Genomic DNA, 230,686 nt, shown 5'->3' with positions numbered 1-230,686 from the left:
ATTGCCTACATCTAACTTATCCAAAATAACGGAAATATAGTTGCGAACCGTACCTGTAGTAATATAAAGTTCTTTTGCAATTTCTTTTGTATTTTTACCATTCGCAATAAGTTCCAGCACCTGGCTTTCACGCTCTGTAAGAGGGTTTTCGCCTTCGTAAGCAATATCCACCAGCTCAGGTGCGTAGATACGGCGACCATCCATAATAATACGGATAGAATTTGCAAGTTCTTCACTCGGACTATCTTTCAGTAAATAACCACTTACTCCAGCTTTTCGTGCACGTTCAAAATAGCCAGATCTTGCAAAAGTGGTTAAAATAATAACCTTACAATTACTTTCTTTCAGTTGCTCGGCAGCATCTAGCCCACTTTTGACTGGCATCTCAATGTCCATAATACAAATATCAGGTTGCAGTTCTTCGATTAACTTCAAGGCTTCTTCTCCATTACTCGCTTTTCCGACAACTTCCATATCCTCTTCCAAATCTAAAAGTGAACCTAGAGCTCCTAGTACCATTCGTTGATCTTCCGCAATGACAATTCGTATCATGTTTGTTCCTCCTGTCCTATTTGTTGAATCACAATGGGCACTCGTATATTCAGTGTAGTACCGTTTTTGTTGTGGATGTCGAAACTGCCATTCACAAACTCCAATCTTTCTTTTATACCGCGAAGGCCATGTCCTTTTGCCCAGTCGGTTTTCATATCGAGCCCTACACCGTTATCGTGCACTTTGAGTAATGTTTCTTTTTTGGATTGTTTAATCGAGATGGAACATGAAGTAGCATTGCTATGCTTCACAACATTTGTGACCGCTTCTTTTAAGCACATGCTAAGTACATTTTCGACAAGTAACGGGGTATTTCTTAGTTCTAATGTTCCGCTTACATTGCAGGAAATCTCCGCAGCGAGAAGTATTTGCTTCACTCGAAAAAGTTCATCTTCGAGTTTATTTCCTCGCATATTTGCGACTAGATCCCGTACTTCTTTTAAAACAGAGCGCGCTGTTTGGTTAATATCATTAATTTCGTTTTTGGCCGCTTGTGGATTTTTATCGATAAGTCGACTTGCCAAATCACTTTTTAACCCGATGAGCGATAGCTTTTGTCCAAGTGTATCATGTAAGTCTCTCGCAATTCGTTCTCTTTCTTCTATAATGGTAAATTGAGCAATTCGTTTCTGGGCATCTTCTAATTGTCCTTCTAACATTTCTCGCTTATTTCGGTTATACGTATTGAAAGGCAATAAAATTACTCCTATTAAACAAGCAATTAGAAAAGGAAGATGGGATAGAAAAAGCTCTGTTTGCATAAAGAAACCAATAATAACAGCTACTATGATCGCCACTATATGGACGCTGTAGATGATAAAAAAACTGATTTTATGCTGTATATGACCAATAAAGAAAGATAAAAAGATAGAAAAATAAATATAACCAAAAAGTAGAGTCATCGTTACACTAATCGCTATTTCAACAGCTACACATACATATAAAATCCAGCCGGTAGAAGTAAATGATAGACGGTAAGCAATAAAAAATAAAATGGTTAAAGTTAATCCAATGACAATTTCTACTGGAGTGCTTGATTTAAAAATAAAAAAGAAAGGAAAAATACAAAAAACAATCCAAGCGTATATACTTAACCAAGGATACTTTGGAAAAATCTGATACCATTTTGGCAACGAATACACCTCACTTTTCTTTATTATAAAGGAAAAACCATTCCTCGTTACAATGGAATGGTTTTTGCTAAAGGCTTATTTTCCTTCGGTTGTTGCATTTTTAGCATGTAGCATAGCGGAATGCTTCTGTTGTTTGATTAAGTGTTTAATTTCTTTAAAGCTTACAAAGTTTTTGTTAGCTTCATCAAACAAACGGAACCGGATAGATTGTAAGCTAGTCCGAAGATTGATCGTTGTTGCTTTCTGTAAAGGTGGAGTCGATTCATGTGCTTTTTCTAAGTTATAGTTAGGAACTCTTGGACTTAAATGATGCACATGGTGAAAGCCAATATTACCAGTTACCCATTGTAAAACCTTTGGTAACTTATAATAAGAACTTCCTTCAACAGCAGCTTTTACATAATCCCAATCGGCTTCATCTTCAAAATACGAGTCTTCAAACTGGTGTTGTACATAAAACAACCAAATACCTAGTGAACCAGCAACAAAGAGAATCGTTCCTTGAATAATCGCAAATGCCTGCCAACCTATTAACCAAATAATGAGAGAGTAAATAACAATTACCGAAATATTAATCAGATACGTGTTATTACGCTCTTTTGGTCGAGCATCTTTTCGATTAATTCGATTGCTTACTAAAAATAGTAAAGCTGGTCCTAAACCGAACATAACAATTGGATTTCGATAAAGTCTGTAAGAAAGTCGCTTCATTGGAGTGGCTTCAATATATTCTTCTACAGTCATCATCCATATATCACCGACACCGCGTTTATCTAAGTTACCGCTCGTTGCGTGATGGATATTATGTTCACGTTTCCACTTTTCATAGGCAAATAGCGTAATAATTCCTGTTATTGTACCAGTAATATTGTTTGCTTTTTTATTTTTAAAGAAAGAACCGTGTGTGCAGTCATGAAAAATAATGAAAACACGAATAACGAAACCTCCAGCGATTATAGATAGAGCAACTGTTAGCCAAACAGAAATATCTAAACTCATATAGGCTAAAAACCAAAGGATAAAAAATGGTGGAATTGTATTAATAAGTTGAACAATACTCTTTTTCAACTCAGAGTTTTCAAATGGTTTTACATTTTTACGTAATTCAAGTGTTTTTTCTCTGCTCATTAGTATTCCTCCTATAAGAGAATCATTACCCTAACTATAAAGGTATGCTGTTATTAGGAGTAGACATAAACGTCAAGTCTTAAGTATGACAAGTGTCATATAGGGAAATAAGTATAAACATTTCATTAGAACTTATAGCTTAGAGGTAGATAGGTTAACAACTAAAATAGCGAGAAATTTCCTCTAGGCTAGTTTAAAAGCAACAAAAAAACTGACCGATATAATCGGTCAGCCTCTATTATTTATTATCGATCCCGTTTTAATAAACGTACTGTTTCATCAAATTCTTTATCAATCTCAGGGTTAGGTTTATACGTCATTAAGCTGACAACTACTGCAGCAATTAATGCTAAAATAAACCCAGGAACGATTTCATACAAAGCAGCTGAAAGTGCTTTATTCGTGCCCCATACTAATACAGTTATAGCTCCGACTATCATACCTGCTAAAGCACCCGCTGAAGTAATCTTTCTCCAGTAAAGTGTTAGTAAAATAATTGGACCAAATGCTGCTCCAAAACCTGCCCATGCAAAAGAAACAAGTTTTAAAATGGTTGAATTTTGATCCCATGCAACAACTAAAGCGATTAGTGAAACTAAAAGTACAGCGATACGTCCATAGAGTACATACGTTTTATCTGGAGCATCTGTTTTAATAACTGCTTTGTATAAATCTTCTATTAATGCAGAAGATGTAACGATTAATTGTGAAGAAATTGTACTCATAACAGCAGCTAAAATAGCTGCAAGCATAATACCTGCAATGAACGGATGGAATATTATTTGTCCAAGTGCGATGAATACAGTTTCTGGATTATCCAGACTTAATCCTGGATTCTGTTGATAGTAAGCAACTCCAACTAAAGCAGTAGCAATTGCTCCGCCCAGGCTTAGAATCATCCAACCAATACCGATACGACGTGCTTGTTTGGTTTCTTTTACAGAGCTGATTGCCATAAAGCGAACGATAATATGCGGTTGACCAAAGTAACCCAGTCCCCAAGCTACGGCAGAAATTCCACCGACTAAGGATGTTCCTGCAAAAAGACTTAGATGCGTTGGATTTACAGCTTTAATAGATTCAATTGTTTCACCTAAACCACCTGTTGTAAATACTCCCACAATCGGTACAGAAACTAACGCAAGGAACATTAGAAGACCTTGAAGGAAATCTGTGTAACTAACTGCTAGGAAGCCTCCGAACAATGTATAGGCAACAGTTACGCCTGAAACAATTAAAAGACCAGTGTGATAATCTAGGCCAAATGAGCTTTCAAAGAAAACTCCACCTGATACCATTCCTGAAGATACATAAAACGTGAAGAATAACAAAATAATAATACCGGATGCCACTCGTAATAAGCGAGACGACTGCTTCAAACGACTCTCCAAATAACTTGGAATGGTAATAGAATCATTAGATACTTGTGTATATACACGCAGTCTTGGTGCAACAAATAACCAGTTTAGATAAGCACCAATTGTAAGACCAATTGCGATCCACGCCTGTCCCATACCTGAAAGATAAATGGCTCCAGGTAATCCCATTAGTAACCAACCGGACATATCTGCAGCGCCTGCACTTAATGCAGTAACAGCAGGACCTAGTGAACGACCACCAAGCATGTAATCTGTTAAGTTGGACGTTTTTCTATACGAATACCAGCCTATAGCTAGCATTGCAACCATATAAATTATTATGGCTGTAAGTTGATAAGTTTCTGATGACATAAACATCCTCCTCCCACAAACATAATACCATGTCAAGCAATAAGGTGCACTGAAATTTATGATAATTCCATATTTTACAAGCGCTTTCATCTGTTAAAATAGATATATTGAATACCGAAAGGGGACTTTGCATTGAAATTTTTTCATACAGCAGACTGGCACTTAGGAAAACTAGTGCAAGGTGTATACATGACGGAAGAACAACAATTTGTATTAAAACAATTTATAAAAGCTATCGATCAAGAAAAGCCGGACGCTGTTATTATCGCTGGTGATTTATATGACCGTGCTGTTCCGCCTACAGAAGCGGTAAATTTACTAGATGAAATGCTCGCCGAAATCGTTTTAAAACGGGACACTCCTGTGCTTAGTATTGCAGGAAATCATGATAGCCCTGGACGATTGAACTTTGGAAGTAAACTGATGAAAGAAACAGGTTTACATATAGTAGGTCAACTAACAAAAGAACCAAAACCAGTCATATTAAAAGATGCATACGGTGAAGTTTGCTTTCATTTAATCCCATATACTGATCCTTCTCAAGTACGTCATATTTTAGAGGATGAGTCTGTTACAAGTCATCAAACTGCGATGAAAGCAATCATAAAGGAAATAGAAAAACAAGCAGATCCTTCGATAAGACATGTTTTTGTAGGACATGCATTCGTAACTCCTCATGGGCAAGAGGAAGATAATACGAGTGAATCAGAGCGTCCACTTGCAATAGGAGGAGCAGAGTATGTAGATGCAGCCCTTTTTAAAAACTTTCATTATACGGCCCTTGGACATCTTCACCAGGCACACTATGTTTTAAACGAGACGATTCAATACGCGGGATCTCCTTTAAAATACTCCATTTCAGAAGAGTATCATAAAAAAGGTTTCTTTATAGTGGAACTGGATGAAGTAGGAAATGTAACGATAGAAAAGAGATTATTAACACCGAATCGTGATATGCGGACAGTAGAAGGATATATGCAAGATATATTAAAGCAACCGGTAAGTGAAGATTTTGTTTTTGTGAAACTGCTTGATGAGACGCCTATTTTATCGCCGATGGAACAAATCCGAACAGTCTATCCGAATGCAATGCATGTGGAAAGAAAAGTATTTCGCGCACAAATTACAGCTGCGGACAGTGAAACAATGCCTCGAAGAAAGATGGACGACTTTACGCTGTTTCAAGCATTTTATGAAGAACTAAGCGGAAAAATGCCTACGGAGGAAACAGAGGCATTATTTAAAGAGGTGCTTGGCCAAACAATCCTGGAAGAACGAGAAGGAGGAGAGAAAGCTTGAAGCCACTCCAACTGACAATGACCGCTTTTGGTCCATATAAGTTTTCGGAGACGATTGATTTTACAGAGTTAAAAGACAATCGCCTATTTGTTATTTCCGGTGCAACCGGAGCTGGTAAAACGACTATCTTTGATGGAATTTGTTTTGCATTATATGGGTCTGGAAGCGGTGAAGATAGACGCGATACTAAAATAATGCGAAGCGATTTTGCTACAGACGATACACATACTGCTGTCGAGTTGATATTTGAAATACATAACCAAAAGTATCGCATTTTACGACAGCTTTCACATGTGAAAAAAGGAAATAAAAGTGCAACTGGCGAACGCTATGAATTTTTCGAATTACAAGAAACAGGAGAGGTACCGGTAGTCGAGAGACAAATTGTATCCGAAATTAATAAAAAAGTAGAAGAAATAATAGGACTAACACTTGACCAATTCAGCCAAATTGTGATGCTACCCCAAGGTGAATTTAGAAAACTTCTCACTTCCCCAACGGAAAACAAAGAAGCTATTTTACGTAAAATATTCAAAACAGAACCGTATAAAATGATTAGTGAGAAGTTGAAAGACAAAAAACTTATTGCAGAAGCGGAACTAAAAAAAGAAGAGCTAACGCGAAATGGTTATACCGAGCAAATTTTAGCTTCCTTCCCAGTGCGAGAATCGAGTGTGTTTGAATTGATCGAGTCTAGTAGCTTTAATACGTATCAATTAGTCGATGCTTTGAAAGAAGAAACGAACTTTTACAAAGAAAAGATTCAGCTAGACGAATCCATGTATAAAGAGGCTTACACACAACACGAAGCGAAACAAGTTGCCTATTATGAAGCAAAAGTGACAAACGAAAGATTCCAAGAGCTTGAAACAAAAGAACAGCAACTTGAAAGTTTAAAAGAACAAAATGAAGTGTACGCTCACAAACAAAGACAACTAGAAGCAGCCGAACGTGCGAGTACGATAGAAGCAATTGAAACTTATTATTCGGATCTCCAAAAGGAAGTACAAAACAAAGAAACGTTGCTTGGATTAGCACGAGATGAAATGACTAGAGCAGAAGAAACCCTTGAGAAAGTAAATATTATCTATAACGAGGAGGTAAGTAAAAAAGGAGTACGAGAGAAAAGCGTTGAAGCTGTAATTCAGTTAAACGGATTAGTACCTTTATTTGAAGAACTGGAAACAAAGAAAAGAGAAATGCTTTTGCTGGAGAAAAGTACAGCATCGGTAACAAGTCAATTAGATGAGAAATCCATGCTTTTCCACAAAGAAAAAGAAGCTTCTACAGAGCAAAAAAGCGTGATTGATAAGCTAGAAGACCTTGTGGAGCCGCTTGATACAAAAGTTCAACAACTTAGCCTATTACAGGAGCAGCACACCGCAATACAAGAATACTTGGCGAAAGAAAAAGAATTACAAGCACTTATGGAAAAGGAAATAGAACAACAAAGCCTCTTTCGGGAAATGAAAAAAGCATATGACACAGAAGAACGAAAATGGATGAGCAACCAAGCAAGCATTTTAGCATCCAAACTACTTCCAGATGAACCTTGCCCCGTTTGTGGCAGTAAGGAGCATCATACAACTAGTGTGGATTCACATGAAGAGTCTGTGAACGAAGAAGCATTACGCCTTCTAAAAGAAAGGTTAACGCAACAAGAAACAAAATGGTTAACCATACTTGCAAACAAAGAAGCATCAAACAATCAGCTACAAAATCTACAAAAGCGATTAGAGCAGCTCCAAGTTAATATGGAACAAGCAGAGCAAGTATCAGGGGAACTAAAACAGTTAGAAACAGATGTGTCTGCACTTCGAGTAGAAAAAAGTAAGCTCTCTTTATTAAAACAACCTTATAAAGACTTGCTTGCCAAAGTTGAGGAGTTGGAACAAGAAAAAAATCAGTTGGAGATGAATTATCAACAACAAAACGGACTATTAGAATCAGCAAAGGCCGTATATGAATCGAAAAAAACAGCGATTCCAGCACATATCTCCAGTTTACAGGAGCTCCAAATTCAATTGCTGGAGGCCAGACGACAAAAAGAAGCATTAGAACATGCATGGGAGAAAGCACAGAATAGACTGAAGTTTGCTCAAGATGATTGTACGAAAGCAATTTTAACACTTGAACATGCTGATGCGGCTAAAAAGGAAACAAAAGAAAAGCGTGATAAAGCGTTTGAGAACTTCCAAGAAGCATTAGTAAGAGCGTCTTTTGAATCGGTTGATGCATATAAAGCAGCTAAGCTATCCGAAAAAGAACGAATGGTGCTAAAAGAACAATGCATGGCGTATAAACAAACGGTTCATACGTTAACAGAGCAAGTAAAAGAAGGAAGACAACAGCTAGCTAAGAAAGTGAAAGTTGAGCTTGCACCATTAGAAGAAGAACTTGTTCAGTTAAAGGAAACATACGAACAAGCCCTAAATGCTTTAAATAGCACAAAAGAATATGAAAAAGCAGGACGTATATTAGAGGAAAAAATTGTTGCTACAAGCGAACGAATTGCGGGATTAGAGCAGCAATTGCATCGAATAGTCGATTTGTACGATATGCTACGCGGACAAAATCATTTGAAAATTTCCTTTGAGCGTTATGTGCAAATTGAATATTTAGAGCAAATCATCGCTGCTGCAAATGAGCGATTAAAGCATATGTCGAATGGTCAATTCCAATTGCTTCGAAGTGAACGACAAGAAACACATGGCAAACAAAGTGGACTTGGATTGGATGTGTATGATGCCTATACAGGTCAAACGAGGGATGTTAAAACACTCTCGGGTGGTGAAAAGTTTAATACATCGCTATGTCTAGCACTTGGAATGGCTGATGTCATTCAAAGCTTCCAAGGAAGTATTCGGATTGATACGATGTTTATCGATGAAGGGTTTGGTTCACTTGACGAGGAATCATTGAACAAAGCAATTGACACATTAGTTGATTTACAAAAATCCGGACGCATGATTGGCGTTATTTCCCATGTTGCGGAGCTTAAAGCATCCATGCCAGCTATTTTAGAAGTAGAGAAAGCAAAAGAAGGATATAGTAAAACAAAATTTGTTATTAAATAGAAAAAGGTGAGTCTAATTGCTAGACTCACCTTTTAGTTAATTATTATTAATTATATTTAAAAAATCCTCTTCGCTACTCACACCAAGCATGTCTAAGGCTGAATAACCCTGTGGATCCTTGATTGTTGGATTTGCTCCGTGCTCATATAGAAGGGAAGCCATCTCCAAGTTTTCAGCTTCCAAAGCAGCTGTTAACGCATTAGTATAATCATCGGCTGTATTTGGATTAGCTCCTCTAACTAATAATAGTTCTGCCATTGCTATATTGTCGCCGTAAATTGCATAGTGAAGAGCAGTGGTGTTCTCTGAATCCACCTCTTCTAAATCAGCCCCGCTAGATAGGAGATCTCTAACCGTGCTGTCATCTCCATTTGAAACAGCTTCCATGAGCGGGGTTAATGTTAATGAATAATCGCTATTTAAATAATCCTCTTCTGCAGATAATTCATTTTCCGAAGATAATTCATCAAATACGCTTCCAGAAAACAAACTTGCATACGTTAAAGAACCAGCTGTAATTAGGGCAATGACTGCAATATAACAAACAAAGAAAATACCAAAGAGAGCCCCAATGCCCAAGGCAATTTTTGTGGAGTTAGAATAGTAGGTAGGTGTGCCTTCTACTCGCATAAAGTTCCCAACAGCTTGCACTCGTTTAGGTAACAGCGGATGGCTAGATAATACTTCACTTAACCATACGGCAACATTCGATTCCGTATGAATTTGTTCCAGAAAAGCATCCTCATTTACTTCTGTATATAATTGTTTTCCAACGCCAAGGATTGTAAGGGCTCGTTTGGCAGCTTCCCCATTTTGTATATAGTAAGCCGCTTCCCGGTCACAGGTATACTCACAAGATCGACTATATGCTTGGGAAAGAAATGGTATAAACTGAGCAGGCATGATTAAAATATTCTTCCACACATGTCTTCTTTTTACATGGGAAAGCTCATGCGCAATGATAAAATCAAGTTCTGCCTCTCCACGTTCCCTAGCAAGCTCAAACACTTCTGAATAAATGACAACCATATTTCTTCCTAGAAATCTTGTAGCAAATGCATTAAATGCACCTTCCGAATGAATAACGAAGACATCGGGTACTTTTTTTAGACCCATCTCAGTAGATAAAGAGACTACTCGTTCATAGATGTCTGGAAACTGCCTTTCACTAATACGTACGCCATTTCCTCGAATGGATCCAAGCATAATCATGTTGGCATAGAGTAAAAATGCAAATAAAACTAGTAAGATAGCAATTCCAAATAAAGATAAGATAGCAAGTATGTATAATAGGACACTGAAAATAAGACTAATAACGAAATATGGCATTTCTCTATTAGACATTAATTCTCTTGGCGACAATTTCATTACCTCCCCTTAAAAATATTTATAAACTTACCAAATAATGTGTATTTTGTCAAATTGAATATTCTTTAAAAATAGGCTCCAGCTAGTATTTTACGCATCTTTCACACATTCCCGACATACGACATATTATTTTGAGAAGAGGTGGTGAAAAATGCGCGATGAAAAAGGGAACGGACTATTCGATCCCTACGAAACCGAGCAACAGGAATGGAAAAAGCAACAAGTAAAAGAGCGAAGCAAGCAACTATTAACGATTATTTCACCTATTCTAATTCTTTTGATTTGGGAAATATGCTCTCGAACGGGAATTTTGGATATTCGATTTTTCCCACCGCCGTCTGCCATTGTATCTACATTTTTCGAACTGGCAACGAACGGACTTTTATGGACACATGTTTCCGTATCTTTGTCTAGAATTGCAGCAGGATTTTTACTCGGCGTTATACCAGGGGTAGTCATTGGCCTACTGATGGGATTGTATGCACCAATTCGACATTTTATATCCCCAATTGTGATGGCGCTAATGCCAATACCTACGCTAGCACTACTCCCTATCATTATTATTTTCTTTGGAATAGGAGACTTCTCTAAAATAGTAACGATTGCAGGAAGCGTATTTTTCCCAGTTGTTATTAATACCGTTGCAGGTGTTCTCAATATAGAAAAAGTGCATTTAGACGTTGCAAAAAATTACGGGGCAAGTCCGAAAGATTTTTTCTTCAAAATAGCATTTCCGGGTGCACTCCCTGTCATGCTAGAAGGCATTCAAATGGGGCAGGCAATTGCACTGCTTACAATCGTTGCTGCGGAAATGATGGGAGCCACGTCAGGAATCGGGTATTTAATATGGACCTCTTATAAAGCATTTATGTTAAAAGAAATGTTCGTTGGTTTAATACTCATCTCCTTCTTTGGATTTCTATTTTCCCTTCTCCTACGTGGGCTGCAAAAGAAAATTGTCCCATGGAGGTGAATAGGTGAGTAATGATGTGAAAATTTCTATTGAAGATTTAACGAAGGTGTTTTACAAGAAAAATAATAGTGTGACAGCATTTAAAAATGTATCTCTCGAAGTAAAAGAAGGAGAGTTTGTTTGTCTAGTCGGACCGAGTGGTTGTGGAAAGACAACTCTATTACGCATACTTGCAGGTTTGGAGCATCCAAGTTCTGGTCAATTTACAATTGCAGCAGATTCTGATTTTCGCCCTTTGCAGTCGATGGTCTTCCAAGAAAAAGGAGTTATTCCTTGGTTGACGGTCGAAGAAAATGTGGCTTTCGGGCTTAATATGCGTCATTTATCGAAGGAATTTATTCGTAAGCAAACGGATATATATTTGAAAAAAGTGGGTCTAAGAAACTTTTCTAAGCTTTATCCGAATGAGCTATCGGGGGGCATGAAGCAAAGGATAAGTATTGCGAGAGCTTTTGCAAACGACCCTGAAATTTTACTAATGGATGAACCATTTGCAGCACTTGATGAACAAAACAAATTCATTTTACAAGAAGAATTACTTTCTATTTGGTCCGAAACGAAAAAAACAGTGTTATTTATTACGCATAGCATTGATGAAGCGTTACTGCTAAGCGACCGGATTGTATTAATGAGCGCGCACCCCGGAAAAATCGTCAATGAAATTAAGGTCCCCATACCAAGACCGAGAACGATGGAGCAAGTGCGAGCAAATGCAGAGATGGCGGAGCAATTTATTGCTATTTGGAATCATTTACAACAAGAAGTACAAAGGTCTAGAGGATAAGGGAGGAAGCTTGTGAAAAAGCGTTGGTTCATACTATTTGCATCCATAGTGCTTTTACTAGGTGCTTGTAGTTCTAAAGAAAAAGAGAGCGAAGATGTATACGACGATGAGGTAAATACAAATAACCCTTCAGGAGATTTGGCGCCACTTGATAAGAAAGTGAAAGTGCGGATCGCTGAAGATGGTGCAGCATCTGGAGCCGGGTTTTATATAGCAAAAGAAAAAGGATATTTCGAAGATTATAATATTGAAGTAGAATTTGCCCAGTTTGCAAATAGTGATGAGATGCTTCCAGCGCTTGCATCTGGCGAAGTAGATATAGCAGGTGGCGTATCCACTGCATCATTCTTTAATGCGATTGCCCAAGGAATCGATGTAAAAATAATTGCTGATAAAGGACATAATGTACCAGGTAAATCGTACTTTACGTTTGTAATAGGTAATCATATGAAAGATGTTATAAAAGAATACGAAGATTTCAAAGGGAAACGTATTGCTATCTCTTCGAAAAATTCAATCGATGAATATATTTACTTAGAAATGTTAAAACATGCTGGTTTAACACAAGATGATGTAGAGCTTGTGTTACTAGGGGATTTTGGTAGTATGCTAGGTGCAATAGACAATGGTTCGATTGACGCCGCACTACAAATTGAACCGCTTATCACACAAGGAATTGAAAATGACTTACACCTTCGTTTTGGAGACGCAACAGACTATGCTCCTGAATCTCAAATTGCTCTCGTACTAGGATCACCTCAATTCATGAATGACGAAAAAAATGTGTCATTACGCTTTATGGCTGCTTACTTAAAAGGGGTACGTGACTATAACGATGCTTTCATTAAAGATGAAGGAAAAAAAGAAATAATTGATATTATGACAAAGCATACTGCTTTAAAAGATCCAGCATTATGGGAAAAAGTATTTGTAACAGGTCTGGACCCAGATGGTAAAATGTTTTTAGATGATGTCATAAAGCAGTACGATGCATATAAAGCAAATGGCGCAATAAGTGGGGACGTTGATTTTGATAAAGCCGTTGAGACGTCTATCACAGAAAAAGCAGTAGAAATATTAGGAGCATATGAACGATAAAGCGTCCGGTAGTGGGCGCTTTTTTCTTACATTATGCTTTCCATGAAAATATGTAATACAATGTGGTAAAAAGGACATTTGGGTGAGGTGCGTAAAATGGTGAGTATTTTAGTAGATGCAGATGGATGTCCAGTTGTAGATTTGACAATCGCGGTAGCAAAAAAGTTTAATTTAAAAGTTACATTACTATGTGACACTGCCCACTATATGCAAAGAGATGGAGCAGAAACGGTAATGGTCTCTAAAGGTGCTGACGCGGTGGACTTTGTGCTAGTGAATCGAGTGAAAAAAGGTGATATTGTTGTCACACAGGATTACGGCCTTGCGGCAATGGTATTAGCAAAACAAGGCTTCGCAATCGATCAAAATGGACGTTGGTATACACATGAAAATATTGACCAGTTATTAGATAGTCGCCATATGTCCAAAAAAATTAGGCAAGCTGGCGGAAGATTAAAAGGACCAAGGAAACGCCAAAAAGAAGACAATGAAAAATTTGAAAGAAGCTTTACAGAACTTTGTAAAGTAGCAGTGAAAGACTGACTGTTGCGAATTCAATCGTAATAGTTAACAACCAACTCTAATTTTGTTATACTGTACGGTGGACAAAATTAGAAAAGGTGGAGTAAAAAATGGAAACAAATGCATACAGAGTATTACTTTACTATAAATATGTCCCGATTGAAGATCCAGTAACATTCGCACAAGAACATCTTGCTGCTTGTAAAGAAATTGGGTTAAAAGGGCGTATTTTAGTATCAGATGAAGGAATTAACGGCACGTGCTCGGGAACAATTGAACAAACCGATGCGTATATCAACATGATGAAAGCAGACGATCGTTTTGCTGACATGGTGTATAAAATAGATGAAACAGAAGGACACGCGTTTAAAAAAATGCATGTTCGTCCTAAACGAGAAATCGTTCACTTAGGATTAGCAGACGATATCAATCCAAATGAATTAACAGGAAAATACCTTTCTCCAAAAGAGTTTTTTGAACAAATGCAAGCAGAAGATACAATAGTAATCGATGCTCGAAATGATTATGAATTTGACCTAGGACACTTCCGTGGGGCAATTCGTCCAGATATTCGCAACTTCCGCGATCTTCCAGAATGGATGCTAGAGAACAGAGAAATGTTCGAAGGCAAAAAAGTTTTAACATACTGTACAGGCGGAATTCGTTGTGAAAAGTTCTCGGGCTGGTTAGTGCGGGAAGGATTCGAAGATGTTGCCCAACTACATGGTGGGATTGCAACATACGCAAAAGACCCAGAAGTTCGCGGTCAATTATGGGATGGTCAAATGTACGTATTTGACGAGCGTATCGCTGTTCCAATCAACCAAGTAGAACATGTTGTTGTAGGGAAAGATCATTTTACAGGTGAACCATGTGAACGCTACGTAAACTGTGCAAATCCAGAATGTAATGACAAAATTCTTTGCTCAGAAGAAAACGAACACAAATATCTTCGTAGCTGCTCTCACGAGTGCCGTGTACACCCACGTAACCGCTACAAAGTAGAGCATAATCTTTCCGAAGAAGAAGTAGCACAAAGACTAGCTGTTATTGAAGCAACAGTATAATATCTCAAAATCTCGCCTTGCCCAAGCAATGCGGGATTTTTGGTTTTTAGGAAACTTTAAGCTTTATTGCATGCTGATCAGTTCCTTAAAACTGTTTGCGCTCATACATACTTTCCATGCGCTCGTAAATCCACGGTATCCGCTCCTAACCAAACGCCAAGTGCTCGTAAAAACTACTTCCGCTCATAGATACGTCTCATGCGCTCGTAAACTATCGGTATCCGCTCTAAAACAACTGCCAAGCGCTCGTAAAAACTACTTGCGCTCATAGATACGTCTCATACGCTCGTAAACTATCGGTATCCGCTCCAAAACAACTGCCAAGCGCTCGTAAAAACTGTTTGCGCTCATAGATACGTCTCAAGCGCTCGTAAACTATCGGTATCCGCTCCAAAACAACCGCCAAGCGCTCGTAAAAACTACTTGCGCTCACACAGACGTCTCATGCGCTCGTAAACTACCGGTATCCGCTCGAAAACAACCGCAAAGCGCTCGTAGAAACTGTTTGCGCTCATAAGATACGTCTCATGCGCTCGTAAACTATCGGTATCCGCTCGAAAACAACTGCCAAGCGCTCGTAAAAACTGTTTGCGCTCATACAGACGTCTCATGCGCTCGTAAACTATCGGTATCCGCTCTAAAACAACCGCCAAGCGCTCGTAAAAACTACTTGCGCTCACACAGACGTCTCATGCGCTCGTAAACTACCGGTATCCGCTCGAAAACAACTGCCAAGCGCTCGTAAAAACTGTTTGCGCTCATACAGACGTCTTATGCGCTCGTAAACTATCGGTATCCGCTCTAAAACAACCGCCAAGCGCTCGTAAAAACTGTTTGCGCTCATACATACGTCTTATGCGCTCGTAAACTTTCAGTAACCGCTCCTAACCAAACGCCAAGCGCTCGTATAACTTCGGCGTCCGCTCCTAGCAGAAGTCAAGTATGGTATTTCGGCAAGCTGTAAGAAATATTGGTCCTATAATTCGAATTATCTCTCTGTCATATTATCCAGTTAATGGATAAGAGCAATCAATCAGACATGGAAAACAACAATTTCTTAAAAACTCAGAGTGAGACGTCGATATTTACCGCACAGTTATCCTATTATGTGCGACATCCTAATATCATTACTTATTTTCATTTGTCCTATAAGGCAGACATAGGCACTTGTGCCAGTAATAATGTCTTTTGTTTTTAATAATTTAAAGGGAAACTGCTTACATATATTGAATACTAGTAAGGAATTCGTTTTTAAAAATGGAATGGGGGAACTTACATGGCAATCGAAGTGAAAAAGATTTCTGATTTAAATGAAGTAGACGTATCCAGACTAATTAAAGAAAGCGAAAAAGAAGGCTATCGTTTCGTATCGAGACTTGCTTCTGAATATGAAGATGGTACGAATCGATTTAGCGAACAAGGAGAAGCGCTTTTTGGTGCATGGGATGGGGAAGAACTCGTTGCAATTGGAGGATTAAATCGAAATACGAAGAGCAAGGATGCTTCAGCTGCCAGGCTACAAAGAGCCTATACATTACCATCCTATCGCAGAAAAGGAATTGGAAGTGAACTTTTTCATGCGCTTTTCGTCCATGCAAGAGGACAGTTCAATGAAATTACAACGAAAACAGAATCAGCAAAAGCGGATGCATTTTACCGTGCCAATGGATTCCAATTTGACGAACGTTCACCTGATATAACACATGTGTATAGCTTATAGTAGAAAGGGTTAGACAACGATGAGTAGACAGAATTTAATCGAGCAATTTCCTTTAATTGAAAAAATGAAAAAAGCAGAAGAAGTGATTTGGTTTAATCCAAATTTGACAATAACAGAAGATGCCTTGAACAGTCTATCTGTAACGAGTGAAATGGTACAGGATGCAAGCGATCGCCTAGATCGATTTGCATCTTACTTACAAATTGCCTTTCCGGAAACAGTGAAATCAAACGGCATTATTGAATCACCACTTGTAGAAATACCAGCAATGGCTACCGCGATGAAAGAGTTATTTCAAATAGATTTCAACGGAGAGCTTTTATTGAAGTGCGACAGTAACTTACCAATTTCCGGTTCTATTAAAGCACGTGGAGGCATTTACGAAGTGTTGAAAACTGCGGAGACACTTGCCATTCGTGAAGGTTTACTAAAGGAAACTGACGATTACGCTGTTCTTGCAGACAAAGAAATGCAAGAATTTTTCTCAAAATATTCTATTGCAGTTGGCTCAACAGGTAACCTTGGACTAAGTATTGGAATAATGAGCGCAAAAATTGGTTTCCATGTGACCGTTCATATGTCTAGCGATGCGAAGCAATGGAAAAAAGATATGCTACGAGAAAAAGGGGTAGAGGTCATCGAGTATGATTCCGACTACAGTATCGCTGTGGAAGAAGGTAGAAAACAAGCGGAAAAAGACCCGACATGCTTTTTTATAGATGACGAAAATTCTACTGACTTATTTATGGGCTATGCAGTTGCAGCAAGTAGATTAAAGAAACAATTGGAGCAGCAAGGGAAAAAAGTAGATCAAGATCATCCTTTGTTTGTCTATCTACCTTGTGGTGTTGGTGGAGGTCCTGGTGGGGTGGCGTTCGGCTTGAAACTTTTGTTCGGAGACCATGTGCATTGCTACTTTGCTGAACCAACTCATTCACCGTGTATGCTGCTTGGAATGATGACGGGATTACATGAAGATATAGCGGTAGATGAAATAGGCTTAGACAACAAAACCGACGCAGATGGTTTAGCCGTTGGTCGTCCTTCTGGATTTGTCGGAAAAACATTGGAGCAGCTATTAAGCGGAAGCTATACGATTAGTGATGAAAAAATGTATACACTGCTCGCACTATTTGCGGATACAGAACAAATTTATTTAGAACCATCTGCACTTGCTGGAATGACAGGACCAATTCATCTAGCGAGCAATGGAGTTGCTTTGAATAATGCGACACATATTGCCTGGGCAACTGGTGGAGGAATGGTTCCAGAGCATGTAAAAGAAGTGTACTACGAAAAAGGAAAACGATTACTTAATTAGTAAGTGTTCTTATTTACTTTTCTAAAGGTAGGGATGACTTAGAGGTGGAATTGCCTTTAAGTCATCCTTTTCCTTTATTTAATCTTCTTTTTCTATCCTCTTAATATTAAGTGGCTCAAAGGTAATCCTGTACTCTTTGTGTAATTTAAAGAGACCATATTTTTCAATATAATAATCGATAACGTTTTTTAAATACTCGGGAGTTACTTCAAGGTTCGTGCACACTTCTTCCAGTGTTGTTTGCCCTTTTTCGTAGCAATCAATTAGCTGATCCAAAGAAACAATTTTTTCATAGCCCCATCTTCGAGCAATTTGTTCTAGTTTTACACTTCTCATATCATTTAAATCTGTAATGTCTCCATAGGTCGTTTCGTAATGACCAAGCTCTTCTGCTAAAATACAATGCTTTTCATATTTATCTTTAAATATATCAATTTCAATGACGTTATCATAATATAAACCTGGGAGACCCTTAGGTAAAGCTTTTTCAATGATTTTAATATGTGGGTACTCCATTTTTAGTCGATCATACGTCATATATACACCTCATTTATCCGCGTTGCGATTTAATAAACTCAATATATTTCTTAATGTCTTCCATTTCTTCCTCTGTGACGTCTTCATCAATATGCGCTGCAATGGTTACGATTTTCTGGCTATCCAAGATTTTTTCTGAGTCTTCTCCTAAGAAGTACTGACCTGGAACTTGAAAAAAATCTGCAAGTAATCGCACATATTCCAACTTAGGATCTGCTTCGCCATTTTCCCAACGACTTATAGAGCTTTTACTAATTTTGCTATCAAATTTTGAATTTAAAGAATCAGCTAATTGTTCGATAGTGAGTTTTCTGTTCAGTCTTAGCTCTTTTAATAATGTTCCGAAGTTCTTCACAGCTGTAATCTCCTTACATATTATCTATAGTCAGAATTCTAACTCAATAATTCCTTAAATGCAACAAAGTAAAATAATTTGTTCCGTTTTGGGAACTTTTTTGTTGACAGAGGTTTCTATTAATTATATGATAGATTCACCCTAATAAGAACTAACGTTCTATTTTTGTTCCGTTTTCGGAAATAGTGAGGAGAGATATGTATGAGAATGAAAGATGTAGAAGTAGATTCAAATGGCAATATCAATCTCAATACAAAAGAAATTCCGAATCCATGCATCGTAGTGATTAGTAAAAATACTGCAAAAATGACAGAGTTGCCAGCATTTGCTGATACGACGATTAAAACACATCAAGGAAAAGTTGTACGTGTAAAATGGAACGAGGGAGAGGATTTTTAATTATTAAATAAACAATCATAATAGTCCCACCAGTCATCTGGAGGACAACAAACGATTTCAGCATCTTGCTGGTCTTTTGTTGTCCTCTTTTTTATAGGTTTTATTAAAAAAGGAGGAGTTTCCTATGTTGAATTGGGCCGAAAAATTGATAAAAGAATATACCTACCATAGAAAAGAGCTGGAGCATCTAAAAGAACGATTGGACCCACTGAATCCTAAAGACAATGCAGATATCAAAATTATTAATAGCATGATAGACGACATGTCTTACGCATTGGAATGGATGAAAAAAGGAAGAAGACCAGGCAATCTTCATGGAACAGATAAAAGGTCTATATATCAACGCCGTGCATTATTGGATATGGATTTATTTCCAACGATTGAATTGGACACTGAGCAAACTAGTTTAAGCGAAGAACAAAAACAGAAGATTATTTCGATCTTAATAGAGCTTTCACATAGAGAGAGACAATGCTATTTAATGCATATGGCATATGGGATGAGTCTGACAGAGATTGCAGAGGAGCTGAATCTTAAGAAGAGAACGGTTCAACAATACATTGATCGTGCAAAAGACAAAGTCAAAGCACTCGTTTCTTGACGTACGGTTGACGTATAAACCCACCTAGTAGTGAAGAGAGTTATTGAAAACTTGAGATGGATGGAGGTGCAAAATGGAGGCATTTATCGGTATTGGTTGCACCGTATTGGGTTTACTAATAGGACTACTGACATTTGGTCGTAACCGCGACAAAGATGTAAAAGCAGATGCCGCAAAAACGGCAGTAATGGAAACGAAGTTAGATGCTATTACGAATGGTGTGGAATCGATTCGAATCGATTTAAAGGCGATTGAAAAGCAAATGGACATGCTAGCCGAACGTGTGGCACGAGTAGAGGAGAGCTCCATGCATGCTCATAAAAGAATTGATAATCTCAAAATTATTCAGGAGGCTCAGCAAGTATGAACATTAACTGGAAAGTTCGTTTTCAAAATAAGATTTGGGTTACAGGTTTCATCGCTCAACTATTCATATTAACTGAACTACTTTTAATAGGAGCTCATGCTGCAGGGTTAACCGATTTTCATGTAACGGAGGAGCTGAAAGACTGGATATTTGCTTTTGTAAATGTTGTTTTCGGATTATTAGCAACACTGGGGATTATTCAAGATCCTACGACAACTAATTTCGCGGATAGTACAAGAGCATTGAAGTACATCAAACCAAAATAAGCTCAATCTAGATGTTTTTCTTTAAAGGAGGTGGTTGCTATGTAATAGTAGAATTAGTGGACAAGCATTCTTTTCTAGCAACTCAAAACTAATATGAGGTGATAATGATGGTAAAAGTATTCATTGATGCAGGACATGGTGGAACGGATTCAGGCGCAATAGGAAATGGCTTGCTGGAGAAAAACCTAACATTGCAAATTGCTACTAGAGTCAAAGATATGCTGGTTGCTGAATATAATAATGTAAGTATATTAATGAGTCGGACAGGTGATCAATCTTTAACATTGGCGCAACGTACAAATGCAGCTAATGCTTGGGGAGCAGATTTCCTCCTTTCGGTTCATATTAATGCGGGCGGCGGGACAGGCTATGAGGATTATATTTATCCAGGATCAGGGGCACCTACTACAACCTATCAAAATACGATTCATACAGAAATAGTAAAGCTTGTGAGTTATAATGATCGCGGTAAAAAACAAGAAAACTTCCATATGTTACGTGAGTCAAATATGCCAGCTCTTTTAACGGAGAATGGATTTATAGATAATGCAAATGATGCTACAAAGTTGAAAACATCTTCCTTTATTGAATCGCTTGCCCGAGGTCATGTAAATGGAATCGCCAAAAGCTTTAATCTTCCAAAGAAAAGTACCGCAATTTATCATACTGTAGTGAGTGGTGACACTGTTTATTCATTAAGTCAGAGGTATGGTAGCACAGCCCAGCAAATTAAGGACTGGAATGGGTTGGATGCCAACTACACTATATATATTGGACAAGTATTAAGAGTGAAATAAAGAACGACCAACCCTGCTCACATACGTGGGCGGGGCTTTTTTGTGCATTGGGCAACTGGAAAGTAATCAATTAGTTGAGGGTTGTCCAACTTTGAAGATCAACTCTCCCTCTGATGCGAAAGTCTCGGCGGATACTATATTCAACGTACCATGACACCTTATTCCTATTATGTACGTAGCACCGCCTAACAAGATGTTTTGTTCTGTCATATATATAACAAATGTGTTACAATAGAAGTAGAACAAAGGTAAATAGAGGAGGTAGTACCATGTTCATAGAAATACAAACCAATTCATCCGTTCCAATCTATTTACAACTAGCACAGCAACTTATTGAAGGAATTGCAAGGGGCGAGTTAAAACCAGGTGACTCATTGCCATCGGTTCGTGCATTTGCCGCAGATTTGGGCATGAATATGCATACAGTGAATAAAGCCTATCATTACTTAGAGGAAAAAGAGTTTATACAAATCGTCGCAAAATCAGGCGTTATTATACAACCAAATGGTATACCAAAAGCTACAGCAGAGGAACAACGAAAGTTAGCGGAACAAATTCGCCCATTAGTAGCGGAAGGATTAGTGCTAAAGCTGTCAGAGGAAGAAATGGTCGTCATGGTAAGACAACTCGTGCAAAACATTAAGGAGGGGACATCATGATTGTTTTATTATTTGGCTTCATTTTACTTTTTATCACTATACTACAAGCAATCACACCAAAACTCTTAAAGCAAACGGAAGCATTTGGAGTATATATACCAGAACAATATACGAAAGAACCAACAATCGTAGCATATAAAAAAAGGTACACTTCGGTTGTCTTAACGGTAGGAATTATTGTGCTTGCAACTTATATTATTTGGGCATTAACACAATCTCCGTCAGAAGAAATGCTATCGGTTATTAGTATTGGCGTTCAATTTTGCATACTCTTTATTGGGTTAGGTTATTATTTCATGATGCATGTACGTGTGAAAAGGCTGAAAGAAGTGCAAGGATGGACAACGGGGAAAAAGGAAGTACGTGTAGTAGACTTGCAGTTTCAAGAGAAGCTTAAGCTAATACCACGGATTGTATTTATCATTCCAATGATTATTACAGTAGGCTTAATCATTTACACATTTATGAAATACGCTCAAATGCCGGATATGATTCCTACTCATTGGGGTCCTTCTGGGCAACCTGATGCATTTAGCGAGAAAACCTATTTCAGTGCAATCTCCATGCCACTTATTTTACTAGTCATGCAAGGGATGTTCCTTTTAATGAGTGAAGGGATGAGGTTTGCAGGAGCAAAGATCAATCCAGCCAATAAAAAAACATCTGTGTCACAGCAACTAGCATTCCGAAAATATAGCAGTTGGTTCGCATTATTTATGACAATAACAATGACTTTAATGATGGGTTATTTTCATTTACAAACGATCCATCCAGAGGTTGGACCTGCCTGGGTAATGTTCACACTTCCACTTATCTTTTTAGTGCTAACTTTTGTCGGAGTCGGTATTTATGTAGTGAAGGTTGGACAGAGTGGCTCACGATTAAAGGTAAAAGGGGACAGCCCGAGTCTCGAAGATAAAATCGCAGTCGATGACGATAAATATTGGAAAGGCGGAATCATTTACATCAATAAAGATGATCCTAGCATTTTAGTTGAAAAGCGGTTTGGTGTTGGTTGGACACTTAATTTTGGGAGACCAATAAGTTGGATTGTTTTATTTGCACCGCTTATTTTAATTATAGTTATCGCATTTAGTTTATAGCGTTATATGGATTCATCATTTAGGTGTAAGAAAAATTTGCGACATAAAGGAGCGATTTATATGTTAGTAGTTACAACGGAAAAGATAGAAGGATATAAAATTGTTGAAGTTAAAGGGCCTGCATATGGTCTAATTGTAAGAAGTAGAGGGCTTGGCGGAGACATTATGGCGGGACTGAAAGGTTTAGTTGGTGGGGAGATCAAGCAATATACCGCGATGCTAGAGGATTCAAGGAAAGAAGCAATGGACCGAATGATAAAAAATGCACATCTTATGAATGCGAACGCTATCGTTATGATGCGATATGATTCAGGCGAGATTGGTAATAATATGAGTGAGATTGTGGCATACGGAACAGCAGTTGTTGTAGAGAAACTATGACAGCAATCATCGTTATAGTAGGTATATATTTATTGCAAATTATAGCCGTTGTAGCTTTTATTTTGCTTGGGTACTTTATTTACGATAAACGGTTTAGACGCAATCATGGAACAAAAGTGGCAGAAGGCTTTGAGCGAACAGAAGAGGTCAATCTTGACCCTGTTACAGGTGAGAAAACGAGGGTATATTATAATCCCACAACAGGTGAACGTTTTTATAAGAAAGAATGAAAAAAAGCGTCTCCGAAAGAAACGCTTCAACTATGCATCTGGACAAATAAATAAAAGTTAAACACAGCGGGCAATAACAAGGCCAATGATAAAAAAATGATTGCAGCTATCTTAGATTGCTTTGTAATCCGCTCATCACCTTTACGCAAATTTTCAATAAAGGTTAAGATGAAATAAAAGCATAAAATCCAGCACATAGTAGAAATAATACCAAGCCAGTTACCTGTAAATAATGGTGTCATTATACTCACCACACTTTCTGACCATAGTAAAAAGCAGCTTACCCAACTAAAGGTAGCTGCTTATTTTAATTACTGTCCAGCTTTAGCGCCTTACCCCTCGGGGTCAAATGGGGAAAAGCTGCTCCTGCGCAAGCTCGTCGCAAACAAAATCGCTTGTGGTGGCTGGGAAGCTGTTTCCTCGCTTTTTCCCATTTGCCTGTCGGGGCAGACATAGGCGCTTACGCTTTTCTATTTATTCAGCGTCGAATACTTCTACTTTTTCCATTTTCGCGCCGTTTTTCATAGCTGTTGCTACTTCAAGACCGCTAGTAACTTTACCGAAAACCGTGTGAACACCGTTTAAGTGTGGTTGTGGTTCATGCACGATAAAGAATTGGCTTGAGCCTGTATCTTTTCCAGCGTGAGCCATAGATAGGCTACCTGCTTCGTGTTTGTGTGGGTTGCCAGCAGTTTCACATTTAATCGTTTTACCGCTACCACCCATACCTGTACCAGTTGGATCTCCACCTTGGCTTACAAAACCAGGAATAACACGGTGGAAAATAACCCCGTTATAAAACCCGCTATTTGCTAGCTCTTCAAAGTTTGCAACTGTGTTTGGTGCTTCATTTGGGAACAAATCAAATTCGATTTTTTCGCCTGTGTCCATTAAAAAATAACCTTTTTTCGCCATTCAAAACACTCCTTTTTTCAAAATAAATCCTTCATCAGTATAGCACGTGTATAGTGCATTTTCCAAAAATCATTGCTTCACTTGCTTCTCTAAGAGAGCTATGAAAAATTAGCTATAAAAAACTATAAGCCAAATAATTTCAATTGCTTAACAAGGGCTTATGATGAACAATTTTTATTCTTTATAAGTTCTATAAAACTTTCCATCTGAGGAGCCAGCCACTTATCTTTATGATAAAATAGCTGGCTCCAGAATTGTATAGAGCAATCTTTTACATCAATAATAGCCAACTCATCTTTGATTATACTTTCTTTGATGGCGTATTCAGGTAAAAATGAGATGCCAAGCCCCTTTTTAAGCAGTTTAATAATAGCACTTGTATTATCTATTACAAATAAAGGTTGGATAGTAATACCTTGTTGCATTGCAACTTCATCCAATGAGTTTCTATAAAAACCATTATTCTCCGTTAATATAAAAGGCTGGTCTACAAGCTCACGCAAAAGGACATCTTTTTTATGTGCAAAAGGATTGTCGGGATGTGAAACAAAAACTATCTTAACGGGCTCTGACCAAGCACAAACGAAGTCTGTGCTGTGCATTTTCTTGCCAAGAAAATAAACAATATCCAATTCATTCTGCTTTAACATTTGGAATAATTCATCTGCTGGAGAAGTCCTTGTTTGTACCTTGACTAAGGGAAGCAATTTATTATATTCCGGAAGTTTTTCTGACAGAATCCACATTAACAACGATTCTAAAATACCAATCCGAATACTGCCCTCAATTTTATCTGGTCGTTTGCCAATTAACTTCGCCTGTTCTGAAATATTCACAAGCTGGTTGGCGTAATGCATAAAACTCTTTCCGTTTGCAGTAAGCTCTATTCTTTTTCCTATACGATCAAAAAGAACAGTACCTAACTCTTCTTCCAACTGTTTAATTTGGATTGTAACTGTAGACTGGACATACCCTAGTTGATTGGCTGCTCCGGTAAAGGAACCTATTTCAGCCACACATAGGAATGTAATTATATTTCTAAACTCCATAGCACTTACACCAACAATCTATCAAAATTTTAAATGATATTCATCAAATCCATTCATTTTACGAATGAAATATAACCATTATACAATAAGTTCAGTAAAACTAAATATCAGAAAATAAAAATAATAAAGAGGGATGTATGGATATGGGAAAAATGGATTATTTGATGAATAAACCGGTAGCGGTGATTGGCGCTGGAGCTGTCGGAAAGACTTGTGCTGCTGATGCAAAATTGGCTGGGCAGGAGGTACGGCTGTATGATGCAATGCCTTTCGCCGAAAAAAGTTTGGCGGGATTGCAAAGAACTGGTATTGAACTTGATGGTATTCAAAGAAATCTATATAACTTCAAACGCTCAGGAATCGCAAAAATCGATGTAGTAACTACAGATATTGAGGAGGCGGTAAAGGGAGCTGGGCATATAGTTGTTGCAATTCCGGCTATTGGGCATGAGCCATTGTTTAAATCATTGATCCCAGTTTTAGAAGACGGACAGGTCGTGAATATCTTTACGGATAATTTTGGAACCTTGTTATTGCGGAAAATGATGAGAGAAGCAGGATGTACAAAAAAAGTCATAGTCGGTGGTTGGTCTAGCGCTCCTTATGGCACAAGAATTGAAACTGTCGGTGGTTTTATGTTCCCGCATGTTGGAGTAAAGTATCGTGCTATTACTTTACGTGGTGCTACTCTCCCTATGACTGACGCAGATGATTTCATTGAAGCATCAAAATACCTATCCTGTATGGACGCTGTAACTCAGGGCGATGGGGCAGTAAAAGGCGATACTGTCCTTGACATCGGCTTCAGTAATATCAACCCGGTCATCCATGTACCAGCAACGATACTTGGTGTATCCACAATGGAAAACTGGGGCAAGATTTTTGGAGATTTTGATAAAACTGGTTACTCCATGTATGCTCATGCTCTTTGCCCTTCCATTTGTGAAGTGCAATACCAGTTCTATAATGAAGAAATCAAACTCGCAGAAGGTATAGGTGTTGACTTACCTAGGTACTCCTACGAATCCTTCTTTCAAAGACGCAGTATATTGGCTCAGGAATACATGGGACTTGATAAAGATGGCAAAGACAATATGTTCCTTCCACTTGATCTACCAACTACAGAAGCAAATGCGGGTCCCAATAGTATACATCATCGTTACTTAACAGAAGATGTACCAGTTGGATGCAAAGTTTATCATGAACTGGGTGTACAGTATGGGATTAGTACTCCTATTATCGATTCCATGATGGTAATGGCCGGAGCCATGCTGAAAAAAAATTATTTTGAGGAAGGTTATTCACTCGATTATCTTGGTATTAAAGGGATGGATAGAGCGACTCTACTTGATTATCTAAATACGGGAAACTACCTAGGTGAATAAACTATAACTTTTAACTTTAGTGGAGATGACACTATCATCTCCACTTGTTAAATTAAGGAGTGTTGAACATGAAATTTGTAACCGATTACAAAGTCGAAGATTATATTCTTGATACAGAATGGGAGAAACTTCCTGAGCTAATTCAACGACGTGCAATAGTTTGTAGTATTGATTTGATGATGGCCTTGTTACTTGGGAGTAAGGGCAAACAATTTGATGTGGGCGTAAGACTTGCAGAATTAAACTGCAAAGATGGAGATATCCCTATTATCGGTAACGATAGAACTTTTAATTTTCTAGGGGCGACTATTGCGATGTCGCATGCTTCAAATTCATTCGACATTGATGATGGTCACAATATGATCAAAGGGCATCCTGGAACGTCTTTTGTTGCGGGTATTTTGGCTGCTAGCCTAGAAAAAAATGTTACATATAAAGAGTATCTTACTACTTTAGTTGTTGCTTATGAAGTTACTATCCGTTGGGCGCTTGCAGAGCAAAAACATTATGACTACTTACATAGCTCAGGTACGTATGGTGCCTTTGGAACAGCGGCTGGAGTAGGAAGATTGTATGGTCTAAGTAAAGAACAACTGAATAATACTTTGTCGATTGCTGACTTTCATGCGCCACTCACCCCTGTTATGCGCTCAGTGGAATATCCATCGATGAATAAAGATGGGGTACCATTCGGTGCATTAGTAGGGGCGATGGCCATACAGGAAACATTAGCAGGAAGCACTGGGTATGGCTATCTTTTAGAAGCACCAGAGTTCCGCCACTTGGTTGAGACACTTGGAGAAAGTTACGAAATTATGAACCTGTACTTTAAACCTTATACATGCTGTCGTTGGGCACATCAACCAATTAAAGCCTGTTTAGATTTAATGGAGAAATATGAATTTATAGCGGAAGATGTCAAAGAGATAACTGTATATACATTTGACTCTGCTGCAAAATTGAGTAAAAAAATCCCGCAAACAACTGATGAGGCTCAATATAATATTGCCTATCCGATTGCTGCCGCATTGGTTCATGGTGACCTTGGATATAAGCAGGTAAGAGATGAGGCGCTTGATAACCCACAGGTAATTGAGATGATGAAACGCCTGAATTTTGTAACAGACCCTGAAATCGATAGTCTCTTCCCAGAGAAGCGTATGGCAAGGGTTGATATCACGCTAAATGATGGTACAGAACTACAGTCTGAACTTTATGACGCACCAGGAGAGGCATCAGACAAAGTCGATATAGAATGGATCAACAAAAAGTTTATGCGTATCACACAACCAGTGCTTAGTGCAACGAACCAAGAAGAACTGTTCGGTTTGCTTCAAAATAATCTTGATATTCCAATCCGCACAATAGTTGATTTCGTAAATAACCTTAAATGATCATTTAAAAAATACTGGTATAGTAAAGTAGAGATGATGTTGAAAAAATAGTTTTGATTATTGATAATGAATGGGAAAATAGATAGCGTTTACTTTATCGACTTTTCCATTTAGGTATCTCACAAATGATTTATAGGGAGTGAAATATATGTTTGAATTAGAGCTTGATATGTATCAGGCAGCTGGGGTTGCAGCTGTTATGTTCTGGATTGGATCTTGGGCAGTAAAGAAAAGCAGTTTCTTAAGTAAGTATTGTATTCCCGCCCCATTGGTCGGTGGCCTATTATTTGCATTAGTAAACACAGTGCTCAATGCTACTGGTATTATGACAATTTCTTTAGACACCACCCTACAAAATATATTGATGAATGTTTTTTTCACCACGATTGGTTTTTCTGCTAGCATAACCCTCATTAAGAAAGGCGGCAAGCAGATTTTGTTCATCTTGCTCCTCTCAGTCGTAGTCCTTACAGTGCAAAATGGAATTGGGAGCGGTATCGCCTCTTTGTTTGGCATAGACCCTAGGCTCGGGTTAGCTGTTGGCTCTATCTCATTGATGGGTGGTCCAGGCACAGCAGCGGCATTTGGGGCTGTTATGGAAAGTCCAGTCTATGGAGTACAGGGGGCTTCTGCAGTCGGTCTAGCAGCTGCTACTTTTGGATTGGTATCAGGTAGCATATTAGGGGGACCTATAATGCGCAGACGACTTAATCAGCTATCTCTTAGCGAAAAAGCTGTTACGAAAGAAGAAGTAGAAGAAATGAAAGCGCCTACAATGATAAAGACTAATATGAACAATTTTGTCAGTGCAGCCATGCTTCTAGCACTTGCTTTAGGTTCCGGGGTAGTACTATCGAAAATTATGGCGGCCTCCGGTATAACTTTTCCTGACTATATGGGAGCGCTGGTTATGGGAGCTGTTATACGTAACGTTGTCGAAGCAATCGGCCGTCACCATTATCCGAACGAGGAAATGGAAATATGTGGTGAAGCTTCGCTATCCTTATTCCTTGCTATGGCCTTAATGGGTCTGAAGCTTTGGGTACTAGCAAACCTAGCACTTCCTATAATGGTCATTCTAATTGCTCAAGTCGCATTCATGTTTCTGTTCAGTTACTATGTAATTTTCAAGTTGCTTGGAAAAAATTATGAGTCGGCAGTCCAGACAGCGGGCTTCATTGGTTATGCAATGGGATCCATGTCTAACGCAATGGCTAACATGCAGGCGATCACTAAGAAATATGGTATAGCTCCGACTGCTTACCTTGCTATTCCTATAGGTGGCATGATTTCAGATTTCTTTAATGCAGTCGTTATTACAGGGTTCTTAAACTTTTTCACTGGATAATGCATAGATCAGACGTATCATGCGAGGGAAAAGACGGAGATACATCAAAGTCTTATTTATTGCTATTAAAGTAATTAACAGTAGAGATTAATGTAATAATAGAAAAACCGTCGCCACTAAATCTGGCGACGGACATTAAAAAATGTATCTTCGTTTAAAAAATACTTATCAAGCAATTTTATCTATATCTTTCATAGCATCACGATCATGTTTGTATTTAAAGCTCACGGCAAAAATAATGGCAAGAACGATTGTATAGGAACCAAAGATTAACCAAATATTTTGCCAATCTTTTACACCATCAACAGTGAAGTAATCCACGATTTTACCGCTAATGATTGCACCCAAATAGGTGCCCAGTCCGTTTACCATAGTCATGAATAAGCCTTGTGCGCTACCGCGAATGCTACTATCTACTTCTTTCTCTACAAAAATGGATCCGGATATATTAAAGAAGTCAAAGGCAGCACCATACACAATCATGGATAATAGTAATAAGCTGAATCCTAAGCCGGATGGTTCACCAAAAGCGAAGAGAACAAAGCGCAATGTCCATGCTACCATACTTAATAGGATAACCGTCTTAATTCCAAATCTGCGTAAGAAAAATGGAATGGCTAAAATAAATACTACCTCTGAAATTTGTCCAATGGATAATAGTATGGCTGGGTACTTAACCGCAAGACTATCTTTAAAGCTAGGATTTAATGCAAAGTCATGTATAAATGGATCAGCGAAAGTGGTGTTAATTTGCAGGGCTGCGCCTAGCAACATAGCAAAAAGGAAAAAGACCGCCATTTTCTTTTGTTTAAACAGTACGAGCGCATCGAGTCCTAAACGACTGACTAGAGATGCATCCTTCTTGGCAGTTGTTGTTGGAACATTAGGTAGTGCAAGTGAAAACAGCGCAAGTATTAGAGCTGCTCCTGATCCAATATATAGCTGCATATTGCTTAACTCAAATCCCAAAAGACTGATTGTCCATAAGGCAAGGATAAAGCTAACAGTTCCATAAACACGAACGGAAGGGAATGTTTTTGTTGTGTCATGTCCTTCTTTTTCAAGACCAAAATAAGAAATGGTATACCCTAAAGAAATTGTCGGCATATAGACCATTGCGTTAAAAAGCATTACCCAAAACAAAAGACTAGGGTCTGAAACCTTCGCAGCAATAAATAAACAAATAGCCCCTAAAAAGTGAAGAATTCCATATAATCTATTTGCCTTTACAAAGCGGTCGGCAATAATCCCTATAAGACTCGGCATTATGAGAGAAGCAAGTCCAATGGAGCTATAAACAAGCCCAACTTCTGAGCCGGTAAAATGCAAAGTATTGAACATATAAGATCCAAGTGTAACAAGCCAAGAACCCCAAACGAAAAACTGTAGAAAAATCATTATTTTAAGGCGCGATTTAATTGTCATTTCTTCCTCCTATTGAATTACGGCGCCTATCTTTTTTTAGTTCACCGGTTATTTAATATCTAGATAATTTAATTTACTTTTTTCGCTAACTGAGTAATATAATCGAAGAAAGCGTCGCGATTCACGTCATAAACTACATTTACAGGTCGACCATTAGCTGTTTCTTCTGTACGGCCTTGACTTGGTCCGTTTGTATGAACAATACTATTAACCCTTTTTACTTTTACGAGATCAGAGTTACCAACAAAGGCTGTAGTTAAAACATCCCACAAAAAGTACGTAGAGTTCGTTGTAAAATGAACCAGTGGCGGACACATCGCATAACATTGACCAAGAAAATCAACACCTAAATATTTACGTTCAGATGCCCAACGTTTTCGTATATCTTCCGTAAGTGGTACTTGGCTTGTACTTTCGAGAGCCACTAAATCAATTTCTATGCTGCTATCCCATACACGACCTGCTGCCTCAGGATCCCAGAACACATTCCATTCTGCTGTGCCATCATGTTCGGGCTCTTCCACATTTCCTGTTTCACGAAATGTTCCACCCATCCAAACAAGACGTTCAATTTTCTCTTCAATTGAAGGATCTTCGTCTAATGCGCGAGCAAGATCAGTAAGTGGGCCAGTGAATAGAAGGGTTGTTTTTTCGGTAGATGCGTGGATGGCATCTATTATATGAAGATGTGCTGTTTTCTCTGCTACAGGTGTGTCAATCTTACCGGATTCATTTAAAATCGGTAGAGCATCAACGAAGAAAGCATGCAAACGCCAATCCTTTGGAAATGGATTTTTTCCGCGAGAATTTGATTCAGCCACATCCAGACTTCCGTGACCAAATCGGTCCATAATTTTACGACTTGCAAACATCGCAGGTTCTAAATAACAATCAGCTGGAATGACGGATACACCAGTCAGTTCAACGTTGTCCATTTGCATTAATAAAAACAACGAAACAAGATCATCAACGCCTCCGTCATGATTAAAGTAAATTTTCTTTTTCATTATCTATCGATCCTTTCCTAATTGTATTTTGCTTTATAAAATGCCTGGTATATCGTTTCGTATTTTATTATGACAATCTAGAAAAGAATTATTTCCTAAACGAAAAAAACGCTCCGATTTCTACCGGAGCGTTGACTAGGTATATGTAAATATGAAAAAAGGATTGAATCCTTCATCCATCTTACAATTAACTCGTAGTCAAGCCCTTTACGGTGGCTTGGTAGAAACTTTTGGGCCATATCCCCAACATTATACGACATAATTCGACATTGTTTTTTTATAATAACTATTACATATGGTTTAGTCAATAAAAATTCTAATCCAATTTTATATAATGAAAAATTATTGAAAGAATAGCAATCAAAAAAGATAGGGTAGGTAAAAGGTTTTCAGTGAATAAAAAAATCCGAACTATTCTACGAAACTTTAATTTATTGTTTCGTGATAGTTCGGATTTTGTATTTACATTGCTTGATAAATTGGTGATTATTCGGATTTTATAATGGATATATTATAAATGTCCTTGTCTCTTTCATAACCATTACTATTGCCAACCTTTCATTACCATGAAGGAATGATAGATCTATCAAATCTTTCTTCGATGAATTGTTTCACTTCTTCCGAACGATACAAATCGATAAATTGTTGAATCACTTCTTCATCTTTTGATTCAGTTCGAACGGCGATAATATTCACGAAAGGAGAATCTTTTGACTCAATAAAAATAGAGTCATCAGCTGGTGATAAACCAGCATCTATTACGAAGTTTGTATTGATGGCTGCTGCATCCAACTCATTTAATTGACGAGGGATTTGTGCTGCATCAAGTTCTACAAATTGGAAATTCTTCGTATTCTCTTCAATATCATGGATGGTAGCATTAGTATCTAGACCTTCTTTAAGCTTAATCATTCCTGCACTTTCAAATAGCATCAGTGCTCGTCCACCTTGAGTCGGGTCGTTTGGTAATCCAATTTTCGCACCATCTGTCAGTTCATTCACATCTTTTACTTGATTGGAGTAAATGCCCATTGGGAAAGTGACTGTTTTACCTACATCAACGAGATCCAAATTACGGTCTTTTTTCATTTGTTCAAAGAAAGGAATCGTTTGGAAGATATTCATGTCAATCTCTTTCTCGGACAAAGCAACATTCGGCATTACGTAGTCGGAAAAAACTTGTAGATCAATTTTAAGACCATCCTTTTCTGCCAGCTCTTTCACTTTTTCCACGATTTCTTCGTGTGGACCGGCAGTTACCCCAACGGTTAAAACGCCATCACTTAATAAGTCTTCATTTGCTTCCTCTGATTTTTCTTTACCACCGCAAGCAGCGAGTACTGTTAAAACTAAAATGAGTAGTCCTGTAAATAAATACTTTTTCATCATTTTTCTCCTATCTGTTGTTTTCTTGGTTGTAGCAGAAATAATAAAAACCTCTCATAAATGAGAGGTTCATAAGCATTTTGAAAATACGCAGAAGTCCTCTCTCATTTTTCAAAACGATATCGTTTTGCAGGATTTAGCACCTTTCCATACATAAACATATGGTTGGTTGCCGAGCTTCAACGGGCCAGTCCCTCTGCTACTCTTCATGAGAGATAAATATTATTTCATTTTTCTTAATGTTTATTACTATACTTGACCAGAGTAACTTCGTCAATACAAATTCAAAATAAACAAATTATTGTTTTGCATATCAGTGTATGTATAGTATGAAAATGATAAGATACAAAAAGAGGTGAATTATTATGAACGGACAAAATAGAAAAGACATTAAACCAGGATTAGAAGTATATATCATCCTGAAAAAAGACCAACGAACAGGTCAAAAAACGAGAGGTATCGTGAAAGACTTGTTAACCAATTCATCCTTCCATCCACATGGCATTAAAGTTCGACTAACGGATGGACAAGTAGGAAGAGTATGTGAAATTATCGAAAAATAAGGAGCGCAAAACAGATGAACGTAGAATCACAAATATTGCAATGGTTTGGTCACTTTCATAAATATCCGGAAGTGAGCTGGAAGGAATACGAAACGACGAACAAGCTTGCAGAAATACTGGATGAATTACAAGTATCTTATCGTAGATTCGATGATGTGACGGGGTTACTGGCTGAAATAGGGGAAGGCGATGAAGTTATCGCAGTTCGTGCGGATATCGACGCACTTTGGCAAGAAGTAGATGGCGAATTTCGTGCCAATCATTCATGTGGACATGATGCGAATATTTCGATGGTTTTAGGAGCTTTATTATTACTGAAAGACGAAAAACTAGGCAAGCGTCTCCGCTTTATATTCCAACCTGCAGAGGAAAAAGGAAATGGTGCCAATGCGATGATTGACAGAGGGGCATTAGAAGGCGTAACGCATTTATTTGGCGTGCACTTACGACCAATTGAAGAGCTTCCTTTTGGAAAAGTTTCTCCCGCAATACATCACGGAGCAGCGATGTTTTTAGAGGGAAAAATTACTGGAATTGATGCGCATGGGGCACGTCCACATCAAGGTAAAAATGCTATTGATGTGACAGTGGCGATCCATCAGGCACTAAAAAACCTTTATTTTTCACCGTTCGAATCGTATTCTGCGAAACTAACGAAAATTCAAGCAGGCGGAGAAAATGCGAATATTATTCCTGGTACTGCTACGTTTTCAATCGATGTACGTGCACAAAAGAATGCTATTTTATCTCAAATGAAAGACCAAATAGAAAAGGATTTACAAGCTATTAAACAATTATTTGATATAGAAATAGAGTGGAAATGGGAGGACATCACGCCAGGCGCAGAAGTTTCTAAAGAAGCAGCGGCTATGACGAGAGAAGGAATTATCGAAGCAGTTGGAATAGAAAATCTTGCAGAAGAAGTGATTACTTCTGGAAGTGATGATTTTCACTTTTATACGGTTAGACATCCTGAAGTGAAGGCTGCCATGATTGGCATTGGAGCAGATCTTGCACCAGGTTTACATCATCCGAATATGACTTTTAACTATGAGGCGCTTGCAATTGGTTCAAAAGTTATAGCGAAAACGCTTTCAAATAGTTCTAAAAAGCATTGACGGTTCATTGATTTGTCTATATTATTTCATATTAGCGACTATTAAACGTCAATTAAGAATTGTCGCAATAGTTCACAAAGGGGAAAATAATATGGGAGAAAAAGATAAAGTATCTGCTAAAAAGGAAATGTCTTTATTATGGGCTATGACACCATTACTTGTGATGATTTTATGTATGGTTGTTGCAGTCGTTGTTTTGGAACAAGGACCACATATACCGTTAATCATCGGTACAGCTGTTGCTGCATTAGTAGCTTGGAAGCATGGTTTTAAGTGGAATGATATTGAAGAAATGATGTACAAGGGGATAAAACTAGCATTACCGGCAGTCGTTATTATTATGTTAGTAGGACTCACGATTGGAGCTTGGATTGGTGGTGGAATAGTTGCAACGATGATCTATTATGGGCTAAAAATAATAACACCAGCATTGTTTTTAGTAACTATTTGCGTCATTTGTATGATTGTTTCATTAGCTATCGGCAGTTCTTGGTCCACTATGGGAACTATTGGTGTCGCAGGGATGGGTATTGGACTTAGTATGGGTATTCCGGCACCTATTATTGCGGGGGCAGTTATTTCAGGTGCTTATTTTGGGGACAAGATGTCGCCACTTTCGGATACAACAAATCTAGCAGCAGGATTGACTAATACAGATCTATTTGTACATATTCGACATATGTTATATACCACAGTACCAGGGATTCTTATCTCGTTGGGTGTATATGGCTTTTTAGGTATGAAGTATAAGAACAGCAATATTGATCAAGAGAGTATTCAGCAAACTATCTCCATGTTAGAAAAAAGTTTTGTGATTTCTCCTTGGTTATTGCTCATACCGGTAGCTGTAATTGTTCTAGTTGCATTAAAGGTACCGGCAATACCAGCTTTAGTTATAGGGATAATATTAGGATCTTTCTCACAAGTGTTTATACAAGGTGGAAGCCTTTCAGAAGCGATTGGAGCGCTCCAAAGTGGTTTTGTTATTGAAACTGGAAATGTAATGGTTGATGATTTATTTAATCGTGGTGGGCTTGATTCCATGATGTATACGGTTTCAATGACACTTGTTGCAATGACTTTTGGAGGGATACTGGAATATTCCGGTATGCTCCAATCGATTATGAATCAGATTCTGAAGTTAGCAAAATCAGCAGGAACACTAGTAGCGTCTACAATTCTTGCTTGTTTTACAACAAATGCAACTTGTTCAGAACAATACATTTCTATTGTCGTGCCATCTCGCATGTTTTCAAATGCTTATACAAAAATGGGACTACATTCGAAAAATCTTTCAAGGGCTTTAGAAGACGGTGGAACATTAACGTCTGTATTTATCCCTTGGAATACTTGTGGTGTTTTCATATTAGGAACGTTAGGGGTTGGGGCATTTGAGTATGCACCATACGCTATACTAAATTATATTGTTCCATTGTTGTCTATTGGATATGCAATAACTGGATTTACTATTCAGAAGTTAACAAAAGCAGAAATGGTTGCTTTGAAGCAAAAAGAAGCAATGGAAGCATAAAGGAAAAAGGAAAGTTCAGTTTAATTGAACTTTCCTTTTCTTAATAAGTAGGGAAATTGAATTCATAAATTGCCCGGGGGCGTCCTTGCTGATAAGTCATCTCTTCTCCAACTACTCGGGCATATCCATGGTCTACTAGCTTTTTCAATAATCGTTCCGTCGTTCTTCTGCTCACTTGTAAATAGACTTCCAAGTCATGTGCGGTAAATTCAACGGAGCTATGCGAACGACTAAATTGCATGATTTTCGATAAGTTTGCGGGACTTAACTTCGTATTTTTAGCTATTTGTACGAGTTTTGGGTCATTTGTTTTCAGTTGTACTTGTTGTTGACGATTAGGATATGGACCAAGTAATTCTTTATGGTCGTTTATTAAATAAGCGGAGTTCTCAGCTACATACGGCAAAGCATCTTTAGCATTTTGTGTTGCTTCTACGACTGTTTTTCCGTAGCCAAACGCTATTTTGACAGGGAGGGAAACAAGTTCAAACCAATGCTCAATTATATTGCTCTCCAGAGCTATTTGCACATTGCCTTGGGTAGAAATAAACGTATATAAATGGTCAGGTGTAGGAATGTAGTTTGCTTGAATCGTACCAGCTATTTTCTTTAGTATTTCTTCTGAAATTACTTGGTTTGATTGAATGTATCCAATCGCAATTTTTGCTGCCCTACTTTTTGCTAAAAGTGCCATAGATTTCGCATCTTCCAAACCTTTTAAGATATTGCTTTTCGAATCTAACATTCGGATGACGGGAACTTTCTTTTCTTGTAATGCATGAAAAACAGAGTGGATACTCGTAATTGCCAAAGAAGTTTTTCCGCTTTGATGTAATCTTGCATGAAAATCTGCAACTTCTTCTAATTCGAAAGTTGGATCAATTTTTAATGTATGTGGATATTGTTCCGATAGCCCAATATCCTCTAATACATTTTGTATTAATAGCGGTTCGATCAAATCAATCGAAAGCTGTTCGACAGGAATATGTTGAGAAAAGTAAACGGATAATAGGGTTGTTGTGATAACCGTTTCATCTTGTTTTAAGTAATGGGCCGGTATAGGTAATTTATCAATTGCTTCTTTAGCAAATATGTAGGGAAGAGAACCTGAGAAAAACACGACATCGCAAGGTTTAATATTTTTCACGATTTGGGTTGCATCCACTGGTGATTGATAGATATAATAATCCAAACGAGTAGAAACTAACTCATGTTCAAGTTCTTTTAATCGGTCGATAAAGTTAGCAGAGCCTAGCACAGCGATTCGAATATCCATACGTAATCCCCCTTTTTTTTGAAATATTAACGTCTATTTAACGACAACTATAACGAAAAAATAAAATCTTGTAAAGAAAGCAGGAAGATAAAATGAAAATTAAAGAAATAGAAATATTTGCGATAAGATTACCACTAGTTGATCCATTTATCATTAGCTACCATACATACGATGATATGCCTTCGATAATCGTAAAACTAACTACAGAGGAAGGTTTAATCGGATACGGAGAAGCAGTTGCAGATGAGCATGTGACAGGGGAAACATGGGAAGCGACATATACACTACTCCAAAATACATTAGCACCGTTACTAATTGGTGAAAATCCAATGGAATTCGAACGTCTACATGAAAAAATGGACAAAGCTGTCTATCAAGCACCTGCAGCAAAAGCAGCACTCGATATTGCTTGCTATGACGTAGTAGGAAAAAAACTAGGCGTTCCAGTCTATCAATTACTCGGCGGCCGTTACCACGAGAAGTTCCCAATCACACATGTCTTAAGCATCGGCACACCTGAATCAATGGCAGCAGAAGCAGAAAGTCGTATGAAGGAAGGTTATTCATCATTTAAGATGAAAGTCGGAACAGAAGTACATACAGATGTGAAACGTATCCAGGCCGTACGAGAAAAAGTGGGTAAAGACATCGCAATTCGTGTCGATGTGAACCAAGGCTGGAAAAACAGTGCAAATACGATTACAGCAATGCGTCAACTAGAACAATTGGGGCTTGATTGGTTAGAGCAACCAGTAGTAGCAGATGATTTCAATGGTATGGTCGAAGTAAAGGCGAAAACAAGCACACCGCTTATGATGGACGAAGGCTTAAAAGGATTTCGGGATATGCGCGAGTTAATCGAGAAGCAGGCGGCACATAAAGTAAATATTAAGCTCATGAAATGTGGGGGTATTTACCCGGCCATGAAGCTTGCCCATATGGCAGAAATGGCAGGAATCGAATGTCAAATTGGCTCCATGGTTGAGTCTTCGATTGGATCTGCAGCAGGATTCCATGTAGCGTTTTCTAAAAAAGCATTTACGAGTGTTGAGTTAACAGGTCCGCTAAAATTCTCCAAGGATATTGGAAATTTACATTATGACGTGCCTTTTATTCAGCTAAATGAACGTCCAGGTCTTGGAGTAGATGTTGACGAGTCAGTACTCCAAGAGTTAACTGTATTCCAAACGAAAGTAAGTGGTGTTTAAATGAAAGAATGGACAGGTAAACTTGGTGAAAAAGATTATATTGTACGTGTATTGAAAGAAGATAGTGTAGAAGATATTCTACGCCTCCAGGACCTTGTTTTGGAAACGCTAATAAACAATGACTTTTTATCGCCGGTAACGAAGGAAGAATACGAAGATTTCGTTTCTAAGAGCCTAATGGTAGGTGTATTCGTAGAGGATAAGTTAATCGCATTTCGCGCACTAGCGATACCTGAAATAGACGAACATCACCTTGGATATGATATCGGACTTCAAAGGGAGCAGTTAAATAAAGTAGTGTACCAAGAAATTACAAATGTGCATCCCGACTATCGAGGATATGGTTTACAGAAAAAACTTGGAGCTATCGTAATGGAACTATTAGATGCATCTCCCTATACGCATGTATGCGCAACAGTGGCACCATTTAATATTGCGAGCTTAAAAGATAAACTGAGCCAAGGTATGGTCATCGGTGCATTGAAAAACAAGTACGCAGATATGTTGCGCTATGTTTTTTATAAAAAACTTCATGGAGACCGTAAAATTGGTGGCGAAGCGTTAGAAATTCATATGGATGATACAGAAAAACAGCAACAGCTACTAGCAGATGGTTGGATCGGAACAAGTATCGTGCAAAAAGACGGAGAATGGTATGTGACTTACGAGGAAAAAGGGACATATATGTAAAAAGATGGCTAAGGGCAATCAAATAGGCGTAAAAGCAACCAAAAGGACAGTGGGAGCAATCAAATATCTGCGAAAGCAACCAATCGTAGAGTGAGAGCAACCAAATTGTGCTCAGGAGCAACTAATCCAAAAACACAACTTTAGTAAGTATCAACATTATATAGATTATTTCATATCGAAATGGGCTTGGGAAATGTATTTCCAAGCTCATTTTATTTTCGGTCATTTAGGTTATTGACTTTGTATAGCAGTTTTATATATATTAGAAATTGTCTGTATTTTATAACGAATAGGAGGGGGTCATTGCAATGAGGGATATATTTGAAGAAGAATTACAAAGGTTGAAAGAAACTACGTCTATATTGGATAAGCAATTAGTCGAACTAGAGAATGTGCCAGTATATTATGGGGAAGATTTTAGTGAACAAATTCTCGAAAGTATGAGGGAGTCCAGAAGGCAAAACCTACGTATTGCTGTACAACAACCATATTTCGGGCGGTTAGATTTTCAAGAGGATGGTCAGTTGGAGCCAGAGCCTATTTATATTGGAAAAGTCGGCGCATCTAATGAGGAAACGACGAAACCAATTGTGATGGACTGGCGAGCACCTATTGCCAGTATGTTTTATTCATTTAATGGTGGTGAGGAAGCGGCTTTTTATCATTCACCAGATGGTTTAATAGAAGGCTATGTTCATTTAAAAAGGAATATTGCCATTCGTAAAAGAGAGTTAGAACGTGTTGTCGATACATATGTAAAAGGAAGCGAGGATGTATCACCTACAGATGATTTTCTCCTATATAAATTAGCTGAAAACAAAGATAACAAATTAAAAGACATTGTTTCTACGATACAATCTGAACAAAATAATATTATACGTGCAGAGAAGAACATGCCACTATTGATACAAGGGGTCGCAGGAAGCGGAAAAACAACCATCGCTTTACACCGCCTTGCTTTTTTAATTTATGAGTATCGAGAACAGCTACAAGCAGATAGAATGGTAGTATTTGCACCAAATAGCTTGTTTTTAGACTATATTTCTGGCGTGCTTCCTGAACTGGGTGTAGGTAATATTAAGCAAACCACATTTCAAGACTGGGCGCTACGCACATTAGATAATGCGGTGAAATTACAAAAAACGGAAGAAAAACTGAAGGAAGCTTTTGAAATCAATCGTAATGATAACAAGGTTATGCTCGGGAAATATAAAGGGACACTTGAGTTTAAGTCATTCATTGAAGAAAGTGTCATTCAATTGGAAAAGAATCTAGTACCGGAAAAAGATCTCGTTGTATGGGATGATGCTGTTATCAAAGCAGAAGAGATACAAAAATGGATGCAAGTTGAATATAGGCATTATCCATTAATGAAGCGTAGGGAACGATTAGTTGGTCGGATAAAACGATGGATTGAAATAGAACTGAAGAAGTTCGAAGGAACAGATGAGAAAAAATCATTGAAAAAAGAAGCTACTAAAAGATTAAATGCTTACATGAAATTTTGGCCTAAAATAACCCCACTATCATTTTACAGTTCGTTGATGAAACAAAAAGAAATAGTAGAAGTCTTGCCTGCAGAACTTGTTCAAGAAACAGTAAAAAATTGCCGCGATAAACAACTATATGTAGAAGATCTAACACCCCTTATCTATATTCACCATCAATTAACAGGAATAGAAAGTAGTCAAAAATTTCATCATGTAGTGATAGATGAGGCACAAGACTTTTCACCATTCCAAATTTATATATTAAAAGAGGTCACATTGGGTAATTCTTTTACGATTTTAGGTGACTTATCCCAAGCTATCTACAATTTTCAAGGAATTGAGGACTGGAATGACTTTAAAGAAGTATTTCAACAAACGGGTTATTTTGAACTGACGAGAAGTTACCGCTCTACGAAAGAAATAATTGAGTTTGCAAATGGCATTATTAAACATGCTGAGATTCCAGTAGGACTTGCAATACCTGTTTTTCGTAGCGGTAAGGAAGTAAAGATTATTTCGACGGATAATCAATTTGCTGAAATTACAAAGACGTTACAAAATATGTTGAGTGAAAATGTGAAAACGATCGCAATAATAGGAAGAACAGATGACGAGTGCCGCGACATGTATGAAAAATTAACAGCAGCAGGAATTTCTGTCAATGCTATTGAAGCCAATCAAATGAAATATGAAGGTGGTATTTCTGTAGTACCAGTATATTTAGCAAAAGGGCTGGAATTTGATGCAGTATTACTTGTAGATGTGGATGAAAAGCACTACAAGGATACTAAGCTGGACGCAAAATTATTATATGTTGGATGTACGAGAGCTCTCCATGATTTGAGGATTTTCTATTCCGGAGAAGCATCCCCTTTACTTCCAGCAATAAAACAGTAGATAAAAAGTATAACTGGTTCTGTTACCTATCGCAAAACTCTAATTTGAATCCCAAATTGTAAATAAAAATGCATACTAAAAAGCACTGCGAACTGCGGTGCTTTTTATCGCGAAAAATAACCCAGTTCGGTAAAAAAATGAGTCATTATTGATATTTACTTTTGATTTCCTGGTTAAACTAAAGCGCCCATTAGTTTAAGTGAAATAATTCAAAAGCTTGCTATGAATAATCAAAACCCCGTTGTTAAAGTGCATATTATTGCAATTGCTTAGTAATTGTATTATTATTTAAATTTAAATGCATGTGCATACATTTAAATTTATAGGAGGTAATTTACTAATGAAAACAATCGGAACGCCTTATGAAGTAAAAGGCTTAACACTTAAAAACAGAATTGTCATGGCACCAATGTGTCAATACTCTGTAGAGAAAGAAGATGGCATCCCGAACGATTGGCACTTCGTTCACTATGTATCCAGAGCTGTCGGTGGCACTGGATTAATCATTATGGAAATGACGAGTGTAACACCTGAAGGTAGAATAACGAATCAAGATTTAGGTTTGTGGGATGATAGCCAGATTCCCGCATATCAACGTATTGTATCTGAGGTTCACAAAAATGGAGCAAAAATTGGCATCCAAATTGCTCACGCCGGTAGAAAGGCTGAGGATGCAGTACAGCCAGTTGGACCTTCTAACATTGCAGGTGAGGCACTTCCTGAAGAAACAAAAAATGGTTCATTAAAGCAGTCACGTGCGTTAACAATTGATGAAATTCAGGAAATCATCAAGCAATTCCAAGCTGCTACTAGAAGAGCAGTCGATGCAGGCTTTGATACAATCGAACTTCATGGCGCACATGGATATTTATTACATCAATTTATGTCACCGAGTATTAATAATAGAACAGATGAGTATGGGCAAGATCTCTCGAAATTTGGTGTAGAAGTAATTCGTTCAGTCAAATCCGTCATGCCAGAAGACATACCTTTAATCATGCGAATTTCCGCTATTGAATATATTGATGGTGGTTACAAATTAGATCATTCCATACAAATAGCTGAGCAATTTAAAGAAGCTGGTGTCGATATATTCCATGTATCTACTGGTGGTGAAGGCATACCCGGCTCACTAAAACCTGGCAATTTTCCTGGTTATCAAGTACCTTTTGCGAGGGCTTTCAAAGAGAAGTTAAAGATGCCTGTCATAGGTGTAGGAATGTTAAATAATCCGCAAGTTGCTGAATCAGCATTATCAAATAACGATGCAGATTTAGTCGCTGTTGCGAGGGGCATGTTAAACGATCCTTATTGGAGTTTACATGCTATCAAAGAAATAACAGGGAAAGTAACCCCACCATTCCAATATGGTAGAAGCATTCGATAACCAAGATATGATACACTGGGATTAGTATTTTTTGAAAGGCGATGACTATGAATAATCCTGAACAATTAATCCATACATGGGTAAACTTTTCAAAATTCCATAACAGAATAACAAAATCATTAGACCAATTACTTCAACAAAAATACCAATTAAATTTGAATGAGTTTTATCTATTGATGTTTCTTAATGAAAATGAAGAAAAGAAATTACCATTATCACAGCTTCAGAATATGGTCGGTCTTAGTCAAAGTGCTTTATCCCGTTTAGTTTCAAGGCTTGAGCAACACCACTTTCATGCAGTAGAAAGAGTTAGTTATGCTGGCGATAAACGTAGTGTCTATGTTCTGCTAACTCCACGTGGACAACAGTATATTGATGAAATAATGATGGAAGTAAACGTTATTTTACAACATTCTCTTTCTATAAAAGATATAAAGAATTTAAGTTTATTCGCTGAATAATATTAGTGATCGAAATGCATTACCAATGCTGTCTTTATACTGGATATGCTTCGGTAATGCAAATTGCAGGTCAAATGCAATCGTACACCAGTTATTGCACCCTTCCCGATTTATCTACGATTCCCTATACAGTTTCCAAGTAAATCTGGTAGCTATTCCTTTATACCAACAAAAAAATGACCACAAAATGATAGACAAATTGGTGGTCACTTTTACTTACATTTTTAATGTTTGCAATAGGAAACGGAACTTGTTTTAAAAATTAACATAAGCCCAAAAAGAAAACACCTAGTGCGCTAATGTACTAGGCGTTTTTCGTTCAACTAAGTTTTTTCCCAATTAAAATCTCCAGGTCCACGGTTATTTCCGCAGATTCACTTTCTAAAAAGGCTTTTAACTTTTCTTCTGAAGCTGCCCAAGTTAAAGGAGTCATGCGAACTAATGCATGGATAAGTGGATTATCCAATTTCACTGTATAACGTACACGAGAAGTACTCACTATTTGAAAATTGTCTTTAAATAGATCCACGGTATCTGCATTAGAATATGCTTGTTTTTCGGGTTCATCATAGACAATCTCTCTTAGTTCTTTTAAATAATCTGTTTGAGGAACTATTTTAATTAATAAGCCATCGTCTTTCAATAGACGATTAAACTCCACATAATTAGAAGGGGATAGGATATTCAAAATAATATTAAATTGTTCCTCTTGAAACGGCATTTTCGCTAGATCTGCTACTATCCATAATTTATCCGAATAGTTCTTAGCAGCTGCTAAGATACCTTCTTTGGAAATATCGATACCTACTCCAGTTACAGGTTTCTCTAAATCAGCACTAACTGTATCGCATATGGACGACAGATGCGAGCCTTCACCGCAACCAGTATCTAGGATAAATGCAGGATTTTTTTGTTCTTTAATAATTTGAGCAATTGCGCTGCTTAGAGGTTCGAAAAATTGACCTTCCGCAATCAGCTTTCTGCGAGCCTCGAATAAATCATTTCCGTATTTTGTTTTTATCGGATGGCTAAGCATATTAATATATCCTTGTTTACTAAAATCATATGTATGATTGTTTGCGCAAACTAAACTTTGCAATTCATAAACGCTCATGATTGAGTCGCAAATGGGACACTTGAAAATGCACTCCAGCCCACTAACATACTGTGCGCTTTTCATTCTGTTGGTCATTTTAGACAAAATAACACCTCTTGTTTTCTATAGAAAATGAACAAATGACCTTGAAGGGTGATTGTTATAAACAGTGTAGCAAGGCTGTTTTTTAATTGCAAATAATGGGCCAAAGAATCATATATAGAATGAAAAAGGTTGTCTCGATAGAAATTGGAAACAAGCTTTTCTCGTTTTTCATGACAAATGAACTGTTTGCTAGTTTTAATTGTAAAACCCTTCTTTCAGTAAAAAGTATGAGGTTCACTCAAGACGTATGACTGAATGCAAAATAAGAAATTTCAATTATAGTGAGAATAATAAGAATTTCGGCGAAGAGAACTTAGGATCCGGGTGAACCTCGCAATTGGAAGGGGTAAATGAAGATGAAAAATCTATATAAAGATTCACGATTTCGTTTAATAATTTTTGCAAATATTGCTTCGTCTATTGGGTCTGGCATTACGATGATTGCGATACCATGGATGCTCGTATCAAGTGAAAATGGCAATGCGGTATTTGGCTACGTTACATTATGTATGACGATTATTAGTTTCTTAATCACCCCGTTAGTCGGGAATCTAATCGATAAAATGTCACGAAAGAAATTGCTTTTAACGAGCAATATAGCAAGCTTTGTGATGTTGCTATTTTTCTCAGTTATTGGATTTGTCGGCCTGTCTTATGAAATATGGCATTATATAATCATTTATATTATTGGCAGCTTGTATTACACTATATTTTTCCCGACAATGTTTGCTTTAAATCAGGAAATTTTTCATAAAGACCAATATAAAACACTAAATGGAACAATGGAAGTGCAAGGGCAGTTATCCAGTGTCATAGCAGGTGCGTTGGCTAGTATTTTATTGTCAAAGTGGGATTTGCACTATATTTTACTCCTTAATGTATTTGCCTATATGGCAGCAATTTATTTGTATGTAAAAATTCCATATGTACGGCTTAAAAATAGTGAGACGAAGGGCACTTCCAAATCTAAAGGTGCAGAAGGTTTAGTATATATGTGGAAACGTCCTGCTATGTTCTTGTTTTTATTCTTTTCCATTATGCCATTCATCGGCGTTATGATTACAAATTATTTGTTTCCTGTGTATTTAGCGGATGTGCTAAAAGCTTCCGGCAGTTTTTACGGGATTCAAAGTATGGTTTATGGGGTAGGAGCAGTAATTGCGGGAATGATGGTCCCTATTATTGCTAGGAAACTAGGGGATGAAAAGACGATCGTATATAGCGTTATTACGTATACAGTTGCTATTTCGTTAATTGTTCTCGCTAATATTCCTTTTTACTTATCCCTTATGTTTTTTATCGCTCTAGGAAATAGCGGAGCCCGTGTTGCTCGAAATTCTTTCTTAATGGACCGAATACCAAATGAAATAATAGGTAGAGTAGATAGCTTATTTCGATCGGTTGGGCTTCTACTAAGAATCGCTTTACTCGCCCTTTTTACAGGCATGGTATCAGCAGGACTCATTATTTATTGCTTTTTCATACTTAGCGGAATACTAATCATTGCATCTATTTTCGTGACTTTTTCTTGGAGAAACGGCATCGAGGTAAATGAAAAAACTATTAATCTTAATATGGAAAATAAACAATTAGCAAAAGCTAAAACTTGAAACCGCCATCGGAATGTGTATAATGTAAATTAATTGCATACGTAAAAAGTTTTCTAGGGTTCCGCAACGAGTAAGTTGGTCCGTGACCGAGAGAAAACGCTCAGCTTATGCTGTGTCACGGAAGGATAAAAGCCTGGGAGAAACTGTTTTTACAGTTCTCCCAGGCTTTTTTATTTTGTAACCTGAAGACATTTTTGCGAACAAATAGGAGAAACAGTTTTTACAGTTCTCCTAGACTTTTAAAAAATTTGGAGGGATTTTTGTGAACAAAGAATGGTTGAAAGTGTATATTGCTGCTTTTTTTGAAGTTTTTTGGGTGATTGGCTTGAAGCATGCGGATAATTTTTGGAGTTGGTCAGGGACCGTTATTTCTATAATTGTGAGCTTTTATTTGATGATCATTGCGGGTCGTAAGCTTCCTGTTGGGACTGTATATGCTATTTTTGTCGGAATGGGAACAGCGGGAACCGTTATTTCGGAAATTCTGTTCTTTGGAGAAGCCTTTAAACTAAGTAAAATACTGTTAATTTTTATTTTATTGGCTGGTGTCGTTGGGTTGAAATTAGTTACAAAAGACAAAGTACAGGAAGGAGATGAATCATAATGGCATGGATTTCGCTAATAGTAGCAGGGATTTTAGAAATGTTTGGTGTTGCGATGATTACCAAATTGCATAAGGACCGAAACTGGCAATCTTTTGTTCTTCTGTTTCTTGGATTTGGAGGTAGCTTCTTATTTCTAGCATATGCGATGAAAACTCTTCCTATGGGAACGGCATATGCCATTTGGACAGGAATAGGGGCATCTGGTGGTGCGATTTTAGGGATGATTTTATATGGGGAACCAAAGGATTGGAAAAGACTTGTTTTTATCGCAATGGTATTAGGAGCAGCAATCGGATTAAAACTGGTCTCTTAAGATTAATAGTAAAATTCAAAGATAATCTGCTGATCAAAAGCGGATTATCTTATTTTTTTCTATTCATCAAGTAAAATGCAGTACCAGCAATAAATAAAGCGGTACTTAATGCCATTGCTATACCATTCCATTCTCCGTTGAATAAGGTAATATTGGTTAACGTTATAAACTGCATTAAGATAATGATGATATATAATCCGGTTATTGTTTTCATAAAGTTTTCTCCTTTGAAATAAATTTATTTCTTCTCTCTAATAGTTGATAATCTTTCGTTTTAGATGTCGGTATGTCATGTTTATACGCGAAAGTAAGTAATTCATTAAAAATCTCATTAGGTGAAAAGAGAGCGAGTCGTAAATTTAAACCCTTCTTTATACGAATGAGAGCTCCTTGTGTAGTCCAACTATAACGTTTGAACTCCACTCTTTTCATTTGAGAAGGATAGATTACTCTTTTATAAATACAAATAGTCATAAGAAAAGTTTCAAAACTCAAATGCCCATTATGAATGGTGAAAGTATATTTTAAAAAGAATAGAGTAATAATGAAGAGAGTAAGCAAAATATTATAATAGAAAAAGTACCCCAAAGAACGATTGATTACAGTAAATATAATATTTATCCCTGGGAGTAACAAAAATACAGCTAAAAGTAGTCTTTGGTTTTTAGCTTGGAAAACCATTTTCATTCACCTCGTTAAAGTATTAAATAATCTTTAATCAGATTCAGTAAAATCATGTAAATGATGAAAAGACCTAGAGACAGCCCGATAGAAAAGTTTAGAGGATCTTGATTCTTACGTTCATATGCATTAACTATGGGATGAGTAGCTATCAAAAGTAATAATAGGCTAGTAGTAAAGGGGGAAATGAAATAGGGATGAATAATAAGAGGGCTAATATTGTTTTCAATATTGGGTGTTTACGTATATGACTTAGCAAACAATTATCACCTCTACTTGTAATGTAACATGGATATATATGTTAATAGTATAGCACTTATGGAAACCAATTCCTATATATTTCTGAAAGTTCCGTCCGTTTTCTTGAGCATATTTTTCCTGAAACCGTTCAACCTTTCATCCGTATAATAACTAAGTAGAAAAAAAGAAAGAGAGATGATTGTATGACGTTTGTATTTATTATTTCGGCAGTTGTAGCCATTGTTACTGCACTTATAGTCATACCGCTAACTGCTAAGAGGAAGAATATGATGTCCTCTCTCATTGGTCTAGCGATTTTGACATTTGTTTTATTGGCGATTCTATATTATTTAACGAATTTAGACCGTAACTGGACTGCTTTATGGCCTTGGCTTGTACTCGCTACTTTAGCTGGGATGATCCTTTCAAGAGGAGTTGAACAAAAAGCAAAAGGTGTGCTTTTCCTTGCTAGTTTAATAGTTGCAGGTTATATGTTATTTGCTCCTTTTGGGAATGCAGATGAAAAATTTGAAGTGGCTAAAATGGATGAAAAAGTAGAAATCGAAGCGTTCGATGAAACAAAAACACCTGCAAGTGTACCACCTCAATTTGCACGAAATAAAATGAAAAAAGCATTTGGGCAAGTGCCAAATACAAGCTATTATGAATTAGGTAATTTACAAATTCAAAAAGTGAATGACGAGTATGTTTACATTGCACCAGTTGAATTTTCGGGGCTTTTCAAATGGTGGAATGGAGATGTAACACCTGGTTATTTCACGATGAGTGCAACAGATTCATCGGACAATCCTGAATTTATCGAAGCGGAAATGAGCTATACCCCGTCTTCTTATTTCCATAAAAACTTAGAAAGACATATGCGTATGAAGCATCCAAATAAAATATTTTACGGGGATGTTCAATTAGAAATAGATGAAGAGGGAAAACCATTTTATATTCGTTCTTATGGGAAATTCATCTCTGCTCGGAACGGTTTTGACGTAGAGGGAATCGTTGCAGTAGACCCTTCTACAGGTCAAACAGAGGCTTATAAACTAGCAGATGTCCCAGCATTTATAGATGGAGCGGTATCACCGGAAACGGTTAGTTTGCAAAATAGCTATTATGGTAAATATATTCACGGTTTTATGAATAGCTTATTTGGTAAGAAAGATGTGAAGCTACCTTCTGATGAAGGAACAGAAGCAAATGTTAGTCCGATTTTCGGGGAAGATGGTCAAATGTATTATTTCACTGACTTTACAAGTCCAAAAGAAGGCGTCGATTCGATGCTCGGTTATTCATTAACAGATGGTCGAACTGGTAAAGCCACTTATTATACTGGCAATCTAGAAGATTCGTATATGGATTCCCAAGGGGCATTACAAATTATTGAAAAGAAATTTATCGAGAAGAAATGGCAAGGTGAAATGCCAGTACTGTACAATTTCTATGGAGAGGCTAGCTGGTTAACGCCTGTACTCGATTCGAATGGGTTTTTACAAAATTACTTCATCGTATCAGCTGCAAATCCGGAAATCTCTGTATACGGAAACACACCGAACGAAGCGTTGAAGCTATATAAAACGGCTATTCAACGCGGAGGAAGCTCAGTGGACGGCAGCTCCAAAGCGGAAGAAAAGGCGGTAAATGGTACAGTTGCGCGCGTGTTCAAAGAACGTGTTGGAGACTTCACGCAAGTTTCGTTCTTACTTACAAATAAAGAAAATTATATAGTATCCTCCGAAATAGCTCCATTTGCGGTTTATATGGAAGAAGGAGATATCGTAGAAGTAACATACCTAGACACTGGAGAGATATTCTTACCTGTAAAAGAGGTAACGATTAGAGGACTTGAGAAGGAGTAAATTAGAATGTCGACAAACCCTCATTCATAGGGCTTGTCGACATTTTTAGTGTAAGTATGAATGCAAGGCTAGTTGTTTTATGGTGCCAGAAACCAATACAACTCTAAATAGTTTGGATTAAAAAAGGACTGTGATGTTGTTTTTTTAAAGCCTCTAAAAGGCCTCTTATAATGCCAACATTTCGATATCTTGATTGAAAATCACTGCTTAGATGGTATAATAAAAACATAGCAAGGATATATTAAAAAGACTGTTCGGTGCGGTCAACACCAAACAGTCATGTAATAAAATAGCATCGCTTCAAAGGCGATCAGCAAATATGAAGAGTAAATCACCCTATTGCTTGCGGCTCAGGGGCGGTTTACTTTTTTTCTTTCGAAAAAGTAAGAATGGAAACGATCAAACCAGCGAACGCAGGCTGCGAACATCAAGGCTTCGAAAGTTGACATTGGCAACACCTCCTCTCCCTATTCTTGTAAGTAACAAAAATAGTAGATAGGAATAAAAGAGATGCTGACCGCCCATGAACACTCTATTCTATTACTCTTCTATTATAACATGTACCTCTATCCTAGTTGTCGGAATTATAAAAATATATATAAGAGCAAGAAACAGGAGTGATCCCTTGAAAATACATTACTTAACAATAGGAGAAGTGGCGAAACTCAGTAATATATCTATCCAAACTTTACGTTTTTATGATCGTATCGATTTATTTAAACCGATAAAAATTGACCCGAAAAATCAGTATAGATATTATCAAAATACCCAATTATATTATTTAGATATTATTAAATCGCTAAAATATCTTGGTCTATCCTTAGAAGAAGTGAAATCTGTACTAACATTGAGTCCTGAGGAACTCGTGAACTATTTGGCAGATCAAGAAAATAAAATTGAAGAGGAGTTTCGAAGACTGATCGAAACAAAAGAAGTGTTAAAACGAAAGAAGGAACAAATACAATCATTTGTAGTGGAGTCCGATAAAATGCATGTTTGTGTAAAGGAAATCCCTGCACAAAAAATAGTAAAGATAAAAACATCCGATATAACGATAAATGATATCCCAAACAGAGAATATGGACTTATTAGCAAGGTGCTAGAAGATATGGGAAGTGTATTCGATACACTATATGGTGGTGCATTTGCTTTGCATAAATATGAATCACTGGAAGATATCCATTATGACTACTTATTTACATATGCTGTGACAGACAAGGAAATCCATATTAACTCGGAAGATGTAGAAATAAGCACTATACCTGCCGGACAATATCTCAGTATTACTTTTACATTTACAGATGACGCATACGAAATTTGTTATCAAAAATTAATGGACTATATGGAGCAGCATCAGCTAAAAATAGAGCCAATCGTTTATGACGTTTGGATGCCGATCAATTTCACCGCTTCAAATAAAGATGAATTCTTAGTGGAATTAAAAATACAAATTCAAGCTACTTGACCCTATAGTTACTATAGGGTTTATTTTTGTAGGTAGAAAGTATTTTATTAGATTGTTAGGAGCTTGAAAATGGTTATGCAAAAAAGTAGTTTAAATAAGACAATATATTTAGTGCTTATAAATTTGTTTATTGTGTTTTTAGGAATTGGACTAGTGATTCCTGTAATGCCTACACTCATGAGAGAAATGCATTTAGAAGGGTCTACAATGGGTTACTTAGTAGCAGCATTTGCGTTCACCCAACTATTAGTATCTCCTATAGCAGGTAAATGGGTCGATACATTTGGTCGCAAGAAAATGATTGTAATCGGGATGCTTCTTTTCGCACTATCCGAGATGCTTTTCGGATTCGGAAAAGACGTGTGGGTATTGTATACATCCAGAATGTTAGGCGGTGTTAGTGCTGCTTTCATGATGCCAGCAGTGACCGCTTTTGTTGCGGATATTACATCCTTAAAAGAACGTCCGAAAGCAATGGGATATGTTGCAGCAGCCATTAGCACAGGTTTTATCATTGGACCTGGAATTGGTGGTTTTTTAGCTGAACATGGTACGAGACTTCCTTTCTTTTTTGCAGCAGCTTTAGGGTTTTTAGGATCTGTTTTTTCGTTAGTAATATTGAGAGAACCTAAACGACCAGAAATAGAAGAGAAGAAAACAGAAAAGCAAGTAGCAAAATCAGGATTCCGCAAATTGCTGGAGCCGATTTATCTCATTCCGATGCTTATCATTCTTGTATCTAGCTTTGGTCTCGCTGCTTTTGAAACAGTCTATTCACTCTTCGTCGATCATAAATTTTCCTTTACGCCAAAAGATATTGCTTTAATCATCACAATAAGCGGAATTCTAGGTGTCATTGCACAGGTGCTATCGTTTGACCGTATCGTAGAGAAAATTGGAGAGATTAGACTAATTCAAGTTTGTATGGGCGTATCCGCAATATTTATATTTGCTATGATTAAAGTATCGACATACTGGTCAATATTAGTGGTGACTTTTGTTATTTTCCTAATGTTTGATTTGATACGTCCTGCATTGACAACGTATTTATCTAAAATAGCTGGCGATGCACAAGGCTTTGTAGGAGGATTAAATTCTACTTTTACGAGTATAGGAAATATTATAGGTCCTGGAATTGCCGGTATACTATTCGACGTGAATATCGATTATCCGTATGTATTATCTATGTACGTGCTTGCACTTAGCTTTGTTATTTCGCTATTTTGGAAAGAGCGAGCTAACTAAAATAAATGAGCTATCCTCTTGAAAAAAATAGGGGATAGCTTTTTGTTTTGGCTTTAGGAGAAAAAGTATCTTGCGATTCTCCCCTAAATAGCTCAACACCTCATAATCAAAGAGCACTTACTTGATATTTATGAAAAAAACGATTGAGTAAATGATTATATTCATTCTTCTTTTCTAAAATTGGCAAATGTCCACAGTTACCGAGAATGACTAATTCCGCTCGTGGCATAAACCACTTCGTTTGGAAGACACTAAACAAAGGATTAATCTCATCGTATTGCCCTCCGATGATGAGAGTTGGAACTCTGATAAAAGGCAGGATGGGAAGATAATTAGATTTGATTGCCGAAAAAGAGGATGCGAGATAGGGCGTTTTTTTAATAAGAAACATTTTCTTGGCTGCATCGATTAAGTTGGTTTCTTTACGATATAAACACTTTTCCGCGGTATAGGTTGTATATTCGTCGCTTGTAGATGAATGTAAATTCCTTGCGCCTTTCATAACGGTCAGTTGGCCTAAACAAGTAGGAGCGTACGAAAATGTATTGGATAAAACCATTGACTGAACGATCTTATTGTTTTGGCAATAAATTTCTTGTACGACTAGTCCTCCCATTGAAAGTCCACAAAAATGGGCTTTTTCAATATCTAGAGAAGCAAGGAGGGATAAAATGTCCTGCGCGAAAATGGATATTGAAATATTATCAAACTCTTCGGATTCGCCGTGTCCACGAAGGTCGGGTATGATCAAACGATAATTAGAGGATAGTTCGTATTGGTTTTCCCAGGATTCTTTTTTACTACCTAATCCATGAATTAATACTACAGGCTCACCTTGACCAATATCTAAATAATGGATGGTATTAACCTCCTTTACTATGTTTATTATTGTCTAGTGTTCCCGTGCGACTTCCCATTATTCCTATTTTATTCAAGGAGCAGAAGAAGGCTACATTTCTTCTATATGAACAAGGGAAGTCATTTTGTCTTTTCATGAAAATCCGATACAATAGGAGATAAGAACATTTAGTGGTGAAACGGAGGACTTCATTGTGCCGGAAGCAGCAACTTTACAAAAAGAAGCAATGGACATGCTAAAACAGACAAGCAGAACTTTTTACATACCGATCACATTTTTGGAACCAAAACTGAAAAAAGCGGTTGCCTCTGCTTATTTAGTGATGCGTGCAATAGATGAAATAGAGGATCATGAGGCATTAGGTTCGCAGGAGAAACAAGCACTATTGCGTGCTACAAGTAAAATGTTAGCAACTGAATTTAATACAAAAGAGTACGAACAGTTAGTAGAACCTTTTCAAGATATATTGCCAGAGGTTTCTTTAAGACTTGGCGATTGGCTTTCAATTTGTCCGGTAGATTTAGTGGATAAAGTAAAAGAGTCTTCAAGCGAGATGGCTGAGGGTATGGCTAAATGGGTAGAAAAAAACTGGCAAGTAAAAACAAAAGAAGATCTGGATGAGTATACATATTACGTTGCTGGTTTAGTTGGAGTGATGCTATCTGACTTATGGAAGTGGAATGCAGGTATCGATACGGACCGAGAGCTAGCGATTGCATACGGGCGAGGCTTGCAAGCAGTGAATATTCTGCGCAATAAAGACGAGGATAAAGAACGAGGGGTCCAATTCTTCCCTGAAGGCTGGACGCGAGAGGACATGTTTCACTATGCAGAAGGTAATTTAGCAAAAGCAGACGAATATATGAAATCCATTAATCGTCGGAGCATTAAATTATTCTGTAAGCTACCACTTGCACTAGCACATAAAACGTTAAAAGCGCTGAAGAGTGGAAAAGAGAAAATGACTCGTGCAGAAGTGGAAGCGACGGTGGAAGAAGTACAAGCAGAATCGTAATTACTAGGGGCTATCCTATATAGGATAGCTTCTTTTTGTTTAGCTTTCCTTTAATTGATAATGATTATCAGTTATTGATTGCATTAAAAATGAGTGCGGTTGTATACTTGTAGTGGAAGGTGAATCTTTCATCTATCATACTATCTAAAAGGGAGGAACTTATGTTGTTATCTGAAAAACTACATGAAGCATTGAATGAACAAATGAACTTCGAGTTTTATTCTGCACATGCATATCTTGCAATGGCTGCATACTGTACAGCGGAAACATATGACGGATTTGCTAATTTCTTTTTAGTACAAGCCGAGGAAGAGCGTTTCCACGCAATGAAGTTTTACAACTTTTTAAGTGATTTAGGATACAGAGCTACGATTGATGGGTTTGCAAATCCACAGAATGATTTTACCTCTATTTTGGATACTTTTGAAACTGCATTATCCCATGAAAAAGAAGTGACACGTCGTATCTACAATTTATCAGATATCGCTTTAGATGAGCGTGAGCATGCAACGATGGCATTTTTAAAATGGTTTATCGACGAGCAAGTAGAAGAAGAGTCAACGTTCGATACACTGATCAACAAAATTAAACGAATTCAAAACGATTCAAATGCAATCTTTATGCTAGATTCCGAGCTAGCTTCTCGTACATTTACACCTGGTGAAGCATAAAATTAGCATTAATCAAATAGAAAATCCCAAGAAGAGAATCATTTTACTTCTTGGGATTTTTTATGTTTCAAATAAATGAGTTAACCAAATTTAAAAATATGTTTACACAAATGGAATTTCAAGCTATGATTTATTTAATTCATAGATGTCGACTTCTTTTGAAAATTTGTAATTGTACATTACTTATACGGGGGAAAAAATGAAAACAAAAGAAATGGTATTCGCTGCATTATTTGCAGCATTAATAGGTGTATTAGGCATGATTCCGCCAATCCCATTGGGCTTTATACCAGTGCCAGTCACTGCACAAACGCTTGGTGTTATGCTTGCTGGGAGCTTTTTAGGAAAGAAAACGGGCGCTATTAGCTTGATTTTATTTATCGTATTAGTTGCTTTAGGTTTACCTTTATTGTCAGGAGGACGGGGTGGTCTAGCTCCTTTAGTTGGTCCGTCAGCTGGGTACATTTTCAGCTGGCCCATTGCCGCATTTTGTATCGGACTGGCGATGGAAAAAGTATGGCCAACGTTAAAAATATGGAAAGTAATTATGATCAATTTTATTTTTGGGGTTGTATTGGTTAGTTTAATTGGTGCGCCTGTAATGGCAATTATTACGAATACATCCGTTTGGGCTGGACTGGTAGGCGCTACCGCATTTTTACCTGGAGATTTAATAAAAGCCATTATTGTAGCTATTATTGTTATGCAAATAAAAGCAGTTAGTCCAATTGAGCAGAAGATTAACAACTAAAATATCGAACGATTAAATAGGATGATGAGAGATGAATCTAGCAGAACTATTCATATGCAAGGCAATGCAACATCCGAACAAAATTGCTATATCAGCTGGACAGGAATTCCGTACATACTCAGATATTGTACAGTCGATGAAAAAGGTAGCTTATGGGTTACAGCGAAATGGTTTAAAGCATGAAAATATCGCCATTTTATCAACGAATCGAATAGAATTTGTAGAGGTTTTTCTTGGAGCGATTTATGCAGGCTGTATTCCTATTCCACTAGATCCCAAATGGAGTGCAATTGAAGTAACCGTTATTTTAAAACAATGCATGCCGAAAATAATATTTGCTGAGTCTGCATTTGCAAAGAATTTAAAGTCGCAACAGAGTGACATGCAGCTCTTCACCTTTTCTGATAGAGAGACTGGTTCTTATGACAGCTGGCTATCGAGCTTAAAACCTGAAGCTGAAATGGATAATACGAATGAATTATTATTTATAGGCTTTACGTCTGGCACAACCGGAATCCCAAAAGGGTATATGCGCACTCATTTATCATGGAGCAAGAGCTTTGCGGCGACGAATGAAGCATTCCAATTCGACGAGATGGAGCATATTTTAGCGCCGGGTCCATTCGTCCAATCATTGTCTTTATTTGCTTTAATGCAGAGCTTGTATAGCGGGGGAACTTTTCATATCTTACCTAAATTTAATGCTGCAGAAGTTTTACGGCTCTGTAAACAGCATCCCAATGCGATTTTATTTGTCGTACCAACAATGATTGAATCGATGCTTGAGCAGGCTGCTCCGAGTCAGATACCTATCCAAGCATTGATATCGTCGGGAGCAAAGTGGTCCGAGTCATCGAAGAAAAAGGCGAAGGAAGTGTTTGGAGAAGCAAGGCTATACGAATTCTATGGTTCATCTGAAGCAAGTTATATTAGCTATTTGGATATATTCGAAGAAAACAAACCCAACTCATTAGGAAAACCCTTTCCAGGCGTTCAAGTCTCTATTCGGGATGAGTATTTTCGGGAAGTACCGACTGGAACGATTGGGCAGCTCTGTATTCGAAGTGACATGATGTTTTTAGGATATCATCATTTGCCTGACGAGACGAAGGCAGCTTTTCAAGACGGTTGGCTTATGCTTGGAGACTATATGTCTGTAGAGGAGGACGGTAATTTATATTTAGCAGGTCGTGCAAAAAATATGCTTATATCTGGTGGTCTTAATATTTATCCAGAAGAAGTAGAAGCGGTGCTACAACAGCATCCTGCAATTAGGGAAGTTATGGTGCTCGGCGTCCTAGATGCATACTGGGGGGAGCGAGTGATGGCACTTATAAAATGGGAAGGGCTACATCGTTTATCAATAGAAGAAGTGAAAGCGTATTGTCGAAAATATTTAGCGAGCTATAAAGTTCCAAAGCAAATTATAACGGTGAATGATTTTATTTACACAAGTAGTGGGAAATTAGCACGTCAGGCGATGAAAGACTATATGGAGAAGGTGATGGTATGACAGAAGCAGTGATTGTCCTAGCAAAACGCACGCCAATAGGGAAAATGGGGGGCATGTTAAGTGCGCTAGAGCCGGAGAAATTATTAGCACCTCTTATCAAGCGTATTGTTGCGGAAGCGAATTTACCGAAGGATATCATTGATGATGTCATCATTGGCAATGCCGTGGGACCAGGAGGGAATATTGCCAGAGTTTCTGCGCTTGAAGCAGGGCTTCCTGTTACTGTTCCTGGCTTGACCGTAGACCGGCAATGTGGCTCTGGTTTAGAAGCAATCAATATAGCTGCTAGATTAATACAAAGCGGTGCAGGTGGTGTCTACTTAGCGGGTGGTGTGGAAAGTACGAGTCGTGCACCTTGGAAAATGGCTAAGCCTCAAAGCTTAATGGGTTTACCAGAGTTATATACACGTGCTCGTTTCACACCGAGTAGCTACGGTGATCCAGATATGGGAATCGCAGCGGAGAACGTAGCAAAAAAATACACAATTACAAGAGAAGCTCAAGATCAATTTGCTTTGGAAAGTCATCGGAAAGCCATTCATTCTCAACAAACTGGACGATTTGAGCAGGAGATTATGCCTCTTTATGTTAATGGAGAATGGATAACCAAAGATGAATGCCCAAGAGATAACACAAGCATGGAAAAGCTACAGAAATTGTCACCTGTATTTCAGGAAGATGGCACGGTCACTGCTGGAAATGCATGTCCGATTAATGACGGGGCTGCTCTTATATTGATTATGTCCCATGAAAAATGTGACGAGCTGAACCTTAAGCCGATTTTACGAGTAGTAGATGCGCAAGCGGCAGGGGTAGATCCAAATTATTTAGGAATTGGTCCTATACCAGCTGTGCAAAAAGTGTTAAAGCGTCAGCAACTAACGGTAGATGATATAGATATAGTGGAGTTTAATGAAGCTTTTGCCTCTCAAGTATTAGCCTCTTTAAAGGAACTTCATATTCCACTGGGAAAGGTAAACCGAGGGGGCGGTGCATTGGCGATTGGTCATCCTTACGGTGCATCAGGTGCAATCTTAATGACAAGACTATGTGCTGAAATGCTTTACAAACCTTATAAAAAGGGGCTTGCCACACTGGGGATTGGTGGCGGAATAGGGCTTGCAACGCTTGTAGAGGCAGTCGAATGAATAAGGTCCAACAACAGCTTTATGTGACGTCGGAGTGGATTTCGCAGTACGCACAAAGTATAGAAGCCCCTTTACAGAAGATGAATGGTATCTTAATTGCCCCTTCCACCATGCCAATTATATTTTGGCAAGAATTCGATATTCCATGGCTTAAAGAGGCTAGAACCCTGATCCATGGTACACAGCGTTTTTCATATATGGCACCAATTACAGCAGGCATGTTGCTGGATTGTGAATTAGCGTTAACGAATGTAGAAGAAAAGGTAGGGAAACAAGGAATGCTTACTTTTTTAACCCATACGCTCGTTTGTAAATGCAACGGCGAACTAATAGCCACAGCAGAAACAATACTAATACAAGTAGGTGACCCGTGTGAAAAAGCATATAACAGTTGAAGTAATTGCACAGTATGCAATTGCTTCGAAAGATACGTCAACCATTCACTTAGACGTAAATGCCGCAAGAAAAGCTGGATTCAAGCGTCCAATTGCGCATGGCATGTATATCATGGGTCTAGCACAGTCATTGTATTTATCGGAGCATCCTACACTATGGATCACAACGTATAAGATGAAGTTTCAGAAGCCACTTTTTGTGGGGACGGTAGCCATTTTTAATTTTGAGCGTGTGGAGAATGGTGTTGAATTGACAGTTACTACGGAAACTGGCGATAAGATTGCAGCTGGATCTTTTTTAGTAAAGGAGTTGCAACGATGAAAAAAGTAGCGATCATTACGGGTTCCACAAGAGGTATTGGGCGGAGCCTTGCCTTGCATCTTGGACAATTAGATTATCAGGTTGTTGTGAATGGCACAAAACAGGAGTTAGTAGACGAAGTTGTGCAAGATATCAAGCGAACTGGCGGAGTTGCGATGGGATTTGTTGCTCATATTGCCGATCCAATTGCAGTTACTAAAATGGTTGATGCAGTTATAGTTCAATTAGGTCGCATAGATGTGCTCATACATAATGCAGGTAACTTGCATGATCAAAAATGTATAAAGATGACAGATGAAGAGTGGCTAGCTGTATTAGGTGTGCATTTAAACGGTGCTTTTTATAGCATTCGACGAGTACTTCCCTATATGCAAGAAAGTGGTGGTGACATAATTTTAATGACCTCTACAGCCGGGTTAGGAGGCTCGATTGGTCAAGTGAATTATAGTGTGGCAAAGGCAGGGATACTCGGTATGACATGGACACTTGCAGCTGAACTTAGGCGCGATAACATTCGAGTAAATGCTATATCCCCAGCTGCTTTAACAGATATGACGAGACCTGTGATTGAACATATAAAAAACAAATATGCCAGTAAAAATGAGCCGTTTCCGGATTATTGGAAAGTAGGAGAGGCAGAGGACGTTGCCCGTTTTGTAGGGGGGCTACTTGCACAGCAAGATCCAGAATTAACTGGTGAAATATTTGGCGTTAACAGTTCAAAAGTGACCCGGTGGCAAAAGCCTATTCCTACATTTTCCGAAAATAATATAGATGCATTTTTCACTACATGGCAAAGTCGAAAAGGAAGTGAATAGATGCTTACTTTAGATCACGTTCATTTTTATTATAAAAAAGGTCAGCCTGTTATCGATGATGTGAGTTTTACGATTCGAGCGGGGGAGTTTGTGTCGATTGTCGGTGCAAATGGTAGTGGGAAATCTACAGTTGCAAAGCTAATCGACGGATTGCTTTTACCTAAGAAAGGAACCGTAAAGTTTCACCAATTAGATACGGCAAATCCTGATGATCTCATGAAAATTCATCAACAAATAGGTTTCGTCTTTCAAAATCCTGACGACCAATTTATCACAACGACTGTCATGGATGAAGTGCTTTTTGGTCTGCAAAATATTCGTGTTCCAAGGGAAGAAATGCAAGGGAGAATGGAAGCTTCATTGCGGGCTGTACATATGGAGGATTATTTAGAAGCAATGCCGCACCAACTATCAGGTGGTCAAAAGCAGCGTGTGGCGATTGCAGCTATATTAGCAATGCGACCACAAATGCTTATTTTTGATGAAGCGACTTCTATGCTTGATCCAGAAGGAAGAAAACAAGTGCTAGCTATTATGCAGGATTTACATCATCAAGGCATGACGATTGTACATATCACGCATCATATGGAGGAAGTGCTACGAGCAGAGCGTATTTTACTCATACATGAAGGACGTCTTCAATTTGACGGGGACCCATTGAGATTTTTTGAAACAGTAGCTGTTACAGACTATCAATTACAGCTACCTTTTGAAGTTCGTTTACATCAAACACTCCAGCTAGAAGGGTCAATAGCCGTCGATTGGAAAGAAGGGATTCGTTCACAATGGTCTATCAATTAAACAATGTGAGTGTGAAATATTCCAATCGAACAGCATTAAGAAATATCAGTTGTACAATCGAAGAAGGTAAGTGGATTTCGGTTATTGGCCAAACAGGTGCAGGAAAGTCGACGTTTGTTCAAGTGTTAAAAGGGTTGATTGCTAATATTGATGGAGATTATTTAATCGATCAACGGCCTGTTAAAAGAGATGCTAAAGGGCAACTAATGGTTATCCCAGAAATCGGTTTTGTTTTTCAATATCCAGAGCACCAATTATTTGAAACGACCGTATTCAAAGAGCTTGTTTTTGCACCAAAGCAACAAGGCTGGTCTCATCAGCAAATTTCAAAGAGCATCTCAAACGTTTTGCCACTACTCGGTCTGGCAGAAGATATTTTACCATTAGCTCCTTTTCAATTAAGCGGTGGCCAAAAACGCCGTGTAGCAATTGCCTCTGTGTTAATGATGAATCCACAACTTCTTATCGTGGATGAACCGACAGCTGGTCTCGATCCAGTTAGTAAAGCTACATTATTAAAGTTACTGAAAAAATGGCAACAGCAAGAAAGCCGGACGATTATTTTCGTAACGCATCAAATGGAAGACGTTGCAGAATACTCGGATGAAGTAATCGTATTTCATGAGGGCTGTCTAGTAAAACAGTTGGATACCCGTACATTATTTTTGGAACAACCTCATTTACTAGAGAAAATAGGAATGCCACTACCAGAATCCATCCAATTTTTAAGAATAGTAGAGGAGTTATCTGGAGAGAAGATTAACATCTCCAGTTGTAGGGAGCAGGAAATTTTCGATAAGATTCTCCCGATTTGGAGGGCAAGGAGGCTTCTAAATGTCTTATAGCTTCTTGATAGGCCAGTATATGGAGACCAATTCCGTATTTCACCGACTTGATCCGAGGGCGAAGATTGTAAGTATCTTTATCATCATGCTAAGCTTTCTGATGCTTGAAACTGCTATGAGTTATGTAATTGCCACTTTATTTGTCTTTGGTATTTTGATGCTATCGAAAATCCCGTTACCTATTTTTATAAGAGGGTTAAAGCCAATTTTATTTATCTTGTTTTTTACTTTTTTCTACAATATCCTGCTCACAAAAGGTACTGTCATTTGGTCTTGGTCATTTATTGAAGTGACTATGGAAGGAATACAAAATGGAGTGCGTTTCGTCTGGCGAATTACTTTACTCGTGCTATTAGCTTCTATTTTAACGTTAACGACAAAACCATTAGAGTTAGCAAGTGGCCTTGAAAAGCTATTGGCACCGCTCTCCAAAATTCATGTGCCGGTCGAACAGTTTTCTTTAATGATTGTAATTGCAATTCGTTTTATACCGACAATTTTACAGGAACTAGAACGGATTATCCTCGCACAAAAAGCAAGAGGTCATGATATTAGTAATTTACCGTTTGTAAAGCGAATGCTTGCTTATATTCCAATTCTAGTTCCTTTGCTGTTCACCACTGTACAGCGTGCGGAGCAGTTAACTTACGCGATTGATGCACGTGCTTATGGTAAGGGAAAGGGAAGAACTGCGTATAAGGTTTTGCAATTTAAGCAAATAGATTACGTAGTAGGAATGGTCGCTGTTTTATTTGTAATTACAGTATTGGTCATCAAGATAGGAGGAATGTAAATGAAAGTATATGGTGCTATCGTGGACGATGAAACGCGTTGTACGCATTATCATACCGAAAAAGATATTATTGCCATAAAGTTTAAGTGTTGTAACCGCTATTATCCTTGCTATAAATGTCACGAGGAAGATGCCGATCACAAAATCGAACGTTGGCCAAAGGAGCGGTTTGACGAACTGGCTATTCTATGTGGGAGCTGTCAGACGGAGTTAACGATTCATCAATATATGCAGACGGATAGCTGTCCGGGATGTCAGGCAACTTTTAACGGGCGTTGTAGTGCCCATTATCCGATTTATTTTGAATGCTGCTTAATAGATAAAATCCCAAGATATAATGCATCTTGGGATTTTTGTGGTTTGCAATATAAATTTAAAAACCAAATACACATAAAACTAAAGCAACTGTTCCAATTAGATGATTAATAATGGTCAATTGAATGGAGCGCATGTGCTCATCCTTTTTTAATCGATATACTACTTGGCAGGCACCATATATAAGCCATATAGTAGCATAAACAACAATGTGGAAGGTTCCATAATTGTTTTCCCAATAGGAGAATCCCACTAGAATCGTAACAATTGCTAAGTAGTTTAATAAATGATGTGTCCAGTTCAACGACCATTCACGATATTTAATAATAGGAAATTTCCGTTTAAACCACAATGTCATCGAAAATGGAGCGAAAAACAAGAGAAGTATTCCAATGATTTTTCCCCAATCAGCATTGGGATTTTTAAAGAATTCTCTTGAAAAATCAAGCCAATTATCAGAAGGAATGTAGAATAGTTCATCTGTTTTCATATCAAGAAAAAACGAACTACTTAGTTCTTTTAATCGACGTTCTGATCCATCATTGTACATTATGAGAATATCCATCGCTGAAAAATCGTTGCCATACCAACTATTATAATAATCGTCTTTAGAACGGGGGATCATGTCTTGTAGAAAAGACTGGAACTGTTCAAGCATCTTCGAATCATTCATAACCCCAACATGTAAATAAAAAGGGGACCATTTTTCAAAAAATGTATGCTCATCCCTATTCCCATTTGTAAAATAATATACCTTATTAATTGATTGGTTTTCGCTAGATGAAGTAACTGGTGGATTAGATTCCATAGTCACTAAGTAAAAGGTTAACAAACAAATAGCTATGATTGAGACAGTCCCGATAAAAGAAACCACCCAATTTCTGATTGGCTTTGTTGTTGCGTCAGTAATGGCTTGGATAGATGTGTTTTGTTCTGTATCTGTTTGTTTTAGCTCTCGCATTTGCTCGTCTTAGCGTGTTTTTGACTTTTTCTTCATTCCAACTAAGTATTTCCGCTGTCTCTTTTATAGATAGTTCCTCAATTTTTCTCCATATAATGACTTCTCGGTAGGAAGGTTTTAATTTTCCTAAAGCAATATATAATCCGCGAACTTCCTCCAATTCGAAAAATGGGTGCTCAACTACTTTTTCATGAATTGGTATAAAAGAAATAAATTCAAATAGACGCTTTCTTCGCAAAAAGTCAAACGCAATATTTCTAGCTGTTTTACGAAGTCAAGCTTGAATTTCAATAGGTGTTCTATGTACATCTCCTGTCCTGACAAAACGTATAAAAACTTCCTGTGTCAAATCTTCTGCTACTTGTTTATGCTGCACTAAATAGATCATATACCTAAATATGGATGGACTAAATTGCTTATATACATTTGCTATTTCATAATCATTCAACAAGGGCACCTCCTTACTACTTAATACGAACGAATAGCTAAAAGGGGTCAAAAATGATTTATTTATTGTTTTTTTCAAAGAAAAGGGTGTCCCAATCTGTCTATTGGGACACCCTTTTGTTGGCTATTAGTATTAAACGAATAAGGAAAGTATCACAGCGGTACTAAACGCAACAAGTGCTTTCATAATCGTAATTGCGAAAATATCCCCATAGGCTTGGCGATGAGTAAGACCACAAATTACGAGAATAGTGATCGTTGCACCACTGTGTGGCAGGGAATCTAAGCCACCAGCTGACATGGAAGCGATTCTATGAAGATATTCCGGATCAATCCCCATCGAATTGGCTAAGTCCAAATAGTGTTGACCCATTACCTCAAGAGCAATTGACATCCCGCCCGATGAGGAACCAACAACACCAGCTAGCACGTTGACAGCAATAGACTCAGATATCAAAGGATGAGAAGAAACTCCAGTAATTGCATTCCTAACTACTTCAAAACCAGGTAATGTTTTGACCACATTTCCAAAACCTACTTCGGAGGCTACATTAAATACAGCCAATAATGATCCGCTTGCTGCTATAGTGAGCCCGGAGGAAAGCTTTGAAGCGGTAAATGATTTAATATTGATGAGTAACGCAGCAATAATCCCTACTACAAGTGCAACAATAAGTACCCATGTAGAACTCAAACTGCTTAAGTTCTGAATATTAAAAGTTTCTTGCAATAATTCAGGGGCATACCAGTGACTAACTGCTAAACTTGTTTTTGTAAATACAAAGTTAAGAATCACAACGACTGCTAAAGGAATAATTGCTAGCCAAAAATTTATAACTTTCTCATCTGGATTGATAACTGGCTCGTTTGTATGACCTTCTCCATAACCTTCTCCAGCTAGATTTGCTTTATTTACTCTTCTTGATAACCAAAGATAGCCTAACAAGAAAATGACTGATCCTGCTACAAGTCCTGTTATAGGCGCAGCATAAGCATCCGTACCAAAATAGTTTGTCGGAATGATATTTTGGATTTGAGGTGTACCTGGAAAAGCATCCATTGTATATGTACAACCACCCAAAACTATTACTGCAGGGATAAATCTCTTCGGTATACCTGCCTCGCGAAAAACTGCTGCTGCAAATGGATATACTGCAAACACTACAACGAACAGGGAAACTCCGCCATATGTCAAAATAGAACATGCGAGTATGGTTGCCAGAAGTGCTCTTTTAATCCCAAAGATGTTCATAATTTGTTTTGCAATTGCAGTTGTAGCACCGTTTAACTCCATCAGCTTTCCGAATACCGCTCCTAAAATAAATATAGGGAACCATGTTTTAATATAGTTTGATAAATTAGGCATGTAAACTTCGGTATAACTAGGCAATAAAGCTGCTCCCGATAGAGCAACTGCTAGTAATGTCACAAGGGGAGCAATAACTATAACAGGAAAACCACGGTAAGCTAAAAACATAAGTAATCCTAATGAGATGAGAATAGCAAAAACTTCGATAAACATGGGCGCACCGTCCTTTTCATATAGCTATCTGGAAAGAGCGGGTTTATTCCCGCTCATTCCTACATTTTATTTCTTTCAATTGAATGCTTTTTGCTCATCGCTCACTAAGTTAAATTCTTTTATATTTTCAGCAAAAACAGGCAGCTCTTTTGTATCTTCTGATCTTTTAACAAGGGCACAGACTAAATCGTTATAAGGGGTAGCGATATTTTTCTCTCTTCCTTTTTTCGACACATGCCCATTGATAAAATCGATTTCTGTTTTAAGGCCTTTCTCTAAATCTTGTAGCATACTAGCTTTAAGGTTTGCATGAGGCCCCCACACTTCTTCATAAAATGCCATTTTTTCAGGGATGTCTTCCTGCTTTTCCAACTCTAAAAACTCAAAGTCTTTCCCTTGCATTTCTACTAGCTGAACATTATTTGCACGAGCAACCTTGATTGTTTCATCGGCGATATTTGCTAAGCTTTTCATAGCGTCTTGGTTATACAATACCTCCCCGAATGTGCATCCCAATGCTGCAGACATTCCACTAAAGGTAGCATTCATTAACAGCTTCGACCATTTCATTCCATTTATATTAGTAACGATTTCGCAATAACCAACCGTTTCTAATATGTCTTTGATCGTTTTTAATCTTTCGGTGATCTCTCCGGTTAGTTCGCCGATATCAAAAGCATATTTTTGCACTACTTCTAGTTCTGTTGTAAGCTCCGATACCCCAGGTCCAATCCATGTGGCACCAAAGCCGACTACACCACCAATCGTTCTTTCCTTCCCGACAATAGCCGCAACATTTTCTTCAGGTATACCGTTTTGTAACGTACACACCACACTATCTTCATGTAAAAAAGGAAGAATATTCTCCAATGAGTCTTTTGTGTAAACTTGCTTTGTCAGTAAGAATATCAAATCATATTTTTCAGTTAAGTGGTTTGGGTGTATCGCTTTTACAGGAATAATCTCTTCTAAAAAAGCCTGTTATTTTTGCTCCGCTTTGATTTAATTCATCTACATTTTGTTGATTGATATCTATTAAATCAACTTCATATCCTCCTTTCGTAATCAGTGCACCGATAATTGTTCCAAGTGAACCTACTCCTAATACGCCTATTTTCATCAAAGTCACCCCTTAATTAAGTTCTTGGATAGTCGTAAAATTTTTCTTGCTTCATCTGGTGTGGCAACCTCTCTACCTAGAATGCCTGCCAATTCCACTATTCTTTTTACAAATTGAGCATTCGTAGTAGCTAACTCTCCTTTTCGGTAGTACACACTATCTTCCATCCCAACTCGAACATGTCCGCCTAAAAGTATACTCATCGTATTGATGGTTAGTTGTTCCTTGCTAGCCCCTATCGCTGACCATGTGGAGTCTTTAGGAAGGCTATCAATTAAAAACATTAGGTTTTTAGGAGTTGCTGACATTCCTCCATGAACACCTAATACAAATTGAAAATGGAAAGGTTCTTCCAATAAACCTTTTTTAGCAATACGTAAAGCATTATCTATCATGCCAATATCGAAAATTTCAATTTCCGGTTTTATTTGACGTTCCTTTGTAACCGTTGCCAATTCTTCTAAAAAGGAAGGAGTATTATGAAAAACTTCTTGACCAAAGTTCATAGTACCCGCATCGAATGTAGCCATTTCTGGGTTTAGCTCACAAACTCTTAATCTTGCTTCTTCATTATTCACTAATCCTCCAGCGGTTGTGAGGTTTAAAATAATATCACATTTATCCTGCACTCGATCAATTACTTCTCTATACGTGTCTAAATCAAGTGTATTATCTCCGTTATGATCTCTAACATGAATATGAGCAATAGCCGCGCCTTCTTTCCATGATTCATAAACTGAATCTGCAATTTCCTTTGGCGATAATGGCACATATGGTGTATGTTCCTTCGTAGTTTGTGATCCTGTTGGTGCTACTGTAATGATTAATTTTTCCATCCCTTTACCCCTCGCAATCTATATAATTGGTTATTCGCTTTATATAATGCAATTTGCGTGCCAACTATAAAAAGTGCAATGTGAAAGGCTTTCTTTTACCGTCTGAAATAGAGTGATGAAATAATTCATCGTTTTTAAATTTAAATTATAACTATGTGCCAAGTATCGAGAAGTATGGGCGATTAAAAAAGGAATCAGTTTTGATTCCTTTTTTAATCACTTATATGTATACCTAATTTTTTTGCCTTTTTTACGACGGATGATTGGCTGATTTTTAAAGCTACTGCTGCTTTTCTAGTACTGCCATAATCTTTTAGTGCCTTTTCTATTACCTTTTTTTCTACTTTTTCGACAATCTCTTTCAGACTTAGTTCCTCGGAGGGTGTATCAGTACTTTCTGGCTCCAAATTTAATATGTTTCTGGATAATTCCGCATTGATGGTTTTATGTTTTTCTGAGGTTATAACTAAGCGCTCTACGACGTTTTGTAACTCTCTTATGTTTCCTGGCCATGTATAAGTTTTAAATACCACATATACTTCGCGATCAAATACTATTTGTTTTCCATACTTCGTGTTATAAAAGTCTAAATAATGCTTCGCTAATAATCCAATATCTGAAATTCGATTTCGAAGAGGAGGGATACGAATAGGAAATACATTTAATCTGTAATATAAATCTTCTCTGAATTTCCCTGTTTTCACAAGTTCATATAAATCACAATTAGTTGCAGCGAGAATTCGAACATCGAATTTAATCGGTTTTGTTCCACCAACACGGGTAACCTCTTTTTCTTGGATAATTCTCAACAGTTTGGATTGTAATTCAAGAGGCATCTCTCCAATTTCATCTAAAAGCAATGTACCCTTATCCGCCAGTTCGAACATACCAATCTTCCCTTTGCTAGATGCTCCGGTGAAAGAGCCCGCTTCGTATCCAAACAATTCTGCTTCAAGCAAGTTGGCAGGGATTGCTGCACAATTGACTTTTATAAAAGGCTTGTCATGTCTATCACTATTTATATAGATTTCATTTCCTATTACTTCCTTGCCAACTCCTGTTTCTCCCATTATTAGAACAGTTACATCTAGATTGGCTACTTGATGAACCATTTGAATAATCGGTTGAATTTCATCGCTTTTTCCTATTAATTTATTCGTTATTTGCAAGTTCCTTAAATGTTCAACTTCATTTTGTGATGCAATCAGTTTCTTTTGTATATCCAATAGATCTGACATGTCCCGGTTAATAACAACGACCTTTTTTAAATTTCCATCCTGATCTAAAATAGGGGAACCAGATAGCAATACTTTTACACCCGTACGAATTTCCGCCATCGCATTGATTGGTTTTTTTGTTTTAATGATGTCAGGTGTGATTGCATTTTTATATAAACCTTCCTTCATAAGATCACTTACATATTTACCTAGAACAAGGTCTGGTGATAATCCAGTTATTCTGCTATAAGACTTATTTACATATAAAGTCTTTCCTTTTTCATCAGCGAGATAAATTCCATCATATAACTCGTCACAAATTTTTTTATAATCGACAGATTCCACATGCTCTTTCAATTATTCATAAGCTCCTTTTAAACCCGATTCCATTTCATTCTAATCTAGAATCAAGTAGCCAATTTTAACTGCTTGTCTAAAACCTTTCTATATTTTCAGTATAATAGACATTAAGTTTACCAGCTACTACTCTATTAAGCGTAAATGAAGGAGAAACAGCAAAAAACCTCCTGATTATTTAGCAAATAGCTATACAATCAGGAGGTTTTATAAAGTGAAACTTCAATCAGTGGGGATTTTTCGACGCACAGGACGTCGCGCTTTTAGTCCCCGTCATCCCCCACTGATTGTTAGTTGTGTCCCACATGATGTGGGTCACACAGACGTTGCAAACGCTCTTTTATTTTGCGACGAGCTTTGCGCAGGAGCAACACGATGTTGCGTACTTAGTCTGGGATCATTTCATCGGGCGCATGCCAGCAGTTGATCTCCCACTTATCTTTTCGCTTTTCTTCAATCTTGAAGTGGGAGTCTTACTGTCCGTTAATGCGGGATAAAAAATGACTATTTTAGTTATTTTGCTCTCACAAATAATACCTTCAAATAATTTCCCTCTTTAAAAAGCGGAGAAGTTTTAAAATCACTTGGAAGGGAAAATTCTTCCTCAATCGTATATTTGCGATTACTGTCTTTAAAAGCCTTTTCTACAAAGGTTTTAAATTTTTTCATTCCAAACGTCGCGTTGTTTGTAGAGGCTACAATGACGCCGTTCTTTTCAGTAATAGAAATAGCATCTTTCAATAAGTTCGTGTAATCCTTAGAAGAGCTAAACGTGTACTTTTTAGAACGTGCAAAGCTTGGCGGATCGAGAATTACTACATCAAAAGCTAATTCTTTTCGTTTGGCATATTTAAAGTAATCAAATACGTCCATTACGATAATGTCCTGTTTCTCTGCATCAATTCTGTTTACTTCAAACTGCTCAGTAGTTTTGCTTAGGCTGCGTTTTGCTAGATCGACACTTGTTGTTTTGGTTGCACCCCCTGCAGCTGCGAAAACAGAAAAAGCACCCGTATAAGAAAACGTATTAAGCACTGTTTTTCCTTTAGAATAAGCGTCGCGAATCTTTTTCCGAACGTCACGCTGGTCCAAAAACACGCCAACCATAGCCCCATCATTCAAGTAGATAGCAAAGTTTTGGCCACTTTCCTTCACAATTAGCGGAAACTCGCCACGATCCCCTTTGACAAAGTCATCGTCTTCCAAATACTGTCCTTTTGTATCGAAGCGTTTTTTCTCATAAATGCCTTTATAGGTAACGGAAGCTTCCAGACCAGCTAAAATCATTTCTTTAAACGAATAAATCCCTTCACTATACCAGCTGATTAAGTAAAAACCGTCAAAATAATCAATCGTTAAGCCGCCAATCCCATCGCCTTCTCCGTTAAATACACGAAAAGCAGTCGTTTCGCTATTATTGAAATAATCCGCACGATGTTTAATAGCAGCTGCAATTTTCTTTTGGAAAAAATTTGTGTCGATTGGTTCGTTTTCATTTTTAGTTAGAAGCCAGCCCATTCCTTTATTTTGCTTTCCGACATAACCTTTGCCGACAAATTTGCCACCAGGATTGCGCAGTTTTAAAACCGTTCCTTCAGGTAAGGAGTCCGTATCGTCGAAGCCATCTTTCAATAAAATAGGAACTCCTTTATGTAAGTCTTGCGCTAGTGCATCTTTTATTTTAATATCTATTTCTTTTGGCATAATCGTCATCCTCAAAGTTCATTTTCTTTTATTATCACATATCGGGGGATTTTAAAAAAGGAATGCGTCAAATTGGATAAACTAGCTTGAAGTAAGATGCTCCATGTCTCGGGTTTATCTACTCCCAAAATATTTAACCATCTAGTTGAATATTTGCCAGAAGTCGGTTATATTTAACTACATGGTTAATCAAAACGAGGAAAATTTAAATGAAGTCTTTCATGCTCTATCAAATGACACGAGAAGAGACATGATTCGTATGATGGCAGAAGAAGAAAGAACAGTTTCTGAACTGGCGGAACCGTTTGATATGTCCTTGGCGGCCATTTCAAAACATATAAAAGTTTTGGAAAGGGCAAATTTAATCGAGCGGATTGTGAATGGGAGAACGCACATATGCCGATTAAAAACTGAATCATTGTCTCAAGCAACAGAATGGCTTCACTTTTACGAGAAATTTTGGAGTAAACGCTTTGATCTTCTTGAAAGTGAGCTAATGAAAGCAAAAAGGAAAGAACATTAAACGTAAAAGGAGCAATCACATGAACAATTTATCTACAACGACTTTAACAATGAAAAGAGTATTCGACGTAGCGCCAGAGCGAGTTTTTGACGCATGGTTGAACCCAGAGATGATGAGAAAATGGTTCTTTACCTTGGAAGGGACAAACAAAGTCGCACAAAACAATCCTCAAGTAGGTGGAACCTGGGAAATTGTGGATCACCGAGAAGGTCAAGATTACCGGGCGATTGGGGAATATCTTGAATTAGATCCTCCTCAAAAATTAGTTTTTACTTTTAAAATGCCTCAATTCAGTGAATTAGAGGATACGATCACCGTATTATTAAAAGAACTTCCGCAAGGGTGCGAAATGACATTTTCACAAAAGATCCATGTTGCTCATGAAGAAAATTGGACCGAATCCGATATTGAGAAAGCACTAGGAGAATATCATGATGGGTCAGAACATGGTTGGAACTTAATGTTTATGGGACTGAAAGAATTACTTGAAACAGGAAAAATTAGTTATACAGGAAAATAACAAAGTGAAACAATAGCCGCATTTTCTGATTGGAAAATGCGGCTATTTGTTAAGGAATAAGAAAGTATTACTAAAAAGATACGTTCTCGTTCTTATTCCGTTAAAGCATCCGTTAATAAAATAAGATAATCTATTTATTATAATCTTACCAGTGAACTTGAAGCTTATTACCATTTGGGTCATAAAAGTGAAAAAAGGCATGACCATTATCTTCTTTTATATCTTCGACCTTAACTTGATTATCAATTAAGTGTTGATGAAATTTAGATAATTCTGAACTTGTAAAGCCAATGCTGAATTCTTGTTCATTATCAATCGTAAAATGTGCAAATGTTTCATCTTCGGTAGGAACTAAGATCAGTAAGAAAGGTCCTTCATTTACTTTTAAAATTGCAAGTTTCTCAGTATTGTTTAATAACTGCAGTCCTAATACATCTCTATACCATTGTGCAGAGAGTTCTAAATCTTTTACAGGAATTCTAATATAATGTACTTGTTCAATAAATGATTTACTCATAGACCTCTCTCCTTTATTTAATCCGGTATATCAAATAGTTCCCTCTCTATATACCTTTTTCCTTCCGATTATTGAATTAACCTGCTTTTTAACGGAAACGTTTTTTCTATAATGGGTGGACTAAAAGTTTTAATGGTGAAGCTACTAAATATCTAGACCATTATTTGTACTCCTTCGAATTCTTAGACAGCATCAGACATTCGGAAAATCAAATAACAACATTATTCTTTCACAAAGCCTATTGTAAAGAAGCCTTGTTGGATATACTTTCATCCGCTCTTATTCGAGGTGTTTATGGTACAATATACTATACATATGTACGAGGAAGGAAGTTCGTTGTGAAAAAGTCGAAAGTAGTTATTCCGATAATGATCGTGGTAGCAGTACTCGCTACATGGATTCTGAAGGATCATACGGACGTACCAATTCTCCATAAAATTCTTATTACAATAGGTGCATGTATCTTATCAGGAGGACTTGGTTACGTATTACTAGGATCCGATGTTCAAAAAGTTGACCCGAAACCAAATCAACAACATACAAACAAAAAGGGAAGCAGAAAGTGATCTGTTTTCCTTTTTTCTTAAATAGACAGGAGGTATAAGAATGCTCGAGAATGCACGCCGGTTATTACAAACCTATTTTGGATACGATTCCTTTCGAGAAGGACAAGAAACGATTATTAAAAATGTGCTAAACAGCCATTCAAGTCTTTGTGTAATGCCTACAGGAGGAGGAAAGTCGCTTTGTTATCAAATCCCCTCTTTAATGTTAGAAGGAACTACGATTGTTATTTCCCCACTCATTTCCCTTATGAAAGATCAAGTAGATACTTTAGTGCAAGCAGGCATCTCAGCCACGTTTATCAATAGTACATTAACCGCAGAAGAAGTAAGAGAAACAATGGAAGAAGTGCAAAACGGGCAGTATCGTTTACTTTATATTGCGCCTGAACGACTAGAATCTCAAAGCTTTTTAAATCAACTAAAGCGTGTCAAAGTACCATTAATCGCAGTCGATGAAGCGCATTGTATTTCTCAATGGGGACATGATTTTAGACCAAGCTACCGTGCAATTCATAGACTGAAGGACATATTTGAAGAAGCACCAGTCGTTTTAGCTTTAACGGCTACAGCTACTCCAGAAGTTCGTGCCGATATATGCAGATTGCTTCAAATTGAAGAAGATAGCACCGTAATCACAGGATTTGCGCGAACTAATCTAACTTTTTCTGTTGTTCTTGGACAAGACAAAAACAAGTTTCTAAAAGATTTTATTAAAAAGAATGCACATGAAGTAGGGATTATATATGCAGCGACTCGGAAAACGGTGGATCAGCTATATGATTTATTAAATAAGACGGGAGTACGCACTGCAAAATACCACGCAGGACTTCCAGAAGCATTTCGCAATAAAGAACAGGAACGTTTTCTAACGGATGAAGCGCAAGTAATGGTAGCGACAAATGCGTTCGGAATGGGTATCGATAAATCGAATGTAAGATACGTGATTCATTATCAGCTTCCTAAAAATATGGAAAGCTATTATCAAGAGGCAGGAAGAGCTGGACGAGACGGCCTACCAAGTGAATGTGTAGTGTTGTATGCATCCCAAGACGTACAAACCCAACGCTTTTTGATCGATCAGGCTTTGGACCGTGAACGTATTCCAGGGGAGCTAGAGAAGTTACAAGGAATGGTCGACTACTGTCACACAGAAAATTGTTTACAGCAGTTTATCGTAACCTATTTCGGGGAACCAGATGCAAAAGAATGTGGTAGATGTGCGAATTGCACAGATGAAAGGGAAGTACAAGACGTCACAAAAGAAGTGCAGATGGTGTTATCTTGTGTTGTTCGAATGGGACAGAAATTCGGAAAGACGATTACAGCGCAAGTTTTGACCGGTTCACAAAATAAAAAAGTGATCGACTTCGGTTTTACGAAGTTGTCTACTTATGGAATATTAAAGAATCAGTCATTAAAAGAAGTATCGGGATTAATGGAATTCATGATTTCAGAAGGAATCCTATTAGTAGATCACGGGAGCTTACCGACGATATACGTTTCAGATAAAGGAAAAGATGTATTGCTGGGGAAAAGACAAGTTATGCGTAAAGGAGTCGCAGTAACTAAACAAATTGCGAAAAGTGATCCGTTATTTGAAGGATTAAGAGCACTTCGGAAAAAACTTGCGGACGAAGCAGGTGTACCACCATTTGTTATTTTTTCTGACAAAACACTACAAGATATGTGTGTAAAGCGTCCGCAAACCGAAGAACAATTTTTAGAGGTGCACGGTGTTGGTGCAAATAAAAGAGATAAATACGGAAAAGCTTTCCTTGAAGAAATTAACCGTTATACCACTGTATAGTTTTTATGGGATACGACAGTTAAGTTAGAAGGAACATTGATCTTCTTCGCATCTTCTGTAGATATTTCGACAATAACTGAGTGTTCTAGAATCTTGAAAATAGTACCTTGTACTTCGTGGTCGTTACGAGAAAAAGAGATCTTCTCATCAATTTTCCGTGCTGCTACGAAGTCCGAAACTTCTTTTGGTTGTCGTTGGAAACTCATGTATCTGCCTCTATTCTAGTTTTTTTACGCAAATTGCGATACTTCTATTATAACATAAATAAACTATTAAAATGCGTGATAGAGATTATTAGAGCTAAATACAAATATTTCCGTTTTAAATTAAAAATTTGTTGATAGAAAAAAGTCGTGCAGGTTGTAGAAATGATTTGTGCGATTTTTCTGGGTTCACAGTAAATGAGTGAAATATCAAGTATAAAAGAATCTAGTACAGTAGAGCGTTGCAATTTTGGATTTGCAGAGATTATTGGATATGATAATGTTAAGAGATTGGTTTTGGGAGGAGTACGCATGAATATTATCGAAACGCCATACTTATTGGAAGAAAAAGAGAAGCATATGTCGAAAGTGGTTCAATTTGAAAACCATCAAGTGTTGAATATTCAGTTGCGAAAAGGAGAAGAAATAAAAGAGCATGATGCAAAAGAAGATGTTTTAATAGTTGTAAGAAAAGGGAAAGTATTATTTACAGTAAAAGGCGTGGAACAACTAGTAACGACGGGGCATATCCTTCATATGAACCCTCTGGAAAGACATGCATTAAAAGCAGTAGAGGATGCAGACGTAATCGTTATTAAAATTGGAAACTAAGAGGAGATTATGCATAGTGCGTTTTAACGAACTAAAATTAGACGAAAAGATTTTACGGGCAATCGAACAATTAGGTTATACAGAGCCGACAGAAGTACAACAGAAAGTTATTCCTGTTGCACTAAAGAAACAAGATATTTTAGTGAAATCAAAAACGGGTAGTGGAAAAACAGCAGCGTTTGCAACACCGCTATGTGAACTAGTCGAGTGGGAAGAAAACAAACCACAAGCATTAGTGCTGACACCAACAAGGGAGCTAGCTGTTCAAGTACAAGAAGATATTACTAACATTGGGCGTTATAAGCGTATTAAAGGACTTGCCTTATACGGCAAATCTCCATTTGCTAAACAAAAACTAGCGTTAAAGCAAAAAACCCATATCGTTGTGGGTACACCAGGAAGAGTTCTTGACCATATTGAAAAAGGGACGCTAGATGTATCGAAAATCGAATATCTAGTCATTGATGAAGCAGATGAAATGTTGAACATGGGATTTTTAGAGCAAGTTACATCAATCATTAAATTACTACCTACAAAACGCACAACGATGTTATTTTCAGCCACTTTATCTGGTGAAATCAAAAAGTTAAGTAGTAAATATATGAATCAACCCGTTTCAATTGAAATCGATGTTGCCGAAGAAAATGCTCCGGATATTGAGCACGTGAAGTATGTAGTGCAGGAGGAACTCAAACTTTCATTTCTAGAAAAACTAACAATTATTGAAAATCCCGACAGTTGCATCATCTTTTGCCGTACAAAGGAACGAGTGGAACAACTTGTAGATATATTAGATGAAAAAGGATACACTGCCGATAAAATTCATGGTGGCATGATGCAAGAAGATCGTTTTGAAGTAATGGATGACTTCCGAACAGGGGATTTCCGTTATTTAATCGCAACTGATGTAGCAGCACGTGGAATAGATATCGAAAATATTACACATGTTGTTCACTATGATGTCCCGCTGGAGCAAGAAAGCTATGTACATCGTACCGGTAGAACAGGCCGAGCTGGCCGAAGTGGAAAATCGATTATGCTAGCTACACCACATGAAGATAAATTTGTAAAAGAGATTGAAGAATTTATCGGCTTTGAAATTCCGGAAGGTCCCGCAGTGACTGCTGAAGCAGTAGCAAAAAATCGTGCTGCATTTGATGTGAAAATGCAAGAACAGCCAGAATTGAAAAAATCAAAAAATGAACAATTAAATGCTAATATCACTAAATTATATTTCAATGGTGGAAAGAAGAAAAAGCTTCGTGCCGTAGACTTCGTTGGAACAATCGCCAAAATTAATGGCGTGTCAGCAGATGATATCGGGATTATCACTATTCAAGACAATGTCACATATGTAGAAATACTAAATGGCAAAGGTCCACTTGTCTTAAAAACGATGCGGAATACAACGGTTAAAGGCAAGCAGCTAAAAGTGCATATTGCACATAAATAGAAGCGAACACCACATAAACGAGCTTGGGGCTATTTAAACCCCAAGCTCGTTTTCAATAAATGTTCGATAGGATGACAATATACCATCTGGCAAATTATTCCTTTGAAAAAATTGAAGACTGCGCGATTCAATCCCATCGGGAGAAAGATTCCCTTCATATTCTTTCGTTTTATAAACTGCCGTTACCGAATAAAACATATCACCATTAGGATTTTCCATATAATATTCTGGCCCTGAATACACGTGACATAATGTTAGTTTTCCAATATGTAATCCCGTCTCCTCTAAAACTTCACGGCGAGCAGTATCTTCTAAGCTTTCACCAAGCTCCATTAGTCCTCCCGGCAATCCGTATACGCCAAGTTCTCTTTCTTGCAATAGTACTTCCTCATTGTCATTTAAAATGAGTACGACCGATCCTGGAAGTATTAATGGACTATGGCCAACAAATTTTCGAAGTTCCTTATAATATTCCATTCCCATTATCCTTTCCAATGCGCGATTCTATTATTAGTTTACAGTAAAAAATGGTAAGATACATAATAATGTGAAACCTTGGTGACTGGGATTCGTATATTGAATAATGAGTAAAAAGTAAGGATGTGAGCGTCGGTGACAAATAAACGATGGTTTCAAATAGGTGTGGCAATACTGCTAACATTATTAATCATTTTTCTATTTATGAAAGTACAAAGTATTTTTTCTCCACTAGTCATTATTGGACAAACAATTTTTATGCCATTATTGATAGGGGGCGTTTTGTTTTATTTAACAAGACCGCTTTTAAAATGGTTGGAGTCTTTAAAGTTTCCAAGATGGGCTAGTATACTGTCTATTTTTTTAGTGATTGGATTAGTTGGATGGGGTTTTTATGCATTAGTGGGTCCACCTCTAACGAAACAAGTAAACGCGCTTGTGAAAAATACGCCAGTAATTGTTTCAGAGGTGCAAGAGTTTTCGCAATATGTATTTGCAAACCAAGAAAGATTTCCTGAGTTTCTGCAAAAAACAATAACAGAAGTATCAGATAGAGTTGATACTATTGCGGTTGGTGCTGGTTCGTTATTGATCAAGTTTATCCAAAATGTGTTCCAAGGTGTTTTCCTATTTGTTCTTGTGCCGTTTTTCCTTGTGTATATGTTGAAGGACCATGAAAAGTTTGCTCCTTTTATAGCGAATTTTTTTAGAGGAGATAAGAAAACTTGGATGCGCAAAACATTAGCTGATATTGACGATGTATTACGTTCTTATATTCAAGGACAACTTTTTGTCAGCTTTTTAGTTGGGGTCATGTTATTCATTGGGTATTCCGCAATTAAACTTGAATATGCTTTATTGCTTGGTGTATTCGGAATGATGATGAATGTGATTCCATTTTTAGGACCCTATATTGCGCTTGTGCCAGCAATTATTATTGCATTAATACAAAAGCCGAAGCTTGCGATATATGTAGCAATTATCATGCTTGTTTCACAACAAATTGAAAGTAATCTTATTACACCAAATGTAATGGGGAAATCATTAGATATTCATCCTTTGACCGTTATTACGATTATTTTAGCGGCTGGTAATATTGCTGGACTTTGGGGAATTATTTTAGGGGTTCCTACGTATGCGGTCATCAAAGCAATACTAAAAAATATTTATGCACACCGAGTAGAAATTAAAGAAGCGGCTACGGAGTCTGTATAAATGGATAATAACCTGTCGTTTAAATCAAAAAGGGATACAGCTTTTTTGAGAATGATCATGGTGGCAATTGTGATTGTGGCATTAGTTACACTTGTGCCGGCAATATATGAATTATTTTTTTCGGAAGAAAGAGATATGCTCGCCGTTATTATAACTACCGTCCTATTTTTATTATGCGCTGGTTTTATTGTTTGGATTTCTATTGATATTGAATATACTTTTACAGAAAATCATTTATTTGTACGTGGCGGTCCTTTTCGTAGCAAAATTCCGTATGAAGATATAATTAAAGTAAATCCAACGACGAATATCCTTGTTGGATACAGAGTTCTTTCTTCCAAGGATGCGTTAGAAATTCATTATAAAAAAGCGTTATTGGGAAGTGTGATTATATCACCTAAAAGGCAAGAGGCATTTTTACAGGTTTTAGTAGAAAAAGCACCACATATTCATTTGATGAAATGAGGGTTTTAGCTAATGGAAAAAGAAAATTTCAATAAACCAAGTAATGATTTAATCGGCGATATTCTAAGGAATTATGAAAAAACGGGTGGTATGGATAATTTAAAAGGGCAAGGAAAGCCCTTACCAGATGAGTATTTTTCTGGAGATATATTTCAGCATTTCCAAAAGATAGCGAAGGATGCTGGTTTTAAACCCCATTGGTTAAAACTACAGCATGCGATTCGTGATGAATTAAAAGACATAGCCAAAAAGTATGCAGATGGGCAAAAGGATGGTTTACAATTCCGTGTAACAAAAGTAAATGAAAAAATAATAGAGTACAATAAATCCTGTCCACCTCCTATGCAAAAAGGTGTCGTGCGATTGGAAACAATCGATGTATCAAGTCAAATGTGGTAAATAATTAGAGTTCTCATTTCTTTGAGAGCTCTTTTTTTTATTGACGGAAAGTTGCATTTTTATTATGATAAATTTTAGTTAACTAAATTAATTTGATAGTTAACGCATTGGGCAAAAGGGGAAAATAATATGAGAAATAATCGTTTAAAAATGATGATTGTGGCTGCATTGTTTGCTGCAATTATATCTGTTGCTGCTCAAATAATAATTAATATACCGCCAGTTCCATTTACGTTAATGACAATTGCGGTTATGTTGACGGCAACTATTTTAGGAGCAAAATATGGGACGCTTGCTGTCGCAGTATATGTATTGATGGGGGTTATCGGCATTCCTGTTTTTGCGGGGATGAAAGGCGGATTTGGAGTTGTTTTAGGTCCAACCGGTGGCTATATTATGGCCATTATTCCTGCTGCTTTATTTGTGGGATGGTATTTGGGGAATTTTGGACATACGAAAGCTCAAGCAATTATAGCGAATATGATTGCCGTATTAATAATTTTAGCGCTTGGAACCGCTTGGTTAAAATTTGCTGCAGAATTACCTTGGAATGGAGCAATTAAAGGTGGAATGCTTCCGTTTATTTTACCAGATTTAGCAAAAGCAATTGTGGCTGCCATTATTGGAATAATAATAAGAAACCGCTTAGTAGCAGCTAAACTAATATAAGAAACTTGCCTGAGGGGATTCAGGCAAGCTTTATGTTTTAGGGGTATCGTTCTTCGCTTAACGAACGATTTTTTGTGTGGTGGTGGAAAGCTTCGTCTTGCACTTGTATGTTTAGTTCTTCCACTGGAATGGGATCTACTGTTTGCATATCTTCGTGCATATCAAAAAGGCTTTCTTTTGTTGTTCGTACGCCATCTGGATTATCAAGAAAGCGTCCTTGTGCGTCATGACGGATTTTATCCTTCATTTTTTACAAGGTTTAAAAGCATGTGACTAAGAGCGTGCTGTTGCTCTTTGTCTCCACTTTTCCAAAGTTGTTGTAAAAGATGTTCTTCGCGATTTCGTGGTTCCTCATGGTTTGCAAGATAACCAGCTACCTTCTCAGTAGCTTTAGCTAATACTTCCTCGCTTAATCCCATCTTTTCACCAGCTGCTACCTTACCTGCTAAATACGATTTAAAGGTAGTAAAGTTTTTAAGAATCTCTTCTTTTTCTTCCGAGTTGATACTATTTAACTTTGCATCCAGACGGTCATCAATGTTCATCGCCATTCACATACACTCCCTTCTTTTAGAATCCTTCATAGTTATGTCCAAAGAAGGGGCAATCATGCATAGTTATTTTAGGAATAAAGTGGACAAAAACCGCATTTTTGCAAACCTGGAATATCTTTAGAAAAACAGCAGGTTGTACGAACTGGACTATTGATTAATTGAGCTGGGCTTTTTCCTTTCAAATAGTTGGATAAAAATGATTTAGAAGCAAAAGCAGTCCAAATGGCTTCATCTTGCATGAGAGTCCAATCCTGTTTCGCTTGATCTGCAATGGCTTCATTGTCGAAAAAAGTGTAATAATGCCAAAGTAAATAGCCAAAGACGTTTTCCCATAATGTTAAAGGGGAAACACTACACGTCGAACGTAATTGTTGAATGATGGGATAGCATTGTTGCTCCCAAATAAGTTGCACGTCTTCGGCTCGATTTTTTCTTGTTTCACGAAAATATTCTTCTCGTATATATGTGCTGATTGTTTTATTTCCATACTCGGTTGTTGAAAAAAACATTAAATTCTCTAATGGACCATCCCAAATTTCATCATACATCGTCATCATATAAAACTGCATCGAGATGAACATACCAACTCTTCGCATGAAAAAAGACGCTGCAATAGGATCAGTCGGAGCACCAGAGATTAGCTTAATCATGGAAATTGAACTATCCACATTTTTAGCATGGAAAAGGGGAGTTCCGGAAGGCTCTAAATACACGCTATAATTATTCAATTGTCTGATTTGATCATTCGATAAAGTAGTCATATACATATTATACAGAATTTTATCAAAACTGTTGACTTTTTAAATGAAAATGATTATCATTACCATATAGAGAAATCCTCTTTAGATGTGAGGACTCTTACCAGCGACTTTTCTCCAAAAATGTGGCTGACTTTCGCACACTTAACCCCCCTCAAAGTTAAGACAGTGCTATATACGTATCGGTGACCAAATCTGGTTACCGATTTTTTTATGTTTTGGGAGAGAAAAATTAGTATTAAGGAAACTTGTTATTTTAGAAAGTGGTTGCTTTCACCAGTAATTTGGTTGCTCTTATGCTTGTTTAGTTGCTTACCGAATAGAATTGATTGTTTTCAATGACTGGTTGGTTTCCCGAAGCCATTAACTGGAGAGTAGTGCAGGGAGATATTTCACATTTTAGGGAAACTGCGACGTAGTTAGTTGATGAAGTTGTCCGCTAGATTTTCACTGCAGTCGTACGCTTTCCGCCGGGTGAGCGATGAGCCATTCCCTCCGCTTTGGGCGTCGTTGGGATGTCTCATTAGCCCACTCGTCCCACAGGAGTCGCCGACTGTAGTGAAAATCAATGGTAATTTCTTTTTATTTATGATCGACTTGCTAAAAACAAAAACATCTACAGTTTTTTGACTAAGTAAATCCAATAAATGGCTAAGGGCAACCAACTGCTGTTGAAAGCAACCAGTTCTAGTCTGAGAGCAACCAAAAGTCTGTTGAGAGCAACTAGTCTAGACTGAAAGCAACCAAATTGATCTTGAGGGCAACCAATTTTCATAAAACAAATTTACTTAGAGTGAGACGTCGATAACTACGTCGCAGTTTCCCTATATTGTGAACCATCTTTATTATTTTAAACAATTATGTTTGAATAATTTTACATATAAATATAAACATAGGAAAAAATATGTGAAGAAGTTCACTAAGACTTAAGCATTGACATTGAATTATACACCGTCTATAATTTTCAGAATATAAAGAAGATTGGATGTGTGCATCTGGTTTTCATTATAGAAAAGGGGAGCATTTTGATAAATCTAGAGGATAGGTGAGTGAGAAGATGGATTTGAGAACACGTGCATTGAATTTGCATCGAGAGAGTAAAGGGAAGTTGGAGTTAGTAGCAAAGGTCCCAATGGGAAGTAGGGAGGATTTAAGTTTAGCATATTCCCCGGGAGTAGCAGAGCCTTGTATAGAGATAAAAAATGACCCCTCCGCAATTTATGAGTACACAGCAAAAGGCAATCTTGTCGGTGTTGTAACAGATGGTACTGCTGTTTTAGGTCTTGGGGATATTGGGCCAGAAGCCGCTTTACCTGTGATGGAAGGAAAAGCAATTCTCCTAAAAAGATTTGCGAATGTCGATGCATTTCCAATTTGTCTGGATACAAAAAATGTTGATGAAATTGTCCAAATTGTAAAAGCTTTAAGCCCAACCTTTGGTGCGATCAACTTAGAAGATATTTCTGCACCACGTTGCTTTGAAATAGAGGATCGCCTTCGTGAGGAACTCACTATTCCCGTATTTCATGATGACCAGCATGGGACTGCAATTGTAGTAGGGGCTGGACTTCAAAATGCGGTGAAACTTGTAAATAAACAAATACCAGCACTCAAAGTAGTGATTAACGGTGCTGGTGCAGCAGGAATGGCTATTTTACGCATTTTACAACAACTAGGCTATCGTGAAATTATTATGTGCGATTCTACTGGAATTATTTATGAAGGTAGAGAAGAAGGAATGAACTCAGTAAAAGCAATGATTGCAAGCAGTACGAATCCACGTAATGTAAAAGGATCTTTGCAGGATGCAATGGAGGATGCAGACGTATTTATCGGCGTTTCTGTAGCTAATCTTTTAACAAAAGATATGATCGATTCGATGAATAATGACCCAATCATTTTTGCTTTGGCAAATCCAAATCCAGAGGTAGCCTATGATTTAGCAAAAGAGTGGGGAGTAAAGGTTATTGCAACTGGTCGCTCTGACCATCCAAACCAAGTAAATAATGTGCTAGCGTTTCCAGGTATTTTTAGGGGAGCACTAGACGTAAGAGCAACTGATATCAATGAAGATATGAAACTAGCGGCTGTCCATGCAATTGCATCTCTTATTGAGGAGCATGAGATTAGAGAGGATTATATTATTCCAGATCCGTTTAATGAACAGGTTGTAGACGCTGTTGCAAAGGCAGTAAGTGAAGCAGCAATCCAATCAGGGGTATCGACTTTATTTCAACCTGTATTGAAATAAACATAAGAAATTTTTTATAATTCAATTGGAAAATATTTGATTAAAATAACAATATTCGTATAATAAAAAACATATGAGACTATTAGCTTTCTGTGTAATCGGTTCTCTTCATAGAAAGTAGATGATTGAAAGCTGGATCCTTAAACAAGGGCTTTTACTTCAATGCCTGTCGGAAAAATGTTCCTAGAGAAACCACTCTACGGAACATTTTTGTTTTCTTCCATTCTAAGAAACTATTTTCACTTTCAAACGTAAAAGTAAGTATAAGAGGAAATGGGGGTATTCGAATGGATATACGCGACTTTTATGTTTCACTAGAACCTAAAGCTGCGCTAGATGTTTTGCAACAACATATCGTGCAAGGCAGTATTTCCGGCACGATTATAGATGTGTACGAACGAGTTATAGGCGAACATCAAGTGGTAGTATGCGTATTAGAGAAATATTATATGCGTACAAGCAATCGGGCTTCATTAACTATTACGATTGATAATTTAGAGAACCACACAAAAGTACATGCTGCATCTGCAGGCGCAGGATCAGGTGCTATTTTTCGCTTTGATTGGGGAGCGGGAGGCGATTTTGTAAATGGTGTAGAAAGGGCTCTTGGAGAATATATAGTGTAAAAAAGTACATGGTTTTGAGGATGTTTACTCATAACCATGTACTTTTTGATCAGTCCTATTTGAAGTTAATGCTGCTGCTCTAGTATTTAAAACCTTTGTATAATAGCTGTGTAAAAACATACCTAAAATAATAATTCCAAGTCCTACTAAAGCAATCGGTGTAGGCAATGGAATATGGAGAATGATCATTTCGCCGGCAATTACAAATAGGATTTCTGTCGACTGAGTTGCTTCTACAGCAGCAAGCTTTCCTTGGTGGTTGCGGACACGATCCGTTGCCATAAAAAATAGAGTAGTAGCGACAACGCCAGAACTAACAGCAACTATTAACGATTGTACGACCTGACTCGTAGAAGGGAGTCCGACTGTAAATAGCGCAAATACTACAAGTACGATCCAAGCTGGGAGGGAAGCAATTGTCATCCCAAGCACGCGTTGAAATGTATCCAGTTTACCATCTAAATGCTCCATCATTTTACGATTACCTAGTGGGTAGGCAAACGCCGCCACTATGACAGGCAATATACCTAGAAAAACAGCACTCATCGAAAGAGAGCTTGTATTTGGAATTTGAATAAGAATAATACCTATTAAAATGATGAGTGAGATTAGTAGGGAAATGACCGGAATTTTTTGTTTAATCATACGATCTTTTATTTTCACTGAGAAAAATGGCGCGAGTAGTACACCTGCAACAATAGTAAACTGCCACATTCCGGAGATTAACCAGCCAGGTCCATAGCCGGCTGCAAATGTAAGTGGTGCATAAAACAAGACAAAGCCCACAAAACTCCATATAAGCCACGGAGCAGGAGCAGACCTAAGCTCTTGGAACGTAACAGCCAACCCTTTTCGATAAGAAACTATGATAAAAAGAAAAGGCAACATAAAGAAGAAGCGAAGGGAGGAGCTCCAAAGCCAGCTTCCTCCCGATACTTCCATCGAACGATTAAGAATAAACGTTACCGCAAAAAACAAAGAGGCAAGAACCCCCAGTAATATTTCCCGCATGCATTCACCTACTTATGCTTGTTTTTCAAAAGCTTGAATAATTCCTTTAACAACTTCTGTAGATTTTTCCATAACGTCTACTGAAACGTATTCATATTTACCATGGTAGTTTTCTCCGCCTGTAAATATGTTAGGTGTCGGCATACCCATGTAAGAAAGCTGAGAACCGTCTGTGCCGCCTCGAACTGGTATGATTAATGGCTCAATATTTAATCCAACCATTACATCTCTAGCGACGTCTACAATTTCCATTACAGGTGTAATTTTCTCACCCATATTGTAGTATTGATCCTCTAGTTTAACTGAAATAGCATCTTCTCCGTATTCTGCTTTAATTTTTTCAGCAGTGTCTAAGAACAATTGCTTTTTCGCTTCAAATTTTTCACGATCATGATCGCGGATAATATAGCTAAGCTCTGTTTTTTCTACATCCCCATTGAAATTCATCAAGTGGATAAATCCTTCATAGCCTTCTGTTTTTTCAGGAACAGCGTCTACTGGCATATGTGATTGGAATTTCGTAGCGATTGTAATAGAATTGATCATTTTGTCTTTTGCAGAGCCAGGATGCACACTAGTCCCATTCGTTACGACATGTGCACCAGCAGCGTTGAAGCTTTCGTATTGTAATTCACCAAGCGGACCGCCGTCCATTGTATATGCGAATTTCGCACCGAATTTTTCTACGTCAAATTTATGTGGTCCACGACCGATTTCTTCATCTGGATTAAAGGCAACACGGATTTTCCCGTGTTTCACATCTGGGTTTTGAACGAAGAATTCCATTGCCGTCATAATAATGGAAATTCCTGCTTTATCATCTGCACCTAAAAGCGTTGTACCATCTGTTGTTAAAAGTGTATGTCCAACATAGTTTGAAAGCTCTGGGAAGTCTTTCACAGACATCACTGTTGATTCATTTAACTTAATATCTTTTCCATCATAGCTATCAATACGCTGTGGGTTTACATTTTTTCCAGTGTAATCTGTAGCCGTATCTACATGTGCCAAAAACCCGATTGTCGGTATATCTTTATCCGTATTAGCAGGCAATGTAGCAAATAAATAGCCGTTTTCATCTAAAGTAATTTCTTCTAAGCCAATTTCAGCAAGTTCTTTTTCTAATACATGTAGCAAATCCCATTGACCTTCCGTTGAAGGGCAAGTAGTGCTTGCTGCGTCTGATTGTGTGTCTATTTTTGCATAACGAGTTAAACGCTCGATTAATGTTTCTTTCATGAAATGAGATCCCCTTTCAAATTAAAACGCATATTTCTATTTTAACAGATTCTTTCGACTTTCGGAATTATTACTGGTGCTAGGTACAGGTAATAATTCATCCAGCAAATTACAATTCCAACTAAGTTGGTCATTTTTCCAACTAAACCTTCAAAATTTCCAACTAAACTCTCCGTTTTTCCAACGAAACCTAAATTCCACAAGAAAAGGCTACCGAAATTGCCTCTTTTCGGTAGCCTTTGGTTCAAATTTGTTCTTTTTCTTCTAATATTTCTTCCGGACGATCATACGTTACATACGTTCCGGCGATGAAATCATGAATTGCTCGTTTATCTTCACGAATTCCTACCATAAACGCACTGACAACTAGGGCAATTCCAAACGTGAAGGCATATATAAGACCCCCTACAAGAACGCGCAAGAGCATCGTTCCATAGCCAAGTTTTGTACCATCCACTTTTGCAATTCGTATGTCTAAGATTTTCTTGCCTACTGTATATCCGGTCCATAGAACTGGGACGATAAGGGTGTAAAGGATATTACCAATACTTGTAACAGGAGATTCATTCCAGTTCCCAACTATTAAGAAACTAATAAAAGTTAAAGGTATTCCAATGATTAACCCATCTAATAAACTTGCAGCAAATCGAGCCCAAAAACCAGCTGGATTCAACATGTACACTCCCTCATACAATTATTATAATGCAGAGTCATCCACACTATTTAAATATTCTTCAATCGTGCCAACAACCGATTCCACACAACCATCCTCAAATGGAGAGATTAAATTCGCTTCCGCTACTAATTTAGTGAAAGATTTCGAACCTCCTAACTGACATAGATGTAAGTAATCTTTCCATGCAGCCTCATGATCTTCTCTTGAACGCTTCCAGAACTGGAATGCGCAAATTTGCGCTAATGTGTAGTCGATATAATAAAACGGACTAGCGTAAATATGACCTTGACGTTGCCAGAAAGCACCGGCTTCTAAATAACTATTGCCATCATAATCACGATGCGGTAAATAGATTTCCTCAATTTTTTTCCAAGCAGCTTTTCTCTCTGCTGGAGTCATTTCTGGATTTTCATATACAGCGTGTTGGAATTCATCTACTGCAACTCCATAAGGTAAGAACAGAAGTCCACTGCTTAAATGTGCAAATTTATATTTATCCGTTTGCTCTTTAAAGAACAATTCCATCCAAGGCCATGTGAAAAACTCCATACTCATCGAGTGAATTTCACAAGACTCATATGTTGGCCAAATGTATTCTGGAATACCAATGTTACGGCTCGTATACACTTGGAAAGCATGACCTGCTTCATGTGTTAATACATCTATATCACCCGAAGTCCCGTTAAAGTTAGAGAAAATAAATGGAGATTCATAGTCATCGATAAACGTACAGTATCCTCCAGATTCTTTCCCTTTCTTCGCAACTAAATCCATCAAATCACGATCAATCATGAATTGGAAGAACTCTGCAGTTTCAGGAGAAAGCTCCTCATACATTTTCTTCCCGTTCTCTACAATCCACTCTGGAGAACCTTGTGGAGTAGCGTTTCCTGTTAAGAAGTTGAGTGATTCATCGTAAAACTTCATTTGTTCCACACCAATGCGTTTGGCTTGGCGTTCATATAGTTTAGTTGCCAAAGGAACAATATAATCACGCACTTGGTCACGGAACTTTTTCACCATTTCGGCATTGTAGTCGATACGATTCATACGTACATAACCAAGTTCCACAAAGTTTTTATAACCTAACTTTGTCGCAATTTCATGACGAACTTTTACGAGTTGATCGTAAATATCGTCAAATTTTTCTTCATGCTCTTGGAAGAAACCGAATCTAGCTTCTGTCGCTTTTTTACGCACATCTCGGTCTGTCGATTCGGAGTAAGGCCCAAGCTGTGCAAGTGTCAATGTCTCTCCGTTAAACTCTACTTGCGCGGAAGCAACTAGCTTAGAGTAATCGGAAGATAGTTTGTTTTCCTTCTGCAAAAGCGAAATCACTTCAGAAGAAAATGCTTTAATTTGAAAATCAGCTAAATCAAATAATTGGCTGCCCCATTTGTTTTCTAGCTCTTGACGGAATGGTGAAGCTACAAGTGCTTTATAGTATTCCGTGACCAGTTCATCTACTTCAGGACTGATTTCATCAAAATAATCTCGTTCTTTTTGATAATACTCATCGTTTGTATCAATCGATGCACGAATGTACACCAAATTGGCTTGAGTCGAAAAGTCGTTACGCAATGTGTTTAGTGTTTCAATTGCTTTACTTTGCTCTTCCATAGTAGAAGCTTCCTTAAATTTTGCTAAAGCCTCGCTAAACTTTACCTTGTCTTCTTCTAAATTTGGTCTTTTGTATTCATAGTCTTTAAATGTAACCAATGCTATTCTCCTCCTGGTCGCTTCTTCGAAATCCGAAACGTTTTCTATTTTATTGTTCAATATTTTCTGATATATTGCAACAACTATTTGCAAGTTGATATTTTATAGACATTAATATAAAATGTTTATAAAATGATAAACAATGAATGGAAGTGTTTGTTTTATGGAGAACAATGAATTATTTTGGAATGCTAACATAGAACAGTTGAAAGCGGGTTATATAGATGAAAAAGAAGCTTTTGTCTGTTTGGTTTGTGGAGCAAAAGTAGAAAAGGGTATTATTTATCCTTATCAGTCTGTTTTATTGGAAGCAGAGCGTTTTATGAAGCTACATCTGGAACAAGAGCATGGGTCTATGTTTCAGTACCTCATTGGTTTAAACAAAAAACTAACTGGTTTAACGGATCACCAAAATAGCTTACTACGATTATTTTATGAAGGGAAAAGCGATGCAGAAATTCAAACCGAACTAAATATAGGTAGCAGTTCCACTATAAGAAACCATCGCTTTGTTTTAAAAGAAAAAGAGCGACAAGCGAAAATTTTCTTAACGCTGATGGAACTACTAAAGGAAAAAGACGACCATGCACCAGCGTTTTTACCGCTTCATAAAAATGCAACAATGGTTGACGATCGTTACAACATAACGAAAGAAGAACAAGAAGAAGTGGAAAAGAAATTTTTCCTTAAAGGCGTTAATGGTCCATTAGTAAAATTCCCGAAAAAAGAAAAGCAAAAGCTAGCAACACTGCGCGTTATCATCAAGCGATTTGAACAAGAAAAGACATATAGCGAAAAAGAGATAAATGAAGTACTCAAAAATGTATATGCAGACTTCGTTACTTTAAGACGTTATTTAATCGAATATGGATTTTTAGACCGCAAAGACGACGGTAGCGAATACTGGGTTAAAAATTAGTAGAAAAGGATTGATTAAAATGGAAAGAAAAAAAGAATTGAAACAAGCTTATAAAGAAGTAAAGATAGAAAGCGGCATTTACACGATTACAAACAATCAAAACGGAAAAAAGTTTGTCGCATCAACCCGTAACTTTAAAACACTTAACGGAACGCAATTCACACTTGAAAATGGTATGCACACAAATAAAGAGCTCCAAGAAGAGTGGAACGAATATGGAAAGGCAGCATTTGAAATTGAGCGAGTAGAAGTATTAAAAATTCCAGAAAATCAATTTATGAACGAAAAGAAAGAACTAGAAAAGCTGTTAGACCAGTGGATGGATAAATTGCAGCCATATGGGGAGAAGGGGTATCATACAAAAAAAGATTAATAAAAAAACGCAACCAACATGGAAGTTCTATGTTGGTTGCGTTTTTTTATCCCCAGCAAACTTTGGAAGGAATTGTACAACACCCACAATATTTTAGTAATTCAAAAGAGTCTGAAAAAGTAATTGACTTTGGTATAACAATATTATAATATTTCATTATCAACTTAGACATTACAACGATACATTACTTCAAAAGAAAGCGATTACACCTATAGGAGAACGTTCTAAAATAAAGAACTATTAAAATGATAGGAGGTTTTAACTATGCTAGATAATATACAAGAAAATAATTCAGGGGTTGTACGTACGGTTCTTGGACCGGTGCCTACAAGGGAACTCGGTGTTGTACTTATTCACGAGACACTTCTCTCAGTAATGCCTGGGGCAGAGTATGCACCTGAGATTAAAATGGATAAAAGTGAAATTTTTGAGACATTAAAACGACAACTAATGGATTACCGCCGACTTGGAGGGAAAACGATTGTTGATCGCAGCGGTATGTTCCACGGTCGCGATGTTGAACTTTACCGAACGCTTTCCAAAACAACGGGTGTACATATCATTGCATCCACTGGATTAGGACCTGAGCCGATGTTAGGTGGTTATTTTATGACACCTCAAAAAAATCCACCTACCCCTTGGTCAGCTGAACAGTTTTCTGGTCTTTTTTCAAAAGAAGTGACAGAAGGGATTGTTATACCGCGTGTTGAGCGTTCGAGTTCAGCCGGATTAGTAACATCAATCGCATCTGGTACAGGGAGAACACAAGTAGAAACTAGTCTGTTCCGAGGCTCAGCATTGACGGCGCTTTCAACTGGCATACCAGTATCCGTACAATACGGTGCTGATGCTGTAAACGATTTAGAGGTTTTATTAAGTGAGGGTATTGCTCCCAATCGTGTCATTATCGGAGGTCTTGATAGTTTAGATGCGGTAGAAAGTAGAGTAGTTTTCGAAATTGCTGAACGTGGAGCATATGTCGCGATTGACCATGTTGGTTGGTCATCCAGTGAAGGCTATGTAAGTGATATAGAACGTGTTGCGTTAGTCGCTGAATTATTTGCAGCAGGGCATGGTGAACGAATATTAATCTCTAGCAATACGGTTGGTGTAGCTAAAGGTCATGAAGCAAAAGAGCTTGGTGTTAATCACTTATTAACATCATTCGTACCGCAACTTCGTAAAGCGGGAGTGACAGAAGAACAAGTTCGTACTTTACTTCAAGAAAACCCACAAAAAGTATTAACGCTGGATCCTTCAGCGGAACAAAAGATTTCTGGATGGAACTATGAATGGGATAAATTATATCAACCTGTCACTAATTAAGAGGAACTGATAAAAAGTGATTTTAAAATAAGGAGTGATAAACATGGGGAAAATTAATACTGTTTTAGGTCCAATCCCAACAGAAGATTTGGGAATCGTAGCAATGCACGAGCATATTGGGTTTGGTCTACCGGGATGTGATTTAGATACACAGTGGTGGAAAAAACCTGAAGAGGCATTCGAGGTAACACTACAAAAGTTACGTAGGTTCCGTGAGCACGGAGGAAAAACGTTTGTTGACTGTACTGGGATTGGGAATGGTCGTGATATCGAGTATTTCCAAGTACTTTCACGTAGAACAGGGGTACATATTGTTGCCGTTACAGGGTTTGTGGCAGCAGACTCAGCCCTACCGTATTTCCGTAACAAATCAGTCGAGTACCTTACCGATTTACTTGTTCATGAAATAACAGTAGGTATTGATGGTACAGATGCAAAAGCCGGTGCTATAAAAGTAGGAGTTAGCCGTGGCGGTAAACTAAATGAATTAGATAAACGTATATATCGCGCCGCTGCACGTGCGGCATTAAAAACTGGTGCCCCAATCATTACACATCTATGTGTAGATGCTGAGACTGCAATTGACATTTTCCAAGAAGAAGGTCTATCACTTGATCGTATTCTTTTTGGGCATGCAGATGACGGTGGATATCTGGATGAAGTCCGTGATTCAAAAATTGCAGAGTTAGGTGGTTATGTAGGTTTTGACACAATCGGTTATGACAGTGAAGTAGAGGGTGCGCCTTATTGGGCACGACCACGTCAAGACCGTGTGGATCATTTCCTTCGTTTTCTTGATAAAGGATTTTTGGATCGTGCAGTTATCTCTGCAGACGCCAACTGTTGTGCGTTAGGATGGCCTGGATTGAAAGGGCATTCGGTCAATTATTTATTCGAGGAATTCATTCCGGATCTTCGCAAAGCTGGTGTTGGTGAAGAAGTATTTGAGCAGCTCCTAATTCATACTCCTGCCAGAATCTTAACAATGCAAGAGCCTCGTTTAGTCGGCGTACGTGAAACGGTAGCAATATCCGAATAAAGTGAAGTAGACTTCTAAATCTAGAAGTCTACGAAAAAAGGAGATTATGGCAGATGAGTATTAAAGGGATGGCTTATATTGTTGGTGCATACGAACACCCAACGAGAAAAGCTGAGAACAAATCCGTTGCAGCTTTACATGCGGAATGTGCCAAAGGTGCTTTGGAAGATGCAGGGCTAACATTTGCGGATGTTGACGGTTACTTTTGTGCGGGAGATGCTCCAGGTGGTGCCTTATCGATGGTCGATTACCTGGGACTCAATGTTCGCCATATCGATTCTTCGGAAATGGGAGGCTCATCCTATATTGCACACGTTTCACATGCAGCGCAGGCAATTGCAGCAGGCAAATGTAATGTAGCATTAATCACAATGGCAGGTCGTCCACGCTCGGAAGGTAGAAGTGGTGTGAAGCAAAAGATTGTTGGTGCGAATGTTCCTGATGCACCATTTGAACTACCTTTTGGTCCAACTGCCGTGAATGAGTACGCAATGGCCACGATGCGTCATATGCATGAATTTGGCACGACGAGCGAACAGTTAGCGTGGGTCAAAGTTGCCGCTTCTCATCATGCCCAATACAATCCCAATGCAATGCTAAGCGATTTAGTGACCGTTGAAGACGTGCTGGCATCTCCTTTAATTGCAGAACCATTACACCGATTAGATTGTTGTGTTGTAAGTGATGGTGGTGGTGCATTAGTTGTCGTGAAACCTGAGATAGCGAAAAGCCTTAAACGTCCACTTGTCCGAGTAATGGGTAGTGGTGAAGCACCTAAAGGACTATTAGGTGGCAAAGTAGATCTTACATATACAGGCGCAATTTGGTCAGGACCTAGGGCTTTCGAAGAGGCGGGGATAACGCCTCAAGATATTAAATATGCTTCCATTTATGATAGCTTCACGATTACGGTGTTGATGCAGCTGGAGGATTTAGGTTTTTGTATAAAAGGCCAAGGTGGTAAGTTCGTTGCTGACGGGAACCTAATTTCAGGTGTTGGTAAGCTTCCAGTTAATACAGACGGTGGTGGTTTGAATAATAATCACCCAGCAAGCCGGGGAGGCATCATTAAAGTTATCGAAGCTGTTCGCCAATTACGCGGAGAAGCTCAACCAGAAGTACAGGTGAAAAACTGTGACATTGCATTGGCTCATGGTACTGGTGGCGGGCTAGCAAGCCGTCACGGTAGTGCGACACTTATCTTGGAGAGGGTGTAGATCATGGTAACTACGTATCAATCAAGAACAATGGCAATCCCTGAAATCCATCCAGAACATAAAGAATATTGGGATGCTGCTGCAGAAGGAAAACTACTGATCAAGCATTGTGATTCCTGTGGTGATTATCATTATTATCCACGTGTCTTATGTCCAAACTGCATGAGCGATAATACGACATGGATAGAAGCAAAGGGCACGGGAAGTATCTACACATATAGTGTGATGAGACGAGGCGTGCCATATGCGATTGCCTTCGTGGAGCTTGATGAAGGACCGAAAATGATGACGAATATCGTCGATTGTGACCTCGATAAGGTTCACATTGATCAAAAAGTAACCGTGGTATTCAAGCAAAGTGGGGATTTAGACAATGCGGGACCTTTTGTTGCCTGTTTCACACCAGTTGAGCATGTATAGAAGTATTTTATAAAAGGAGCGGACTCAAATGATTATTACGAAAGACGAACGCATAAAAATGCGCGACGGTGTGCATATCGCTGCAGATATTTACCGTCCTGAAGGTAACGAAAAAGTACCAGCATTACTTGCTATTAGTCCTTATGGTAAAGAACTACAAGCACAGGCACTCACCTTACCGCCACAAGCACGTCCCAGTCACCTTTGGAATGGAGCAATTGAAGCTGGGGATATTCATGAAGTAGTGTCACGAGGTTATGCGCATATTATTGCTGACGTACGAGGCACAGGGGGTTCGGAAGGACAAATGTGCGGTAATTATAACTCCGGTGGTCATGGAGATGGTAAAGACATTTATGACCTCGTTGAATGGTTAGCCGAGCAAGATTGGTGCGATGGTAATATCGGGATGATTGGTATTTCATACTTTGCATCAGTTCAAATTTTAGGTGCAGCTGAGCAACCACCACACTTAAAGGCAATTTTTGCAAACGGTGGTCATTTCGATCTATATGAACTTTGTTATCACGGAGGAATTATGTGGTTAATGCCACGTGCTTCTCGTGAAGGACGCGGCGGCGATAGCGGAAACGCATTTAATAACGTAGCAAGTAAGAGCTCGAAAGTATTTTCGCCAGAAGAGCTTAAACAAAAAACGCAAGAACGTTTAAACGATCCAGATATTGCCCATTGGTCAGATTTTGTTCATCTATTACATTATCAAGATCGTCATGAATTGTGGATGGATTACTTATTAAATCCACTGGACGGCGAGTTCTGGCAAAAAGATTCTGCCATAGAAGTAGCACATAAAGTAACAATTCCAACTTATTTCCAAGCAAAATGGGGACGCGGTTGGAATGTAGAAGGCACGATCGAAGGCTTCCATAAAGTATCAGGCATTAAAAAGCTTGATATCCAAGCATTACCACCGATGTTAGAACGTCCATTTCATGAAAACCATGACGAAATGTTCCGCTGGTATGATTACTGGTTAAAAGGTATTGATACAGGCATTATGGATGAACCAGCAGTTCAGTTCTCGGTAGAAGGTTCTTACAAATGGCGAGGTGAGGATCAATGGCCATTACCATATGAAGAAAAGAAGGAGTTCTATTTACGTCCGCGTCACAAAATTAGTGCTAAACCAGAGCCATTAACATCTGAATATGCACATCCAGATGGCTTCTATCAAGCACCGTTAACCGTAACAACTAAATCAGAAGCGATTAAATGGACGAGTGATAAATTCTTAGAGCCTGTAGAAATGACAGGTACTGGAGCGTTGTATATCCACGCAGAAATCGACACGGATGACACGAACTTCATCGCCAAGCTTTATGATTTAGATCCAAGTGGTAAACGTACTTTGATGACTTCAGGTTATTTAAAAGCATCGCATCGTGAACTAAATGAAGAAAAATCTACATACGGGGAACCGTGGCATCCACATAACCGTGCAATCCCAGTACCACCTGGTGAAATTATCGAATATGCCATTCGTCTATATCCATTCTCCTTCCTTATTAAGCAAGGACATCGTATTGAATTGGAACTTGCATGTAATGAACCACTTGATGGAGAAGATGCCAAATTATTACCACCAGATAGCTACCACTTACCTAGTGGTCGTGCGACAATGCACAAAATTTATCGAGACAAGGACCACCAATCTCGTTTAGTTTTGCCAGTCATTCCAAAAGAGTTCAACATTCTTAACTAGAGGAGTGAAGCGATTGGAAAATTTAGTACGTATTATTCCGATTGAATGTAAATTTGGTCCAGTCTCTGCATTCGCTTATTATGTGGATGCGGTAGAACCAGCAATCATTGATACAGGCGTTCATATATCTGCTACGCAAGATATTGAGCCAGTTTTAGCTGAACACGGTATACGAATGGAGGACATTCGTTGGATTCTCCTAACGCATGGTCATGTGGATCATCTCGGCGGCGCTTATGCAGTATGGGAAAAGACAGGACGCCTCGCAAAAGTAGTAATACCGAAAAAAGAAGCTCGATTATTACGAGATTGTAATGAACAAATTGTGGATTACAAAGCACTGCAAGGAAAATATATTACCGATCCAGTGATACAAGAAAAGCATATCACCATGTTAACAACGGATATTGGCGGCAATATAGAACCTGAACTTGAAGTGGAAGATGGCGATCACATCAGCCTTGGTGGTGGCTTATCGTTAACTGTTGTAGAAACACCAGGACACTCTATTGGATCCGTAACATTTGTGCTAGATGGCCTGAACTTTGCATTCGCAGCGGATGCGGTCCAAATGTATGGGGGGTTAAGCGGCTTACCTACGATTGAAAAGCCGAGGTTATACCGTGAAAGTATACATCGTTTACTGGAAGAAGTCCGTCCAAGTCGTTTGTACTTAGGGCATCCATTCCGTAATATCAATGGTGAACTGCAAAGTGCACAAATCACTGGTGATGAAGTAGCGTCCGTTCTCCAAGCGAGTCTTGAGATGGATGCGAAATTGGCAGACGTTGTACAGCGACATCTATCAGGAGATACAAGGACACATGAAAGCGACGGAATATATGGACCGTTTGAATCGATTGCAGCGGAGCTTGGCTATACGGGAGATCCAAGGCACTTACCTTGCACATTTTTTGTCTCGATACACGGTTATCAAGAAGAAATAAATGGGAGGGGGAAATATAATGATCCAGAAAAAATATGAAAACGTAGCACAATCCATTGCAGATATGCAGGACGGAGCAACGCTTTTAGTTGGAGGATTTGGAGGCAGTGGACTACCTTTAAATCTTATCGCAGCCCTTACAGAGAAGGGCACGAAAGATCTGACAGTTGTATCAAATAATATAGGTGCCGTAAGTGATGGTGTGGCGTCGCTAATTAGTAACAACCAAGTAAAGAAAATTATTTGCTCTTTCCCAGTTGGTCCTCACGCTGATGATTTAGTAGAGCGACTTCAAAAAGGTACGATTGATTTAGAAATTGTCCCTCAAGGTACATTAGCGGAGCGCATTCGTGCAGGTGGTGCAGGAATTCCAGCCTTTTACACGCCAACGGGGGTGCAAACAGAGCTTGGACAGGGGAAGGAAACACGTGATTTTAATGGTCGTGACTACCTTTTGGAGCATGCGATTGTAGGCGATTATGCTTTTGTTAGAGCACATCGTGCAGATCGTTGGGGAAATCTTGTTTATAACAAGGCACAGCGTAACTTTAACCCAGTGATGGCGACAGCGGCAAAAATTACTATTGCTGAAGTAGACGAAATTGTAGAAATTGGACAAATCGATCCAGAAACGATTGTTACACAGAGTGTCTACGTACATCGTTTAGTGCAATTGGAAAGCGAAGGGAAGGTATTAGTACATGAGTAAAGATCAAGAGCAAATTGGATGGTCCATGCCGGAACTAGCCTCACGAGTAGCTTTAGACTTAGAAGATGGGTGGTTCGTGAATCTTGGAATCGGTTTACCTACACTTGTAGCGGACTACATTCCTGAAGGAAAAGAAATCATTTTACACAGCGAAAATGGACTTCTTGGATTAGGACCAAAACCAGAATCAGGTGAAGAAGACTGGAATCTTGTAAATGCAGGAAAAGAGCCCATTACACTAAAACCTGGTGGCTCATTCTTCTCGCAATCAGAGTCTTTTGCCATGATTCGTGGAGGTCACCTGGATGCAGCAATACTCGGGGCATTCCAAGTATCACAATTTGGTGACTTAGCAAGTTGGAAACTTCCAAATGCAACGCTTGGACGCGTTGGCGGCGCAATGGACCTCACTGCGGGTAGTAAACGTGTTTTCCTGTTCATGCAACATACAAGTAAGCAAGGGCCAAAAATTGTAGAAGAATGTACGTATCCACTAACGACTCCTCGTTGTGTAGACCGAATTTATACAAACCTGGCAATAATCGACGTGACAGAAACTGGACTTGTTGTTTTAGAACTTGCTCCTAATGTTTCATTTGAATACGTACAAGAACACACTGCAGCACCGCTTAAGCTACATGTTGGCTTACAAAAAGAGACGATTGGAGTACAGCAATGACTAGAAATGCACTAAAACTTACTATTGACCGTCAATCGGGGGTGCCACTTTATAAACAGATTAAGGAAATATTGATTAAGGAGCTACAGGCAGCAGCTGGGGAGACGGGTCGTCCATTTAGTACCGAGCATGAACTTGTGGAGCGGTTCCGTGTGAGTCGGGCACCTGTCCGCCAGGCATTGAAGGAGCTTGCAAATGAGGGGTACGTTTATCGAGAGCGAGCAAAGGGCACTTTTCCTGTTCAGGAAATGCCGGTACGACCTCCGGGGCTAGAATTAGGGGGACTAGTTGGTTTTCTTCGTGATCAAGGGATGGATTGCAAATCGAAAATATTAAGTGTTGACTGGGTATTACCTACAGAGAATCTATGTGAAATCCTTCGTATTGAGCCAGATGACAATGTTTTGAGAATTTCTCGTTTAATCATGCTTAAAGGGAAACCGCTCGTATGGGCACAGACTTATCTGCTTGTACCAGAGGATTTTCAACCGGGTAAAAGGGAGCTTGAAGAAGCCGAGAGTGTCTTTGTACTCCTTGAGAGAGAACAGGGGATTCTCATTTCTCGAGGAGATCATCAAATTTATGCATCAGGTGCAAGCCAAATGGTAGCAGAGGTTTTAGATATTGAAGATAGAGATCCTGTTCTGATAACGGAAACCAAGTTGTACACGCGTAATGACCGTCTTATAGGCTGGAGAAAGGCTGTTCATATCGCAGATGATTACAAGTTATCTTTTTCAGTGAATCGTTGAGATGGTTCACAATTGGGGTGTATGAATAAAAAATAGTTGTGAAAACACATATGGGGGGAAATGTTCATGAAATCAAAAGCTGAATTAAGAATTGCAATTATTGGCGGAGGCATTGGGGGAGCATCAGCTACAGTAGCGTTAAAGGCAAAAGGAATTCGTGCAGACGTGTATGAGCAAGCATCATCTATGAAGGAAGTTGGAGCGGGTATTGGAATTCGGCCGCCAAGCGTGAGATGCTTTAAGGAATGGGGTCTATATGAAGCGTTAGAAAAAGTAACGACACAAAGTGACCACATGGAAATTATCGCTGGAGATGATCATGTTCTTATTAAAGAAGCGTGGCCGGTATTAACCGATGATAAAACAGAAGCTTACGCTCGTCTGGTTCACCGTGCAGATCTATTAGAAACAATTGTTTCGGGTATTCCAGAAGATCAAATTCATTTAAATCATCGTTGTGAGAAAATCATCGATCACGGGGATTATGCGGAAGTCACGTTTGAAAATGGCACAACAATTGAAGCAGATCTTGTCATTGCAGCAGATGGTATTCGTTCAACAGTTCGTAATCAGGTCTTAAAGCATGTGGAGCCGGTATATTCAGGCTATCTTGCGCACCGTGTATTAATTGACTTTGATGATGCACTTGGTTTGGCTTCAAAGGACAATATTTTACGAATTTACGTAGACGGCGATAACTCCTTTTATTTATTGCCATTAGAGCATCGCAATCAAGTGTCTGTAGATATAACCGTGCCGGGTGAATTTGCATGGAAACCAGAATTAACAAAAGAAGAGATTTTAGCGAGCATTACAGGTTTTGGTCCAACACTTCAAAAATTAGTAGAGAATATTGCATTTGAAGACATTGTGACTCGTCCATTATGTGATTTAGAACCAATTGAAAAATGGAGTACGAAATCAGTAACGCTAATTGGTGATTCGGCTCATGCAATGCTTCACAATCAAGGGCAAGGTGCAAACATGGCCATGCAAGATGCGGAGGTATTAGCAAAAGCAATCCTGGAAGCGGATACAATTGCTGAAGCACTACAAAACTATGAAGAGAAACGTAAACCAATTACGAAGCTTTACCAAGAATTATCTCGTCTATTTCCATCGGATCAAGCTGAAACTGCTTTCCCAGAAAAAGCGCACTTCTAAAAATTTACTTAAAATAACAAGTTCCTTACCTATTTGAATAGGTAAGGAATTCCGTTCGTTTATAAATGAATCAGAAAGATAAAAAATAAGGAGGTTCTCATAGTGCCAGTACATCCAGAGATAAAAAAGATTTTAGAATTTATTCCAAAACCAGATACAAAACAAAAGGTGATTCCAGCAGAACATCGTAAAATATTCGATGCACCATCTTTACCAGTGGAACAAAGAGAACAAGTATATCAAGTCGAAGACAAAACTGTGTCAACGCCTGATGCGGAACTGACTGTTCGTATTTACACACCTAATGAAGCAGATGCTTACCCGGTTTTAATGTATTTCCATGGCGGTGCCTTTTTCTCTGGAAACTTAGAGAGTCATGATGATGTAGCGCGTTCCTTATGTGCAGCATCTGGCTATAAAGTCATTGCTGTTGATTTTCGTCTTGCTCCTGAACACCCTTTTCCTGCCGCACTAGAAGATAGCTATAATGTAACAAAATGGATAACAGAACAGAAGGATAAATTAAAATGGGATGGTAAGAACCTGGCTCTTGCTGGTGATAGCTCAGGTGGTAACTTAGTTGCTGCTGTTTCTTTAATGGCCCGTGACAAAAAGGAATTCACAATTACAAAGCAAGTATTATTCTATCCATCATTAGACCTTGATTTTAGTGAATTCCGTTACCCATCATTAGTGGAAAATGGTACAGGCTATTTCGTGGAAAGTAATCAATTAGCTGAACTTAATAGTTTCTATTTGCTAGGTGATGTTAATACAGATAACCCGCTTGTTTCACCGATGCGTGAAGAAAATTTAGAAGACATTCCAGAAACTCTTATTATCACAGCAGAATATGATCCATTTAGAGATGAAGGAGAGCTATTTGGTGAGAATTTAAAGAAAGCTGGAGTACATGTAGAAGTGAAGCGATATGAAGGCGTTACGCATGGATTTTTGGGGAAATGGACGCATCTTGATGAATATAAAGAAGTTTACAAATTTACAGGTGATTTTTTGAATGCTAAGTAAGTTTCAAACCTCACTATAATTTGAGATAAGAAAGTTCATAGTTTTTTACGGAAGTGATTAATGCAATATTGCGTTTGATTACTTCCGTTTTATAATGCTTCAAACGGGTACTTATTTACATGCCACAAGGCACTTTGTATATAGATGCTTTTGGAGTGCTTTGAATGGAAACGAGTTCTACGCCATTACCGGAGACTTCTTTATATGTAGGGATGCGACTTCGTCGCATCCCTACATATTTTTTTCGGTAATCGTCTGTTGGTCGTCCGTCCGGCGCACTCCAAAAGCACGGGTAATCAGAGTGCCAAGGCTTTTGGGGACAAAAGAATAGCCACTTTCCTATTCAGATAAAGTGAAACTTCAAACAGTGAGGGGGCTTCATCCCTCACTGTTTGTTAGTTGAGGCCCACACGATGTGGGTCACGCAGACGATGCAACACGATGTTGCGTACTTAGTCTGCGATCATTTCATCGTGCTTTTACGGACAGTTAACCCCACCAACGTTTCTTTTCCTTCATGTAAGTCTCAATGTGGGGTACTACTGTCCGTTAAAGCGGGGTAAAAGCAACCAAAGATGCAATTTTGGCTGCTCAGTCCTTCTCTTTCGTATTTCCACTCTTTTCAATCGGAAGGAAGCGTTCCTGTTCTATAAAGCATCAATCATTTTACCGGTACATACTTTGCCAAAAATAAGCAAGGAACGCTTTATAAAAGGCGATAGAGTGCCCGAAATTGCATCTTCGCGTGAAGGACAAGTATCCACCACAAGATTATCGAAAATAGTTTAGCAGTCACTTCCTGCTACACTTATTCCACGGTAATGATGTAGTGATAATTTCGTCCAAAACGAACCGAAAACGTAGAAGTGAAATAGATTTTACTCACATCTTAAGGTTGTACTGAAACACTAGTGTTAACTACTGGTTCCGGTATTTGATGAACTTTAGACGGTGCTGTTTCTTTAAAGAACAATGTGAACACAAATGCGACAAGACCTGCAGCAGCGGCAACGTATAATGGCGTTTGAATACCGTACATATCTGCTAAAGCACCATTTACCATTGGATTTAAGAATCCACCGATCAACTCACCAATACCGATGGTTAAACCGATTGCAAGACCAGAGTATTGTAGTGGAACAGACTCCACTGGAATAACCGACATTGACATCCCGATGACGCCAGAACCAGCAGAACCGATGAATAACAGAATCATCATTAATGGAATAGAATCTACAAATACGATACTTAGCGGTACGAGAATTAACAATAAACCAGAAACTGCAGAAGCAGGTTTACGACCAGTTCTTTCTGAAAGAGTTGGGATTAAGAAACCGAAAATTGCATAACCAACCCCGAACGAAGCCATTACTAAACTCATTGTTGTACTAGATAAACCTTTTGCTTGTACTAAATAAGTCGGTGCGAAAATTTGGAATGCCATTAGTGTGGTCATAACTAAGCTGAAAACAACAATGGATAACCAAATATTGCGATGTTTAAGAACATCTTTTACTTTCACTTTTTCAGTAGATTTTGTTGTATGCATAGAGTGGAATTTCGTCGGATCTGGATTTTTAACTCCTTTTAAAATTGCAAAGCTTAATAGAATCCCTGGAATAATCGTTAAATAGAATGCAGTATGCCAGTCGAACTTAGTTGCTAATGCAACGATTAATATAGGTGCTAAAATACTTCCGAATAATGCGTTGCTTGTGTTCATCGTAAAACCTAAGTTAAATCCTTTGCGACGCTCTGAAGATTCTATTGCTAAAATAGATTGTGTTTGCGGAATCAGCGGACCTTCTACAATACCCATTAATAGACGGAGTACAAATAACATACCGAATGTTTGTGCTAAACCATGTAATAATGAAATTATAGAAAATGCCAGTACTAAAATTGCTAACATTACTTTCTTACTTTTCACTTTATCCGAGATGAATCCACCTAATGGACCCGAAACCGACCAAGTTAATGCAAGTGCTGCTCCCAGCAAACCTAATTGCGTGTAGTTTAATCCTAAATCTACAGAAATCATTGGGAATAAGTAGTTAATCGCTAAACGGTCAAAGAATACAAACCCTATTACAAAGAAGAAGATTATCGTTAATTTATTTTCATAGTTCCAAAATCTCTTTTTTTCCATTAATAAAACACTCCTCTTATTAAAGTTAGAATATTTAGAATATTTTACACGTTTTTTCCCCATTAAAATAACATTACCTTCAAAGATATGTTAAATATCACCACCTTCAAATATTCGTTTTCAACCGATAAAGCGCTTACATATTATTGGAAAAGCTATTCGCAAAAATATCCCGTAAATGACAAGTTATGATCTTCATTTACGGGATTACTTCGATTCATTGTTTAACGAAATGTTGCTTTAAATTCACTAATAATTTCTTGATGACCATTATTTGAGTCAAAGGCCTGCTCTTGTTCTAATTCGAAACGGTCCATGATTGGAATGTCGTTTACAGAGAAAAGATAGGAATCTGTAGTTGCTTTATGTTCATACCAAGCCCAGTTAGGTACGACAAAGTAGTCTCCAGCTTTCCAGTCAAAACGTACACCGTTAATAACTGTGTAGCCTTCTCCTTTATGAGCGTGATAAACCGTTGAATGTGTATGGCGCAGTGCTTTTGTATGCATCCCTGCTGGCAAATGTTGCATGCGTGTTCCTAATGTTGGATTTGCAGATTTACCTGTTGATGGATTGATGTACTCGACAGCAAACCCATGATGTGGATTTGGGTCAAATGCCATTAAACCTTTAATACCATCAATCGTACGATCCCATTTATAGTTTGCTAAAGGTGCAACTGTAAATTTATCGTCTCCAACTGGACGAATCATACCACCCCGGTAGCGCTGCTCAGAAAAGTTATCTGGTACTCCAGGTTGTTGTAGTCCGTCCCCGTATGGTTCAAAGAATGTACCACCGATTGAATATAGAGTTGGAATATCTAAAGCATCCATCCATAACATCGGCTCGGTGCCTAAATGTTCATGACCATGCCATAGGTTTTTAGGTGTAGTTAAGAAATCGCCTTCTTCCATGAAAATACGTTCACCTTGCACGATTGTATAGGCTCCAGTCCCTTTTGAGATGAAGCGTAAAGCAGACTGCGAGTGACGGTGAGAAGGTGCTTTTTCTCCTGGGAGCAGCATCTGAACAGCTGCATAAATTGTTTGGGATGTAGATGCCCATCCCCAAGGTTTACGATAAGTTAAACCAGGATTTTGAAAGTAAATAGCGCGGCGTTCTCCTCCACGGTCTGGTGTGAAAATTTCTGCCGCTTCAGCCATCTTATTATCGATTAATTCCTTTGACCATAAATAAGCTTCGGCATGTGGTTTTGGTGTCTTATTCATAATTTCAGGTATTGCTTCCCAAAGTGGTCCAAGGTTATATTGAGCAATTTCTTTCGTAAAGTCTGTTACAATTTGACTCTTCATAAATTCTGCAACTTCTGGAGTTACTCCAGCCATAATTCCTCGACTCCCTTTCAAATAAGATGATAAGTATTAAGCATTCACTAAAGCACCTGCTACAGTAGCTACTTTATTTTCCAAAGCACCTACTTGATCGATTTCAATACGAACTACATCGCCATCTTTTAAGAATGTAGGTGGTTCCATTGCAACTCCAACACCGCCTGGCGTGCCTGTTAATACAACATCCCCAGGTTCAAGCGTCATCAAATTAGATAGGAATGACACTAGTTTCTGAACTGAGAATACTAGATTAGCTGTATTCGTTTTTTGACGAACTTCCCCATTTACTGTTAATACGATATCTAAACCAGATGGGTTTTTCAATTCATCAGCTGTGACTAAATAAGGACCCATTGGTGCAGAACCGTCTACAGTTTTGCCTTGGAGCCATTGTAATGTGCGACGTTGGATATCGCGATAAGTCACATCATTAGCAATCGTGTAACCAGCTACATAATCTAGTGCGTCTTCTTCTGAAATATTGCGCGCTTGTTTTCCGACTACAAAAGTGAATTCTGCTTCATAATCTAATTGCTCTGAAATTGGATAAAATGGGATATCATCTTCAGGACCTAGTATAGTGTTTGCAAATTTAGCAAAGACAACGGGATGTGAAGGCAATTCACGACCCATTTCTAAAATATGTTCACGGTAATTATGCCCTACACAAATAATTTTTCCTGGGTTCATAACAGGAGCTTCTACTTTTACTTCGTCTAGTGAAAAAATAGCTTTCTGAACAGAAGCGGTTGGATTAGCCAATAGGAAGTTTACAGCTTGTTGTGCTAGTTCAATTGATTTTTTCCCCCCTTGATATAGTTCATCTGTTGTAGAAGGAACATATGCATGGGCAATTTCCTTGTAGCGATATTCTCCAGCTGTTTTCAATTGTGTTTGGTAAGCATAATTTAGGTCAATTACTTGTTCGTCTACAATGGCTCCGGCACGTGTCGTACCATTAAAAGAATAGTTAATTAATTTCATTATAATCCTCCTTTTATTAAAATAGAATACAATGTTCTCTATTTATAGAAAATATAATACAAGATCCGTCCTTATGTCAATTATTTTATAGAATTTTAATTTTGTTCTGAAAAAGTAGAACATTTAGATTTATCGTTGACAAATACCTTGAATTTAAGTTAAATTTCATTATAAGGGAACTAAGTTCACTATTTATATAATATAATTTATATTAGGAGGTTAATACTCATGACGAAAATCAGTGACATTATTGTAGTTGGTGGAGGAATCGGCGGTTTAGCGACAGCGCTTTCAATTGTACAAAGAACGGGCAAGTCTGTAGCGGTATTAGAGCAAGCGCCAGAGTTTGGTGAAGTTGGTGCCGGAATTCAACTAGGAGCAAATGCCTTATTTGTTTTAGATCAACTAGGTGTAAAAGAAGAAATTGCAAAAGTTTCTGTATTTCCAAAACGTCTTGTTTTGAAAGATGTTTATTCAGCAAAAGAATTAGCCGTTTTAGATTTAACAGAGGGTTTCCAAGAACATTTTAAACAACCATATGTAGTACTCCATCGTTCAGATTTGCATCGTGTACTATTTGAAGCATGTAAAAAACATGGTCGTATTAAATTTATGAATGACGAAATTATTCAGACCGTTGAACAAACTAATGGGCAAGCTACCGTTACAAACCAAAAAGGGGAAACATATAGTGCCGAAGCAATTATTGGTGCAGATGGTTTAAAATCAAAGGTTCGTAAATTGTTTTCAAATGATGAACCTATTTGCTCTGAATATGTTGCCTATCGGGGAACAATTCCGATTGAGGAAATTACTGCTAAAGGTGATGTAGCAATGGATGATGTAATTATGTGGATTGGTCCAAACTTACATTTAGTCCAATATCCTGTACGTCGCGGTGAACTATACAATCAAGTTGTTGTGTTTAAAACATATGACTACAAACCAGAAGGGGACTGGGGTACACCAGAAGAAATGACACAACGCTTTGAGGGAGCTCATCCACTAGTAGAGCGCGCATTAGAATTTATCTCTACGCAATTCCGTTCGCCAATGTTTGACCGTTTGCCTCTTGAAAACTGGACAGAAGGTAATGTGACATTGTTAGGGGATGCAGCCCATCCAATGCTACAATATTTAGCGCAAGGTGGTGCACAGGCACTAGAAGATGCCTATGTTATAGGAGAAGCATTGGAAACCGAAGCTACTTATAATGAAGCCTTTAAAAAATATCAAGCGGAAAGACAACCTCGTAGTGCAATGGTTCAAACGTCTGCACGTAAATGGGGAGAAATTATTCATGCGGAAGATGACATAACGGTTTTACTACGTAATACAATTTTCGGTAATCATAAAGCTACAAATTATGAAGTGGCGGATCATTTATACAATTACTTTAATGTTCGAAAAAACGAGGTAAAAGCTTAATAGAAAAAGAGAAAGAGGAGTTATTCCTCTTTCTCTTTATATCCATATATAGCAGACATTTCTTTACTTAATGAAATAATACGTTGAATAATTTCTGAATTGAAGGCACTAGGTACGTCTTCAGTAAAACCGACAACAGAAAAAGAACCTACGAGCTCATGTTTATAGTTAAGGATTGGAAAGCCGATAGACGATACATGACGCACAAGCGGCTCATAGGAATAAGTAAAATGTTCCGCCCTTATTTGCTTTAGCTCACGTTGAAATTTAGCTATGTTAAATTGATCAATTGATTGTTGTTCTTGTTCAATCCAATTGGTTATTTCCAATGAATTGGCATAAGCTGCAAATATTTTACCGGAAGCTGAGGATAATGGTAATTTTGTACCTATCTGTGCACCAATATTTAACCCGTAATTGGTATTCCAAATATTCGTAATAACGGGTCCATCATTAATCCAAGTTGCTAATAGAGTGGTCATACTTGTCAGTTTACTAATTTCTTTAAAATATGGAGTTAATCTTCCTGTAAAATCAGCATTTTGCGATGCTGCTGTTCCGTATTCTAAAAATTTATAGCCTAATGAAAAATATCCCCGTTTCTGATCACGATATAATAAGTCCATTTGCGTTAATGTATTTAAATATTTGTATAAATTACTTTTGGAAATCCCGGTAATTTCTTGGATATCTGAAAATTTTAAAGGAATATCACTTTGGGCGACGGCGTCGATAATTTGGATTCCTAAAGTTAAAGAGCCGATGGTTGTATTGCTAGACATTACACTCATTCCCTTCTTCTTTTGCTTATTTGTAATGCGTCACAAATAACGGTTTAGAACCGACACTAAGGAGTATTTTACTATGACATTAGAAAATTTGAAAGAAAGTTCAACAATTATCCAATCAATTATTGAACAAATGGTTCGTCTAATAGAAACAACAGACGCACCCCTATTATATAAAAAGCCATCAGCTGAAGAATGGTCCCTCATGCAAATTGCTTGTCATGTCAACGAAGCAGTGGAATTCTGGGTAGCCGATTTAGAAGCATTATTAATCGTTCCAGGAGCAAAATGGGGGCGGAACCACGAGCATGTTCGACGCTTGGCTGCTGTGGAAGAAAATTATGTTACTTCGGTTTCGAGAGAACAAGCTATTACATGCCTTGAATCGCTAATTTCTCTTACAGAGCAAGCTTTAGGTAAAGTCCGAGCGGAAGATTTAAGTAAAACTGCACCAAGCTATAACCCAAATTTTGATGGTAAACCGCTGTCTTTCTTAATCGATCATTTAATTATAAAACATATAGAGAGTCACTTAGGTCAAATGGAACGTCATTTAGAAAAAGTACAATATCAAAATAGTTAATAGTTATTAGAAAGCACAAGAGACGCATATGCGCGCTTTTGTGCTTTTATAGCGAATATGCGATAAAATCGACGAAACAATGATAAAATGGCAGTAATAGTGCTCAGGAGGTTTGTATGATGAACTTTTCTTCTTTGATACATGAGTTTGAACAATCTAATTTTTTTAAGTACATAGGATTTGAATGTGTAAGCGTAGAATATGGGAAAGTAATCATTCAAATCCAAAAAAGACCGGATATTTCTAACTTGAAGGATATGCTGCACGGAGGAGTTATCATGTCCGGTCTAGATATAGTGATGGGTATAACATCTAGAACATTAGGGGTTAAAGCGGCATCGACCATTCAAATGGAAGTGAAGTTTGTAAATAGTGTCTTCGAAGGAACAACTGAAATAATTGGTGAGCTTATACATCGCTCGGACCATACAGCAATTTTAAATGGCAAAGTAATCGACGATCAAGGAAATTTAATAGCCTACAGCACAGCGACATTCAGACTTTACTCTTAAGCAAAACTAACTCTGAAATAATAAGAGTTATTTTCAAGACGGAATGCATACGAACAAAGAACTACAAAAAGAATGGAACGAATACGGAAAAACTATTAGACCAGTGGATGGATAAATTGCAGCCATATGGGGAGAAGGGGTATCATACAAAAAAAGCTTCCGAATAACGGAAGCTTTTTTCAACAATAATATTACCAATCATTTTTCAAAACAATTTTTCCTATTGCCTTACCTGACTCCATATACTCATGGGCTTTGGAGACTTTATCAAATGTAAAAACTTTGGAATCTAATAGCGGACGCAGCTTTCCTTCCTCGACCACCTTAGCAACCTTCTTCAAAATTTCACCATTATGTTTATGCAATTCTTTGTTTAATATTTTCAACAACATAAAAGTAATATGGAGGGAAAGTCCCTTCGAGTGCATAGGGGAGAGGTCATGAGTCGAACGAGCGGCGATGGCTGTTACTGTTCCATGTAGTGCTGCCGCCTCAAAAGAGCGATCAAGGTTTTTACCTCCCACAGTGTCAAAGACGAGGTCAAATCCTTTCCCGTTAGTATATTTTTGTACATAATCGTTAACGCTTTCTTCTCGATAATTTATCGTTACATCTGCACCAAGGCGAGTGCCAATCTCCAGCTTTTCTTTTGAAGAAGCAGCTGTGTAGACTGTTGCTCCTGCCCATTTGGCTAGTTGAATGGCGACGTGCCCGACGCCTCCAGTAGCTCCGTGAATTAGGATGTCTTGCCCAGGTACTAGCTTTGCACGATTAAATAATGCTTCCCAAGCGGTGATGGAAACCAGTGGTAAAGCCGCGGCTTCTTCCATCGTCAAATTTTTCGGCTTATGAGCAAGTAGGTCAACATCTGCCAGCATAAACTCAGCAAGAGCACCACCAGACGTCCCTTTAAATCCACCCGCACATCCAAACACTTCATCGCCAATTTTAAAATCGGTCACTCCTTCACCTACTGCACAGACCAAACCAGCCACATCTCCGTGTAATACTGCTGGAAATGTCGGTGCTACGGCTGGAACTGCACCAGCTCGGACTTTCGTATCAATAGGATTAACACTTGTAGCCTTTACTTGAACAAGTACATGTCCAGGTTGTAGCTCAGGTTTTGAAATCTCCTTATACTGAAATACAGATGGTTCGCCGAAAGCTTGGATAATTTGTGATTTCACACTTGTCACTCCTTATTATTTGTTTTACCTGATAAGAGAGAGGTCAACGTCAAATTCTAAAAAAAGAAAAGTGAAAATTTTTAGTCTTCACCTTCAAAATCAATGATACTTTATATAATTTTAAATTAATAGTTTCGGATACGACCAAAAAACTCCGTCTAGAAGCCCGGAGTTATTTCCCAACAATATAAGTCTTCAAAAGCGCAGCCCTTTCACGCAACCGCACTTTTGCCTCCACCACTTCCGGCGTTTCCGCAGCGACAACATCCGTATTCCAACCGAGTTTACTAGCAAGTATTTTCGCCCGATGTAAATGATAATCACTCGTAATAATTGTTACTGAATCCACCTCTTCTGGTAGTAGCTCCTGCGAAAACTTTAAGTTTTCATAAGTAGAGGTTGACTGTTTTTCCACGATAATTCGCTCTTCGGCTACCCCATTTTCCAAAAGAAAATTTTTCATAACAATCGCTTCCTCGATATCTTCATCGGGACCTTGTCCGCCAGATACAACAAGCTTCACATGGGGATGCTCTATAGCATATGCTAGCGCCGCTTCCAAACGGTAATGAAGTGAAAGGGAAGGGACATTTCCTTTCTTCACTTTTGCGCCAAGCACGATGGCGTATTCATTGGATCCATCTGCTTTTGGCTCTAAACCGTCATCTAGCCATTTATTCGTCACCATCCACATACCAAATCCGCCTGAAACAACTACTAGTAAAGGAATAAGCACGATCCACCTCATTTTTCTCTTCATTGCATTCACACGGACGGCTTCTTTTTCTTCAAGAAGGCGGATATTCTTGGTTCTTCTTTACGGACTAGACGACGAAAATTTTCGATATGTAAAACAACAGCCATGATAAATAAAAAACCAGCTATAGCAATAGGTGCTGCTCCCTCTGCAAACCAAATGGAAGCAACGATAAATACTGCATAAAAGACAAATACACCAATCAATAAAAAATCCGTTAAAAAAGTCGTACCTATTAATAATAAAAGTCCGATAAGTCCAATTGGCCAATAAATAGCAAATAAAATACCAATAATCGAAGCAGTCCCTTTTCCACCTTTAAATCCAGTATAAACCGGGAAATTATGTCCTAAAATAACAGCAGCCCCAGCTAAATAAAGCAATAAATCCTGTTCCACAGCGGAAAAATTACCGTATTGCGATAGGCAAAAGCGAATGCCGATAATAACGAGAACACCTTTTAAAATATCAATTAGAGCAACTAGAATACCATACTTCATCCCTAGGACAATTGCCGCATTGGAAGCGCCAGAGTTTTTAAGCCCTTCTTTCTTTATGTTGACACCACTAATAATTTGCGCAACTTTCGAACCGTGGATTGCTCCGATTAGGTAGCTAATAATTAATATAGTCAAAATCCAAACTGCCATCATATCACCTCCGAGTCTAATAACTACAATACATTAAACGTTCAACTATCAAAGAAGTTTCAGAATTTTTTAGAAAAACACTTGACGAACAGATTCATAGAATCTTATACTTTGTATCAAGATGGAAAACTAAATCAAATACTCTTATCAAGAGTGGCGGAGGGAATAGGCCCTGCGATGCCCGGCAACCACCGAGTTCTAAACTCGGAAAGGTGCTAATTCCTACAAATTCATTTACGTGAATTTGGAAGATAAGAGGAGGAACATGCGAAACTGCACCCCTCTTCTTAATCGAAGTGGGGTTTTTGTTTGTCCTAAAAATCTTTCCCCGTTTCCCAATGCGTCCATCTAAACTATTTTCTAGGAGGAATTCAAAATGACAAATCTTCAAAAAGAAACAGTTCTTTTGCATGGCGGTCAGCAACCAGATCCAGTAACAGGTTCTCGAGCGGTACCTATTCACAAAACGACTTCTTACGTGTTCCGCGATACGGAGCATGCACAAAATCTTTTTGCATTAAAAGAAACGGGTAATATTTACTCTCGTATTATGAATCCGACTGTCGATGTTTTTGAACAACGAGTTGCGCTTCTTGAAGGTGGAACAGCAGCAGTTGCAGTATCTTCGGGTATGGCAGCCATTGCATTCTCGATTTTGAATATTGCGGGAGCAGGGGACGAAATAATTGCAGCAGAAAACTTATACGGCGGTACATTTAATTTATTCGCACATACATTGCCTCGTTACGGCATTACGGTAAAATTCGTGGATGCCAATAATCCGGAAAACTTCCGAGCTGCAGTAACGGATAAAACAAAAGGCTTCTTTGCGGAAACGATTGGAAACCCAAGCTTAAACATACTAGATATAGAAAAAGTGGGAGCTATCGCGAATGAAGTAGGAGTTCCGCTTTTAATAGATAACACATTTGCGACTCCATATGGAACGAACCCGATTAAGCATGGTGCTCATGTTGTAATCCATTCAGCTACGAAATGGATTGGTGGACATGGAACAACGATTGGTGGAATTGTAGTAGACGGAGGAAACTTCGACTGGAATTCTGATAAGTTCCCTGGGTTTACAGAGCCGGACGTAACATATCACGGGTTACGTTATGGGATCGATGTACCGAACGTAGCTTTTGCGATTAAATTACGTGTACAGCTTTTACGTGATTTCGGTCCTTCATTAAGTCCAGAAGCCGCTTTTTCATTTTTACAAGGGTTAGAAACGCTGCATCTTCGAGTGCCTAAACACAACGAAAACGCACAAAAAATTGCAGAGTTCTTAGTGAACCACGAAGGTGTAGAATGGGTGAACTATTTGGGATTGGAAGATCATCCTTCTCATGAACTGGCGAAAAAGTATTTACAAAACGGCTTCGGCTCTATTTTAAACTTTGGTGTAAAAGGTGGAAAAGAAGCAGGGCGACGTATTATTGATAATATTGAAATTTGGTCGCATGTAGCAAATGTTGGAGATGCAAAATCATTAATTATTCACCCAGCATCTACAACACATCAACAGCTAACACCAGAAGATTTAGTGAAAACAGGTGTTACAGAGGATCTAATCCGCTTGTCTGTTGGGTTAGAGGCGGTAGAGGACTTACAAAATGCTTTGGATAAAGTACTTGTGGAAAAAACAAATGTCCTCTCTAGATAGAATTTTGTTGTTAATTGGGCTGAAATAGTCTACAATATGTAAAAAGCTCAATTGTGCAGATTTAGTTGGAGGAGAAAGTATGGCGAAAATAAAAGCAGCAATCTTAGGTTTTGGAACAGTCGGCCAAGGGATCTATCATATTGTCAATGAAAAAAAAGAAGACTTAAAAAAATCGCTAGGATTGGATATTGAAATTAGCGCTATTCTTGTCAATAACTTAGCAAAAGAAAGAATAGCAACCCCTGGTGTGCTAGTGACAGATAACTTCGAGGACATTATTAATATTCCAGGTTTACAAGTAGTTTTTGAAGCGATTGTCAATGAAGAACCAGCGTATAGCTATTTATGTCGAGCAATCGATAAAGGATGTCATGTCATTACAGCAAATAAAGTGATGTTCTCCAAATACAGCATTCCCCTACAAGAGCGTGCCAAATCACGTGGTGTATTTGTCGGGTATGAAGCAACTACAGCTGGTGGAGTTCCTGTTATTAAAACATTGAAAAATTTGCTTCAAGTCAATTCCGTGAAGAAAATTCAAGGGATTTTAAATGGAACGTCGAATTACATCTTAACGCAAATGCGTTTAGATGAATGCCAGTTTGAAGAGGCTTTAAAAGAAGCACAGCTTCTTGGATATGCTGAAGCAGATCCATATAATGACGTCTCTGGTCAAGATGCATTCCGTAAACTAATGATTTTAAGTGCGCTTGCTTTTGGTAAACAGCCAAACTGGAGCGATGTAAAAGTAGTTGGAATTGATGAAATTTCACTAGAGGATGTTAGAAAAGCAAAACTAGAAGGACTTCGTTATCGCCATGTCGCAGAAATCGAACAAGACGAAAATGGAGAGCTATTTGCATCGGTTGGACCGCAACTTGTAGGTCCGGATCATCCTTTATATGCGATAGAGGGAGTAAACAACGCTGTATCATTAGATACAAATTATATCGGCACACTGACATTAGTAGGACCTGGAGCGGGAATGTATCCAACTGCAAGTGTCATGGTAGAAGACTACGCAGAAATTATTGGTAAGCGAGCAGGATTTTTTATTACTATTTAAAAAACAAAAGCGCAAGCGCCTATGTCTGCCCCGACAGGCAAATGGGGAAAAGCGAGGAGGCAGCTCCTCAGCCACCACAGCTTTTTCACATTTGACCCCGAGGGGCAAGGCGCTGGAGTCTGGACGGAGAATTACTTGTAGAAAGTTATCTACATGTCATAGACTTTATTATTTTCTAAGGCAGGAAAAAATGACTTCGGCAATTTGCGTCGAAGTCATTTTTGATATGCATATAAATGTTAATCCTCGTCTTTTACATCAATATCATCCGGAATGGGCGTGTTTCGCCATTCGTCAATTTGGCGTTTTAACTCTTCTACTTGCTCTAAATGTGTTTGGAATTGCGCGCTATTCACGTAATAATCTTCTCCATCGAAGATTGCACGAATCTTTTTTTCGGCTATATAACGTTTCACTTGTTCAATAGGCATAGATAAATAATTCGCAGTCTCTTCTACTGTCATATACATGGGGAATGCCTCCTATCTATATAAGTATAAGATACGATAGTTACTATCTCAATATGTGCTATATGGAAAGTGAAATGAGATTTTTCAATAGAGGTGATGGGTTTGTCTATAATACCATACATATTCGTATTACTTGGAGCTGTTTTATGGGGGACAACGGGGACGGCGCAAACATTTTTACCGGAAAATGCGCATCCTTTCGTTATTAGTGCAGGGCGTTCAGCGGTCGGCGGTTTTTCATTGTTAATTGCAATGATCCTTTTAAAGAAAATTAAGTTTAAGAGTTGGCCTTGGAAAGAAACGATCTATGCAGCGATTTGTATATCGCTTTTTCAATTATTGTTTTTTTCGTCTGTTAAATTGACAGGAGTGGCAATTGCGAGCGTTGTCGCTATTGGAAGCGCACCTGTATTTTCAGGTTTAATCGAGTGGTTATTTTTAAAATTAAGACCATCAAAAATTTGGGGAATTTCCACCGCTTTTGCGTTACTAGGATGCATTTTTTTGTTTATGAATAAAGGGGAAATTACGATCAATCCAGTTGGGGTCATGTATTCGCTTATTGCAGGTGTTGGATTTGCGATATACACGATGTCTAGTAAATCACTTTTACAAAAGGAAGAAGCGATTCCTGCGGTAGCGATGACATTTTCGCTTAGCGCTGTTTTCTTATCACCATTTTGGTTTTTATATGATGTTAGCTGGCTACAGAACGGGGGAAATGTAGGAATCATCTTTTACTTAGGGCTTGCAACGACGAGTGTGGCATATGTGTTATATGGAAGAGGATTGAATAAAATTCCCTCTTCCTCTGCATTAACATTGTCGCTTGCGGAACCGACGACAGCCGCTTTGTTAGGGGTTTTCATTGTAGGTGAAATATTGAGTGCAACGTCATGGATCGGTATTTTGCTGTTGCTTGGAAGTATTGTCGTTCTGACAGTTGGTAGTAGATCGGCGAAGCAACTACCTGTTAATAGTTAAAGTAATAAAGAGCTATCTCCGGTTGAGATAGCTCTTTCGCCTCAAAACCCTAAGGCATTTCGAATATCTGCCGTATATGTCTGACTTACTGGAAGTTCTGTGCCATCTTGGAGTAGTACTAGTAAATTAGATGAAAAATCTCGGATGATTCGATCGATAAAAGAAACATTTACAATATAGGAGCGGTGAATGCGTAAAAAGGATTCGGGTAGTCGTTGTTGTAGTTCTTTCAGTGGGATGTTCGTTTTGTAAGGCTCTTTACCCGCGTAAAACCATGTTTTTTTCTGAAGACTTTCCATATAGGCAATTTTTTCGATTGGTATTGGTCGCCATTCTTCTTCTTGTTTACCGGTTAAAAAACGATAGGGGGGTTGGTGGACTAGTGAATAGTCGGGAGGCAATATAACAACCAGTGCCCCGGTTTCTCCTAGAATATCGATTGGATAGGCAATACCATAGTAAGGGACGTTTAGAATTTTATCTTCCACTAATCCTTCTGTTCTACAACAGGTTTGCATAACTATTTCTGCAATGCTTCCTTCCTTAACCTTCTGCCCTTTTTGGAGCTGCAAATCTTGATTCCCTGCAACGTAATAAACATACTCTCCCCTTACTGCGATAGCAATTGCAGCCCCTTTTGGGATCCAATCTTCTAATAATCCTGTATACTTCTTCAGTTGATCTTTCGATATTTCCATCCATTTCCCTCCTGTATAAAAATTCGTTGTTCATCCGTCCTATTTACATTTCATCCTTAAAAAATAGTCGTTTATCGAAAAGTCTATGCAAAATTCTGATAATTGTTATATAGTAGATTACAAGAAAACAAACTGTTATGGAACAGTATAAAAGTAACGTTTTTAACAGTTTAATAAATTAAATGAAGAGAGGATGCTGAATATGTTAACTAAACAGGAACAAATCGAACAATTGCGTACGGAGTGGGATCAAGAGAATCGCTGGAAGGGGATTGAACGTCCTTACTCACCGGAAGAAGTGATAAAGCTGCGTGGTTCCTTACAAATCGAACATACATTAGCTCGCAAAGGTGCAGAGCGTTTATGGAATTCTTTACACAAGGAAGATTTTATTAATGCGCTTGGAGCCCTCACAGGAAATCAGGCAGTACAACAAGTAAAAGCAGGACTTCAAGCGATTTACTTAAGTGGCTGGCAAGTTGCAGCAGACGCGAACCTTTCCGGACAGATGTATCCAGACCAAAGCCTTTATCCGGCAAACAGTGTGCCAGCGGTTGTAAAACGTATTAACCAAGCATTACAACGCGCAGATCAAATTGATCAAGCAGAAGGACGAGAAGATCATTTCGATTGGTTTGCGCCGATTGTTGCAGATGCAGAAGCTGGATTTGGTGGACCATTAAATGTATTTGAGCTAATGAAAGGCATGATTGAAGCTGGAGCAGCAGGTGTTCACCTAGAAGATCAGTTAGCGTCTGAAAAGAAATGTGGACATCTCGGTGGAAAAGTATTGCTACCTACACAAAATGCGATTCGTAATTTAATTGCTGCACGTTTAGCGGCAGACGTATCTGGTGTTCCAACTGTATTAATCGCACGTACAGATGCGGACGCAGCAGATATGGTCACAAGTGATATTGACCCAAGAGATGCAGAATTCATCACTGGTGAAAGAACACCAGAAGGATTTTTCCGTACTAAACCGGGCATTGAGCAAGCAATTGCACGTGGCTTAGCATATGCACCTTATGCGGATCTTATATGGTGTGAAACGTCGCATCCAAGTCTAGAAGAAGCTAAACAGTTTGCTGACGCAATTCATGCACAATTTCCTGGGAAATTACTTGCATATAACTGTTCCCCTTCATTCAACTGGAAAGCAAACCTAGACGATGAAACGATTGCAAAATACCAAGTGGAGTTAGGGAAAATGGGATACAAATTCCAGTTCGTTACACTTGCAGGATTCCATGCATTAAACCATAGTATGTTCGAGCTAGCGCATGACTACAAAACTAACGGAATGGCTGCTTATTCGAAGCTACAACAAGCAGAATTTACGAATGAAGCAAAAGGATACACAGCGACGAAACATCAACGTGAGGTAGGTACCGGCTACTTTGATGAAATTTCACAAGTAATCTCAGGAGGAACTTCTTCTACAACAGCGATGAAAGGTTCTACGGAGGTAGCACAATTTATATAATCAATCATGGGGATGGAGGTTATTCATAAATGGAACAAACAACCGCTAAAAGGATTGAAATAGTTGGAAAAGAAACAGATGCAAGTAGAGAAATTTTAACACCAGAAGCATTAGATTTCATAGCATCCATTCATCGCTCATTTAATGAAAGAAGAATAGAACTTCTACAAACGAGGGAAGAACGGCAAAAACAGTTGGATAATGGAGGAACACTGGACTTCTTACAAGAAACAAAGACCATTCGAGAAGGGGACTGGACAATTGCTCCACTTCCGAATGATCTAAAAGACCGCCGAGTAGAAATTACAGGACCAGTCAATCGCAAAATGGTTATCAATGCATTAAATTCTGGTGCAAAAACATTTATGGCTTGTTTCGAGGATGCCACTTCACCGACTTGGGATAATATGATGGATGGTCAAGTGAATATGCGCGATGCCGTTCGAAAAACGATTTCTTTTAAACAAGACAATGGAAAAGAATATAACTTAAAAGAACATACAGCTGTTTTAATGGTTCGTCCTAGAGGTCTCCATTTGCTTGAGAAACATGTGCTTATTGATGGGGAACAGATTGCAGGTGGCTTCTTCGATTTCGGATTATATTTTTTCCATAATGTGAAGGTATTATTAGCTCGTGGAACTGGTCCTTATTTTTATTTGCCAAAGCTCGAGAGTCATCTTGAAGCAAGATTATGGAATGACATTTTCGTTTTTGCCCAAAAACAATTAGGTGTTCCAAATGGAACGATTAAAGCAACTGTATTAATCGAAACAATAATGGCCGCTTTTGAAATGAACGAAATTTTATATGAGCTGCGAGATCATTCAGCGGGGCTAAACTGTGGGCGTTGGGATTATATTTTCAGTTATATTAAACGTCTTCGCAATCAACCAAATGTAATTTTACCGGATCGTAGCCAAGTGACGATGACATCCCCATTTATGCGAGCGTATACACAACTTTGCGTTCAAACATGTCATCGTAGAAATGCACCGGCGATCGGTGGGATGGCAGCTCAAATACCGATTAAAGGGGACGAAGTAGCAAATGAAGCAGCATTTGCAAAAGTCCGAGAAGACAAACGTAGAGAAGCAACCGATGGGCATGATGGAACATGGGTAGCACATCCGGGTCTAGTCCCTGTAGCATTGGGAGAATTTGATGAACATATGCCTACGCCTAATCAGATTCAGCGGAAACGAGAGGATTTGCAAGTGGCAGCTGGGGATTTGTTGGAAGTCCCGCAAGGCTCCATTACAGAAGAAGGCTTGCGTTTAAATTGTAGTGTAGGGGTTCAATATATTGCATCATGGTTACGTGGAAACGGAGCAGCGCCGATCAATCATTTAATGGAAGACGCTGCTACCGCTGAAATTTCTCGAACGCAAGTATGGCAATGGATTCGTCATCCAGAAGGAAAATTAGAGGATGGTCGAAAAGTTACGGAAAGCTTAGTACGTGAAACTTTGCAGGAAGAACTAGATAAGCTGGAAAAAGCATTTGGCAGCGAAAACTATGCAAATGGACGATACAACGAAGCAGCCGAACTTTTCCTTTCCTTAATAAGTGAACAAGAATTTGTTGAATTTCTCACATTACCAGGCTATGAAAAATTATAGGAGGTGATTTGCATGAAAACAACTACTCAAGAGGCAAATACAAAGCATTGTCGTGAATGTGGATGTGAAATTCATGAAAAAGTAGAGTCATCCCTTTACGAATGCGAACGTTGCATCGGTATGAATGAAGAATAACTCTGTATATGAAAGCCCTATCCTTCTACCAGGGAGGATAGGGTTTTTAGGATTTAGGAAATGATAATTTTTTTGACTGGTGGTGGACTAGAAGTTTGCTCTGTTTGGAGAAGCATTCGCTCGACTACTGTAAGTAAGCTTTGGAAAATAACGGAGCGAATGAAAGGTGAAATAAAATGCAATTAGCAACATTTTCTTGTTGTAAAAAGAACATACGTTTCATATACTAATTAAAAAGGAGGGAACGTTTGTGCGTATTCTATTAGAGAAATATTTCAATCGAGGACAGTATGTGGAATTAATATACCTATCTAAATCGAACGAAATTAGCAGGAGAAGAGTTAAAATACTCAAGGTGCTGGATAGCTCTTTTCAAGCATATTGCTTTAAAAAGAAGGCAAAACGAACATTTCTTATAACGAACGTATTAGCAATCGCTCCTGTTAGTCCAAAAGAAAGCAAGGTGATCTAGGTGGATTTTGATAAAGCAATGGATAGTCTAGATTTATCAAAAGTACGGGATCGAGGAAGCAAAAAGTGGGTTGCAATGATGCTGCCAGAACACGTCAAACTCCTTAGAGAATACATGGAAGAACAAAAGAAGACCCCTCGTCCAAATCTCGATGAATGGGATTTAGATATCATTCAAGAAAATATTCAATTAGCGATGAAACGAAATGTAGAAGTAGAAATAAAAACGTGGCGAAACGGAGCTTTCCATATTCACCTAGGAAAGGTAACTTGGGTGGATATAAACAGAAGAACAATTGAAATGGAAGACGTTTTCAACTCATTCACCTTACAACTAGATGAAATCGTGGATGTAACGATACTATTATGAACGAATAGACGTAAAACAAACCACCAACCATTTATGGCAGGTGGTTTAATTGGTGACTAAGCCTTTACTGGACTGAATTCATGAACCCACACAGTCATTTGAGGTAACCATGGCATACCCGGATGATAAGACAGGATGGATTGTTTATAATCTTCTACCGATTCGAACCCTTCTTGCTGTGCATGCGCATCCGTCAACTCACCCAGCGTTTGAATATAGACTGCGTCAATAACGAAAGACTGTCCACTAAGATCCATTACTTCCCCTACATCTGCATAGCGTCCATTACGTCGAGTAGCATTTTTCTTCCCTTGCAATACCAATTCTATATCGGATTCTTTCGTGATTAGTCGTTCAACTGAACATGTTTTAGGAGGTAAATTCGTTTTTTCAGGATTTGTCATGTATAGCCCACCTTGTTAAAATAATTTTACTTTGCTATTTAAGCTAAGTGTATACGTTTAATGCCTTGTGGACTATGGTTATAAAAGAGTATTTTTTAGTTGGGAGAATCAGTATAGACTTGGTCTCGTGTAAAAGGCTCTGTCACAACTAAATGTGCAAGTGTAACAGGTGATTTGCCTTCCCTTTCAAAATATATTTCCTCTAACTCGGGAAAGTTATCAAAAAAGGAATGTACAATTGTCCCGATGAACATGTGCTCCCCGGCACTACCTTGAACATTATTTAATCCGCTGTCCATATTTAATATGAGTTTCGTGTTATTATTCTCGAAACGATAATCAATTAATCCCACATCAAGCACCATTATTTCTTCAAAAATTTGACGGACTACATCTCCTGAAGGATCAATAGTTATTTCATATGGCTCTACATATTCTGCATTTGCATCCGCTTGGTAGACGGTAATTTTTTCTGTTGCTACAGTGCTTTCAGGCTCTTTATTTCCAACCCACTCATAAGCTACCTCTTCTTTTTGGTCACTTAGTTCATCAGAAGTAGACCACGCGATGAGTGTATAGGAACCGGCGGGTACTTCTGCTAACTCGGTTTGTAGCTCAAGTGGAATGACTAATTCTTCACTTGGTTTTAATATTTTTTCTTGTAGCATTAACGTAAATGTTTTATTGGCTGAATACGTATAAACGATATTATGTTCATTGTCTAAAAGCTGATATTCAATTTCCTGTCCACTTGGATATGTTAAGCTCTTTTCGACTTCTGTTTCATTTTTAATCGTAAAGGAAGCATTGCCATCCTCATTCACTTCTAATTTAGTCGAAATAGTTTTGTCTTCCTGCGGTTGCGGGTCTCCACCTGTAGTAGGATCTCCATTACTTGTTCCACAGCTCGCCAGGAGCAAAATGATGAAAATCGAACACGCGCCCCAAATAAGCTTTTTCATAGAATCACTCCTTTATAGGATTAGACTGTTTACTCCATAGAAAGTTACATATTAATTTCTTAAGAAATTCTTCATAATTATCCTTCTGAAATGTTAAGAAATGAACGGTACAATAAGAAACATAAGAAAGAAAAGATTGGAGGTAAGCAAATGACACAGTTTACAGTATTAGTGACAGACGATGACCAGGATATTCGAGACGGTATCGAAATTTACTTAAAAAATGAAGGCTATAACGTATTGAAAGCTGCGGATGGGCTAGAAGCATTGCAACTTATAGAAGAAAATGAAGTGCATGTCATTGTACTAGATATTATGATGCCGAAAATGGACGGGATAGCAGCGACATTTAAAATACGAGAGCAAAGAAATATCCCTATTATTATGCTTAGTGCGAAGGCAGAGGATTCCGATAAAATTCATGGATTATCGGTTGGAGCAGATGATTACGTAACGAAACCTTTCCACCCCATGGAACTAGTGGCACGCGTGAAGTCGCAACTTCGACGATATACAAAGCTCGGTACGTATCAAGGACAGCAAGCAATCATTGAAGTCGATGGGCTTGTGTTAAACAAAGAGGCAAAAGAGCTGACAGTAGAAGGTGAACCAGTAAAACTAACGCCGATTGAATTTAAAATTACAGAGCTTCTGATGGTGAACGCAGGGCGAGTATTCTCGATCAATGAAATATATGAGCGTGTCTGGCATGAACCTGCCTACAACGCGGAGAACATTGTAGCGGTACATATCCGAAAAATACGCGAAAAAATAGAAGCAGATCCGAAAAACCCAAGATATGTGAAGGTGGTGTGGGGCGTTGGCTATAAAATCGACAAGTAAATGGAGTTTACTATTGTCTATTTTAGCAATTGCGTGCGGCATCATTTGTCTAACCTACTGTCTAGCTAACTGGATGCCACTAATCGAAATTAAAGAAAGCTTTGTACAAATTATCCAAAACATGAGAGGGGGCGTTACGGGATGAAGCATGCAATCGGAAGAAATATATTACTTAGCACATTGGCGGTAATCACCGTATTAGGTCTATTTACACTAATCGAGCAAGGGCGACAATTTATCGGTACAAGCTATTTCGATAGCGATGACTTTGAGTGGCAGCTCGATGAACTGGAAGAATCCATTGTTCCATTAGTGTTAGCACCGCCAGATAAAGAAGAAGTGAAGAAAAAAATTACGGTGACTCCAGAAGAAATAGAGGAATATCGCTTTCGATATGGAGACCTAGAAAGTCAATTGAATTCGATTAGAAATCAATATCAAAGTGAGACAGGGGAAGTCACAACAGAAACATCGACAGACGGAGCATCAGAAGAAACAACAACCGTTGAAACACCAAACGATGCTTTACTTGCAGAGCGTGATAAAAAGCTAGCAGACATTACGAAAAACTTCACAGATGACAGCTATGTAGAAAAAAAGATTCGAGCAGAAAAAGAAGCAGAAGTAGATAACTATTACAAAGCTGTCGAATATGCAAAAAATGATTTATTAAGTCAGCAAGAGGACTTTGTATATGATTTAAAAAATGTCGAAACTGGAGAGCGTTTTACAAACGGAGAGATTGGCTCGAAAAACGCATTTAACAAAGAATATTCTAGTAAATATGGCCATTTAAGAAAGCGCACAGTTTATCAACAAGTGGATGAAAGTGGGCTGGTCACGGACATAATGGGAAATCCATTTGCACGCTTCGAAGGAACTGTTGCTATTCCAGAAGGTAGTATTTTGAGTGGGCATAGAGCTAATGAATATAAAAACTATTTAACAAACCAACGTATGTTTTATGGGGTAGTCGTAGCAGGAATTTTAGCTGCAGTTGCATTTACTCTATTGTGGAGAAAAAATAGCGAAACATTTCGAGATAAGAGCAGGGAAGAAAAATATCGCCAGTTGCCGATTGATGTAAAATTAGCATTCTTCCTCATTAGTATTTTGACGGCAATTATTACTATTGTGATTTTAGAGGATTTCGTATTATATAGAGACTATGACATGCAAATAATCACATTTATTTTTGCAGTAATTTTTACGGCGATAACGTTATATCAATGGAAGTGGATGCGTGCAGGCTTTGGCACAGTAGATTGGAAAAAGAGCCTTACTTATAGCTGGGGACAATCATTACAAGGGTTTTTCTTGAAGCAATCTATCGGGATTCAAACGTTGCTTATGCTAATCATCATATTCTTCTGGGGCATTGGAACATTACTTGTCCTTATGATACCGGTAGCATTGATCGTGTGGATACCAGCGACTATATTGATAGGGATTCCAGTACTCGTTGTTTTAATGTCAAGAACGGCGTACTTAAACCGTATCTTTGTGAAAACAGAAGAAATGGCAAAAGGCGTAACTGGCCATGAAATTGAAGTAAGAGGAAAATCACAAATTGCAGAGCATGCCGCCCAGCTGAATGAAATACGTAGCCTAATAAAGTCTTCTCATTCCGAGCAAGCAAAAAGTGAGCGATTAAAAACAGAGCTGATCACCAATGTAAGCCATGATTTGCGAACACCGTTAACATCCATTATTACCTATACGGACTTATTAAAAAATCCAAGCATTACAGATGAAGAGCGAGCATCCTATATTGCAATTTTGGATAAAAAATCAATGCGCTTGAAAACACTGATTGAAGACCTATTCGAAGTGTCGAAAATGGCAACTGGCAATATCGAGTTAGATAAACGGAAAGTCGATTTAACCCAATTATTGCAACAAGCCATTGCCGAACACCAAGAAGACATCGACAAATCAGGGTTAGATTATCGTGTAGCAATAGGTACAAAACCAATCATGGCTTATGTGGACGGACAAAAATGGTGGCGAGTACTGGATAATTTAATCATCAACACATTGAAATATGCTCTCCCAAATACAAGAGTGTATATCAATTTGGATCAACTGGACGGAGAAGCCGTTTTTGTTATCAAAAATATTGCAAAATATGAATTAGGCAATGACGTAGATGAATTAACCGAGCGATTCAAACGAGCAGACACATCACGCCATACAGACGGATCTGGTTTAGGGTTAGCGATAGCCCAATCAATCGTGGATTTACACGGAGGCAGATTGCGAATGGAAGTAGACGGAGATTTGTTTAAAGTGACAGTGAAAATTGAAGTGATTTAACGAAAAGCGGGGAATCCAATGGCGGATTTCCCGTTTTTTGTTGTGAGTAAATGGAGAGGGAGGGATAGTTAGCTGTAAAACCATGAGTTTTAGTTGTAAAAGGAGATTATATCCAGTGAAAAGAACTGTTCTGGCTTAAAAAAGTGGCTTGGGGTGAAAGTCGGAAGAAGAGTTGTAATTTCGGAGGATTTAGTTGTAAAAACTGCGAGTTTAGTTGTAAAAGGGAATTATATCCAGATAATTATCTTGTTTTAGCTACAAATTGGGGGCTTTCAAGTGGAGGGAGCCAGGTTAGTTGTAAAAGCGGAAGTCTTAGTTGTAATTTCGGAGGATTTAGTTGTAAAAACTGCGAGTTTAGTTGTAAAAGGGAATTATATCCATCTATTTATCTTGTTTTAGCTACAAATTGGGGGCTTTCAAGGGAAGGAGCCAGGTTAGTTGTAAAAGCGAAAGTCTTAGTTGTAATTTCGGAGGATTTAGTTGTAAAAACTGCGAGTTTAGTTGTAAAAGGGACTTATATCCAGCTGATTATCTTGTTTTAGCTACAAATTGGAGGCTTTCAAGTGGAGGGAGCCAGGTTAGTTGTAAAAGCGGAAGCTTTAGTTGTAATTTCGGAGGATTTAGTTGTAAAAACTGCGAGTTTAGTTATAAAAGGTAATTATATCCAGTTAATTATCTTGTTTTAGCTACAAATTGAGGGCTTTCAAGTGGAAGGAGTCAGGTTAGTTGTAAAAGCGGAAGCTTTAGTTGTAATTTCGGAGGATTTAGTTGTAAAAACTGCGAGTTTAGTTGTAAAAGGATAAAATATCCAGTTAATCCTCCCGTTTTATCTTGAAAAGCTGAATTTGCGCAAGCAAAAAGACGACCGTTTTTACAACGGGTCGCCTTTGTTTGCAAAGGATATTTTAGGTTTTCGTAAGACATAATATCTGGATTTGAAGCTGTTCATTGGTTGTAGATCGAGTTTTCTTAACAAGTAGCTTGCTGCATACTTGTCTTTAAGTTCAAGAAAATACATACATTCGCGATTGGAAATAGTACCTTTGACAAGGTAAAACCAGTCTTCGATGGCTTGTTTTTGCATGAGTGTTTTGGGAGTTTTGCAAATCGGACATTTATTTCTATTTTTGATTTTTATCGCACATTTTGGACAAAATAGGCCTGTCTTAATGTGGGAGAGCGATAGAGTATAAGTTTGTGCTAAAGGCTTAGGGACAAAATCAAGAGATTGGGATATAAAAAAATTCAGTAATTGTTGGAATTTAACTATTGAGATGACATCTGGAAGCTGGTTGTAGTCGTCCACGTGATTGGCTATATCACAGCCCATTACAATTTTAGTGTACTTAGGGGGGAGTACAACATGGGTTTTTGAATAGGCAAGCACGATTAGATGCTTGATCGGGATATTTATTTTAGCTATTTGTAGAAGGGTTTGTAAGTTTTTTACTTGTCTTTTTAACTGCTGTTCGGGACATTTGAAAGGAGTAGTAATTCCATCAGCTTCACGAATAAGTTGATCGGGATTTTTTTGGAAAGATATCTTGCCACGAATGTTTTTAATTTCTAAAATGGCAATATATTTTCTTGTTAAGATGAGCGTATCAAGTTGTAAATAGTTATTTTCATGTAATGGGATATGAAGATCTTTTAGAATGGCGAAGTGTTTAGGATAAGTTACTTGTTTTAGAAAGTTGTCGACATAACATTCTCCTTTATATCGCGATATGGCGGACCTAATCTTTTTTTCTATTTCCAGATAGAGATTTTGATCTTTAGGTAGGCGAAGAAGCAAACGTTGGTAGATGGGGACGATTCTTGGCAGGTCGCGGTGTATATCGATAAAATAGCCTCCTTTATTGTCATGTATATAGTATAAAAATTAGCACTTTATTGGGAAATTTACAAGCTATACTAGTACTTTCCATTTTGAGATACTTAGTAAAAAGGGGGTATGCAAATGAAGATTTATATCATCGGCTCGGTTGGTAGCGGTAAAACAACGCTTGCTCGTGAAGTGTCAAAAAAGCTTCAAATTCCGCATTTTGAAACAGATAATTTCGTATGGACAAGGCATCCGACAGGGGATATTCGAAATGATATCGAATTCCGTGACCAGTTGCTACAGGACGCAATTAAAATCGATAATTGGGTGATGGAAGGGGTACATATAGATTGGACAGATCCAGGCTTGGAAGAGGCTGATCAAATAATTTTTTTAGATCTCGCTTCAGCAAAACGCATACAAAGAATTACTAAAAGATACATCCGCCAGTTGCTGCGAATAGAGAAAGCCAATTATAAACCCACATTCTCTATATTTCGTCGAATGTTCCAATGGAATAAATACTTCGAAGAACAAATGAAACCTGAATTTCTAACAAAATTTAGGGCTTATGAGCAAAAAGTGTATCGTTTTCAAACAGATAGAGAGGTAGAAGATTGGTTTCACCGACTCAAAAGCTAACGAAAATCAAAAAAGAGAACTCCCTATCAATAAGGTCATCCTCTTTTATGTCTATAACGATTTCTAGATCCATCTCGTTCTTTCTTTAACTCTTCCATTTGACCTAACAATTGATCGAGCTTATTTTGCATGTCTGAGATTTGTTGCTGCTGATCCTGTGCTGCACGCTCAGCTGCCTTATAATCTCGATTTGCTTCATATAACGCAATGCCTGTTCCAATCGTATCTACAACATATCCAATCGAAAGAATGACAGACGCTATAAACCCGACGGTCAAGCCAAGGTTAGGTGGTAATTCATCGTTTGGATCTTCAGGTATCATATATGCTAACATCCTTTACTTCATCTTTTTATTAGCATATGATAAATCCTCTTTATAGGTTATTTTTTCGGTGTTACCAGCTTATGTTCAAACGCATAAATAACGGCCTGCGTTCGGTCACTTACTTCTAGTTTCGATAAAATATTGCTGACATGTGTTTTGGCTGTTTTTAATGCGATAAAAAGGGTGTCTGCTATGTCTTGATTTGTTTTACCTTCCGCCATTAATAGCAATACTTCGAGTTCTCGATCCGTTAATTCCTCATGCAATGCATGTTCAGAACCTTGGCGCATGCGCTTCATCATTTTATTTGTTACTTCAGGTTCCAAAACGGCATCGCCACTTAATGTTTTACGAATAGAATCCGCAATATGAGAAGCCTTGGAAGTTTTCAACAAATAACTGATTGCTCCGGCTTCAAGGGCGGGATATACTTTGTCATCATCGATGAAGCTTGTGACAATCATTACTTTTGCTTCAGGCCATTTTTGTACGATTTCACGTGTCGCTTCGGCACCATTCATAATGGGCATGACCATATCCATTAAAATAATATCTGGCTTATGCTGTAAAGCCATTTCTACCGCTTCTTGCCCGTTTACTGCTTCTGCCACAACATCCATATCAGGCTGTGCTTGTAAATAAGCAGATACGCCAATTCGGACCATTTCGTGATCATCCGCTAATAATATTCGAATCATTTTCTATCTCCTTTTTTCTAGTATCCGACGTTACATTCTCAGGAATTGTTCGCTGCTTATCGAGGTTAAGCTTACTTCCTTCGTCTTTCTTTTCTATTGGTAACTTCACTTCAACAATCGTGCCTTGAGAAGGAACCGATACTACTTTACAAGTCGCCCCAATTTCTACTGCTCGTTCTTTTACGTTTTGCAGTCCATATGAGCCGTTTTTCCCTTCTGTTATTTCAAAGCCAACGCCATTATCTTGTACGCGGAAGATGGCAAGATTGTCTCGTTCGACGAAGAGAATATCCACTTCTGTTGCATTTGCATGTCGTAATGTATTAGAAAGTGTTTCTTGCGCAATACGGAATAAATGATCCTCGGCACCTTTAGGCAACGAAACCTCTTCTAGTCGATAACGTATGGTGAAAAATACTTTTTGTTGCAACTCAACTAGTAATTCTTCTAATCCTTCTTTCAACGTTTTATCATGCAGAGCCGCTGGGCGAAGGTGAAGCAAAAGAGCACGCATTTCTAGCTGGGCTTGCTGTACGATTTTTTCGGTTTGCATTAATGTTTTGGGTGCTTCACCGTGCTTCGATTCTTCTATTTCCACCATTGTAGAAAGAAGCATCGATGCGGCGAACAATTGCTGTGAAACCGAATCATGTAACTCTCTTGCTAGTCTTTGTCTTTCTTGAATGATCCGTTCTTGAATAAGCTTATCTTGTGCTTCTGCTTTTTCATTTGTGATTCGTTGTAATGTTTTTCGTTGCGTTAAGATGAGTTGTTCTAATTGGTTAGCTGTAACCTGTAGGCGCTTGGAATACACATACTTTTTCTTTTTCGGTACAGGAGTTTCTGCCTCTAACAGAGGTCGTAAGCCTGTTTCAATCTTTTTTTCTTGATCCCGAACCTTTTGGAGTGTGTTCAATGAAAAACTAAAACTTATAAATGCTAAAACAACAATAATCCACACTCCTAAAGGTATTTGTGCATACGTGTTTTCTAGTAAAGACCACCACATGAAATCATTTGGCCAGCCCCAAACGGCATATAAAAGAAGGGCTGCTAGTGCCAATAAAGTAAGAAAAATAGAAAATCCTTGCCCTAGAAATATTTTCATTTGCGAATCACCTCGATATCCCCGATCCATGTAGATACAGTGATTACTAACTCGGAAGCATATGTCACATCATTCAAATAACCATCCTTTAATACGATTGATTGGTTCCACAAGCGCTGAGCGCCGCGTCCGAAAATATTCGCTTCTCCAATAATAGTTGCATAATGGAGGCGCACAGGAATTTCATATGGAACATAAATAACTACTTTTCCAAGTGTTTGACGAATAGAAATAAAAGAAGTGCCTTTCGGTAAAACTGTTTCCGTCACATCAATCATATGCTCCCCGTAAAAACCTTGTACATGGACGTCCTGCCATTCATACGCTTGGAAAGGGGTCGTCTGAGCTGAAAATAACTTATTTTGTATGATACTATTCGGCGTTTCTTCATATACGTTACCGAATGGACGAACCACATTACGTATCGGTTCATTTTTCCAAAGCTTATAAAGGATATACAACATAATGGCCATTAATAAAAGTCGCAAACTCCACATGGAGAAAACAGCCATAAGCATAAAGATAACTCCAGTCCAAAATAAAAAACGGCGTTGTTTACGAAGGCTGAAGTAAATCATCCCAATGCCAAGAAGGGCTAATACAATACTACCGTTTCTAAAAACTGTAGCCTCAATGAACATAAGAAAAACAAAACAGATGAGAATGAATGCAAGCTTGTTCGTTTGGTTTTCCTTCATACAGTTTCCCTCCTTTTTTACAAACAATAAGATACGGTCTTAAAACGTTAAGTACATATCTTATTGTTCGTAATGAGATATAAAGAGAGGAGAAGATTACTTCTCCTCCCATCATTATCTATAGTTTACACAATTTCTTGTTTAGTTTGTGCGTTTTTTTCTAACATTACTAAACGTTGTTCCATTGAAGTTACTTCATGTTCTTTTTCAATCTTTTGTCCTAAGCGTTCAATATATTGTTCCATCTCTTGGAATGTGCCGAAGTTTTTTTCTTTTTGTTCCGGTTGTAGCACACGATCCATTTGGTGATGGGCACGTGTGACATTTTCTTTGCCCATTAATTGTAATTGACGGACCTTCATGTCTTTTATTTTGTGCTTCATCTCTTCGTATTTACGTTCTAACCCGAAAAGTTCTTCTGTTGTTTGTAAAATACTGTTTTTTAATACAGCAGTTCTTTCGCTATAAGCATCTACTTCTGCTTGTGCAAAAGCAACTAAATCTTCTTCACCGCTAGCGGTTGCAAGCTCTACTTGACGTGAACGTTTTTCTACCATCTGAGTAGTTTCTGCAAGTTCTTTTTCAAGCTGTTGTTTTAATTGTTCTTGGCGTTCTAACCATTTTCCGGTTTGCTCTGTTTGTTTCTCTGCTTCACGGATGTATTGGTTCAGCATTGCGATTGGGTTTTTTTCTTCTTTTTTATCAAATAGCTTGTGTAAATCTGCCTCTACTGAATATTTGAATCGATTCCATAATGATGTCATGTTTGTTTCCTCCTTATTTTGAAAGTTCGTTCCATTGTTTTTCGAAATTGACAAATGGGTCATCTGACTTTACTGCTGATTTGGAAAAGCTTACTGGTTCGTTGTTCCATTTTTTCACTACGTACCAGACACCTACGATTGCCAAAATTCCGAAGAAACCAGGTACGTTTACTACTGCAGAGATTAATCCAAGAATACCTACGCTTGCCCAAAAGATTTTCAAGAAAGTAGATTCACTTTTTAAGTAGAAGTGCATCCCCGCAAATACGATTAACGCTGACACACCTAATCCTAATAGGGAACCTAAGTTAGCAAGAGCTACGATTCCTGCAGTAATACCAAGTACTAATAAACCAAATTTTTTCATGTGAGTGTTCCTCCTCTCGTTTGTAGTTATAGCTTACCAATTCTACAAACTTATCCAAACGGGCTTAGAAATGATTTTCGTATCGGTCTAGAGGCTTAGTAGTCATAGGGAAGAATCTGCTATACTTATGAAAAATATAAAAATTGGAGAGCGAATTATGAAGAAAATCGGTGCTATTACAACAGTAATCCTCGTTTATTCCGCCATTGTGTTTTATTTGGGTTGGTGTGTCTTCATATGGTTGGATGCATTTCTTTCTGTGAATAGATGGATTTTCTTTAGTGGATGGACAGTGATGGCATATGCATTATTGATTGCGAGAATTGATCATCGATTCCGGGTGTTTCATATAATAGGCTCTTACTGGATGATTATTATGCAGTACGGGATAATCCTTTTTCCAATAGCAACAATTGCTACATGGATTATGCCAGATCAACTTATAGTCATAGGCTCGATTGTTTTCTTTTTATTTGTAATGAGTATAATTATTGGAACGTACAATGCATATACGCCTGTAATTCGTGAGCTTTCCATTACGTTGCCCAAAAAGGATGCAAAGTTGACCAATTTAAAAGTGGTGGTTGCATCTGATTTCCATCTTGGTTTATTATCCAATAAGGCGCATTTACAACGTTTTGTGAAAAAGTCCAACGAAGAGCGCCCAGATGTAGTATTATTAGTTGGCGATTTAGTTGATGACGATCCTATCTGGTTTGTGAAAAAAGGGATGTCCGAAGTGATGAAACAGCTTACTTCTACGTATGGTAATTATGGGGTACTTGGAAATCACGAATACTATGGGAAGAAAATTCCACTCTTAGTAGAAGAAATGGAAGCATCTAATGTAAAAATGTTGCTAGATGAAACAATTGTAGTAGCGGATTCGTTCTATTTAACTGGTAGAGAAGATTTAACGAATAAAGAAAGAAAGCAGCTTTCAGATTTAGCCCCCACAGTACATAATCTTCCGTGGTTTGTGATGGATCATACACCTTCGAATTTAGTGATTCCTGAAAAAGAGGGTACTAATTTTCACGTATCCGGACATACACATCGCGGGCAAATGTGGCCGAACCATCTTTTTACTCGGAAATTATTTGAATTAGATTATGGCTATAAACAAAAAGGAAGCTTGCATGCAATCGTATCATCTGGCTTTGGTTTTTGGGGTCCGCCTATTCGTTTAGGTAGCCAATCGGAGCTATGGTCAGTAAACATTAAGTTAGAGGACGTGGGAGTATAATGGAAGCATGGATTGCAGACTGGATGAACCAGTTTGGATACCTGGGTGTATTTTTACTAATATTAGTAGAAAATATTTTCCCACCAATTCCTTCAGAAGTAATTTTAACGCTTGGAGGATTTATGACGACGACAACATTGATGACCAAATTTGGTATGATTGTGGCGTCAACGGCTGGATCGGTTAGTGGAGCAGCCATTTTATATTGGATAGGTACACTTTTAGATGTAGAGCGTTTAGAGAAAATAGTGCAGAAGTATGGAAAGTTTTTAAGGTTGACGATTAAAGACATTCATAAGGCAGATGCTTGGTTCGATAAGTATGGTGTGTGGGCAGTGTTTTTTGGAAGATTAGTTCCGCTTGTTAGAAGCTTAATATCGATTCCTGCTGGTATGTCGAATATGAAGTTTAGCTTATTTTTGTTGTTCACGACGCTTGGAACGCTTATTTGGAATACGATTTTAGTTTCGGTTGGAGCAGCAGTCGGGGAGAATTGGGATGAAATAGTAGGGTATATGGATATTTACTCCAATATTGTATATGCAATTTTAGCTGTTGTAGGTATCGCATTTCTTATTTGGTATTTTAAAAAACGTGACTAAGGAGATCTTATGGAATTTCTAGAATTATTAAGAGCATTAATATTAGGTTTTGTTGAGGGTATGACAGAATTTGCGCCAGTTTCCTCTACAGGTCATATGATTATTGTGGATGATATGTGGTTAAAAACGGAAGAATTTTTAGGGATGTATTCAGCAAATACGTTTAAAATTGTTGTACAATTGGGCTCCATTTTAGCAGTAGTTGTTGTTATGTGGAAGCGACTATTTAGTTTAGTGGGATTGTATAAACTAGATAGCGAAGAGTCGAGCAAACAGTTCAACTTGCTACATGTGATTGTTGGAATGCTTCCTGCTGTTATTTTAGGATTCGCGCTTAAAGATTTTATTGACGATAATCTATTTGGTGTAAAAACAGTTATATATAGTCTTGTAGCTGGATCTATTTTAATGATTATTGCAGATAAGTTTGGACCGAAAAAACCGAAAATCGTTAGTCTGGACCAAATTACATATGCACAGGCATTTAAAGTGGGATTGGTTCAATGTCTATCATTATGGCCAGGTTTTTCCCGCTCAGGTGCAACGATTTCAGGTGGTGTATTATTCGGAATGAGTCATAAAACAGCAGCCGATTTTACTTTCATCATGGCTGTGCCAATTATGGCCGGGGCAAGTTTAGTATCTGTTTTGAAAAACTGGGAACATATTAATATGAATGATATGGGCTTTTATGCAGTAGGGTTTATCAGTGCATTTGTATTCGCACTAATTTCCATCAAGTTTTTCTTAAAACTAATTTCACGGATAAAATTAATGCCATTTGCAATTTATCGTCTTGTGTTAGCGGCAGTGCTAGCGGTTATTGTATTTATGTAATAAATGTGGGCGGACATTTTTCAGTGTCTGCCTTTTTTCCTATGTACAGGTTTAAACACTATATGTTAGGCTATATAAGTATTAGAAACACAATATATAGTATGTGAACGAAAATTAGGTACCATTATGGTTTAAAAGGGAATTCGGTGCAATACCGAAGCTGTCCCCGCAACTGTAAGTGTGGACGACTGTTGAAATAACCACTGCGAGCAATCGTGGGAAGGAAGACAGAAGGATGAAACACGAGCCAGTAGACCTGCCTAATTCTCGTATGAAGCAACACTTTCTTCGGGGGTTGAGAGGTGGAGGCGAAGGACTCTTTCTCAATCATTCGGATGGGATTGTCCTATTGTTTCCTACTTTTTAAATTTTGAGCGATGACTCAGCCGAAGAGGCTCGAGACATCGCTTTTTTGCGTCCCCACAGTGTACGTACCGATTAACTAAGGAGGAAAAAATATGACGACGATATCCAACACAACAAAACAAGAGCTATTACACCAATTAATAAATGAATTTGGCGAAGCAAACATTGCTCCACTAGTGAGAGTACATGAAAAATGGACAGCGAAACATCCAGAAGGGACGACATCCGCATGGGCTAAGTCGATGTCGCTAGAAGCATTAAGCTTTTTAGATGAGCAAGAAACGTATTGGACATATGTAGCAGCCCGCATCTATTTAGCAGACGTCTATGAAAGAATAGCGGTAACTAGAAAGACGACTTCAGAGGAAGTGTATAAAAAATTCGCAAGCAATGTACAAGCTTTAGTTGCAAAAGGGCTATACGACAAACGTATAGCAGAAGCTTATTCACAAGAAGAACTGCAACAATTAGCTGAAATTATAGTTCCAGAGCGTGATTATTTATTCACTTATATTGCTTTAAAAACATTGCTAGATCGATACGTTGCAAAAGACTTTGATAATTCTATCGTAGAGCTTCCACAAGAGCGTTGGATGATGATTGCAATGACATTGATGAAAGACGAGAAAGAAAATCGTCTTGCAAAAATAAAAGAATCTTACTGGGCAATGAGTAATTTATATATGACTGTAGCAACACCAACCCTGTCGAATGCCGGAAAGCCTCACGGACAGCTTTCCAGTTGCTTTATCGATACGGTAGATGATAGTCTACAAGGAATATATGACAGCAACACAGACATTGCGACACTATCCAAATTCGGTGGCGGAATTGGCGTGTATATGGGAAAAGTACGTAGCCGTGGTTCGTCGATTAGAGGATTTGTAGGTGCATCCAGCGGAGTACTTCCTTGGATTAAACAATTAAATAACACAGCAGTAAGCGTGGATCAGCTCGGACAGCGTCAGGGTGCAATTGCTGTTTACTTGGACGTTTGGCATAAAGACATTTTCACGTTTCTAGACTTACGCTTGAACAATGGAGATGATCGACTTCGTGCACATGATATTTTCACGGGTGTATGCTTACCGGATTTATTTATGGAAAAGGTAGATGCTCGACAGGAGTGGCATTTATTTGACCCACATGAAGTACGCCAACTAAAGGGATACTCACTAGAAGACTTTTATGATGAGAAACGTGGAGAAGGATCATTCCGAGAAAAATACATGGAGTGTGTAAATGACAGTCGTTTATCTCGTGAAACGGTTCCTGCAATCGACCTGATGAAACGTATTATGCGTTCTCAACTAGAAACAGGTGTACCGTTTATGTTTTATCGTGATGAAGTGAATCGCAGTAATCCGAACAAGCATGCAGGTATGGTTTATAGCAGTAATTTATGTACAGAAATTTTCCAAAACCAAAGCGCTACGTCGTTTGAATCGATTCAATTAGAGGACGATGTTATCGTAACACGTCGAAAAGCAGGTGATTTTGTTGTATGTAATTTATCCTCTATAAATCTTGGACGAGCAGTCCCAGCGAATGTTTTGGAACGCTTAATCAACATCCAAGTTCGTATGCTCGACAATGTAATCGACTTGAATATGATTCCGGTACCGCAAGCAGAGCGCACGAATGCAAGATATCGTGGAATTGGTCTTGGAACATTTGGATGGCATCATTTGCTTGCTTTAAATAGCATTCGCTGGGAATCCGAGGAAGCGGTAGAGTTTGCGGATAAACTATACGAAAGAGTCGCTTTTTTAACGATTCAAGCATCTAGTAAACTTGCGAAAGAAAAAGGGGCATATCCTTTATTTGAAGGGTCAGATTGGAAAACGGGAGCTTACTTTGAAAAACGAGGGTACGAAAACGAAGAGTGGAATGAATTGCGCGAAGATATAGCTACAAACGGAATCCGAAACGGCTATCTAATGGCAGTTGCACCGAACTCATCGACATCTATTCTAGCTGGAAGCACGGCGAGCATTGATCCGATTTTCCAAAAATTCTATTCGGAAGAGAAAAAGGATTATAAAATTCCAGTAACAGTGCCAGATTTGAATTCAGAGACAACATGGTTTTATAAATCAGCTTATTTCATCGATCAACATTGGACACTAAAACAAAATGCCGCACGTCAACGCCATATCGACCAAGGTGTTTCGCTAAACTTATACGTGCAAAACACGATCAAAGCTAAAGAATTATTAGATTTACACTTAGACGCTTGGAATAGTGGACTCAAAACGACTTATTATGTACGCTCGACTTCTGTTGAATTAGTCGATTGTGATTCTTGCTCAAGCTAATGAGAGCAATCATTTGTTTTTTAAGCTATAGCGGAAACACGGAAGAAGTAGCGGAGTTAATAAAGGAACAACTTGTGGCAAGTGGATACTTTGTGGATATGTATATGATAGGTTTCGGCGTTGTGCCGGACCTATCCACATACGATAAATTATTTTTTGGAACGTTTACATGGGATAGAGGCAGCACACCAGACGAAATGAAAGATTTTGTACGTGAAATTGGCTACAAACCGGACAATGTATATGTATTTGGTTCTGGGGATACCCAATTTGGTGGAGATGATTTGTTTTGCGGAGCTGTTGATAAGTTAAGAAAGTTTTATAACAGTACATATGAAGGATTAAAAATAGAGCAATCTCCAAGAGGTAGCCAAGAAAAAATAGTAACTAACTGGATAGAAGGAGTTTTAAAACATGGAAAAAGCAAAAACATTAGAACCTAGAAATCCTAATAAATCGACAGGAATTTTTAACGGCAAATCGAGTGGGATATTAAATTGGAACGATATCGCTTATCCACACTGGTATAAAATATATAAGCGATTACTAGGAAACTACTGGCAAGCAGACGAAATCAATATGTCGAGCGATGTAAAACAATTCCCTAATTTAACAAAAGCAGAGCAAGAAGCTTATTTGAAAGTGATCGGGTTACTTGCCACACTCGATGCACCGCAAACAAGAACGGCCTTGTTAATATCTCTTTATGCAACAGACCCATCTGTCCAGTCAATTATGGCGGTAATTGCGCAACAGGAAGCGGTTCATAATGAAAGTTATTCATACGTCTTGTCTTCCGTTGTGTCGCTAGATGAGCAAAATAAATCTTTTGATTTTGGAAGAACAGATGCTATTTTGTTGAAACGAAATGAAAATATCATTAAATACTATAATGAATTTGTGGAAAACCCTACAACAGAAAATATGGTCAAAACATTAACTTATACAACACTATTAGAGGGCTTATTTTTCTATTCAGGGTTCGCATTTTTCTACAACTTAGCCCGTTACAACAAGATGGTTGGTACATCTACCATGATCAGCTACATCAATCGGGATGAACTGGAGCATGGTCGCTTTATCTCCGAATTGTTCAGAGCGACGTTATCGGAAAATCCAGAACTAAATAACGAAGAGCTAATTGGCTGGGTTTACGACCAATTCAAAGAATCGGTCGAGCACGAAATTGAATGGTCTAATTATGTGTTAAAAGATATCGAAGGAATTGACTTAGAGGACATGGAAGGGTATATCAAATACCGTGCAAATAAAATGCTGCGTCTACTAGGACTCAATGAAATTTACCCGGAATACGTAGAAAATCCGATGAAATGGATTCGTGCCTACGCAGACAATATAGACGGCACAAAAACAGATTTCTTTGAGCAAAAATCTCGCCAATACGTAAAAGTGAATGCGATTGATAATGGGTTTGATGATTTGTAATAAAGCTAAGCGCTCGATCAGTTATGGATGACTGATCGAGCGCTTATTTCCGTGTGTATCAATATCTTAATTAATGTCTCCATTATTGGTATTCGTTGAAGTTAAGAGCTTCATTATATTTACACTAAAGGTAATCACGACAATAATTCGAATGACAAACCACAAATATTCTATCAACTCGACTGATGGTTGAAATAATGTTGGTATTTGATTGTATAGTAAATAACACATGAAAAGGGTCATTATAAGGTAAAAGAAAAAGCTTAGTATTGTTTTCATTTTTATAGTTCTCCTTTATGGGTTTTCAAAAATATAGCTTTAAGTGATGGTTGCTTAACTGTTAACCTATTGAGGACTAAAGAAGTCAGAAAGCAAACCCTGAAATTGATCAGTTAGTTGGATGAATTGAATAACTAAGATTGATTTGATGCTTTTTAGCAGCTGTAAGTAGTCGTGGTTACTAATTGATAGCATGTAACTTCATCTCTCTATTTAGTAGTATAGTAGAAAGAACTTATAACCAACTTAACCTAATCTTAAAAATATCTTAAATTTTGGAGGTTCACATGTAACAAGCACTTTTTCTTGTTGTAGACTGCAACAGAAACGGGGAGGTTATGCATTTAATAAAAAAGACAAAACAACCAAAGAGTGGCTGTTTTGTCGATGTTTAAATAAGATAATTCCATCATATTAAGCTAATATCCCTTAACAAATCTTTTTAATATGCTTTTGGATATTGGATGGTAAAGTAATCGTCACTTTCGTTCCATTTCGATTGGACTCTACAAATATATTTCCATCATGTGCTTCTACAAGTTGTTTAGCTATTGCAAGTCCAAGCCCGGTACCCGAAGTTTCCGTAGTTGTATTGGTCCCACGATAGTAGCGATTAAACAGATTTTCCAGCTTCTCCTTTGGAATCCCTCGACCTTCGTCTTGAATAGTTAACTGAACTGTCTCTTCTTTTTGCTCAACTATTAGTAGTACTTTTGTTCCTTCAGGTGTATGTTTAACTGCATTACCAACTAGATTATCAAGCACTCGTGCAAATAGTTTAGGATCAATAGAAACTTGTGCGCTAATACTTCCTTGCGGTTTTTGTTAATCCTTCCAAACAACATTTTTTACATATGTCTCTATGAATTCAAGAAGATTCACATTTACTTTATTTAGCGTAATCGCATTGTTTTTTAATTGATAAGTGTAAGTTAAATCTTCTATTAGTGCATTCATGTAGGTTGATTTTTCTTGCATTGTTTTTGCAAAACCTTTTATTTCTGCATTCGACCACTCATATTCATCCGAAGCAATCATAGTAGAATAACCGAAAATCGAGCTGAGCGGTGTCTTTAAGTCATGGGATAAACCAGTAATCCAGTCCTCCCGTAACTTTTCGGTCTGTTTAATCTTTCGCTCGTTTGCTTCTAACGTATTGGCCAATTCGGAAAGAGACTGATCAATATTTTCGTATACACGGTATTTACGCTTGAGACGACCTGTTTTATGATTCCTTAATTTTCGATCATCTAAAGGTTTAAAGTCTTGCTTCGCTAACTTTTCAATACGTTTAAGGAAGTACAAAACAGGACGGCCAAAGCGTGTCCCAATCCAAAAAGAAAATAATATAGTGAAGAAAAAAAGAATGAGGTGAAATAAAAGAAGGCCTATTCCAAATTTTTTCATGCCATCTATAAAAGCTGGCTCAAAAGGGTTGTAGTTTGCATTATTGACTCTGACAACAGCAACCGTTCCATTATTTAGTACACTGGAAGCAACGACTTCTTTTATTTCAGCGTAATTATGGGAACTAGCTAGTATCTCGATTCCACTAAGTGCTTGCTTTGTTGGCCCAAAAACAACTTGTTCTCTCTTTCCCTCTGGCGAATAAATTTCAAAAATAGCGTCGGCTTCGGCTAGCTTCTTTTTTATGTCATCCGACAAAATTTCACTATTTTCTTGAACTATTAGAGCGAGTAACTGAGTTGCAGGATGTTTTTCAATAAACACAATAAACAAGTCATTACCCTGGTCCCACACGAATGCCTCTTTCGTTTTTGTCATGTTTACAAACTCAGCAATAGTGTAGCTTTGACAACAATCGCTGTTATTTTCTGAACTAGCAAGGACTTTACCGTTTTTATTGACCAATTGAACAAGGCCATTGTTTTCACGTGCTGAATCTATTAAATCTTGAGATAAATGATAAGTTCCATTCGGATTCTTTTTAAAATCGGACTCAAGCTCAAATGCATCTAATTCACGAATATCTGTATAGCTATTATTCTCCATTACAGCATAAATAAAATAGGCAATGAGCCCAATCGACACAATAAGCAATACAGCATAAAAGACAAAAAAATAAGCTAAAAAACGAGTAGTCATTTTTGTCGATAAGCCCATTTAAAGCTCCTCACTTATCAATTTATATCCTATACCTCGGATAGTTAATAAAAGTTTAGGATTCCCGGGTTGCACTTCTATTTTTTCCCGAAGTTTTCGAATATGAACCATGATTGTATTATCATCTATAAAATGCTCTTCACCCCAAACTTGAGCATAAATTTGTTCTTTGGATAAGATTTGGCCTGGATGTTCACAAAAAAGCTGAAGTAAGTGAAAGAGTTTTCCTGTCAAAATCGTTGTATTCCCCGCAACTGTTAGTTCCGCCGCAGAGATATCGAATTGGAAACGACCGAAGTCAAATACTTGCCTTGATATAGGAGAAGGAGAAGATGATTTATATCGTCTCATCTGCACTTTCACACGAGCAGCAAGTTCCATTGGGTTAAAAGGTTTTGTAATATAATCATCTGCCCCATACATAAATCCACGAAGTTTGTCGGCATCGTTAGCCTTTGCAGTTAAGAAAAAAATGGGAGCATCTGATTTGGTGCGTACATTTTTAGCCAAATCAAGGCCAGTACCATCAGGTAGCATAATATCGAAAATAAAAAAATCATATCGATTTTCTGCTATAAGTGATTCGGCAGCTTGATAACTGGAGCATACATCTATCTGGTTAAAACCTTCTTTTCTTAAAATAATATCTACCATGTCTCCAATCGCTTGTTCATCGTCCACAACTAGAATTTTCGTATCTAACACCAATATCCACTCCAAAATTTAAGATTTATTTAAGGAAGGCTTCATGCTCGTATAAGCTTCTTCTTTTATACTATCAAATGAGCGATACAAAATTCTAGGAGGGTTTTAGTGAAAATGGAAAGAGTAAGATTAATAGACGGCTTAAGGGGCCTCAGTCTGTTCGGAATACTACTAGCGAATATGCTTATATTTCAATATGGAATGTGGGGAAAAGATGAAATAACTTACTTCTCTTTGTCGAATTTAGACACAGGAGCATACCAATTTATAAAAATAGTGATAGAAGGCAGTTTCATGCCAATTTTTACATTCCTGTTTGGATATTCACTGATCAAACTAGTGGAATCTTTAAGGAAAAAAGAAGTTAGGGCAAGATGGCATTTAGTCAGACGGTTCCTGCTACTTATTGTACTTGGTATATTACATAGCACATATATTTGGGAAGGCGACATTTTATCTTTCTATGGACTAATGGGTTTCTTTTTATTGTTTTTCATAAACAGAAAGGTAAAAACGCTTATCATATGGGGAGTTATTTTATTCCTTTTAACGAGTGCCATGAACTATGGAGTGTTGGAAGAAACGAAGGAACAAGCAGAAAAACTTTCGACTTATATAACTAAAACAAATGATATTTATGCAAATGGCACTTATTCAGAAATTTCTTATCATCGAAATAATGAAATACCACCTCTATTTGAGGAGGAATTTCTTATGATTTTCGTGATCATTTTAGCTCCTTTTGTAACGGCTCCACTATTTCTTTTTGGAATGGCGGCAGCAAAGGCAAACTTGTTTACTAGACCTCGAGCGGAACGGAAGTGGTATAAAGTAGGTGTAGTACTCTTGCCGATCGGTCTTGCTTTAAAAAGTGCTAGTGTCCTTTTACAAGAAAATGCTTGGTCTGCAATGTTATTAAATGTTGGTGCTCAGCTTCTATCTGTTGGATACATATCTCTGTTTGCCCTTCTATTTGTAGCATTCTCTAATTCCAAGGTTTTTCTCGCCTTTGAAAGTGTCGGAAAGCTTTCGCTTACGAACTATATTATGCAAAGTGTCATATGTACATCTGTCTTTTACGGCTATGGTTTGGGCTTGTTTGGAAAACTAGGTATGTTAAATAGCATTATACTTGGACTGGGCGTATTTGTTATACAGTGCGTATGTAGTTTCTTGTATTTAAAGAAGTTTAGAAGAGGACCACTTGAATTATTGCTAAGAATAGGAACAAATTTTTCCTGGAATGGTTCAGTAAGAACAAGAAAGAAAGTAAAACTTGAAAATACTCCTTCTAGTTAGAAATAGAAGGAGTAAGGATTTGTTGATTATGCCTGATCAAATCCACTCTAAAATCTCAATGCGATTTTCAAACGGATCATGAATATAAATCCGGTTTGCCCCTGGTAAATCGGTATCTACAATGTAACTGACTTCATTTTTTGTTAAATGTTTTTTCAGCGCATCCAAATTTTCAACGTGAAAAGCTGGATGTGCTTTTTTGGCTGGAGCAAAAGGCTCTTCGATACCGATGTGAATTTGATAATTTGCAAACGCAAACCAAACACCGCCTTTTTTTCTTAAGGTCTCCGGCTTTTCAATCTCTTGAAATCCTAATATTCCATTAAAAAAGTTTCTAGCGATTGTTTCTGAACCTTTAGGAGCTGCGAGTTGAACATGATCGATTGATTTAAAAATAAATGACATGATAAATCCCCCTTGTTTTGTTCTAGTTTAAGCTTAACCTAAAGAGGGTCATTTGAAAAATCTATTATAATTATCGATTCACATAAATAAAACTAATACATAGCGGGCTATTTATTCTATTAAATAGGCAAGGGCAACTAAGAAGGCGATGAAAGCAATCAATTTAGAAGAAAGAGCAACCAAATTAAGTCCAAAGCAACCAGTTCAATGCCCAGAGCAACCCAAAAAAGTTTCCACCCAAAAAAGGTGGAAACAATCTACATTTTCAACACTATTTTATTCACCGTATTCCGATTCCGTGCAGTAGATGCCATACCAAGCTTTCTTTCAAAAAAAGCATTGGTAAATTTCGTCTGATGATAGTTTTTCGACAAGCTAATAATGACATTTCGACGATTCCAAACAACAAATTCATCGTCTACTAAGCTATCGAGCAATGCTTGCTGCTCGTCCGAAATTTCTTTCGCTAAAAACATAACATAGACTTGATCCTTTAAAAAAATCGGATGCTGTTGTATCTCTTCTAATTCTTCTTTCGAGCGAACGACAACTGGAATGTCAAAGCTATATGTTTCGCGAAGCATATGCTCAAGACACAGAACATCATAAATAGTATTATCAAAAATGACATTTCCAGTTTGTATATACGTTCGTACATTTTCATAACCTATCTCTTCAAACAGAGTCTTCAAAGATTTCATATCAACTTTATTTTTAGCACCCAAATTAATCCCACGAAGTAAGGCAACAAAAGACATACTTTTCACCCCTTAGTTAATATATCTACTTCTATATTAACTAAGCCATAGTCTATTCGTACAGCTTAAAACTAACACGAACAAAAACAAAATTACCAACACGACATCCATTTTCCCGATAGAGATTATTCGAAAATAACTACTTCTTCGTTCGCCAGTAAAACCTCTAGCTTCCATTGCAAATGCCGCTCTTTCTGCTTTTCTGACAGCGCCCGCAAGCATAGGTATTAAAATTTTTCGAACTCCAAGCAGTCGCTGTAACGTATTTTTCTCCTCACCCGCACCTCTCAATCGGTGAGCTTGACCAATTTGTACGAACTCATCTTTCAGGACAGGCAAAAACTGATAACCAACCATTACACCATACGCAATTTTAGGAGAAAGTCTTAATTGTTGCATCAAGCTTAAAATGAACGTCACAGGATTGGTTGTCAAAGCGAATAATAAAGATAAACTAGAAAACGCCAATACCCGAAAGCTAAGAGACAATGCGTGGTTTAACTGTGTTTCAGTAATTTGCAAATTCCAAATAGACCATACAACAGATCCTGAACTGTCTTCCGCAAAAACAAGTGTAGTCCAAAAATAACCGAAAGACGTCACAAAAAATGGAAGCATGAACAACAGCCATTTCTTCCAGTTAATTTCACTAAAGAAGAATTGTAGCACAAGTACACCTGCCCAAAATACTAGTGGTGTCCAAGGATCGAAAAAGAACGCCATAGTGAACATACAAATAGTAATCGCTAAAAACTTCACGGAAGGATTCATTCTATGCAAAGCATTTTTCACGAAGAATCACCTCTTTTGGAGAGAGCAGATGATGGTCCATCAACAATTGATCATCACTCCACACTATGTCTGCGTTAAACTGCCCGGTCAAACGTCCATCATTCATCAATAAAATCGAGTCGGCCAAACAGTAAGCAAATTCCATATCATGTGTAACAATTAAAAATGTCGTACCTTCTCGGGCTCGCTCATCAATTAATTGAAATAACTCCGATAAGGCTTTCGCATCCTGCCCAGAAGTCGGTTCATCCATTAGAATAACTTCTCGCCCGTCTGAAAGCATTGCAGCAATCGCCACACGACGCTTTTGCCCATGACTCACAGCAAAAGGATGAGAGTCTGCAATAGGGAGCAGCTGCAATCTAGCAATTATATCCTCCGTATTATTCCCACCACCGAAGCCAACTTCATCTCGCACATTTTGGGTGAGAAATAAAAACTCAGGTGACTGAGGAACATAGCCTAATAGCTTAGATTCTACAGTCCCGCTAGAAGGAATAAGCTCACATAACGCTTTCAACAAAGTCGATTTTCCGCTACCATTTGGTCCTGCAAGCACAGCTACTTCTCCACGTTTTAATGTGAAACTAGTTTCTTGCAAATAGGTATTAGCTTGCAGTTTATTAACAACTAGGGAATTGTTTTTCTGTTTACTGCTTTTCCTCTTTATCAAAATAGGAGCAATTTCATTTTTGTTCAATGAAATACTTCTTTCAAAAAAATCTCCCCATAAATCGAGTCGATGCTCAATGGCAACGATCGTCATCGCGTATTTTTTTTGTAACTCCTCTAACCACTCTACATATTTTTTTGCAGTAAATGGATCTAAATGAGAAAGCGGTTCATCTAATAACAAAACTTCCGGTTTCATGATAAGTGCACATGCAGTAGCAATTTGCTGCTTTTGACCACCGGAAAGCTTTTGGATAACTGCATATCGAAACTCCGTTAAATCAGTTAGTGCCAATACTTCACGAATCCTATTCTCCATTTCATCCCGCTTTACATGTAAGTTTTCCAATGTGAATGCAAGCTCTTCCTCGACTGTTTGCATACAAAATTGGGAATCTGGGTCTTGAAAAACCGTTGCAATGCGATGATTTATTTCCCCGGGAATAAAAGAAGAGCTGTTTTTCCCAAATAGTTTCACGGAACCAGACAAAATACCATCGCAATTATCAGGATATAATCGATTGCACAAATAAAGTAATGTCGTTTTACCGCAACCGCTTGGACCAGTAATTACTATTCGTTCCCCGCGCTTAACGGTAAACGAAAGCTCTTCCAGTATCCATTTTTCCTCATCTGGATAACGAAAACTCACTTTGTCAAAATGGATAACCTCATGCACGAGCCTCACCCTTTTTCGAACGTGAAATAGCATACCCACGAAGAGAACCTGTTGCTAATAATCCGTCTGCCACTGCTTTTCCACCTATACCTGCAATCATTGCACCGCTTAATATGCGAATGCCGAGCATTAAAGCAACATAACCAGTGCTATACACCGAAAATCCACCTAAAAAGTAACCGTACACAAAACTAAAAATGGAAGAACCAACCCCTGCAAGCATTAGTACCCACAGATCAAATCGTTTATAGCGGGTCGCTGCAAACACAGCTTCGGCCCCTAAACCTTGAACAATTCCTGAAAGAATTAGTCTTGGTCCCACTGCATTACCTAGCAAAACTTCAATCGCAGCAGCAATAGTTTCGGAAACGACAGCGGCACCAGGTTTACGAATAATATACATACAAATAATAGACACGATAAACCAAATACCAAAAATCCATTCATACGCGATTGGACCGATAAATCCCGCCCAAATATTGCCGACGTGCAAGAACAATAAATACACAATCCCAAACACGACTGCAAATAAAGACATCAATACAATCTCTTTTAACTTCCAAGATTTCAACATGTCATTGACCTCCATGTGAAGGACTATTAATACTCATCGAAACCGTCATAACTAAATGTTTATGCTCTTCCGAACGAGCATGTGTAAATGTCTCCTCATAAAAAGCAAAGACGTCATGAATATCTCCGTGAATACCGCTTGCGTAATGCATCGATTCATTGAATACCCCACGCTCTTTAGCACGCTCCACCTCTCTGTAAATGACATCCATATAATTCGGATTATTCATCGGATATAAAGCAAATTGAGAAGAGACATATTGCTTCGTTGAATCCACATTCGCCACCTCATCGCCTTTATCTAAAAAGACGTCCCCTGCAGTATCTCCAGGACAACCAGCAGAAAAAGTCCCTGATAACGCAACATGCACTCCTGTTTTAGCAGCATGTAGCGTTAGTGCTTTTGCGACGTTAAATACATGTACTTGTTTCCCGCGAATGACCGTAGATACATCATCTGTATGCATCCACACGTTCGACGTATCCGTTTCTTGAAGTGCTCCTTTAATCACCGAAATAAAATCATTGGTCATCGGATGTAACGAAAAACGAAATCCGACGATAGGGCTTAAACCACATTGCATTATAAAAACCTCCCGAAAAATTTTCATAAAAAAAGACCACATCCGTGAAGATGCAGCCACTTATCCACTATAAAAAATTCGGAAAGTCACCGCACTTCCTCACGCAGGTATTATCCTGATCGAGTTATAAGGGATCGGAGCAAATGCTCGCATCTCAGCCATAATGGGCACCCCTAGTGCGAAAAACGGTATGTAGTTTTTTTATGTGCCCCCAGTATACCTTATGAAAATAGCAAAGTAAATATAGTTGAAAAATTTCACCAACTCGTCCATGCTAAAATTATTAGAGCGTTTGGAGGTTAGTGCTTTGCAAAAAATATTTATAACTAGAAAATTACCAAATGAAATAGTCGATCCATTAAAAGAAAAGTTTGACGTGAAAATGTGGCATAGCGAAGAAATTCCAATGACCTATGAGGAGTTAAAAACGGAAGCAAAAGACGCTTATGCACTATGGACCGTGCTTTCAGATAAAGTTGATAGAGAACTAATAGAAAGCCTGCCACACTTGAAAGTAATTAGTAACTTAGCGGTTGGCTACAATAATATAGATGTGGAAGCGGCAAAAGAGCGGAATATCGTTGTCACCAATACACCAGGAGTTTTAACAGAAACAACAGCTGATCTCACGTTTGCCTTACTTTTAGCGACAGCTAGACGGGTAACAGAAGCAGAACGTGATCTTCGTGCAGGTAGATGGAAATCATGGACACCGATGGGTCTCACAGGCATGGATGTGTTTGGTGCAACAATAGGAATAATCGGTATGGGACGCATAGGGGAAGCAGTAGCAAGACGTGCAAAAGGTTTTGACATGAAAGTTTTGTATAATAATCGTACTCGTAAAATAGAGGCGGAGGAAGAATTCGGTTTTTCGTATGTAGAACTAGACACCCTTTTGCGAGAATCAGATTTTGTTGTTTTGCTAACTCCATTAACAGCTGAAACAAAAGGATTAATTGGAGAACGTGAGTTAGGATTGATGAAAGAAACTGCTGCAATTATTAACGTAGCACGCGGTGGAATTATTGACGAACAAGCCTTATACGAAGCGCTAACTACTAATAAAATCTGGGCGGCTGGGCTTGATGTATTTGAGGTAGAACCAGTGCCAATGGATCATCCACTCCTCACTTTATCGAATGTAACCGTGCTACCTCATATCGGTAGTGCCAGTATTCACACGCGAATGGCTATGATGCAGATGAATGCGGAAGCTATTGAGGCAGTATTGGAAGGAAAAGAAACGGAAAATCGGGTAGTTTGATGAATAGGCAATTTGGAATCGAAAAGTAATCGATTCCAAATTGCCTATTTTATTTTTCCGCTTATTAAATACCAATAAATGGTGTAATGCGACATAACATAGTGTCAACACGACAAACTAGCCTATGAACGCGACAAAGTCATACTTGAACACGACAAAACCAAGCCAGTTGATGCTTTTAGTAAAGTAATTCCAATGAGGCGCCATTATTAGTGTCTCATCCCAAGTAAACTTGTGTCACGAAAAATTGGTTACTCTCAGGGGTAATTTGGTTGCTGTAAGACTGCAACTTGTTGCTCTCAACAGTCGTTTGGTTGCTCTCAGACTAGAACTAGTTGCTTTCGACAGCTGTTTGGTCGCCCTTATCCATTTTTTGGACATATTTATTCTGCACTACTTAATTGGAGGGATTTAATGCGGGAGCGCGAGACCCTGTAGTCACACGCGACGCAGCGGCTCGGCGCACGCTAGCGGAAAGCGAAGCGCCGCCATGCGTCTCATTCTTTCACGCACTAACGCGCAGTTCCCTATTATGTGCCTCATACCATTCATCATTCCCATTTACTCTATTAGAGCAAAGCTAGTTGTTTGTGCATTTCCACTTCAAAAAGAGCATTATTAATATTTTTTACCGAAAGCATCTAAAGGCCTATATTAAAAGGGTTGAATTTCATAAAAAATTCCACTAAACATGCACTATTTAACGATAAATTTGATTCCAAATATTCATAATAATAAATAAATAACAGACTTTTCAGGCTATTCAATTTGCAATGAAACTTCAAGTCTAGTAACATAAACAGTTATAAATTAGATGCTCCAAAAATATGGGAATTTTGGAAGTGTAATAATTTTAAAAGTTTTGTATGTTTAAACTTATTGATGACGGGTATTAAGAGGAGGATAGGACTGTGCGTCTAATTTAAAAAGAGAGAATAGGGGTAGAAAGTTATGAGGAAATTGATGTTGTTCATTTCACTTTGCACCGTTTTAGTGTTGGCTGCATGTAGTGAAGAAGCAAGTACAGACAGTATTAAAACGATTAAATTTGCCGATGCAGGATGGGATAGTGTTCGTGTACATAATAGCATAGCGCAGTTTATCGTGGAGGAAGGCTACGGCTATGACACGGAAGTGACAAGTGGAACAACTGCTGCTACGATGCAAGCCCTTGAACAAGGGGACGTTAATGTCAATATGGAAGTCTGGACCGATAACATTAAAGAAATCTATGAGAAAGCAATTGATAGCGGCAATATTGTTAAAGTGGCTACAAACTTTAATGATAACTCGCAAGGATTATATGTTCCAACTTACGTGATAGAAGGAGATGCAGAAAGAGGCATTGAGCCGATCGCACCAGATTTAAAAACGGTTCAAGACTTAGAGAAGTATCCAGAGATTTTCCAAGATCCCGAAGATAGTAGCAAAGGACGTATTGTCGGAGCACCATCTAGTTGGGTAGTAAGTGAACACTTGGAGACGAAACTTGAAACATATGGCCTTGATAAGCAGTATAACTATTTAGCACCAGGATCTGATTCTGCGATTGTTGCAGATTTAGCAGGAGCATACAAAAAGGGAGCTCCGTGGGTAGGTTATTATTGGTCACCAACATGGGTTACAGCTAGCTATGATTTAACTTTACTTGAAGATAATCCATATGATGAAGCAACTTGGGAAGAGTCAAAAGGAACTGAATTTCCTCCGAACGATGTAGTTATCGCAGTACATAAGGACTTACCAACACAAGCAAAAGATGTCGTTGATTTTTTAAGTAAATATTCGACAAGTAATGCATTAACAGAAGAAGCACTAGATTATATGAATGAAAATGGAGCAGATCCTGATGAAGCCGCACAATGGTGGATGAAAGAACATGAAGATGTTTGGACAACTTGGGTGTCTGAGGAAGTTGCGGAAAAAGTGAAAGCAGCTTTGAAATAGGGTTCATGATCGAATTAGTTTATCCAAAAAAAGTGAGGTGAATGCGACTGTTCCTTTGATACAGTTCGCTTTTTATGACAGAATTTCCTGATGTTCGAATACCAATTGGAGATGGCGTAGAAAAGTTTATCGATTTTTTAGCATCACATTTTGATGCGTTCTTTGATTTCATTTTTGTTATTTCCTCTTCATTGATCAAGGGGCTAGAGGCTGGTCTTCTAGCTATTCCTTGGTGGTTATTTATTGTTATTATCTTTTTATTAGGCTGGTATTTTACTAACTTGTATGGTGGTATTCTTTTTTCATTTTTTATTTTCTTGATCGGTACTTTTGATTTGTGGCCAGAAACGATGACCACTATTTCAATCGTATTAATCTCCGTCGTACTATCTCTTGTAATCGGTATTCCATTAGGTGTTGGGATGGCATTTAGTAAAGTAATGTCGACTATAATGCGACCGATACTCGATGCGATGCAGACGATGCCAAGTTTTGTTTATTTAATTCCTGTTATATTCTTCTTCCCTTTAGGGAATGTACCCGCAGTTATTGCGACGATTATCTACGCATTACCTCCCGTAATCCGATTAACAGAACTAGGAATTCGCAATGTAGATGAAGAAGTAGTTGAATCTGCACAATCTTTTGGTTCATCCACGAGCCAAATGCTTATGAAAGTACAATTACCACAAGCATTACCGACAATTATGGCTGGTATAAACCAAACAACCATGATGGCGCTGGCTATGGCTGTTGTCGGATCGATGGTTGGGGCACAGGGACTCGGTGAACGAGTACTATATGCGATTAATCGAATTGATATTTCTCTTGGTTTTGAAGCAGGTATAAGTATCGTTTTCTTAGCGATTATTATTGACCGAATTACCGGAGGAATTGCAAGGCGCCTTCAGAAACATAGGAGGGATGCAGCATGACAGTAAAGTTAAAACTAGAAAATGTATCAAAGATCTTTGGACCACGACCTAAAAAGGCAATTTCCATGGTTGAAAACGGTATGCCTAAAGAAGAAATTCTCGCAAAAACAGGACATACGGTCGGTGTTTACAATGCTTCTATGGAAATTATGGAAGGTGAAACATTCGTCATTATGGGGCTTTCCGGAAGTGGAAAATCCACTTTGATACGTTGTTTAAATCTTTTAAACCGACCGACATCAGGCGCCATTTATGTCGATGGGGAAAATGTTGTAGATTATAACAAAAATCAGCTTAAATATTATCGCCAGAAAAAAATAGCAATGGTGTTTCAACACTTCGGCCTTTTTAGTCATCGGACTGTGCTAGAAAATATCGAATATGGGCTTGAAGTACGTGGCATGTCTAAAGAAGAACGTCAAGCAATAGCCCAAAAACATTTAGAAACAGTTGGACTAAAAGGATATGAAAACAAATATCCAGATGAGCTTTCAGGTGGTATGCGCCAACGGGTAGGTATTGCAAGGGCGTTGGCAAATGACCCGGATATTCTGCTCATGGATGAACCTTTCAGTGCGCTGGATCCACTCATCCGAAGAGAAATGCAGCTTGAGCTACTCGATATACAAAACCGATTGCAAAAAACAATCATTTTTATCACACATGATGTCAACGAAGCATTTAAAATCGGAGATCGTGTAGCGGTGATGAAAAATGGGAAAGTAGAGCAAATTGGCACTCCCGAAGAAATTTTAGATAAACCTGCGAGCAACTATATATCTGAATTCATCCGAGATATTGATCGTTCTAAAATTCTGCAAGCAGAGCATATTATGACAAAACCTTATGGGCTAGTATCCTTAAAAGACGGGTTGAATGTAGCGACTCAGGTAATGCGTGAGAATGGTATATCAAGCGCATTTGTAACGGATCGCAAGCGCCAAATACAAGGTATTGTTACCATTGATCAAGCGATTGATGGGATTAAACAGAAAAAGACGTTACAAGAAGTGATGTCTACAGAAGTAAAAACTGTTCGACCGGATGATTACGTACAGGATATTATTCCATATGTGCTTGATTCCAAATATCCAATAGTCGTTACAGACGAAGATTTAACGATAAAAGGAATCATTTTAAGAGTGCATGTATTAGCAAGTTTAATAAGTGATAATGTAGAAGAATAAAAGAAACTCCCGAATGAATGCTCTTAAGAGCTACCTATTCGGGAGTTTTTTCTGTGTTTTTCTATTGGTGTTTTTAGTAGGATCTGAATGGAGAATGGCTAATAATTGCTCAGCCATATAGGAGGCAGAGTATATAAATTCACTTTGAATCCATTCATTAATCATTCCCCAGATCGCATGGGCTTGGTAACTAGCGATTAAATTTGCATTTATATTATGTTGCAATGGATGGTTAGTAATATCTTGTAGTACAAGTTTTTTGAGTTCATCACAAATTCTCTTTTGTAATTCAAATAACACGTTCGATTTAACTAATAATGAATAAAAGTTAGAATGCTTTTCCACATGATCAAATATTTTAATCGTAGAAGAAGATAATTTGCTTACGATTAAAACTTCTACCTCTTGATAAGGTTCTCGATAAGAATCGATTAAATCCTTAATTACATCGTCGATCGCTTCCTCTAATAGCTCCTCTTTATATTGATAATGCTTATAAAATGTACCGCGATTTAAATCGGCAGTTTGTACAATATCAGTAATGGATATTTCTTTAAAGTCTTTTTCTTTCATTATTGCGATAAGAGATTCTTTTAAAGCAGCCTTCGATTTTCTAATTCTTCTATCCTGATAAATAGATTTAGTAGACATTTTAGACCTCCATTGTATGTTAGAGTACAATAATCGCTCTCTTTGCTGATTGAACGGCTGAGTGTAGATTCATTATACTATAGGATAGAAAGAACTTATTGCACATCTGTTTAATAGAACTGATAAATAATGGTGTGCAAATAGAAAGGGTGTAGAGAAAAATGAGACTTCAATCTAAAGTCGCGGTTGTAACGGGAGCAGGATCAGGAATGGGAAGAGCAATTGCTACCCTTTACGGGAAAGAAGGAGCAAAAGTAGTAGTTTCCGATTTAAATGAAGCATCCGCAAAGGAAACGGCGGAAGAAATTACAGCAAGCGGAGGAGAAGCGATCGCTGTTGTAGCAAATGTTGCAAAAGAAGAGGATATTCAAAATCTTATTGATACAGCAGTCAACACATATGGAACCGTTGATATTCTTGTAAACAACGCGGGTATTATGGACAACTTTGAGCCTGCTGGTGATATTGAGGACGATAAATGGGAGCTAGTATTTGCAGTGAATACAACTAGTGTCATGCGTGCAACACGCAAAGTGATGCCAATATTCTTAGAAAAACAGCAAGGTGTAATTGTGAATGTCGCTTCTGCTGGTGGGTTATATGGAGCACGTGCTGGAGCAACCTACACCGCTTCTAAGCATGCAGTAATTGGTTTTACGAAAAACACAGGATTTATGTATGCACCACAAGGAATTAGATGTAATGCAATTGCACCCGGTGGTGTAGAAACAAATATTGGTACTTCTATGACGAATATTAATACATTTGGTATTGGGCGTACACAAGCAGGACTTGCACTAAATCCACGCACAGGTAAAGCTGAAGAGGTTGCAAAGGTTGCACTATTCCTTGCCTCAGATGAATCTAGTTTTGTGAATGGAACGGTAATAACAGCGGATGCTGGTTGGACTGCATATTAATAGAATGATTATGATTGAAACGACCTTTCTCGATAATGGAGAAAGGTCGTTTTTTTAGCGCTGAGGGAAGATAGTGAAGTACCCCATTAACCTCTCTATATAAGAGGATAATACTGTTCATATCTAGGGTTATAGAAAAAGGGTGGACGAGCTCCTATTTTAGGAAGTAGAAATGGGGTGGCATTCGAATTATATAATACTTTTAATTTTTCATCGGAATGATTTATAAGTAATATTTCTGACTGCTGATTCGATGTTGTGCTTTGCAAGACACAGAACCTCCTATCGAATAATATTTTATGTAATTTATTCGATATCGACTTCAATGTTTACTTAGTATTTCATCACCTTACTAGTAATCCTTACATAAAATAACCCGACCATTGATTTTTAGGGGGATAGCCGTGACAAATAAAAACGAGCAACATCAAAACTATCCGATGTATCCAAACTACGGGAAAATTACCCGGTATGAAGATGTTCCGATTACTGTGCCAGAACAGCGTCAATTGCGACAACCGGGTGTAGAAAGATTGATGAACCCACGTCCGATAATGGAAAATCCAAACTATCTGGGGAGTGGAAAGTTAAACGGAAAAGTCGCGCTAATAACGGGTGGTGACAGTGGAATAGGTGCAGCAGCGACCATTGCTTTTGCAAAAGAGGGAGCAGATGTTGCTATATCCTACTTAGATGAACATGAAGATGCAAATCGAACGAAGAAGAGAATTGAGGAACTGGGGAAACGGTGTTTGTTATTGCCGGGGGATTTAAGAGAAAAAAAGCAATGTATAGAGATTGTGGAAAATACAATCCAAACGTTTGGAAGGCTAGATATTCTTTGTAATCATGTAGGTATTCAATTTCAACAACTAAGCTTGCTTGATATTACAGATGAGCAATTCGATGATACCTTTAAAGTAAACATCTATTCACATTTCTACACAACGCGAGCTGCGCTTCCACATTTACAACCGGGTAGCTCTATTATTAATACATCCTCTGTCGTAACATTTGATGGCAACGATCAATTAATTGATTATACGGCAACGAAGGGTGCCATTATTGGCTTTACGCGAGCACTTGCTAATAGTTTAGTTAAAAAAGGAATACGTGTGAATGCTATTGCACCAGGCAGAATATGGACACCTCTCATACCATCAAGTTTTTCAGCTGATGAAGTTACGCAAGCAGGTAACCCAATGGAAAGACAAGGGCAACCATTTGAAGTAGCACCGACCTTTGTGTACCTTGCTTCCGACGATTCTCGTTTTGTGACAGGACAGACGCTTCATGTAAATGGTGGGCAAATAACGGCTTCGTAATTCTACATCTTAGAAGATCGACCTTGCACTAAGAATTTCTCTTTAAAGGTCCCTCATAGCGTATCAATAGTAAAAAAGGTTTACAAACTACTAAAAGAGGATACTTTTTTAGTAGTTTGCTTTTTTTGTCACATACTATATAACTATAAAGAGGCCATTACATGTTATAGTTTTAAGACAAAAATATTCGTGGAGAAGAGTGGGAACTTGTTTAATAATCCTTCCAGTAACAATTTTATCGAGTTAAATGGAGAGTATTCTATTCCTATAGTAGCATTATCTATTATTATGTCCGTTATTGCTTCCTATACTGCATTATCAATGAATGAGCGGGCATATAAAAATAGTTTTTTTCATCGTAACTTTTGGCTCGTCCTTGCCTCTATAGCGATGGGTTTTGGCATTTGGTCCATGCATTTTATAGGGATGAGTGCTTATTCGTTACCAGTTGAAATGCATTACCATAAATCGTTGACGGTTGTATCTGTTATACCTGCAATGCTAGCTTCTTTTATAGCATTTTATATTGCTAGTCGCTCGAACAGAACTTATTGGACATACATATTGGCAGGTAGTGTAATGGGAATAGGCATATCTTCCATGCATTACTTAGGAATGTATGCGATGGAGATGGATTTATTCTATACATACGATAGGGGCTTGTTTATAGCATCTATTGTCATAGCGATAATCGTTTCTGTTATAGCGATATATATATTTTCTGGTTTTCGTCGTTTTGTTGTGAATCGATTTATTCAGCTTATAACAGCTATCATCATGGGACTTGCTGTTTCCTCGATGCATTATACGGGAATGGCAGCTATTAGTTTTTATGTTCCTAAAGGTTTTATTCCTAGTTCTATGCATATGCATATGATGGACATGAATGGGGTTGCAATAAGTGTAGCTATTGGGATGATTGTTTTACTTGGAACCTTACTATTTTCTAGCTTGGTAGATCGTTATGTAGAATACAGGGCCAACTATTTTGATGTGTTAACTAAATTACCGAATCGCCGTTTGTTTGAACAAAAGCTAAGAAAACCAATATTTCCAGAACATTTAGCTATTTGGCATTTACATGATTTAGAAAAAGTGAATAGAGAGTACGATTATCAGTTTGGCGATGAGGTGATTCAATGGGTGGCCGATGTGTTAGAGCTGTCCACCTCCAAGATGGTAGACTTATACCGAATAGAAGGTAATCGTTTTGCTTTCTTGACAAGGGATATGTATGAAGAAAAGCAAATGCAAGAAGAGATGGAGAAAGTAGCGGAATTACTTCGTCAGCCATTTTTCATTCAAAATCAGGAAGTGACTATTGAAGCGACCTGTGCCATTTCAAAAGCATATAATTATGAGGAAGCATCGAGTATATATACAAATGCATTAAGTGTTTTAAATCATCCATCTGTTCAATACAACCATGAAGTGGTTACGTATGACCCCTCTATTCACACATATACGTTTGAAAGGGAGATTGCCGATGATGTGTTTGGAGCAATGCTCAAAGGTGATTTGTATCTTGTATATCAACCTAAAGTTAGTATGCAGACCAATGAAATTATGGGAGTCGAAACATTACTGAGATGGAATCATCCTGTTTATGGAATGCTTTCCCCAGGTATTTTTATTCCAATATTAGAAAATCATGATCGAATGAAGGACGTGACAGATTGGATTATCAAACTAGTCTGCCGTCAAATATCCAAATGGAATGTCGAAGGAATTCCATTTGGACAAGTAGCGATCAATATTCCAGGTCAATATGTTACTTCTCCAAGGTTATTAGAAGTATTAAAGCAGACGTTAAATGACTATGATATAAGACCGGCACAGTTAGAGCTAGAAATTACAGAAACAACATTCGTGAAAAATATTGCAGAAGCGATGCGAGCTGTAAGTGTTCTTCGTCAAGAAGGCTTTTCGGTCGCATTAGATGATTTCGGGACTGGTGTCTCCTCATTATCCTATTTAAAGCAGATGCCGATCTCCACCCTAAAGATCGACAAGTCGTTTATCGACGAAATACCACATTCGAAAAAAGACTCTTCGATCATTCAAGCAATTATAAGACTAGGAGAATCATTAGACTTAGCAGTTGTATTTGAAGGGGTTGAAACGAAGGAGCAAGTAGAGTTTCTAGTTGCAACATGTAAGGATCCAATCATCCAGGGCTATTATTTTGCAAAGCCGATGATACCGGAAGAATTAAAAGGATGGAGGAATAAAGATGTCGAATGATCAGTTTGAAACAAAAATGAATAATCCTCAAGTCACTTCTAAATCACTTATTCCATACATTAGTAAAGAATTCAAATCTCATTTTACGAAAGATACAACAGCGTTGTATCATTACACAGATCTAGAAGGAGCCCAAGGGATTATAAGCAATAAGACGTTCTGGGCTTCTCATATAAAATTTATGAATGATTCCAAAGAATATAGCCATGGCTTGGAAATATGTGAGGCAATTGTTGAAAACTTAATACAAGAGTTCCCGAAAGAAAATCCAAGACGCATCTATTTAGAGGAAGTATTTACAATTCTAGAAGAACAAGATACGGATATTTTTGTCGTGTCTTTTTGTGAGAGTGAAGATTTACTAAGTCAATGGCGAGGATACAGCCGCAGTAAATATGGTGTATCAATCGGCTTTGACTATGCTGCTCTTTTTGACGTCTCTTTTCATCTGAGTGAAGAAAACTTCTTCCCACGAAAAGTCATCTATAATCATCAGCTACAACAGCAAATTATCCATCGCATTATCGAAATCGCATTAGTGAGCAGAGACATGAATACCACAAAAGCAGCATATACACCGAAAGAAGTAGCTAGAACAATCGGGTACTTCTTACCACTCTTTAAGCATTCCACGTTTTCTGAAGAAAAAGAATGGCGAATCATCGTAACAAACTCCAAAAGCATGCCCTATCAGCACGAACTAAAATTCCGTGCCCGCGATAATATTATCTTGCCTTATATTGAATTGTTGACACATAACAAAATGACGCAAAACGATAACAAACTCCCGATTAAGCAAATAACAGTAGGACCTTCTGGAACAAACGAGTTCACTGCAAGAAGCCTTAACTATTACTTAAAAAATGTTGGATACCCAAACGTACCTATTAAGATATCTCATATTCCATACCGATAAAGAGAAAAAATCAGCAACAAAATCAAAGAAGAAAGACCCCCGATCATATTGGAAGTCTAGTAATACCTTTTTCATGTGCAAGTAGCCATTCTTTTCTCCACAAGCCACCTGCATATCCAGTTAGTTTCCCGTCAGAACCGATAATCCGGTGGCAAGGAACTACGATACTTAGCTTGTTTTTGCCGTTTGCACTTCCTACTGCACGAATGGCTTTTTCATTTCCAATGCTCAGTGCAATGTCTTTATACGATCCAGTTTCCCCATAAGGAATAGTTGTTAGCGCATTCCATACACTTTTTTGAAAATCCGTCCCAATGCTAATGGAAGGAAATGAAAATACCCGTCGCTCACCTTTAAAATATTCAACCATCTGAACGTAACATTCTTTAAGTGCCATAGGAGTTTCCACTGTTAATGGGTGTACAACCACATCGTGCTCTGCAAACAGGATGGAATGGACTGCATCATTGGTACCGACGATTTCCAAAACCCCAATAGGAGTTGGATAATCTACTTGAAAAAGTTTACTCATCTAACGGTCTCCTTCTGTCGGTACTCACTTGGAGTACAATTTTTCAAACGAAAAAATACTTTGTAAAAGTTGGATGTACTTTGAAAGCCAACTTCATAACAAATTTCTAAATTTGTTTTATTTGTGCTTTTCAACAAGTGTGCTGCTTTATCAATTCTTACTTTTTCTAAATACATACGTGGTGTTTCAGAAGTCTCTTGTTTGAAAAGACGATCCAAATAATAAGTACTTACTCCAACATGATTTGCAATATCTTGCAACACAACTTTTTCATTTGAATGATTGATCAAGAACGTAATAACACTTTGAACAAATTGTGTGTTGGGAGACTGATTCACTTCTGGTTTGCACCTTTTACAAGCACGAAATCCATCCTCTTCTACTTTTTCTTTGTCCAGATAAAACTCTACATTTTGTTTCTTTGGTTTTCTAGAACGACAGGAAGGCCGACAATAGATTCTTGTTGTTTTCACAGCGGTATAAAAATAATCCATCATATGTCTGATCACAAGCAATAATTTTTTCCCACTTTTCTTCAAATGTAAGATTGATCATAACTGGTATACACCTTCCTGTCCTTTCTAGTCTATTCTTCATACAAATGTGCTGTATCTTTTAATGCAAATAATTGAGCGGTATTCATTTCCATAAAAGCAATGACTTTGTCCGATAATGCATTTCCAAAGCTGAATCGTCGCACTCCTAATTCCTTAAGCTTATTACAATTAGTTAGACCAGGTAAAGATAAAACATTTAGTGGGGCTTTTATCTTCGATGAAATTTCTGCGATATCCTCATCCGACGTCACACCAGGAACGAAAATTCCACTTGCTCCACTATCCACATATGCCTTTCCTCTTTCTATTGTTTCCAATAGCGGATTTTCCTTTTGGAGATACGTATCTGTTCGAGCATTGATAAAGAAATCTTTGAAGCCGCTATGCTCTAAAGCATTTCTAATTTCAAATAACAGCTTTGCATGCAAAGAGATATCTCTTAAACCATCTTGCGTTTTGAATGAATCTTCTATGTTTATACCCGCTACTCCAACGTCTGCTGTCTTTAAAACATTGTGTACAATTGTTTCTACAGTTTCCCCATAACCACTTTCAATATCAGCGGATACCGGAACATTGACATGCTCAGTGATCGTTTGAATGATCTGTAAATGCCGATCAAAATCAACAAGTTCTCCGTCTTTTAAACCAAGTGAATTAGCCAATCCCCAACTAGTCGTTCCGATTGCTTGGAAGCCAACTTTTTCTAAAACTAAAGCTGACAGTAAATCCCACGCATTACCTAAAAATAACGGCTCAGTAGATTGATGAAGCTTATGAAATTTTTGAATTTTATTCATAATTAAAACCTCCTTAGATTTATGTTAGCAAGTTAGAACTGCTGTTTTCGTCCTTTTTCTTGCGATTATAGTCTGATAGGAGTAATAACTTGTTTTCATTGAAGTTACTATTTGAAATATTCGATGGTGATGCTTTTTCTTGAAGGTAATACTGGAAGTTTTGTCGAATTTAAGGAAATGAGGGGGATGATATTCTTGTGGAATGGCAACATCATAGAAGTAGCAACATCCATATTGGCTTGGATAGTCATTGGTACACTGGCATTTCGGATTTATAAAAAACAAGTGGAGCACCCAAAATCTTGGAAAATAATTACAGTAGTCTTAATAGGTCTCTTTTCTTTTTCGATTAATTGGAATGTATTTGATACACGCATTCAGATCGCAATTCTACCACTTGGCGTATGGATTTTGTATGCATTTTTAAAAAGAAAAGACGGACGCTGGAAACAATATCGGCCTTTTGCATGGCTAGGCTTCTTGGCTAATTTCATTTTCTTGAGTTCAACATTAATCGCTATACCTATCAATCACTTCATCTATCCTGAAAATGAAATGAAGACATATATATCAAACGTGGAAAATGCCTCGATTATTGCTATTCATCCATCTGCAAAAGGAACCTCACTAATCAAAGAAGATCTATTAAAACAAATACATAATTTAAAAGAAAAACAATTCTTTAGTGACAAATGGTATAACGAGACTTATATGAATACAGAGGCAAACAAAAGAAAGGAACGTTTTCCATATATGCTTATAAATACTTCACCTAAATGGGGAAGCGGACTCATTGCTAATGTATATATAGAAGGCGATGGAAAAGGTCTCTTAGTGGTAACCCCGAAAAAGCAATTTTATTTTCATTCCGACCAATCCTTATTAGAGGAGGGAAAATAAGTGACGAAGAGAAGATTGGTGATTTCGATAGGGCTAGCTATGTTATTGCTGACAATCGTTATATTTTATTTGTTTTATTTTACGAAGCCTCATGCTTTTCCAATGGATGATAAGTTATTGAAGGAGATGAATAGTTTTTATGCGGAAGCTCATGCAGATGTCATTCAAGATGTAGTGTATCTTGATAAACAGCATGTATTTGTTCCTTATATTTCGCAAGAAAACAATTATGGTTTAAGCTTCTGGGTCTGGAAACATCGGAAATGGAAGGTCGAAGAAATTGATACAAACGGTGACCTGCGATTATGGAAAATTAATAGTAAGGATTCCGCTACTTATCATTTTGTATGGAATTTTCCTTCTAATGACCAAATTAGTTATATGAAACTATATGCTATTAAACAAAGAGGTTACCATATATCGGGGGATGTTCATCACTACGATCCAGCGGTTCAACTGGAAAGAAAGATTTCACTTTCAGAAAAGACGTATGGAAGCATACAATTGGAGACAGAGTGGGTTTCTGTTATAGATGAATGGAACAAGTTGAATGAAGCAATGCAACCAAGTCTCTTTTTCCAGCCGTTTATAATGTATCAACCTATGTATTTTGGATGGAATACTTTTGATCACTCGGATACTATTATTTATCCAGAACATTCTACGGTCAATAGTTCCATCTTGAATAACAGTGTAGGTATTGAAAATGTCATGTTCGTGAATGAATCCGAACTCGAGTACCCATAATGGATTGCAAACTTTTCTTGAAACCTTTGAATTACGACGTGCGTATATAAATGAATAAAGGTGAGAGGGAGGATTTACAAATGTCTTTTTTTAATAAAGTTCTGGCGAGTTTCGGAGTAGGTGGAGCCAAAGTAGATACAAAGCTTGAAAAAACAGCGTATGTGGCCGGCGAAATGATGAGAGGCGAAGTGGAAGTCTACGGAGGAAATATCGATCAACAAATTGACTCTATCTATTTAACTGTATATACGACTTACATTAGAGAGTCAGATGATAAAAAATATACAGAAGTAGCACCAGTGAAAAAACTAAAAATCAATGAACCCTTAATTATTAAATCAAATGAAACGAAAGTAATTCCATTTTCTATCGAGCTTCCGGTTGATACGCCTATCACCATTGGAAAGACACAAGTATGGGTGAGTACAGGACTTGATATAAAAAATGCAGCAGATCCTGCGGATAAAGATTATATTGAGGTTAAACCTTCTAAGCTAGCAAAACAAATTCTAGAAGAAGTTCAACAACTTGGCTTCCGATTAAGGAAAGCGGAATGTGAACAGGCTTCTAAAAGAATGCGCAAACACTATCCATTTGTTCAAGAATTTGAATTTATTCCAACGAGCGGCCCGTACAGAGGAAGACTTGACGAATTGGAAATTATATTTTTATCGCAGTCCGAACAATCTGCAGAAATACTTATGCAAGTAGACCGAAAAGTACGGGGGATAGGAAGTTTTCTAGCAGAAGCTTTTGAAATGGATGAGAGTCATATTAGACTGACCATCACTACGCAAGATTTACCATACTTACAAGAGAAGCTGAAACAACTAATTTCAAGCCACCTCTAAGAAATCCCTAGAAGAGAGATAAACCCAGAAACTAGTCAATGTTTCTGGGTTTTTGAGTGCTTAAATATCAATTTAAAAGAAAATACTGGATGAAATATCCTTTTACAACTAAACACGCCGATTTTACAACTAAATCCTTCAAAATTCCAACTAAATCTACTAATTTTCCAACTAAAAGCCCAACTGTTTAAAGAAATCCACTTATTGACACCTAACTAACCATTGGTTATATTATAACCAATGGTTAGTTAGGTGGAGAGGAAGTGGTTATATGAAAAATAAACAAGAGAAACGTTCAGAGGAAACAAAAAAACAGATTTTGCAATCAGCGGGGCAACTATTTGCTAACAAAGGATATGATGCAGTAACTATACGAGAAATCGCAAAGGATGCAGGTTATTCACATACAACGATTTATCTTTATTTCAAAGATAAGGACGAATTGCTGCATCAGCTTTCCATGCCATCTTTGCAGGAGTTACACGAACAGCTGCAAAAGATTGCTAAAGTAAAGACTGTATCAGCAGAGGAAAGGCTAAAAGACATTAGTCGTGATTATGTTTACTTTTGCTTGAATAATCGCAATATGTACGATATCTTTTTCAATGCAAAATCTACAAGAGTAGATAACGAAGCACCAGAACTGGAGATAAACAAACTTCGCTTGGAAATTTTTACGCTAATGAAATTAGTTATTCAAGAATGCCTTCCTTTTGCGAACGATGAACAATTGTTGGCCATTTCCCGAATTTACTATTATCAATTAAATGGCATTTTAAGTACTTATTCTTATCAGCATGAACCACTCAATGTATTAATGGAACGATTGACACCAACGTTTGACCTCGCAATTGAAATTCTTTTATTAGGCTTCAAAGAAAAATTAAAATAAGGGGACATGACAATGAAAGTGGAAAAAGTTTCTGAACATATTTGGAGCCTAAAAAAGTGGATGATAGTTCCCATTCATGTGTGGGTAGTTTTGGATGAGGACGGGGTCACATTAGTAGATGCAGGAATGCCGATGATGGCAAAAGGAATCACGAAATTTATGAACCAACTTAACGCCGGGCCTTTAAATCGAATCCTTTTAACACATGGACATTCCGATCATGTGGGAGCGGTAAAGAGTATCTTAGCTGAACATGAAGTACCGGTATATGCGCATCGAATGGAAATTTCTTATTTAGAAGGCGAAGTGCTATACCCAAAACGAAAGAAACTGGAACACAACTTGCCTAAACAGCTAACGCAACCTCTTTCTGAAGATGATATTGGAAACTTGAAATCAGTAGGTGGACTAACACCATATCTAACACCAGGGCACTCCCCAGGTCATGTTGTGTATTATCATGAAAAGGATCAAGTGTTATTGGGTGGTGATCTTTTTAATTCTAAAAAGGGAAAGCTACAACCTCCTCTGTTCACTCCTTTCCTGGAGAAAGCGGTAAAAAGTGCTGCCATTGTAGAAAAACTAAAACCACAACGACTAGAAGTATGTCATGGAAGCTCAGTGTTTAACCCTGCTGAGCAATTAGAAGAATATATTAGAAAAGCAGAGAAAAAATACGGAGGGCTTTAATCGTGATAATTATTCAATCTACGGTATTTGGTCTGTTCTTTCTAATGGAATTATGTGCACTTGCTGCCTTTTCCTATTGGGGCTTTCATATGAATCGTGGATGGCTTATAAATAGTTTGCTAGGAGTAGGCACACCACTTCTAGTGGCGATTTTTTGGGGGACTTTTATTGCGCCAAAAGCCTCTATTCCTGTATCCATTCCATTAAGAATTATGCTTCAATCTATTATATTTGCTCTGGTCGTAGCAGCTTTATATTTTTCGGATAAAAGCAGACTTGCCATTATATTTGGTGTAGTTGTTTTAATAGAAATGATATTGATGTATACGATAGAAGATTAATACAACCAATAGTAGAATAAAAGATATCATCCATAGGGAGGAGATTCTGATTTCAGCGGATATGGAAACACAAATTATCGACGACATCATGCGTAGAATCGTTTCAAAAACAATGAAGCATGGAGAAAAACTACCATCTGAAAACGAACTCACCACCAAATATAAAGTGCCAAGAATGACAGTAAGAAACGCTCTGACAAAATTAGAAGAACGTGGATACATTTACTCGGTGCAAGGAAAAGGACGTTATTTAAAAGAAGCATCCACTCAAATTCAATTGCATCTGACAGGAAAAACGAGTTTCACAGATAAAATGAAAGAAGCAGGATATGATTTAAAAACAGAGAATATCCACTGCGAAAAAATAGCGTATAATGAACAACTCTTTGAAAATATAAACGCAAGTAAAGAGGATAATGTCTACAAGATAGGTAGGATCCGTTATATTAACGGGGAACCAATTGCCATTCACAATTCCTATGTGAGTGATAAGATGTTCCCAGAAATTGCACAAGATGGTCCAAAGATCGAATCGATGTTTGCTTACTATCGAAAGCTTGGCTACGACGAATTTGCCAGTAAAAAAAGCTTGTTAAGTATTACATTTCCGACTTCCGATGAACAGCAATTACTATCCTGCAAAAGTATGGTACCACTCATCGTTGTGGAAAGTGATTGTATTGACGTAGCTTCAAGCAAAGTGCTTGAGCATACAAAAATACTGTATCGGAGCGACAAATTTAAATATGACATAACGATGGATTGAACATAAACAGGTAAAGGATGAAAGTGTCCTTTGCCTGTTTTTTTTATGCCAATTGCAGGGAAATATAAATACGCAACGTTTCCAGCCATACTCGCAACGTTGAAGTGCAGACACGCAACATTTTGGGTCATTTGCGCAACGTTTATAAAAAACCACTCAAAATCCTTTCCGTTTCACTCCAAGTTAACTTGTCGAATGAGAAGTTAGTTGCTCTCAGGGTCAATTTGGTTGCTTTCAGACTGCTACTAGTTGCTCTCAATAGTCTTTTGGTTGCTCTCGTCAGCTGTTTGGTCTCCCTTAGCCATTTATTAGGAAGTTTTATTCTGTAATAACATAATTTGAGGGATTTAGTGCGGCGGACGCTTCATTTCTCTCCTTACGACGCACAATCCCCGTATAGCATAAACTACCCATTTAATTATGCTAGTTTTTCCAGGAGCTTATACATAAAGAATAATACAAGTCCGATTATTAAGAAAATTTACAAACATTTACGATACCTTAAAACACAACAACTTGGCGACAAGTTAAGATGAACTTGCAAAGGAGGATTCAACAAGATGAAAAGAAGAAGACGCATGGAAATTCTCATACAAGAAAATGGCCAATTAGCAAAAAAGCTATCGGCAACAATAATAGATGCATATGAATGCAAAGAAATCTTAGAACCGCAATATGGATTAACGATGATTAAAATGCGTGAATCGGCTAAAAAATCCTTATTTTATATAGGGGAAGTCCTTATTACAGAAGCAAAAGTAGAGATAAATAATTGCATCGGAATAGGAATCGTTGTAGGCATGGAAGAGGAACTTGCCAAACAACTCGCAATAATAGATGCAGCATATAAAGCAGAATTACCAGAAACAATCACCTGGAGAGGCCTGCTTATTGAAGCGGAAAAACAAAACACAAAAGAACGTGCCAAAAAACAAGCAGAGCTTTTCAAAACGAAAGTAAGCTTTGAAACAATGGAAGTTTAACGAAAAAAGGAGGGATAGTATGGCTATCGATCAAGTACATGATTTGCAGCAAGTATATAGAAAAATATTGCATAGTATGTCGCGACCAGGCACCATTTCTTCGCTAGCTGATAATGCGAAGAAAGTAGATTTTGACCTGTCTTGCTTCCATGCAACGTTCTTAAGTGCAATGACATTTTTGGATGCGGAAGTGACGTTTCATATTCTTTCTTCAACCCAACAAAGCTTAATAGATAAAATATCTGCATACACATCCTCAAAATATGCACCGATTAACGAAGCGGATTTTATCATTGTTTTGCAGGAAGATACCGAGGAATCCATTCAACATGCTTTTTTGGAGTGTAAAAATGGCACGCTTATTGATCCACAACATTCCTCTATATGGATTATGGAAAGTTCTACCTTGTCCAATTCAGGGGAACTAACATTAACGGGTCCTGGCATTCATCATGAAGCTAGGCTACATACAAGTTTAAGCCCACTATTATGGCAAGCAAGAAACGAACGAACAAAGGAATATCCACTAGGCATTGACTTGATTTTCACAGATGAGAATGCCCAAGTTGTCTGTATTCCACGCACAACTACAGTGGAAATTACGGAGGTGAGCTAATGGGTTACGTTCCAGTAAAAGGTGGCACGGAAGCAATAGATGCTTCTATTAAGCGTTTAAAATACGAGCGATTAAAAGGCAATGAAACAATAGAAATTCAAACTATTATGTCCACGATGCGTGGGATGATTGATCAAGTAATGTCCGAAAGCAGCTTATACTCACCTTTCTTAGCGGCGCTAGCAATTAAGCAAGCGGAAGGTAGTATGGAAGAAGCCGTTTTCCTTATGAGAGCACATCGTTCTACATTGCCTCGTCCTTATTATAGTAAGACGGTGGAACCGGAGACTATGCTTGTCGAGCGTCGTATTTCCGCGAGTTTTAAAGATATTCCAGGTGGTCAATTATTAGGTGCAACCTATGATTATACGCATCGTTTATTAGATTTTGATCTAATAAATGAAAGCTCGGAAAACATTCAGCGTTGGTTGCAAAACTACCAAACAGAATTGCAGCAAGTAGATGCTTTCGATGAAGTGAAATATTTCCCTAAAGTAGTAGATTATTTACGCGAAGAAGGGCTTTTTGAAAATTATGAAGGAAATAACACAGCTCCTAAAGATATTACGAAACAAAGTTTACAATTTCCTTCCACTAGAAGTGAGCGACTGCAAGTGATGACAAGAGGGCAAACAGGTGCCGTCACATCGTTAGGATATGCTTCACTTAGAGGTTATGGGCAAGTGCATCCGACCGTTGGGGAGGTGCGCGTTGGTGCTGTCCCTATCTATGTGGGGCATCCAAATGAAATGGAGCATGATATAGAGGATGATTTTTATATTGGAGATATTAAAGTAACGGAAGTGGAGTCATTTGTCCCGACACAAGTGAAAAATGCCAACAACGAATATGAACTACAATTTGAAATTGGTTATGGCATTTGCTATGGGCAAAACGAAACAAAGGCGATTGCGATGAGTATTTTGGATCAATGTCTAGAGCACCCAGAAGCTGATTTTCCTACACATGATGAGGAATTTGTTTTATTGCATATCGATTCTGTAGAGTCGACAGGGTTTATTTCCCACTTGAAATTACCGCATTATGTAACGTTCCAATCGAAGCTAGACAGTGTACGCCAAGTGAAGAAAGAGGTGCAGGAAGTTGAAAACTAATACGCATTTTGCTTTTTTCGATGAAGGTTCAAAAAAAGAAATTCGTCGTGCCATTATGAAGGCTGTAGCAATTCCTGGTTACCAAGTGCCATTTGCTTCTAGAGAGATGCCGATTGCAAGAGGCTGGGGAACAGGTGGTTTGCAAATCACTCTTTCCATCATTGGAAAATCTGATGTGTTGAAAGTGATCGACCAAGGAGCAGACGAATCAGTAAATGCCGTTAGTATAAAAAAACTAGTCCATGACACGACCGGTATAGAGCTAACTGAACAAACAGAAACAGCTAGCCTCATCCAATCGAGACACCGTATACCGGAAGTTCCGCTAACCAAAGACCAAATAATTGTCTTGCAAGTTCCAATGCCAGAACCACTTCGCCCTGTGGAAGCAAGCGAGCTTAAGACAAAGACAATGCATGCAGAAAATGATTATAGCGGCGCATGGCTCATGCTATTTGAGCAAATTATGAAATACGGTAAGACAGCAACTGCTGCAGATCATCCGGTTTATGTGAATGATCGTTTTGTGATGGCTCCTAGTCCGATTCCGCGGTTTGACAATCCTAAAATGCACGAATCGGAAGCTTTAATCCTGCTTGGGGCAGGAAGAGAAAAGAAAATCTATGCGGTACCCCCTTATACAAAAGTAGAATCTCTTGCTTTTGAAGATTACCCGTTTACAGTAGAAGCTTTTGAAGATAAGCATTGTCATTTATGCAATTCCACGGATGTCTTTTTAGATGAACTAATCGATCCACAAACAGGAGAAACTATTCATCAATGCAATGATACAAGTTTCTGTATGGATCAGTTGAATAAAAAAGCAGAAGAGGAGGCTCAAAAGAGCTATGTATGAAGAGCCGATATTACAAGTTAGAAATTTACAGAAGCAATTCGGTACAGGCTGTCTAGAGTGTCGGCAGAAGGAAACAAGAAAGCTAGTGAAAAACTTTTGCAAAAGTTGTGGCACCTTGTATGCTTGCCAGGATATTTCATTCGACTTGTACCCTGGAGAAGTATTAGGGATTGTCGGAGAGAGCGGAAGCGGAAAATCAACGATGATGCAATGTTTATATTTTGATAGTGAAGTTTCATCAGGAGAGGCATATATCCACACACCCGACTTGGTAGGAAAAAATATATTTGAAATGTCAGCGCAACAAAAGCGTTTTATCCGAAATCATGTTTATGGCATGGTTTATCAAAATCCAGTGCAAGGTTTGAAAATGAACTTTTCCTCTGTCGGTAATATTGCAGAGAAACTAATTGCAGCAGGAAACAAAAATGTTGGTCAAATGGAAGCGACAAGCAAAAAGCTACTAGAAAACGTGCATATCCCATTACACCGTATGAAAGAAGAGCCTAGAAACTTCTCCGGTGGGATGCAACAACGTGTTCAAATTGCGAAAGCATTATCAAACAATCCCCCAATATTATTTTTGGATGAAGTAACGACCGGTCTAGATTTATCTGTACAAGCAAATGTACTCGATTTGATCAAAGTAATACAACGTGATTTAGGGATTAGCATGATTGTTGTATCACATGATTTAGCTGTTATTCGTATGCTCGCAGACCGCACCATTGTTTTGCTGAACGGGAAAATTATCGAAGAAGGTTTAACAGATCAAGTGTTAGAAGACCCACAACATGAGTACACACAACAATTAGTCTATTCATTACTTTAGGAGGAACGACCACTTTGTATATTATTCATAATGGAAAAGTTATAACAGAAGAGGGAATTATCGAAGGGAAAGCAGTCGTAGTTGTGGGAGAGATTATTGAAGCGATTATCCCTCAGGAAGAAGTGTCAGCTTATCCTAATGTGGAGCTAATAGATGCACGAGGTGGATATATTTCACCAGGATTTATCGATATCCATTCAGATTATATCGAAACGGTTGCATCTCCAAGACCGACAAGTATGATGGACTTCAATATTAGTTTAAGGGAAGCGGAGAAAATATTGATCAGCCATGGTATTACAACGATGTTCCATTCTCTTTCTTTTTACAAAGAAGATGTGTTTACCCATAAGCCGATGCGAAATCCAAAGAATATTCAACGTATGGTAGATGCCATAGATGCTACACACAGCGAATTGCATTTAATACGCCATCGATTACATGCACGATTTGAAATAGACAATATTGATGAAGTAGACAGTCTTGTCCAAAATATTGAGGACGGAAAGGTGCATTTATTATCCTTTATGGATCACACTCCAGGTCAAGGACAATACCGGAACTTAGAGGTGTATCGTGAAACATTAAAAGGGTATCGCAATATTTCAGATGATGACGTAAATGTGCTCATAGCCGAACGACAAAGCACAGAGTTTTTAACGATTGAAAAGATGAAGGAAGTTGCGGATATAGCTTTATCTAAAGGGATTGCGGTTGCTTCTCATGACGATGATGACATAAAAAAATTGGAACTAGTGCAGTCATTTGGAACGACGATTAGTGAGTTTCCGATAACACTTGATGTTGCAAAAAAAGCAAAGGAAATTGGCTTACATACGATTGCAGGTGCACCAAATGTGTTGCTTGGTGGCTCCCACTCAGGCAATTTATCTGCAGCAGAAGCCATTTCGCATGATTGTGTGGATATTCTGTGCAGCGATTACTATCCTGCTGCGCTGCTACACGCTATCTTTGAACTTCATGAAAAGCACGATAATGATTTACACAAAATGTTTATGATGGTCACACTAAATCCTGCAAAAGCAGTGCGCATGGATGAAGAACTGGGCTCGATAAAGGTCGGGAAAAAAGCTGACCTTCTTGTGATTGAACGAATGGAAGATGGATACCCGATGCTAACTGCAACAATGGTCAACGGTGTTTTAATCACGACAACCAATTACCGAATTAAATAATGAAACGAGGAGATAGCCACATGGCGATACTAGAAATTGTGGATTTTGGCAAGCGATTCACCATTCATCATTTAGAAAAAACGATGCCCGCTATCCAAAATATCAATCTATCATTGGAAGCTGGAGAATTCATCGGAATTGTCGGTAAGAGTGGTAGCGGTAAGTCCACCATCCTAAAGAGTATCTATCGAACATATTTACCGGACGAAGGGAAAATTATGTACGACTCCGAACGCTTTGGAGAAATTGATTTGGCGCAGATCTCGGAAAGGCAAATGCTGTATTTGAGAAAATATGAGATTGGCTATGTGTCACAGTTTTTAAGTGTCATGCCTCGAACGACCTGTCGTCAACTCGTAACGAACGCATTGTTAGAAATGGGTGAGTCGGAAGCTGTTGCACGGGGAGAAGCAGAAAAAGCATTAGCTCATTTTGAGTTAGACCCGAAACTATGGGACAGTTATCCAAATACATTTTCAGGTGGAGAAAAACTGCGATTGAATATCGCGATGGCAACCGTGAAAAAGCCTAGATTATTACTATTAGATGAACCAACCGCGAGCCTAGACCAACAATCCAAAATAAAAGTTCGAGAAATCATCGAGAAATTAAAAAAACAAGGTACAACTTTAGTTGGGATTTTCCACGATATCGAATTTATGGACGGTCTATGCGACAAAGTATATGACATGCAAACAAGACAACTAACGATAACGCAAGAAGTAGTAAGTCATGAAAGCTGATTTACATGTTCATAGTAGCTACTCAGACGGCTCTGAAACCGTCGAAACTGTACTGAAGCTTGCAAAGGAGCGAGCCGTTACCCAAATTAGCTTTGTCGATCACGATACAGTTAAAGGGCTAACTAAAATATGTACGCTCGGTGAAAAATATGGGATTGAAGTCATACCCGGTATAGAAATCTCTGCGTATGACTTCAAAAGAAATCGAAAAGTACATATACTCGGCTATAACTATGACACTAGAGCGGTACATATTGGTTCGATATGTGACGACTTACTCAAACGGCGTCAGACCCATTCTCTATGGCAAATAAAACAAATTCAAAAAGCAGGATACGACCTGGATGTAGAGAAAATCAGAGAAACTGCTAAGCCTTCAGAGACAATCTACAAGCAGCATATTATGCGTCAATTAACGGAAGCTGATTATACATCTCTTACATACAAGCAACTATATAAAAGCTTATTTAAGGGTGAAGGGGTGGCATCAGGGGACATTGTCTACATCGACGCGGTGGATGCTATAAAAGCAATTGTAGCAGATGGGGGACTTGCTGTAGTGGCCCATCCCGGTCAGCTAGATTCCTATGACTTGATTCCCGAGCTTGTACCGTATGGGTTGGGGGGAATCGAGCGAAATCATCCAGATCATACTGCTAGCGATTACCAAAAGGTAGAAGCCTTAGCTGAGCGATATGGACTGGTTATGACAGGCGGCACAGATTTTCACGGCGCATACGGAGCGACCATCGAAGTTGGTGAGGTTACTAGCCCTTCACACCTTCTTAAAAGTTAAAAAAAAATTGGTGTAAATAAGGTTAATCCTTTATAAAGTTACTGTAAATTTCCACAATTGTAAAAAGTAATGTGGTTCAATATAAAAGTAAGGTGAGCTACAACATTGCAATGCCATTTTATTTAGCGAAAAGGAGAATTAGTAATGAAGAAAAGTTGGTTTGGAATTAGCCTATTTTTAGTAGTTGCTCTATTATTATCAGCATGCTCAGAAGGAACAGCTGGAGCTAAAGATGCAAAAGTGGATGACGTGATTAAAATTGCTTGGTACCCAAATGAGTCTGGAACAGATATGAAATCTTCCCGTGATGAAATCGGTAGAGTAATTGAAGAAGCAACAGGTAAAACAGTGGAGCACCAATTAACAACAGATTATGCAATTGCCATTGAAACATTGGTCAATAATAATGCTGACCTTGCTTTTATGGGAGCTCAAGGATATATCGAAGCAAAAAATGGAAATGATGCAATACAACCTTTAGTAGTTCCTACTGGTGCATCTGGTACATTAGATGATGCATTGTATCATAGCTGGTTAGCGGTAAATGTAGATGCACAAGATGATTTTAAAGTAGACGGAGAATTTTCGTTAGATACATTAGAACAAAAAAGTATGTCTTTCGTTTCAAATAGTTCAACTTCAGGATTTGTCGTTCCATCCTCATCTATTATCGGATACTATGCCGAAAAATCGGGCTTTGAAGATTTAGTGCCGGAAGATCTAATGGAAGGTGGACCACTATTCTCCCAAGTATTATTCGGAAATTCACACCAAGGTTCAGCAGTAAATTTATTGAGTAACAACTCAGAGGTAGCAGCTTTCTGTGACACTTGCGTAGGAAACTATGTAGAAGTTATAGAAGGAGAAGAAAATAAAGTAGGATCTGTTTACAAAGTAAAAGACGATGCAGCTGAACCATTTAACACAGTAACTGGAAAAGAATTTATCTTAATGTCGGTTACACCAGTATTAAACGCACCATTCGCAGCGAACTTAGATGCTTTAGGACAAGAGGATTATGATACATTAAAAGAATTATTCTCTTCGGATGAGATTTCAAACAATGAGAGAATCTTCGTTCCAAAAGACTCTGGAGAACCAGGATTATTTTTCAAAACAGAAAATGAAAGATTTGCAGAAGTAGAAGATGCATGGTTCGATCCAATCCGTGAGCTTTCTAACTAATTGTAAAGATATTTAAGGACAATTGGAGCATGCATGTATTAACGTGCATGCTCCAATTTACAAAAAGGAGGGTAAAAGCGTGACGTTAGTGGAAGTGAAAAACCTAGGTAAGTCTTATAATGCGCAAACGAGAGTATTAAAGGATGTTAGTTTTGAAGTAGAAGCTGGTGAGTTCGTTTCGATTATCGGTCTATCTGGAGCAGGAAAATCGACACTCTTACGATGCATTAATCGAATGGTTGAAATCGATGAAGGAAATGTCATTTTTGATGGGCTTGATGTTGGAAGTTTGAACAAACAGGAACTACGTAAAATGCGCACAAATATAGGGATGATTTTTCAACATTATAATCTCGTGCCACGACTTTCCGTTATTGAAAATGTATTACATGGTCGTTTAGGTTACAAAACAACCTTACAAGGTGTATTTAACCGATTTACGGAGCTTGAAAAAGAACATGCATTTTTTCTGTTAGAAAAGTTAGGCATTGCAGATCATGCATATAAAAGATGTGATCAGTTAAGTGGGGGACAGCAGCAACGAGTTGGTATTGCCCGTTCACTAATTCAAGAACCAAAATTGGTGCTCTGCGATGAACCAATTGCTTCACTTGATCCCAATTCTTCTGAAATCATTATGGACTACTTAAAATCAATCACAAAAGAACTAAATATTGCGTGCATCGTCAACCTCCATCAAGTAGAAATCGCTTGTAGTTATTCAGATCGAATTATTGGTTTAAGTAAAGGTAACGTGGTATTTGACGGTCCGAGCTTTATGCTAACTTCTGCTCATACAGACGAAATCTATAGGACAAAAACAGTAGAGACTAGAAAGCTAGTCACTGTGTAAGGAGCAACTAAACGTGAATGAAAAAGCAATGCGGAGCCAGCGAAAATGGCAAACGATTATTTGGGTAGCGATTATTATCACATTTACTTATTTAGCATCTGATATTACAAACTTTAATATCATACATGGGATTGCCACTTTACCGAATGCCATTACATGGATATTTTCTAATTTGACTATAACACCAGAAACACTGGAAAGATTGCCTAAAATATTGGAGAAATTAGCCGAAACGATTCTTATGTCCATTGCAGCAACAACAACAGCGACAATCTTTTCATTATTTTTAGGGTTAATGGGGTCCAAAACGACTGGCACTAGTAGTTTATTAGGTGTATTCGCTCGATTTATTGCTTCTGTTGCAAGAAATATTCCGGTGGTCGCTTGGGCTTTAATACTTCTTCTGTCTTTTGGACAAAACTCGATGACAGGATATTTGGCCTTATTTGTAGGTTCTTTAGGTTTTCTAACGAGAGCATTTATTGAAACGATAGATGAAGCTAGTCATAGTGCGGTGGAGGCGCTCCGAGCTACAGGTTCTACTTATTTTCAGATCGTCTTCAAAGCGGTTATTCCTCAATGCCTACCTCAAATGATCAGTTGGATTTTGTTTATGATTGAAACAAATATCCGGAGCGCAACACTAGTTGGCATTTTAACAGGAACGGGGATTGGGTATTCCTTTGACTTGTATTATAAGACGCTTAACTATAATGCAGTAGCACTAGTTACTTTCGTCATCGTCATCTCCGTAATTATTATTGAACTTATGTCAAACCGAATACGGAAGGTGATTTTATAATGGAAGCTACTACACCCTTTGTAAAACGGCGAGCAAATGGTCGAATTTCGATTAAATCAGGCAATAAAGTAGAGCAAGTCATGGCTGGTACAATCGTCATTTTAACCATTCTTACAATATTAGCTTTTTTCTTTTTCAATTATGCGGGACTGAATATATCGAAGGCTATCCCGGAGACGGCCTATAATCTAAAAACAATGTTTTTAGAGCCGGCTTTAAGCCATTTCACGTGGGGAGAAGCCATTTATCAAGTAGGGATTACTTTAGGATTAGCTTTTCTAGCAACGATTCTAGGAGCAGTTATCGCATTTTTTTTAGCACTAATGGCTGCAACCAATTTATCTAACCTCTGGGTATCTAAGGCTGTTCGAATTGTCGTAGCTTTTATTCGCGCAGTACCGACTGTGTTATGGGTTTTAATCTTTGCAATTGCTGCAGGTCTAGGGAGCGAAGCAGCTGTACTAGGGATGCTTTTTCATTCCATCGCTTACTTGGTTAAAGCATTTTCAGAGGCATTCGAAGAAGTGGATAAAGGAATTTTAGAAGCATTGACGGCAACTGGGGCTAATTGGTGGCATATTATTACACACGCTGTTTTACCCTCTACTTTTACGTATTTGTTATCTTGGACGTTCCTGAGGTTCGAGATTAACTTCTCCGTAGCTGTCGCAATGGGAGCTGCAGCCGGAGCAGGAGGAATTGGATTTGAACTGTTCATGGCGTCTGGATTCTACTTTGATATGAGAGAAGTTGGGTTAATCACATATATAATCTTATTATTAGCGATTGTACTGGAAATTTTGTCGACTCAATTGAAAAAACGCTATTTCCCGGCAAAGGCTGTAAGATAATAAGGAAAAGGGCTTTCCGATTATGGAAAGTCCTTTTTAACCAAAGATGAATGTAATTATTTTCTTGTTAAAACAATAATTTTTGGAAAAGATATCCTTAGCGCGACAAAAGAGGCCATGAACGCGACAAACAAGTACTCGAGCGCGACAAAACCACTAGTGAACGCGACAAACCAATACTCGAAAGCGACAAAAAACTCATCACAAATAGAATCAGCTAAACTACTTACTTATTCTTCAAGTGAAACTGGCGAAAATACATAATCTCCTCGATGCACTGGCTCACCAATAATAACCGGAATCCGAGAAGAAAAAATTGGTCCATCCACTATAACCGTATGAAACTCACCGTTTTCTCCACAAGCATCAATGCCAGCAAGCTCGAGTTCCTCTACAATCTCTCTCGTCAATTTTTCCCCAACATACTTAGCGGGCATCATCTTTGTGTTTACAACAATGATCCAAGCTTCAAACCCTTCAGCTAATAACTCGTCCACAACAGATTTTCTTGTCATTTGCCAAAGCGGATGCACCGCTATAATATCCGACTTTGCACATGTTTTTTGCACCCATTCTAAATGTCCTTCCAGATCAATGTCGCCAAACACCCCATGTGTAATTCCTTCTTCTCGGCAAGCATCCATCGCATTAGTAAATTGATGCTCATAAGTACCCCAACTAGCTGCTTTTGTTAATAAAGGCACGCCAAGTCGCTCTACTTGGGCTTGTACGACTTCTAATGGAAGTGCATGCGACTTAGAAATTTCCCCGTCTTCCTCAAACATCGTCAGCACTTTTTTCGGCGTCATTCCTAATTGTACTGCTCGGTAATAAGCCAATGCAGAATCTTTTCCACCACTCCATGAAGCTACAAAACTTGCATTTTGCATGCTAGAAACACCCCTTTTATACTAAGGTACATGATTACTTGAGAAAATTTCAAGTGATGATTCTGTTTCTGTGGAATAAAATGGTCGAGAGCAATCCATTTCTAAAAAAGAGCAACTACAAGACTAAGGAAAGCAGTCATAGAGGAACAACTAAATGGGTTAAGGGATCGTTTTCTTCCTATACGAATAAAACATCCTACTTGACCCTCTGTAACAATCATTGGCAAATATTAATAGTATACATCAAAGGAAATTCGAAACAATCAGCTTGTACCATCGAGGAGTGGAAGTATGCCAACGATTACGGGAAAGCAATACATCGAAAGGATTGATAAGTTAAAAACGGAAGTATGGATAGATGGTGAACGAGTGATAGGTAATATTTCGGAGCATCCTGCATTTAAAGGAGTTATGAAGAGCCAAGCAGCCTTGTATGATTTACAGCATGATGATTCGCTAAAAGAGATGATGACTTATCCATCGCCATCTACTGGCGAACTTGTAGGTATGTCTTATTTTCAGCCTAAAACCAAAAAGGATTTAGTTAAAAGAAGAAAAATGATTCAACAGTGGGCAAAATCAACTAATGGGCTTATGGGAAGAAGCCCGGACTATATGAATACGACTTTAATGGCTCTAGCATCATCATCCGAGCTATTGAGAGGTAAGAAAAACTGTTTTCCTGAACATTTGCTAGCATTCTATGAATATGCTCGCGAGCAGGATCTATCGATGACACATACTTTTATCGACCCACAAGTGAATAGGACACAATTTTACTTTGAAAAAAACAGTGAGCCTATAGTAGCGAAAATTGTGGAGCGAAACGCAGAGGGAATTGTTGTAAAAGGAGCAAAATTATTAGCGACACAAGGGGGAATCACAGACGAAATTTTGGTTCTTTCTGCAGGAGGAATTTTGGATGAGGAGAGTGGATTTGCTTTTTCCATCCCCAGTAATAGTAAAGGATTAAAATTTATCTGTAGGGAATCATTTGTAGGTGGAGACTCTGCATTTAATTATCCTTTGAGCTCACGCTTTGAAGAAATGGATAGTATTGTGGTGTTCGATAATGTGCTGGTGCCATGGGAGCGCGTATTTTATTATGATAATTCAGCAATTGCGAACAGCTTCCAAATAACTAGCTCTTTTCAAGCCTTTGCATTGCATCAAGTGGTGTCGAGACAAATCGTGAAAACTGAATTTATATTAGGCATCGCAGAGTCCATTATCAACACGATTAATATATCCGAATACAAACATGTGCAGGAGAAGGTTGCTGAGATTATAGTGGGACTTGAAACGATGAAAGCATTAGTCATCAAGTCAGAAGTAGAAGCAAAGTTGGATGAATGGGGGGGAATGCGTCCAGACAGTACAACACTACTTGTTGGTATTAATATATTTCCACGTATTTATCCAAGATTTACGGAAATCATTCAGCTGTTAGGTGCTAGTGGATTGATGACTGTTCCAACAGAGCTTGCTTTTCAGTCGTCTATACGAAAAGACTTAGACCTGTACCTACAATCCAGAGGGGAAAATGCAGAAGAGCGTGTCAAACTTTTTCGTCTAGCTTGGGATTTAACTATGAGTCCATTTGGCACACGCCAAACGTTGTATGAACGCTTTTTCTTTGGTGATCCGATACGACTTTCTAGTCAATTGTATCAATCGTATAATAAAGAGCCGTATGTGGAACGAGTGAAAGGAATACTTGAAGCATTCTCCTTGAAATAAGAAATCCCAACCATTTTAAATGGTTGGGATTTTCATCATTGGTTGACTTGCCAATAACAATTAAAGCTTATTTCGTTTATCAAATGTATCTTCACCTAATATATTTTCCTCTAAAGGGTCATTATCCAAAGCATTTCTCTCTAAAATAGCATCTGGATCATTAGGAATCCCATCAGTACGGTGGATATCTGCCTGTTCACGACGAACAGTCTCGCTAACCGTCTCGGTATCTTTTACTTTTTTCTTACCTACAACAATTTCCTCACTTACCACTGGGCGTTTTGTCACTTCAACGCGTTCCTCCATGACAGGAATATGAATACTCTCGCCATCATCGAATACTTCTCCAGCCGCAGTCTCTGCATCGACCGCGCGTCTTTCGATGTATACTTCTTCTCTTTCAACAGGAACTTCCACTGTTTCTTGCTCTTCTACAACGTATTTATCGACGTTTACTTCACCTGCCAGTTGGCGTTCTTTGTCAATCGATAATCGTTCCTCATGAAGCTGCAAATGTTCTTCTTTGGTATTGTCCCCCACATAAGCCGTATCGGTAGAATCGATATTGGCACCAACGTAACCTGCGCCTGTGCCTAAATCGATATTTTTGTCGTCGTAAATAGTCCCATAATTCTTGTCTACGTAAAGTAAAAATGAACCATCTTTGACATCGCTGTAGTATCGTTGTGACTCCTCTTCTGTAAAGCCCATGTCATGGAATGCTGCACGAACAGGTTCATCTCCGCTCATAAAGGCTATAAACTTGTCTAACCAGTTTCCATCAGCTGATACGAGATCCACATCAGTCTGACCACGAACAATTGATAAAGAATCTTTATCATTGGTAACTACATAAATATCATTTTCGACATAACCTTCATTTTTTAACTCTTTAATCTTATGCAATACTTCCTCTTCCGTTCTGAATGATCCAACATATTTTTTATCTGCCATTATAGTGTTCCTCCTATTATTTTAAGATTTGATATGTTACTTGTTTTATAGAATACCCAATTGAATTCTGGATAAACAAAAAAAAGAAGGAGGAATTTGAAATTGGATAGACGAATAAAAGACAATTACTTAGAAGAGTAGGGTGAGAGAAGGAGGTAAACGGAGATTTTATTTCTAAAAAAGTTAGACGTAATAATTTCAAATAAGTAGATATTTCTACTCCAACAAGTAGAAATATCTACTTCTCTATGTTTTTGGTTAATGTTTTGTATTTAAATCTCTCCTAAGCGATGACTGTGTGTAATAACAACTTTAATAACTCTTCCAATGTTTCTGGTAGTTGCTCTGGTAACTCAAATGGACTCATCATTTTCTTTCCTCCTTTTTTGTTATCTCATAATCTATTAACAATATAGTCAATCTATCTAACTTTTATACTTGAATTTATAAAAAATTTTAAGAAAGTTTCTAATCTCTTAAAAGAGAGTCTATTTGGTATATATCAAACAAAAAAGCGAGCTACTACTGATGGTTTACAGTAATAGCTCGTCCTTATATATTCGTAAATTTTTTCAAATCGTTCCCAGATGGATTCTGGAATACTTGAATTCCAAATTCTGGAGCAATGGCAAAAAGATGATCAAAAATGTCGGCTTGAACTGTCTCATACACAGCCCATGCTACATCATTTGTAAATGCATATATTTCTATTGGTAATCCGTGTTCGGTTGGTGCTAATTGTCTAACCATTAAGGTCATTTCTTGGTTAATTCCAGAATGATTTCGAAGATAGTTGCTAATATACGCTCTGAATACACCGATATTCGTAAGCGCCCTACCATTCACGGGATTACTTTTGTTAATTTTATTTTTATTATTGTACTCTGTAATCTCACGTTCTCGAAGCGGAATATAGTCCGAAAGATGATGGATATTTTTAAAGCTACTGATCATTTCCTCTGTACAAAATACAATACTATTTACATCGACATTTAGTGAACGCTTAATCCGCCGGCCTCCAGAGGATTGCATCCCTCGCCAATTGATAAAAGAATCGGATATTAGCGCATAGCTTGGAATCATCGTTATCGTTTTATCGAAGTTTTGTACCTTAACGGTATTGAGGGAGATATCAATAATGTCTCCGTTTGCCCCGTATTTAGACATTTCAATCCAATCGCCAACTTGAACCATATCATTAGTCGACAACTGAATTCCCGCAACAAGGCCTAATAACGAGTCTCTAAAAACCAACATGAATACAGCTGAGAGAGCACCAATTCCACTTAGAAGAAGAAGGGGGCTTTTTCCCATCAGGTTTGCGATGACGAGAATAATTCCAAACGTTATGACAATAATTTTAATTACTTGAATATATCCTTTAATAGGCTTGGTCTTAGATACTTCATATGTTTGATATATATCATTCATTGCATTTAAAGAGCTATTAATAACGATTAAACCCATAATAACTAAATAGACCATTGCTCCCTTTTCTATCAAATGTTGAAAGGATGGAAAAGTGGAAGCAAAGTAGTAAATTATAATTGCAGGAACTATATGCGACAATTTATGAAAAACTCTTCTTTCTAAAAGGACATTATCCCAATGGAACTTAGTGTTGTTAACAATTTTGGTAATCATCCTAATTACTACTTTTTTCGTGATAAAGTTCGCTATTATGCAGAAAATCATTATTAAGATTATGGTAATAACAATGGATAGATATCTTACTAAGGTAGCATCCATTCCATATTTTAAAAGCTGTTGGCTTACGATTTCCATCTATTTCACTCCATTTGTTGACATAAATATCATTATATCAAAATAAATTGACCTTCACCTTGTTCCATGTTTCAACACAAAACATGCTAAGATATTACCAAACAGAACAAATCCATAACAGAGATAACTAACAGTAATCGAGAAAGGACTACAATATGAACTTTTCGATGAATGAAACAAAAATCAAAAAACTATGCGGCGTTACTGCATTTAAAAAGGGGAAGGCATACTTTCAAGCCGAAAAAGTAAATCTTCACCCAGCTAAAAAAGAAAGCACAGTTTTTACCGCCAGTGTGACAGTGGGGGATGGCTTTGATGTCATGGTAAAAGCAGCTCCCAGTGGAAAAATAGTAGCTAGTTGTACATGTCCGCAAATAAGCTTTGTACAGACATACTGCCAGCATATTGCGGCCGTACTACTATCAATTGAAGAGAAGCAGCAGGCGGAGGATCACTTAGCGGCACAAATGCTAGAACTATTTGAAAATAAATCCTCAGCTCCTACCGGTAAGCAGCTACATTTTGATAAAAGACAGACATTGCATGTGGAGTTCACATACCGTCCTGTTTATCAAACAGAGGGGGAGTATGCATTAGGCATACAGTTAAGTATTGGTTCCCGTAAGCTACATCCGGTCTCCCATATAGCAAAATTTTTGAGTGCAATGGAAAGTAGAGAACCCTTTGAATATGCACCGGGCTTGATCTATACACCACAGCTCTTCAGTTTTCCAAGAGAAACGGATGAAGTTCTTCAATTTCTGATGAAAAGCCAGCGAATAAAAAGTAAAACCGCCTTACAAGAAGGACTGTTACTTATCTCCGTCTCGGATTGGGAGCAGCTACTTCCTTTATTGAAAAAAGCACCGGCAGTTAGAGTAATGCAGGGTGGACAGATTTTCGACGGAGTTCATATAGGAAAAGAGCTTTCTCTCAGCTTTGAATTTGAGGAAGGGAATACGACCGGCTATCAATTGAATGTGAAAGGTCTCGAGCAAATTACCGTATTAAAGGCTTACGGCTATGCACTTTCAGACGGTGTCCTATATAAGCTTCCTGCAGATGAATGCAATAGGCTAGTGGAGCTGAAAGCAATGCTGGATAAGTCAGGAACACATCAACTCGTTATATCAGACGAGCAAATAGATCATTTTATGGAAAAAGTTATTCCCGGTTTGATGAAGCTTGGTCATGTGATAATTGCAGAATCTATTTCCAAACGACTAGGGGAAACACCACTTCGTATCAAGATGTTCCTAGATCGAGTGAAACACCGGTTATTAGTAGGATTAGAGTTTCATTATGGGCATTTAGTCATCAATCCATGCGAGGAAACCGAAGAAACATTTTCGCATTATCCAGGAATAAGACGCCAGCGCAATAAGGAACTTCAAGTCATTAAATTGCTTGAGGAAAACTCCTTTACCCAAACAGAAGGTGGATTTTTTTTATACGACGAGGAAGCAGAGTATCATTTTTTATACCACGAACTTGGAAATATGGAAAAATGGATACAGATTTATGCTTCGACAGCCGTGAAAATGCGTGTGCAAAGAGGTTATATTGGTCCAAGGATAAGAGTCGAAGTAAAGGAACGAACAGATTGGCTAGAGTTTAAGTTCCATCTAAAAGAAATTTCGGAAAAGGAAATCCAGCGGCTGATGGCTTCTATTGAAGAAAAACGAAAGTTTTACCGCATTCCAGGTGGCAACTTAGTTTCACTTGAGACACCTGAATACCAAGCTTTATCTAGCTTCATTATTGATATGGGAATTACGACGGATACGATGGAAGAAGTAATTCGAGTTCCATTAATAAAAGGAATGCAAATGATCGACTCCTTAGAGCAAAGTGACCTGGTAGAACCGGGAGAAAAATTTGCTAAGCTAATGAAAAACTTACACAACCCTGAAAACTTAGAGTTGGATAGTCCAATCCCTTTAGAAGGGGTCCTTAGAGATTATCAAAAAGTAGGATTTAGATGGTTCCAGTTACTTGCAAAATACAGATTCGGAGGTATCCTTGCTGATGATATGGGACTTGGTAAAACGCTTCAAAGCATTGCTTTCATTGAATCGGTTCTTTCAGATGCCCGCACTCGTCATTTACCGATACTAATCGTATGCCCAGCCTCCCTCCTATACAATTGGAAGAATGAGTTAGAAAAATTCACGCCACATATTCAAACACAGGTGATAGATGGCAATAAAACCAAAAAAGCTGATTTGTGGAAACAGAGTGCTCATGTAGATGTAGTAATTACCTCGTATCCAACGCTTCGAATGGATACAGAGCTATATAGGAATCGCCTATTTCATACGTTGTTCTTAGATGAAGCACAGGCTTTTAAAAACCCACTCACCAAAACAGCAAAAGCGGTGAAATTGATTCAAGCAGAGCATCGTTTTGCACTTACCGGCACGCCGATCGAAAACGCATTAGATGAGCTCTGGTCAATATTTCACGTTGTGTTTCCAGAGTTATTGCCAGGAAGAAGAGCCTTTAGTGAATTAAACCGTGATAGTATAGCAAAACGAGTACGCCCGTTTATATTGCGCCGCATGAAACAGGATGTACTGAAGGAATTACCAAACAAGACAGAAACAATGCTGTATTCCGAGTTACAAATAGAGCAGAAAGCGTTATATGCTGCCTATTTGGCTGAGCTTAAACAAGATGCATTGAAGCATTTGAAAAAAGGGGAGCTCCAAAGAAATCGGATAAGAATATTGGCCGGGCTCACAAGACTTCGCCAAATATGCTGTCATCCAGCTCTTTTTGTGGAAGGTTATAAGGGAAGCTCGGCTAAATTTGAACAGTTGATGGAGCTATTAGAGGAATGTCGAATATCAGGTAGAAGAGTGCTCATCTTTTCACAATTTACACAGATGCTAGGTATTATTAGAAGGCAACTAATCCGAGAGGGAATTCCCTATTTCTACTTAGACGGCCAAACACCATCAGAGGAGCGAGTAGCATTATGTGATCGTTTTAATAACGGAGAAGGGAATCTATTTCTAATTTCGCTAAAAGCAGGGGGAACTGGGCTTAATCTGACTGGTGCAGATACAGTAGTGCTTTACGATTTGTGGTGGAATCCAGCGGTGGAGCAGCAAGCTGCAGACCGTGCACATCGAATGGGACAAGAAAACGAAGTCCATATCATTCGTTTAATAGCAAAGGGTACAATCGAAGAAAAAATTACGCAACTGCAACACAAGAAGAAAAGCCTCATCGATGAAGTCATTCACTCAGGGCAGGATACACTGTCCACTATGACGGAAGAGGATATTAAAGAGATACTAATGATTGAATAGAAACTTAAGATCCAAGAAAAGCATGCATTGCTTATCTTGGATCTTTCTGTTTATGACAATGATAAAATTAATAGTATTTGGTTCCTGTAAACAGTATTATTAAGGTTCTCCTTCTAATTCGCCTTAAAATATGCCCTTTTAAGGCCTTTCTAATAATAATCCCATACCAAAACATGCGAAGGGGTTTAAATGTTCTTAAACACCCTTAAAACTAATTAAATAAAAAAACCGATTAGCTTAAGTGGTTAATAGATAATTTCTGTTATAAGAAAGCGAAAAGTGGGGTGTTAATTTTCTTACTAAAATTTCTTCTTTAGAGGAGTAAGTGAGAAGTAAATCTTATAATTACAGTTAGTAGATATTTCTTCACAGAAATCCCCTGTTTTCAAATAATATTAGTTGAGGTAAAAGCATCAAATAATAAAGATAGAAAAGATTACTTTTACTTAAAAAGCAAAATAATTAGATGTGTATACAAGTATACAATAAGTAAACATAACGTATTCAATAATGTAAACATGTATACAAATAAGTACGCATGTTGTTAAACAAGGATGTATACAAAATAGATTACAAGTATACAAGATTGTATATCTTGTAAACAAAATTAGCTTGAATGTTTACAATTTGAATACACCTTTTGGTGGATTGACGGAGTAATCCCTGTGAGATAACCTTAAAATGGTAGAACCTATAAAAAGAAGGGATGATTTGATGAACACTTCAAGAGTTTGTGCAATCGATGTAGGAAATGACTCAGTTAAAGCTTTATTTGGTAAATTGGATTATGAACTAAACATTCCCAATGTAATTGCGGTATCAACAGAAGATAGACCGGTTATAGGTATAGAGGAATTAAACGATAAGGATCCTATCGAAGGAATTCATATTAGAGTACACTCCCCTGCCCTTAATGAAAATAATATAATTTATCGTGTTGGTAGCTTAGCGACAAAAAGCGATAATGCAACTGAATTAGACCCTGGAAGTAACAAATCAGAGGAAGATCAAACATTAGTCATGTTATTTGCTACTCTAGCTTTAGATGCAGTTAGAGAAGAAAACACAGGTCTATTTAAAAAGAATAATAATGTAATAGATGCAAACTATACGTTAGGTACTGGTCTGCCCCTTCGTGAAGTAAAAGAAGGAAAAGACGTGGGCTACCGTTCACAGCTCTTAGGATCAGTTCATCAAGTTGAATTTTTAGTAACACCTAAATACCAAGGACTAAAAGTAAATATTAAATTTGATGAAGTTAAAATATACCCTGAAGGATTCGCAGCTTATATCAACCTAGTAATGGATAATGATTTAAACATTATAAATAGAGATTTAGTAGATAAAAGCATTCTTATTCAAGACATTGGTGGCCTATCAACTGATGTGGCAGTCATTAAGAATCGTAATGTGGACGACGATAAAGCACAAGGCTTCAATCTAGGCGTTTCCGAAGCGCTAGAGTCTATTCGAGAAGAAATTAGACTAAAACATGGTGTGGAATTAGACAGTCGTAGAGATGTTGTAGATATCATCACTAGAAAGAATGACCGAAATCATATTATGGTGAACGGTAGTCGTACAAGCGTTCATGATATTACAGATCGTATTCTTTTAGACTTAGCGAAGAAAGAATATCGTCATTTACGTAATGTATGGCAAAAAAATTCCCAAACAGAGATCTGCTATTTTGTAGGCGGCGGGTCAATCGTTTTAAAAGATTATATTAAAACGTTAAATAACAACTTGAATGGCTACAATATCGAATTCTTTGAAGATGAAAAAGAGAGCATTTGGATGATGGCAAATGCTTATCACAAACTAATCTCTGATTTTGTTAGAAAGAATGCTAAAGAGACAAAAAAAGCTGAGGCAACGATACAAAAAGTATAAAAATAGGGTGATTTCATGGAAAAGTCAGGGAAATCAAGTATTCAAAGGGGACAAGCTATTACGTTTCGGCTCCCTTCTGATACTCCTGATCATATTTTAAAGCAAATGCAAAAGTTAAAAGAAACAGAGAGAAGAAACTTTTCTAGCAAAATAGCCGAGTTTGTTACGGAAGGTGTGAGTAATTCCTTATCCAAGGATAGAGAAATTATTACCATTCCAATGCCAAAACAGCTAAGTAAGGAACAGCGCAATTGGCTAAAACACTCACATTCAGAAGCTATGCTAGGAAACATTGTCTATCATTTGCTGTCAGATCCTGTTCGGGCAATGTCTATTCTCGCCTCTCTTAACAGCAATGCTTTAGATATCGACCAAGCCCTGTATTTACAAACCGAGCCGACGGAAACTGTAAAAAATGATCTAGATACAAGTCCTTACGCAAATAATTCGACAGAACCAGAAGAGATTCAACAAGAAATGCTTGCTGACGAACTAGAAGATGATTTGATGAATTTTGACTGGGAGCAAGTAAAACATGAGCATGCTTCCACTGAAGAAGATTCTGTGGAAAATGTCGAAACCGAAAGCTTAGATGACTTACTTGGAGATTTTCTTTCGAGAATGAATAAGTAACAATACAGTCTATTAAAGATTATAATTCGCCTTAAATCAGTGAGAGCTGGTTTAAGGCGAATTTTTTATTGGTTAGGAAACTAGAGAAGACCTAGACATGTGGGTAACTTTTTACCAGAAGCATAGGAACAGAGTGTTTATAATTTAATAGTGGTATAGGGAAACTGAGCGGTAAAACCCTTCGAACTTGCTGAACGGATCTGCTAGTCCGGTTTGTCGCTTTACACCATTTACTGGAAGTATATTTACAAATAATGGACTTTGTAAGAACTGCTAGAACTAAGTAAATAGCAAGCTCTATTGTTTTTCACTACAGGATGGAAAGCATCTGCCCTGTAGTGAAGATTTTAACGGCCATTTAATTCAATTCGCTACCGCTCTGTTTCCCTATTATGGGCGTTATTCTATCTTTAACAAATGAGATAATTTACCGATATTCAAGAACTATAAAACTTATATATATAGATAGGTATTTGTATTCCTAAATAGAAACTGGTTTATGACATACGTATTGGTTTTAATGCAAACCTTAGACTTCTTAAGGATCATTTTTCCAATTTCACTGAATTCCATCTTACCTTTATTATAAAAAATGGAATATTAAAACTAATAGGGATGAGGAGGAGTTTGATGGACCAGGAAAGGGAGATATCATGTTTTAGAGTTAACAGATGCCACTTACATTCTTTCAATAGAAGAAAAGAAACTAAGGTGAGCCTATGAAAGTACTAGACGTAGACTTGTTTCAAGACGGTCTAAAAAGAAATATCACAATGTTAGACAGGCTAGAAAGCGAAGTAGAAGCAATCCATCGTGCCGTAGAAGGATTAGTAGCGATGGATGAAGAACTAAAAGGAGTAGGAGGCGATGCAATCCGAGCTTTCTATGCGGAATGTCATCTGCCGCTACTCCAACACTTTGTAGTCTCTGCTGCTGGTTATAAGCAAGTACTTCAACAAATGAAAAGCGCTCTTGATGCCCTCGAACCAGATACTTCAGGTCATATAGTAGAGCAATTTCTAGTAGGTGAGGTAGAGCTGGGACTTACTACAATCGCACAATTGACTGCAAATCTAACGAATGAGTCAAACAGTATTATGGACCAGGTGAGCGATATCATGGCCCTTCCACATCTGGATGATAGTGGAGTACAGGAGGGTGTTCTAGATGCAAAAAGAAAGAGAGACGACACAGTAAATAGGCTGCAAGAATTTGATGCAACACATGCATGCAATGGAAACATGGATTCATAACATAGAAGATATGTTCAACAATAATCTTACGGATATTCACTTCCAAACAGATCGTTGGGCAGAGCTCGCTTCCTGTAGTCCCCCGTTAACCATTACGACGCCGACAAACGAAGCAGAAATGTGCCTGCGTGAGGTAGAGGAAGAAAAGTCGGCAGTAGATACTGGTTTAGAAGTGGTGGATGGAATTTTAACGGGTTTATTTGATGTAGGAAAAGATTTTGTCACAGGTATTGTGGATATAATCCAGGACCCAAAAGCTACGTTGGACGCTACAGTAGAAGCGGTTACGAATCCAATAGAAACATTCAACGTAATAAAATCGGCCATTTCTACTTCCTACGAACGTGATATGGTGAATGGAGATGCCAATTCCCGTGCCCACTGGGTAACCTACGCATTAGGTACAGTCGCCACTTCCATAGTCGGAACAAAGGGTGTGGGTGCACTTACAAAATCAGGGGTTGCGGCCACAAAGGCAGCTGTTCCAAGAGTATCCGGAGCAGTAAATAATGCCTCGGCATCATTAGCTAATCTATTGCCTTACGGACCCCGTCCACAGTTTGCGATCGCAGGTGAAGTTCCTTATAACGCGGTGAATGCAAATGGATTGAAGGATCAGATAATCTCCATGGCTCGGGTGGAGAGTGGTGTTAAGGGTACAGGGAATGTTAAAGGTTCTGAAATTGATGAAGTAATTAAAAATGATTATGATATAAATGGAAACGTGATTAATAGATCCATTGTTCCAAAAGGCTATGAGAGTGTTGAAAAGTTTTTGGAAGTCGTAGATGATACAACTATTAAGGAATATGGTTATGATAATATTGAAGAATTCAAAGCCGTAGTGGGCCATGTGGAGACTTATTTAAATGCTTCACCAAAGAATAATATTGTTAATAAAGCATTAGCGGGAGGAAAACATGTGAAAGGCGTAGATTATGACATTCTAGGTTTTCCAATTTTTAAAGGTGATGATGTTAAATTTTCACTGAAATTAAAAGAGAATCTATATAAAGCAACTGATGATACACAATTTAAAGAAAGTACTAGGTTATTAAAAGAAGCAATTGAACAAGGGAAAACGACTACGGAAATTTTTACAACAAAACAGCTTAGAGATATTGAAAACGGGGAAGCCAGAATTAAAGGGTTGACATGGCACCATCATCAGGTACCGGGCAAGATGCAACTTGTAGTATCTAAGACGCATAAAGTGAATCATCTAGGTGGAAATAAACTATGGGGAGATGGTATCAGATGAGTAAAATAATATGGAGATCATGGGATGAACAAGTGACTAAGGAAGAAGTGGAGAAGGTTGGAGAAAAATTAGGAGTGAAATTTCCCTTAGATTATATAGAAGTTGCTATGGACTATAACGGTGCACATGTTAGTCCAGAGTTATTTCAAGTGCAAGGAAAAGAAAAGGTATTCGGAACGTTACTAACATTTGACAGTGAAGATGATGAGCATATACTAGAAGTTTTCAATGATTATAAGGATACACTTCCAAAAAAGATAATTCCTTTTGCCTTCGACCCTTCAGGAAACTTAATATGTTTTGATTATAAAGAGCATGAGAATAATCCGATTGTAGTTTTTTGGGAACATGAAAATGCTTGGGAAATAGAAATGTTAATTCAAGAAGAAGGTTTAACGGAGGAGAAGGCTGAAGAACGTGCAAGAGAAAATGTATTTTACATTGCAGCAAATTTCACGGAATTTCTTGATAAATTACATGACTAAGAGCATAAGAAAATTAAAAATAACTGCTTATGAAGGTAGAATGAAACCGGAGTTGTATAACAATATATTGTTATAGTGGGACAAGTAGAGACGTTAAGTATTCAGGTGATACAATGAAAGATATGGATGCTTATGCATTTGCTATTGAAAGAGAGCAAACAGAAACTGCTGAATACCTAAAGTAAAAACTGGAAGAAAAAGAACAAAAAAGTGTTACAGGGAACGAGCAAAAAAATTAACTAATAAAACGGGTGTCAGGCTCTAATGCAATCTTGAATTGTTATGTTAGAGCCTGGCACCTTTTACTTTTTCAAAAGATTGTTGGATGGATCTGGCTTCCTGTAGTCCCCCGTTAACCATTACGACGCCGACAAACGAAGCAGAAATGTGCCTGCGTGAGGTAGAGGAAGAAAAGTCGGCAGTAGATACTGGTTTAGAAGTGGTGGATGGAATTTTAACGGGTTTATTTGATGTAGGAAAAGATTTTGTTACAGGTATTGTGGATATAATCCAGGACCCCAAAGCCACGTTGGACGCTACAGTAGAAGCGGTTACGAATCCACTAGAAACATTCAACGTAATAAAATCGGCCATCTCGACATCCTACGAACGTGATATGGTGAATGGAGATGCCAATTCCCGTGCCCACTGGGTAACCTACGCATTAGGCACAGTCGCCACGTCAATAGTCGGAACAAAGGGTGTCGGTGCACTTACAAAATCAGGGGTTGTGGCCACAAAGGCAGCTGTTCCAACAGTAACTGGAGCCGTAAATAATGCCTCTGCATCATTAGCTAATCTATTACCTTACGGACCCCGTCCACAGTTTGCAATCGCAGGTGAAGTTCCTTATAACACAGTCAATGCTAGCGGATTGAAGGATCAGATAATCTCCATGGCTAGGGTGGAGAGTGGTGTTAAGGGTACAGATAGTGTTAATCATCCTATAAGAACTTATCGGAATGCAGATTTAAAAAAATTAGAAGAAAAATATACTGCAGACCCAAGAATTACAGTAGAAATGCCTTATGTGGGTAAGGGTAAACCAGGAACCAATTCAGAAGGCTGGCTACGTGGTAAAGACTTTTATTGGAAAGAAATAAAGAAAGAATATCCGGAAAGTTTAAGTAAAGCAAATAAACAAAAAATTCAATTGGGTTTCTCTCCGATAAATGATAAAACATTTAGAGAACATTTCCCTCAATATGATATGAAAGAATTATATAATGATAAATTAATCCATCATCACGTAGGTGGGGGTGGTCAAGCAGTTGCAGTGCCTTCAAAGCTACACCCGGGAACAGGTGGTATACATAACGCGGAAAAAGCTGCAGGTGCTTGGGGAAATGATAGTGAGTATGCTGAATTACTTGAAAAATTTTTAAATAAGTAAAGGGTGATAACTTTGTCAATAAAAGAAGCGATGCAGATATACTTTCAAATGAGAAAAGAGATAGCTAATGAAGGTTTAGATTTTTTATTTAAAACACCAATTAGCAGTGAAGATAATCTAATAATTTATGATGGTGAAGTTGATGAGGATGAATATATCTCATGGAAACCTGTAGAAATGACTGTTTCACAAGACTTTACAAGTTTAGAAGTTGAATTTGATATAAAATTCCATAAAACAATAGTTGAATATTTTAACTCATATTGGTTTGCAGATTTAGATGGATTTTATCAGGAACACTATATTACATTAGAGCCTGTCTTACCGAACAGTGAGATAAGTTCATTCCGAGAGTCATTGAAAGGATATAAAGAAAATCATGGGGATAGTTTAAATAAGATACCTATTGGGATTGAAGGGAATGGTTTGTTGGTGGTTATTGAGAACCATAGTGGAATAATACAATTAGAAGATTTTGAAAGAAGTACATTTGAACATATCGCTGAGAATATTCAAGAATTAATAGGGAATTTGAAACTGAAAAGATAGCATTTTATCTAATGTCGTATATTTCAACAAGCATAAGTACACAATTATGTATCAGAACTAACCTCTAAAGAACTAGTTGAACTAGTAAATAAAATATGTAATCCTAAGCTATCTGATGAAGAGGTAAGTGAATGTATAGACAGAAAATGTTCCTCACCCTGCTCCCGGTGACTTAATTTTTTGGAACGATGAGGATTTATCACCAGAGGAAGTAGTGGAGATTGCATTAGCATATAAAGAAGAAAAGTAATTGTATTTAGAATACTCTTAGTAGAACCTTGAAGGGCTATTTACTTCAAGGTTTTTTTAAAAAGAAGGTTTTTAAATAGATTGATTGAAGGTGCCAGGTTCTAAAACAATTCTGATTTGTTTTAGAACTTGGTATTTTTTACGAACAAACCACTTCAATAGAAGCAGTCGATGCTGCAGGAGCAGACTTAGATGATATCATTGAAATACTAGAAGACCTTGGAAAACAAGCTGCTTCTAGAAGATAAAAATCAAAGGAGAAACTAAAGTGGATAAGACTAAAGTTGCGAAGGATATCAGAAGTGCTATTAAAAATGATCAATTAGATATATTAAGAGATTTACTTAAGAAAGAACCAGAAATGTTAACATGGATGACACCTTTTGGAACTTGGTTACATGTAGCAGCGGCTCATGGACACTTAGAAATAATAAAACTTCTTATTAATGCCGGAATAGATATTAATGCACAAGGGGGAAACTTTTCTACAAATGCCCTCGAAAGAGCGGTTACAAAGGGGTATTTAGATATTGTTGAATATCTTATTAGCAAGTATATTGTAATTGATACTAGTGAACCAGATAGAAATCCTTTATTTTCTGCAATATATGGTGGTCATTTGGATATTGTTAAATTCTTAGTTGAGAATGATATAGATCTCTATATAAAATACTCTGGTGAAAACATGCAAGATATGGATGCTTATGCATTTGCTATTGAAAGAGGGCAAACAGAAATTGCTGAATACCTAAAGCAAAAGCTGGAAGAAAAAGAATAGAAAGTGTTACAGGATACAAACAACATTAAGGGTGCCAGTTCAATTATAAATTGTATTAGAACGGGTAAGCTATCGACTCCCAACAAGTTCCTTCTCAGTTTCCTTTGTTTCTACAGGTTCTAGAAAACTAGGTGATAAGGAAGGGAATGTGAATTTAAATGTCGTGCCTTGTCCAATTTCACTTTCTACATGAATTGTCCCATTCATAGCACGTACGATACTATACACTACCATAATGCCAAGGCCAGTCCCTTTGCTTCCTTTTGTTGAATAATAAGGCTCACCTAAACGGTTCACTTGTTCAGGCGTCATACCTGAACCAGTATCTTTCATGAGAATACCTACAGTTGTTGGGGTGCTCTCCGTTTCAACCGTTAATGTGCCTCCGTTTGGCATTGCTTCTATTGCGTTTTTCATAATATTTACAAGGCACTGATGAAATTTTTGTTTGTCTCCTTCAATCACCCCTCCCTGTGAAAAAATAGAAACTATTTTGACCGAATTTTGCTTTGCCAATGGTTTTAGTGATTGAACTGCTTGTTTTAGTTCTTCCTGAACAACTAGGGGTTCCATTATATTAATTTCAGGATTAGAGAAATTCAAATACTCTTGAATGACTCTTTCAGCAGATTTCAGCTCGTTTTTAATAATGGAGAGGTATTGAGTGTGGTTTTCTTTGGAAATAGCATTATTTTGCAAAAGTTGAACAAAACCAATGGCTACTGTCAAGGGGTTACGAATTTCATGACTAATAGCTGCACCCATTCGTTCCACAGCCTCTAACCGTTTGGACTTCATCGTGCGTTGACGCAATTGTATAGTCATCAGAATTTCTTCAATAATATAAGAAATAATTCCGACTCCAATTGGTTGAATGACTAAAAAAATAAATAAAACTTTGAAGCTACTATGAGGCAATTGCCAGATTCCCAGCGTAAAAGTTTGGACAAAACTGAACAGAAATGTTACACCTACGGAAAAAAGAATTCGTTGCTTGGGAGAGCGTTTTAAAAACCATGGAGAGATACGCCAAAAAAGAATAGCAAACCCACCATAATAAAGGACGGTACTCCAAAAACCATAGTCAATTCCCAAAAACCCTCTTACAAGCATAATGAATGCAGCCAAAAAAGGACCTAATCCCATATATAAACTACCGACAATGAACGGAATTTTTCGTAAACCAAAAAGGACATTAATGCCTTCTATTTGATAAGTAAAAATAAAACAGAGGGTTAAACTAATTATTAAATAGATGATGAAAATAGTTCGGTAAGACCAAGACTTTTTCGACTTTTCTGCCCATAAAAATCCTGAAAATAGTAATACGATTAACAAGGATAGGTTAAAAAAGAAATATACTGTTAATTCCAAGGTATGATTCCTCCATTACTATTTTATGCAGAAAAGATTCATCTTCTTTTTATCTTAGTTTTATGCCGCTTAAAATGAAACTGGGAGATGGTACCTTCACCGATCTCACTTTGAACTTCAATTGTTCCTCTCATAGCACGTAAAATACTGTAAGCAACCATCATGCTGAGACCAGTTCCCTCGGATCCCTTCGTAGAATAATATGGTTCCCCTATGCGTTTAATCTGTTCTTTACTCAATCCAATTCCTGTATCTTGAATAGAAATAATTATTTTGTTCTGAGTAGCAGTCGTCTTTATCATTAGTGCACCGCCATAAGGCATGGATTCGATTGAGTTTCTTATAATATTGATAAAGCATTGATGGAATTTCGATTTGTCTCCTTGGATAGTTCCAGAGGCAGAAAAATCAGTAGAAACCTTTACTGAATGATAATTAGCGAGTGGATGTAGTAATTTTAAAATATGCGTTAGTTCTTTCTGAATATCTAATTCTTCTGTTGATTCCATAATTGGTTTAGAAAAGGTTAAGTAATCTTGTATGATACCTTCTGCAGAATCTAATTCATCTTTGATAATGGAGAGATATTTTGTGCTGTTTTTACTATCCAAAGAAACTTGGTCGAGGAGCTCTATAAATCCAATTGCTGTAGTTAATGGATTTCTAATTTCATGAGATATTGCAGCTCCCATTTGTTCGAGTGCAGCCAACTTCTCTTCGATGACTAACTGTTGTTGCAACTGTTGATTTTTTTCTCTTATTTCAATGAGGGTAGAAATCATGGCAACCCCAAGTGGCGGGACTATTAAATAGGCGATGATTATGTCTAGCAATTGGTCAGGAGATACTTTGTTTAATGCTATAGTGAATATACCAACACTTATCAGTAAAGTAATACCTGCGGAAAAAAGTATTCGTATATTAGAAGTGAGTTTTAAAAACCAAGGAGAAATATACCATAAAAAAAAACTGAATACGGTATAAAACGCAACTCCTATAAAGAATCCAACATCTATTCCATGAAATGCTCGAAAGAATATAACCAAAAATCCTAGAATAGGACTGAACCTCAAATAGAGACCACCCAATATAAAAGGAATGATCCTCAAATCTAGAACATACCCACTTTGTATGGGATAAGAAAATAGAGAACAAAGTATTAACGAAATAACAAAATAAAATAAACTTGCTCGTTTATGTAAATGGATACTACCGACTCTCTTATTTAATAGAAAAAAAATAAAAAATAAAATCATTAATAAGGAAAGATTAAATAGAAAATGCATAGTTATAATTCCCAATATATACATCTCCTAATAATTTTTATAAATTAATAGTAACGAAAGATTGTGGAATATACAATATTTATTAATGAATATTCAGAAGATTATAGGATAATAACAAATCATATAATAATAAGGTACTGTAACAATTATAAATTGTATTAGAACTTGGTACCTTTTATTAACTAGTACAAGATAGTAGAAGACAGGAGTAAATGTTATGGATGAAAAAAACCTGAATAAAGCTATAAGAAATGCTATTAAGCTTGGAGATATAAAAGAAGTAAAGCGTTTAATAGTCGATAATCCAGAGTCCTTACATACAATGACACCATTTGGAACCTGGCTACATGTTGCAGCAAAGAAAGGGCACTTTGAAATAGTAGAGCATCTAATCGATAAAGGCATTGAGGTTAACACAAAAGGGGATGTATTTGATGCTTCTCCTTTAAGGGTGGCTGCAGGAGCAGGGCATTTGGAGATAGTAAAATATTTAATAAAAGCAGGGGCAGAACTAGATGTGAGTTTAGCAAAAAGAAACCCGTTATTTGGAGCAATTTATGGAGGACATAAAGAAGTAGTGGATCTTCTAGTTGAAAAAGGAATAGATATTTCAATTAGATATACCGGAGAAAATATGAAGAATATGAATGCCTATGAGTATGCTAAAGAATTTGGGCAAACAGAAATTGCTGAGTACCTAAAGAAAAGGCTAGACGAAAAGGAATAAATTATTTCCCCGGGAATAAGTCTAAACGGTACCAATTTAACAGGCTTTTTCAACCCATTTTTAGGGGCTTGAATGAAGTAGTATTCACGAAATAAAGATATGTTCGGAGGATTATATGGATAAAAAAGAAAAAGCTATAAAAATCTATGATCTAATTAAAAGTGGCGATATAGAACGAGTAAAAGAGATAATTATCTCAGATAAAAGCCTGCTTGATTTTGTAACACCTTATGGAACCTGGCTACATGTTGCTGTTAGAGCTGGTATGCTAAATATGATAAGGTTTCTCGTTGAGTCTGGGGTAGATATTAATATTAATGAAGGTGTACCAAAGTCAGCACCTATTGCACATGCAGCTAGTGAAGGTAAAATTAGTATTGTGCAGTACTTATTTGATAAAGGTGCAATATTAGATGAAAGTGATCCTAATAGAAATCCTTTGTTCTCAGCGATTTATGGTGGGCACCTTGAAATAGTAGAGTATCTTGTTCAGCGTGGCATTAATATTAATCTTAAGTATTCAGGAGATACTATGATAGATATGGGAGCTTTTGAGTTTGCTATTGAAAGAGGGCAAACAGAGATTGCCGAATATTTAAAGCGAAAGATGGATGAAAAGGGATAAAAAACGCGATGTACGAATAAGCAAAGGGGTTAAAAAATTAATCTAGTAGCTTTCGTTTTTCTGAAGCTCTTGAAGATTTTTAAGGTATAGCTATTACATGAGAACAGAAATACAGGAGGTAAGGTTATGGCTGAAAAAAGTCTAAATAAAGCTATTAGAAATGCTATAAAGCTTGGGGATATGAATGAAGTAAATCGTTTAATAGGCGATAATCCAGAATCCTTACATTCAATGACACCATTTGGAACATGGTTGCATGTAGCTACCAAAAATGGACACCTCGAAATAGTTCAATATTTAATTCAAAGAGGAATAGATATTGATGCCAGGGGTGGTACATTTGATGCTTCTGCTTTAAATTTGGCTGCTGGATCAGGGTATATTGAAATAGTAAAGTATCTAATAGAGCGCGGGGCAGAACTAGATGTGAGCTTGGCAAAAAGAAACCCGTTGTTTGGAGCAATTTATAACGGACATAAAGAGGTGGTTGAGCTTCTGGTTGAAAAAGAAATAGATATTGCAATTAGATACACCGGAGAAAATATTAAGGATATGAATGTCTACGAGTATGCTAAAGAATTTGGGCAAACAGAAATTGCAGAATATTTAAAGCGAAAGATGGATGAAAAAGAATAAAAAAAGTTTACATATTAATTGGGTGCCAGATTCTAACACAAATTTGAATTGTGTTAGAATCTGGCACTTTTCACTTTAGTAGGGTCAATCAAATGTAAAAATTGTAAGGTAGTTGTTAACTTTCTTAATATTTGTAAAGTATTAGTTAGAAGTCTGTAAAATTCCTGTTTTAACTCATTCTTTATGATTTAATAACCCTACGCCCACATTTTAGAAAGGGGAGGTTGAGTATGAGTCAAATTGAGTTAGTTGAGGTTTCGAAGTCATACGATAAACAACAAGACGTATTGAACGAAATCAATTTAATAATAGATGAAGGTGAGTTCTTTGTACTTGTTGGTCCTTCTGGATCTGGAAAAAGTACATTACTCAGAATGATTGCGGGGCTGGAAGAAATCTCTGGAGGTGTTTTAAAGATTAACGATAAAGCAGTTAATCATATTCCACCGAAGGAACGTAACTTATCAATGGTTTTTCAAAACTATGCTTTATATCCACATCTATCAGTAGAGGAGAATATTCTCTTTGGTTTAAAGGCAAAAAAAGTTGATAAACAGGAACGACAAAGAAGATTATTAGAAGCGGCTGAAATGATGGGACTAACGGAATTGTTAGCTCGTAAACCGAGAGAGCTGTCGGGCGGTCAAAGACAACGTGTTGCATTAGCGCGAGCTATTGTAAGTCAAGCTCCACTTTGTTTAATGGATGAGCCACTTTCCAACTTGGATGCCAAACTTCGAGCTAATATGCGCGTTCAAATTCGTAGATTGCAAAAAAAAATTGGAATGACCATGATATATGTTACCCATGATCAAGTAGAAGCAATGACGATGGGCGACAGAATAATGGTATTAAATGATGGGAAAATTCAACAGGTTGGTAAACCAATTACCCTATATAATGAACCGGCCAATCTATTTGTTGCTTCTTTTATTGGCTCTCCAAAGATGAATATGGGAAAAGCCATATTTTCAGAAAACGGCAAGGAATTAATCGTGGAAGATCAATTACATATCGCCTTCAATTCTGCATTTGTAAAAGATATACACAATCATAAAAAGTTGACTATTGGTATTCGGGCGGAGCATTTACTGCCTGGGACAAATGAAAATACAAATCACTTTTTAGAAGTGGTCAACGTTGAACAATTAGGAAATGAAACGTCGATTGCATTTGACGTTGGTTCAGAATTATGGACGGCCAAATGGCCAGGACAATGGTCCATTCATGTAGGTCAAAAAGTACCTGTACAAATATTACCTGAAAATCTATTATTCTTTGATTCAGAAACAGGTAATTTAATTCAATCTGCATTGAAAGATAAAGAACAAGAGGTTTTAGCTATATGAGTATGACTAACACGGCTCAGATAAATGAAACCAGTCTATTAGATATGGTGCAAGTAAAAAAGAAACAAAGAATCAAAAGCTTTATAAAAGGGATAGCTTTTTTATTACCTTCCATTATTTTATTTAGTGTTTTCTTATTTTATCCGATGTTTCGTACTATTTATTTAAGTTTTTTCTTAACAAAAGCTAACGGAGATCCAACTGTTTTTGTTGGATTGGAAAACTATTTAAACATGTTTAGCTCGCCCATTTTTCTAAAAAGTATGAAGTCGACGTTTTTGTTTGTTCTATATACAGTTCCTGCATCCGTAATCATTAGTTTATTTCTCGCTATTATTGCTAATGAAAAACTAAAAGGGATTGGCTTTTTCCGAACGATTTATTCCTCAACGATGGGAGTATCCGTTGCAGCTGCATCTGTATTTTGGTTGTATTTATTTAATCCATCGATGGGATTACTTAACCAAGTATTAGGATCGTTTGGGTTTGAAGCAATTGGTTGGCTAACAGATCCAAAATGGGCTCTAATAGCTGTATCCATTACCACAATTTGGATGAATGTTGGATTTACTTTTTTAATTTTGTTAGGTGGTTTGCAATCTATCGATTCATCTTTATACGAAAGTGCTGATATTGAAGGTGCAGGATATTTATACAAATTAAGAAGAATAACTATACCAATGTTGTCTCCAACCATGTTTTTTGTAATAACGGTGACGATTATTAATGCTTTTCAATCCTTTGGTCAAATCGATATCTTAACACAGGGAGGACCGATAAATGAAACCAATTTAATCGTTTACTCGATTTATCGAGAGGCTTTTGTGAATTATAAATTTGGATCTGCAAGTGCCCAAGCAATTGTATTATTCATCCTGATTTTACTAATGACCGCATTGCAATTTAAGCTTGGGGAAAGGAAGGTTCACTATCAATGACCATATCTAACGGCCGAAAAGTCATTTTTTATGTATTACTGATTCTTTCAGCTCTTATAGTAGCAGGACCAATGATTATGGCCATTATGATGAGCTTCATGACCAATAAAGATATTTTAACCGGAAGTATACCTAGTACATTAACTTTAGATAACTATGTACATGCCTTTGAACGTTTTCCTTTACTTCGTTATCTATTAAATAGTTTAGCAGTTTCTATTGTAATAATGATTGGACAACTTGTCTTATCTAGTTTGGCTGCCTATGCTTTTGTCTTCCTAGAGTTTAAAGGAAGAGATTTATTATTCTACTTATTTATCGCGACAATGATGGTGCCCTTTGAAGCTTCCATTATTCCAAACTTTCAAATCATACGTGATTTAGGATGGATTGATACCTATTCTGGCTTGGCCGTACCGTTTTTTGCGACAGCCTTTGGTACATTTTTGTTAAGGCAAAATTTTAAACAAATACCAAAGGAGTTAAGAGAAGCCAGTCAAATTGCGGGGATGGGTGATTTTAAATTTTATGTATCTGTCGTATTACCTGTATCCAAGGCTAGTTTGGTGACATTAGGTATTTACGGTTTTTTATCCGCTTGGAATATGTACTTATGGCCACTACTTTCGACGACAAATGATACAGTACGTACTGTCCAAATCGGTTTAAAGCAATTACAAACCCAGGAACAGTTAAACGAATGGGGTGTCATAATGGCAGGTGCTGTCATTGTTATTGTTCCAACCTTAATATTATTGTTCTTTGGACAGAAAAAGCTTCAAAAAGGATTAACGGAAGGTGCCTTAAAATAATCTAAATTCAAAACAAAAAGGGAGAATAAACAATGAAAAAATTACTCGTATTCCTTGCACTTGGTCTTGTATTATTTTTAGCAGCATGTAGTTCAAAAGAAGGTTCTGCAAAAGAATCAACAAGTAATGGAGATACAACTGATTCCGCAGAAGGTGCAGAAAAACAAGTGGTAACTTTTTGGCACTCTATGGGTGGAGCTGGTCAGGAAGCATTGAACAAAATTGTGGAAGAGTACAATGCATCTCAAGATGATATTACAGTAAATGCTGAATATCAAGGAACTTATGATGAATCATTAACCAAATTTAATGCTGTTGCTGGATCTGATAGTGCACCAACAGTAATCCAAACGTTTGAAATAGGTACGATGTCAATGATTAATAGCGGACAAATTAAGCCAATTCAAGAGTTAATCGATGCAGACGGATATGATATGAGTGGATTAGAAGAAAACATTACGAATTACTATTCTTTAGATGGTACATTCTATTCAATGCCGTTTAACTCATCAACACCTGTCATGTATTACAACAAAGATGCATTTAAAGCAGCAGGACTTGATCCAGAAACTCCACCAGCAACATATGAAGAAGTAGAAGAAGCAAGTAAAAAAATCGTTGAATCTAATCCAGAGATGAAAGGTTTTGCATTACAAGCATATGGTTGGTTATGGGAGCAATTATTAGCTAACCAAGGTGCATTATTATTGAACAATGATAATGGGCGTACGGATACTCCTACTGAAATTGGTTGGACTGCAGAAGAAGGTAAATCTATTTTAGAATGGGTAAAACGTATGGTTGATGATGAAACATTTGCTAACTATGGTACAAATGGAGATAACATGATGGCTGGTTTCTTAGCGGGTGATGTGTCCATGTTTTTACAATCCTCTGCTAGTTCAAGAGATGTGATTGATAATGCACCATTTGAAGTAGGAATTGCTTACTTGCCACATCCAGAAAATAAAGAACGTCAAGGTGTTGTTATTGGTGGAGCAAGTCTTTGGATGATTGATGGTAAATCCGAAGAAGAACAAAAAGCTGCTTGGGAGTTCATGAAATATTTACAAACTCCAGCAGTACAAGCGGAGTGGCATGTCGGTACAGGTTACTTTGCTATCAACCCAAGTGCATATGAAGAACAAGTTGTAAAAGATGCTCATGCTGAAAAACCACAATTACAAGTTACAGTTGACCAGTTACAAGATACAAAAGCTTCTTATGCAACACAAGGGGCTTTAATGGATATGCTCCCAGAAGGACGTAAAATTATGGAAACCGCTCTTGAAGTGATCTATAATGGTGGAGATGTTAACGAAGCATATACTACAGCAGTTGATCAATATAATGCTGCAATTAAACAAGCAAATGCTGCAAGAGGCGAGTAAATAGATAGAATAATATTCGAGAGAAAAAAGTATATTTATCCATACTTTTTTCTCTTATTTTATCTAGTATGATTATGAAAGATCAAAAAAGTGTGAAGATAGGGAATGACTATCCTTTTAGAAATGAGCGGAAGTAATTGTTCAAAAAAAATGTATTAATTACTATACTGTCAATGGCAGCAATCGTATCTATTTTAGGGTTATTTAAAACTAATATAGTAACCCAATCCCATAAAGTTTCAAACAAAGCGATATATATTACACCGTCTGTAGCAGAATCACCAAAAATAATTGCACATCGCGGTGCCAATGACCGAGTAAATGAAGCGACGGTACTAGCTTATAAAGTTGCTGCACAAGATGATGTTGATGCATTAGAAATTGACTTGCGTATGACGAAAGACGGTTCACTAGTTGCAATGCATGATAAAACCATTGACCGTACAACGAACGGAAACGGGGAAGTTATAGATTATTCTTTGGAAGAAATCAAATCCATTCCAACCATAGGGGTATACAAAGGTCAAACATTGTCGGAAGAAATACCAACATTAACAGAAATCATTGCAACTTTCACAGATTCAGAACATTACTATATCGAGACAAGGATGGTTAACGGCGAATTAAAGATGGAGGAAACCTTAATCAAATTGTTGCAAGAAAACAATTTGATATCAAAAGGGTTAGTCACAATTCAATCCTTTTCCCGAAAAAGTTTAAACAAAATACATGAATTAGATCCTGAAATCCCCTTAACTTTGTTATATAGTAAAGGGGAATTTGATCTAAACGATGCTTTGTTATCTCCCTATCCATTCATTGGGATTGAATCAATGGATGTAAATTTAGATGTAGTTAATGAACTACATCAAAAAGGAAAAGAAGTTCATGTGTACTTTACCGATCATAAAACACAGAAAAAGGAGCAGAAACGTGTCAAGGCCTTCAATGTGGATGGATATTTTACGGATTATATCGAATACACAAAAGGATTGCTGCAATAATGACTGTAAAAACTATTAAAATATAAAACGAGTGCCAGGTTCTAACAAAAGCTAAAATTGTGTTAGAACCTGGTACCATCTAGTAAATATCGCGATCCCAAAACCGTTGTTGAGCGATAATGTTAACAAACTCTATTCCGAAATCGGGGTTATTTGAAGCAAATGCAATTCCGGGTCCCGGTTTTGCATTGGAATTATTGAAAAAAGGAACTCCGGAAGTCGCTACACCTATTGGCTTATAATGCTTATAGGCTTCATTTATGAAGTTGGTTATATCCGAATTTAACTTTGCTTGATGGTTAGCTAATCCCCCAACGACATAGACCGAATCAAACAAAACAGGAGAGGTAGTAAGGAATGTTTCGTTTACCCTCACTTTTTGTCCATCTGAACTTCTAATAGTCCCGAATTTTTCGCTCACAATTCTATAGTCTACACCGTACCGTCTTAGTGTTTTTATAGTCGATTCTACTTCGGGAAGATTAAAGTCGTTACCGATTAGCACAGCCACTCTCAGCGTTTGAGGAACCCTTACAGTGTTTTCTTGACTAAGTGCAGGGGAGGAGGCAGTGACTTGGGATTGTTCCCCGGTCGGTCTATTTACCCCTAAGTTATCCGCAATTTTGGTTGCCATTGCTTTATCTACATGAACGAACATATCTACCACCTGCTGTCTTACATCTCGACTGTTAACTTTACCAACCTCAAAAGAAAATGCATCAATAATATGCTGTTTTTCCGGAGGCGACATACTGTTCCAGAAAAGTCTTGCTTGCGAGAAGTGGTCATTAAATGACTCGCTTCTTGCCTGAATGACGCGTCCTTCTACTTTTTCTGCGTAATGTACAAATCCACCTTCTTTTGCTGTACTTGTGGAAGGTGTATTATTTGCGAGCGAATTTTTGTGATAACTTACTTGACCGACATTTATTGTCTGACGACTAAAGCCGTTTCGCTGATTATTATGGAATGGACAAATTGGTCGGTTAATAGGAATTTCCGTAAAATTCGGACCACCAAGCCGGAGTAATTGTGTATCTATATACGAGAATAATCGCCCCTGTAAAAGCGGATCATTCGTAAAATCGATACCTGGCACAAGATTTCCTGGATGAAATGCTACTTGCTCTGTTTCCGCAAAAACATTGTCGACATTTCGATTCAATGTTAGCTTACCAATTATTTTTACAGGCACTAGCTCTTCTGGCCAAATTTTGGTTGCATCAAGCACATCAAAGTCGAACTTGAATTCATCAGCTTGGTCTAATAACTGCACACCCAGTTCATACTCGGCATAATTGCCATTTTCGATTGATTCCCATAAATCCCGTCGCTGAAAGTCTGGATCTTTCCCAGAAATTTTCTGAGCCTCATCCCATACAAGCGAATGAACCCCCAGTACAGGCTTCCAGTGGAACTTCACAAATCTAGAAACTCCCTCTGCATTGACAAAACGAAAAGTGTTTACCCCAAACCCTTCCATCGTCCGATAATTCTTTGGTATGCTGCGATCAGACATATGCCACATAATCATATGAGCTGACTCCTGATTATTTGCAACAAAATCCCAGAATGTATCATGTGCAGAAGCTGCTTGTGGCATTTCATTATGTGGTTCTGGCTTAACAGCATGGATAAGATCAGGGAACTTCATAGCATCCTGTATGAAGAAGACAGGAATATTGTTTCCAACTAAATCATAATTTCCTTCCTCTGTATAAAACTTAACCGCAAAACCTCTTACATCACGAACTGTATCTGGGGAACCCAAGCTACCAACAACATTGGAAAACCTCGTAAACACAGGAGTTTTTGTACCAGCTTTTTGCAAAAAGCCTGCTTTCGTATATTCCGTCATCGATTCATACAACACGAATTCTCCATGAGCAGCGTATCCTCTAGCATGCACCACTCGCTCTGGGATTCGCTCATGATCGAAATGGGTTATTTTCTCTCGAAGATGAAAATCCTCCATAATTGTTGGACCACGTATCCCAGCCTTCAATGAATCTTCATCGTTGGATACTCTTAGTCCTTGATTGGTGGTAAGCTTTTTCCCATCATTGTTCATACGAAACTGTTCTAATTGCTGTTCCTTTTTATTTTGATCTGACGACGATTTATCCACATAATCCTCCTTTCGTCAACTAACCTACGCCACACTTGGGCTATATATACTGTATGTATTTTCTTTTGGGTTTAGTATTGGATAATTAGATTGCAACTCGATAATCCCTCATTATAGATGTATTATTATCTAATATAATAAATTCTTGAAAGGGTATGTGAAAAAATGATAAATATAGAATCCGAAGCTGACCTTTTTCATCATTTGAAAAACATGAAGAAAGCTGAACCCGTCTCAACAATCAAGATACCAGGAGTAGGGACGTTTAAGCTACTATTGGAAGATATAGATGACCCAGATAGAGAAAAGAAGATCCAAGAGGAAAAATCTAAAATAATTGTTGGAGAAGAATTCTCAGACTGGGAGATGGTATTAGAGTTACTTAAGCGTGACATCCCACCAGCTCCATTTGAAACATGGTTGAAAAGTACATGGGCCATAAAAATAAAAGATCAACACCTTTGTATAAACTGCAGCAATACTTTTCAAATGGATTGGGTCCAAAAAAATTACTATAGCAAAATTCTTTCGAAAGTTGAAAAAGTAACTGGAAGAGAATACTTTTTAGAGTTCCAAGTTTTGAGAAAAGATTAAGAACTAAAATAGGGATTCCTATTGGGTTCAGTAAAAGCCTTTAAAAAGGGAAGAGAAGCATGAGAAAAAAGAGAAAAAGTAAAATGAAGGATAATATATTAACAGAGGAAGAGTTGTTTGGGGAATTCGCATTTATCGCAGGTTATACAGAAGGCGGAGCCCCATATGGTATTTTGAAAGAGTATTGGGATGAGTTGGGTTATATCGAAGAGGAAGTTGATTTAAAAGATGAAACATTGCCTTTTTGAAAACTTGGTATGGGATAACTTGAGCACAAATTAATAGAAAGATAGCTCAATGGCCGTTTGATGCAGATGCATCAAGGGTCTTTTTTATTATACTTAAAGTAAAACCAATACTTCTACAAATAAAAGTGTCGAATATTATTATGGAAAATTTACAAGGAATAGATATTTTGATAGAGTGAAAAGAGATTGAACAGACAGATTGTCACTATATGAATAGATATATCTTGTAAAAATGTGTGATTTCCAGTCGGAATATTTCGATAATAGTATTAATGGTTTATTAAGATAAGAATATAAATCTGTTTTCCTCTCAAGAAAAATGAAAGTGCTCGATATATCTAAATTAACAAAGTATCTTATATTACTAATTGAACTAGAAAAGGGAGGAGAATTATCTTAATCTCAACTATTTTATTTTTGGTTTTGAAGCAACAAAATCTCCCCAAATAAAAGGAAGTCTAGAGGAAAGTAATGTTAACGCACTATTAAGTCGCTAAGATGCAAATCAATATGCTGTATTGCATGACTTACTACTGCCATACAAGAACAGAACGATCCAAATTGATCATTTCGTAGTTTCTAGATACGGTGTCTAATGTGATGATTGAAACGAAAAATAAGCGAACGGTAATATCGACAGATTTAGCTAAACGATTTAAAAGGATTGAAGGCTTAAATATTTTAGTAAAGAATATTGTAAAACCCATGTACAGGATATTAGTAATAAATCAACAAAATTATAAGCAACTCTAAATATCAAAATCTTTCCACGTTATAACGAGCAACTAGCTACGAGAAATGGTAAATATGGAAAGCTTCAAAGATGTTCTAACTTTTCAAAACGTAAGTATGTAGTGAAGTAGAGAAGAGACACTTAACATTTTTGTTTTTTAATTGAATTTCTTTGTATTTGAATAAAACTATTACTCCAAAGAGATAAGGGGGATATCAAAATGGATAAGACAAATAATACTTCAGCAAGAGATGAAATAATAGAAGTTGTTAAATTTATTACAAAAGAGAGAGAGGTCAAAAGTTTTACTGTTAGAGAAGTATTGAATGTGATGAGAAATCGTGAAACAAATTACAAAGATAGCACGATTAGAACCCACATCATATCGAAATGTTGCGCCAATGCACCTAAGCATCATGGAACAGTATCCAATGATTTTGAGAGAATAGGAAGAGGTATTTATAGAATAATTGAATAAGATTCGAAACTTATATGGAAAAGTTGTTTTCAGAATCCCTCTCGTGACAGAACATGTTGAACTAAAATGGGTTTCTAGAAAAAAATTAGCAGAGCTAAAGTGGACACCAGCTGACATGCCGGCAGTTGCAAAGCTAATAGAAATAACCATTACAAACTAACTTGGTGGTGCTAAATTTGAAAGAAGGAATTTACGAGCAACTCATTAACGAGGATATTAACTCAGAACTAAGAAGGCTTTCTACTGATATATATGCTATAGATACAGAAAAGTTGAATGTAGAAGAAGCAAAGGTCTATCTTGCTTCCTATATTTCAGAAGTGACTAAAAAAGCACTTTCTTATATGAGACAAGATGCAAAAGCTGATGACGAAGCACTTTTATTGCAAATTCGTACTTGCAATGAAATTATTCAGTTACTTAGCAACAAACTTCAAGACAGTGAAATTGCTACACTACAACTAGAAGAGCGTGGGGAAGTGCTTACTTCGGTATATAAAAAGTTAAACACTGTTCGTGCACTTCGTAGTGAAAAACCGGCACGTCCGATTACTTCAATCTCTCAAAGCTCTCTCTTTACAGGTTCTCATTATGAGCCAAATATGTTGGAGGAATTAAAAAGAGAAATTGCTTCTTCCGATGAAATTGAATGGCTTGTTTCCTTTATTAAATGGTCAGGTCTTAGAATTATTCTTAATGAACTTCGTGAATTTACTGCCGAACGAGGTGGAAAACTTCGAATTATAACTACTTCTTATATGGAAGCAACTGATTACAAGGCACTGGAGGAGTTAAGTAAATTACCTAACACAGAAATAAGGGTATCTCTAGATAAAAAAAGAACTCGTCTTCATGCAAAGGCTTATTTATTTAAGAGAAATACAGGATTTAGCACTGCTTATATTGGCTCTTCGAATTTATCAAACCCAGCTTTAACTTCGGGTTTGGAATGGAATCTAAAAGTGACGGAAAAGGACTCTTTTGATATTCTTCGTAAATTTGAAGCGACCTTTGAAAGTTATTGGAATGATGAGGAGTTTAAGTCATTATCTAATGGAGAAACTAACAATTGGGAAATGTTACTGCATTCATTAACAAAGGACGTAGTAGCAGAAGAAAATGCATCTTATTTTTTCGATATTCAACCCTATTATTATCAAAGAGAAATACTAGATGAGCTGGAAACAGAAAGGGTAGCTCATGGGCATATGAAAAATCTTGTAGTTGCAGCGACGGGTGTAGGTAAGACTGTTATCTCTGCATTTGATTTTAAGCGTTTTTTGCGCAAGAAGCCTGAAGCAAAACTATTGTTTATTGCACACAGAGAAGAAATTCTCCGCCAGAGCATGATGACGTTTCGTTCGATACTAAAAGATGCAAACTTTGGGGAGATGTTTGTTGGAAAATATGAACCTAAATCATTTAATCAGTTGTTCATGAGTATTCAAAGTTGGAATAGCAAAAAAATGAAAGAGAATACATCGGATGATTTCTATGATTTCATTATTGTAGATGAGTTCCATCATGCCACTGCACCATCATATCGGGCTTTATTGGAATTCTATAACCCCACAATTTTACTTGGATTAACAGCTACACCAGAACGGATGGACAATGAAAATGTATTAAGTTATTTCGAAGACCGTATTGCATCTGAAATGAGACTAACCGAAGCAATTGATAGAAAGCTTCTAAGCCCTTTCCATTATTTTTGCGTGACAGACAATGTAGACTTAACAGGCATTAAATGGTCTAGAAAGGGCTACGATATTAAAGAACTAACAAACGCTTATACAGCTAATCATCGTAGGAGTGACCTGGTCATCCAAAGTATACAAAAATATGTTAATTCTCTTAATGAAGTTAAGGGATTAGGATTTTGCGTATCAGTAGAGCATGCACTGTATATGGCAGCTTATTTTAATCAGAAAAAAATTCCGTCCATTGCACTTCATGGAAAGTCATCGACAGAAGAAAGACAAGCTGCTCAAAGAAAATTGTCGAAGGGTGAAGTGAAGTTCATTTTTGTTGTTGACTTATACAATGAAGGAATAGATATTCCAGAAATAAATACTATTCTATTCCTTAGACCAACAGAAAGTTTAACGGTCTTTTTACAACAACTTGGACGAGGCTTACGACTTGCAGACGATAAAGAGTGTTTGACTGTATTAGATTTTGTTGGACAAGCTCATAAAGATTATCCATTTGAAGAAAAGTTTCGAGCGCTTGTCGGAAGAACTAGGCATTCGATTCAACATTATGTGGAAAATGGTTTTTTTCACTTACCTAAAGGCTCTGTTATTCAGATGGAAAAACAGGCAAAAGAATATATATTGAGAAATATTAAAGCTACTAAGGTAAATAAACAAAGAATTATAGATAAAATAAAGTATTTTGAAACAGATTCTGGTCAAGCATTAACGTTGCAAAATTTTTTGCGTTTTCATCAATTTACACTGACTGATGTATACGGTAATAGTAGAAATAGGACTTTTGAAAGAATGAAAGTAGAAGCTGGAATAACAGAAAATTTTTCTGCTGAGTATGAAGCGCTTGTCACCAAAAGAATTCACACATTATTTCATCTAGATTCATTAGATTTGTTAGAATTTTATCGAAATTATTTAAAAAGTGGGCAGATACTAACCGAAGAGCACCAACGAATGGTTGGTATGCTTTATTATTCATTTTTTAGTGGACCACCGAGGGATTTTGGATTCCGTTCTATGCATGAAGGAATACAGGTAATCATTAAGAAAGATCAACTCAAAAATGAAATTCTACAAGTTTTAGAAGTGTGTTTTGAAAATTTACGATTACTTGAGAAAAAATCACCATTTAATTATGTTTCACCTCTAAGAGTCCATGCACACTATACTACTGATCAAATACTTGCAGCTTTTGGATATTATAATGAAGAGCGCAATCCAGCATTTCGTGAGGGTGTAAAATATTTTGAATCAGAAAAAACGGACATATTTTTTATTACGTTAAACAAATCAGACAAAGATTTTTCGCCATCTACATTGTATGAAGATTATGCTATCAACGATCGATTATTTCATTGGCAATCACAAAGTAGAACCGCCAATACAAGTCCAACAGCTATAAGATATATACATCATCGCGATACAGGGAATAAAATTGCACTTTTTGTTCGTGAATATAAAGTAGAGTCAGGCTATACTTCACCATTCATTTTCTTAGGAACTGCTGATTATATTAGCCACTCTGGAAGTAAACCAGTGAGTATTATTTGGAAACTTCACGAACCCATGCCAGCATATCTAGTGTCACGTGCAAACAAAAATGTTTTGTAGATATCTATTAAGGGGGGACAAGTGGTTATTCCTTCTGAATATGTACAAGGCAACAGCAGTATGTCTTAGTTTACGAACGTTTACCTTATTTGGATAATCTATTGGCTGGAGTATTAGAGAAAAAGGATTATCAAATAAAAGATCAGCATCTTTACGGTACAAATCCAAGAAATAAAAGTGATAAAGAGTTCAATAAGTTAAATAAATACTCGCCATTCTTATAATGGAGCAGTGAGAAAGTGATTTGGGGAATTTCAATGTTTTTGATGAATAAGGAAATTATAAAGGGGTGTTAATTTGTTACTGCATACAAACATTATGGGAGATGGTGAACCAATAGTGTTTTTACATACGGGTTTACAAACCGGCATGACCGATTTTGAATTTCAAAGAGAATACTTTAGCAAAGATTATAAAATTGTCCTTCCGGATCTAAGGGGTCACGGACAGTCATTTACAAATGAGATTTAAAACTTCTTTGAAGATTCAACCAAGGATTTGTTGGAAACAATTAATCATTATAATTTAAAAACTATTCATTTGGTAGGTTGTTCTTTAGGAGCACTGGTCGCAGTAAAATTCTCGAAATTGTATCCAGAACGTATTAAGACTTTATGTATTTCAGGGATTACAGCAGTTAAGCCAGATAATTGGTTAGAACTTCATAAACAAGATGTCGAAATGCAAACGGGCTTATTGAATAACTACGAAGCTATAAACTATTTCAATCAATTACATGCCTCGGATTGGAGGAAATTCATCTATTATGGAAAAGACGCGGGATGGTATCCGTTTGAAGACTTGGAGGCAATAGCTGAATTTAATTTTCCTGTGCTTTTTATCTTAGGCGAGGAAAAGCCCCATGAAACAAAGGGAGCGATGATTTATCCTAAAATAAACAAGAATATAAATGTTGCTATTGTGCCATTTGCTGGACATTTAGTTTATGCAGATCAGCCGAAAATATATAACAATATATTGAAAGCATTTATCGAAAAGTAAATAGAGTCTTTGTGATCCAAGTACCCAGACTAGCCTGCGAGCTATTGGATTAATAATGATATCTTCCTATATAACGAACAAGGTTCTAGCACAATCTAGGATTGTACTAGAACCTTATAGCTTACTTATAGACTTTTCAATGCATCTCCTATAGCTGTATCCCCGGCAACGAGATCAAAGGAGCGTTTAAAGGTGTTTTCCTCATTTATTGCAGTTACAAGGGTTCTTGCAACGTCTTCACGTGGAATCGATCCCTGCTGCAAGTTCTCACCTACAGATATATTTCCAGTTCCGGCTTCATTTAATAACCCACCCGGACGAATAATTGTATAGTTTAGTTTACTTGCAATAAGTGCTTTATCTGCAAAATGCTTTGCAACCATATATGGTTTGATTGGACTGTTTGACCAGCTTTCTCTATTGTTTGCATGAATAGCACTTACCATTACGTAGCGATCGACACCAACTTTTTCCGCTGCTTCCATTGACTTAACAGCCCCATCCAAATCAACTAATAATGTTTTGTCTGGACCTGTATGACCACCTGAACCTGCAGTGAAGATAACGGCATCACAGCCTCTTATAGCTTCTGCAATTTCATCGACTGAACCTTCCAAATTCGATACGACCGCTTCTACTCCTTTTTCTTTAAGTACATTCATCTGTGCTTCATCGCGAACCATAGCCTTTACTGTATGTTCTTTACTCTCTTGTAGCAGATGGACGACATGTTTACCGATTTGCCCATTTGCTCCGATTAACAATACTTTCATCAAACATCCCTCCTTGAGTCACTTACTCTATTGTTTCAAAAGAGTGGGGGCTTATCAAGAAGTAAGCTTGAAATCCAAAGGGCAAAAACAAAGTACAGAAAGTGTAAGTATTCATCTAACTGAATTGATAGATAATATATCGACGACCGAAGATAAGATTGATAATCTTCTAGACGAATATGTAGTATACTCTAACTAAAATATTCGAAAAGAGGCGAACTAGGATGATGGTTGATCAATTAGTACGCACCATGTTATTAGCGTTAAAAAGTTCAGATGAATTTGAAGTGTTTCCACCAGAAGAAAGGAAAAGACTTGAAGAGATTATTGCATTTGTTGGAGGTGAGGAAATAGATGAACTATTTGATCGATTGGAGTCAGTTCCAGAGGCTTTGTATCAATTAAAGGTAACGCTTAGAGGATCAAAACCACCAATTTGGCGTCGAATTATTGTTCCATCTGATTTTACATTTAGCGATTTGCATGATGTGATCCAGACGGCAATGGGCTGGATGGATATGCATTTATATAGTTTTGAAGTATCGGATATATTAGTCGAGGAGGAGTACGAAGACGATCCTTTTGGCGGTTTTAGTCTGCGAGAAAAGATGGATGCAGAAACAACTCTTATTGGAGAATTATTGTCTAAAGAAGGGGATAAGGGCCTGTATATGTATGATTTTGGCGATGATTGGCACCATACTGTTTTGCTCGAAAAAGTGCTGCCTTTTGATGATTCTTTCACTAGTCCCGTCTGTATTAAAGGTAAAAGGGCATGTCCTCCAGAAGATTGTGGCGGGGTATATGGATACGAGAATCTATTAGAAATATTAAATGGTCCTGATGGAGGAGAGAAAGAGGAACTTCTTGAATGGGTAGGCGATAATTTTGATCCAGAAGCATTCGATATTGATATGGTTAATGAAATGTTAGCGGAAGAATTTTAAAACATAGTAGGTGTACCGATGAATATCAACAAGTTCGAAAAACAATTCTATCAAACCATCCTAAACCGAGGGTACGATTATTATATAGACGGTCATGTAGACGATATTGTGCAGATTGATACGTATAACTGGCAAGCAGAAGTCGATGGAACATCTACTTATGTGGTGGATATACGTATGAATGAAGATGGGGATATTGTGTATGCAGATTGTGATTGCCCGTTTGAAGGTGACTGCAAGCATATGGTAGCTGTTTTATATGAAATTCGAGATGAACAACAATCATCAACAGTAAAGAAACTAATAACAAAGCCAACACTCGAGCAATTACTGCAGGAACAAACGAAAGAACAATTAGTAGCGCTATTTACCAAGGTATGTCAAAACCACTCCTCAATCAAAGCAGAGGTAGAAATGCTATTAACAAAACCGAGTGATTCTTTTAAAGCAGCTGAAAAACTAATCATACATCATATACAAGAAGCCCAAGACCGACGTGGTGGCTTCATCCCTTGGAATCGAACGTCCATTGCATTGAAAGGTATTGATACGGTCCAGGAAAAAATTGGTGAAAGCATTGAAAGTGGTGAGTATTTCACTGCAATCCAACTTAGTTTACTTTGTTTTCACCGTGCATTTGAGACAATGGAATTTAGTGACGACTCTTCCGGTAGTTTTGGTAGTTCAATAGACGAAAGTTTAGCGTTTATAGAAGAGGCGATTTGGGAAGGGGTCGACGTTTGGGATGAAGATAAGTTTGAAATGGTATATGAACTTGTGATGCAAGAAGCAATGGATAAGGAATTAGACGGGTGGTCGGACTGGAGCATTTCCCTGATTCGCTCCTGCATTCCTTTATGTAAAGATGATACGATTGAGGAGAGATATGTTGAACTACTTCATTCACTTCAGAAAAAAGGGAATGAATGGGATTCAAAGTATATAAATAAAGAAATAAAAGAACTGCAATTTCAATTGCTTTCTTCAAAACATAGTAAGGAAGAAGTAGAAAGATTTTTAGAGCAAAATATAGAAGATGCTAATATGCGCGAACGCGTCATTTTATCTGCTATAAAAAGAAAAGATTATGAAAAGGTCTTGCAATTGTCTCTAGATGGACAGCAACAAGATCACGGACTGCATAAATGGAAACGCTATGCTTTTACTGCATATAAAGCGTTAGATAATAAAGATGAAATGAAAAAGTTAGCATTGCAGTTATTGGTAAGTGGAGATTACGACTATTACCTCGAATACAAAAGGCTCCACTCCACACAACAATGGCCAAATGCACTTGAACTACTATTGGAAACCTTAAAAAATGCTCATTCCCACCTTTATACAAAACTTATTGTTGAAGAGTCACGAACAGAAAGAATTCTTGATTACTGTAAAGAACAACCGACGCTTATCGAGCAATATTACAAATATATTGAAGAAGTATATTCCGATGAAGTATGTAAGCTCTTTATTCGCACAATTAATGCAAGTGCGGCAAGGGCATCTGACCGCAAACGCTACCAAGATGTTTGTCGTACCATTAAAACAATGCGAAAAGCAGGTTATGAGACGGAAGTAAAACAACTGATCACCGACTTATTGCAAACCTATCCTAAACGCCGTGCTTTTGTGGATGAATTGCAGAAGATAGAGAAGTAAACTATTAAAAACTCGAATGCGTTAGGAGGAAACCTCTTGGAGCTACTAATCATAAGACATGGACAGTCCGAAGCAGATTTACTAGGAGTGCATGAGGGAAGGGCGGATTTTCCTCTAACAGCGCTTGGAGAGCAGCAAGCAACGAAGATGACTGCATATGTAGCAGCACATTTCCCTCCTGATATAATTCTAACAAGTCCATTAAAAAGAGCGAAAGCCACTGCCTTGTTGCTTCAAGAAGAGATAGGGTGTCAACTGATAGAAGAACAGGAATTAATGGAATTTAATAACGGTGTGCTTGCAGGTCTTGCAAGAGAAGAGGCAGCTGTTAAATATCCGTTACCACCGAATGGTAGGCCAGCACATATTCCAATTGAAAGTGGTGAATCAGAGTTGGAATTTCGTTTTCGTGCAGAGAAGATTTTCCATCAAATTGTTTATGACTACCAGGGTTATAAGCGAGTGGCGGTGATCTCTCATGGCGGATTGATTTCTCAGTTTTTGAAAGCGTACCTTCAACAACCAATTTCCAGTCAACATTTCTTTGCTACAGGTGATACCGGCATTCATTTGTTGGAAATAAAAGAGGGAAAAAGGGTAATACGGTTTCTAAATAGATTAGAACACTTAAATGGAGAGTAAAAGGATTGTCACAGTAGGAGTCCCAAATACAATAAAAGAGCCGTTTCAAATTCTCCAAAAGAGATTTTGAAACGGCTCTATTTTAAACGGATAGTTTGCTTGCTTCCAATGCTTTTTCAAGGAATTTGGCTAACTCTAGCATGCCGTACTTTCCTTCTTTGGCTTCTGCGTCACTATTATAATTTGTGTTTGTGTTAATGTCGTAGGTATACACCGTGCCATTCTCATCCGAGATAAATTCAATTCCTGCCACTGCTATTTTATTGGCCTGTAAAAAAGCCTCATATTGTGCGATTTGTTCGGAATCAACCTCATGGATGATGTCGAATTTTGGCTTCTCTTCTACTTGTTCACCGACAGGGCAAAATAGGTCATCGATTTGACAAGCGTCTGCAGGACAAAGCTCAAAGCCATTTGATGTGTCTACTTTGACGGCATAAACAAATTTTCCACCTACAAATTCAGCGCGGGTAATAAAGGATTCTGGCGCTTTGATATATTCTTGGATTAATGTAATGCCATCCACTGGTTCATCATATAGTTCACTGTTTAAGTAAGCTTTTAAGGCATCAATAGAGTGGAATAATTGAACGCCTAATCCTTTTCCGGCACGGTTATGCTTGGTAATAAAGGAAGTCTTCCCTAATTTTTCTGCAGCTTTGATGACTTGCTCTTTCCCAACTGCACCGATTGTTTTAGGGGTGCGAATGCCTGCTTTTTCTAATGCAAGGTACTGATTGATTTTACTTAATTCTAACGATAATGCCCTTGTGCCATTAAATACTGTACGTCCGTGGAACTCCAACCATTCAAGCACTCCAGCTGTTAGTTCCGGTGCATAACGGTGATTACGTGTATGAGATGAAGCACTCATACGACTATAGAAAACACCTTCTGGAGGCGCTACTGTCAAATCTACAATACCCTCATCTAAATGCCATAATTCGTAAGGGAGTTTTAGTTCTTCTAAACGTTTTGTTAAATGAATTGTCCATTCACCGTTTTCGTGGATAACATAAATTTTTGACATTTTAATGAGCTCCTAACTTTTCTGATCTAAGCTGTTCTACGATTGGCATTACTTTTTCAGAGAAGCGCTGCATTTCTTCCAGTTGTGGAGAGAACTGAAGAATGAGTAGATTCACACCAATCTCTTCATAGGCTAATATTGTTTTCGCAATTTGTTCTGGTGTTCCAATTAAATTCGGACGTAAACCACGGTTTGATACGGAATAATCCTCTAAGCTAACGTTGACATTTAGCTGGGATTTGCTAATGAAATCTTGATAGCCTGCATAACCAGCGCTATTTTCTTGTACATTTTGAATTCTTGCTAGTTCCGCCTGTACCTCTTCCTCCGTATCTCGGCAAACAATATAGGCAGACATTCCAAATATATCAAATGGTGCTTTGCTAAGTTGTATACGTCGTGCTCTCATGTCTTCAATTTTCTCTTGTACTTCTTCAATCGTGCCGCCATGCATAACGTATGAGTCACAGTTTTTAGCTATTGCTTGTTTTCCTGCTTCACTTTCTCCACCCGCATATAGGGGGATATGTTGATTGCGAACCGGTTTAGGTGATAAGTACGTATTTTCATATTCGTAAAATTTTCCTTTGAATGAGTGAGGTGTTTGCGTCCATAAGCCCTTTAATACCTCAAGGAATTCCTCTGTTCGAGCATAGCGCTCATCGTGAGCCGTGAAAACGCCGCCGTATTGGCGTGCTTCCTCTTCCCACCAAGCGGAGACAACATTTAGTGAAATTCTACCGCCACTAATATGGTCGATATTCGATGCTGTTTTTGCAAACAATGCTGGATTGTAAAACCCTGGACGGATGGCAGTTAATATTTCCAGCTTATCCGTAACCGCTGCAATTGCAGCGGTTGTTGACCATGCATCTAATGTAGGGGCTTCCATACCTTTAATATCATTCAAGTTTAACTCTGCAATGAGGGTCATATCATAACCTAAACTTTCCGCGTCTTGAGCCACTTTTTTCACATAATCAAATGTAGCTGGCATATTTTCATCCTCTACATTACGTAGCCAACCTCCGAAAACTGGTAACCAAAAACCGTATTTCATTTGTAAATCCACCTCTCCTTATTTGATAGAATTATTAGACTACTAGTTATAAAAAGATACTACCACATAAAATACACTTCAACAATGTAATCCGTCAAAACAGAGTGATTTAGTTTGTATTTTAGTGTATGACTGGCCACAAATATTTATAGATGATTGTGTAATGATTAGCAATTGTCTAGAAATGGATTGTAATATTAAATCAAATATTATACATTAAAACATATTAAAAGCAGTTCCTGTGTGAGAAATGATTTCGAATTGTATATCACAAAGGGGCGTAAACGGTGGAGGAATTTAAATGTATAGTTTTAAGAATGATTATGCAGAAGGAGCACATGTTAGAATCTTACAGGCTTTAATAGATTCGAATTATGTACAAGAAGAAGGTTATGGAAGTGATAGTTTTACGCAAAGAGCAATCGAGCTTTTGAAGGAGAAACTAGGAAGACAAGACGTGGACATACACCTATTATCAGGTGGAACCCAAACAAACTTAACGGCAATTTCCGCTTTTCTTCGACCTCATGAAGCGGCAATCGCTGCTAGTACAGGTCATATTTTTACACATGAAACAGGTGCGATTGAAGCTACTGGACATAAAGTCATATCGGTAGAAACGGTAGATGGAAAATTGAATCCCTCTCTTATAAAAGAAGTTCTCGACCAACATATAGATGAACATATGGTAAAACCAAAGTTAGTTTATCTTTCAAATTCAACAGAAATTGGCTCTATCTATACGAAAGACGAACTGATAGATTTAAGAGATTTTTGTAAAGAACGTAATCTTATATTGTATATGGATGGGGCAAGACTAGGTTCAGCGCTATGTTCTAATGATAATGACTTAAAGCTGAGTGACATTCCTGCACTAGTGGATGCTTTCTACATTGGTGGGACTAAGAATGGTGCGCTTTTAGGAGAGGCAATGGTCATTTGTTTTGATTCTTTAAAAGAAGATTTTCGTTTTCATTTAAAGCAAAAAGGGGCACTCCTAGCAAAAGGAAGGCTTTTAGGTATTCAATTTTATGAACTGTTTCGGGATGATTTGTTTTTTGAATTGGCCCAGCATGCCAATAAAATGGCAACCATTCTTAGAGAAGAATGTAGTAAAGCTCATTTTTCATTTTTGACCTATTCTCCATCGAATCAGATCTTTCCAATATTACCGAATTCACTTATCGCGGAGCTTCAAAAAAAATACGCATTTATTGTATGGGAAAAGGTTGATTCTACCCATTCCGCCATTCGATTAGTAACATCATGGGCAACAAAAGAAGAAGAGGTAAGAGCTTTTGTGGAAGATATTAATATCCCTGTGCCGGAAACAATGTAGAATTGTTTCTGGCACAGGGACATTTTTTTAAATCTCTTCCAATATTCCTTTTACTAATCCTACAAATTTAACTTTTACCTGACTAGCAACTTCAATTACTTCCTCATGGTTTAATGGTTGGTCTAATATTCCACATGCCATATTCGTTAAGCAAGAGATACCGAGCACTTTCATTCCACCATGAGTAGCTACAATTGCTTCTGGTACTGTAGACATTCCAACAGCGTCTGCTCCTAATGTACGGATCATTCGAATTTCTGCTGGAGTTTCGTAAGTAGGTCCGCTCCACCACGCATACACTCCTTGTTGTAATGGTATATTTTGTTCGTTCGCTACTTTAGTGGCAACACTACGAAGTTCCTTACTATATACGTCTGATAAATCAGGGAATCGAGTTCCTAATTCGTCGTTGTTTGGTCCAATTAATGGGTTAGCTCCTGTTAAATTGATATGGTCTGTGATTAACATTAAGTCTCCAGGATTAAAGCTTGTATTTACTGCACCGCAAGCATTTGTAATGACCACATTTTCAATACCTAATGCCTTCATCACACGTACTGGGAAGGTTACTTCATCCATAGTAAATCCTTCATAATAGTGAAAGCGACCTTTCATCGCAACTACAATCTTCCCATTTAATTCCCCAATAACAAGCTCGTTCGCATGACCAATTGCTTCTGATTTTGCAAAGTGTGGAATTTCGCTATAAGGAATTTTAACAGCGTTTTGTATGTCATCGGCAAGGCTACCTAGCCCGGAGCCTAAAATAAGTCCAATCACTGGACGGTGGTCTGTCTTGCTCATAATGAAATCTCTAGTTTCTGTAATATCTTGAATGTTATGCATGTGTAAATCCTCCTTGGAATGACGAGTAAAAAAACAATATAAATGTAGTATACACCTAAATTATATAGTTCATAAAAAAATTGTAGAGAGCAAATTATCAAAAATAACCCATCCTTGAGTTGGCAGCTCAGATGGGTGAAACCTTTTTGCTAGCCAATACCATAGAGGGAACCGCTTTTTCTATTTGACAGCTTGAACTTAGCCCATTAATTGATCATTTTTATTTTACTCTGTTGTTACTGTGGTTTGTATTTCAAGAAATCTTTCCTTGAGAAAGAAATTAACCAGAATCTAAAATAATTTAGATTCTTTTAGAATGCTTATTTGACGTTTTAGAAAGTATTCTATATCATATACAAGTACCCGAACTTAATCGGGAGAGGTTCATAGCTGATACCCTCTATAAAAAACTATGGATACATGACGTTTCGCCATGTCCATATTTGGGCATGGCTTTTTTGTTTTTATCCTATATGTTTGCGATAGACTGGTTAAAGGTACCTCTTTAGAAATTATGTTATTTGGAGGTTTTTATTATGTCTGGCAGAAGCCAAGAAGAAGGTTTAAAGGATTTGACATTGTTAGGGAATCAGGGGACTCAATATTCATTTGAGTATGCACCAGAAGTATTGGAGTCAGTAGATAGTCTTCATTCCAATCGTGATTATTTCGTAAAATTTAATTGTCCAGAGTTTACTAGTTTATGTCCAATTACACAACAGCCTGACTTTGCGACAATGTACATCTCGTACATACCGGATAAAAAGATTGTAGAAAGCAAATCGCTAAAATTATATTTATTTAGTTTTAGAAATCATGGAGATTTCCATGAAGACTGTGTCAACATTATAATGAATGATTTAATTAAATTACTGGATCCAAGGTATATTGAGGTTTGGGGAAAATTCACCCCACGTGGAGGAATTTCCATTGATCCTTGGTGTAACTATGGTAGACCAGGTTCTAAATATGAAGAGATGGCAGATTATCGTTTGATGAACCATGATCTTTACCCAGAAAAAATAGATAATCGATAAATTGAATAGTCCGCATTATGAAGGAAGAGGTTATTAGCTACCCTCTTAAAAAAACTAAGAAGAAAACGGCATTCTTTTTAGGGTGCCGTTTTTTCGTTATAAGGGAGTTTTACAGGTGAAGCAGGAAAAAGCAATCATTGTATTTAGTGGAGGTCAAGACAGCACAACTTGTCTGTTTTGGGCAAAAGAACGTTTTAGAGAAATAGAGGCATTAACTTTTGATTACGGGCAAAGGCATCGTCTTGAAATTGAGTGTGCGAAAGCAATAACAGAGGAGCTTGGTATCAAGCATCATATTCTGGATATGTCTCTTTTAAATCAGCTTGCCCCAAATGCTTTAACCCGTGATGACATAGAGGTAGAAGACGGTGAAGAAGGTGGATTGCCATCGACTTTTGTACCTGGTCGGAATATGCTGTTCCTTTCCTTTGCAGGGGTTTTAGCGAGCCAAGTCGGAGCCAAGCATATCGTGACTGGGGTATGTGAAACGGATTTTAGCGGATATCCTGATTGCCGTGATGTTTTCGTTAAATCTTTGAATGTAACGCTAAATTTAGCGATGGACGATACTTTTGTGGTGGATACACCGCTCATGTGGCTGAACAAGGCACAAACATGGGAGCTTGCGGATGAGCTTGGAGCGCTTGAATTTGTTCGAGAAAAAACGTTGACCTGCTATAACGGTGTAATGGCGGATGGCTGTGGGGAATGCCCAGCTTGTAAGCTACGACAAAGAGGGCTTGATGAGTATTTAAGCTCCAAAAAGGAGTCTTAAGGCATGACTGGTTTTAGAATTGTCGATAAGCTCCAAAAGATAGAGGAAGATATCCAAAGCAGTCAATTAAAGTATCATGCCAAGCGAGTTTTAGTGAGCAAGGAATTCACTTTTGATGCTGCTCATCATTTACATAACTATGAAGGAAAATGTAAAAATTTGCACGGTCATACGTATCGGGCAGTATTAGGGGTGAGTGGATATACCGATGAACGAGGTCTGATGATAGATTTTGGCGATTTAAAAGAAATATGGAAACAAAAAATAGAGATTTATTTGGATCATCGTTATTTAAACGAAACACTTCCACCGATGAATACGACTGCTGAAAACATTGCTGTTTGGATCTATGAGAAGTTAAGCGAAGCATTGATTGAGGACCAACGATATACCGGGGCCAGAGTAGAATTTATCAGGCTGTATGAAACTCCGACAAGCTACGCAGAAGCAAGACGGGAGTGGATGGAAGTTGAGTAAAGTACCTGTTATGGAGATTTTTGGACCGACGATTCAAGGGGAGGGAATGGTGGTAGGGCAAAAGACAATGTTTGTTCGGACTGCTGGCTGTGACTATTCCTGTTCCTGGTGTGATTCATCTTTCACATGGGATGGCAGCGGGAAGCATCTAATTGTCCAAATGACCGCAGAGGAAATTTGGGCTGAGTTGAAACGTCTTGGAGGAGATGGTTTTTCTTTTGTCACCATTTCAGGTGGAAATCCAGTACTCCTTCGAAATTTGGAGGCACTTATTGTTCTTTTAAAAGCAAACAATATAAAAATTGGTGTAGAGACGCAAGGGAGTAAGTGGCAGGAGTGGCTGTATGAAATCGATGAACTAACGATTTCACCAAAGCCTCCGAGTTCCGGAATGACCACAGACTTTTCTGTTCTATCTTCTATCATCGAAAAGCTTAACAATAGAAATAGCGAGCAGCATATTTCCCTCAAAATAGTCATTTTCAATCAAGAGGATTATGAATATGCCAAGCAAGTCCATCTTCGATATCCAGCGATTCCTTTTTACTTCCAAGTGGGTAATGATGATATTACAACGACTGACAACCCACGTCTAGTCAACCATTTACTAATGAAGTACGAAGAATTAATTGACCAGGTGATTGCGGATGAGGAATTAAGAGATGTTAAAGTACTACCACAGCTGCACGCACTTGTTTGGGGAAATAAAAGAGGCGTATAAGCTACAAAAAATTACTTGAGGAGTAACATCATGAGAATCTTATTTTATTTAATATCTATCGTCACTGCTAATGTGGTAACGGCAGCATTTGCACCATTACAGTTAGGCGTGTTTATCGTCCCAATGGGAACGCTTTTAATCGGAGCGACATTCATTTTCCGAGATCTTGTTCAAAATAAATACGGTAGAGCAAAAACGTATTTATTTATTATTGTTGCTTTAGGCTTGTCTGCATTAGTGTCATTCATGCTTGGAGACACATTATTAATCGTGGTAGCATCCGCACTGTCGTTTGTTATCGCTGAAACAGCGGATACAGAGATCTATACGAGGTTAAAGCTGCCAATGGCTTGGCGTGTGTTTTATAGTGGAATTGTTGGAGGATTTTTAGATTCTGTGATCTTCGTCATCATTGGCTTAAGCCCACTTGGAGCTAATTTTCTTCCATGGGAAGCGGTGCCATTTGCTATTTTAGGTCAGGTTATCGTGAAAACAATTATTCAAATGTTTGGTGCATTGATATTGAATCAAGTGTATGTGAGTAGAAGAAAGCAGCTTGTTTCGGAATAAATCGAATTACTAAAGAAAAATAGCCCTCCAATCAATCGAGTGTTTTCGATAGAGTGGAGGGCTTGCCTATTATACGTGAAATTATTTAGAAAAATAACCTGTAAATATCTTATAAGAAAGAAGCGCACCAATTAGAATAAAGGCTCTTTTTAAATTTTTTCCGGAAATCCGTTTTTCTTTATCTTTATTTTTATTTTTATCATATTCGTTATTTGCTGCAAGCATCGCTGCAAGTAAAATAATGACAGGGGGCATCGTTATCATCATAAACGGTTTGATAGTAGCAGATAAGAAGGGAACCATCATATCTTTTTCATCTAGATAGAAATAAGTAAAAATGGCTATAGCTGATGCACTACCTAAACTAATCACTAGCCATTTAGCAGTTGAGTATTTCAAAGTTAACCCCTCCCTTATAAGTTATTCATATCTTTTGTAGGTATGAAACACTAGTCAGGACATTAAGCTCCAAATCTCTTCCGATATCCACACTTCCTGCACATTTCTTCTACAGCTTCTCTTCTAGAAAAGCCATCATACAAATTATTAGCTCTTTCGCCTTCAATAATTTCTGAGAAAGGTTTATCGTTTATGTTACCGAGATCAATGACACCTTCTCCGTCTAAACAGCAAGGTACGACCGTACCATCTACAAGAATGGCTGCTTGGCTACGAAGGGCATGACAAAAACCTTTACCGTCATCTTCAGGGGCAAGTAGACTTGGCCATTGGAATTCATGGTCTTGGTTAATATAAATGCGATCTGCAATTTTAACTCCGCTACCAGGTACTACTTTTTCTTCGATTTTGTAATCTAAGTTGAATTCTTTTTCTAGTATTTCTAATGTTTCTTGGTTTTTTCTCTTTTGTTCATCTGTTGCATGAAGCGGGTCTAAATTCCATAAGCGGAAGGAGATAAGGACACCTTCTGCTGCAGCTTCTTTTGCGAATGAAAGGATTTCTGCTAGGTAGCCTTCTCGGTCGGTAGAACCTTCATGTCCGTCAAAACTATGAAGGGAGAAGTTCATTTGACGTAGCGCAGGTTTACCTAACAGTTTATGTCTATTCTTTTTAAGAAGTGTCCCGTTTGTTGTGATATTTACTTTAAATCCTTTGGCATGTGCAGCATCTAATAACTGATCAACTCTAGGGTGGAGAAGTGGTTCTCCTTTCACGTGTAGATAAATATATTTTGTATGTGGTTTGATTTGATCGAGTATTTCATTAAACTTATCTACCTTGAGGATATTTGCTTTCCTTGCAGTAGGAGGACAGAAGCTACAAGCAAGATTGCAGACACTTGTAATTTCGATATACATTTTTTTAAATGTTTTCAACGTTTATTCACCATTCCAGTTCTAGTTATTTAACTCTACTCATTTTAACAGAAATACGTACATTATTGGATAGTATATCGATACGCGTGATTATTAGGATGAAGACTTATTCCTTGAGTATATTGATTTTCTTATTTTTGCATAGTATTATGGTTCCATATTATAGAGTACGCAGATTTTAATCCATGGAGGTAAACAATTGATCGAAGTAATAACAGTAGTAAACCTAGTGATAGAAGTAACCAATTCAAAAGATTATCAAAAAGAAGTCGAACAAATACTACGGTCTAATACCTCAACCATACAACATATGGAGACCATTAGCATATCTCCTATTAGCGATAATTTAAAAGCAAGCGCATTGGCTAGATTCAGAGTATTGATCGAAGAGAGAAAAGAAAACAAGTTTTTAGATGACTACGTAGGTCTTGTTCTTCCAAAGTTTTATAATTTTCCCCATGCGATGCCATTGAGCAATCAAATTTATAAAATATCGCGTATTGAAGGATAAGAGGCTGACTAAATTGAAATAATCACCCATTGCTCAGATGGGTGATTATTTTTATAGGAGATAGAGCTCCTTATGATTGATTCCACACAACTAATTTAGTTTCGGTCATTTCATGAATTGCATATTTCAATCCTTCTTTACCCGTACCACTTTCTTTTACACCGCCGTATGGCATTTGATCCACACGGTAAGTTGGAATATCGTTAATCATGACGCCACCAACTTCTAATTGTTTAGAAGCTTTGAAGGCTGTTTGAATGTCATTTGTAAAGATTCCCGCTTGAAGACCGTAGTTGGAATCGTTGATAGCTGCGATTCCCTCGTCAACGGAGGAAATACGGTTCACCACAACAATCGGTGCAAATACTTCTTGGCAAGATACTTTTAAACTAGCTGAAACGTTCGTTAGTATGGTAGGCATGAAAACACCATTTTCTATTATTCCACCTGTTATAATTTCTGCTCCATGTTGAACCGCTTCTTGTACCCATTCCACGGCACGATCTTGTTCACCTGGTTGAATCATTGCAGATACATCCGTTGTCTCTTCAAGTGGACTGCCAATAACTAATTCTTTTGTGGCTGTAGCAAATTGTTCAATAAAAGCATCATACTGTTCTTCCATTACATATGTACGTTGTAACGAAATACAAACTTGTCCTTGATTGGAAAATGCCCCAGTAACACATTTAGGTACGATGTGAGATATATCAACATCTTTATCAATGATCAATCCCGCGTTTGAACCTAACTCAAGAGCCACTTTCTTCAATCCCGCTTTATTGCGAATACCGATACCAACTGCCGGACTTCCAGTAAACGTAATCATTTTCACTTTATCGCTTTCAACTAAAGCATCCCCAACCGTTTTACCACTACCTGTAATAACGTTGAAGGCTCCTTTAGGCAATTCTGTTTGATCAATCAGTTCAGCTAAAAATAGAGCTGAAAGGGGAGTCTGAGATGCTGGTTTTAAAACAATGGTATTACCTGATGCGATTGCCGGACCAACTTTATGTGCCACTAAATTTTGCGGAAAGTTAAATGGTGTAATAGCTCCAATTACACCTATTGGTTGTTCAATTGTATAACCAAAGCGGTTTGCACCGTTTTTGGCAGCGTCCATTGGAATCATTTCACCAGTCAACCGTTTTGCTTCTTCTGCTGCAAATTTATAGGTTTCAATTGTCCGGTCTATTTCCGCCAATGCAAATTTTAAAGGTTTTGCAGCCTCTAAAGCCATTATTTCAGCAGCTTTTTGACGATTGTCGGCAAACAATTGTGCGATATTTTCTAATATGCTCGCACGCTTATAAGCAGTAAGCTCTGCCATTTCATTTCTAGTAGCGTCCGCCACCTCGATTGCCAGTTCCACTTCTTCACGAGTAGCTTGCGGAATGTGTGCAATAATTTCATTTGTGTGTGGAGACTTTAGTTCCGAAAGTTTTTCTGAAGATTTCCATTCACCATTTACATAATATTGCTTATTCATCGAATCACCCTTCCTTAAATCGTGTATAGTATTAACTATATAAGTAATCTGACAAGATAACCACTAAATTATTTGAATACAAAGAAAAATTAGGGTAGGAGGGGTAGAAATGTGTTTAATTAATTTTCAATTCCACAACCATCCAAACTATAAACTAATTGTAGCAGCTAATCGGGATGAGTTTTATAATCGGAAAACAGAGTCCGCACATTTTTGGGAGGATGCTCCGAATTTATTGGCTGGTCGGGATCTAGTAGGATTAGGAACTTGGCTAGGCATTACAAAAGAAGGGAAGTTTGCGGCATTAACAAATTACCGAAATCCATCTGAAATAACAGTTGGGAAGACTTCTCGTGGTGAAATAGTACAAAACTTTTTGGTTGGTAGCCTATCACCAGAAGAGTATCTTCAAGTTTTGGATAGAGACAAAGAAAAATATAATGGATTCAATTTGATCATAGGTAATCCACAAAAACTTTACTATTATAACAATATAGAAGGCGAAATTACAGAGATTCAACCAGGAACCCATGGGTTGAGTAATAAGTTTTTAAACACGACATGGCCAAAGGTAGTAAAGGGAAGGGAGAGTTTGAAAGCCTACAGTTCAAAGAAAAAAGAGGTGCACTTAGAAGAATTGTTTGCCATTATGACAGATGCAGAAATTGCATTAGATGAAGACCTACCAAATACAGGAGTCGGAATTGAACTGGAGAGGAGCTTATCGGCCTTGTTTATCAAAATGCCTCATTACGGTACTCGTTGCTCCACTGTAGTGTTAGTGGATAATAACAATCAAGTAACTTTTGCAGAACGTAGCTATGTGGACGGAGAATTTTCAGATGAGAAGCATTTTACCTTTCAACTAGCTTCTTCCTAAAGTTAAAAACCATTGTTTCCGTTTAAACAATGGTTTTTAACAATGGTTTATATTTTTTTAGCAATCGCAAGGGGTTTTGTTTTTGTGACAATGAAAATTAAAAATAAGGATATTTCTACAATTAAGAGTAGCAAAACAATCCATCCTAAAAGATTGAGGAAATGATTTTGAAAGGACAAAGAATTCCTTGAAGATGAAAAGGTATGCACTAAATTGACTGTAAAGAAATAAAACATACCAAATGTGAAATTTCTCGCCCATTGAGTGATATTGTATGTAAGAATTCCTTTTTGCCAGCCATATTTTTGAATTCTTGCAATCGCTCTTATTATTTCCGCTGTCTCAACTATAACAAATAAAAAAAGAACGACATACCATATGAACAGAATTGTCCCTAAAGTGAAACTCCCTGATTGAACAAGGGCTAATCCGGTGATAGAAATTGCTCCATGTATAATACAATCAGTATTTTTCCATTCGTGGATATCCCGCCATTTTGAAGCAAAACGAATACTAATTAACGTAATGGAAAACAGATAAAACAAAATCCCCAACATAATAAAAGCAATCATTAAGAAGAGGGGGAAAGCAGTTCCAAAGGTAGTTACCAACAAACCGCCAATTGACTGAGTGCTAACCGTGGTAAGCAGGATAACGCCATGCGTATTTTTTGTCTCCTTATTAACGATAATTGTTTTCCATTGTCGAATACACAAAGCAATAAAAGCTATCCATAAAACTAAATTAGCATATGCTAAAACTTGAACAATCGATAGAAGAGAAGGAATACGCTGTAAGATTAAGTCGCCGATGACGGAAGTTGCTGCAATCCAAGTACCGACACCAAAGCTTTTAATAGGTAAATTAACTAAGCTATTTCGATAATCTCTTTTAGACAAAGAAAGAAAAAATGAGAAGAACATAAAAAGCCAAGCTATAACTAAAAACCCTGATAATACTAAGCCTAGATGAATATTTAAAAATGGAAATTGATAAACAGCACCTAGAAGAAATATACCAAAGGCCATAATAATCGAACCTGCTGAAGCATCAATCGTTTTATTAGAAAACATAACATGATCTCCGTTGTTAAAGAGTTTTTAACTCTTATAATTAGTCAAAAAAAATAACCCATTCAGGAGCAAATACTCGCAAAGGGTTAACATTTATATTAATGGAGCGGGTGAAGAGAATCGAACTCTCATCATCAGCTTGGAAGGCTGAGGTTTTACCACTAAACTACACCCGCATTACTATGGTGGCTCAGGAC

Annotated in this window: 235 protein-coding genes, 1 tRNA gene, 6 pseudogenes and 7 riboswitches (1 of these 249 cut by a window edge); of the genes and pseudogenes, 162 read left to right on the top strand and 80 right to left on the bottom strand. The window is 37.7% G+C overall.

Going from position 1 to position 230,686, the window contains the following annotated elements; all coding sequences use genetic code 11:
- The 4 genes from ACIP9W_RS15320 to putP form a co-directional block, all read right to left on the bottom strand.
- Positions 1-552: the 5' portion of a response regulator transcription factor gene (locus ACIP9W_RS15320; RefSeq protein ID WP_142538907.1), read on the bottom strand. 48 nt of this gene lie to the left of the window's left edge; only the first 552 of its 600 coding nucleotides appear in the window; its start codon is at positions 550-552; its stop codon lies off the left edge, out of view.
- Positions 549-1,685: a sensor histidine kinase gene (locus ACIP9W_RS15315; protein WP_400791031.1), complete on the bottom strand. Its 1,137-nt coding sequence runs from the start codon at positions 1,683-1,685 to the stop codon at positions 549-551. The genes ACIP9W_RS15320 and ACIP9W_RS15315 overlap by 4 nt, the downstream gene beginning before the upstream one ends.
- Positions 1,686-1,760: 75 nt before the next feature.
- Positions 1,761-2,813 carry a Delta(5) desaturase DesA gene (gene desA / locus ACIP9W_RS15310; protein WP_400791029.1) on the bottom strand — a complete coding sequence of 351 codons (1,053 nt, stop codon included), beginning with the start codon at positions 2,811-2,813 and terminating at the stop codon, positions 1,761-1,763.
- 245 nt (positions 2,814-3,058) lie between these two features.
- Positions 3,059-4,543, bottom strand: a complete 1,485-nt coding sequence (gene putP / locus ACIP9W_RS15305; RefSeq protein ID WP_400791026.1) for a sodium/proline symporter PutP — start codon at positions 4,541-4,543, stop codon at positions 3,059-3,061.
- A 132-nt stretch (positions 4,544-4,675) separates the two neighbouring features.
- Between putP and ACIP9W_RS15300 the strand changes: the two genes are divergently transcribed.
- Together ACIP9W_RS15300 and ACIP9W_RS15295 are read left to right on the top strand one after the other, a co-directional pair.
- Positions 4,676-5,842, top strand: coding sequence for an exonuclease SbcCD subunit D (locus ACIP9W_RS15300; RefSeq protein WP_400791023.1), 1,167 nt, complete (start codon positions 4,676-4,678; stop codon positions 5,840-5,842).
- A complete protein-coding gene (locus ACIP9W_RS15295; RefSeq protein ID WP_400791020.1) occupies positions 5,839-8,919 on the top strand; it encodes an AAA family ATPase in 3,081 nt (1,026 codons plus the stop codon). Before ACIP9W_RS15300 ends, ACIP9W_RS15295 begins: the two co-directional genes overlap by 4 nt.
- 36 nt (positions 8,920-8,955) lie before the next feature.
- Here ACIP9W_RS15295 and ACIP9W_RS15290 read toward each other — a convergent pair whose 3' ends face one another.
- Complete coding sequence (locus ACIP9W_RS15290; protein WP_400791017.1) at positions 8,956-10,281, bottom strand: M48 family metallopeptidase; 1,326 nt, start codon at positions 10,279-10,281, stop codon at positions 8,956-8,958.
- A gap of 157 nt (positions 10,282-10,438) precedes the next feature.
- Here ACIP9W_RS15290 and ACIP9W_RS15285 point away from each other — a divergent pair, with 157 nt between their 5' ends.
- The 7 genes from ACIP9W_RS15285 to ACIP9W_RS15255 all read left to right on the top strand — a co-directional run bounded on the left by ACIP9W_RS15285 (position 10,439) and on the right by ACIP9W_RS15255 (position 17,772).
- Positions 10,439-11,260, top strand: coding sequence for an ABC transporter permease (locus ACIP9W_RS15285; RefSeq protein WP_400791014.1), 822 nt, complete (start codon positions 10,439-10,441; stop codon positions 11,258-11,260).
- Between the two features lie 4 nt (positions 11,261-11,264).
- On the top strand, positions 11,265-12,044 hold the full coding sequence (locus tag ACIP9W_RS15280) for an ABC transporter ATP-binding protein (protein WP_400791012.1): 780 nt from the start codon (positions 11,265-11,267) through the stop codon (positions 12,042-12,044).
- Between the two features lie 12 nt (positions 12,045-12,056).
- Positions 12,057-13,142: an ABC transporter substrate-binding protein gene (locus ACIP9W_RS15275; RefSeq protein ID WP_400791010.1), complete on the top strand. Its 1,086-nt coding sequence runs from the start codon at positions 12,057-12,059 to the stop codon at positions 13,140-13,142.
- 96 nt (positions 13,143-13,238) lie between these two features.
- Positions 13,239-13,685 (top strand): YaiI/YqxD family protein, encoded by a 447-nt coding sequence (locus ACIP9W_RS15270; RefSeq protein ID WP_282242675.1) that lies wholly within the window; start codon positions 13,239-13,241, stop codon positions 13,683-13,685.
- Positions 13,686-13,774: 89 nt separating this feature from the next.
- A complete protein-coding gene (gene trhO / locus ACIP9W_RS15265; RefSeq protein ID WP_400791007.1) occupies positions 13,775-14,731 on the top strand; it encodes an oxygen-dependent tRNA uridine(34) hydroxylase TrhO in 957 nt (318 codons plus the stop codon).
- A gap of 1,276 nt (positions 14,732-16,007) precedes the next feature.
- Positions 16,008-16,451, top strand: a complete 444-nt coding sequence (locus ACIP9W_RS15260; RefSeq protein WP_282242673.1) for a GNAT family N-acetyltransferase — start codon at positions 16,008-16,010, stop codon at positions 16,449-16,451.
- Between the two features lie 19 nt (positions 16,452-16,470).
- On the top strand, positions 16,471-17,772 hold the full coding sequence (locus ACIP9W_RS15255; protein ID WP_400791003.1) for a D-serine ammonia-lyase: 1,302 nt from the start codon (positions 16,471-16,473) through the stop codon (positions 17,770-17,772).
- A 78-nt stretch (positions 17,773-17,850) separates the two neighbouring features.
- Here ACIP9W_RS15255 and ACIP9W_RS15250 read toward each other — a convergent pair whose 3' ends face one another.
- Together ACIP9W_RS15250 and ACIP9W_RS15245 are read right to left on the bottom strand one after the other, a co-directional pair.
- The gene (locus ACIP9W_RS15250; RefSeq protein ID WP_400791000.1) at positions 17,851-18,309 is read right to left on the bottom strand and encodes an ImmA/IrrE family metallo-endopeptidase; all 459 of its coding nucleotides are present in this window, start codon (positions 18,307-18,309) and stop codon (positions 17,851-17,853) included.
- 13 nt (positions 18,310-18,322) lie between these two features.
- Positions 18,323-18,664 (bottom strand): helix-turn-helix domain-containing protein, encoded by a 342-nt coding sequence (locus ACIP9W_RS15245; RefSeq protein ID WP_142538921.1) that lies wholly within the window; start codon positions 18,662-18,664, stop codon positions 18,323-18,325.
- 201 nt (positions 18,665-18,865) lie between these two features.
- Between ACIP9W_RS15245 and ACIP9W_RS15240 the strand changes: the two genes are divergently transcribed.
- The 9 genes from ACIP9W_RS15240 to ACIP9W_RS15200 all read left to right on the top strand — a co-directional run bounded on the left by ACIP9W_RS15240 (position 18,866) and on the right by ACIP9W_RS15200 (position 23,467).
- Positions 18,866-19,063 carry an XtrA/YqaO family protein gene (locus tag ACIP9W_RS15240; protein ID WP_282242669.1) on the top strand — a complete coding sequence of 66 codons (198 nt, stop codon included), beginning with the start codon at positions 18,866-18,868 and terminating at the stop codon, positions 19,061-19,063.
- A 124-nt stretch (positions 19,064-19,187) separates the two neighbouring features.
- Entirely contained in the window at positions 19,188-19,664 is a 477-nt protein-coding gene (locus ACIP9W_RS15235; RefSeq protein WP_400790996.1) for a sigma factor-like helix-turn-helix DNA-binding protein, read from the top strand.
- Positions 19,665-19,737: 73 nt separating this feature from the next.
- Positions 19,738-20,031: a hypothetical protein gene (locus ACIP9W_RS15230; protein ID WP_400790994.1), complete on the top strand. Its 294-nt coding sequence runs from the start codon at positions 19,738-19,740 to the stop codon at positions 20,029-20,031.
- Complete coding sequence (locus ACIP9W_RS15225) at positions 20,028-20,297, top strand: phage holin (RefSeq protein WP_400790991.1); 270 nt, start codon at positions 20,028-20,030, stop codon at positions 20,295-20,297. Before ACIP9W_RS15230 ends, ACIP9W_RS15225 begins: the two co-directional genes overlap by 4 nt.
- 107 nt (positions 20,298-20,404) lie before the next feature.
- Entirely contained in the window at positions 20,405-21,094 is a 690-nt protein-coding gene (locus ACIP9W_RS15220) for an N-acetylmuramoyl-L-alanine amidase family protein (RefSeq protein WP_400791120.1), read from the top strand.
- Between the two features lie 269 nt (positions 21,095-21,363).
- Complete coding sequence (locus ACIP9W_RS15215) at positions 21,364-21,753, top strand: GntR family transcriptional regulator (protein ID WP_400790988.1); 390 nt, start codon at positions 21,364-21,366, stop codon at positions 21,751-21,753.
- Positions 21,750-22,856 (top strand): DUF1648 domain-containing protein, encoded by a 1,107-nt coding sequence (locus ACIP9W_RS15210; protein ID WP_400790986.1) that lies wholly within the window; start codon positions 21,750-21,752, stop codon positions 22,854-22,856. The genes ACIP9W_RS15215 and ACIP9W_RS15210 overlap by 4 nt, the downstream gene beginning before the upstream one ends.
- 60 nt (positions 22,857-22,916) lie before the next feature.
- Positions 22,917-23,237: a YbjQ family protein gene (locus ACIP9W_RS15205; RefSeq protein WP_142538929.1), complete on the top strand. Its 321-nt coding sequence runs from the start codon at positions 22,917-22,919 to the stop codon at positions 23,235-23,237.
- Positions 23,234-23,467 (top strand): hypothetical protein, encoded by a 234-nt coding sequence (locus ACIP9W_RS15200; protein ID WP_142538930.1) that lies wholly within the window; start codon positions 23,234-23,236, stop codon positions 23,465-23,467. Before ACIP9W_RS15205 ends, ACIP9W_RS15200 begins: the two co-directional genes overlap by 4 nt.
- A 474-nt stretch (positions 23,468-23,941) precedes the next feature.
- Here ACIP9W_RS15200 and ACIP9W_RS15195 read toward each other — a convergent pair whose 3' ends face one another.
- Together ACIP9W_RS15195 and ACIP9W_RS15190 are read right to left on the bottom strand one after the other, a co-directional pair.
- Positions 23,942-24,382, bottom strand: coding sequence for a peptidylprolyl isomerase (locus ACIP9W_RS15195; protein ID WP_093270855.1), 441 nt, complete (start codon positions 24,380-24,382; stop codon positions 23,942-23,944).
- Between the two features lie 158 nt (positions 24,383-24,540).
- Positions 24,541-25,431, bottom strand: a complete 891-nt coding sequence (locus tag ACIP9W_RS15190; RefSeq protein ID WP_400790982.1) for a LysR family transcriptional regulator — start codon at positions 25,429-25,431, stop codon at positions 24,541-24,543.
- Between the two features lie 164 nt (positions 25,432-25,595).
- On the opposite strand from ACIP9W_RS15190, the gene ACIP9W_RS15185 reads away from it, so the two are divergent.
- The 3 genes from ACIP9W_RS15185 (at position 25,596) to gltS (ending at position 29,558) form a co-directional block, all read left to right on the top strand.
- Positions 25,596-26,816, top strand: a complete 1,221-nt coding sequence (locus ACIP9W_RS15185; RefSeq protein ID WP_400790979.1) for an NAD/NADP-dependent octopine/nopaline dehydrogenase family protein — start codon at positions 25,596-25,598, stop codon at positions 26,814-26,816.
- Between the two features lie 68 nt (positions 26,817-26,884).
- Positions 26,885-28,210 carry an MmgE/PrpD family protein gene (locus ACIP9W_RS15180; RefSeq protein WP_400790976.1) on the top strand — a complete coding sequence of 442 codons (1,326 nt, stop codon included), beginning with the start codon at positions 26,885-26,887 and terminating at the stop codon, positions 28,208-28,210.
- Positions 28,211-28,358: 148 nt separating this feature from the next.
- Positions 28,359-29,558 (top strand): sodium/glutamate symporter, encoded by a 1,200-nt coding sequence (gltS, locus tag ACIP9W_RS15175; RefSeq protein ID WP_400790974.1) that lies wholly within the window; start codon positions 28,359-28,361, stop codon positions 29,556-29,558.
- Between the two features lie 168 nt (positions 29,559-29,726).
- Here gltS and ACIP9W_RS15170 read toward each other — a convergent pair whose 3' ends face one another.
- From ACIP9W_RS15170 to ACIP9W_RS15160, 3 genes are all read right to left on the bottom strand, one after another.
- A complete protein-coding gene (locus ACIP9W_RS15170) occupies positions 29,727-30,983 on the bottom strand; it encodes a nucleoside permease (protein WP_400790971.1) in 1,257 nt (418 codons plus the stop codon).
- A 68-nt stretch (positions 30,984-31,051) separates the two neighbouring features.
- Positions 31,052-31,990, bottom strand: a complete 939-nt coding sequence (locus ACIP9W_RS15165) for a nucleoside hydrolase (protein ID WP_400790968.1) — start codon at positions 31,988-31,990, stop codon at positions 31,052-31,054.
- A 175-nt stretch (positions 31,991-32,165) separates the two neighbouring features.
- A riboswitch (purine riboswitch) is annotated at positions 32,166-32,267 on the bottom strand.
- A gap of 284 nt (positions 32,268-32,551) precedes the next feature.
- On the bottom strand, positions 32,552-33,376 hold the full coding sequence (locus ACIP9W_RS15160) for a MetQ/NlpA family ABC transporter substrate-binding protein (protein ID WP_400790965.1): 825 nt from the start codon (positions 33,374-33,376) through the stop codon (positions 32,552-32,554).
- 101 nt (positions 33,377-33,477) lie between these two features.
- A riboswitch (SAM riboswitch) is annotated at positions 33,478-33,591 on the bottom strand.
- A gap of 150 nt (positions 33,592-33,741) precedes the next feature.
- On the opposite strand from ACIP9W_RS15160, the gene ACIP9W_RS15155 reads away from it, so the two are divergent.
- From ACIP9W_RS15155 to nhaC, 3 genes are all read left to right on the top strand, one after another.
- The gene (locus ACIP9W_RS15155; RefSeq protein ID WP_400790962.1) at positions 33,742-33,939 is read left to right on the top strand and encodes a YwbE family protein; all 198 of its coding nucleotides are present in this window, start codon (positions 33,742-33,744) and stop codon (positions 33,937-33,939) included.
- Positions 33,940-33,953: 14 nt separating this feature from the next.
- Complete coding sequence (locus tag ACIP9W_RS15150; protein WP_400790959.1) at positions 33,954-35,057, top strand: amidohydrolase; 1,104 nt, start codon at positions 33,954-33,956, stop codon at positions 35,055-35,057.
- A gap of 127 nt (positions 35,058-35,184) precedes the next feature.
- Positions 35,185-36,588, top strand: coding sequence for a Na+/H+ antiporter NhaC (gene nhaC, locus ACIP9W_RS15145; protein WP_400791118.1), 1,404 nt, complete (start codon positions 35,185-35,187; stop codon positions 36,586-36,588).
- A 40-nt stretch (positions 36,589-36,628) separates the two neighbouring features.
- On the opposite strand, the gene ACIP9W_RS15140 is transcribed toward nhaC, so the two are convergent.
- On the bottom strand, positions 36,629-37,864 hold the full coding sequence (locus ACIP9W_RS15140; RefSeq protein ID WP_400790957.1) for a hypothetical protein: 1,236 nt from the start codon (positions 37,862-37,864) through the stop codon (positions 36,629-36,631).
- 92 nt (positions 37,865-37,956) lie between these two features.
- Here ACIP9W_RS15140 and ACIP9W_RS15135 point away from each other — a divergent pair, with 92 nt between their 5' ends.
- From ACIP9W_RS15135 to ACIP9W_RS15115, 5 genes are all read left to right on the top strand, one after another.
- Positions 37,957-39,072 (top strand): mandelate racemase/muconate lactonizing enzyme family protein, encoded by a 1,116-nt coding sequence (locus ACIP9W_RS15135; RefSeq protein WP_400790956.1) that lies wholly within the window; start codon positions 37,957-37,959, stop codon positions 39,070-39,072.
- On the top strand, positions 39,073-39,762 hold the full coding sequence (locus tag ACIP9W_RS15130) for a GNAT family N-acetyltransferase (protein ID WP_400790955.1): 690 nt from the start codon (positions 39,073-39,075) through the stop codon (positions 39,760-39,762).
- Positions 39,763-40,070: 308 nt separating this feature from the next.
- Positions 40,071-42,149 (top strand): HelD family protein, encoded by a 2,079-nt coding sequence (locus ACIP9W_RS15125; protein WP_400790952.1) that lies wholly within the window; start codon positions 40,071-40,073, stop codon positions 42,147-42,149.
- Positions 42,150-42,489: 340 nt separating this feature from the next.
- On the top strand, positions 42,490-43,536 hold the full coding sequence (locus ACIP9W_RS15120) for an NADH:flavin oxidoreductase/NADH oxidase (protein ID WP_400790950.1): 1,047 nt from the start codon (positions 42,490-42,492) through the stop codon (positions 43,534-43,536).
- A 47-nt stretch (positions 43,537-43,583) separates the two neighbouring features.
- Positions 43,584-43,997 carry a MarR family winged helix-turn-helix transcriptional regulator gene (locus ACIP9W_RS15115; RefSeq protein ID WP_400790947.1) on the top strand — a complete coding sequence of 138 codons (414 nt, stop codon included), beginning with the start codon at positions 43,584-43,586 and terminating at the stop codon, positions 43,995-43,997.
- 319 nt (positions 43,998-44,316) lie between these two features.
- On the opposite strand, the gene ACIP9W_RS15110 is transcribed toward ACIP9W_RS15115, so the two are convergent.
- Positions 44,317-45,177 carry a putative RNA methyltransferase gene (locus ACIP9W_RS15110; RefSeq protein ID WP_400791115.1) on the bottom strand — a complete coding sequence of 287 codons (861 nt, stop codon included), beginning with the start codon at positions 45,175-45,177 and terminating at the stop codon, positions 44,317-44,319.
- A gap of 377 nt (positions 45,178-45,554) precedes the next feature.
- On the opposite strand from ACIP9W_RS15110, the gene ACIP9W_RS15105 reads away from it, so the two are divergent.
- The 3 genes from ACIP9W_RS15105 (at position 45,555) to ACIP9W_RS15095 (ending at position 47,726) form a co-directional block, all read left to right on the top strand.
- Positions 45,555-46,808, top strand: a complete 1,254-nt coding sequence (locus ACIP9W_RS15105; RefSeq protein WP_400790945.1) for an MFS transporter — start codon at positions 45,555-45,557, stop codon at positions 46,806-46,808.
- 42 nt (positions 46,809-46,850) lie between these two features.
- Positions 46,851-46,950, top strand: a riboswitch (guanidine-I (ykkC/yxkD leader).
- A 120-nt stretch (positions 46,951-47,070) separates the two neighbouring features.
- On the top strand, positions 47,071-47,412 hold the full coding sequence (locus tag ACIP9W_RS15100) for a DMT family transporter (RefSeq protein WP_400790942.1): 342 nt from the start codon (positions 47,071-47,073) through the stop codon (positions 47,410-47,412).
- Positions 47,412-47,726, top strand: a complete 315-nt coding sequence (locus ACIP9W_RS15095; RefSeq protein ID WP_142538943.1) for a DMT family transporter — start codon at positions 47,412-47,414, stop codon at positions 47,724-47,726. Before ACIP9W_RS15100 ends, ACIP9W_RS15095 begins: the two co-directional genes overlap by 1 nt.
- 49 nt (positions 47,727-47,775) lie before the next feature.
- On the opposite strand, the gene ACIP9W_RS15090 is transcribed toward ACIP9W_RS15095, so the two are convergent.
- Positions 47,776-47,940 (bottom strand): hypothetical protein, encoded by a 165-nt coding sequence (locus ACIP9W_RS15090; RefSeq protein ID WP_400790940.1) that lies wholly within the window; start codon positions 47,938-47,940, stop codon positions 47,776-47,778.
- 910 nt (positions 47,941-48,850) lie between these two features.
- Here ACIP9W_RS15090 and ACIP9W_RS15085 point away from each other — a divergent pair.
- The 3 genes from ACIP9W_RS15085 to ACIP9W_RS15075 all read left to right on the top strand — a co-directional run bounded on the left by ACIP9W_RS15085 (position 48,851) and on the right by ACIP9W_RS15075 (position 53,225).
- Complete coding sequence (locus ACIP9W_RS15085; protein ID WP_400790938.1) at positions 48,851-50,515, top strand: hypothetical protein; 1,665 nt, start codon at positions 48,851-48,853, stop codon at positions 50,513-50,515.
- A 625-nt stretch (positions 50,516-51,140) separates the two neighbouring features.
- Positions 51,141-51,980, top strand: coding sequence for a MerR family transcriptional regulator (locus ACIP9W_RS15080; RefSeq protein WP_400790936.1), 840 nt, complete (start codon positions 51,141-51,143; stop codon positions 51,978-51,980).
- 75 nt (positions 51,981-52,055) lie between these two features.
- Positions 52,056-53,225 carry an MFS transporter gene (locus ACIP9W_RS15075; RefSeq protein ID WP_400791113.1) on the top strand — a complete coding sequence of 390 codons (1,170 nt, stop codon included), beginning with the start codon at positions 52,056-52,058 and terminating at the stop codon, positions 53,223-53,225.
- A gap of 106 nt (positions 53,226-53,331) precedes the next feature.
- Here ACIP9W_RS15075 and ACIP9W_RS15070 read toward each other — a convergent pair whose 3' ends face one another.
- On the bottom strand, positions 53,332-54,042 hold the full coding sequence (locus ACIP9W_RS15070; RefSeq protein WP_282243143.1) for an alpha/beta fold hydrolase: 711 nt from the start codon (positions 54,040-54,042) through the stop codon (positions 53,332-53,334).
- Between the two features lie 235 nt (positions 54,043-54,277).
- On the opposite strand from ACIP9W_RS15070, the gene ACIP9W_RS15065 reads away from it, so the two are divergent.
- From ACIP9W_RS15065 to ACIP9W_RS15010, 12 genes and pseudogenes are all read left to right on the top strand, one after another.
- Positions 54,278-55,099, top strand: a complete 822-nt coding sequence (locus ACIP9W_RS15065) for a squalene/phytoene synthase family protein (RefSeq protein ID WP_400790934.1) — start codon at positions 54,278-54,280, stop codon at positions 55,097-55,099.
- 164 nt (positions 55,100-55,263) lie between these two features.
- A complete protein-coding gene (locus ACIP9W_RS15060) occupies positions 55,264-55,770 on the top strand; it encodes a ferritin (RefSeq protein ID WP_400791111.1) in 507 nt (168 codons plus the stop codon).
- Between the two features lie 199 nt (positions 55,771-55,969).
- A complete protein-coding gene (locus ACIP9W_RS15055; protein WP_400790931.1) occupies positions 55,970-56,521 on the top strand; it encodes a biotin transporter BioY in 552 nt (183 codons plus the stop codon).
- Between the two features lie 31 nt (positions 56,522-56,552).
- On the top strand, positions 56,553-58,034 hold the full coding sequence (locus ACIP9W_RS15050; RefSeq protein WP_400790928.1) for an AMP-binding protein: 1,482 nt from the start codon (positions 56,553-56,555) through the stop codon (positions 58,032-58,034).
- Complete coding sequence (locus tag ACIP9W_RS15045) at positions 58,031-59,182, top strand: thiolase family protein (RefSeq protein ID WP_400790926.1); 1,152 nt, start codon at positions 58,031-58,033, stop codon at positions 59,180-59,182. The genes ACIP9W_RS15050 and ACIP9W_RS15045 overlap by 4 nt, the downstream gene beginning before the upstream one ends.
- Positions 59,179-59,577: an FAS1-like dehydratase domain-containing protein gene (locus tag ACIP9W_RS15040; protein ID WP_400790924.1), complete on the top strand. Its 399-nt coding sequence runs from the start codon at positions 59,179-59,181 to the stop codon at positions 59,575-59,577. Before ACIP9W_RS15045 ends, ACIP9W_RS15040 begins: the two co-directional genes overlap by 4 nt.
- Complete coding sequence (locus ACIP9W_RS15035; protein WP_400790922.1) at positions 59,555-59,899, top strand: MaoC family dehydratase; 345 nt, start codon at positions 59,555-59,557, stop codon at positions 59,897-59,899. The genes ACIP9W_RS15040 and ACIP9W_RS15035 overlap by 23 nt, the downstream gene beginning before the upstream one ends.
- Positions 59,896-60,717 carry an SDR family NAD(P)-dependent oxidoreductase gene (locus ACIP9W_RS15030; protein ID WP_400790919.1) on the top strand — a complete coding sequence of 274 codons (822 nt, stop codon included), beginning with the start codon at positions 59,896-59,898 and terminating at the stop codon, positions 60,715-60,717. The genes ACIP9W_RS15035 and ACIP9W_RS15030 overlap by 4 nt, the downstream gene beginning before the upstream one ends.
- A complete protein-coding gene (locus ACIP9W_RS15025) occupies positions 60,718-61,518 on the top strand; it encodes an energy-coupling factor transporter ATPase (protein WP_400790917.1) in 801 nt (266 codons plus the stop codon).
- The gene (locus ACIP9W_RS15020; protein ID WP_400790914.1) at positions 61,503-62,363 is read left to right on the top strand and encodes an ATP-binding cassette domain-containing protein; all 861 of its coding nucleotides are present in this window, start codon (positions 61,503-61,505) and stop codon (positions 62,361-62,363) included. Before ACIP9W_RS15025 ends, ACIP9W_RS15020 begins: the two co-directional genes overlap by 16 nt.
- Positions 62,353-63,156 (top strand): energy-coupling factor transporter transmembrane component T family protein, encoded by an 804-nt coding sequence (locus ACIP9W_RS15015; protein WP_400790911.1) that lies wholly within the window; start codon positions 62,353-62,355, stop codon positions 63,154-63,156. Before ACIP9W_RS15020 ends, ACIP9W_RS15015 begins: the two co-directional genes overlap by 11 nt.
- A pseudogene (locus ACIP9W_RS15010) lies at positions 63,157-63,462 on the top strand (CHY zinc finger protein); the annotation flags it as partial.
- A 67-nt stretch (positions 63,463-63,529) separates the two neighbouring features.
- On the opposite strand, the gene ACIP9W_RS15005 reads toward ACIP9W_RS15010, so the two are convergent.
- The 8 genes and pseudogenes from ACIP9W_RS15005 to ACIP9W_RS14970 form a co-directional block, all read right to left on the bottom strand.
- On the bottom strand, positions 63,530-64,432 hold the full coding sequence (locus tag ACIP9W_RS15005) for a hypothetical protein (protein ID WP_400790908.1): 903 nt from the start codon (positions 64,430-64,432) through the stop codon (positions 63,530-63,532).
- Positions 64,374-64,592: an RNA polymerase sigma factor gene (locus ACIP9W_RS15000; RefSeq protein WP_400791108.1), complete on the bottom strand. Its 219-nt coding sequence runs from the start codon at positions 64,590-64,592 to the stop codon at positions 64,374-64,376. Before ACIP9W_RS15000 ends, ACIP9W_RS15005 begins: the two co-directional genes overlap by 59 nt.
- Before the next feature lie 114 nt (positions 64,593-64,706).
- On the bottom strand, positions 64,707-64,880 hold the full coding sequence (locus ACIP9W_RS14995; RefSeq protein WP_400790905.1) for a sigma factor: 174 nt from the start codon (positions 64,878-64,880) through the stop codon (positions 64,707-64,709).
- A 132-nt stretch (positions 64,881-65,012) separates the two neighbouring features.
- The gene (locus ACIP9W_RS14990; protein WP_400790902.1) at positions 65,013-66,401 is read right to left on the bottom strand and encodes a GntP family permease; all 1,389 of its coding nucleotides are present in this window, start codon (positions 66,399-66,401) and stop codon (positions 65,013-65,015) included.
- A 75-nt stretch (positions 66,402-66,476) separates the two neighbouring features.
- Positions 66,477-67,521, bottom strand: a pseudogene (locus ACIP9W_RS14985) (ketopantoate reductase family protein).
- 5 nt (positions 67,522-67,526) lie between these two features.
- Positions 67,527-68,357 (bottom strand): beta-keto acid cleavage family enzyme, encoded by an 831-nt coding sequence (locus tag ACIP9W_RS14980; protein ID WP_400790899.1) that lies wholly within the window; start codon positions 68,355-68,357, stop codon positions 67,527-67,529.
- Positions 68,358-68,569: 212 nt separating this feature from the next.
- Positions 68,570-69,931, bottom strand: coding sequence for a sigma-54 interaction domain-containing protein (locus ACIP9W_RS14975; protein ID WP_400790896.1), 1,362 nt, complete (start codon positions 69,929-69,931; stop codon positions 68,570-68,572).
- A 513-nt stretch (positions 69,932-70,444) separates the two neighbouring features.
- A complete protein-coding gene (locus tag ACIP9W_RS14970) occupies positions 70,445-71,635 on the bottom strand; it encodes a class I SAM-dependent rRNA methyltransferase (protein WP_400790894.1) in 1,191 nt (396 codons plus the stop codon).
- A 181-nt stretch (positions 71,636-71,816) separates the two neighbouring features.
- Here ACIP9W_RS14970 and ACIP9W_RS14965 point away from each other — a divergent pair, with 181 nt between their 5' ends.
- On the top strand, positions 71,817-72,158 hold the full coding sequence (locus tag ACIP9W_RS14965; RefSeq protein WP_400790891.1) for an ArsR/SmtB family transcription factor: 342 nt from the start codon (positions 71,817-71,819) through the stop codon (positions 72,156-72,158).
- A 19-nt stretch (positions 72,159-72,177) separates the two neighbouring features.
- The gene (locus ACIP9W_RS14960) at positions 72,178-72,678 is read left to right on the top strand and encodes an SRPBCC family protein (protein WP_400790888.1); all 501 of its coding nucleotides are present in this window, start codon (positions 72,178-72,180) and stop codon (positions 72,676-72,678) included.
- A gap of 145 nt (positions 72,679-72,823) precedes the next feature.
- Here ACIP9W_RS14960 and ACIP9W_RS14955 read toward each other — a convergent pair whose 3' ends face one another.
- Complete coding sequence (locus ACIP9W_RS14955) at positions 72,824-73,195, bottom strand: VOC family protein (RefSeq protein WP_400790886.1); 372 nt, start codon at positions 73,193-73,195, stop codon at positions 72,824-72,826.
- 338 nt (positions 73,196-73,533) lie between these two features.
- On the opposite strand from ACIP9W_RS14955, the gene ACIP9W_RS14945 reads away from it, so the two are divergent.
- Together ACIP9W_RS14945 and recQ are read left to right on the top strand one after the other, a co-directional pair.
- Entirely contained in the window at positions 73,534-73,761 is a 228-nt protein-coding gene (locus ACIP9W_RS14945) for a hypothetical protein (protein WP_400790883.1), read from the top strand.
- Positions 73,762-73,801: 40 nt separating this feature from the next.
- On the top strand, positions 73,802-75,568 hold the full coding sequence (gene recQ, locus ACIP9W_RS14940) for a DNA helicase RecQ (RefSeq protein ID WP_282242621.1): 1,767 nt from the start codon (positions 73,802-73,804) through the stop codon (positions 75,566-75,568).
- On the opposite strand, the gene ACIP9W_RS14935 is transcribed toward recQ, so the two are convergent.
- Positions 75,553-75,774 (bottom strand): DUF2187 family protein, encoded by a 222-nt coding sequence (locus tag ACIP9W_RS14935; RefSeq protein WP_142538970.1) that lies wholly within the window; start codon positions 75,772-75,774, stop codon positions 75,553-75,555. The two genes, recQ and ACIP9W_RS14935, sit on opposite strands and share 16 nt — an antisense overlap.
- A gap of 309 nt (positions 75,775-76,083) precedes the next feature.
- On the opposite strand from ACIP9W_RS14935, the gene ACIP9W_RS14930 reads away from it, so the two are divergent.
- Positions 76,084-76,383: an AraC family ligand binding domain-containing protein gene (locus ACIP9W_RS14930; protein WP_400790878.1), complete on the top strand. Its 300-nt coding sequence runs from the start codon at positions 76,084-76,086 to the stop codon at positions 76,381-76,383.
- Between the two features lie 16 nt (positions 76,384-76,399).
- Positions 76,400-77,836 (top strand): DEAD/DEAH box helicase, encoded by a 1,437-nt coding sequence (locus ACIP9W_RS14925; protein WP_400790877.1) that lies wholly within the window; start codon positions 76,400-76,402, stop codon positions 77,834-77,836.
- Between the two features lie 33 nt (positions 77,837-77,869).
- Here ACIP9W_RS14925 and ACIP9W_RS14920 read toward each other — a convergent pair whose 3' ends face one another.
- Entirely contained in the window at positions 77,870-78,313 is a 444-nt protein-coding gene (locus ACIP9W_RS14920) for an NUDIX hydrolase (protein WP_400790874.1), read from the bottom strand.
- A 135-nt stretch (positions 78,314-78,448) separates the two neighbouring features.
- Between ACIP9W_RS14920 and ACIP9W_RS14915 the strand changes: the two genes are divergently transcribed.
- The 4 genes from ACIP9W_RS14915 (at position 78,449) to ACIP9W_RS14900 (ending at position 81,061) form a co-directional block, all read left to right on the top strand.
- Entirely contained in the window at positions 78,449-79,528 is a 1,080-nt protein-coding gene (locus ACIP9W_RS14915) for an AI-2E family transporter (protein WP_282242617.1), read from the top strand.
- A complete protein-coding gene (locus ACIP9W_RS14910) occupies positions 79,529-79,993 on the top strand; it encodes a PH domain-containing protein (protein ID WP_400790871.1) in 465 nt (154 codons plus the stop codon).
- A 12-nt stretch (positions 79,994-80,005) separates the two neighbouring features.
- Positions 80,006-80,392, top strand: coding sequence for a DnaJ family domain-containing protein (locus ACIP9W_RS14905; protein WP_282242615.1), 387 nt, complete (start codon positions 80,006-80,008; stop codon positions 80,390-80,392).
- Between the two features lie 129 nt (positions 80,393-80,521).
- Complete coding sequence (locus ACIP9W_RS14900; protein WP_400790869.1) at positions 80,522-81,061, top strand: biotin transporter BioY; 540 nt, start codon at positions 80,522-80,524, stop codon at positions 81,059-81,061.
- Between the two features lie 37 nt (positions 81,062-81,098).
- Here ACIP9W_RS14900 and ACIP9W_RS14895 read toward each other — a convergent pair whose 3' ends face one another.
- From ACIP9W_RS14895 to ACIP9W_RS14885, 3 genes are all read right to left on the bottom strand, one after another.
- Entirely contained in the window at positions 81,099-81,308 is a 210-nt protein-coding gene (locus ACIP9W_RS14895) for a hypothetical protein (protein WP_142538976.1), read from the bottom strand.
- Positions 81,298-81,606 carry a DUF3243 domain-containing protein gene (locus tag ACIP9W_RS14890; RefSeq protein WP_400791106.1) on the bottom strand — a complete coding sequence of 103 codons (309 nt, stop codon included), beginning with the start codon at positions 81,604-81,606 and terminating at the stop codon, positions 81,298-81,300. Before ACIP9W_RS14890 ends, ACIP9W_RS14895 begins: the two co-directional genes overlap by 11 nt.
- Before the next feature lie 77 nt (positions 81,607-81,683).
- Positions 81,684-82,376: a hypothetical protein gene (locus tag ACIP9W_RS14885; protein WP_400790867.1), complete on the bottom strand. Its 693-nt coding sequence runs from the start codon at positions 82,374-82,376 to the stop codon at positions 81,684-81,686.
- Positions 82,377-83,430: 1,054 nt separating this feature from the next.
- Here ACIP9W_RS14885 and ACIP9W_RS14880 point away from each other — a divergent pair.
- Both ACIP9W_RS14880 and ACIP9W_RS14875 read left to right on the top strand, forming a co-directional pair.
- Positions 83,431-84,624 (top strand): NAD(P)-dependent malic enzyme, encoded by a 1,194-nt coding sequence (locus ACIP9W_RS14880; protein ID WP_400790865.1) that lies wholly within the window; start codon positions 83,431-83,433, stop codon positions 84,622-84,624.
- Between the two features lie 287 nt (positions 84,625-84,911).
- Entirely contained in the window at positions 84,912-85,250 is a 339-nt protein-coding gene (locus ACIP9W_RS14875; RefSeq protein WP_400790862.1) for a DUF6054 family protein, read from the top strand.
- Positions 85,251-85,274: 24 nt separating this feature from the next.
- Here the strand turns inward: ACIP9W_RS14875 and ACIP9W_RS14870 are convergent, their stop codons facing one another.
- From ACIP9W_RS14870 to ACIP9W_RS14855, 4 genes are all read right to left on the bottom strand, one after another.
- Complete coding sequence (locus ACIP9W_RS14870; protein ID WP_400790859.1) at positions 85,275-86,261, bottom strand: DMT family transporter; 987 nt, start codon at positions 86,259-86,261, stop codon at positions 85,275-85,277.
- Between the two features lie 12 nt (positions 86,262-86,273).
- On the bottom strand, positions 86,274-87,500 hold the full coding sequence (gene pepT / locus ACIP9W_RS14865; RefSeq protein WP_400790856.1) for a peptidase T: 1,227 nt from the start codon (positions 87,498-87,500) through the stop codon (positions 86,274-86,276).
- 244 nt (positions 87,501-87,744) lie between these two features.
- Complete coding sequence (locus tag ACIP9W_RS14860) at positions 87,745-88,176, bottom strand: RDD family protein (RefSeq protein WP_400790854.1); 432 nt, start codon at positions 88,174-88,176, stop codon at positions 87,745-87,747.
- Between the two features lie 21 nt (positions 88,177-88,197).
- Entirely contained in the window at positions 88,198-89,895 is a 1,698-nt protein-coding gene (locus ACIP9W_RS14855) for a M3 family oligoendopeptidase (RefSeq protein ID WP_400790851.1), read from the bottom strand.
- Positions 89,896-90,058: 163 nt separating this feature from the next.
- Here ACIP9W_RS14855 and ACIP9W_RS14850 point away from each other — a divergent pair, with 163 nt between their 5' ends.
- The 13 genes from ACIP9W_RS14850 to ACIP9W_RS14790 all read left to right on the top strand — a co-directional run bounded on the left by ACIP9W_RS14850 (position 90,059) and on the right by ACIP9W_RS14790 (position 102,191).
- Positions 90,059-90,814 (top strand): DUF2087 domain-containing protein, encoded by a 756-nt coding sequence (locus tag ACIP9W_RS14850; RefSeq protein ID WP_400790848.1) that lies wholly within the window; start codon positions 90,059-90,061, stop codon positions 90,812-90,814.
- Positions 90,815-90,833: 19 nt separating this feature from the next.
- Positions 90,834-91,187 (top strand): GIY-YIG nuclease family protein, encoded by a 354-nt coding sequence (locus ACIP9W_RS14845; RefSeq protein WP_400790845.1) that lies wholly within the window; start codon positions 90,834-90,836, stop codon positions 91,185-91,187.
- A 264-nt stretch (positions 91,188-91,451) separates the two neighbouring features.
- On the top strand, positions 91,452-92,513 hold the full coding sequence (locus ACIP9W_RS14840; RefSeq protein ID WP_400790842.1) for a phosphotriesterase family protein: 1,062 nt from the start codon (positions 91,452-91,454) through the stop codon (positions 92,511-92,513).
- Positions 92,514-92,556: 43 nt separating this feature from the next.
- On the top strand, positions 92,557-93,552 hold the full coding sequence (locus ACIP9W_RS14835) for a phosphotriesterase family protein (protein WP_400790840.1): 996 nt from the start codon (positions 92,557-92,559) through the stop codon (positions 93,550-93,552).
- Between the two features lie 53 nt (positions 93,553-93,605).
- Positions 93,606-94,769 (top strand): thiolase domain-containing protein, encoded by a 1,164-nt coding sequence (locus ACIP9W_RS14830; protein WP_400790838.1) that lies wholly within the window; start codon positions 93,606-93,608, stop codon positions 94,767-94,769.
- 3 nt (positions 94,770-94,772) lie between these two features.
- Positions 94,773-95,189 carry a Zn-ribbon domain-containing OB-fold protein gene (locus ACIP9W_RS14825; RefSeq protein WP_400790835.1) on the top strand — a complete coding sequence of 139 codons (417 nt, stop codon included), beginning with the start codon at positions 94,773-94,775 and terminating at the stop codon, positions 95,187-95,189.
- 28 nt (positions 95,190-95,217) lie between these two features.
- Entirely contained in the window at positions 95,218-96,912 is a 1,695-nt protein-coding gene (locus ACIP9W_RS14820; RefSeq protein ID WP_400790834.1) for a CocE/NonD family hydrolase, read from the top strand.
- Between the two features lie 13 nt (positions 96,913-96,925).
- Positions 96,926-97,897 (top strand): MBL fold metallo-hydrolase, encoded by a 972-nt coding sequence (locus ACIP9W_RS14815; RefSeq protein WP_400790832.1) that lies wholly within the window; start codon positions 96,926-96,928, stop codon positions 97,895-97,897.
- Positions 97,881-98,567 carry a 3-oxoacid CoA-transferase subunit A gene (locus ACIP9W_RS14810; protein WP_400791104.1) on the top strand — a complete coding sequence of 229 codons (687 nt, stop codon included), beginning with the start codon at positions 97,881-97,883 and terminating at the stop codon, positions 98,565-98,567. Before ACIP9W_RS14815 ends, ACIP9W_RS14810 begins: the two co-directional genes overlap by 17 nt.
- Positions 98,560-99,246 carry a 3-oxoacid CoA-transferase subunit B gene (locus ACIP9W_RS14805; RefSeq protein ID WP_400790830.1) on the top strand — a complete coding sequence of 229 codons (687 nt, stop codon included), beginning with the start codon at positions 98,560-98,562 and terminating at the stop codon, positions 99,244-99,246. The genes ACIP9W_RS14810 and ACIP9W_RS14805 overlap by 8 nt, the downstream gene beginning before the upstream one ends.
- Positions 99,243-99,998 carry a GntR family transcriptional regulator gene (locus tag ACIP9W_RS14800; RefSeq protein ID WP_400790828.1) on the top strand — a complete coding sequence of 252 codons (756 nt, stop codon included), beginning with the start codon at positions 99,243-99,245 and terminating at the stop codon, positions 99,996-99,998. Before ACIP9W_RS14805 ends, ACIP9W_RS14800 begins: the two co-directional genes overlap by 4 nt.
- Before the next feature lie 66 nt (positions 99,999-100,064).
- Entirely contained in the window at positions 100,065-101,162 is a 1,098-nt protein-coding gene (locus ACIP9W_RS14795; RefSeq protein WP_400790825.1) for an FAD-dependent oxidoreductase, read from the top strand.
- A gap of 102 nt (positions 101,163-101,264) precedes the next feature.
- Complete coding sequence (locus ACIP9W_RS14790; protein WP_400790822.1) at positions 101,265-102,191, top strand: alpha/beta hydrolase; 927 nt, start codon at positions 101,265-101,267, stop codon at positions 102,189-102,191.
- Between the two features lie 889 nt (positions 102,192-103,080).
- Here the strand turns inward: ACIP9W_RS14790 and ACIP9W_RS14785 are convergent.
- The 3 genes from ACIP9W_RS14785 to ACIP9W_RS14775 all read right to left on the bottom strand — a co-directional run bounded on the left by ACIP9W_RS14785 (position 103,081) and on the right by ACIP9W_RS14775 (position 106,679).
- Complete coding sequence (locus ACIP9W_RS14785) at positions 103,081-104,340, bottom strand: MFS transporter (protein WP_400790819.1); 1,260 nt, start codon at positions 104,338-104,340, stop codon at positions 103,081-103,083.
- Positions 104,341-104,564: 224 nt separating this feature from the next.
- A complete protein-coding gene (locus ACIP9W_RS14780; protein ID WP_400790817.1) occupies positions 104,565-105,689 on the bottom strand; it encodes a cupin domain-containing protein in 1,125 nt (374 codons plus the stop codon).
- 36 nt (positions 105,690-105,725) lie between these two features.
- The gene (locus ACIP9W_RS14775) at positions 105,726-106,679 is read right to left on the bottom strand and encodes a fumarylacetoacetate hydrolase family protein (RefSeq protein WP_400790815.1); all 954 of its coding nucleotides are present in this window, start codon (positions 106,677-106,679) and stop codon (positions 105,726-105,728) included.
- A 228-nt stretch (positions 106,680-106,907) separates the two neighbouring features.
- Here ACIP9W_RS14775 and ACIP9W_RS14770 point away from each other — a divergent pair, with 228 nt between their 5' ends.
- Positions 106,908-108,107: an FAD-dependent monooxygenase gene (locus ACIP9W_RS14770; RefSeq protein ID WP_400790813.1), complete on the top strand. Its 1,200-nt coding sequence runs from the start codon at positions 106,908-106,910 to the stop codon at positions 108,105-108,107.
- 20 nt (positions 108,108-108,127) lie between these two features.
- Here the strand turns inward: ACIP9W_RS14770 and ACIP9W_RS14765 are convergent, their stop codons facing one another.
- Complete coding sequence (locus ACIP9W_RS14765; protein WP_400790811.1) at positions 108,128-108,889, bottom strand: IclR family transcriptional regulator; 762 nt, start codon at positions 108,887-108,889, stop codon at positions 108,128-108,130.
- A gap of 82 nt (positions 108,890-108,971) precedes the next feature.
- On the opposite strand from ACIP9W_RS14765, the gene ACIP9W_RS14760 reads away from it, so the two are divergent.
- Both ACIP9W_RS14760 and ACIP9W_RS14755 read left to right on the top strand, forming a co-directional pair.
- Positions 108,972-109,478, top strand: coding sequence for a DinB family protein (locus ACIP9W_RS14760; RefSeq protein WP_400790809.1), 507 nt, complete (start codon positions 108,972-108,974; stop codon positions 109,476-109,478).
- 116 nt (positions 109,479-109,594) lie between these two features.
- A complete protein-coding gene (locus tag ACIP9W_RS14755; RefSeq protein ID WP_400790806.1) occupies positions 109,595-109,990 on the top strand; it encodes a PaaI family thioesterase in 396 nt (131 codons plus the stop codon).
- A 191-nt stretch (positions 109,991-110,181) separates the two neighbouring features.
- Here the strand turns inward: ACIP9W_RS14755 and ACIP9W_RS14750 are convergent, their stop codons facing one another.
- The 3 genes from ACIP9W_RS14750 to ACIP9W_RS14740 form a co-directional block, all read right to left on the bottom strand.
- On the bottom strand, positions 110,182-111,180 hold the full coding sequence (locus ACIP9W_RS14750) for a zinc-dependent alcohol dehydrogenase family protein (protein WP_400790803.1): 999 nt from the start codon (positions 111,178-111,180) through the stop codon (positions 110,182-110,184).
- Between the two features lie 172 nt (positions 111,181-111,352).
- Positions 111,353-111,940 carry a YdcF family protein gene (locus ACIP9W_RS14745; protein ID WP_400791101.1) on the bottom strand — a complete coding sequence of 196 codons (588 nt, stop codon included), beginning with the start codon at positions 111,938-111,940 and terminating at the stop codon, positions 111,353-111,355.
- A 5-nt stretch (positions 111,941-111,945) separates the two neighbouring features.
- A complete protein-coding gene (locus ACIP9W_RS14740) occupies positions 111,946-112,590 on the bottom strand; it encodes a glycerol-3-phosphate acyltransferase (protein ID WP_400790800.1) in 645 nt (214 codons plus the stop codon).
- A gap of 138 nt (positions 112,591-112,728) precedes the next feature.
- Positions 112,729-112,845, top strand: a riboswitch (SAM riboswitch).
- 118 nt (positions 112,846-112,963) lie between these two features.
- On the opposite strand from ACIP9W_RS14740, the gene ACIP9W_RS14735 reads away from it, so the two are divergent.
- A complete protein-coding gene (locus tag ACIP9W_RS14735) occupies positions 112,964-114,256 on the top strand; it encodes an O-acetylhomoserine aminocarboxypropyltransferase/cysteine synthase family protein (RefSeq protein ID WP_400790798.1) in 1,293 nt (430 codons plus the stop codon).
- A gap of 79 nt (positions 114,257-114,335) precedes the next feature.
- Positions 114,336-115,322, top strand: a complete 987-nt coding sequence (locus tag ACIP9W_RS14730) for a homoserine dehydrogenase (protein WP_400790796.1) — start codon at positions 114,336-114,338, stop codon at positions 115,320-115,322.
- Positions 115,323-115,561: 239 nt separating this feature from the next.
- On the opposite strand, the gene ACIP9W_RS14725 is transcribed toward ACIP9W_RS14730, so the two are convergent.
- The gene (locus tag ACIP9W_RS14725) at positions 115,562-115,792 is read right to left on the bottom strand and encodes an excisionase family DNA-binding protein (RefSeq protein WP_142538991.1); all 231 of its coding nucleotides are present in this window, start codon (positions 115,790-115,792) and stop codon (positions 115,562-115,564) included.
- A 96-nt stretch (positions 115,793-115,888) separates the two neighbouring features.
- Between ACIP9W_RS14725 and ACIP9W_RS14720 the strand changes: the two genes are divergently transcribed.
- Entirely contained in the window at positions 115,889-116,776 is an 888-nt protein-coding gene (locus ACIP9W_RS14720) for a DMT family transporter (protein ID WP_400790794.1), read from the top strand.
- A 41-nt stretch (positions 116,777-116,817) separates the two neighbouring features.
- Here ACIP9W_RS14720 and ACIP9W_RS14715 read toward each other — a convergent pair whose 3' ends face one another.
- A complete protein-coding gene (locus ACIP9W_RS14715; protein ID WP_400790792.1) occupies positions 116,818-117,474 on the bottom strand; it encodes a LytR/AlgR family response regulator transcription factor in 657 nt (218 codons plus the stop codon).
- Between the two features lie 202 nt (positions 117,475-117,676).
- Here ACIP9W_RS14715 and aceA point away from each other — a divergent pair, with 202 nt between their 5' ends.
- The 5 genes from aceA to ACIP9W_RS14690 all read left to right on the top strand — a co-directional run bounded on the left by aceA (position 117,677) and on the right by ACIP9W_RS14690 (position 121,558).
- Entirely contained in the window at positions 117,677-118,960 is a 1,284-nt protein-coding gene (aceA, locus tag ACIP9W_RS14710) for an isocitrate lyase (protein WP_400790789.1), read from the top strand.
- Positions 118,961-118,989: 29 nt separating this feature from the next.
- The gene (gene aceB, locus ACIP9W_RS14705; protein ID WP_400790786.1) at positions 118,990-120,582 is read left to right on the top strand and encodes a malate synthase A; all 1,593 of its coding nucleotides are present in this window, start codon (positions 118,990-118,992) and stop codon (positions 120,580-120,582) included.
- Positions 120,583-120,594: 12 nt separating this feature from the next.
- Entirely contained in the window at positions 120,595-120,717 is a 123-nt protein-coding gene (locus tag ACIP9W_RS14700) for a YhfH family protein (protein ID WP_188713325.1), read from the top strand.
- A 250-nt stretch (positions 120,718-120,967) separates the two neighbouring features.
- Complete coding sequence (locus ACIP9W_RS14695) at positions 120,968-121,189, top strand: transcriptional regulator (protein WP_400790784.1); 222 nt, start codon at positions 120,968-120,970, stop codon at positions 121,187-121,189.
- On the top strand, positions 121,190-121,558 hold the full coding sequence (locus ACIP9W_RS14690) for a YolD-like family protein (protein WP_400790781.1): 369 nt from the start codon (positions 121,190-121,192) through the stop codon (positions 121,556-121,558).
- Between the two features lie 56 nt (positions 121,559-121,614).
- Here the strand turns inward: ACIP9W_RS14690 and ACIP9W_RS14685 are convergent, their stop codons facing one another.
- A complete protein-coding gene (locus ACIP9W_RS14685; RefSeq protein ID WP_400790779.1) occupies positions 121,615-121,962 on the bottom strand; it encodes an ASCH domain-containing protein in 348 nt (115 codons plus the stop codon).
- Between the two features lie 95 nt (positions 121,963-122,057).
- Positions 122,058-122,924, bottom strand: coding sequence for a BsuPI-related putative proteinase inhibitor (locus ACIP9W_RS14680; protein ID WP_400790776.1), 867 nt, complete (start codon positions 122,922-122,924; stop codon positions 122,058-122,060).
- A gap of 150 nt (positions 122,925-123,074) precedes the next feature.
- On the opposite strand from ACIP9W_RS14680, the gene ACIP9W_RS14675 reads away from it, so the two are divergent.
- From ACIP9W_RS14675 to ACIP9W_RS14655, 5 genes are all read left to right on the top strand, one after another.
- Positions 123,075-123,767 (top strand): response regulator transcription factor, encoded by a 693-nt coding sequence (locus tag ACIP9W_RS14675; RefSeq protein ID WP_282242592.1) that lies wholly within the window; start codon positions 123,075-123,077, stop codon positions 123,765-123,767.
- Positions 123,745-123,912 (top strand): hypothetical protein, encoded by a 168-nt coding sequence (locus ACIP9W_RS14670; protein WP_400790773.1) that lies wholly within the window; start codon positions 123,745-123,747, stop codon positions 123,910-123,912. The genes ACIP9W_RS14675 and ACIP9W_RS14670 overlap by 23 nt, the downstream gene beginning before the upstream one ends.
- Positions 123,909-126,083 carry a histidine kinase dimerization/phospho-acceptor domain-containing protein gene (locus ACIP9W_RS14665; RefSeq protein ID WP_400790770.1) on the top strand — a complete coding sequence of 725 codons (2,175 nt, stop codon included), beginning with the start codon at positions 123,909-123,911 and terminating at the stop codon, positions 126,081-126,083. Before ACIP9W_RS14670 ends, ACIP9W_RS14665 begins: the two co-directional genes overlap by 4 nt.
- Before the next feature lie 276 nt (positions 126,084-126,359).
- Positions 126,360-126,482, top strand: a complete 123-nt coding sequence (locus ACIP9W_RS14660; protein ID WP_400790767.1) for a hypothetical protein — start codon at positions 126,360-126,362, stop codon at positions 126,480-126,482.
- A gap of 164 nt (positions 126,483-126,646) precedes the next feature.
- Entirely contained in the window at positions 126,647-126,769 is a 123-nt protein-coding gene (locus ACIP9W_RS14655) for a hypothetical protein (protein ID WP_400790765.1), read from the top strand.
- Positions 126,770-126,954: 185 nt separating this feature from the next.
- Here the strand turns inward: ACIP9W_RS14655 and ACIP9W_RS14650 are convergent, their stop codons facing one another.
- Entirely contained in the window at positions 126,955-127,878 is a 924-nt protein-coding gene (locus tag ACIP9W_RS14650) for an NERD domain-containing protein (protein ID WP_400790762.1), read from the bottom strand.
- Positions 127,879-128,043: 165 nt separating this feature from the next.
- Between ACIP9W_RS14650 and ACIP9W_RS14645 the strand changes: the two genes are divergently transcribed.
- Positions 128,044-128,550 carry an AAA family ATPase gene (locus ACIP9W_RS14645; RefSeq protein WP_400790759.1) on the top strand — a complete coding sequence of 169 codons (507 nt, stop codon included), beginning with the start codon at positions 128,044-128,046 and terminating at the stop codon, positions 128,548-128,550.
- Between the two features lie 35 nt (positions 128,551-128,585).
- Here the strand turns inward: ACIP9W_RS14645 and ACIP9W_RS14640 are convergent, their stop codons facing one another.
- The 6 genes from ACIP9W_RS14640 to ACIP9W_RS14615 form a co-directional block, all read right to left on the bottom strand.
- A complete protein-coding gene (locus ACIP9W_RS14640) occupies positions 128,586-128,873 on the bottom strand; it encodes a hypothetical protein (protein ID WP_400790756.1) in 288 nt (95 codons plus the stop codon).
- 59 nt (positions 128,874-128,932) lie between these two features.
- The gene (locus tag ACIP9W_RS14635) at positions 128,933-129,574 is read right to left on the bottom strand and encodes a response regulator transcription factor (RefSeq protein ID WP_142539003.1); all 642 of its coding nucleotides are present in this window, start codon (positions 129,572-129,574) and stop codon (positions 128,933-128,935) included.
- Positions 129,549-130,682 carry a sensor histidine kinase gene (locus ACIP9W_RS14630; RefSeq protein WP_400790753.1) on the bottom strand — a complete coding sequence of 378 codons (1,134 nt, stop codon included), beginning with the start codon at positions 130,680-130,682 and terminating at the stop codon, positions 129,549-129,551. The genes ACIP9W_RS14635 and ACIP9W_RS14630 overlap by 26 nt, the downstream gene beginning before the upstream one ends.
- Positions 130,679-131,380 (bottom strand): cell wall-active antibiotics response protein LiaF, encoded by a 702-nt coding sequence (gene liaF / locus ACIP9W_RS14625; protein WP_400790750.1) that lies wholly within the window; start codon positions 131,378-131,380, stop codon positions 130,679-130,681. Before liaF ends, ACIP9W_RS14630 begins: the two co-directional genes overlap by 4 nt.
- A 125-nt stretch (positions 131,381-131,505) precedes the next feature.
- Positions 131,506-132,144 (bottom strand): PspA/IM30 family protein, encoded by a 639-nt coding sequence (locus tag ACIP9W_RS14620; protein ID WP_400790748.1) that lies wholly within the window; start codon positions 132,142-132,144, stop codon positions 131,506-131,508.
- Positions 132,145-132,157: 13 nt separating this feature from the next.
- On the bottom strand, positions 132,158-132,511 hold the full coding sequence (locus ACIP9W_RS14615; protein ID WP_400790746.1) for a lmo0954 family membrane protein: 354 nt from the start codon (positions 132,509-132,511) through the stop codon (positions 132,158-132,160).
- Between the two features lie 157 nt (positions 132,512-132,668).
- Here ACIP9W_RS14615 and ACIP9W_RS14610 point away from each other — a divergent pair, with 157 nt between their 5' ends.
- The 6 genes from ACIP9W_RS14610 to ACIP9W_RS14585 all read left to right on the top strand — a co-directional run bounded on the left by ACIP9W_RS14610 (position 132,669) and on the right by ACIP9W_RS14585 (position 139,326).
- Positions 132,669-133,757 carry a metallophosphoesterase gene (locus tag ACIP9W_RS14610; RefSeq protein ID WP_400790744.1) on the top strand — a complete coding sequence of 363 codons (1,089 nt, stop codon included), beginning with the start codon at positions 132,669-132,671 and terminating at the stop codon, positions 133,755-133,757.
- Positions 133,757-134,359 carry a DedA family protein gene (locus ACIP9W_RS14605; protein WP_400790741.1) on the top strand — a complete coding sequence of 201 codons (603 nt, stop codon included), beginning with the start codon at positions 133,757-133,759 and terminating at the stop codon, positions 134,357-134,359. Before ACIP9W_RS14610 ends, ACIP9W_RS14605 begins: the two co-directional genes overlap by 1 nt.
- A 9-nt stretch (positions 134,360-134,368) precedes the next feature.
- Positions 134,369-135,196: an undecaprenyl-diphosphate phosphatase gene (locus ACIP9W_RS14600; protein ID WP_400790739.1), complete on the top strand. Its 828-nt coding sequence runs from the start codon at positions 134,369-134,371 to the stop codon at positions 135,194-135,196.
- A 99-nt stretch (positions 135,197-135,295) separates the two neighbouring features.
- Positions 135,296-135,474, top strand: a riboswitch (cobalamin riboswitch).
- Between the two features lie 180 nt (positions 135,475-135,654).
- Complete coding sequence (locus ACIP9W_RS14595; RefSeq protein WP_400790736.1) at positions 135,655-137,880, top strand: ribonucleoside-diphosphate reductase subunit alpha; 2,226 nt, start codon at positions 135,655-135,657, stop codon at positions 137,878-137,880.
- Positions 137,880-138,323: a flavodoxin gene (locus ACIP9W_RS14590; RefSeq protein WP_400791098.1), complete on the top strand. Its 444-nt coding sequence runs from the start codon at positions 137,880-137,882 to the stop codon at positions 138,321-138,323. The genes ACIP9W_RS14595 and ACIP9W_RS14590 overlap by 1 nt, the downstream gene beginning before the upstream one ends.
- Positions 138,295-139,326 carry a ribonucleotide-diphosphate reductase subunit beta gene (locus ACIP9W_RS14585; RefSeq protein ID WP_400790733.1) on the top strand — a complete coding sequence of 344 codons (1,032 nt, stop codon included), beginning with the start codon at positions 138,295-138,297 and terminating at the stop codon, positions 139,324-139,326. The genes ACIP9W_RS14590 and ACIP9W_RS14585 overlap by 29 nt, the downstream gene beginning before the upstream one ends.
- A 708-nt stretch (positions 139,327-140,034) precedes the next feature.
- On the opposite strand, the gene ACIP9W_RS14580 is transcribed toward ACIP9W_RS14585, so the two are convergent.
- Genes ACIP9W_RS14580 through ACIP9W_RS14570 form a run of 3 tightly spaced genes read right to left on the bottom strand, consistent with a single transcriptional unit; the run spans position 140,035 to position 142,434 of the window.
- On the bottom strand, positions 140,035-140,394 hold the full coding sequence (locus ACIP9W_RS14580) for a sensor histidine kinase (RefSeq protein WP_400791096.1): 360 nt from the start codon (positions 140,392-140,394) through the stop codon (positions 140,035-140,037).
- A 36-nt stretch (positions 140,395-140,430) separates the two neighbouring features.
- Entirely contained in the window at positions 140,431-141,729 is a 1,299-nt protein-coding gene (locus tag ACIP9W_RS14575) for a sensor histidine kinase (RefSeq protein WP_400790730.1), read from the bottom strand.
- Positions 141,730-142,434 carry a response regulator transcription factor gene (locus ACIP9W_RS14570; protein ID WP_400790727.1) on the bottom strand — a complete coding sequence of 235 codons (705 nt, stop codon included), beginning with the start codon at positions 142,432-142,434 and terminating at the stop codon, positions 141,730-141,732. It abuts the gene before it with no gap.
- A gap of 114 nt (positions 142,435-142,548) precedes the next feature.
- Here ACIP9W_RS14570 and ACIP9W_RS14565 point away from each other — a divergent pair, with 114 nt between their 5' ends.
- Entirely contained in the window at positions 142,549-143,733 is a 1,185-nt protein-coding gene (locus ACIP9W_RS14565) for a DUF418 domain-containing protein (RefSeq protein ID WP_400791093.1), read from the top strand.
- A 36-nt stretch (positions 143,734-143,769) separates the two neighbouring features.
- Here the strand turns inward: ACIP9W_RS14565 and ACIP9W_RS14560 are convergent, their stop codons facing one another.
- The 6 genes from ACIP9W_RS14560 to ACIP9W_RS14535 form a co-directional block, all read right to left on the bottom strand.
- Positions 143,770-144,138 (bottom strand): VOC family protein, encoded by a 369-nt coding sequence (locus ACIP9W_RS14560; protein WP_400790724.1) that lies wholly within the window; start codon positions 144,136-144,138, stop codon positions 143,770-143,772.
- Between the two features lie 257 nt (positions 144,139-144,395).
- On the bottom strand, positions 144,396-144,896 hold the full coding sequence (locus tag ACIP9W_RS14555; protein WP_400790722.1) for a DUF1697 domain-containing protein: 501 nt from the start codon (positions 144,894-144,896) through the stop codon (positions 144,396-144,398).
- Positions 144,897-144,932: 36 nt separating this feature from the next.
- Positions 144,933-145,688: an energy-coupling factor transporter transmembrane component T family protein gene (locus tag ACIP9W_RS14550; RefSeq protein WP_400790719.1), complete on the bottom strand. Its 756-nt coding sequence runs from the start codon at positions 145,686-145,688 to the stop codon at positions 144,933-144,935.
- Complete coding sequence (locus ACIP9W_RS14545) at positions 145,669-147,039, bottom strand: ABC transporter ATP-binding protein (RefSeq protein ID WP_400790716.1); 1,371 nt, start codon at positions 147,037-147,039, stop codon at positions 145,669-145,671. Before ACIP9W_RS14545 ends, ACIP9W_RS14550 begins: the two co-directional genes overlap by 20 nt.
- A complete protein-coding gene (locus ACIP9W_RS14540) occupies positions 147,032-147,610 on the bottom strand; it encodes an ECF transporter S component (protein WP_282243138.1) in 579 nt (192 codons plus the stop codon). The genes ACIP9W_RS14545 and ACIP9W_RS14540 overlap by 8 nt, the downstream gene beginning before the upstream one ends.
- Before the next feature lie 4 nt (positions 147,611-147,614).
- Positions 147,615-148,196 (bottom strand): YkoF family thiamine/hydroxymethylpyrimidine-binding protein, encoded by a 582-nt coding sequence (locus ACIP9W_RS14535; protein ID WP_400790713.1) that lies wholly within the window; start codon positions 148,194-148,196, stop codon positions 147,615-147,617.
- A gap of 79 nt (positions 148,197-148,275) precedes the next feature.
- A riboswitch (TPP riboswitch) is annotated at positions 148,276-148,381 on the bottom strand.
- 86 nt (positions 148,382-148,467) lie between these two features.
- On the opposite strand from ACIP9W_RS14535, the gene ACIP9W_RS14530 reads away from it, so the two are divergent.
- The 4 genes from ACIP9W_RS14530 to ACIP9W_RS14515 all read left to right on the top strand — a co-directional run bounded on the left by ACIP9W_RS14530 (position 148,468) and on the right by ACIP9W_RS14515 (position 153,532).
- A complete protein-coding gene (locus ACIP9W_RS14530; RefSeq protein WP_400791091.1) occupies positions 148,468-149,463 on the top strand; it encodes a 2-hydroxyacid dehydrogenase in 996 nt (331 codons plus the stop codon).
- 951 nt (positions 149,464-150,414) lie between these two features.
- On the top strand, positions 150,415-151,410 hold the full coding sequence (locus ACIP9W_RS14525) for an ABC transporter substrate-binding protein (RefSeq protein WP_400790711.1): 996 nt from the start codon (positions 150,415-150,417) through the stop codon (positions 151,408-151,410).
- Between the two features lie 74 nt (positions 151,411-151,484).
- The gene (locus tag ACIP9W_RS14520; RefSeq protein ID WP_282242565.1) at positions 151,485-152,345 is read left to right on the top strand and encodes an ABC transporter permease; all 861 of its coding nucleotides are present in this window, start codon (positions 151,485-151,487) and stop codon (positions 152,343-152,345) included.
- The gene (locus ACIP9W_RS14515) at positions 152,342-153,532 is read left to right on the top strand and encodes a quaternary amine ABC transporter ATP-binding protein (protein ID WP_400790708.1); all 1,191 of its coding nucleotides are present in this window, start codon (positions 152,342-152,344) and stop codon (positions 153,530-153,532) included. Before ACIP9W_RS14520 ends, ACIP9W_RS14515 begins: the two co-directional genes overlap by 4 nt.
- Positions 153,533-153,562: 30 nt before the next feature.
- Here the strand turns inward: ACIP9W_RS14515 and ACIP9W_RS14510 are convergent, their stop codons facing one another.
- Positions 153,563-154,183: a TetR/AcrR family transcriptional regulator gene (locus ACIP9W_RS14510; protein WP_400790706.1), complete on the bottom strand. Its 621-nt coding sequence runs from the start codon at positions 154,181-154,183 to the stop codon at positions 153,563-153,565.
- Positions 154,184-154,344: 161 nt separating this feature from the next.
- Between ACIP9W_RS14510 and ACIP9W_RS14505 the strand changes: the two genes are divergently transcribed.
- The 4 genes from ACIP9W_RS14505 to ACIP9W_RS14490 all read left to right on the top strand — a co-directional run bounded on the left by ACIP9W_RS14505 (position 154,345) and on the right by ACIP9W_RS14490 (position 159,588).
- Positions 154,345-155,103, top strand: coding sequence for an SDR family oxidoreductase (locus ACIP9W_RS14505; RefSeq protein WP_400790703.1), 759 nt, complete (start codon positions 154,345-154,347; stop codon positions 155,101-155,103).
- 440 nt (positions 155,104-155,543) lie between these two features.
- Positions 155,544-156,428, top strand: coding sequence for an SDR family oxidoreductase (locus ACIP9W_RS14500; RefSeq protein WP_400791089.1), 885 nt, complete (start codon positions 155,544-155,546; stop codon positions 156,426-156,428).
- Positions 156,429-156,635: 207 nt separating this feature from the next.
- Positions 156,636-158,672 carry a bifunctional diguanylate cyclase/phosphodiesterase gene (locus tag ACIP9W_RS14495; RefSeq protein WP_400790700.1) on the top strand — a complete coding sequence of 679 codons (2,037 nt, stop codon included), beginning with the start codon at positions 156,636-156,638 and terminating at the stop codon, positions 158,670-158,672.
- Entirely contained in the window at positions 158,662-159,588 is a 927-nt protein-coding gene (locus tag ACIP9W_RS14490; RefSeq protein WP_400790697.1) for a DUF2971 domain-containing protein, read from the top strand. Before ACIP9W_RS14495 ends, ACIP9W_RS14490 begins: the two co-directional genes overlap by 11 nt.
- A gap of 43 nt (positions 159,589-159,631) precedes the next feature.
- Here ACIP9W_RS14490 and ACIP9W_RS14485 read toward each other — a convergent pair whose 3' ends face one another.
- The 3 genes and pseudogenes from ACIP9W_RS14485 to ACIP9W_RS14475 all read right to left on the bottom strand — a co-directional run bounded on the left by ACIP9W_RS14485 (position 159,632) and on the right by ACIP9W_RS14475 (position 161,477).
- A complete protein-coding gene (locus ACIP9W_RS14485; protein ID WP_400790694.1) occupies positions 159,632-160,120 on the bottom strand; it encodes a methylated-DNA--[protein]-cysteine S-methyltransferase in 489 nt (162 codons plus the stop codon).
- Positions 160,117-160,675 (bottom strand): annotated as a pseudogene (locus tag ACIP9W_RS14480) (bifunctional transcriptional activator/DNA repair enzyme AdaA). The gene ACIP9W_RS14485 and the pseudogene ACIP9W_RS14480 overlap by 4 nt, the downstream one beginning before the upstream one ends.
- 31 nt (positions 160,676-160,706) lie before the next feature.
- Positions 160,707-161,477 (bottom strand): isocitrate lyase/PEP mutase family protein, encoded by a 771-nt coding sequence (locus ACIP9W_RS14475; RefSeq protein WP_400790691.1) that lies wholly within the window; start codon positions 161,475-161,477, stop codon positions 160,707-160,709.
- A gap of 195 nt (positions 161,478-161,672) precedes the next feature.
- Between ACIP9W_RS14475 and ACIP9W_RS14470 the strand changes: the two genes are divergently transcribed.
- From ACIP9W_RS14470 to ACIP9W_RS14380, 19 genes are all read left to right on the top strand, one after another.
- On the top strand, positions 161,673-162,377 hold the full coding sequence (locus tag ACIP9W_RS14470; RefSeq protein WP_400790688.1) for a hypothetical protein: 705 nt from the start codon (positions 161,673-161,675) through the stop codon (positions 162,375-162,377).
- The gene (locus tag ACIP9W_RS14465; protein WP_400790686.1) at positions 162,378-163,124 is read left to right on the top strand and encodes a hypothetical protein; all 747 of its coding nucleotides are present in this window, start codon (positions 162,378-162,380) and stop codon (positions 163,122-163,124) included.
- Between the two features lie 80 nt (positions 163,125-163,204).
- On the top strand, positions 163,205-163,975 hold the full coding sequence (locus ACIP9W_RS14460; protein WP_400790683.1) for a sporulation protein: 771 nt from the start codon (positions 163,205-163,207) through the stop codon (positions 163,973-163,975).
- A gap of 271 nt (positions 163,976-164,246) precedes the next feature.
- Positions 164,247-164,867, top strand: coding sequence for a TetR/AcrR family transcriptional regulator (locus ACIP9W_RS14455; protein WP_400790680.1), 621 nt, complete (start codon positions 164,247-164,249; stop codon positions 164,865-164,867).
- Positions 164,868-164,879: 12 nt separating this feature from the next.
- Positions 164,880-165,557: an MBL fold metallo-hydrolase gene (locus ACIP9W_RS14450; RefSeq protein WP_400790677.1), complete on the top strand. Its 678-nt coding sequence runs from the start codon at positions 164,880-164,882 to the stop codon at positions 165,555-165,557.
- Positions 165,558-165,559: 2 nt separating this feature from the next.
- Positions 165,560-165,898, top strand: coding sequence for a YrdB family protein (locus tag ACIP9W_RS14445; RefSeq protein WP_400790675.1), 339 nt, complete (start codon positions 165,560-165,562; stop codon positions 165,896-165,898).
- Positions 165,899-165,959: 61 nt separating this feature from the next.
- Complete coding sequence (locus ACIP9W_RS14440) at positions 165,960-166,664, top strand: GntR family transcriptional regulator (protein ID WP_400790673.1); 705 nt, start codon at positions 165,960-165,962, stop codon at positions 166,662-166,664.
- A gap of 560 nt (positions 166,665-167,224) precedes the next feature.
- A complete protein-coding gene (phnG, locus tag ACIP9W_RS14435; RefSeq protein WP_400790670.1) occupies positions 167,225-167,647 on the top strand; it encodes a phosphonate C-P lyase system protein PhnG in 423 nt (140 codons plus the stop codon).
- A 19-nt stretch (positions 167,648-167,666) separates the two neighbouring features.
- Positions 167,667-168,263 (top strand): phosphonate C-P lyase system protein PhnH, encoded by a 597-nt coding sequence (gene phnH / locus ACIP9W_RS14430; RefSeq protein ID WP_400790667.1) that lies wholly within the window; start codon positions 167,667-167,669, stop codon positions 168,261-168,263.
- Positions 168,263-169,378: a carbon-phosphorus lyase complex subunit PhnI gene (locus tag ACIP9W_RS14425; RefSeq protein WP_400790664.1), complete on the top strand. Its 1,116-nt coding sequence runs from the start codon at positions 168,263-168,265 to the stop codon at positions 169,376-169,378. The genes phnH and ACIP9W_RS14425 overlap by 1 nt, the downstream gene beginning before the upstream one ends.
- A complete protein-coding gene (locus tag ACIP9W_RS14420) occupies positions 169,368-170,234 on the top strand; it encodes an alpha-D-ribose 1-methylphosphonate 5-phosphate C-P-lyase PhnJ (protein WP_400790661.1) in 867 nt (288 codons plus the stop codon). The genes ACIP9W_RS14425 and ACIP9W_RS14420 overlap by 11 nt, the downstream gene beginning before the upstream one ends.
- A complete protein-coding gene (locus ACIP9W_RS14415) occupies positions 170,227-171,066 on the top strand; it encodes an ATP-binding cassette domain-containing protein (RefSeq protein WP_400790659.1) in 840 nt (279 codons plus the stop codon). The genes ACIP9W_RS14420 and ACIP9W_RS14415 overlap by 8 nt, the downstream gene beginning before the upstream one ends.
- 14 nt (positions 171,067-171,080) lie before the next feature.
- Positions 171,081-172,262, top strand: coding sequence for a phosphonate metabolism protein PhnM (gene phnM / locus ACIP9W_RS14410; protein WP_400790657.1), 1,182 nt, complete (start codon positions 171,081-171,083; stop codon positions 172,260-172,262).
- A gap of 20 nt (positions 172,263-172,282) precedes the next feature.
- Positions 172,283-173,005, top strand: a complete 723-nt coding sequence (phnL, locus tag ACIP9W_RS14405) for a phosphonate C-P lyase system protein PhnL (RefSeq protein WP_400790655.1) — start codon at positions 172,283-172,285, stop codon at positions 173,003-173,005.
- Entirely contained in the window at positions 172,995-173,801 is an 807-nt protein-coding gene (locus ACIP9W_RS14400; RefSeq protein ID WP_400790653.1) for a PHP domain-containing protein, read from the top strand. Before phnL ends, ACIP9W_RS14400 begins: the two co-directional genes overlap by 11 nt.
- Before the next feature lie 144 nt (positions 173,802-173,945).
- On the top strand, positions 173,946-174,986 hold the full coding sequence (locus ACIP9W_RS14395; protein ID WP_400790650.1) for a PhnD/SsuA/transferrin family substrate-binding protein: 1,041 nt from the start codon (positions 173,946-173,948) through the stop codon (positions 174,984-174,986).
- 79 nt (positions 174,987-175,065) lie between these two features.
- A complete protein-coding gene (gene phnC, locus ACIP9W_RS14390) occupies positions 175,066-175,839 on the top strand; it encodes a phosphonate ABC transporter ATP-binding protein (RefSeq protein WP_400790648.1) in 774 nt (257 codons plus the stop codon).
- A gap of 13 nt (positions 175,840-175,852) precedes the next feature.
- On the top strand, positions 175,853-176,641 hold the full coding sequence (phnE, locus tag ACIP9W_RS14385) for a phosphonate ABC transporter, permease protein PhnE (protein WP_400790646.1): 789 nt from the start codon (positions 175,853-175,855) through the stop codon (positions 176,639-176,641).
- Positions 176,641-177,492, top strand: coding sequence for an ABC transporter permease subunit (locus ACIP9W_RS14380; RefSeq protein ID WP_400790643.1), 852 nt, complete (start codon positions 176,641-176,643; stop codon positions 177,490-177,492). The genes phnE and ACIP9W_RS14380 overlap by 1 nt, the downstream gene beginning before the upstream one ends.
- Positions 177,493-177,722: 230 nt before the next feature.
- On the opposite strand, the gene ACIP9W_RS14375 is transcribed toward ACIP9W_RS14380, so the two are convergent.
- Entirely contained in the window at positions 177,723-178,382 is a 660-nt protein-coding gene (locus ACIP9W_RS14375) for a Dph6-related ATP pyrophosphatase (protein ID WP_400790640.1), read from the bottom strand.
- A gap of 291 nt (positions 178,383-178,673) precedes the next feature.
- On the opposite strand from ACIP9W_RS14375, the gene hpaB reads away from it, so the two are divergent.
- Positions 178,674-180,122: a 4-hydroxyphenylacetate 3-monooxygenase, oxygenase component gene (gene hpaB / locus ACIP9W_RS14370; protein WP_400790637.1), complete on the top strand. Its 1,449-nt coding sequence runs from the start codon at positions 178,674-178,676 to the stop codon at positions 180,120-180,122.
- 60 nt (positions 180,123-180,182) lie between these two features.
- Here the strand turns inward: hpaB and ACIP9W_RS14365 are convergent, their stop codons facing one another.
- Together ACIP9W_RS14365 and ACIP9W_RS14360 are read right to left on the bottom strand one after the other, a co-directional pair.
- Positions 180,183-181,076: a YsnF/AvaK domain-containing protein gene (locus ACIP9W_RS14365; RefSeq protein ID WP_400790634.1), complete on the bottom strand. Its 894-nt coding sequence runs from the start codon at positions 181,074-181,076 to the stop codon at positions 180,183-180,185.
- Positions 181,077-181,628: 552 nt separating this feature from the next.
- Positions 181,629-182,861 (bottom strand): mechanosensitive ion channel family protein, encoded by a 1,233-nt coding sequence (locus ACIP9W_RS14360; protein ID WP_400790631.1) that lies wholly within the window; start codon positions 182,859-182,861, stop codon positions 181,629-181,631.
- A 155-nt stretch (positions 182,862-183,016) separates the two neighbouring features.
- Between ACIP9W_RS14360 and ACIP9W_RS14355 the strand changes: the two genes are divergently transcribed.
- The 11 genes and pseudogenes from ACIP9W_RS14355 (at position 183,017) to ACIP9W_RS14310 (ending at position 194,672) form a co-directional block, all read left to right on the top strand.
- Positions 183,017-186,178: a DEAD/DEAH box helicase gene (locus tag ACIP9W_RS14355; RefSeq protein ID WP_400790629.1), complete on the top strand. Its 3,162-nt coding sequence runs from the start codon at positions 183,017-183,019 to the stop codon at positions 186,176-186,178.
- A 714-nt stretch (positions 186,179-186,892) separates the two neighbouring features.
- A complete protein-coding gene (locus ACIP9W_RS14350) occupies positions 186,893-188,071 on the top strand; it encodes an Alp7A family actin-like protein (protein ID WP_400790627.1) in 1,179 nt (392 codons plus the stop codon).
- A gap of 15 nt (positions 188,072-188,086) precedes the next feature.
- Positions 188,087-188,704 carry a hypothetical protein gene (locus ACIP9W_RS14345; RefSeq protein WP_400790625.1) on the top strand — a complete coding sequence of 206 codons (618 nt, stop codon included), beginning with the start codon at positions 188,087-188,089 and terminating at the stop codon, positions 188,702-188,704.
- A gap of 719 nt (positions 188,705-189,423) precedes the next feature.
- Complete coding sequence (locus ACIP9W_RS14340; RefSeq protein WP_400790623.1) at positions 189,424-189,957, top strand: T7SS effector LXG polymorphic toxin; 534 nt, start codon at positions 189,424-189,426, stop codon at positions 189,955-189,957.
- Positions 189,920-191,218: an HNH endonuclease gene (locus ACIP9W_RS14335; protein WP_400791086.1), complete on the top strand. Its 1,299-nt coding sequence runs from the start codon at positions 189,920-189,922 to the stop codon at positions 191,216-191,218. Before ACIP9W_RS14340 ends, ACIP9W_RS14335 begins: the two co-directional genes overlap by 38 nt.
- On the top strand, positions 191,215-191,703 hold the full coding sequence (locus ACIP9W_RS14330) for an SMI1/KNR4 family protein (RefSeq protein WP_400790621.1): 489 nt from the start codon (positions 191,215-191,217) through the stop codon (positions 191,701-191,703). The genes ACIP9W_RS14335 and ACIP9W_RS14330 overlap by 4 nt, the downstream gene beginning before the upstream one ends.
- Before the next feature lie 92 nt (positions 191,704-191,795).
- A pseudogene (locus tag ACIP9W_RS14325) lies at positions 191,796-191,888 on the top strand (ankyrin repeat domain-containing protein); the annotation flags it as partial.
- A 140-nt stretch (positions 191,889-192,028) separates the two neighbouring features.
- Entirely contained in the window at positions 192,029-193,096 is a 1,068-nt protein-coding gene (locus ACIP9W_RS14320; protein WP_400790619.1) for a hypothetical protein, read from the top strand.
- A gap of 30 nt (positions 193,097-193,126) precedes the next feature.
- On the top strand, positions 193,127-193,645 hold the full coding sequence (locus tag ACIP9W_RS14315) for a SecY-interacting protein Syd (protein WP_400791084.1): 519 nt from the start codon (positions 193,127-193,129) through the stop codon (positions 193,643-193,645).
- A gap of 93 nt (positions 193,646-193,738) precedes the next feature.
- A pseudogene (locus ACIP9W_RS22450) lies at positions 193,739-193,895 on the top strand (bacteriocin immunity protein).
- A 267-nt stretch (positions 193,896-194,162) separates the two neighbouring features.
- Positions 194,163-194,672, top strand: coding sequence for an ankyrin repeat domain-containing protein (locus ACIP9W_RS14310; RefSeq protein ID WP_400790617.1), 510 nt, complete (start codon positions 194,163-194,165; stop codon positions 194,670-194,672).
- 69 nt (positions 194,673-194,741) lie between these two features.
- Here ACIP9W_RS14310 and ACIP9W_RS14305 read toward each other — a convergent pair whose 3' ends face one another.
- Both ACIP9W_RS14305 and ACIP9W_RS14300 read right to left on the bottom strand, forming a co-directional pair.
- Entirely contained in the window at positions 194,742-196,046 is a 1,305-nt protein-coding gene (locus tag ACIP9W_RS14305) for an ATP-binding protein (RefSeq protein ID WP_400790615.1), read from the bottom strand.
- 38 nt (positions 196,047-196,084) lie between these two features.
- Entirely contained in the window at positions 196,085-197,119 is a 1,035-nt protein-coding gene (locus ACIP9W_RS14300) for an ATP-binding protein (RefSeq protein WP_400790613.1), read from the bottom strand.
- Positions 197,120-197,549: 430 nt separating this feature from the next.
- Between ACIP9W_RS14300 and ACIP9W_RS14295 the strand changes: the two genes are divergently transcribed.
- From ACIP9W_RS14295 to ACIP9W_RS14260, 8 genes are all read left to right on the top strand, one after another.
- Positions 197,550-198,059, top strand: coding sequence for an ankyrin repeat domain-containing protein (locus ACIP9W_RS14295; RefSeq protein WP_400790611.1), 510 nt, complete (start codon positions 197,550-197,552; stop codon positions 198,057-198,059).
- Between the two features lie 115 nt (positions 198,060-198,174).
- Positions 198,175-198,684, top strand: coding sequence for an ankyrin repeat domain-containing protein (locus ACIP9W_RS14290; RefSeq protein ID WP_400790609.1), 510 nt, complete (start codon positions 198,175-198,177; stop codon positions 198,682-198,684).
- A gap of 126 nt (positions 198,685-198,810) precedes the next feature.
- The gene (locus ACIP9W_RS14285) at positions 198,811-199,320 is read left to right on the top strand and encodes an ankyrin repeat domain-containing protein (RefSeq protein WP_400790607.1); all 510 of its coding nucleotides are present in this window, start codon (positions 198,811-198,813) and stop codon (positions 199,318-199,320) included.
- Positions 199,321-199,550: 230 nt separating this feature from the next.
- On the top strand, positions 199,551-200,669 hold the full coding sequence (locus ACIP9W_RS14280) for an ABC transporter ATP-binding protein (protein ID WP_400790605.1): 1,119 nt from the start codon (positions 199,551-199,553) through the stop codon (positions 200,667-200,669).
- Positions 200,670-200,671: 2 nt separating this feature from the next.
- The gene (locus ACIP9W_RS14275; RefSeq protein ID WP_400791082.1) at positions 200,672-201,607 is read left to right on the top strand and encodes a carbohydrate ABC transporter permease; all 936 of its coding nucleotides are present in this window, start codon (positions 200,672-200,674) and stop codon (positions 201,605-201,607) included.
- Entirely contained in the window at positions 201,604-202,419 is an 816-nt protein-coding gene (locus tag ACIP9W_RS14270; protein WP_400790603.1) for a carbohydrate ABC transporter permease, read from the top strand. The genes ACIP9W_RS14275 and ACIP9W_RS14270 overlap by 4 nt, the downstream gene beginning before the upstream one ends.
- 32 nt (positions 202,420-202,451) lie before the next feature.
- Positions 202,452-203,810, top strand: a complete 1,359-nt coding sequence (locus tag ACIP9W_RS14265; RefSeq protein ID WP_400790600.1) for an ABC transporter substrate-binding protein — start codon at positions 202,452-202,454, stop codon at positions 203,808-203,810.
- Positions 203,811-203,947: 137 nt separating this feature from the next.
- Positions 203,948-204,814 carry a glycerophosphodiester phosphodiesterase gene (locus ACIP9W_RS14260; RefSeq protein ID WP_400790597.1) on the top strand — a complete coding sequence of 289 codons (867 nt, stop codon included), beginning with the start codon at positions 203,948-203,950 and terminating at the stop codon, positions 204,812-204,814.
- Between the two features lie 79 nt (positions 204,815-204,893).
- Here the strand turns inward: ACIP9W_RS14260 and ACIP9W_RS14255 are convergent, their stop codons facing one another.
- Positions 204,894-206,885, bottom strand: coding sequence for a catalase (locus ACIP9W_RS14255; RefSeq protein WP_400791079.1), 1,992 nt, complete (start codon positions 206,883-206,885; stop codon positions 204,894-204,896).
- 222 nt (positions 206,886-207,107) lie between these two features.
- Between ACIP9W_RS14255 and ACIP9W_RS14250 the strand changes: the two genes are divergently transcribed.
- The 8 genes and pseudogenes from ACIP9W_RS14250 to ACIP9W_RS14215 all read left to right on the top strand — a co-directional run bounded on the left by ACIP9W_RS14250 (position 207,108) and on the right by ACIP9W_RS14215 (position 213,320).
- Complete coding sequence (locus tag ACIP9W_RS14250) at positions 207,108-207,536, top strand: DnaA N-terminal domain-containing protein (protein WP_400790595.1); 429 nt, start codon at positions 207,108-207,110, stop codon at positions 207,534-207,536.
- A 59-nt stretch (positions 207,537-207,595) separates the two neighbouring features.
- A complete protein-coding gene (locus tag ACIP9W_RS14245) occupies positions 207,596-207,784 on the top strand; it encodes a hypothetical protein (RefSeq protein WP_400790592.1) in 189 nt (62 codons plus the stop codon).
- A gap of 515 nt (positions 207,785-208,299) precedes the next feature.
- Positions 208,300-208,380, top strand: a pseudogene (locus ACIP9W_RS14240) (nuclease-related domain-containing protein); the annotation flags it as partial.
- Positions 208,381-208,737: 357 nt separating this feature from the next.
- Entirely contained in the window at positions 208,738-208,995 is a 258-nt protein-coding gene (locus tag ACIP9W_RS14235; protein WP_400790590.1) for a DUF7669 domain-containing protein, read from the top strand.
- Positions 208,988-209,155: an NUDIX hydrolase gene (locus tag ACIP9W_RS14230; RefSeq protein ID WP_400790588.1), complete on the top strand. Its 168-nt coding sequence runs from the start codon at positions 208,988-208,990 to the stop codon at positions 209,153-209,155. Before ACIP9W_RS14235 ends, ACIP9W_RS14230 begins: the two co-directional genes overlap by 8 nt.
- A 16-nt stretch (positions 209,156-209,171) precedes the next feature.
- Positions 209,172-212,318: a DEAD/DEAH box helicase gene (locus tag ACIP9W_RS14225; RefSeq protein WP_400790586.1), complete on the top strand. Its 3,147-nt coding sequence runs from the start codon at positions 209,172-209,174 to the stop codon at positions 212,316-212,318.
- Positions 212,319-212,615: 297 nt separating this feature from the next.
- Positions 212,616-212,789: an alpha/beta fold hydrolase gene (locus tag ACIP9W_RS14220; protein WP_400790583.1), complete on the top strand. Its 174-nt coding sequence runs from the start codon at positions 212,616-212,618 to the stop codon at positions 212,787-212,789.
- A gap of 30 nt (positions 212,790-212,819) precedes the next feature.
- Positions 212,820-213,320, top strand: coding sequence for an alpha/beta fold hydrolase (locus ACIP9W_RS14215; RefSeq protein WP_400790582.1), 501 nt, complete (start codon positions 212,820-212,822; stop codon positions 213,318-213,320).
- A gap of 125 nt (positions 213,321-213,445) precedes the next feature.
- On the opposite strand, the gene ACIP9W_RS14210 is transcribed toward ACIP9W_RS14215, so the two are convergent.
- Positions 213,446-214,093 carry an SDR family oxidoreductase gene (locus ACIP9W_RS14210; RefSeq protein ID WP_400790580.1) on the bottom strand — a complete coding sequence of 216 codons (648 nt, stop codon included), beginning with the start codon at positions 214,091-214,093 and terminating at the stop codon, positions 213,446-213,448.
- 224 nt (positions 214,094-214,317) lie between these two features.
- Between ACIP9W_RS14210 and ACIP9W_RS14205 the strand changes: the two genes are divergently transcribed.
- The 3 genes from ACIP9W_RS14205 to ACIP9W_RS14195 are packed head-to-tail and all read left to right on the top strand — an operon-like array spanning position 214,318 to position 217,341.
- Complete coding sequence (locus ACIP9W_RS14205) at positions 214,318-215,040, top strand: plasmid pRiA4b ORF-3 family protein (RefSeq protein ID WP_400790578.1); 723 nt, start codon at positions 214,318-214,320, stop codon at positions 215,038-215,040.
- An 18-nt stretch (positions 215,041-215,058) separates the two neighbouring features.
- Positions 215,059-216,699: an SWIM zinc finger family protein gene (locus tag ACIP9W_RS14200; RefSeq protein WP_400790576.1), complete on the top strand. Its 1,641-nt coding sequence runs from the start codon at positions 215,059-215,061 to the stop codon at positions 216,697-216,699.
- Positions 216,700-216,735: 36 nt separating this feature from the next.
- Positions 216,736-217,341 carry a histidine phosphatase family protein gene (locus ACIP9W_RS14195; protein ID WP_400790574.1) on the top strand — a complete coding sequence of 202 codons (606 nt, stop codon included), beginning with the start codon at positions 216,736-216,738 and terminating at the stop codon, positions 217,339-217,341.
- 82 nt (positions 217,342-217,423) lie between these two features.
- On the opposite strand, the gene ACIP9W_RS14190 is transcribed toward ACIP9W_RS14195, so the two are convergent.
- Together ACIP9W_RS14190 and ACIP9W_RS14185 are read right to left on the bottom strand one after the other, a co-directional pair.
- Positions 217,424-218,371 carry an ATP-grasp domain-containing protein gene (locus ACIP9W_RS14190; protein WP_400790572.1) on the bottom strand — a complete coding sequence of 316 codons (948 nt, stop codon included), beginning with the start codon at positions 218,369-218,371 and terminating at the stop codon, positions 217,424-217,426.
- A gap of 1 nt (position 218,372) precedes the next feature.
- Positions 218,373-219,431 carry an LLM class flavin-dependent oxidoreductase gene (locus ACIP9W_RS14185; protein WP_400790570.1) on the bottom strand — a complete coding sequence of 353 codons (1,059 nt, stop codon included), beginning with the start codon at positions 219,429-219,431 and terminating at the stop codon, positions 218,373-218,375.
- Between the two features lie 301 nt (positions 219,432-219,732).
- Between ACIP9W_RS14185 and ACIP9W_RS14180 the strand changes: the two genes are divergently transcribed.
- Entirely contained in the window at positions 219,733-220,770 is a 1,038-nt protein-coding gene (locus ACIP9W_RS14180; protein ID WP_400790568.1) for a threonine aldolase family protein, read from the top strand.
- A gap of 27 nt (positions 220,771-220,797) precedes the next feature.
- On the opposite strand, the gene ACIP9W_RS14175 is transcribed toward ACIP9W_RS14180, so the two are convergent.
- Positions 220,798-221,616, bottom strand: coding sequence for a purine-nucleoside phosphorylase (locus ACIP9W_RS14175; protein ID WP_400790565.1), 819 nt, complete (start codon positions 221,614-221,616; stop codon positions 220,798-220,800).
- A gap of 373 nt (positions 221,617-221,989) precedes the next feature.
- Positions 221,990-222,036: riboswitch (PreQ1 riboswitch) on the top strand.
- Positions 222,037-222,152: 116 nt separating this feature from the next.
- On the opposite strand from ACIP9W_RS14175, the gene queF reads away from it, so the two are divergent.
- The 5 genes from queF (at position 222,153) to ACIP9W_RS14150 (ending at position 225,196) form a co-directional block, all read left to right on the top strand.
- Positions 222,153-222,653, top strand: coding sequence for a preQ(1) synthase (gene queF / locus ACIP9W_RS14170; protein WP_400790562.1), 501 nt, complete (start codon positions 222,153-222,155; stop codon positions 222,651-222,653).
- A gap of 115 nt (positions 222,654-222,768) precedes the next feature.
- Entirely contained in the window at positions 222,769-223,428 is a 660-nt protein-coding gene (gene queC / locus ACIP9W_RS14165) for a 7-cyano-7-deazaguanine synthase QueC (RefSeq protein WP_400790559.1), read from the top strand.
- A gap of 3 nt (positions 223,429-223,431) precedes the next feature.
- Positions 223,432-223,905, top strand: coding sequence for a 6-carboxytetrahydropterin synthase QueD (gene queD / locus ACIP9W_RS14160; RefSeq protein WP_400790556.1), 474 nt, complete (start codon positions 223,432-223,434; stop codon positions 223,903-223,905).
- On the top strand, positions 223,898-224,626 hold the full coding sequence (gene queE, locus ACIP9W_RS14155; protein WP_400790554.1) for a 7-carboxy-7-deazaguanine synthase QueE: 729 nt from the start codon (positions 223,898-223,900) through the stop codon (positions 224,624-224,626). Before queD ends, queE begins: the two co-directional genes overlap by 8 nt.
- A gap of 30 nt (positions 224,627-224,656) precedes the next feature.
- Complete coding sequence (locus ACIP9W_RS14150) at positions 224,657-225,196, top strand: VUT family protein (RefSeq protein ID WP_282242489.1); 540 nt, start codon at positions 224,657-224,659, stop codon at positions 225,194-225,196.
- 81 nt (positions 225,197-225,277) lie between these two features.
- Here ACIP9W_RS14150 and ACIP9W_RS14145 read toward each other — a convergent pair whose 3' ends face one another.
- A complete protein-coding gene (locus ACIP9W_RS14145) occupies positions 225,278-225,595 on the bottom strand; it encodes a hypothetical protein (protein ID WP_400790551.1) in 318 nt (105 codons plus the stop codon).
- 62 nt (positions 225,596-225,657) lie between these two features.
- Entirely contained in the window at positions 225,658-226,533 is an 876-nt protein-coding gene (locus tag ACIP9W_RS14140; protein ID WP_400790549.1) for a radical SAM/SPASM domain-containing protein, read from the bottom strand.
- 199 nt (positions 226,534-226,732) lie between these two features.
- Here ACIP9W_RS14140 and ACIP9W_RS14135 point away from each other — a divergent pair, with 199 nt between their 5' ends.
- Positions 226,733-227,044 carry a hypothetical protein gene (locus ACIP9W_RS14135; RefSeq protein WP_400790547.1) on the top strand — a complete coding sequence of 104 codons (312 nt, stop codon included), beginning with the start codon at positions 226,733-226,735 and terminating at the stop codon, positions 227,042-227,044.
- A gap of 70 nt (positions 227,045-227,114) precedes the next feature.
- Here ACIP9W_RS14135 and ACIP9W_RS14130 read toward each other — a convergent pair whose 3' ends face one another.
- Positions 227,115-228,536, bottom strand: coding sequence for an aldehyde dehydrogenase family protein (locus ACIP9W_RS14130; RefSeq protein WP_400790545.1), 1,422 nt, complete (start codon positions 228,534-228,536; stop codon positions 227,115-227,117).
- Between the two features lie 109 nt (positions 228,537-228,645).
- Between ACIP9W_RS14130 and ACIP9W_RS14125 the strand changes: the two genes are divergently transcribed.
- Entirely contained in the window at positions 228,646-229,416 is a 771-nt protein-coding gene (locus ACIP9W_RS14125; protein WP_400790543.1) for an NRDE family protein, read from the top strand.
- Between the two features lie 47 nt (positions 229,417-229,463).
- Here ACIP9W_RS14125 and ACIP9W_RS14120 read toward each other — a convergent pair whose 3' ends face one another.
- Together ACIP9W_RS14120 and ACIP9W_RS14115 are read right to left on the bottom strand one after the other, a co-directional pair.
- Entirely contained in the window at positions 229,464-230,489 is a 1,026-nt protein-coding gene (locus tag ACIP9W_RS14120; RefSeq protein ID WP_400790541.1) for a TDT family transporter, read from the bottom strand.
- Positions 230,490-230,591: 102 nt separating this feature from the next.
- A tRNA-Gly gene (locus tag ACIP9W_RS14115) sits at positions 230,592-230,665 on the bottom strand.
- Positions 230,666-230,686: the final 21 nt, after the last annotated feature.

The organism is Psychrobacillus sp. NPDC093180, assembly GCF_044754065.1.
Lineage (GTDB): Bacteria > Bacillota > Bacilli > Bacillales_A > Planococcaceae > Psychrobacillus.
This window is presented reverse-complemented; position numbering and strand designations above follow the sequence as displayed.

Bases quoted from the DNA above. Each gene is read 5' to 3' on its own strand.
- ACIP9W_RS14175 (WP_400790565.1), bottom strand. From the start codon at position 221,616: ATGCATAACATTCAAGATATTACAGAAACTAGAGATTTCATTATGAGC.
- ACIP9W_RS14665 (WP_400790770.1), top strand. From the start codon at position 123,909: ATGAAGCATGCAATCGGAAGAAATATATTACTTAGCACATTGGCGGTA.
- ACIP9W_RS14185 (WP_400790570.1), bottom strand. From the start codon at position 219,431: ATGAAATACGGTTTTTGGTTACCAGTTTTCGGAGGTTGGCTACGTAAT.
- ACIP9W_RS14595 (WP_400790736.1), top strand. From the start codon at position 135,655: ATGACGACGATATCCAACACAACAAAACAAGAGCTATTACACCAATTA.
- ACIP9W_RS14265 (WP_400790600.1), top strand. From the start codon at position 202,452: ATGAAAAAATTACTCGTATTCCTTGCACTTGGTCTTGTATTATTTTTA.
- ACIP9W_RS14760 (WP_400790809.1), top strand. From the start codon at position 108,972: ATGACATTAGAAAATTTGAAAGAAAGTTCAACAATTATCCAATCAATT.
- ACIP9W_RS14960 (WP_400790888.1), top strand. From the start codon at position 72,178: ATGAACAATTTATCTACAACGACTTTAACAATGAAAAGAGTATTCGAC.
- ACIP9W_RS14400 (WP_400790653.1), top strand. From the start codon at position 172,995: ATGAAAGCTGATTTACATGTTCATAGTAGCTACTCAGACGGCTCTGAA.
- ACIP9W_RS14200 (WP_400790576.1), top strand. From the start codon at position 215,059: ATGAATATCAACAAGTTCGAAAAACAATTCTATCAAACCATCCTAAAC.
- ACIP9W_RS14515 (WP_400790708.1), top strand. From the start codon at position 152,342: ATGACAGTAAAGTTAAAACTAGAAAATGTATCAAAGATCTTTGGACCA.
- ACIP9W_RS14575 (WP_400790730.1), bottom strand. From the start codon at position 141,729: ATGGGCTTATCGACAAAAATGACTACTCGTTTTTTAGCTTATTTTTTT.
- ACIP9W_RS15040 (WP_400790924.1), top strand. From the start codon at position 59,179: ATGAATAAGGTCCAACAACAGCTTTATGTGACGTCGGAGTGGATTTCG.
- ACIP9W_RS14205 (WP_400790578.1), top strand. From the start codon at position 214,318: ATGATGGTTGATCAATTAGTACGCACCATGTTATTAGCGTTAAAAAGT.
- ACIP9W_RS14210 (WP_400790580.1), bottom strand. From the start codon at position 214,093: ATGAAAGTATTGTTAATCGGAGCAAATGGGCAAATCGGTAAACATGTC.
- gltS (WP_400790974.1), top strand. From the start codon at position 28,359: ATGTTTGAATTAGAGCTTGATATGTATCAGGCAGCTGGGGTTGCAGCT.
- ACIP9W_RS14765 (WP_400790811.1), bottom strand. From the start codon at position 108,889: ATGTCTAGCAATACAACCATCGGCTCTTTAACTTTAGGAATCCAAATT.
- ACIP9W_RS14270 (WP_400790603.1), top strand. From the start codon at position 201,604: ATGACCATATCTAACGGCCGAAAAGTCATTTTTTATGTATTACTGATT.
- ACIP9W_RS14685 (WP_400790779.1), bottom strand. From the start codon at position 121,962: ATGACAAATCCTGAAAAAACGAATTTACCTCCTAAAACATGTTCAGTT.
- ACIP9W_RS15195 (WP_093270855.1), bottom strand. From the start codon at position 24,382: ATGGCGAAAAAAGGTTATTTTTTAATGGACACAGGCGAAAAAATCGAA.
- ACIP9W_RS15185 (WP_400790979.1), top strand. From the start codon at position 25,596: ATGAATAAACCGGTAGCGGTGATTGGCGCTGGAGCTGTCGGAAAGACT.
- phnH (WP_400790667.1), top strand. From the start codon at position 167,667: ATGGCTATCGATCAAGTACATGATTTGCAGCAAGTATATAGAAAAATA.
- ACIP9W_RS14235 (WP_400790590.1), top strand. From the start codon at position 208,738: ATGGATAAGACAAATAATACTTCAGCAAGAGATGAAATAATAGAAGTT.
- ACIP9W_RS14630 (WP_400790753.1), bottom strand. From the start codon at position 130,682: ATGAAAATATTTCTAGGGCAAGGATTTTCTATTTTTCTTACTTTATTG.
- ACIP9W_RS15110 (WP_400791115.1), bottom strand. From the start codon at position 45,177: ATGAAAAGCGCACAGTATGTTAGTGGGCTGGAGTGCATTTTCAAGTGT.
- ACIP9W_RS14970 (WP_400790894.1), bottom strand. From the start codon at position 71,635: ATGCCAAAAGAAATAGATATTAAAATAAAAGATGCACTAGCGCAAGAC.
- ACIP9W_RS14500 (WP_400791089.1), top strand. From the start codon at position 155,544: ATGTATCCAAACTACGGGAAAATTACCCGGTATGAAGATGTTCCGATT.
- ACIP9W_RS14450 (WP_400790677.1), top strand. From the start codon at position 164,880: ATGAAAGTGGAAAAAGTTTCTGAACATATTTGGAGCCTAAAAAAGTGG.
- ACIP9W_RS14125 (WP_400790543.1), top strand. From the start codon at position 228,646: ATGTGTTTAATTAATTTTCAATTCCACAACCATCCAAACTATAAACTA.
- ACIP9W_RS14980 (WP_400790899.1), bottom strand. From the start codon at position 68,357: ATGGAAAAATTAATCATTACAGTAGCACCAACAGGATCACAAACTACG.
- ACIP9W_RS14840 (WP_400790842.1), top strand. From the start codon at position 91,452: ATGCTAGATAATATACAAGAAAATAATTCAGGGGTTGTACGTACGGTT.
- ACIP9W_RS14455 (WP_400790680.1), top strand. From the start codon at position 164,247: ATGAAAAATAAACAAGAGAAACGTTCAGAGGAAACAAAAAAACAGATT.
- ACIP9W_RS15190 (WP_400790982.1), bottom strand. From the start codon at position 25,431: ATGGAGTTTAGAAATATAATTACATTCCTATGTGTGGCTGAAATAGGT.
- trhO (WP_400791007.1), top strand. From the start codon at position 13,775: ATGGAAACAAATGCATACAGAGTATTACTTTACTATAAATATGTCCCG.
- ACIP9W_RS14245 (WP_400790592.1), top strand. From the start codon at position 207,596: ATGAGAAAAAAGAGAAAAAGTAAAATGAAGGATAATATATTAACAGAG.
- ACIP9W_RS15170 (WP_400790971.1), bottom strand. From the start codon at position 30,983: ATGACAATTAAATCGCGCCTTAAAATAATGATTTTTCTACAGTTTTTC.
- ACIP9W_RS15270 (WP_282242675.1), top strand. From the start codon at position 13,239: ATGGTGAGTATTTTAGTAGATGCAGATGGATGTCCAGTTGTAGATTTG.
- ACIP9W_RS15215 (WP_400790988.1), top strand. From the start codon at position 21,364: ATGTTCATAGAAATACAAACCAATTCATCCGTTCCAATCTATTTACAA.
- ACIP9W_RS14890 (WP_400791106.1), bottom strand. From the start codon at position 81,606: ATGAACATTGATGACCGTCTGGATGCAAAGTTAAATAGTATCAACTCG.
- aceB (WP_400790786.1), top strand. From the start codon at position 118,990: ATGGAACAAACAACCGCTAAAAGGATTGAAATAGTTGGAAAAGAAACA.
- ACIP9W_RS14130 (WP_400790545.1), bottom strand. From the start codon at position 228,536: ATGAATAAGCAATATTATGTAAATGGTGAATGGAAATCTTCAGAAAAA.
- ACIP9W_RS14150 (WP_282242489.1), top strand. From the start codon at position 224,657: ATGAGAATCTTATTTTATTTAATATCTATCGTCACTGCTAATGTGGTA.
- ACIP9W_RS14920 (WP_400790874.1), bottom strand. From the start codon at position 78,313: ATGGAATATTATAAGGAACTTCGAAAATTTGTTGGCCATAGTCCATTA.
- ACIP9W_RS15025 (WP_400790917.1), top strand. From the start codon at position 60,718: ATGCTTACTTTAGATCACGTTCATTTTTATTATAAAAAAGGTCAGCCT.
- ACIP9W_RS15160 (WP_400790965.1), bottom strand. From the start codon at position 33,376: ATGAAAAAGTATTTATTTACAGGACTACTCATTTTAGTTTTAACAGTA.
- ACIP9W_RS14775 (WP_400790815.1), bottom strand. From the start codon at position 106,679: ATGAAATTAATTAACTATTCTTTTAATGGTACGACACGTGCCGGAGCC.
- ACIP9W_RS14275 (WP_400791082.1), top strand. From the start codon at position 200,672: ATGACTAACACGGCTCAGATAAATGAAACCAGTCTATTAGATATGGTG.
- desA (WP_400791029.1), bottom strand. From the start codon at position 2,813: ATGAGCAGAGAAAAAACACTTGAATTACGTAAAAATGTAAAACCATTT.
- ACIP9W_RS15210 (WP_400790986.1), top strand. From the start codon at position 21,750: ATGATTGTTTTATTATTTGGCTTCATTTTACTTTTTATCACTATACTA.
- ACIP9W_RS14330 (WP_400790621.1), top strand. From the start codon at position 191,215: ATGAGTAAAATAATATGGAGATCATGGGATGAACAAGTGACTAAGGAA.
- ACIP9W_RS15220 (WP_400791120.1), top strand. From the start codon at position 20,405: ATGGTAAAAGTATTCATTGATGCAGGACATGGTGGAACGGATTCAGGC.
- ACIP9W_RS14250 (WP_400790595.1), top strand. From the start codon at position 207,108: ATGATAAATATAGAATCCGAAGCTGACCTTTTTCATCATTTGAAAAAC.
- queF (WP_400790562.1), top strand. From the start codon at position 222,153: ATGTCTGGCAGAAGCCAAGAAGAAGGTTTAAAGGATTTGACATTGTTA.
- ACIP9W_RS15240 (WP_282242669.1), top strand. From the start codon at position 18,866: ATGAGAATGAAAGATGTAGAAGTAGATTCAAATGGCAATATCAATCTC.
- ACIP9W_RS14335 (WP_400791086.1), top strand. From the start codon at position 189,920: ATGCAACACATGCATGCAATGGAAACATGGATTCATAACATAGAAGAT.
- ACIP9W_RS14715 (WP_400790792.1), bottom strand. From the start codon at position 117,474: ATGGAAATATCGAAAGATCAACTGAAGAAGTATACAGGATTATTAGAA.
- ACIP9W_RS14615 (WP_400790746.1), bottom strand. From the start codon at position 132,511: ATGAAAAAATTTGGTTTATTAGTACTTGGTATTACTGCAGGAATCGTA.
- ACIP9W_RS14935 (WP_142538970.1), bottom strand. From the start codon at position 75,774: ATGAGTTTCCAACGACAACCAAAAGAAGTTTCGGACTTCGTAGCAGCA.
- ACIP9W_RS14600 (WP_400790739.1), top strand. From the start codon at position 134,369: ATGGAATTTCTAGAATTATTAAGAGCATTAATATTAGGTTTTGTTGAG.
- ACIP9W_RS15150 (WP_400790959.1), top strand. From the start codon at position 33,954: ATGAACGTAGAATCACAAATATTGCAATGGTTTGGTCACTTTCATAAA.
- ACIP9W_RS14820 (WP_400790834.1), top strand. From the start codon at position 95,218: ATGATTATTACGAAAGACGAACGCATAAAAATGCGCGACGGTGTGCAT.
- ACIP9W_RS14590 (WP_400791098.1), top strand. From the start codon at position 137,880: ATGAGAGCAATCATTTGTTTTTTAAGCTATAGCGGAAACACGGAAGAA.
- ACIP9W_RS15205 (WP_142538929.1), top strand. From the start codon at position 22,917: ATGTTAGTAGTTACAACGGAAAAGATAGAAGGATATAAAATTGTTGAA.
- ACIP9W_RS14505 (WP_400790703.1), top strand. From the start codon at position 154,345: ATGAGACTTCAATCTAAAGTCGCGGTTGTAACGGGAGCAGGATCAGGA.
- phnG (WP_400790670.1), top strand. From the start codon at position 167,225: ATGAAAAGAAGAAGACGCATGGAAATTCTCATACAAGAAAATGGCCAA.
- ACIP9W_RS15030 (WP_400790919.1), top strand. From the start codon at position 59,896: ATGAAAAAAGTAGCGATCATTACGGGTTCCACAAGAGGTATTGGGCGG.
- ACIP9W_RS15115 (WP_400790947.1), top strand. From the start codon at position 43,584: ATGAATAATCCTGAACAATTAATCCATACATGGGTAAACTTTTCAAAA.
- ACIP9W_RS14885 (WP_400790867.1), bottom strand. From the start codon at position 82,376: ATGACTACTTTATCGAATGATCAAATCAGACAATTGAATAATTATAGC.
- ACIP9W_RS15015 (WP_400790911.1), top strand. From the start codon at position 62,353: ATGTCTTATAGCTTCTTGATAGGCCAGTATATGGAGACCAATTCCGTA.
- ACIP9W_RS14875 (WP_400790862.1), top strand. From the start codon at position 84,912: ATGGATATACGCGACTTTTATGTTTCACTAGAACCTAAAGCTGCGCTA.
- ACIP9W_RS15180 (WP_400790976.1), top strand. From the start codon at position 26,885: ATGAAATTTGTAACCGATTACAAAGTCGAAGATTATATTCTTGATACA.
- ACIP9W_RS14425 (WP_400790664.1), top strand. From the start codon at position 168,263: ATGGGTTACGTTCCAGTAAAAGGTGGCACGGAAGCAATAGATGCTTCT.
- ACIP9W_RS15135 (WP_400790956.1), top strand. From the start codon at position 37,957: ATGAAAATTAAAGAAATAGAAATATTTGCGATAAGATTACCACTAGTT.
- ACIP9W_RS14780 (WP_400790817.1), bottom strand. From the start codon at position 105,689: ATGGCTGGAGTAACTCCAGAAGTTGCAGAATTTATGAAGAGTCAAATT.
- ACIP9W_RS14395 (WP_400790650.1), top strand. From the start codon at position 173,946: ATGAAGAAAAGTTGGTTTGGAATTAGCCTATTTTTAGTAGTTGCTCTA.
- ACIP9W_RS14295 (WP_400790611.1), top strand. From the start codon at position 197,550: ATGGATGAAAAAAACCTGAATAAAGCTATAAGAAATGCTATTAAGCTT.
- ACIP9W_RS14525 (WP_400790711.1), top strand. From the start codon at position 150,415: ATGAGGAAATTGATGTTGTTCATTTCACTTTGCACCGTTTTAGTGTTG.
- ACIP9W_RS15250 (WP_400791000.1), bottom strand. From the start codon at position 18,309: ATGACGTATGATCGACTAAAAATGGAGTACCCACATATTAAAATCATT.
- ACIP9W_RS14645 (WP_400790759.1), top strand. From the start codon at position 128,044: ATGAAGATTTATATCATCGGCTCGGTTGGTAGCGGTAAAACAACGCTT.
- ACIP9W_RS14340 (WP_400790623.1), top strand. From the start codon at position 189,424: ATGAAAGTACTAGACGTAGACTTGTTTCAAGACGGTCTAAAAAGAAAT.
- ACIP9W_RS14850 (WP_400790848.1), top strand. From the start codon at position 90,059: ATGGAGAACAATGAATTATTTTGGAATGCTAACATAGAACAGTTGAAA.
- ACIP9W_RS14565 (WP_400791093.1), top strand. From the start codon at position 142,549: ATGGAAAGAGTAAGATTAATAGACGGCTTAAGGGGCCTCAGTCTGTTC.
- ACIP9W_RS14375 (WP_400790640.1), bottom strand. From the start codon at position 178,382: ATGCAAAATGCAAGTTTTGTAGCTTCATGGAGTGGTGGAAAAGATTCT.
- ACIP9W_RS14805 (WP_400790830.1), top strand. From the start codon at position 98,560: ATGAGTAAAGATCAAGAGCAAATTGGATGGTCCATGCCGGAACTAGCC.
- ACIP9W_RS14880 (WP_400790865.1), top strand. From the start codon at position 83,431: ATGGATTTGAGAACACGTGCATTGAATTTGCATCGAGAGAGTAAAGGG.
- ACIP9W_RS14860 (WP_400790854.1), bottom strand. From the start codon at position 88,176: ATGTTGAATCCAGCTGGTTTTTGGGCTCGATTTGCTGCAAGTTTATTA.
- ACIP9W_RS14675 (WP_282242592.1), top strand. From the start codon at position 123,075: ATGACACAGTTTACAGTATTAGTGACAGACGATGACCAGGATATTCGA.
- ACIP9W_RS15155 (WP_400790962.1), top strand. From the start codon at position 33,742: ATGAACGGACAAAATAGAAAAGACATTAAACCAGGATTAGAAGTATAT.
- ACIP9W_RS14785 (WP_400790819.1), bottom strand. From the start codon at position 104,340: ATGGAAAAAAAGAGATTTTGGAACTATGAAAATAAATTAACGATAATC.
- ACIP9W_RS14795 (WP_400790825.1), top strand. From the start codon at position 100,065: ATGAAATCAAAAGCTGAATTAAGAATTGCAATTATTGGCGGAGGCATT.
- ACIP9W_RS15125 (WP_400790952.1), top strand. From the start codon at position 40,071: ATGAGGGATATATTTGAAGAAGAATTACAAAGGTTGAAAGAAACTACG.
- ACIP9W_RS14620 (WP_400790748.1), bottom strand. From the start codon at position 132,144: ATGACATCATTATGGAATCGATTCAAATATTCAGTAGAGGCAGATTTA.
- ACIP9W_RS14730 (WP_400790796.1), top strand. From the start codon at position 114,336: ATGGCGAAAATAAAAGCAGCAATCTTAGGTTTTGGAACAGTCGGCCAA.
- ACIP9W_RS14725 (WP_142538991.1), bottom strand. From the start codon at position 115,792: ATGTATATGACAGTAGAAGAGACTGCGAATTATTTATCTATGCCTATT.
- ACIP9W_RS14475 (WP_400790691.1), bottom strand. From the start codon at position 161,477: ATGAATAAAATTCAAAAATTTCATAAGCTTCATCAATCTACTGAGCCG.
- ACIP9W_RS15050 (WP_400790928.1), top strand. From the start codon at position 56,553: ATGAATCTAGCAGAACTATTCATATGCAAGGCAATGCAACATCCGAAC.
- ACIP9W_RS15140 (WP_400790957.1), bottom strand. From the start codon at position 37,864: ATGGATATTCGAATCGCTGTGCTAGGCTCTGCTAACTTTATCGACCGA.
- ACIP9W_RS14585 (WP_400790733.1), top strand. From the start codon at position 138,295: ATGGAAAAAGCAAAAACATTAGAACCTAGAAATCCTAATAAATCGACA.
- ACIP9W_RS14510 (WP_400790706.1), bottom strand. From the start codon at position 154,183: ATGTCTACTAAATCTATTTATCAGGATAGAAGAATTAGAAAATCGAAG.
- ACIP9W_RS15105 (WP_400790945.1), top strand. From the start codon at position 45,555: ATGAAAAATCTATATAAAGATTCACGATTTCGTTTAATAATTTTTGCA.
- ACIP9W_RS15235 (WP_400790996.1), top strand. From the start codon at position 19,188: ATGTTGAATTGGGCCGAAAAATTGATAAAAGAATATACCTACCATAGA.
- ACIP9W_RS14955 (WP_400790886.1), bottom strand. From the start codon at position 73,195: ATGAGTAAATCATTTATTGAACAAGTACATTATATTAGAATTCCTGTA.
- ACIP9W_RS15120 (WP_400790950.1), top strand. From the start codon at position 42,490: ATGAAAACAATCGGAACGCCTTATGAAGTAAAAGGCTTAACACTTAAA.
- ACIP9W_RS15090 (WP_400790940.1), bottom strand. From the start codon at position 47,940: ATGAAAACAATAACCGGATTATATATCATCATTATCTTAATGCAGTTT.
- ACIP9W_RS15260 (WP_282242673.1), top strand. From the start codon at position 16,008: ATGGCAATCGAAGTGAAAAAGATTTCTGATTTAAATGAAGTAGACGTA.
- ACIP9W_RS14535 (WP_400790713.1), bottom strand. From the start codon at position 148,196: ATGCAATGTGGTTTAAGCCCTATCGTCGGATTTCGTTTTTCGTTACAT.
- ACIP9W_RS14485 (WP_400790694.1), bottom strand. From the start codon at position 160,120: ATGAGTAAACTTTTTCAAGTAGATTATCCAACTCCTATTGGGGTTTTG.
- ACIP9W_RS14530 (WP_400791091.1), top strand. From the start codon at position 148,468: ATGCTAAAATTATTAGAGCGTTTGGAGGTTAGTGCTTTGCAAAAAATA.
- ACIP9W_RS14440 (WP_400790673.1), top strand. From the start codon at position 165,960: ATGGAAACACAAATTATCGACGACATCATGCGTAGAATCGTTTCAAAA.
- ACIP9W_RS14905 (WP_282242615.1), top strand. From the start codon at position 80,006: ATGGAAAAAGAAAATTTCAATAAACCAAGTAATGATTTAATCGGCGAT.
- ACIP9W_RS14720 (WP_400790794.1), top strand. From the start codon at position 115,889: ATGGGTTTGTCTATAATACCATACATATTCGTATTACTTGGAGCTGTT.
- ACIP9W_RS14910 (WP_400790871.1), top strand. From the start codon at position 79,529: ATGGATAATAACCTGTCGTTTAAATCAAAAAGGGATACAGCTTTTTTG.
- ACIP9W_RS14605 (WP_400790741.1), top strand. From the start codon at position 133,757: ATGGAAGCATGGATTGCAGACTGGATGAACCAGTTTGGATACCTGGGT.
- ACIP9W_RS14900 (WP_400790869.1), top strand. From the start codon at position 80,522: ATGAGAAATAATCGTTTAAAAATGATGATTGTGGCTGCATTGTTTGCT.
- ACIP9W_RS14345 (WP_400790625.1), top strand. From the start codon at position 188,087: ATGGAAAAGTCAGGGAAATCAAGTATTCAAAGGGGACAAGCTATTACG.
- ACIP9W_RS14520 (WP_282242565.1), top strand. From the start codon at position 151,485: ATGACAGAATTTCCTGATGTTCGAATACCAATTGGAGATGGCGTAGAA.
- ACIP9W_RS14380 (WP_400790643.1), top strand. From the start codon at position 176,641: ATGGAAGCTACTACACCCTTTGTAAAACGGCGAGCAAATGGTCGAATT.
- ACIP9W_RS14735 (WP_400790798.1), top strand. From the start codon at position 112,964: ATGACAAATCTTCAAAAAGAAACAGTTCTTTTGCATGGCGGTCAGCAA.
- ACIP9W_RS14285 (WP_400790607.1), top strand. From the start codon at position 198,811: ATGGCTGAAAAAAGTCTAAATAAAGCTATTAGAAATGCTATAAAGCTT.
- ACIP9W_RS14835 (WP_400790840.1), top strand. From the start codon at position 92,557: ATGGGGAAAATTAATACTGTTTTAGGTCCAATCCCAACAGAAGATTTG.
- ACIP9W_RS14930 (WP_400790878.1), top strand. From the start codon at position 76,084: ATGAATATTATCGAAACGCCATACTTATTGGAAGAAAAAGAGAAGCAT.
- ACIP9W_RS14745 (WP_400791101.1), bottom strand. From the start codon at position 111,940: ATGAAGAGAAAAATGAGGTGGATCGTGCTTATTCCTTTACTAGTAGTT.
- ACIP9W_RS14845 (WP_400790845.1), top strand. From the start codon at position 90,834: ATGGAAAGAAAAAAAGAATTGAAACAAGCTTATAAAGAAGTAAAGATA.
- ACIP9W_RS15020 (WP_400790914.1), top strand. From the start codon at position 61,503: ATGGTCTATCAATTAAACAATGTGAGTGTGAAATATTCCAATCGAACA.
- ACIP9W_RS14800 (WP_400790828.1), top strand. From the start codon at position 99,243: ATGACTAGAAATGCACTAAAACTTACTATTGACCGTCAATCGGGGGTG.
- ACIP9W_RS15165 (WP_400790968.1), bottom strand. From the start codon at position 31,990: ATGAAAAAGAAAATTTACTTTAATCATGACGGAGGCGTTGATGATCTT.
- ACIP9W_RS15085 (WP_400790938.1), top strand. From the start codon at position 48,851: ATGACGTTTGTATTTATTATTTCGGCAGTTGTAGCCATTGTTACTGCA.
- ACIP9W_RS14365 (WP_400790634.1), bottom strand. From the start codon at position 181,076: ATGGCAGATAAAAAATATGTTGGATCATTCAGAACGGAAGAGGAAGTA.
- ACIP9W_RS14700 (WP_188713325.1), top strand. From the start codon at position 120,595: ATGAAAACAACTACTCAAGAGGCAAATACAAAGCATTGTCGTGAATGT.
- ACIP9W_RS15005 (WP_400790908.1), bottom strand. From the start codon at position 64,432: ATGCGAGAGCTAAAACAAACAGATACAGAACAAAACACATCTATCCAA.
- ACIP9W_RS14770 (WP_400790813.1), top strand. From the start codon at position 106,908: ATGACGAAAATCAGTGACATTATTGTAGTTGGTGGAGGAATCGGCGGT.
- ACIP9W_RS14190 (WP_400790572.1), bottom strand. From the start codon at position 218,371: ATGTCAAAAATTTATGTTATCCACGAAAACGGTGAATGGACAATTCAT.
- ACIP9W_RS14290 (WP_400790609.1), top strand. From the start codon at position 198,175: ATGGATAAAAAAGAAAAAGCTATAAAAATCTATGATCTAATTAAAAGT.
- ACIP9W_RS14610 (WP_400790744.1), top strand. From the start codon at position 132,669: ATGAAGAAAATCGGTGCTATTACAACAGTAATCCTCGTTTATTCCGCC.
- ACIP9W_RS15230 (WP_400790994.1), top strand. From the start codon at position 19,738: ATGGAGGCATTTATCGGTATTGGTTGCACCGTATTGGGTTTACTAATA.
- ACIP9W_RS14280 (WP_400790605.1), top strand. From the start codon at position 199,551: ATGAGTCAAATTGAGTTAGTTGAGGTTTCGAAGTCATACGATAAACAA.
- queD (WP_400790556.1), top strand. From the start codon at position 223,432: ATGACTGGTTTTAGAATTGTCGATAAGCTCCAAAAGATAGAGGAAGAT.
- ACIP9W_RS14355 (WP_400790629.1), top strand. From the start codon at position 183,017: ATGAACTTTTCGATGAATGAAACAAAAATCAAAAAACTATGCGGCGTT.
- ACIP9W_RS15130 (WP_400790955.1), top strand. From the start codon at position 39,073: ATGAAAGAATGGACAGGTAAACTTGGTGAAAAAGATTATATTGTACGT.
- ACIP9W_RS15225 (WP_400790991.1), top strand. From the start codon at position 20,028: ATGAACATTAACTGGAAAGTTCGTTTTCAAAATAAGATTTGGGTTACA.
- ACIP9W_RS14255 (WP_400791079.1), bottom strand. From the start codon at position 206,885: ATGAACAATGATGGGAAAAAGCTTACCACCAATCAAGGACTAAGAGTA.
- ACIP9W_RS14320 (WP_400790619.1), top strand. From the start codon at position 192,029: ATGGATCTGGCTTCCTGTAGTCCCCCGTTAACCATTACGACGCCGACA.
- ACIP9W_RS14755 (WP_400790806.1), top strand. From the start codon at position 109,595: ATGATGAACTTTTCTTCTTTGATACATGAGTTTGAACAATCTAATTTT.
- ACIP9W_RS14120 (WP_400790541.1), bottom strand. From the start codon at position 230,489: ATGTTTTCTAATAAAACGATTGATGCTTCAGCAGGTTCGATTATTATG.
- ACIP9W_RS14180 (WP_400790568.1), top strand. From the start codon at position 219,733: ATGTATAGTTTTAAGAATGATTATGCAGAAGGAGCACATGTTAGAATC.
- ACIP9W_RS15285 (WP_400791014.1), top strand. From the start codon at position 10,439: ATGCGCGATGAAAAAGGGAACGGACTATTCGATCCCTACGAAACCGAG.
- ACIP9W_RS14680 (WP_400790776.1), bottom strand. From the start codon at position 122,924: ATGAAAAAGCTTATTTGGGGCGCGTGTTCGATTTTCATCATTTTGCTC.
- ACIP9W_RS15200 (WP_142538930.1), top strand. From the start codon at position 23,234: ATGACAGCAATCATCGTTATAGTAGGTATATATTTATTGCAAATTATA.
- ACIP9W_RS14740 (WP_400790800.1), bottom strand. From the start codon at position 112,590: ATGATGGCAGTTTGGATTTTGACTATATTAATTATTAGCTACCTAATC.
- ACIP9W_RS14560 (WP_400790724.1), bottom strand. From the start codon at position 144,138: ATGTCATTTATTTTTAAATCAATCGATCATGTTCAACTCGCAGCTCCT.
- ACIP9W_RS15045 (WP_400790926.1), top strand. From the start codon at position 58,031: ATGACAGAAGCAGTGATTGTCCTAGCAAAACGCACGCCAATAGGGAAA.
- phnL (WP_400790655.1), top strand. From the start codon at position 172,283: ATGGCGATACTAGAAATTGTGGATTTTGGCAAGCGATTCACCATTCAT.
- ACIP9W_RS14315 (WP_400791084.1), top strand. From the start codon at position 193,127: ATGCAGATATACTTTCAAATGAGAAAAGAGATAGCTAATGAAGGTTTA.
- ACIP9W_RS14640 (WP_400790756.1), bottom strand. From the start codon at position 128,873: ATGATACCTGAAGATCCAAACGATGAATTACCACCTAACCTTGGCTTG.
- ACIP9W_RS15055 (WP_400790931.1), top strand. From the start codon at position 55,970: ATGAAAACAAAAGAAATGGTATTCGCTGCATTATTTGCAGCATTAATA.
- nhaC (WP_400791118.1), top strand. From the start codon at position 35,185: ATGTCTTTATTATGGGCTATGACACCATTACTTGTGATGATTTTATGT.
- liaF (WP_400790750.1), bottom strand. From the start codon at position 131,380: ATGAAGGAAAACCAAACGAACAAGCTTGCATTCATTCTCATCTGTTTT.
- ACIP9W_RS15075 (WP_400791113.1), top strand. From the start codon at position 52,056: ATGCAAAAAAGTAGTTTAAATAAGACAATATATTTAGTGCTTATAAAT.
- ACIP9W_RS15255 (WP_400791003.1), top strand. From the start codon at position 16,471: ATGAGTAGACAGAATTTAATCGAGCAATTTCCTTTAATTGAAAAAATG.
- ACIP9W_RS14415 (WP_400790659.1), top strand. From the start codon at position 170,227: ATGTATGAAGAGCCGATATTACAAGTTAGAAATTTACAGAAGCAATTC.
- putP (WP_400791026.1), bottom strand. From the start codon at position 4,543: ATGTCATCAGAAACTTATCAACTTACAGCCATAATAATTTATATGGTT.
- ACIP9W_RS14870 (WP_400790859.1), bottom strand. From the start codon at position 86,261: ATGCGGGAAATATTACTGGGGGTTCTTGCCTCTTTGTTTTTTGCGGTA.
- ACIP9W_RS14360 (WP_400790631.1), bottom strand. From the start codon at position 182,861: ATGGAAATCGTAAGCCAACAGCTTTTAAAATATGGAATGGATGCTACC.
- ACIP9W_RS14965 (WP_400790891.1), top strand. From the start codon at position 71,817: ATGGTTAATCAAAACGAGGAAAATTTAAATGAAGTCTTTCATGCTCTA.
- ACIP9W_RS14895 (WP_142538976.1), bottom strand. From the start codon at position 81,308: ATGAAGGATAAAATCCGTCATGACGCACAAGGACGCTTTCTTGATAAT.
- ACIP9W_RS14635 (WP_142539003.1), bottom strand. From the start codon at position 129,574: ATGATTCGAATATTATTAGCGGATGATCACGAAATGGTCCGAATTGGC.
- ACIP9W_RS15095 (WP_142538943.1), top strand. From the start codon at position 47,412: ATGGCATGGATTTCGCTAATAGTAGCAGGGATTTTAGAAATGTTTGGT.
- ACIP9W_RS14555 (WP_400790722.1), bottom strand. From the start codon at position 144,896: ATGTCTTTTGTTGCCTTACTTCGTGGGATTAATTTGGGTGCTAAAAAT.
- recQ (WP_282242621.1), top strand. From the start codon at position 73,802: ATGCTCGAGAATGCACGCCGGTTATTACAAACCTATTTTGGATACGAT.
- ACIP9W_RS14490 (WP_400790697.1), top strand. From the start codon at position 158,662: ATGTCGAATGATCAGTTTGAAACAAAAATGAATAATCCTCAAGTCACT.
- ACIP9W_RS14825 (WP_400790835.1), top strand. From the start codon at position 94,773: ATGGTAACTACGTATCAATCAAGAACAATGGCAATCCCTGAAATCCAT.
- ACIP9W_RS14830 (WP_400790838.1), top strand. From the start codon at position 93,606: ATGAGTATTAAAGGGATGGCTTATATTGTTGGTGCATACGAACACCCA.
- ACIP9W_RS14460 (WP_400790683.1), top strand. From the start codon at position 163,205: ATGTCTTTTTTTAATAAAGTTCTGGCGAGTTTCGGAGTAGGTGGAGCC.
- pepT (WP_400790856.1), bottom strand. From the start codon at position 87,500: ATGAAAGAAACATTAATCGAGCGTTTAACTCGTTATGCAAAAATAGAC.
- ACIP9W_RS14350 (WP_400790627.1), top strand. From the start codon at position 186,893: ATGAACACTTCAAGAGTTTGTGCAATCGATGTAGGAAATGACTCAGTT.
- hpaB (WP_400790637.1), top strand. From the start codon at position 178,674: ATGCCAACGATTACGGGAAAGCAATACATCGAAAGGATTGATAAGTTA.
- ACIP9W_RS14990 (WP_400790902.1), bottom strand. From the start codon at position 66,401: ATGTTTATCGAAGTTTTTGCTATTCTCATCTCATTAGGATTACTTATG.
- aceA (WP_400790789.1), top strand. From the start codon at position 117,677: ATGTTAACTAAACAGGAACAAATCGAACAATTGCGTACGGAGTGGGAT.